At 46.1% G+C, this 206,667-nt stretch carries 200 protein-coding genes, 1 tRNA gene, 2 rRNA genes, 3 pseudogenes and 2 riboswitches; of the genes and pseudogenes, 134 read left to right on the forward strand and 72 right to left on the reverse strand.

The genetic code is table 11. The features are described from left to right. From rrf to FS373_RS24360, 4 genes are all read left to right on the forward strand, one after another. A 5S ribosomal RNA gene (rrf, locus tag FS373_RS24345) occupies positions 1–114 on the forward strand; the annotation flags it as partial. 95 nt (positions 115–209) lie between these two features. Next, positions 210–286: transfer RNA gene (locus tag FS373_RS24350), tRNA-Asp, on the forward strand. Between the two features lie 646 nt (positions 287–932). Next, the gene (locus FS373_RS24355; protein WP_144048700.1) at positions 933–1,184 is read left to right on the forward strand and encodes a YkgJ family cysteine cluster protein; all 252 of its coding nucleotides are present in this window, start codon (positions 933–935) and stop codon (positions 1,182–1,184) included. A 21-nt stretch (positions 1,185–1,205) separates the two neighbouring features. Beyond that, positions 1,206–1,664 (forward strand): Rrf2 family transcriptional regulator, encoded by a 459-nt coding sequence (locus tag FS373_RS24360; RefSeq protein WP_144048699.1) that lies wholly within the window; start codon positions 1,206–1,208, stop codon positions 1,662–1,664. Positions 1,665–1,696: 32 nt separating this feature from the next. Here the strand turns inward: FS373_RS24360 and FS373_RS24365 are convergent, their stop codons facing one another. From FS373_RS24365 to gpmM, 4 genes are read right to left on the reverse strand one after another with little or no spacing between them, the layout of a single operon-like run. After that, positions 1,697–2,452 (reverse strand): divergent polysaccharide deacetylase family protein, encoded by a 756-nt coding sequence (locus FS373_RS24365; RefSeq protein ID WP_322619561.1) that lies wholly within the window; start codon positions 2,450–2,452, stop codon positions 1,697–1,699. A 45-nt stretch (positions 2,453–2,497) separates the two neighbouring features. Continuing rightward, positions 2,498–3,718, reverse strand: coding sequence for a S41 family peptidase (locus FS373_RS24370; protein WP_152830815.1), 1,221 nt, complete (start codon positions 3,716–3,718; stop codon positions 2,498–2,500). Between the two features lie 32 nt (positions 3,719–3,750). Then, entirely contained in the window at positions 3,751–4,884 is a 1,134-nt protein-coding gene (locus tag FS373_RS24375) for a murein hydrolase activator EnvC family protein (protein WP_144048697.1), read from the reverse strand. 10 nt (positions 4,885–4,894) lie between these two features. Next, the gene (gpmM, locus tag FS373_RS24380) at positions 4,895–6,439 is read right to left on the reverse strand and encodes a 2,3-bisphosphoglycerate-independent phosphoglycerate mutase (RefSeq protein WP_144048696.1); all 1,545 of its coding nucleotides are present in this window, start codon (positions 6,437–6,439) and stop codon (positions 4,895–4,897) included. 241 nt (positions 6,440–6,680) lie between these two features. Here gpmM and FS373_RS24385 point away from each other — a divergent pair, with 241 nt between their 5' ends. The 9 genes and pseudogenes from FS373_RS24385 (at position 6,681) to FS373_RS24415 (ending at position 13,910) form a co-directional block, all read left to right on the forward strand. Next, positions 6,681–7,115 carry a rhodanese-like domain-containing protein gene (locus FS373_RS24385; RefSeq protein ID WP_144048695.1) on the forward strand — a complete coding sequence of 145 codons (435 nt, stop codon included), beginning with the start codon at positions 6,681–6,683 and terminating at the stop codon, positions 7,113–7,115. Positions 7,116–7,221: 106 nt separating this feature from the next. Beyond that, a complete protein-coding gene (gene secB, locus FS373_RS24390; protein ID WP_144048694.1) occupies positions 7,222–7,710 on the forward strand; it encodes a protein-export chaperone SecB in 489 nt (162 codons plus the stop codon). A gap of 106 nt (positions 7,711–7,816) precedes the next feature. Then, positions 7,817–8,836: an NAD(P)H-dependent glycerol-3-phosphate dehydrogenase gene (gene gpsA / locus FS373_RS24395; protein ID WP_144048693.1), complete on the forward strand. Its 1,020-nt coding sequence runs from the start codon at positions 7,817–7,819 to the stop codon at positions 8,834–8,836. Positions 8,837–9,012: 176 nt separating this feature from the next. Continuing rightward, positions 9,013–10,197 carry an NAD(P)/FAD-dependent oxidoreductase gene (locus FS373_RS24400; RefSeq protein ID WP_322619562.1) on the forward strand — a complete coding sequence of 395 codons (1,185 nt, stop codon included), beginning with the start codon at positions 9,013–9,015 and terminating at the stop codon, positions 10,195–10,197. A gap of 120 nt (positions 10,198–10,317) precedes the next feature. Beyond that, positions 10,318–10,830 (forward strand): NlpC/P60 family protein, encoded by a 513-nt coding sequence (locus FS373_RS24405; RefSeq protein ID WP_144049168.1) that lies wholly within the window; start codon positions 10,318–10,320, stop codon positions 10,828–10,830. A gap of 127 nt (positions 10,831–10,957) precedes the next feature. Further along, a complete protein-coding gene (gene mog / locus FS373_RS24410) occupies positions 10,958–11,491 on the forward strand; it encodes a molybdopterin adenylyltransferase (RefSeq protein WP_144048691.1) in 534 nt (177 codons plus the stop codon). 323 nt (positions 11,492–11,814) lie between these two features. Next, positions 11,815–11,907, forward strand: a pseudogene (locus FS373_RS31670) (molybdopterin adenylyltransferase); the annotation flags it as partial. A gap of 45 nt (positions 11,908–11,952) precedes the next feature. Continuing rightward, positions 11,953–12,045 (forward strand): annotated as a pseudogene (locus tag FS373_RS31675) (molybdopterin adenylyltransferase); the annotation flags it as partial. Positions 12,046–12,251: 206 nt separating this feature from the next. Next, positions 12,252–13,910 (forward strand): methyl-accepting chemotaxis protein, encoded by a 1,659-nt coding sequence (locus FS373_RS24415; RefSeq protein ID WP_144048690.1) that lies wholly within the window; start codon positions 12,252–12,254, stop codon positions 13,908–13,910. 34 nt (positions 13,911–13,944) lie between these two features. Here the strand turns inward: FS373_RS24415 and FS373_RS24420 are convergent, their stop codons facing one another. Next, positions 13,945–14,124, reverse strand: a complete 180-nt coding sequence (locus tag FS373_RS24420) for a hypothetical protein (protein ID WP_144048689.1) — start codon at positions 14,122–14,124, stop codon at positions 13,945–13,947. 250 nt (positions 14,125–14,374) lie between these two features. Between FS373_RS24420 and FS373_RS24425 the strand changes: the two genes are divergently transcribed. Then, complete coding sequence (locus FS373_RS24425; protein WP_152830816.1) at positions 14,375–15,388, forward strand: GlxA family transcriptional regulator; 1,014 nt, start codon at positions 14,375–14,377, stop codon at positions 15,386–15,388. 64 nt (positions 15,389–15,452) lie between these two features. Here FS373_RS24425 and FS373_RS24430 read toward each other — a convergent pair whose 3' ends face one another. From FS373_RS24430 to FS373_RS24450, 4 genes are all read right to left on the reverse strand, one after another. Further along, a complete protein-coding gene (locus tag FS373_RS24430) occupies positions 15,453–15,668 on the reverse strand; it encodes a hypothetical protein (protein ID WP_152830817.1) in 216 nt (71 codons plus the stop codon). A gap of 347 nt (positions 15,669–16,015) precedes the next feature. Continuing rightward, positions 16,016–17,176, reverse strand: coding sequence for an ABC transporter permease (locus FS373_RS24440; RefSeq protein WP_185977100.1), 1,161 nt, complete (start codon positions 17,174–17,176; stop codon positions 16,016–16,018). Positions 17,177–17,270: 94 nt separating this feature from the next. Further along, entirely contained in the window at positions 17,271–18,005 is a 735-nt protein-coding gene (locus FS373_RS24445) for an ATP-binding cassette domain-containing protein (protein ID WP_144048685.1), read from the reverse strand. Then, positions 17,998–19,617, reverse strand: coding sequence for an alpha/beta hydrolase (locus tag FS373_RS24450; protein WP_152830818.1), 1,620 nt, complete (start codon positions 19,615–19,617; stop codon positions 17,998–18,000). Before FS373_RS24450 ends, FS373_RS24445 begins: the two co-directional genes overlap by 8 nt. An 87-nt stretch (positions 19,618–19,704) precedes the next feature. Here FS373_RS24450 and FS373_RS24455 point away from each other — a divergent pair, with 87 nt between their 5' ends. The 5 genes from FS373_RS24455 (at position 19,705) to FS373_RS24475 (ending at position 24,981) form a co-directional block, all read left to right on the forward strand. After that, complete coding sequence (locus FS373_RS24455; RefSeq protein ID WP_144048683.1) at positions 19,705–20,073, forward strand: GntR family transcriptional regulator; 369 nt, start codon at positions 19,705–19,707, stop codon at positions 20,071–20,073. A gap of 43 nt (positions 20,074–20,116) precedes the next feature. Then, the gene (locus FS373_RS24460; RefSeq protein WP_144048682.1) at positions 20,117–20,974 is read left to right on the forward strand and encodes an ABC transporter ATP-binding protein; all 858 of its coding nucleotides are present in this window, start codon (positions 20,117–20,119) and stop codon (positions 20,972–20,974) included. Next, positions 20,971–22,293 (forward strand): hypothetical protein, encoded by a 1,323-nt coding sequence (locus tag FS373_RS24465; RefSeq protein ID WP_144048681.1) that lies wholly within the window; start codon positions 20,971–20,973, stop codon positions 22,291–22,293. Before FS373_RS24460 ends, FS373_RS24465 begins: the two co-directional genes overlap by 4 nt. A gap of 128 nt (positions 22,294–22,421) precedes the next feature. Continuing rightward, a complete protein-coding gene (locus tag FS373_RS24470; protein WP_152830819.1) occupies positions 22,422–24,218 on the forward strand; it encodes an AMP-dependent synthetase/ligase in 1,797 nt (598 codons plus the stop codon). 358 nt (positions 24,219–24,576) lie between these two features. Further along, positions 24,577–24,981 (forward strand): acyl-CoA thioesterase, encoded by a 405-nt coding sequence (locus FS373_RS24475; protein WP_144048679.1) that lies wholly within the window; start codon positions 24,577–24,579, stop codon positions 24,979–24,981. A 28-nt stretch (positions 24,982–25,009) separates the two neighbouring features. Here FS373_RS24475 and FS373_RS32810 read toward each other — a convergent pair. Further along, a pseudogene (locus tag FS373_RS32810) lies at positions 25,010–25,256 on the reverse strand (GNAT family N-acetyltransferase). Between the two features lie 3 nt (positions 25,257–25,259). Beyond that, positions 25,260–25,700: an acyl-CoA thioesterase gene (locus FS373_RS24485; RefSeq protein ID WP_144048677.1), complete on the reverse strand. Its 441-nt coding sequence runs from the start codon at positions 25,698–25,700 to the stop codon at positions 25,260–25,262. 110 nt (positions 25,701–25,810) lie between these two features. Between FS373_RS24485 and FS373_RS24490 the strand changes: the two genes are divergently transcribed. Beyond that, positions 25,811–26,614, forward strand: coding sequence for a DUF4344 domain-containing metallopeptidase (locus FS373_RS24490; protein WP_152830820.1), 804 nt, complete (start codon positions 25,811–25,813; stop codon positions 26,612–26,614). A gap of 77 nt (positions 26,615–26,691) precedes the next feature. Here the strand turns inward: FS373_RS24490 and mtnC are convergent, their stop codons facing one another. Next, positions 26,692–27,369, reverse strand: coding sequence for an acireductone synthase (gene mtnC, locus FS373_RS24495; RefSeq protein WP_144048675.1), 678 nt, complete (start codon positions 27,367–27,369; stop codon positions 26,692–26,694). A 495-nt stretch (positions 27,370–27,864) separates the two neighbouring features. On the opposite strand from mtnC, the gene FS373_RS24500 reads away from it, so the two are divergent. After that, positions 27,865–28,416 carry a porin family protein gene (locus FS373_RS24500; RefSeq protein WP_144048674.1) on the forward strand — a complete coding sequence of 184 codons (552 nt, stop codon included), beginning with the start codon at positions 27,865–27,867 and terminating at the stop codon, positions 28,414–28,416. Positions 28,417–28,769: 353 nt separating this feature from the next. On the opposite strand, the gene FS373_RS24505 is transcribed toward FS373_RS24500, so the two are convergent. From FS373_RS24505 to FS373_RS24530, 6 genes are all read right to left on the reverse strand, one after another. Further along, complete coding sequence (locus FS373_RS24505; protein WP_144048673.1) at positions 28,770–29,108, reverse strand: type I restriction endonuclease subunit M; 339 nt, start codon at positions 29,106–29,108, stop codon at positions 28,770–28,772. A gap of 401 nt (positions 29,109–29,509) precedes the next feature. Further along, positions 29,510–30,745: a type III PLP-dependent enzyme gene (locus tag FS373_RS24510; protein ID WP_144048672.1), complete on the reverse strand. Its 1,236-nt coding sequence runs from the start codon at positions 30,743–30,745 to the stop codon at positions 29,510–29,512. 2 nt (positions 30,746–30,747) lie between these two features. After that, positions 30,748–32,580: an IucA/IucC family protein gene (locus FS373_RS24515; protein WP_194165930.1), complete on the reverse strand. Its 1,833-nt coding sequence runs from the start codon at positions 32,578–32,580 to the stop codon at positions 30,748–30,750. Continuing rightward, positions 32,558–33,766, reverse strand: a complete 1,209-nt coding sequence (locus tag FS373_RS24520; RefSeq protein WP_152830822.1) for an MFS transporter — start codon at positions 33,764–33,766, stop codon at positions 32,558–32,560. Before FS373_RS24520 ends, FS373_RS24515 begins: the two co-directional genes overlap by 23 nt. Further along, complete coding sequence (locus FS373_RS24525; RefSeq protein ID WP_227993219.1) at positions 33,757–35,523, reverse strand: IucA/IucC family protein; 1,767 nt, start codon at positions 35,521–35,523, stop codon at positions 33,757–33,759. The genes FS373_RS24520 and FS373_RS24525 overlap by 10 nt, the downstream gene beginning before the upstream one ends. Beyond that, positions 35,523–36,710 carry an ATP-grasp domain-containing protein gene (locus FS373_RS24530; protein WP_144048670.1) on the reverse strand — a complete coding sequence of 396 codons (1,188 nt, stop codon included), beginning with the start codon at positions 36,708–36,710 and terminating at the stop codon, positions 35,523–35,525. Before FS373_RS24530 ends, FS373_RS24525 begins: the two co-directional genes overlap by 1 nt. 331 nt (positions 36,711–37,041) lie before the next feature. Here FS373_RS24530 and FS373_RS24535 point away from each other — a divergent pair, with 331 nt between their 5' ends. Further along, complete coding sequence (locus tag FS373_RS24535) at positions 37,042–37,812, forward strand: HpcH/HpaI aldolase family protein (protein WP_144048669.1); 771 nt, start codon at positions 37,042–37,044, stop codon at positions 37,810–37,812. 16 nt (positions 37,813–37,828) lie between these two features. Next, complete coding sequence (locus tag FS373_RS24540) at positions 37,829–39,955, forward strand: TonB-dependent receptor family protein (RefSeq protein ID WP_144048668.1); 2,127 nt, start codon at positions 37,829–37,831, stop codon at positions 39,953–39,955. A gap of 155 nt (positions 39,956–40,110) precedes the next feature. Here the strand turns inward: FS373_RS24540 and FS373_RS24545 are convergent, their stop codons facing one another. Together FS373_RS24545 and FS373_RS24550 are read right to left on the reverse strand one after the other, a co-directional pair. Continuing rightward, positions 40,111–41,202, reverse strand: coding sequence for a hypothetical protein (locus tag FS373_RS24545; RefSeq protein WP_144048667.1), 1,092 nt, complete (start codon positions 41,200–41,202; stop codon positions 40,111–40,113). A gap of 470 nt (positions 41,203–41,672) precedes the next feature. After that, positions 41,673–42,053 carry a hypothetical protein gene (locus FS373_RS24550; protein WP_144048666.1) on the reverse strand — a complete coding sequence of 127 codons (381 nt, stop codon included), beginning with the start codon at positions 42,051–42,053 and terminating at the stop codon, positions 41,673–41,675. Between the two features lie 116 nt (positions 42,054–42,169). Here FS373_RS24550 and FS373_RS24555 point away from each other — a divergent pair, with 116 nt between their 5' ends. Further along, a complete protein-coding gene (locus FS373_RS24555) occupies positions 42,170–43,048 on the forward strand; it encodes an AraC family transcriptional regulator (protein ID WP_144048665.1) in 879 nt (292 codons plus the stop codon). Between the two features lie 1,025 nt (positions 43,049–44,073). Here the strand turns inward: FS373_RS24555 and hutI are convergent. Continuing rightward, positions 44,074–45,300, reverse strand: a complete 1,227-nt coding sequence (hutI, locus tag FS373_RS24560; protein ID WP_152830824.1) for an imidazolonepropionase — start codon at positions 45,298–45,300, stop codon at positions 44,074–44,076. Between the two features lie 194 nt (positions 45,301–45,494). On the opposite strand from hutI, the gene hutC reads away from it, so the two are divergent. From hutC to hutH, 3 genes are all read left to right on the forward strand, one after another. Beyond that, the gene (gene hutC, locus FS373_RS24565) at positions 45,495–46,196 is read left to right on the forward strand and encodes a histidine utilization repressor (protein ID WP_144048663.1); all 702 of its coding nucleotides are present in this window, start codon (positions 45,495–45,497) and stop codon (positions 46,194–46,196) included. A gap of 125 nt (positions 46,197–46,321) precedes the next feature. Further along, on the forward strand, positions 46,322–48,022 hold the full coding sequence (hutU, locus tag FS373_RS24570; RefSeq protein ID WP_144048662.1) for a urocanate hydratase: 1,701 nt from the start codon (positions 46,322–46,324) through the stop codon (positions 48,020–48,022). Positions 48,023–48,024: 2 nt separating this feature from the next. Beyond that, positions 48,025–49,557 (forward strand): histidine ammonia-lyase, encoded by a 1,533-nt coding sequence (hutH, locus tag FS373_RS24575; RefSeq protein ID WP_144048661.1) that lies wholly within the window; start codon positions 48,025–48,027, stop codon positions 49,555–49,557. Between the two features lie 149 nt (positions 49,558–49,706). Here hutH and FS373_RS24580 read toward each other — a convergent pair whose 3' ends face one another. Then, entirely contained in the window at positions 49,707–50,360 is a 654-nt protein-coding gene (locus FS373_RS24580; RefSeq protein WP_144048660.1) for a DUF3157 family protein, read from the reverse strand. 193 nt (positions 50,361–50,553) lie between these two features. Next, a complete protein-coding gene (locus FS373_RS24585) occupies positions 50,554–51,090 on the reverse strand; it encodes a TonB-dependent receptor (protein WP_144048659.1) in 537 nt (178 codons plus the stop codon). Positions 51,091–51,287: 197 nt separating this feature from the next. Here FS373_RS24585 and FS373_RS24590 point away from each other — a divergent pair, with 197 nt between their 5' ends. Beyond that, positions 51,288–52,553 carry a mechanosensitive ion channel family protein gene (locus FS373_RS24590; RefSeq protein ID WP_144048658.1) on the forward strand — a complete coding sequence of 422 codons (1,266 nt, stop codon included), beginning with the start codon at positions 51,288–51,290 and terminating at the stop codon, positions 52,551–52,553. Between the two features lie 190 nt (positions 52,554–52,743). On the opposite strand, the gene FS373_RS24595 is transcribed toward FS373_RS24590, so the two are convergent. Together FS373_RS24595 and FS373_RS24600 are read right to left on the reverse strand one after the other, a co-directional pair. Beyond that, positions 52,744–53,370, reverse strand: coding sequence for a LysE family translocator (locus tag FS373_RS24595; RefSeq protein WP_144048657.1), 627 nt, complete (start codon positions 53,368–53,370; stop codon positions 52,744–52,746). 199 nt (positions 53,371–53,569) lie between these two features. Further along, entirely contained in the window at positions 53,570–55,180 is a 1,611-nt protein-coding gene (locus tag FS373_RS24600) for a hypothetical protein (RefSeq protein ID WP_144048656.1), read from the reverse strand. Positions 55,181–55,392: 212 nt separating this feature from the next. Here FS373_RS24600 and FS373_RS24605 point away from each other — a divergent pair, with 212 nt between their 5' ends. Further along, positions 55,393–55,815, forward strand: a complete 423-nt coding sequence (locus tag FS373_RS24605) for a CesT family type III secretion system chaperone (RefSeq protein WP_144048655.1) — start codon at positions 55,393–55,395, stop codon at positions 55,813–55,815. A 90-nt stretch (positions 55,816–55,905) separates the two neighbouring features. On the opposite strand, the gene sctU is transcribed toward FS373_RS24605, so the two are convergent. The 10 genes from sctU to tpx form a co-directional block, all read right to left on the reverse strand. After that, a complete protein-coding gene (sctU, locus tag FS373_RS24610; protein ID WP_152830825.1) occupies positions 55,906–56,952 on the reverse strand; it encodes a type III secretion system export apparatus subunit SctU in 1,047 nt (348 codons plus the stop codon). After that, positions 56,949–57,743, reverse strand: coding sequence for a type III secretion system export apparatus subunit SctT (gene sctT / locus FS373_RS24615; RefSeq protein ID WP_144048653.1), 795 nt, complete (start codon positions 57,741–57,743; stop codon positions 56,949–56,951). The genes sctU and sctT overlap by 4 nt, the downstream gene beginning before the upstream one ends. After that, the gene (sctS, locus tag FS373_RS24620) at positions 57,740–58,006 is read right to left on the reverse strand and encodes a type III secretion system export apparatus subunit SctS (protein WP_077755412.1); all 267 of its coding nucleotides are present in this window, start codon (positions 58,004–58,006) and stop codon (positions 57,740–57,742) included. Before sctS ends, sctT begins: the two co-directional genes overlap by 4 nt. A gap of 8 nt (positions 58,007–58,014) precedes the next feature. Continuing rightward, the gene (sctR, locus tag FS373_RS24625; protein WP_144048652.1) at positions 58,015–58,665 is read right to left on the reverse strand and encodes a type III secretion system export apparatus subunit SctR; all 651 of its coding nucleotides are present in this window, start codon (positions 58,663–58,665) and stop codon (positions 58,015–58,017) included. A 2-nt stretch (positions 58,666–58,667) separates the two neighbouring features. Continuing rightward, entirely contained in the window at positions 58,668–59,624 is a 957-nt protein-coding gene (sctQ, locus tag FS373_RS24630) for a type III secretion system cytoplasmic ring protein SctQ (protein WP_144048651.1), read from the reverse strand. Next, positions 59,614–60,996 carry a type III secretion system needle length determinant gene (locus tag FS373_RS24635; protein WP_144048650.1) on the reverse strand — a complete coding sequence of 461 codons (1,383 nt, stop codon included), beginning with the start codon at positions 60,994–60,996 and terminating at the stop codon, positions 59,614–59,616. Before FS373_RS24635 ends, sctQ begins: the two co-directional genes overlap by 11 nt. Further along, positions 60,990–61,463, reverse strand: a complete 474-nt coding sequence (gene sctO / locus FS373_RS24640) for a type III secretion system stalk subunit SctO (protein WP_144048649.1) — start codon at positions 61,461–61,463, stop codon at positions 60,990–60,992. The genes FS373_RS24635 and sctO overlap by 7 nt, the downstream gene beginning before the upstream one ends. Beyond that, entirely contained in the window at positions 61,460–62,806 is a 1,347-nt protein-coding gene (sctN, locus tag FS373_RS24645; protein ID WP_144048648.1) for a type III secretion system ATPase SctN, read from the reverse strand. The genes sctO and sctN overlap by 4 nt, the downstream gene beginning before the upstream one ends. Before the next feature lie 224 nt (positions 62,807–63,030). Further along, positions 63,031–63,639 (reverse strand): peroxiredoxin, encoded by a 609-nt coding sequence (locus FS373_RS24650; protein WP_144048647.1) that lies wholly within the window; start codon positions 63,637–63,639, stop codon positions 63,031–63,033. A gap of 3 nt (positions 63,640–63,642) precedes the next feature. Beyond that, the gene (gene tpx / locus FS373_RS24655; protein ID WP_322619566.1) at positions 63,643–64,143 is read right to left on the reverse strand and encodes a thiol peroxidase; all 501 of its coding nucleotides are present in this window, start codon (positions 64,141–64,143) and stop codon (positions 63,643–63,645) included. A 500-nt stretch (positions 64,144–64,643) separates the two neighbouring features. Here tpx and sctW point away from each other — a divergent pair, with 500 nt between their 5' ends. The 12 genes from sctW (at position 64,644) to sctB (ending at position 73,572) form a co-directional block, all read left to right on the forward strand. Then, complete coding sequence (gene sctW / locus FS373_RS24660) at positions 64,644–65,516, forward strand: type III secretion system gatekeeper subunit SctW (RefSeq protein ID WP_144048645.1); 873 nt, start codon at positions 64,644–64,646, stop codon at positions 65,514–65,516. A gap of 5 nt (positions 65,517–65,521) precedes the next feature. Further along, entirely contained in the window at positions 65,522–65,800 is a 279-nt protein-coding gene (locus FS373_RS24665; protein WP_152830827.1) for a TyeA family type III secretion system gatekeeper subunit, read from the forward strand. Continuing rightward, a complete protein-coding gene (gene sycN, locus FS373_RS24670) occupies positions 65,787–66,158 on the forward strand; it encodes a type III secretion chaperone SycN (RefSeq protein WP_144048644.1) in 372 nt (123 codons plus the stop codon). Before FS373_RS24665 ends, sycN begins: the two co-directional genes overlap by 14 nt. Beyond that, positions 66,155–66,532 carry a YscX family type III secretion protein gene (locus FS373_RS24675; protein ID WP_144048643.1) on the forward strand — a complete coding sequence of 126 codons (378 nt, stop codon included), beginning with the start codon at positions 66,155–66,157 and terminating at the stop codon, positions 66,530–66,532. The genes sycN and FS373_RS24675 overlap by 4 nt, the downstream gene beginning before the upstream one ends. A gap of 1 nt (position 66,533) precedes the next feature. Beyond that, positions 66,534–66,899, forward strand: coding sequence for a tetratricopeptide repeat protein (locus tag FS373_RS24680; RefSeq protein ID WP_144048642.1), 366 nt, complete (start codon positions 66,534–66,536; stop codon positions 66,897–66,899). Further along, positions 66,896–69,010, forward strand: a complete 2,115-nt coding sequence (gene sctV / locus FS373_RS24685) for a type III secretion system export apparatus subunit SctV (protein WP_144048641.1) — start codon at positions 66,896–66,898, stop codon at positions 69,008–69,010. The genes FS373_RS24680 and sctV overlap by 4 nt, the downstream gene beginning before the upstream one ends. Beyond that, positions 69,007–69,420: a type III secretion system regulator LcrR gene (locus tag FS373_RS24690; protein ID WP_144048640.1), complete on the forward strand. Its 414-nt coding sequence runs from the start codon at positions 69,007–69,009 to the stop codon at positions 69,418–69,420. The genes sctV and FS373_RS24690 overlap by 4 nt, the downstream gene beginning before the upstream one ends. Before the next feature lie 86 nt (positions 69,421–69,506). Next, positions 69,507–69,812: a type III secretion protein gene (locus FS373_RS24695; RefSeq protein ID WP_144048639.1), complete on the forward strand. Its 306-nt coding sequence runs from the start codon at positions 69,507–69,509 to the stop codon at positions 69,810–69,812. A 15-nt stretch (positions 69,813–69,827) separates the two neighbouring features. After that, positions 69,828–70,781: a virulence-associated V antigen gene (locus tag FS373_RS24700; RefSeq protein ID WP_144048638.1), complete on the forward strand. Its 954-nt coding sequence runs from the start codon at positions 69,828–69,830 to the stop codon at positions 70,779–70,781. Positions 70,782–70,789: 8 nt separating this feature from the next. Then, entirely contained in the window at positions 70,790–71,275 is a 486-nt protein-coding gene (locus FS373_RS24705) for a SycD/LcrH family type III secretion system chaperone (RefSeq protein ID WP_152830828.1), read from the forward strand. After that, positions 71,275–72,552, forward strand: a complete 1,278-nt coding sequence (gene sctE / locus FS373_RS24710; RefSeq protein WP_144048637.1) for a type III secretion system translocon subunit SctE — start codon at positions 71,275–71,277, stop codon at positions 72,550–72,552. The genes FS373_RS24705 and sctE overlap by 1 nt, the downstream gene beginning before the upstream one ends. A gap of 9 nt (positions 72,553–72,561) precedes the next feature. Beyond that, positions 72,562–73,572, forward strand: a complete 1,011-nt coding sequence (gene sctB / locus FS373_RS24715; RefSeq protein ID WP_144048636.1) for a type III secretion system translocon subunit SctB — start codon at positions 72,562–72,564, stop codon at positions 73,570–73,572. 98 nt (positions 73,573–73,670) lie between these two features. Here the strand turns inward: sctB and FS373_RS24720 are convergent, their stop codons facing one another. Both FS373_RS24720 and FS373_RS24725 read right to left on the reverse strand, forming a co-directional pair. Beyond that, on the reverse strand, positions 73,671–73,955 hold the full coding sequence (locus FS373_RS24720) for a hypothetical protein (protein ID WP_144048635.1): 285 nt from the start codon (positions 73,953–73,955) through the stop codon (positions 73,671–73,673). A gap of 5 nt (positions 73,956–73,960) precedes the next feature. Next, a complete protein-coding gene (locus FS373_RS24725; RefSeq protein WP_144048634.1) occupies positions 73,961–74,419 on the reverse strand; it encodes a type III secretion system chaperone in 459 nt (152 codons plus the stop codon). A gap of 210 nt (positions 74,420–74,629) precedes the next feature. On the opposite strand from FS373_RS24725, the gene FS373_RS24730 reads away from it, so the two are divergent. Continuing rightward, on the forward strand, positions 74,630–75,064 hold the full coding sequence (locus tag FS373_RS24730; RefSeq protein ID WP_152830829.1) for a YscW family type III secretion system pilotin: 435 nt from the start codon (positions 74,630–74,632) through the stop codon (positions 75,062–75,064). A 100-nt stretch (positions 75,065–75,164) separates the two neighbouring features. Next, complete coding sequence (locus tag FS373_RS24735) at positions 75,165–75,605, forward strand: CesT family type III secretion system chaperone (protein ID WP_144048632.1); 441 nt, start codon at positions 75,165–75,167, stop codon at positions 75,603–75,605. A gap of 65 nt (positions 75,606–75,670) precedes the next feature. Here FS373_RS24735 and FS373_RS24740 read toward each other — a convergent pair whose 3' ends face one another. Beyond that, a complete protein-coding gene (locus tag FS373_RS24740; protein WP_152830830.1) occupies positions 75,671–77,221 on the reverse strand; it encodes a putative adhesin in 1,551 nt (516 codons plus the stop codon). Positions 77,222–78,207: 986 nt separating this feature from the next. Here FS373_RS24740 and FS373_RS32250 point away from each other — a divergent pair. The 13 genes from FS373_RS32250 (at position 78,208) to FS373_RS24805 (ending at position 87,533) form a co-directional block, all read left to right on the forward strand. After that, positions 78,208–79,068, forward strand: a complete 861-nt coding sequence (locus tag FS373_RS32250; RefSeq protein ID WP_144048630.1) for a helix-turn-helix transcriptional regulator — start codon at positions 78,208–78,210, stop codon at positions 79,066–79,068. A gap of 78 nt (positions 79,069–79,146) precedes the next feature. After that, positions 79,147–80,097: a T3SS regulon anti-activator ExsD domain-containing protein gene (locus FS373_RS24750; protein ID WP_152830831.1), complete on the forward strand. Its 951-nt coding sequence runs from the start codon at positions 79,147–79,149 to the stop codon at positions 80,095–80,097. Next, complete coding sequence (locus FS373_RS24755; protein WP_194165931.1) at positions 80,094–80,534, forward strand: CesT family type III secretion system chaperone; 441 nt, start codon at positions 80,094–80,096, stop codon at positions 80,532–80,534. The genes FS373_RS24750 and FS373_RS24755 overlap by 4 nt, the downstream gene beginning before the upstream one ends. Beyond that, positions 80,534–82,387, forward strand: coding sequence for a type III secretion system outer membrane ring subunit SctC (sctC, locus tag FS373_RS24760; RefSeq protein WP_144048627.1), 1,854 nt, complete (start codon positions 80,534–80,536; stop codon positions 82,385–82,387). The genes FS373_RS24755 and sctC overlap by 1 nt, the downstream gene beginning before the upstream one ends. Continuing rightward, positions 82,388–83,716 carry a type III secretion system inner membrane ring subunit SctD gene (gene sctD, locus FS373_RS24765; RefSeq protein WP_152830833.1) on the forward strand — a complete coding sequence of 443 codons (1,329 nt, stop codon included), beginning with the start codon at positions 82,388–82,390 and terminating at the stop codon, positions 83,714–83,716. It begins immediately after the preceding gene. Continuing rightward, complete coding sequence (locus FS373_RS24770; RefSeq protein ID WP_144048624.1) at positions 83,661–83,885, forward strand: EscE/YscE/SsaE family type III secretion system needle protein co-chaperone; 225 nt, start codon at positions 83,661–83,663, stop codon at positions 83,883–83,885. Before sctD ends, FS373_RS24770 begins: the two co-directional genes overlap by 56 nt. Before the next feature lie 21 nt (positions 83,886–83,906). After that, on the forward strand, positions 83,907–84,182 hold the full coding sequence (gene sctF / locus FS373_RS24775) for a type III secretion system needle filament subunit SctF (protein ID WP_144048623.1): 276 nt from the start codon (positions 83,907–83,909) through the stop codon (positions 84,180–84,182). A gap of 10 nt (positions 84,183–84,192) precedes the next feature. After that, positions 84,193–84,540, forward strand: a complete 348-nt coding sequence (locus FS373_RS24780) for a YscG family type III secretion protein (RefSeq protein ID WP_144048622.1) — start codon at positions 84,193–84,195, stop codon at positions 84,538–84,540. After that, a complete protein-coding gene (locus tag FS373_RS32620) occupies positions 84,540–85,151 on the forward strand; it encodes a YopR/YscH family type III secretion effector (protein ID WP_144048621.1) in 612 nt (203 codons plus the stop codon). The genes FS373_RS24780 and FS373_RS32620 overlap by 1 nt, the downstream gene beginning before the upstream one ends. A 9-nt stretch (positions 85,152–85,160) precedes the next feature. Next, positions 85,161–85,505, forward strand: a complete 345-nt coding sequence (sctI, locus tag FS373_RS24790; RefSeq protein WP_144048620.1) for a type III secretion system inner rod subunit SctI — start codon at positions 85,161–85,163, stop codon at positions 85,503–85,505. 14 nt (positions 85,506–85,519) lie between these two features. After that, on the forward strand, positions 85,520–86,254 hold the full coding sequence (sctJ, locus tag FS373_RS24795; RefSeq protein WP_322619563.1) for a type III secretion system inner membrane ring lipoprotein SctJ: 735 nt from the start codon (positions 85,520–85,522) through the stop codon (positions 86,252–86,254). Between the two features lie 2 nt (positions 86,255–86,256). Next, on the forward strand, positions 86,257–86,925 hold the full coding sequence (locus tag FS373_RS24800) for a SctK family type III secretion system sorting platform protein (RefSeq protein WP_144048618.1): 669 nt from the start codon (positions 86,257–86,259) through the stop codon (positions 86,923–86,925). After that, positions 86,904–87,533, forward strand: coding sequence for an HrpE/YscL family type III secretion apparatus protein (locus tag FS373_RS24805; protein ID WP_152830834.1), 630 nt, complete (start codon positions 86,904–86,906; stop codon positions 87,531–87,533). Before FS373_RS24800 ends, FS373_RS24805 begins: the two co-directional genes overlap by 22 nt. A 35-nt stretch (positions 87,534–87,568) precedes the next feature. On the opposite strand, the gene FS373_RS24810 is transcribed toward FS373_RS24805, so the two are convergent. Then, complete coding sequence (locus FS373_RS24810; protein ID WP_144049166.1) at positions 87,569–88,120, reverse strand: lysophospholipid acyltransferase family protein; 552 nt, start codon at positions 88,118–88,120, stop codon at positions 87,569–87,571. A 121-nt stretch (positions 88,121–88,241) separates the two neighbouring features. On the opposite strand from FS373_RS24810, the gene FS373_RS24815 reads away from it, so the two are divergent. Beyond that, positions 88,242–88,664, forward strand: a complete 423-nt coding sequence (locus tag FS373_RS24815) for a YybH family protein (RefSeq protein ID WP_144048616.1) — start codon at positions 88,242–88,244, stop codon at positions 88,662–88,664. Positions 88,665–88,717: 53 nt separating this feature from the next. Here FS373_RS24815 and FS373_RS24820 read toward each other — a convergent pair whose 3' ends face one another. Together FS373_RS24820 and FS373_RS24825 are read right to left on the reverse strand one after the other, a co-directional pair. Further along, a complete protein-coding gene (locus FS373_RS24820; RefSeq protein WP_144048615.1) occupies positions 88,718–89,485 on the reverse strand; it encodes an NRDE family protein in 768 nt (255 codons plus the stop codon). A gap of 328 nt (positions 89,486–89,813) precedes the next feature. Next, complete coding sequence (locus FS373_RS24825) at positions 89,814–91,367, reverse strand: metal transporter (protein ID WP_144048614.1); 1,554 nt, start codon at positions 91,365–91,367, stop codon at positions 89,814–89,816. Positions 91,368–91,660: 293 nt separating this feature from the next. Here FS373_RS24825 and FS373_RS24830 point away from each other — a divergent pair, with 293 nt between their 5' ends. From FS373_RS24830 to FS373_RS24845, 4 genes are all read left to right on the forward strand, one after another. Next, positions 91,661–92,263 (forward strand): YhgN family NAAT transporter, encoded by a 603-nt coding sequence (locus tag FS373_RS24830; RefSeq protein ID WP_152830835.1) that lies wholly within the window; start codon positions 91,661–91,663, stop codon positions 92,261–92,263. Between the two features lie 190 nt (positions 92,264–92,453). After that, positions 92,454–94,607 (forward strand): MGH1-like glycoside hydrolase domain-containing protein, encoded by a 2,154-nt coding sequence (locus tag FS373_RS24835; RefSeq protein WP_144048612.1) that lies wholly within the window; start codon positions 92,454–92,456, stop codon positions 94,605–94,607. Between the two features lie 194 nt (positions 94,608–94,801). Beyond that, the gene (locus FS373_RS24840; RefSeq protein ID WP_144048611.1) at positions 94,802–95,194 is read left to right on the forward strand and encodes a hypothetical protein; all 393 of its coding nucleotides are present in this window, start codon (positions 94,802–94,804) and stop codon (positions 95,192–95,194) included. Continuing rightward, complete coding sequence (locus FS373_RS24845; protein WP_227993221.1) at positions 95,191–98,139, forward strand: immune inhibitor A domain-containing protein; 2,949 nt, start codon at positions 95,191–95,193, stop codon at positions 98,137–98,139. Before FS373_RS24840 ends, FS373_RS24845 begins: the two co-directional genes overlap by 4 nt. Positions 98,140–98,230: 91 nt before the next feature. Here the strand turns inward: FS373_RS24845 and FS373_RS24850 are convergent, their stop codons facing one another. Continuing rightward, entirely contained in the window at positions 98,231–98,794 is a 564-nt protein-coding gene (locus tag FS373_RS24850) for a chorismate--pyruvate lyase family protein (protein ID WP_144048610.1), read from the reverse strand. 100 nt (positions 98,795–98,894) lie between these two features. Between FS373_RS24850 and FS373_RS24855 the strand changes: the two genes are divergently transcribed. Both FS373_RS24855 and rlmF read left to right on the forward strand, forming a co-directional pair. Further along, positions 98,895–99,332: a flagellar basal body-associated protein FliL gene (locus FS373_RS24855; RefSeq protein WP_407695620.1), complete on the forward strand. Its 438-nt coding sequence runs from the start codon at positions 98,895–98,897 to the stop codon at positions 99,330–99,332. Positions 99,333–99,410: 78 nt separating this feature from the next. After that, positions 99,411–100,646, forward strand: coding sequence for a 23S rRNA (adenine(1618)-N(6))-methyltransferase RlmF (gene rlmF, locus FS373_RS24860; RefSeq protein WP_152830836.1), 1,236 nt, complete (start codon positions 99,411–99,413; stop codon positions 100,644–100,646). Positions 100,647–100,867: 221 nt separating this feature from the next. Here the strand turns inward: rlmF and FS373_RS24865 are convergent, their stop codons facing one another. Next, positions 100,868–101,725, reverse strand: coding sequence for a hypothetical protein (locus tag FS373_RS24865; protein WP_144048608.1), 858 nt, complete (start codon positions 101,723–101,725; stop codon positions 100,868–100,870). Positions 101,726–101,874: 149 nt separating this feature from the next. On the opposite strand from FS373_RS24865, the gene FS373_RS32625 reads away from it, so the two are divergent. The 4 genes from FS373_RS32625 (at position 101,875) to FS373_RS24885 (ending at position 103,958) form a co-directional block, all read left to right on the forward strand. Continuing rightward, positions 101,875–102,069 carry a hypothetical protein gene (locus FS373_RS32625; protein WP_185976922.1) on the forward strand — a complete coding sequence of 65 codons (195 nt, stop codon included), beginning with the start codon at positions 101,875–101,877 and terminating at the stop codon, positions 102,067–102,069. 81 nt (positions 102,070–102,150) lie between these two features. Further along, positions 102,151–102,861: an HAD family hydrolase gene (locus tag FS373_RS24875; protein ID WP_152830837.1), complete on the forward strand. Its 711-nt coding sequence runs from the start codon at positions 102,151–102,153 to the stop codon at positions 102,859–102,861. A gap of 106 nt (positions 102,862–102,967) precedes the next feature. Next, positions 102,968–103,501 carry an MAPEG family protein gene (locus tag FS373_RS24880; protein WP_144048606.1) on the forward strand — a complete coding sequence of 178 codons (534 nt, stop codon included), beginning with the start codon at positions 102,968–102,970 and terminating at the stop codon, positions 103,499–103,501. A 97-nt stretch (positions 103,502–103,598) separates the two neighbouring features. Then, a complete protein-coding gene (locus FS373_RS24885) occupies positions 103,599–103,958 on the forward strand; it encodes a VOC family protein (protein ID WP_144048605.1) in 360 nt (119 codons plus the stop codon). A 397-nt stretch (positions 103,959–104,355) separates the two neighbouring features. Here the strand turns inward: FS373_RS24885 and FS373_RS24890 are convergent, their stop codons facing one another. Beyond that, positions 104,356–105,261, reverse strand: coding sequence for a helix-turn-helix transcriptional regulator (locus tag FS373_RS24890; protein WP_144048604.1), 906 nt, complete (start codon positions 105,259–105,261; stop codon positions 104,356–104,358). 70 nt (positions 105,262–105,331) lie between these two features. Continuing rightward, the gene (locus tag FS373_RS24895) at positions 105,332–106,177 is read right to left on the reverse strand and encodes a formate dehydrogenase accessory sulfurtransferase FdhD (protein WP_144048603.1); all 846 of its coding nucleotides are present in this window, start codon (positions 106,175–106,177) and stop codon (positions 105,332–105,334) included. 313 nt (positions 106,178–106,490) lie between these two features. On the opposite strand from FS373_RS24895, the gene FS373_RS24900 reads away from it, so the two are divergent. The 8 genes from FS373_RS24900 (at position 106,491) to FS373_RS24935 (ending at position 115,231) form a co-directional block, all read left to right on the forward strand. After that, complete coding sequence (locus FS373_RS24900; protein WP_144048602.1) at positions 106,491–106,964, forward strand: DUF3305 domain-containing protein; 474 nt, start codon at positions 106,491–106,493, stop codon at positions 106,962–106,964. Beyond that, on the forward strand, positions 106,961–107,620 hold the full coding sequence (locus FS373_RS24905; RefSeq protein WP_144048601.1) for a DUF3306 domain-containing protein: 660 nt from the start codon (positions 106,961–106,963) through the stop codon (positions 107,618–107,620). Before FS373_RS24900 ends, FS373_RS24905 begins: the two co-directional genes overlap by 4 nt. A gap of 218 nt (positions 107,621–107,838) precedes the next feature. Beyond that, complete coding sequence (locus FS373_RS24910) at positions 107,839–109,512, forward strand: 4Fe-4S binding protein (RefSeq protein ID WP_152830866.1); 1,674 nt, start codon at positions 107,839–107,841, stop codon at positions 109,510–109,512. A 10-nt stretch (positions 109,513–109,522) separates the two neighbouring features. After that, entirely contained in the window at positions 109,523–110,203 is a 681-nt protein-coding gene (locus tag FS373_RS24915; protein ID WP_144048599.1) for a TorD/DmsD family molecular chaperone, read from the forward strand. Between the two features lie 152 nt (positions 110,204–110,355). Beyond that, a complete protein-coding gene (locus tag FS373_RS24920) occupies positions 110,356–110,556 on the forward strand; it encodes a twin-arginine translocation signal domain-containing protein (protein ID WP_144048598.1) in 201 nt (66 codons plus the stop codon). A 62-nt stretch (positions 110,557–110,618) separates the two neighbouring features. Next, positions 110,619–113,468: a formate dehydrogenase subunit alpha gene (locus FS373_RS24925; protein WP_152830838.1), complete on the forward strand. Its 2,850-nt coding sequence runs from the start codon at positions 110,619–110,621 to the stop codon at positions 113,466–113,468. Positions 113,469–113,494: 26 nt separating this feature from the next. Beyond that, the gene (gene fdh3B / locus FS373_RS24930; RefSeq protein ID WP_144048597.1) at positions 113,495–114,085 is read left to right on the forward strand and encodes a formate dehydrogenase FDH3 subunit beta; all 591 of its coding nucleotides are present in this window, start codon (positions 113,495–113,497) and stop codon (positions 114,083–114,085) included. A 69-nt stretch (positions 114,086–114,154) separates the two neighbouring features. Next, positions 114,155–115,231 (forward strand): formate dehydrogenase subunit gamma, encoded by a 1,077-nt coding sequence (locus FS373_RS24935; protein ID WP_144048596.1) that lies wholly within the window; start codon positions 114,155–114,157, stop codon positions 115,229–115,231. Between the two features lie 355 nt (positions 115,232–115,586). Here FS373_RS24935 and FS373_RS24940 read toward each other — a convergent pair whose 3' ends face one another. Genes FS373_RS24940 through FS373_RS24950 form a run of 3 tightly spaced genes read right to left on the reverse strand, consistent with a single transcriptional unit; the run spans position 115,587 to position 117,317 of the window. Continuing rightward, positions 115,587–116,531: a LysR family transcriptional regulator gene (locus FS373_RS24940; protein ID WP_152830839.1), complete on the reverse strand. Its 945-nt coding sequence runs from the start codon at positions 116,529–116,531 to the stop codon at positions 115,587–115,589. 33 nt (positions 116,532–116,564) lie between these two features. Beyond that, positions 116,565–117,044: a GNAT family N-acetyltransferase gene (locus tag FS373_RS24945; protein ID WP_144048594.1), complete on the reverse strand. Its 480-nt coding sequence runs from the start codon at positions 117,042–117,044 to the stop codon at positions 116,565–116,567. Positions 117,045–117,092: 48 nt separating this feature from the next. Continuing rightward, a complete protein-coding gene (locus FS373_RS24950; protein ID WP_152830840.1) occupies positions 117,093–117,317 on the reverse strand; it encodes a hypothetical protein in 225 nt (74 codons plus the stop codon). 598 nt (positions 117,318–117,915) lie between these two features. Here FS373_RS24950 and FS373_RS24955 point away from each other — a divergent pair. From FS373_RS24955 to FS373_RS24975, 5 genes are all read left to right on the forward strand, one after another. Beyond that, positions 117,916–118,113: a formate dehydrogenase gene (locus FS373_RS24955; RefSeq protein WP_144048592.1), complete on the forward strand. Its 198-nt coding sequence runs from the start codon at positions 117,916–117,918 to the stop codon at positions 118,111–118,113. Positions 118,114–118,130: 17 nt separating this feature from the next. Continuing rightward, positions 118,131–120,986, forward strand: coding sequence for a formate dehydrogenase subunit alpha (locus FS373_RS24960; protein WP_144048591.1), 2,856 nt, complete (start codon positions 118,131–118,133; stop codon positions 120,984–120,986). Between the two features lie 18 nt (positions 120,987–121,004). After that, on the forward strand, positions 121,005–121,574 hold the full coding sequence (gene fdh3B / locus FS373_RS24965; RefSeq protein WP_144048590.1) for a formate dehydrogenase FDH3 subunit beta: 570 nt from the start codon (positions 121,005–121,007) through the stop codon (positions 121,572–121,574). A 31-nt stretch (positions 121,575–121,605) separates the two neighbouring features. Further along, on the forward strand, positions 121,606–122,592 hold the full coding sequence (locus FS373_RS24970; RefSeq protein ID WP_144048589.1) for a formate dehydrogenase subunit gamma: 987 nt from the start codon (positions 121,606–121,608) through the stop codon (positions 122,590–122,592). 353 nt (positions 122,593–122,945) lie between these two features. After that, entirely contained in the window at positions 122,946–124,283 is a 1,338-nt protein-coding gene (locus FS373_RS24975) for a coproporphyrinogen III oxidase family protein (RefSeq protein ID WP_144048588.1), read from the forward strand. 145 nt (positions 124,284–124,428) lie between these two features. Here the strand turns inward: FS373_RS24975 and FS373_RS24980 are convergent, their stop codons facing one another. Then, positions 124,429–124,614 carry a hypothetical protein gene (locus FS373_RS24980; RefSeq protein WP_144048587.1) on the reverse strand — a complete coding sequence of 62 codons (186 nt, stop codon included), beginning with the start codon at positions 124,612–124,614 and terminating at the stop codon, positions 124,429–124,431. 350 nt (positions 124,615–124,964) lie between these two features. Here FS373_RS24980 and FS373_RS24985 point away from each other — a divergent pair, with 350 nt between their 5' ends. The 7 genes from FS373_RS24985 (at position 124,965) to FS373_RS25015 (ending at position 130,281) form a co-directional block, all read left to right on the forward strand. Next, positions 124,965–125,243, forward strand: a complete 279-nt coding sequence (locus FS373_RS24985) for a putative quinol monooxygenase (RefSeq protein WP_144048586.1) — start codon at positions 124,965–124,967, stop codon at positions 125,241–125,243. Between the two features lie 37 nt (positions 125,244–125,280). Then, positions 125,281–125,841, forward strand: coding sequence for a GNAT family N-acetyltransferase (locus FS373_RS24990; protein ID WP_144048585.1), 561 nt, complete (start codon positions 125,281–125,283; stop codon positions 125,839–125,841). Next, the gene (locus FS373_RS24995; RefSeq protein WP_144049163.1) at positions 125,841–126,275 is read left to right on the forward strand and encodes a GNAT family N-acetyltransferase; all 435 of its coding nucleotides are present in this window, start codon (positions 125,841–125,843) and stop codon (positions 126,273–126,275) included. Before FS373_RS24990 ends, FS373_RS24995 begins: the two co-directional genes overlap by 1 nt. A gap of 96 nt (positions 126,276–126,371) precedes the next feature. Then, positions 126,372–127,217, forward strand: a complete 846-nt coding sequence (locus tag FS373_RS25000; protein ID WP_144048584.1) for a PfkB family carbohydrate kinase — start codon at positions 126,372–126,374, stop codon at positions 127,215–127,217. A 379-nt stretch (positions 127,218–127,596) separates the two neighbouring features. After that, the gene (locus FS373_RS25005) at positions 127,597–129,054 is read left to right on the forward strand and encodes a sensor domain-containing diguanylate cyclase (protein WP_152830841.1); all 1,458 of its coding nucleotides are present in this window, start codon (positions 127,597–127,599) and stop codon (positions 129,052–129,054) included. 80 nt (positions 129,055–129,134) lie between these two features. Further along, positions 129,135–129,827 carry an MOSC domain-containing protein gene (locus tag FS373_RS25010; protein WP_152830842.1) on the forward strand — a complete coding sequence of 231 codons (693 nt, stop codon included), beginning with the start codon at positions 129,135–129,137 and terminating at the stop codon, positions 129,825–129,827. A gap of 127 nt (positions 129,828–129,954) precedes the next feature. Further along, on the forward strand, positions 129,955–130,281 hold the full coding sequence (locus FS373_RS25015; protein WP_185977098.1) for a DUF4870 domain-containing protein: 327 nt from the start codon (positions 129,955–129,957) through the stop codon (positions 130,279–130,281). Positions 130,282–130,346: 65 nt separating this feature from the next. On the opposite strand, the gene FS373_RS25020 is transcribed toward FS373_RS25015, so the two are convergent. Next, entirely contained in the window at positions 130,347–132,245 is a 1,899-nt protein-coding gene (locus tag FS373_RS25020; protein ID WP_152830843.1) for a methyl-accepting chemotaxis protein, read from the reverse strand. Between the two features lie 295 nt (positions 132,246–132,540). After that, the gene (locus tag FS373_RS25025) at positions 132,541–134,190 is read right to left on the reverse strand and encodes an electron transfer flavoprotein-ubiquinone oxidoreductase (RefSeq protein WP_144048580.1); all 1,650 of its coding nucleotides are present in this window, start codon (positions 134,188–134,190) and stop codon (positions 132,541–132,543) included. Between the two features lie 224 nt (positions 134,191–134,414). Then, positions 134,415–134,548: riboswitch (molybdenum cofactor riboswitch) on the forward strand. Between FS373_RS25025 and moaA the strand changes: the two genes are divergently transcribed. The 13 genes from moaA (at position 134,536) to FS373_RS25090 (ending at position 143,885) form a co-directional block, all read left to right on the forward strand. Continuing rightward, complete coding sequence (gene moaA / locus FS373_RS25030; RefSeq protein WP_144048579.1) at positions 134,536–135,516, forward strand: GTP 3',8-cyclase MoaA; 981 nt, start codon at positions 134,536–134,538, stop codon at positions 135,514–135,516. Its footprint overlaps the riboswitch before it by 13 nt. A 195-nt stretch (positions 135,517–135,711) precedes the next feature. Further along, entirely contained in the window at positions 135,712–136,188 is a 477-nt protein-coding gene (gene moaC / locus FS373_RS25035) for a cyclic pyranopterin monophosphate synthase MoaC (RefSeq protein ID WP_144048578.1), read from the forward strand. A gap of 29 nt (positions 136,189–136,217) precedes the next feature. Further along, positions 136,218–136,469, forward strand: coding sequence for a molybdopterin synthase sulfur carrier subunit (gene moaD, locus FS373_RS25040; protein WP_144048577.1), 252 nt, complete (start codon positions 136,218–136,220; stop codon positions 136,467–136,469). 1 nt (position 136,470) lies between these two features. Beyond that, positions 136,471–136,938, forward strand: a complete 468-nt coding sequence (gene moaE / locus FS373_RS25045; RefSeq protein WP_152830844.1) for a molybdopterin synthase catalytic subunit MoaE — start codon at positions 136,471–136,473, stop codon at positions 136,936–136,938. 61 nt (positions 136,939–136,999) lie between these two features. Further along, a complete protein-coding gene (gene modA, locus FS373_RS25050) occupies positions 137,000–137,863 on the forward strand; it encodes a molybdate ABC transporter substrate-binding protein (protein WP_152830845.1) in 864 nt (287 codons plus the stop codon). A gap of 3 nt (positions 137,864–137,866) precedes the next feature. Further along, positions 137,867–138,547, forward strand: a complete 681-nt coding sequence (gene modB, locus FS373_RS25055; protein WP_144048575.1) for a molybdate ABC transporter permease subunit — start codon at positions 137,867–137,869, stop codon at positions 138,545–138,547. Positions 138,548–138,607: 60 nt separating this feature from the next. Continuing rightward, positions 138,608–139,717, forward strand: coding sequence for an ABC transporter ATP-binding protein (locus tag FS373_RS25060; RefSeq protein WP_144048574.1), 1,110 nt, complete (start codon positions 138,608–138,610; stop codon positions 139,715–139,717). A gap of 130 nt (positions 139,718–139,847) precedes the next feature. Further along, positions 139,848–140,198: a NirD/YgiW/YdeI family stress tolerance protein gene (locus FS373_RS25065; RefSeq protein WP_144048573.1), complete on the forward strand. Its 351-nt coding sequence runs from the start codon at positions 139,848–139,850 to the stop codon at positions 140,196–140,198. Between the two features lie 201 nt (positions 140,199–140,399). Further along, the gene (locus FS373_RS25070) at positions 140,400–140,936 is read left to right on the forward strand and encodes a PepSY domain-containing protein (RefSeq protein WP_144048572.1); all 537 of its coding nucleotides are present in this window, start codon (positions 140,400–140,402) and stop codon (positions 140,934–140,936) included. Positions 140,937–140,945: 9 nt separating this feature from the next. Further along, positions 140,946–141,623 carry a response regulator transcription factor gene (locus FS373_RS25075; protein WP_144048571.1) on the forward strand — a complete coding sequence of 226 codons (678 nt, stop codon included), beginning with the start codon at positions 140,946–140,948 and terminating at the stop codon, positions 141,621–141,623. 49 nt (positions 141,624–141,672) lie between these two features. Continuing rightward, positions 141,673–142,929 (forward strand): sensor histidine kinase, encoded by a 1,257-nt coding sequence (locus FS373_RS25080; protein ID WP_185977097.1) that lies wholly within the window; start codon positions 141,673–141,675, stop codon positions 142,927–142,929. Between the two features lie 94 nt (positions 142,930–143,023). Continuing rightward, entirely contained in the window at positions 143,024–143,698 is a 675-nt protein-coding gene (locus tag FS373_RS25085) for a TIGR01621 family pseudouridine synthase (RefSeq protein ID WP_144048570.1), read from the forward strand. A 22-nt stretch (positions 143,699–143,720) separates the two neighbouring features. Next, entirely contained in the window at positions 143,721–143,885 is a 165-nt protein-coding gene (locus FS373_RS25090; protein WP_144048569.1) for a YqaE/Pmp3 family membrane protein, read from the forward strand. Positions 143,886–143,970: 85 nt separating this feature from the next. On the opposite strand, the gene FS373_RS25095 is transcribed toward FS373_RS25090, so the two are convergent. Next, the gene (locus tag FS373_RS25095; protein WP_152830846.1) at positions 143,971–146,127 is read right to left on the reverse strand and encodes a TonB-dependent receptor; all 2,157 of its coding nucleotides are present in this window, start codon (positions 146,125–146,127) and stop codon (positions 143,971–143,973) included. A 316-nt stretch (positions 146,128–146,443) separates the two neighbouring features. Here FS373_RS25095 and FS373_RS25100 point away from each other — a divergent pair, with 316 nt between their 5' ends. The 7 genes from FS373_RS25100 (at position 146,444) to FS373_RS25130 (ending at position 151,606) form a co-directional block, all read left to right on the forward strand. Further along, a complete protein-coding gene (locus tag FS373_RS25100) occupies positions 146,444–146,629 on the forward strand; it encodes a DUF2986 domain-containing protein (RefSeq protein ID WP_152830868.1) in 186 nt (61 codons plus the stop codon). A 401-nt stretch (positions 146,630–147,030) separates the two neighbouring features. Further along, positions 147,031–148,254 (forward strand): sodium/glutamate symporter, encoded by a 1,224-nt coding sequence (gene gltS / locus FS373_RS25105; RefSeq protein WP_144048567.1) that lies wholly within the window; start codon positions 147,031–147,033, stop codon positions 148,252–148,254. Positions 148,255–148,489: 235 nt separating this feature from the next. Then, entirely contained in the window at positions 148,490–148,774 is a 285-nt protein-coding gene (locus tag FS373_RS25110; protein WP_144048566.1) for a DUF2282 domain-containing protein, read from the forward strand. Continuing rightward, the gene (locus tag FS373_RS25115) at positions 148,774–149,643 is read left to right on the forward strand and encodes a DUF692 domain-containing protein (RefSeq protein WP_152830847.1); all 870 of its coding nucleotides are present in this window, start codon (positions 148,774–148,776) and stop codon (positions 149,641–149,643) included. Before FS373_RS25110 ends, FS373_RS25115 begins: the two co-directional genes overlap by 1 nt. Then, positions 149,634–150,392, forward strand: a complete 759-nt coding sequence (locus FS373_RS25120) for a putative DNA-binding domain-containing protein (protein WP_152830848.1) — start codon at positions 149,634–149,636, stop codon at positions 150,390–150,392. The genes FS373_RS25115 and FS373_RS25120 overlap by 10 nt, the downstream gene beginning before the upstream one ends. Further along, on the forward strand, positions 150,393–150,875 hold the full coding sequence (locus tag FS373_RS25125) for an RNA polymerase sigma factor (RefSeq protein WP_185976921.1): 483 nt from the start codon (positions 150,393–150,395) through the stop codon (positions 150,873–150,875). Further along, on the forward strand, positions 150,872–151,606 hold the full coding sequence (locus FS373_RS25130) for a hypothetical protein (protein ID WP_144048563.1): 735 nt from the start codon (positions 150,872–150,874) through the stop codon (positions 151,604–151,606). Before FS373_RS25125 ends, FS373_RS25130 begins: the two co-directional genes overlap by 4 nt. Here the strand turns inward: FS373_RS25130 and FS373_RS25135 are convergent. The 7 genes from FS373_RS25135 to FS373_RS25165 all read right to left on the reverse strand — a co-directional run bounded on the left by FS373_RS25135 (position 151,603) and on the right by FS373_RS25165 (position 160,760). Further along, positions 151,603–152,607: a phosphotransferase family protein gene (locus FS373_RS25135; protein WP_144048562.1), complete on the reverse strand. Its 1,005-nt coding sequence runs from the start codon at positions 152,605–152,607 to the stop codon at positions 151,603–151,605. The genes FS373_RS25130 and FS373_RS25135 overlap by 4 nt on opposite strands. Before the next feature lie 33 nt (positions 152,608–152,640). Further along, positions 152,641–153,240, reverse strand: coding sequence for a DUF333 domain-containing protein (locus tag FS373_RS25140; protein WP_144048561.1), 600 nt, complete (start codon positions 153,238–153,240; stop codon positions 152,641–152,643). Between the two features lie 384 nt (positions 153,241–153,624). After that, a complete protein-coding gene (locus tag FS373_RS25145; protein WP_144048560.1) occupies positions 153,625–154,062 on the reverse strand; it encodes a DUF2057 family protein in 438 nt (145 codons plus the stop codon). Between the two features lie 162 nt (positions 154,063–154,224). After that, complete coding sequence (gene moeB / locus FS373_RS25150) at positions 154,225–154,992, reverse strand: molybdopterin-synthase adenylyltransferase MoeB (RefSeq protein ID WP_152830849.1); 768 nt, start codon at positions 154,990–154,992, stop codon at positions 154,225–154,227. Between the two features lie 91 nt (positions 154,993–155,083). Beyond that, positions 155,084–156,328, reverse strand: a complete 1,245-nt coding sequence (gene moeA, locus FS373_RS25155) for a molybdopterin molybdotransferase MoeA (protein ID WP_152830850.1) — start codon at positions 156,326–156,328, stop codon at positions 155,084–155,086. A 209-nt stretch (positions 156,329–156,537) separates the two neighbouring features. Continuing rightward, positions 156,538–157,647, reverse strand: coding sequence for an efflux RND transporter periplasmic adaptor subunit (locus tag FS373_RS25160; RefSeq protein ID WP_144048557.1), 1,110 nt, complete (start codon positions 157,645–157,647; stop codon positions 156,538–156,540). After that, positions 157,647–160,760, reverse strand: coding sequence for an efflux RND transporter permease subunit (locus tag FS373_RS25165; protein WP_152830869.1), 3,114 nt, complete (start codon positions 160,758–160,760; stop codon positions 157,647–157,649). The genes FS373_RS25160 and FS373_RS25165 overlap by 1 nt, the downstream gene beginning before the upstream one ends. A gap of 282 nt (positions 160,761–161,042) precedes the next feature. Here FS373_RS25165 and ftnA point away from each other — a divergent pair, with 282 nt between their 5' ends. Beyond that, positions 161,043–161,570 carry a non-heme ferritin gene (gene ftnA / locus FS373_RS25170; protein ID WP_144048556.1) on the forward strand — a complete coding sequence of 176 codons (528 nt, stop codon included), beginning with the start codon at positions 161,043–161,045 and terminating at the stop codon, positions 161,568–161,570. 46 nt (positions 161,571–161,616) lie between these two features. On the opposite strand, the gene FS373_RS25175 is transcribed toward ftnA, so the two are convergent. Then, the gene (locus FS373_RS25175) at positions 161,617–164,829 is read right to left on the reverse strand and encodes an EAL domain-containing protein (protein WP_144048555.1); all 3,213 of its coding nucleotides are present in this window, start codon (positions 164,827–164,829) and stop codon (positions 161,617–161,619) included. A gap of 395 nt (positions 164,830–165,224) precedes the next feature. Then, positions 165,225–165,878, reverse strand: coding sequence for a 3,4-dihydroxy-2-butanone-4-phosphate synthase (ribB, locus tag FS373_RS25180; RefSeq protein WP_152830851.1), 654 nt, complete (start codon positions 165,876–165,878; stop codon positions 165,225–165,227). 156 nt (positions 165,879–166,034) lie between these two features. After that, a riboswitch (FMN riboswitch) is annotated at positions 166,035–166,286 on the reverse strand. Between the two features lie 309 nt (positions 166,287–166,595). On the opposite strand from ribB, the gene FS373_RS25185 reads away from it, so the two are divergent. From FS373_RS25185 to FS373_RS25200, 4 genes are all read left to right on the forward strand, one after another. Next, positions 166,596–168,728 carry a S9 family peptidase gene (locus tag FS373_RS25185; RefSeq protein WP_227993222.1) on the forward strand — a complete coding sequence of 711 codons (2,133 nt, stop codon included), beginning with the start codon at positions 166,596–166,598 and terminating at the stop codon, positions 168,726–168,728. 85 nt (positions 168,729–168,813) lie between these two features. Then, positions 168,814–169,080, forward strand: coding sequence for a GIY-YIG nuclease family protein (locus FS373_RS25190; RefSeq protein ID WP_229381029.1), 267 nt, complete (start codon positions 168,814–168,816; stop codon positions 169,078–169,080). A gap of 178 nt (positions 169,081–169,258) precedes the next feature. After that, positions 169,259–170,101 carry a phosphatase PAP2 family protein gene (locus tag FS373_RS25195; RefSeq protein ID WP_144048552.1) on the forward strand — a complete coding sequence of 281 codons (843 nt, stop codon included), beginning with the start codon at positions 169,259–169,261 and terminating at the stop codon, positions 170,099–170,101. 182 nt (positions 170,102–170,283) lie between these two features. After that, a complete protein-coding gene (locus tag FS373_RS25200; protein WP_227993223.1) occupies positions 170,284–171,096 on the forward strand; it encodes a phosphatase PAP2 family protein in 813 nt (270 codons plus the stop codon). 131 nt (positions 171,097–171,227) lie between these two features. On the opposite strand, the gene FS373_RS25205 is transcribed toward FS373_RS25200, so the two are convergent. After that, positions 171,228–171,983, reverse strand: coding sequence for a hypothetical protein (locus tag FS373_RS25205; RefSeq protein ID WP_152830853.1), 756 nt, complete (start codon positions 171,981–171,983; stop codon positions 171,228–171,230). Positions 171,984–172,284: 301 nt separating this feature from the next. Between FS373_RS25205 and FS373_RS25210 the strand changes: the two genes are divergently transcribed. Both FS373_RS25210 and FS373_RS25215 read left to right on the forward strand, forming a co-directional pair. Further along, complete coding sequence (locus FS373_RS25210; RefSeq protein ID WP_144048551.1) at positions 172,285–173,079, forward strand: class I SAM-dependent methyltransferase; 795 nt, start codon at positions 172,285–172,287, stop codon at positions 173,077–173,079. Positions 173,080–173,276: 197 nt separating this feature from the next. Beyond that, the gene (locus FS373_RS25215; RefSeq protein ID WP_194165932.1) at positions 173,277–175,421 is read left to right on the forward strand and encodes a TonB-dependent receptor; all 2,145 of its coding nucleotides are present in this window, start codon (positions 173,277–173,279) and stop codon (positions 175,419–175,421) included. 94 nt (positions 175,422–175,515) lie between these two features. Here FS373_RS25215 and FS373_RS25220 read toward each other — a convergent pair whose 3' ends face one another. Further along, entirely contained in the window at positions 175,516–177,393 is a 1,878-nt protein-coding gene (locus FS373_RS25220; RefSeq protein ID WP_152830855.1) for a M14 family metallopeptidase, read from the reverse strand. 287 nt (positions 177,394–177,680) lie between these two features. Between FS373_RS25220 and FS373_RS25225 the strand changes: the two genes are divergently transcribed. Then, a complete protein-coding gene (locus tag FS373_RS25225; protein WP_144048548.1) occupies positions 177,681–178,019 on the forward strand; it encodes a hypothetical protein in 339 nt (112 codons plus the stop codon). A 141-nt stretch (positions 178,020–178,160) separates the two neighbouring features. Further along, positions 178,161–178,700, forward strand: coding sequence for a DUF4937 domain-containing protein (locus FS373_RS32270; protein WP_229381259.1), 540 nt, complete (start codon positions 178,161–178,163; stop codon positions 178,698–178,700). Between the two features lie 411 nt (positions 178,701–179,111). Here the strand turns inward: FS373_RS32270 and FS373_RS25235 are convergent, their stop codons facing one another. The 3 genes from FS373_RS25235 to hslR all read right to left on the reverse strand — a co-directional run bounded on the left by FS373_RS25235 (position 179,112) and on the right by hslR (position 182,231). Further along, complete coding sequence (locus FS373_RS25235) at positions 179,112–180,653, reverse strand: phosphoenolpyruvate carboxykinase (protein WP_152830856.1); 1,542 nt, start codon at positions 180,651–180,653, stop codon at positions 179,112–179,114. A 206-nt stretch (positions 180,654–180,859) separates the two neighbouring features. Continuing rightward, positions 180,860–181,723, reverse strand: coding sequence for an Hsp33 family molecular chaperone HslO (gene hslO / locus FS373_RS25240; RefSeq protein ID WP_144048546.1), 864 nt, complete (start codon positions 181,721–181,723; stop codon positions 180,860–180,862). A 109-nt stretch (positions 181,724–181,832) separates the two neighbouring features. Next, the gene (hslR, locus tag FS373_RS25245) at positions 181,833–182,231 is read right to left on the reverse strand and encodes a ribosome-associated heat shock protein Hsp15 (RefSeq protein ID WP_144048545.1); all 399 of its coding nucleotides are present in this window, start codon (positions 182,229–182,231) and stop codon (positions 181,833–181,835) included. Positions 182,232–182,511: 280 nt separating this feature from the next. Between hslR and gspC the strand changes: the two genes are divergently transcribed. The 12 genes from gspC (at position 182,512) to FS373_RS25305 (ending at position 194,426) form a co-directional block, all read left to right on the forward strand. Next, positions 182,512–183,420 carry a type II secretion system protein GspC gene (gene gspC / locus FS373_RS25250; protein WP_144048544.1) on the forward strand — a complete coding sequence of 303 codons (909 nt, stop codon included), beginning with the start codon at positions 182,512–182,514 and terminating at the stop codon, positions 183,418–183,420. Between the two features lie 99 nt (positions 183,421–183,519). After that, on the forward strand, positions 183,520–185,658 hold the full coding sequence (gene gspD, locus FS373_RS25255; protein WP_144048543.1) for a type II secretion system secretin GspD: 2,139 nt from the start codon (positions 183,520–183,522) through the stop codon (positions 185,656–185,658). Beyond that, positions 185,651–187,222 (forward strand): type II secretion system ATPase GspE, encoded by a 1,572-nt coding sequence (gspE, locus tag FS373_RS25260; protein WP_144049157.1) that lies wholly within the window; start codon positions 185,651–185,653, stop codon positions 187,220–187,222. The genes gspD and gspE overlap by 8 nt, the downstream gene beginning before the upstream one ends. A gap of 3 nt (positions 187,223–187,225) precedes the next feature. Continuing rightward, complete coding sequence (gene gspF / locus FS373_RS25265) at positions 187,226–188,449, forward strand: type II secretion system inner membrane protein GspF (RefSeq protein WP_144048542.1); 1,224 nt, start codon at positions 187,226–187,228, stop codon at positions 188,447–188,449. Between the two features lie 107 nt (positions 188,450–188,556). Beyond that, entirely contained in the window at positions 188,557–188,991 is a 435-nt protein-coding gene (gene gspG / locus FS373_RS25270; RefSeq protein ID WP_144048541.1) for a type II secretion system major pseudopilin GspG, read from the forward strand. 117 nt (positions 188,992–189,108) lie between these two features. After that, positions 189,109–189,705: a type II secretion system minor pseudopilin GspH gene (gene gspH, locus FS373_RS25275; RefSeq protein ID WP_144048540.1), complete on the forward strand. Its 597-nt coding sequence runs from the start codon at positions 189,109–189,111 to the stop codon at positions 189,703–189,705. After that, positions 189,683–190,084 carry a type II secretion system minor pseudopilin GspI gene (gspI, locus tag FS373_RS25280; protein ID WP_227993239.1) on the forward strand — a complete coding sequence of 134 codons (402 nt, stop codon included), beginning with the start codon at positions 189,683–189,685 and terminating at the stop codon, positions 190,082–190,084. Before gspH ends, gspI begins: the two co-directional genes overlap by 23 nt. Beyond that, complete coding sequence (gene gspJ / locus FS373_RS25285) at positions 190,065–190,841, forward strand: type II secretion system minor pseudopilin GspJ (RefSeq protein WP_152830857.1); 777 nt, start codon at positions 190,065–190,067, stop codon at positions 190,839–190,841. Before gspI ends, gspJ begins: the two co-directional genes overlap by 20 nt. A 26-nt stretch (positions 190,842–190,867) precedes the next feature. Further along, positions 190,868–191,869: a type II secretion system minor pseudopilin GspK gene (gene gspK, locus FS373_RS25290; RefSeq protein ID WP_152830858.1), complete on the forward strand. Its 1,002-nt coding sequence runs from the start codon at positions 190,868–190,870 to the stop codon at positions 191,867–191,869. A 97-nt stretch (positions 191,870–191,966) separates the two neighbouring features. Next, a complete protein-coding gene (gene gspL / locus FS373_RS25295; RefSeq protein WP_144048537.1) occupies positions 191,967–193,160 on the forward strand; it encodes a type II secretion system protein GspL in 1,194 nt (397 codons plus the stop codon). Position 193,161: 1 nt separating this feature from the next. Continuing rightward, positions 193,162–193,638 (forward strand): type II secretion system protein M, encoded by a 477-nt coding sequence (locus tag FS373_RS25300; protein WP_144048536.1) that lies wholly within the window; start codon positions 193,162–193,164, stop codon positions 193,636–193,638. A gap of 26 nt (positions 193,639–193,664) precedes the next feature. Beyond that, entirely contained in the window at positions 193,665–194,426 is a 762-nt protein-coding gene (locus tag FS373_RS25305) for a type II secretion system protein N (RefSeq protein ID WP_322619564.1), read from the forward strand. A 102-nt stretch (positions 194,427–194,528) separates the two neighbouring features. Here the strand turns inward: FS373_RS25305 and yrfG are convergent, their stop codons facing one another. After that, positions 194,529–195,194, reverse strand: a complete 666-nt coding sequence (yrfG, locus tag FS373_RS25310; protein ID WP_144049155.1) for a GMP/IMP nucleotidase — start codon at positions 195,192–195,194, stop codon at positions 194,529–194,531. Positions 195,195–195,519: 325 nt separating this feature from the next. Here yrfG and nudE point away from each other — a divergent pair, with 325 nt between their 5' ends. The 3 genes from nudE to FS373_RS25325 all read left to right on the forward strand — a co-directional run bounded on the left by nudE (position 195,520) and on the right by FS373_RS25325 (position 198,815). Next, on the forward strand, positions 195,520–196,065 hold the full coding sequence (nudE, locus tag FS373_RS25315) for an ADP compounds hydrolase NudE (protein ID WP_144048534.1): 546 nt from the start codon (positions 195,520–195,522) through the stop codon (positions 196,063–196,065). Positions 196,066–196,134: 69 nt separating this feature from the next. Next, on the forward strand, positions 196,135–196,950 hold the full coding sequence (cysQ, locus tag FS373_RS25320) for a 3'(2'),5'-bisphosphate nucleotidase CysQ (protein ID WP_144048533.1): 816 nt from the start codon (positions 196,135–196,137) through the stop codon (positions 196,948–196,950). A 101-nt stretch (positions 196,951–197,051) separates the two neighbouring features. Next, positions 197,052–198,815: an MFS transporter gene (locus FS373_RS25325; protein WP_152830859.1), complete on the forward strand. Its 1,764-nt coding sequence runs from the start codon at positions 197,052–197,054 to the stop codon at positions 198,813–198,815. A 35-nt stretch (positions 198,816–198,850) separates the two neighbouring features. On the opposite strand, the gene mnmH is transcribed toward FS373_RS25325, so the two are convergent. The 3 genes from mnmH to FS373_RS25340 form a co-directional block, all read right to left on the reverse strand. Continuing rightward, entirely contained in the window at positions 198,851–199,960 is a 1,110-nt protein-coding gene (mnmH, locus tag FS373_RS25330; RefSeq protein ID WP_152830860.1) for a tRNA 2-selenouridine(34) synthase MnmH, read from the reverse strand. After that, on the reverse strand, positions 199,960–201,000 hold the full coding sequence (selD, locus tag FS373_RS25335) for a selenide, water dikinase SelD (RefSeq protein ID WP_144048530.1): 1,041 nt from the start codon (positions 200,998–201,000) through the stop codon (positions 199,960–199,962). The genes mnmH and selD overlap by 1 nt, the downstream gene beginning before the upstream one ends. Positions 201,001–201,212: 212 nt before the next feature. After that, on the reverse strand, positions 201,213–202,319 hold the full coding sequence (locus FS373_RS25340; protein WP_144048529.1) for a fatty acid desaturase: 1,107 nt from the start codon (positions 202,317–202,319) through the stop codon (positions 201,213–201,215). A 151-nt stretch (positions 202,320–202,470) separates the two neighbouring features. Between FS373_RS25340 and fabR the strand changes: the two genes are divergently transcribed. Beyond that, positions 202,471–203,088 (forward strand): HTH-type transcriptional repressor FabR, encoded by a 618-nt coding sequence (fabR, locus tag FS373_RS25345; protein WP_144048528.1) that lies wholly within the window; start codon positions 202,471–202,473, stop codon positions 203,086–203,088. Positions 203,089–203,152: 64 nt separating this feature from the next. Here fabR and trmA read toward each other — a convergent pair whose 3' ends face one another. Next, positions 203,153–204,256: a tRNA (uridine(54)-C5)-methyltransferase TrmA gene (gene trmA / locus FS373_RS25350; RefSeq protein ID WP_152830861.1), complete on the reverse strand. Its 1,104-nt coding sequence runs from the start codon at positions 204,254–204,256 to the stop codon at positions 203,153–203,155. A 191-nt stretch (positions 204,257–204,447) separates the two neighbouring features. Here trmA and murI point away from each other — a divergent pair, with 191 nt between their 5' ends. Beyond that, a complete protein-coding gene (gene murI / locus FS373_RS25355; RefSeq protein ID WP_144048526.1) occupies positions 204,448–205,308 on the forward strand; it encodes a glutamate racemase in 861 nt (286 codons plus the stop codon). Between the two features lie 41 nt (positions 205,309–205,349). On the opposite strand, the gene FS373_RS25360 is transcribed toward murI, so the two are convergent. Continuing rightward, positions 205,350–205,820 carry an RNA recognition motif domain-containing protein gene (locus FS373_RS25360; protein ID WP_144048525.1) on the reverse strand — a complete coding sequence of 157 codons (471 nt, stop codon included), beginning with the start codon at positions 205,818–205,820 and terminating at the stop codon, positions 205,350–205,352. Between the two features lie 735 nt (positions 205,821–206,555). On the opposite strand from FS373_RS25360, the gene FS373_RS25365 reads away from it, so the two are divergent. Continuing rightward, positions 206,556–206,667: ribosomal RNA gene (locus FS373_RS25365) — 16S ribosomal RNA — on the forward strand; the annotation flags it as partial.

Consider the following 206,667-nt stretch of genomic DNA (forward strand, 5'->3'; position numbering starts at 1 on the left):
TGGAAACCATAGCATTGTGGCCCCACCTGAATCCATCTCGAACTCAGAAGTGAAACGCAATCGCGCCGATGGTAGTGTGGGGTCTCCCCATGTGAGAGTAGGTCATTTCCAGGCGCTCATTTAGCTTTATTGATTAAAGCGAGTCTCCTAGCCCTGACAAGCTAGCGACGATAAAAGAATTTAGCAGAATGCTTCGGCAATTTGCTAAAGGAGCGGTAGTTCAGTTGGTTAGAATACCGGCCTGTCACGCCGGGGGTCGCGGGTTCGAGTCCCGTCCGCTCCGCCAACATTACGATAAGCCCTAACAGCAATGTTAGGGCTTTTTCGTGTTTAATTTTTGAATGAAAATGACGAAAAAGTATTCAGCATTATGCGTAAGCACTTTGCTAAAGGAGTGGTCACTCTCGACCATCCATGGTCTACGTGACATTTGTGCATCTATGCACTTCGTAGTTCAGTTGTACCATTCTTGATTTAACAGAAGTGTTCCAGACATTGATTTGGCATACACTCCTTGAAAACATGGATGTTTGAATGCCGTAGTAATAGGATATTAAGGAGCGGCCCATGGAGATATTAGCCTCTTTATTAAGCAGAAAGCGGCCTGTCACGCCGGGGGCGCGGGTTCGTCTTTTAAAAAGTGCTAGTCCGCCCCAGCTTCGCGCTCGAAAGCTTGTACCTGACGTCACTCTCGTCCACCCATGTCCTTTGCGTCAATCTTCATGACATTTGTGCATCCATGCATTCCTATACCGATTGGTTTTCGATTTATTCTTTCTACCTATGAGCTGCTTTTGTTGTGAATCAAAGACGGGGAGGGGACAAAAAGAGTAAACTAGTTTAAATGAATTAGCTTTATTAGAAGATGCTGTGATCATAACGGCTGCTATGGTACTCAATAATAGGTATGATGTGTTGAAAGGAATGATTTTATGAATTGTCGGCTTGGATGTGGAGCTTGTTGTATTGCCCCATCGATCACTAGCCCCATTCCTGGGATGCCTGAAGGTAAACCAGCGGGTGAGCGGTGTATTCAACTATCCAATGATAATTTATGCATGATTTTTGGGATGAAAGAGCGCCCGGAAGTGTGCAGCTCCTTCTCTGCAACTATTGATGTTTGTGGTAGTACTAATTCTGAAGCTATTAGTTTGATCTCTTTTTTAGAGGCTCAAACCAGTTAGACTAACTTTGTAAGGTGCCTAATGCAGTTAACTCGTTATACAGACTTTGGTATTCGTACCTTAATGTATTTGGCTATTCAGCCTAACAGAGAGACGCTATTTCGAATCTCGGAGATCACTCAGGTCTTTGACTTGTCGCCTAACCATGTCTCTAAGATCGTGCACCACCTGGGTAAGCTAGGTTACTTAGAAACTATTCGAGGTAAGAGTGGTGGTTTTCGTTTAGGTAAGTCACCGAAAGAGATCAATATAGGTCAACTGGTGAGAGTTTTAGAAAATTCTCTGGCGCCTATCGATTGCAGTAAACCATACTGCCGCCTGACCCCTTCTTGCCAGTTAAGAGGTGTATTAGCCGAGGCTGTTACGGCTTATTTAACGGTCTTAGACCAATATTCTCTGTCGGATATCGTTAGCAATAATCATGAGTTGGTAAAGCTGCTTCCTGAATTGTCTATTCCTGTACTTGAACTTAGCTCCTAGAGTTAGCTTTTAGAGTGATATCAGTCGCTACTTCAACCTGATGGTAGCGTCTTCTCCTGTTTTTTACTTACTGCAATCCTATAAGGTAAAAGCTCCGAGGTTTTAACCAGGCTGATGCCTGCCTGCTGTAATCGCGGTAGATTTAGTTTCAAATATTCTATGGTTTCAGGATATGGGTGAGCTATGGCAACGACTTGGCCTTGCCTATGTGCTAAGGCGATAAGGCGTTCAAATTGTAGGTTCAAACCGGCTTGTGAGACGTCATTATCCAAGAATACCTGTCGCTTTAACTGAGGTATACCTAGTTTGTCGGCTGTACTTCCCGCCTTGGTGTAACGTGTGGTCATACTGTCGACGAAGTAGACTTGCTTCTGTTTTAAACTTTCCATCACCCACTGCATTGGCTCATCCAGCTGGGTCAATAAACTTCCCATATGATTGTTGGCGCCTTTAGCGAAAGGGATGCTCTCGAAAGCCTGGTTTATGGTCTGCTTAACATCTGTTTCACTCATGTCATTGGTTATTCCACCAGGACCAAGCTTCTTGCCATTGAGTGCCTGCATAGGCAGGTGTAGCATTACTTCGTAGCCTCTTTCGTGTGCAATATGAGCAACTGAACTGCCCAGAGGTGTGTGAGGAAGCACTGAGAGGGTAATGTTATCGGGTAAGGTCAGTACGGCTTCATCGGATTGACGATATCCAATATCGTCAATGATGATCGCAACTTGAGCGGCATTTCCATAGCTAGCTGGAAAAATTAAAGCAAAATAAAATATTAAAAAGCGCACTGTGTTAGGTATTTTCCATACCTTTTACACTAAGAGCAAAAGGCGTTAAGAATGAGTTTTTATCCATGTAATTGCTGAATCCAATATAAGATCAGTTTCAACATTATTATTTTCAATTTTATCATGGACATTGGTCTCGTCGATTATAGGCACAGTTTGCTCATTTGTGACAGTATCTAATTGAAGTTTTATATCTGGCTCAATCCCCTTACTATTAATGTCCCGGCCATTGGGGGTGGTGTATTTGGCTATAGTCAGTTTTATTGCGTTCCCTTCCATTAATGTAGGAATTAGACTCTGTACGGTTCCCTTACCGAAGCTAGTCTCACCTATCAGCTTAGCTCTTTTATTATCCTGTAAGGCAGCGGCAAGCACCTCTGAAGCAGAAGCAGATCCCTTGTTGATTAACACCATAATAGGGACGTCGTGAAGCATAGTTTGGGGCGAGGCATAATAGTCTGAGTTTGCGTCGAAGAATCGTCCCTCGGTTGAGACTATTCTGCCTTTTTCGAGAAAGATGTCGGCAATTTTTATGGCTTGATCGAGTAAGCCTCCTGGATTATTCCTCAGATCTAAGATGAGTCCCTGTAATTTTAGCGGTTGCCACAGGGCTAATTGCTTAACCATCTCCTCGGTAGAATTGTCCTGAAAGCTGGCAAGTTTGATAAAGCCAATATTGCCATCCAGCAATTCGGCCGTGACCGAATGCACCGAGATGAGGCTCGGCACTAAGGTGACTTCATAGACAGTATCCATATTGGGGTGAGTGAGTGCGAGCACAATCGATTGATTATTCTGGCTATGGTTTTTGATTTCTTTAAGTAGGTCGTCTAATTTGCTGTAATCAACTTTATTATTATTGAGTCTAACTATTCGATCGCCTGCTCTTATGCCTGCACGCTCGGCAGGGGAGTCGGGGAAGGGGGTTATTATGGTTATCTTGTCATCTTCGGTCGCTATCTCTATGCCAAAACCAAAATATTCACCCTTGTTGGCATTTCTGATATTTGAGAATTCTTGTTTATCGAGAAAGTTGGAATAAGGATCCAACTTAGAAAAAATCCCTTCTATTGCTGCAGCAATAAGCTCATCTTGGCTTAATTCTGTTACGTAGTAAGTCTCAACTGTGTCGATAACGTCGAGTAGGAGCGGATAGTTGAGATTGTGATGATACTGTTCGGCGTTTTCTTGTCCTGATAGGGTAACGGATATCCCTAGCCCTACACCAATGAGAATACTACAAAGGTAGCGAATATATTTTGACATGGCAGCCCCTATATTTAAGGGCTAGATCTCTCCTAGCGTTTACAGTATCTCGCCGGATCGACCGCTTGCCCTTTATGCCTTACCTCAAAGTATAGGCCAGGCTCAGTCTGTCCACCCGACCGACCGACTAATGCGATAGATTCTCCTTTATTTACAGAGTCTCCGGGGTTTTTTAATAGGGTTTGGGCATGACCATACAGGCTCATATACCCCTTACCATGATCGACAACTAGCACCATACCGAAGCCGCGTAACCAGTCTGCATAAATGACCTTTCCCGCTGCGATAGCCGCTATTGTTTGACCTTCCGGAGCCGAGAGTGTGACCCCTTTCCATTTTACCTGACCCGATCTACGGCTGCCGAAGCCCGACTTGATACGCCCCTTGGTCGGCCATTTTAGCTTTCTGCTACTGGATAACCCTTCCATCTTAGGGTTACTTCTCATGGCCACGATGGCTTGCTCGACGACATGTTTGAGACTGGCTTCTTCTATCTGCATCTGCTCCAGTCTGGCGCCACTGCTATTGAGTGTTCTCTGCAGTTGTGTCAGGGTTTTTTGTCTTTGGCTCTGTTCCAGGTTGAGCTGTTTCGCCTGTTGTTGCTGGTTGAGAATGAGCTTATTAAGCTGAGTCTTCTGGGCTATCTGTTCAATTTGAATGTCATTGAGCTCTTCAATGGTCTGTTTCAACTCATTGATCGATGCCATGCGGGCATTATTCAAATATTGATAGTAGGCGAGTAGACGTTCGATACTTGCTGGGCTCTGCTGGTTGAGTAGCATCTTACTATAGTCGTGATTACCCGCTAAATAGGCACTGGCCAACTGATTGGCTAATGTTTCCTGCTGGGTTGTCTTCAGTGTATCTAACTTGTTTTGGCGTTTATCTAATTGAGCCAGTTTCTTATCTGTTTTAGAAAGTGAATTTTGGGTTTCATTGACTTTTCTAGCAGCTGAGGCGATCGCTTTTTCATCTTTCTTGAGCAATGAGATTAACTTTTCTCGCTGCTTAGCGGTGTCTTTTAGATCCGATGCTTGTTTGCTTATCTGTGATTGCAGTACTTTAAGATCGGATTGACGCTGCTGTAGGTCTGAGGCCTGCAGTGGCGTTGAAAGCATGATAAAGCCAGCAAAAATGCTGGCTTTACTGAAAAAACGAATATTCACGTGTCAGTGGTTACTCTTTGATTTTGATGATGGAACGCCCAGTCATCTCTGATGGCACTGTTTCTCCCATCAAGGTTAACATGGTTGGAGCAAGATCGCTCAGGCGACCGCCATCTTCGATAATCGCATCACGTCCAACGTAGATCAATGGCACTGGTTCGCAAGTGTGAGCCGTGTGTGCCTGGCCGGTCTTCTCATCGGTCATCTGCTCGGCATTACCGTGATCGGCTGTGATTAAACATTCTCCTCCCACCTTAGTCAGAGCTTCCACGACGCGGCCGATACTGGTATCGACTGCTTCACAGGCTTTAACCGCTGCCTCGAAGCTACCCGTATGGCCAACCATATCTCCGTTTGGATAGTTACAAATAATGACATCATAGTCAGTAGACTCTATGGCTGCGACTAATTTATCTGTGAGTTCTACAGAACTCATCTCAGGTTGTAGGTCATAGGTTGCCACCTTAGGAGATTGGATCAGAATTCTGTCTTCTCCCTTAAATGGTTCCTCTTTACCGCCGTTGAAGAAGAAAGTCACATGGGCATATTTCTCTGTCTCTGAGATACGCAGTTGTGTCTTATCCCGACTCTGCAAAGCTTCACCTAAGGTGTTGACGAGCTCTGTTGCCGGATAGGCTATTGCTGCCGGTATATTCGCGGCGTACTGAGTCAACATCAAGAAGTGTGCTTTTGTCGTCATCTTACGCTCGAACCCATCGAAATCAGAGTCGACGAAGCTGCGAGTGATTTGACGAGCACGATCGGCGCGGAAATTCATGAAAATCAGCGAATCGCTATCGGCAAGTTTAGCCAGATTACCTTGGCTGTCGGTAATCGCCGAGCTTGCGACAAATTCATCGCTCTCGTCACGTTCATAAGCCGCTTCCAGGGCATCTACAGCATTGGTGTATTGATGCAGAGACTCGCCTTGGGTGATCAAATCATAGGCAAGAGTCACACGATCCCAGCGATTATCACGGTCCATTGCATAATAGCGGCCTATCACTGAAGCAATACGGCCGGTGCCTAATCTAGTAAACAGATCATCAAAATGAGCCAAACTAGATTTTGCACTGCGTGGTGGAGTGTCGCGACCATCGAGGAAAGCGTGTAGATATACTTGCTTAGCACCTCGCTCGACTGCTAGGCGGCACATGGCCTCGATATGATTCTCATGGCTATGTACGCCGCCGGGAGACAGTAGCCCCATTATGTGTACAGCACCCTCTTTGGCGATTGCGCGATCTATGGCTTCGAGTAGTGCTGGGTTTTGCTGAAACTCACCGTCATCAATTGCCTTACCTATTCTGGTAAGTTCTTGATAAACAATGCGTCCTGAACCGATATTGATATGACCAACTTCGGAATTACCCATTTGACCATCGGGTAGTCCCACATCTAAGCCTGAAGCTGAGATTAGATTGTTAGGGTATTGAGCATTGAGTCGATCCAAAACCGGGGTCTTAGCATGGAAAACGGCATTTTTTTGCGTGTTTTCGCGGTAACCCCAGCCATCGAGGATCAGCAATGCCAAAGGGCGTTTGCGTGTCGTCATAGTGGTACCTTTTTAAGTTTGAAAGATAAAGTTGAAAATAGAAATTGGATAAATATTACTACGGAAGACCTGGTTGAAAAAGGAATTTACCTAGATTGATATAATCGAGTTTGCATCTATCTTATTAACGCTCTTTATCCACAGACTTTTCGTCCTTCAACAAGATGCTGCAATCTCCTATCGCGGTGGTATACTCTGTGCCCTAATTGTATTTTCAGCCCTAAGAAGTAGGCAGTTCACCATGCAAGAATATATCGAATTTTTGAAAGCTAACCCTATGCTCAGCTTAGCCTGGATAGGTCTTTTGATTGGTCTTATCGTCAGCGTTTTCAAATCCAGTATCTCTAAGGTCACTACGATCGATCACCAACAGGCTACGCTGCTTATCAATAAGCAAGATGCCAAAGTGATAGACGTAAGGGAAAAAGCGGAGTTTAAGAAGGGTCACATCGTCGATGCTTTGAATGTGCCTTTATCTGAAATTAAAAATAATCAACTTTCAGCCCTTGAAAAGTTTAAAGCAAGTCCCATTATAATGGTATGCAACGCAGGTATGGTGTCATCACAAGCCTCGCAGTTGATGGTTAAAGCAGGTTTCGAATCTGTACATAACCTCAAAGGCGGTATGGGTGAGTGGCAGTCAAGTAATCTGCCGGTAACGAAAAGTAAGAAATAACAATAACCCGGGATGGTGTCTGAGAGCGAGTTACAGGTCTCAAGTAACAAAAGCCCTTAAAATTGGCTTCAATTTTGAAGCCTAATAAATTGGATAGGTAAATATTATGGCTGAAGTAGCAAATAACGAACAACAAGATCCTCAATTCAATATCCAACGTGTATACACCAAGGATATCTCTTTCGAAACTCCAAACAGCCCGGCTGTTTTCCAGAAAGAGTGGAACCCTGAAGTTAAGCTAGATCTTGATACTCGTAGCGCTAAGCTAGCTGACAACGTTTTTGAAGTTGTCCTGTCTCTGACTGTTACCGCTAAAAACGGTGACGAAACTGCATTCCTTTGTGAAGTTCAGCAAGCTGGTATCTTCGCAATCAATGGTCTGACTGAGCAGCAACTTGCTCATTCACTAGGTGCATACTGTCCAAATATCCTATTCCCATATGCTCGTGAAGCAGTGGGTAGCCTGGTTTCTCGTGGTACTTTCCCACAGCTAAACCTAGCACCAGTTAACTTCGACGCGCTTTTCGCTCAGTACGTTAACCAGCGTCAAGCCGGTGCAGAAGACGCTGCTAAGACTGAAGAAGCAAGCGCATAATTAAAAACTGAACGTATCTGTTCAGCATTTTTCAGTCGCTGCTCAGATAGTGGCTGATTCATTCGAATATTAGACTCGAATGAATTGGCATTAAGCGAGTAGTTATATGAAAAACACTGCCGATATTACGGTATTAGGGGCGGGGTCTTATGGCACCGCCCTTGCTATTTCTTTAGCCAGTAATGGCCATCGAACTCTGCTGTGGGGTCATGACCCTGAGCATATCGAGAACCTCAAGCGTGACCGCGCTAATGAAGTATTTCTCCCGGGGATAACGCTTCCCGACCTGCTTGTTCCAGAAGCCGACTTGGCGACGGCGCTAGCCGCATCGAATAATATCTTAGTTGTGGTTCCCAGCCATGTTTTTGGCATGGTATTGGGCCAAGCTAAGCCTCTGCTGCGTGAAGATTCACGCATAGTCTGGGCGACAAAAGGGCTTGAGCCTGAGACCGGACGACTGTTGCAAGAGGTTGCCGGAGATGTGTTAGGCGATAAATATCCTTTAGCCGTGCTTTCCGGACCTACTTTTGCGAAAGAGTTAGCGGCGGGAATGCCGACCGCTATCTCCGTTGCCGGAACCCATGCTACTTTTACCCAAGATCTAGTCGAGCTATTACACAGCCCTAAACGGCTACGTGTTTATGCCAACGACGATTTTATCGGCCTGCAACTTGGCGGTGCGGTTAAAAATGTCATCGCCATCAGCGCTGGTATGTCGGATGGTATCGGCTTCGGTGCCAATGCCAGAACCGCATTAATCACCCGAGGCCTGGTTGAATTGTCTCGTTTAGGTGAGGCTATGGGGGCCCAAGCCAGTACTTTTATGGGCATGGCAGGCTTAGGCGATCTGGTACTTACCTGTACAGATAACCAATCTCGTAACCGTCGCTTCGGACTGGCTTTAGGCCGGGGGCAAGGTGTCGAGGAGGCTCAGGAAGAGATAGGTCAGGTGGTTGAAGGTTACCGTAATACCAAAGAAGTTTATGCTTTAGCTAAGCGACTTGGCGTAGAGATGCCGATCACTGAGCAAGTTTATCGGGTGCTCTATGAGGGCGGGACGCCTCGCGAGGCTGCCGTAACCTTGTTAGCCAGAGAGATAAAATCTGAGACCCAAGATAGCGAGTAATCAAGTCTTAGGTTCATGCTTCTTCGTATGTTAAAGATAAAAAAGGGTGCTAAAATAGCACCCTTTTTGTGTCTGGAACACTTATGCCACAGCCCATGGACGGCTAGCTGAGGTATCTTGTGTCTGGCCAAAATTATTCCTGATTCAGTATTTGTATTTAAATTCGAGGCTATAAAGTGAAACATCATGACGTCATAATTATCGGAGCGGGTGCCGCAGGCCTGATGTGCGCCGCTACAGCGGGTTACCGTGGGCGTGATGTGTTGGTGCTGGATGCAGCAAAGCAGGCGGGGAAGAAGATCCTCATTAGCGGTGGTGGACGATGTAACTTCACGAACCAGAAAGTTGAGCCGAATAATTTCATCTGTGGCAATGGGCATTTTGTAAAGTCAGCCCTGGCAAGGTATCGCAGCAGCGACTTTATCGATCTTGTCGAGCGTCATGGTATCGAGTACCACGAGCGGGACCATGGTCAACTGTTCTGTAATGACTCGGCCAAAGAGATAGTCACCATGCTACTGACCGAGTGTGAGTGGGCCGGTGCTAAGGTTAAACTCCGCACCGAGATTGGCAAGATCACTCAAGCTGATTCTGGGAAATTTGAAATAGCGACCGACAAAGATGTCTATAGCTGTGATTCGTTAGTGGTAGCCACAGGCGGTCTCTCCATGCCTAAGCTAGGTGCTAGCCCATTGGGTTATCATCTTGCCGAGCAGTTTGGTTTAAAGGTGTTGCCTACCTATGCCGGTCTGGTGCCTTTTACCTGGCAACCCGAGCAGAAACTCAAATTTGAGCCACTGTCTGGCATTGCGGTACCCAGTACTATAACGGCAAAAGACGGGACTCAGTTCAGTGAAGCCTTGCTCTTTACTCATCGCGGCCTATCAGGCCCTGCCATTCTTCAGATATCAAATTTTTGGAAGCCTGGTGAGACCATCAAGATTAACTTGCTCCCAGGTATCGATGCCAGAGCCGCCATCGAGTTGGTGCTGGCGAACCATCCGAAGCAAAACTTGAGAAATACCCTAGGCCATTGGTTACCTAAACGTCTGGTCGAGGCCCTGTTTGATGAAGCTCTGCTTAACAAGGCGCTGAATCAGTTAATCCATAAAGAACTGGAACAGCTTGCTGTGGATCTCGAGTCCTGGGAAATAATGATGAATGGCACCGAGGGCTATCGCACCGCCGAAGTCACCTTAGGTGGCTTAGATACCGATGAGCTGTCGTCGAAAACCATGGAAACCAAATCAGTACCTGGGCTTTTCTTTATCGGTGAGGTGATGGATGTCAGCGGCTGGCTGGGAGGATTCAACTTCCAGTGGGCTTGGTCATCGGGTGTTGCCGCGGGTCAGGCGGTTTAATGTTGCCAGTGAAGGAGATATTGAGGAATCATACTGAGTTCACTTTCTGTTAATGTCTGCGGTGTTAACATGGCTTTAAGTTACTTCTCTTTGTTTTTCGATACTTTCTTTGAGGCACTGATGTTTAGACCCTTAGTTATCTTGCTTCTACTGTTTATGTCCGGGTGTTCGAGTCAGTTGCCGGAGCAGATTGAAACAGGCACTGCAACCAATGTTGCTGCGAATCAGGCTAAAACATCAGGCCTAGATGCTATTAAGACCAAACAACAGGTATTAGAGCTGAAGCTGATGGCATTTCATCGAGAGTGGAAAGGTACGCCTTACCGTTATGGTGGCATGAGTAAGCGGGGCGTGGATTGCTCTGCCTTCGTCTATCTGGCCTACAAGGATATTTTCGGTAGGAAGTTACCCCGAACCACGGCGGATCAGAAAAACCTTGGGCATAAAGTTGCTAAGGGAAATCTGAAAACCGGCGACCTGGTATTTTTCAAAACCGGTTGGTCGACTCGGCATGTGGGTATCTACCTGAGTGACTCTAAGTTTTTGCATGCATCGACGAGCCAAGGTGTGATGATATCCACCTTAAATAATAGCTATTGGAAGCGTAAGTATTGGCTGTCCAGAAGCTTGTAGCTCTCATTTTTGTCGATAAGCCAGATATAATGGCCGCAAATCATGTTAGTTTACATGCAACTAATATCTCCAGCTTCGGTGCCATCGATAGGGCTTGCCGAAGATAACACCACCAGTAGGACTTAAGATGACTAAAGCTAAAATCGGTATTGTAACTGTCAGTGATAGAGCTAGTGCAGGCGTCTATGAAGATCTCTCTGGTAAAGCGATTATCAAGGTATTGAACGAGTATCTGACTTCTGAGTGGGAGCCTGTCTATGAGGTGATTCCTGATGAGCAAGATGTGATTTCTGCGACACTTATCAAGATGGCCGATGAGCAGAACTGCAGTCTAATCGTTACTACTGGCGGCACTGGCCCAGCTAAACGCGACGTTACCCCTGAGGCGACGGAAGCCGTTTGTGATCGTATGATGCCTGGTTTCGGTGAACTCATGCGCGCCGAGTCACTTAAGTTTGTGCCGACCGCTATTCTTTCACGTCAAACAGCCGGACTTCGTGGTGATACCTTGATCGTTAACTTGCCAGGTAAGCCCAAGTCGATTCGTGAGTGTCTCGATGCCGTGTTCCCTGCAATTCCATATTGTATCGATCTAATGAATGGCCCATTCCTTGAGTGTGATGAATCTGTCATCAAGCCATTTCGTCCAAAGGCCAAGTAAGCATATCTTGAAAGTTAAGAGCGTCTCGATGCGCTCTCTATCTTCCCCGGCAATCCCTTATTGCATCGATCTAATGAACGGACCTTTCCTCGAGTGTGACGAGTCAGTTATCAAACCATTCCGTCCAAAGGCCAAGTAGCATATCTTGAAAGTTAAGAGCGTCTCGATGCGCTCTCTATCTTCCCCGGCAATTCCTTATTGCATCGATCTAATGAACGGACCTTTCCTCGAGTGTGATGAATCTGTCATCAAGCCATTTCGTCCAAAGGCCAAGTAAGCATATCTTGAAAGTTAAGAGCGTCTCGATGCGCTCTCTATCTTCCCCGGCAATCCCTTATTGCATCGATCTAATGAACGGACCTTTCCTCGAGTGTGACGAGTCAGTTATCAAACCATTCCGTCCAAAGGCCAAGTAGCATATCTTGAAAGTTAAGAGCGTCTCGATGCGCTCTCTATCTTCCCCGGCAATTCCTTATTGCATCGATCTAATGAACGGACCTTTCCTCGAGTGTGACGAGTCAGTTATCAAACCATTCCGCCCAAAGGCCAAGTAAGCTGATTTTTAAAAAAGTGACTAAGGCCCGGTAATTTCCAGGCTTTTTATTGTCTGCTTTACAGTTTCTCACAACTTTTTAGCGCTTTTGTATAATTTAGCATCCCCTGTTTCATCTCCACTGTTTTAATCTTATGGATCAAAGCATGACCTATACTTTATTAGGTCGAAATCATATCGATTCGAATAAATGTTGAGGAGAGAGGGATGGAATTTTTATCTTCATGGAGCATCAAACGTAAATTGATGGCTGTGATGTTAGTTTTTGGCTTAGCCGGGGTAACCATACTGGTCGATGTCATCATTAATACAAATTTTGTGGCAGATAAGTTTGAGGAATATGATCAAGCTGGTGTGAACAGTCAAAAGTACATCTTATCTATCAGCCGAGACATGAATTATGTTTCTCGTCTATCACGTAGCATCATGCTTGGAGATGATTTCGACAAAAATTACTCTCTGTTAGATACTCGAATTCGTGATATTTATAGCCATTTCGATAACCTCGAAGCTTCTCTAAGACTGGTCTCGGACAGAGATGCTAAGAATCGGCTTAATCAGTTGATGGCGAATTCTAAACAAGCCACAAAGGCATTCTTAGAAGATGGCCGCGCTCGCATGTTACAGCTTAAATCCGTTGATCGTAATCCGGATGTCTTACAGGAAGCCTGGAGTTCATATCGTACAGGGGCGAGTCCTTTCGCTAATAAGGCTAGAGCTAGTTTCAAAGAGCTAGTTAGAGCCGAGGAAAGTTCCAGACAGGAGATACAGCAGGCTGCAATCGCTTCCATGGCTGACATGAAACAGCAGCTGATCTTAATTACCATAGGTTCTTTTGTGCTTGGTGGTCTGCTGCTCTTCTTTGTTGCACGAGGTATTTTACATTCTGTAAGCACCTTGACCCGGTCCATAGATGACATAGAGAGAAATTCTGATCTGACCCGTCGCATCGAAATCAGTAGTAAGGATGAATTTGCAGCTCTTTCTAGAGCGTTTAATCTGATGCTAGATAAGTTTCAAGCTAGTATTAATAGCGTTTCCGATACTTCGAAGCAGTTGGCTGAGTCGGCACAAGGCATGGCGAAGGTTACCTCAGAAACTGCCGCTTCGGTCCAGAGTCAGAGACATGAGCTGGACATGGTTGCCACTGCGATGAATGAGATGACGGCAACGGTTGTCGAGGTGGCTAAGAATGCTAATGATGCCGCAGATGCCGCCAATCAGACTGATGACCAATCGAAAGAGGGCATGCAGGTCGTCAATAATACCGTGGATACTATTGTTGGTTTAGCTGCCGAGATAGAAAGTGCTGCCGAAGTGATACAAAACTTAGAGAAAGACAGTAATCAAATTGGCACCATTCTCGATGTTATCAAGGGGATTGCCGAGCAGACTAACTTGCTAGCGCTAAATGCGGCTATCGAAGCCGCTAGAGCGGGTGAGCAAGGAAGAGGATTCGCCGTGGTTGCCGATGAGGTCCGTACTTTAGCGAGTCGAACCCAAGAGTCTACCGAAGAGATTCAGGCGATGATCGAGAAGCTACAAGGTGGAGCTAAAACAGCAGTGAGTGTCATGTCGGATAGCCGAAAGTATGCCGATGAGAGTGTGAGTCATGCCAAATCTGCTGGTGAGGCCTTGCAGATGATCACGCAATCTATCGGTACCATTACCGAGATGAATACTCAGATTGCCACAGCAGCAGAAGAGCAATCTGCGGTATCGGAGGAGATCAACGCTAATATCGTTAATATCAATCATGCTGCCGAAGAAGCCGCCGAAGGTGCTAACTCGACATCCAGTGAGAGTGAACGTTTAGCCGAGATGGCGCAAGAGCTGCAACTGCTGGTTCAGCAGTTTAAAACCTAGTCTTCTCGTTACCTAGGGAAGCGTATTATTCGCCCTAGGTTCCCTTCTTAATGATCTGATAGGCGCTATACCCGGTAAACATTAGTAAGCTGGGTATCGCCACTAAGTGGGCAAAGATGTTGGGCTCGGTGCTAAAATGTAGCCAAAATAGTAATGCCCAACTTATTCCAAGATAACTCAGGCTCATCACCAGATGCTTATTCGATTTTGACATCATCTACTCCTATTAATCACTTCTATTCATTACTCGTGTTCAGCTAAGAACCTGCAACACTTTCTGGTCTTCAACTGAAGCTTTCATTGAAGTTCCCAGTGTCATCTCAGTATAAAAACTAGACAAAATCTTATAAAGTGTCATTATTGACAAAATAAGGGTTAAAAGTGATAATTTGTGTTTTGGTCATAGTCTTTGAATTATAGTCTTGTGGTCATAGCTTGATGATTGAACTTGAGGAGAGACTGAGATGAAGAAAATAATAATATTGGCTGCAGGGAATGTGGTTGCCGGTGGTATTGTCAGTTTTCTCGATGTGTTCAGTTTCTGCAATGTTTATTGGCGACGTATGAATCCAGATGCAAAAGAAGACCTGTTTCATTGTCATGTGGTTTCATATGATGGCCAGCCGGTGAATACCAATCAGCATATTCAAATCCCCGCCATAGGTCTGGATAAACCCGAAGATATTCTGCAAGCCGATGCGGTTATTCTTGCGTCTGCCTTTGTGACGAGCAGAGAGGAGTTTCAAGCTTATCTCAATGAGTTTGAACCTTTGTTCGAGCCCCTGAGGCTCTTCGCTGCCAGTGGAAAACCCGTGGCTGCTTATTGCTCCGGCACCTTGATGTTAGCCGCCTCAGGCGTGCTTAATGGTCGCACGGCCACGACGGTTTGGTGGTTAAAGGAGATGTTCGAGCGAAATTTTCCTGATGTGAATCTCTGTATGGATAAACTGGTCATCTCAGATGAGCATATTCATACCGCTGGCGCGACGACTTCGAATCTGAGTCTGGCACTTCACCTGATAGGAATTTTTGCCGGTGAACAAATTGCCCATCAGATGGCCAAGATATTACTGATAGACCCCAATCGAACCTCGCAACAGCCCTTCATGTCCATGGATCTATCCATTGGGGTTAATAATCACAAAGATGAGTTGGTGACTAAGATCCAAAATTGGATGCAGGCACAAATAGGGCAGAGTTTCTTGCTCGATGATATCGCTGATAAATTTGCTGTGGGTAAACGTACCATGATCAGGCGTTTCAAGAAGGCGCTCAATGAGACGCCTGCTAGTTACATGCAGCGTTTGCGTGTCGATGAGGCTAAGCGATTACTCGAAACCACCGAACTTGCCCTGGAGCAGATAGTAGATAGGGTTGGCTACGAAGATGTGAGTTCATTTAGAAAGCTGTTTATTCAGCTGACGAGTCTTAGCCCCAGAGCCTACAGGGAAAAGTTTAATACCCACAACTGCTGTTAACTCAACTCATGCATGAGCAGCAATGTGGGTTGCTTTGAATATCGGAGTGTAGAGAGAGGTAAACTTATAGAGCATTAATCTCTCGTTTGAGATCATGGCTGCCATCTGTGACTATTTTCTCCAGAGTCTGCACCCTTTCTTCGAGATGACGATTTTGCTTGCGCAGCAGTGCTAGCTCATCTTGGTTAATATCTGACCTGTTCACCTTGCAAAGTCTTAAGTACTGCTTAAGGCCTTCGGTAAACGTCACGCTGGCGATAAATACGATCATAACAACCATGATAATCAGTTCTTTATCTATCTCTCTCTCCTTATGATGTAGCCCTGAGTGCGAGTCACTCTGGGCTTCTAGCTGTGTTATTGATATACCAATCGGTATAAAAGTGTGGTCACTCAGCGAGAGTTTAGCGCTTCGGAGGCAAGGCAACGAGTGAGGAACATATATTCTACGTTTAAGCTCGTTAACGCCGTATCGGAAGTGCTAAAACTCGCCTTTCAGGAGTGTTTTTGGCAGCCTACTTCTGTGTTGAATGAGCTCGAAAGGGATCACCATTCCCTCACTCATCCGCCTTGAATTATGCAGCCAAAAATAACTCTGAGTTGACCACTTTCTTATACCGATTGGTATTATAAACCGAAGATTATCTTCTCGCTCTTGAGTGATCTTTCCATGCTGAAGGTCAGGGCTAGGGCGATAACTAAGGTCACGACCGAGGACAGCACTAGCTGCAACATAGGGATTTCGCGTCCCTTGATGAAGGCGATCAGTGCCTGTTGCTGCCCGGAGACAGGGAGCCACTGCAAGGTATCAGGGGCTATGTTGTAGCTGGCGGCCATCGACAGCATCATGGGTACTATGAGTACTAAAGTCAGATAGGACTGAGCCTCTTTAAAGCTCTTGGCCATAAAGGAGACAAAGAGTTGCAGGCTTGCGGCCATCATGGCTATGGGTAGTCCAATCAATAGCATGAGCAAGATGAAGTCTGTGCTTATGTTGACCGTAAATCCAAGTTCATGCCAGGGGACATAGGCATAGGATATTTTGGAGATGATCAGGGTTAACAGCAGACCCAACATGGCGAACACAGTAACGGCAAACACCTTGGCTAGCACTATGCTACGGGTCGATACCGGATGACTGAGTAACAAGGCCAATGAATTTCGCTCTCGTTCACCGGCACTGGTATCTATGGCCAAGTTCATACCCGAGATAAACACCGCATAGATCATGGTCATGGTGGCGACACCTAAGATAACCCCGCCCTTGGAGTCCGGCGTGGCTTGATCTTCTATCTTCACCTTAATTGGCTGAACCACACGTGGATCTATGCCTCTGGCTATCAAGCGTAAGCTACCCATCTCGGCGCTATAGGTCTGCAGGTTACGCTCGAGACGACGAATAGAGTTTTGTAGCTTCTCGTTAGAGTTATCGGCTATCAGTATGACTTCGGCGCTGAGGCCTTTAGCCATCTGAGCGGCATAATCTTCGCTGATAACCAGACGGATATCTTTTACATCCAGCGGTTCACCTTCATCATCAGTACTGCGACTATCACCATGGGTGATCCCTTGGCTGGATAGGTACTTGATAAGATCCGGAGCGTTATCGGCATTCTCTATCTTGATGTTGAGATCTTTCGGACTCGACATCTGACCTATGAGTAGCATAAACATGCCACACATCAATAGAGGCGTACCAATAGCGTAATAGAGTCCGGCCATGACAGAGCGCTTGTCTCTGGCGGCATCGATAAGCTCCTTGCGAACCATGGTCATTATCTTGTTCATCATGCTGTGATTCCCTCATCTTTACCGATAAGTTGGCTTTGAAAACGCGCATCCTGCTTGGATGCTTTGAAGAGCATCATTTGTGAGGCCGTTATCATGCTGCTATTCCCTCATCTGTTCCAATAAGCTGGATAAACGCATCCTCCAGAGAATCCTTACCTGTCTGGCGACACAGCTCATCCGGGCTACCTATGGCAACGACTTTACCGTCCGCCATTACGATCACCTGATCACAGAGTGCGGCAACTTCCTGCATCACATGGCTAGAGAACAAGACACAGTGCCCATGCTCCTTGAGCTCTTTCAACAGATCTCTCAGTACTCGGGTACTCATCACATCTAAGCCCCGAGTAGGCTCGTCGAGTATGATGTTAGTTGGCTGGTGGACTATGGCCTGAGCTAGTGCTGTCTTCATGCGTTGGCCCTGGGAGAAACCTTTGCAGCGACGGTCGGCAATATCATCCATATGTAGTTGGCTGAGTACCTTAGCGGTGGCAGCTTTGGCTTCTACTCTCGATAAGCCATTGAGTTCGGCAAAATAACTCACATACTCTCTCGGGGTCAGTCTTTCATACAGTCCGAAAGGATCCGGGAACAGCCCCAACTGCTGTTTGGCTTCGATAGGAGATTTAGACACGTCAATGCCATCTATCTCGGCGATACCTTTGTCTGCCTGGAGTAGACCGAAAATGGTTCTCAGGCAGGTGGTCTTGCCCGCACCGTTAGGACCAAGCAGTCCGGTTATTTGGCCATCTTTGGCCTCGAAGCTCAGATCATCCAGTGCCTGAACCTCGCCGATACGCTTAGATAGATTAGATACTTTAATCATGGCTAGCTCCTTGGGCTATGGCTTGCTTTGGCTTTTGTACGGGCTCTTGTGTATGTTCCGGGGCGGGAATGGCCTCGACTGTACTGGCATTGAGGTAGAAGTTACGACTCACATCCTTGTTCAGGCATTCACCGTCTAAATCCTGCACGTTGCCAGTGTCGACTAGCTCTGCGATAAGGTCATTACCGCAAGATTGATGAGCGACTCCGTGGGTAGCATAAGGAGCAATAAAGTGCCTGGCATTAGTGAGTTTTTCCATGGCTAACTCCCCCCAACTCGGCGGTGTGGCCGGGTCTAACTCTCCCGATAACACTAAGGTGGGAATGTCGCTGCTAATGGGCGCAGAGAAGTCGGCATCTACGGCTGGCATATTCCAGATGGCACAGGATTGTTCGAATGTGGTCACCATCTCCCTGCCAAAATAGGTTTGGTTGGCGGCGTCTCGCTCGGCAGTTGTGAGGCGTTGCCAATCTTCGCCACAAATAACCGAGGCATGCATGCCCATGGCGATGCCTGTGCTATCGATAGTGAGAGAATACAGACCTAAGATAGGTTGGAAATTATCTTTAGCGGCCTCACTGATTGCATGTGGGATAAGCGCGCGGACATTAGGCATATACAGGGCCATTCTGATGGCTCCCATAAATTTGGCCCGCGTCATGGTGAGTTGGGTTGCCTCGCCAGTTAACGGGTCTTGTACCTGGCTGACCATTGGTGCTATGGCTAGCTTGGCATCGACACTGGCTAAGTCTGCTTTGAGGTTGGGAAACTGAGCGCCGCAGAGTTTGTTGGTGTTGCAATCCTTGATTAACAAATCGAAGGCGCGGCTGATGGCATTGCCGATGGCGAGTACACTCTGTTGCATCGGGACTACGCCGTCTATGGTGACAGTCGATAGTGCTTCCGGGTAGTGACTTAGATACAGCTGTGCCATGCGAGTGCCGTAGGAGATGCCATATACATGCAGCTTCTTATAGCCGAGATGCTTGCGTACGGCTTCGAAATCATCCAGTGCATTCAGGCTACCGTATTGAGTGACATCGGCGTCGAGTTCATCCAGACAGGCTTGAGTCTCGGTGGCTACATCGAAATCTGCTTCGTTAATGGCCAGGGCATCTTCGAAGCCGTCTCCTTCGCAATTTAGGATATTGGAGCGTCCGGTGCCGCGCTGATCTATGAGTAAGATATCCCTACTCTGACGTATCTTTCTGAACATACGGCTGAAGCCTGCGGCGTTATCTATGGCAGATTGGCCCGGGCCGCCGGCGATGGCAAGAAAGGCTTCGGAATGATTATCGCTTTTTATCGCAGCCAGCACAGCATAGTGGATCTCTATCTGCTTTCCATCTGGCTTAGCGGGATTCTCCGGTACCGTGATAAAGCCGCAGTTAACTTGCTCAGACAGGCCATCCAGATAGCAGGTTTGCTCATTCTGGCTAGCTGGATCCTCAGTGTTATTCTCGCTGTTATCAGCATCTGCAGAGGCAAAGGCGGGAAGGTTGAGAATCATGCTGCTGATAACGAGTGTGCCGATCAGCGTCATTAATGGCTTGCCCTTTACACTATTTATGGCCTTTCTTGTCTCTGACCTGTCTCGCTTTCCATGAAACATACTGGCTATTCCTTTCTTGAAAATTACTCAATCTATGCTAAATTACGTATCGGTGTATCAATGTATTAATACAGTGTCTAAAGGCTAATGTTAGAACTAATAAATGTCAACCCCAGTAGTGGTGAGCCCATATATCGACAGTTGAGCGAACAGATTGTGCGTTTAATTGTGGGTGGCCAATTAGAAACAGAACAAGTGCTGCCTTCGGTGCGGAAGATGGCCGAGCACCTGTCGGTAAACCCCATGACAGTTTCCAGGGCTGTGCAGCAGCTGGTCGAGCAGGGATGGCTGGAGAGGCGCCGTGGCCAACCTACCAGAGTGGCTAAACGTGAACATAGCGAGACAACTTCGAGTGCCCAGCTGCTTAAGCCCGAGGTTGATGAGCTCGTGTCCCAGGCCAAACAATTAGGCATCAGTCGTGATGAGTTAATGGAACTCATCGATACTTGTTGGTAAAGCGGTAAAAGAATAAACAAAATAAGAACAAAGGATTGAACTGATGGATATGAACCAAGCGCCGATTCTTGAGTTTAACAAGGTCAGCAAATGTTTTTCTGCTAAAGACGAGGCCGATAAGACTGCGATTAATTGCCTCTCAATAAAATTGTTCCCCGGTATGGTAGTGGGTCTATTGGGGCAAAATGGTGCGGGAAAGTCGACCCTGATGCGCTGTGCGCTTGGGATCATAGAGCCAAGTTCGGGTGAGATCACCACCTTAGGTGAGCCGGTTAATCAACTTAGCTCAGAGGCTAAGGCGCAGATAGGTTATGTGCCACAACAACCCTTCGGCTATGAGGGCTTCAGTGTCTCCAGGGCATTGGAATTACATAGAAGCTTCTATCCCGCGTGGGATCGGCAGCTTGAGAATACCTGGCTTGAGCGTTTCAATCTCGATTCTAAGCAACAAGTTCAACGCATGTCTGTGGGTCAGCGTCAGTCTCTGGCCTTGATCATGGCCATGGCCTACCGACCTAGGCTACTTATTCTGGATGAGCCTGTTGCTAGCCTGGATCCCATAGCCAGACGCAAATTTATGTCTGATCTGTTCGAGCTGGCGCTTGAATCTGGCTCGGCCGTGCTGTTTTCATCCCACATCACCTCAGATCTGGAACGTGTCGCCAGTCATCTGGCACTCATGAGATCCGGCGAGCTGGTGTTGTTCAAGGAGATGGACAGTGTGCGCGAAGAGGTCAAGCTGCTTACGTTTGCAAATGGTGAAGAGATACCGGAAGGGCTAAACGTGCTCAACCAGCATGGCAACAAGGTGCTGGTGGATAATTTCTGCGCTGTGAAGTATCCAGATATATCGGCCCAATCACTGAATCTTGAACAGCTGTTTATGGAGCTGCACAGATGAGTCGCACTAACCCAGAGCTGATTCAGCCCAGGAGTGATAATGGCCCTTGGCTGAAATTATTGCAGTGTCGATTCGCAGGCGTGATCCGCTTCTGGTTCTACGATCTGGGTAGCGCCAGCTTTATGGGAGTCACATTACTGGGTTTATTGATGCTGGTGCCGATCATTGGATTCGAAAAATTCGAGATTCTTCCTCTTATTTTAGGCCTGGTACAGGTCTCTGTATCGGCGGCGGTGGCCTGGCAGCTGAATCGGTTAGCGGCGACAGAGTGGTCAATACTGATCCCTGAATATAGACGGAACATATTCTTTCAGTGCAGCTTCATGCTGCTGAGCTCATTTTCTATCGGCACCTTAGTCTGCTTACTGGTAGGGTTGGAGGCGGCATTTACCCAACTGCTGTTAGCGACGGGTTTAGGACTGATTTTTGTTTATCTATGCCAGATAAAGATGGCTGTCTATTATCTGTCTATCTTGCTCTATCTGTCTTTACTCTTCATTGACTCGATAGCCGAATCTCTTTCTCCTGTGATGATAGCGGCAGTGGTGCTCGCTAACCTGACTTTAGTCTGGGCTATATGGAAAAGAGCCTTGGTAAGTGGCTGGCATCCCGATGCCAGGACTATCTATCTCAACGCGCTGGAGATGGGAGGAATTTGGCTACCCAATGCTAAGTCTTACCCCTTGATCTTTAAGCTCGAAAAGCATCTTCATCCGGTTAATTTCTTCATGGGTCCCTTGCTGGCCCTGTTAATCATAGCCATGCCGATAATCACACTCATAGTTGCGGCGTTGGCTCAGCTGGTGGGCGTGGAGGTCCCGGCCCTGTTTATGTTGGTGCAGTTTAGCTGTGTGGCTTGCACTATGGTTCATTGGAGCCGTATTCAGCGTTGGCGAGCGGTAGAAACTCTGTTTATGCTGCCAGGCTTCAGTGGCAAGCAGGGAATGATAGATGCGTTTAATCGCTCTCAAATTAACTTGTTAATCTTGTTCACCCTGATCATGGCGGCTACTGCGGCTCTGGTTGCGTTATTCAATCCAGCCATCACTTTTGCTATCTGGTTCCACCTCGTCTTGAGCACCTTCTTCGGTTGTGGTTTTCTCTTGGGGGCTGGGAGTGCGTGTAAAACGGCACTACAGCTGTCCACAACTATGCTGATAATTATTGCGCATTCGGCTTGGATTTCGGGAAGTTTACGTGTGTTTGCCGAAGAAACCGACGTTTGGCTATGGTTTGCGGGAGATCTGGCTCTAGTTGGTATATCCATGCTAACTATATGGTGGGGAAGTAAAAAGTTGTGGAAAGGCGATCTGGTTTAAGGCCACAAATTTTACAAAACTGTGGCAGAACTAACAAAAGTTGAGCAATTGCTCTTATTTTTCTTGGGCCATTGACGTAAAATGTCCGGAAACAGGAACACCTGTACGCTTAAAAAGGCCCCAAATATATGTCACTCGAGCAGTATCATTTAACACGATTAATCAAGAAGCAGAGCCTGCAACTCGGCGATGCTATCGCGCTCGAAGGATACGAAATGGCGGCCCCATGGCATCAGGTGAGTTGGAGCGATTTCGGTAGCATCAGCTCCCAGGTAGCTCAAGCCTTGATTAATTTTGGCTTCGAGGCGCAAGATCGCGTGGCTATCCTTGCACAGAACAGCCCTCAGTGGACCTGTGCCGATATTGGTTGTCTCAAGACTCGCGCCGTAGTAGTGCCTATCTATCCGACTAGCACCTTCGAACAGGCGAGCTATATTATCGATGATGCCGAGGCGAAACTTATCTTCGCCGGCGATCAAGCTCATTACGAGATGGCCTGTAAACTGACTGACGTATGTGCCAGCTTGATACAGGTGGTGGTGTTCGATAAGAACGTCACCCTGCAAGACAATGCCAATCATCATTACTTCGACGACCTTATTGCCGACAGCTATCCGGCAAAGACACCCATCGAGTTGGATAAACGACTCGATGCGGCCAATTTGGATGACTTGCTTACCCTGATATACACCTCAGGTACCACTGGTGAGCCAAAAGGCGTGATGTTGGATCACCGTAATTTTGCCTCTATGGTGCGTCAGCACGATAGCTTCTTACCATTTACTCCCGGTGACGTGTCTCTGGCCTTCCTACCTTTGAGCCATGTGTTCGAACGTGGCTGGAGTTTCTACGTGCTTAGCCGTGGTGGTCATAACGTTTATCTGCAAAACCCCATGGCGGTCAAAGAAGCCATAGTCCAGGTACGCCCACACACGCTTTGTGTGGTACCAAGATTTTTAGAGAAGGTGTATAGCGCGGTACAGGATAAAGTCTCTAAGGCACCGAGTAGCCGTCAGAAGTTGTTCGCCTGGGCCATGAATGTGGGTCATCGTCAATCTGAGGTGGGTCAGGGCCGCGAGAAGGCATCACTGGCTTTGAGCCTGCAATGGAAACTGGCCGATAAATTGGTCTTTAGTAAGCTAAAACAGGTACTGGGCGGACGCCTCAAGTTTATGCCTGTTGGTGGTGCTGCGCTAGACCCTAATGTGAGTGCCTTCTTCCAGAGTATCGACGTACCTGTGTTGTGTGGCTACGGTATGACTGAAACGACTGCCACAGCTACCTGTAATACTCTGGCTAATCGCGTTCCCGGCTCTAACGGCAATGCCATCCCCGAAGTCGAGATCAAATTAGGTAAAGATAACGAGATCTTTGTTCGCGGCGATACCGTGATGCGCGGTTACTATAACCGTCCACAAGAAACCGCAGATACCTTCGAAGATGGCTGGTTGAAGACCGGCGATGCGGGTCGTATAGATGAGCATGGCAACCTGTTTATTACCGATCGTATTAAAGAGCTGATGAAAACCTCTAATGGTAAGTATATCGTGCCACAACGCGTCGAGGGTAAGGTCGGTTGTTGTCCTTTCATCGAGCAAGTTGCCATTGTTGCCGATGCTAAAAACTATGTCTCCGCCTTGATTGTCCCAGCCTTCGAAACACTCGAAATATGGGCGAAAGAGAAGGGGCTGCATTATGAGTCACCCATGGAGCTGTTACGTCACAGCCATGTTATCGAGCATTTCGATCAACGCCTCAAGACACTGCAGAGCGATCTGGCTGGTTTCGAGAAGATTAAGAAGTTTACTCTGCTACCGGAAGCTTTTTCGATGGAAGCGGGTCTTATTACACCGACCATGAAGCTACGTCGTAAGGTGATTTATCATAAGTATGCCCGTGAGATCAGTGCTATGTATGGTAAATAGATCTGCTTCGCATCTCTATGCATGTCACAGTGTGACGTTATCAAGCAATGATGACGTTATACCATTCCGAGTAAGTATCTGATCATTCAGCGGGAGTTCAAAGCACTGCAGGCAAGGCGAATGTTTGAAGCTAATAGTTATTCTATATCGAGAACATTCAACGTAGCATAAAGGGCTTTGAAACCCGCACTGCGTGAGGCTCTCAGTGTTTCCACTTCTGTGTTACATTGACTTAAAAGGGAATAACCATTTCCTCATCAATGTGTCTTGAATTGAAAAAACTGAGAGTCTCTGAACTGACCAGATACTTATATGGCATGGTATTAGAACAGCAAGAATAATAAGAGGATATTGAGATATGTCAGAGACCTTTTTTAGTTTAGCCATCCAGCCAAGATTTAATGAGACCGATGGTCTGGGCCATATCAATAACACTGTGCTTCCTGTGTGGTTTGAGGCTGCACGTGAGCCGGTATTCGAGATCTTCAATCCTAGCCTGGACCTAAGTCAGTGGAACCTGATAGTGGCGGGTTTTACCATTGCTTATACTTCGCCGACTAATTATGGTTCTACCGTATCGGTAAAAACTTGGATCAGCCGGGTGGGTAACTCTAGCTTCGAGGTGGCTCAGCAGAGCTGGCAAGAGGGGAAGATGACCTCAGAAGCTAAGACGACTCTGGTGCATTACGATTACGGTATAGATAAGAGTCAGCCGATTTCAGCCGAGGTTAAATCTCAGCTTGCAAAGCTAACTGGTGAATAGTTCGCTTTTGTTGATATTAAAGGGCTGACTATAAAAACTTCTGTACATACCAACAGCTAGCCTTAACCTCGAGGTTAGCTGCTTTTGCCCAGCTTAATCCATATCTAACCAATTTTTCGGCAAATCCTTGTCCACGCAGATTATCGGGCACAAAAGTGCTGGTGAAATCAACCTGGTCATCATTAATTGTTATAAACAAGTACGGCTTGCTCTGTGTCTGAATGGATGACAAACCTGTGCTCGTTTTTCAGATGTTTAACCACTGATTCGATCATTTATTACTCCGCTTTCACTTCTTTATAGGTTTTTAGGGCATCGAGTAGCTCTGGGGTCAGCGTCGCTTTTTTACCTGTCTTGAAGTTAAACATCACGACTTGCGAGCTACCTAAGGTGGTGACAGCTTCTTGAGCCTTGCTGAAAACCGTATAATTCATCATGAAGCGGTCGGCCTTGATATCGCTAATTTTCACGCTCACTAACAAGGTGTCGGGAAAGGTGACAGGGCGCTTATAGCGGGCATGATTATCACTCAGTACAGGGCCAACTTGGGTTATTTTCAGATCGCCGAGCAGGTTTATCTGGCTAAAGAAATCGATCCGCGCTGTCTCGAAATATTTGAAGTAGACCACATTATTTACGTGCTGTAGGGCATCCATCTCTCCCCAGGCTACGGTGATCTCTGTGTGGACTGGGTTTTGTGCGATAAACTGTTCTAGCATGCTGCCTCTCGTTATTCAAACGGTTGTTTAACTTGAGGGGCAGCATAGCAGCATGTCATAGTGGCAACAAGTTGAACAAACTATATAGATAGCATGAGGTTGACCTGTTTATGGGACTGAGAATTCGCCAAGCAAGTATCTTCGGTACGCTGGCAGTTACTGGACTAACGTTAGTCGTGCTAATGTTGTTGAGCATTAGTCTGGATGCAGTAGCCGTAACAAACCGCTATATTGCGGTGAAAAACGCAGAAGATAAGCAAGCCAAAAATCTGATTAAACCCATATCGAAACAGATGCTTGCCCTATTCGATGAGCAACTTCCCATGAAGCAAGCACTGACGATAATCTATGGCGCTGAAGACGGTCCTCTGTTTGACCCTGATAGCAGTCAGATACTTATTCCTTATGAGTTTGTGACAGAGGTTTATGCTCGTTTCCATCATGACAACTACCAAGAGACAGGTGTGAGCCCAGAAGATGCAACCCGCGACGTCTTGATGCATACTCTTGCCCATGAATATGGCCATGCTTATATCTTTAGCAATCAGGTGATAGTGCTCGGTAAGGAGGAGGATGCGGTTGATACCTTAGCGACGCTAATGCTCATTCACTCCTTCGATAATGGCGCTGATATTGCCTTGAGCGCAGCCGATCTGTTTTCGTTGGAAGATGAGGATATTAAAGAGCTTGATGATGATCATTTCTGGGATGAACATAGTTTAGATGCCCAGCGATATTTCAGTACCTTATGCCTGATATACGGCAGCAATCCCGAGAAATACGGCAAGGTTATTTCTAAAGCTCAGTTAGAAATTGAAAGAGATAGCTACTGTGAGGAGGAGTATTTCAGACAAACGGAAAACTGGGACAGGTTAAAAGAGCGTTACAGTGTTTTACCGAGCAAGGTGAAATAATACCAATCGGTATAAAGAGCAGACATAAAAAAGCACTCTATTTAGAGTGCTTTCTTATATAAAAATATGTTCGGTTGTTAGAATGTCAGTTCGGCGAAGCTGGTGATCTGCTTATGGCTGCCTGTACGCTGGTCATCTGAGCGAACCATCTGCATGGTACGCATACCCGCTTCTTCGGCCGCTTTAAGCTCTTCAACCACATCAGAAATATACAGGACTTGCTTAGGCGCTAAGCTGATGGTGTTGATGATGTTGCAATAAGCCTGTTTGAACAGCTTGTTACCGGTACGGGTATCGAAATGGCCATCAAACTTAGGGGTTAGGTCGCCGCCATCACTGTGAGCAAACAGTAGCTTCTGTGCTTCTGCAGAACCAGATGAGAAGCTGTAAATACGCATGTTTTGCTGTTTAATTCCATCGATAGCCTGGATAAAATCAGGGAAGATATGACCGGTGAATTCGCCCTTGGCATATCCTTGCTTCCAGATTAAGCCTTGTAATGTCTTAAGCGGCGTGGCTTTTCTGTCTTCGGCCACCCACTGCTGCAGGATCTCGGTAACACGCTCGAGTGAAGCATCTGGCTCTAGAGCGATATCTCTCACATCACAAATGCAGTTTTCTACTAAAACATTGTGTTCATTTTCTTTAAGAAAATCGGGTAGTACCTTGGCTGAATAAGGAAACAGCGTGTCCTTAATAAAGCTAAGATCGGTTGTTGTACCTGCTGTATCTACAACTATGGCTCTGATACCCATGATTACTCCACAATGTGCCCGGAATCGATGTTCCAGTAACTGATAACGTTATTTTCAATGTCGATCCTAAGCTGAAATCTCCGCTATTACTAGCCTAATCTGTGTTCAAAATGTATTAAATTTACCGAATATGCCACATAAATGCTCATATGAAGCTAGATAGTGATCTATAAGTTACCTTGACCTTTACCAAGGAGGATTGAACTGGGATTTGATTCGACATGGATTGGACAAGGATTAGTCAAAGCTAAAAATGGTGCTAGCTTGGCTGTTTATCAAAATCACAGGAGTGACAATAATGATAAAACAGCAGGTATTAGCTCTTCTTCTATTCCCTCCGAAAGCTAATCAGTATCCTTGTGTCGACTTCTGGAGAAGAAGTTTTGTTTTTATGTTTTTAAGACGTTAATATGCAAGCGTTTTTAAGGGTTATTATTGTTACCAAAATGCAGCGGGTGCATTTAATACAGTAAACAGACAAATATAGGGATAGCAATGAAACTCAACTCTCTGTTAACCGCAGGCATGTTACTGGCCGCGGCGACAACACCTGCTTTTGCCGCTAAAGATCTGGGTTTTTACCTGGGTGGTCAAGTTAATAACACGGCCATAGAAGATAATATCGGTGCGTTTGATGAGTCTGCTACTGGGTTCGGTGTTTATGGTGGTTATAACTTTAATGACAGCTTTGGCATTGAAGCGAGCATTTTTGCGACCGATAGTTTTGTCGATGAAATGGATTTTCGTATGGCGGCCATGACAATTTCGCCTGTGGTGCGACATGCTTTTACTGACAGTGTCACGGCTTATTTGAAGGCTGGACTGGTGGTCAATAGGACTTATAGCGACGATGACAATGTTGATGAGAGTTATCAAGGCACTGGTTGGTTGTTTGGTGCTGGTGTGGATGTGACGTTAACTCAGTCTTTGGCGCTGCGAGTGTTTTATGAGATCAGTGAAACAGACCCAGAATCCGACAAGCGTGATGATTACTTTGCCGATATTAGCCTTGTTCAATATGGAGTCGGTTTGCATTACCGATTCTAACGGCTTGGTATCCATGCCTCTCGCGTAGAGAAGTTATTATCATGGCTTTCGCCTTCTAACGGGAAGTCATCTAGTCTACAGATGGAAAATTTGAAATTGTCTGCTGTTAGTGAGGAGAGAAAGGCAAGAGCTGTCTAAGGTATAAGCTATTGAAGCTATATGTAGTGAATGCCGACTACTTTCCTCTTGGTCATCTGGGAGAGTAGGCGGCACAGCTCATTTCCATTCTTCATACACCCTATGGAATGAATAAAAGTAGAGAACGCTAGTTCTCTACGCATAAGCTCTCTACTTAAATTTCTCTAAGTAAAGCTCACCAAAAAATACTCTTTAAACGAGAGAAACCAAGGGATTCAGTAGTCATCCATGAGTAAGACAGTCGTTGTTTTTCTGTCTTTCTCTGTGATAATCCAAACCTGCTCTTTACCGTATGCATAGCTGGAGAAGATTCTGCCATCAGATTTAGTGGCTTCATCATTCCTTGCTTTACCCTCGGAGCATAGTTCTCCCCAGTCACGATTTTTATGTCTTTCTAGCAAAAGGGATACCCCTACACATTGAGGATTCGTTTCCATTGTTTCTCTCAAGAGTGTTCGCACAGTTTCCTTAATGACAATATTACCAAGCTCGAATGGAATGCTGTCAGAGGTGTTGATGTGCTCGCTTTGACTTAACTCTTTAGAGTGTTTCATTATATGTTCCTTTTATCTAAATTATTGCGCTTTTCTCGCCTGACGGTGCAAGCACTTGTCATACTTCTGAAGTGCAGGAAAGCCAAATGGATCCGACTTCATGCAAAGCAGGTTATGACGTAGAAAAGCTGAAGTAGATTCGCAAAGAACAAGCAAGATGCCAGCTAATAAAGGTATCCCTGATGTAATAAATGAACTAGATCAAAGTTTTAAGGTTATCAGGAAAGGATTAGAGCTAATTAGCTCGTGTAAACGTATTCTCTAAACTCGAAGATAGCCCCCCTAGATGATTTACATAAATACAGCTATGAGTACCATAATCTCACTAAGTACTCATAACGTCAGATGAAACCAGCTTAAACGATGAGCCAGCTTCATCGTTCAGACCACCTTCCCTCTAATTAATCGAGAAACACCATCTCTGGTGCGGCATGCATCAGGAAGTTCTGATGGGAAATATTCCAGGCATAGGCTCCGGCTTGAGTAAACACCAGATAATCGCCCAGATTTAGCTTGTCGATATATTGCTGTCTGGCTAACACATCTTTCGGAGTACAGAGTTGGCCCACCAGAGTCACATGCTGTGCTTTTATGCTGGGCTCAGGTATACAGAACTCTGACTTACCAGACTCTATTTCAGGAGCTGGATCAGCCTTTACTGACGATCTTGAGTGTACAAAGAAAGGGTGGTCATGACTCTGGGCCGCTGGAGTGCGGAAATGATGGGTACCGCCGTGCCCTATGGCGAACCATTCCCCATGACTCTGCTTGATGTCCAGCACTTGCATCACATAACAGCCGGCATTGGCAGTGACGAAACGGCCACACTCGAAGCGTATGCTAACTTGTGTCATGGATTCTTGCTCTATGAGGCTTGCCAGCTCGCTACAGAACTTGGGCCAATCGAATTTCTGCTGCGGATTCACATAATCTATGCCTATACCGCCACCTACGTTCAACAGACTCAGATCAAGCTCATAATCCCGGCACCAGCTCTTGAATGTGCGGAAGTACAATTTCATCAAGGCAAGGTGGCGTTGGGGGTCTAACTGGTGTGACATCAGATGAAAATGAAATCCCAGTAACTCTATAAACGGTTGCTCGCGGATAATGGCGATAGCAGAGTCAAGCGCGTCAACATCCAGCCCGAATGGGGTGGGCTTGCCTCCCATGGTTAGTCGGGTCTGTTCTATGCCATCCAGGCCTATGTTCATTCGTAGCAAGATACGGCAGCGACGCTGTTTTTGTTTGCACAGACTGGCTATGCGGCTCAGCTCCAGTAGGCTTTCAACATGAATAGCCTCAATATCGATATCGATCGCATAAGACAAGTCGCTGATTAGTTTCCCCGGGCCGCCGAAGATAAGAGGCATCTGGGGCTGACATTTATGTAGCCAGTTGAGCTCTCCTCCGGAGGCGGCTTCGAAGCCATCTACCAGAGGTGCCAAGATCTTGAGGACCTTTTCTTCGGGATTAGCCTTGGCGGCATAATAAAACTCACAGTTTTTCGGTAGGGCCGAGACTATCTCCTTGGCGTGATCCCGTAGAGAGGCAAGATCATAGATGTAGGCGCATAGAGGTGTATGTTTATCTTGCTTAGCCGCGAGTTTATCGATTGCTTGGGTAATTCTATCCATGATTAAGACTGACCTAAATGAGAAAAGGGGCTGGGTACGCGGTTATAGCCTGAGTGTTTGTCGGCTTGTTTGAGCAAGCGGGTGGTTAGATTATTTTTCGACGGAATATCATCCCCCTCCAATAGGCCTTGTAGTTCGGCTTGCTCGCCCTCGACCAGCTGCCATTGGACTATGGTTTGTTTCAGGCTGTGCCACAGATCAAGCTCTAACTTCCTATCACCAGCGGCCAGATGGAAGATGGCTTCGCTGACATTATTGATCAGGGTGCAGTAGGCGATGCGGTTCCAGCCCTGCTCTCGACTGTAATAGACGGAGGAGATGGCGCTATCCGATAGATCTGTCAGGGCCTCCCTCGGCCAGAAATTTGGCAGCAGCTTGGTCCCTTCCAGATCCCGTAGCCAGACGAAGGCGGGTAGGCCATCACTGAAACCAACTAGAGTGTTTTGCAGATGCGGCTCGAAGGCGATACCTTGCTTGAAGAAGTAATAGAAGACTCCGGGTAACAGGGTGTCTAGATAAGCACTAAACCATAGGCTTGCCATCTGGTCGTAACCTAGCCCTTTTTGATTGGCTAAGCGTGTAACCAGACCCTGACAGATACTGTGTCCTTCGACATCCCAGGCGAATAATGCCCCCGCCATCTGAGGTTGGTATTTTTTCTCCAGCTCGCTGTCTATACCATCTCGGTATAGGATGCCGAAGCTCTCAGTCAAGGTGCGGATCTGTGTCTTGCTGGCTTCTTCTCCTAGGCTACTGAAATCCAGTGTGCTGGCAGCGGGCTCCGCCATCAGAGTGAATTTAGGGCAGTGGAAGTAGGCTTGCTGCTGCAGATCTATCAGCAGGCGGCTCAGGCCAATGGCACTCTCTAATTCATACCAGGCATTCTTGCGCACGCAATTGGTCAGTCGCACATGAATAGAGAACTTCAGGAAGCGATTTATTTCTGGGGCATATAAGGTGCGGACCGAAGAGGTGGGATAAACCTTGTGGCCCAGAGAGCCTAAAGGTAAGAGTAATCCTTGTTCAATGGCTTGCTGCACTAAGGGCTGGGTCATGATGGTCTTAACTTCCCAGGGGTGACAGGGGTACAGGCACTCTGCTGCCGAGTGGAGCTTGTCGATCATATCTAGAGGCATAGACTCACTACAATACAGCTGTTTGACCAGAGACTTATCGACCTTGAACCAGTAGAGAGGGAAGTTGGCGCCTATCTCTGGAGAGCAGGTCAACATGTCGTCGAATGCCACCCCATGACGGCTCTTAGGCGCCGGGTGCATCGCATGGCCCCAGAGCAGGCTCTGCTCGGACGCAATAAGACCGGAGCAAGAATCGATTGCTTGGGTCTGTGGTTTATAAGGGCCATGAGCTCTTTGAATAAAGGCTTGAGTGACATCGACGCTGTTGCTGATTTGCTCCAGCAGCTCATGATTAAACTCGCTATCTGTGACTATGGCCAAGTGTTTAAGCATGAATTTAGCCAAGGCATGGGAGTCGAGTGGCTGCCAGGATGAGCCAGTTTTCTTCAGGTAAGGCTGACTGATGAAACGGCAGCGTCCCAGTAAACTGATGCGATCGGCAACCAGAATTAACACCGAGTTGGATTCGGGGAAGATCAATCTCACCTTGCTATGGGCCGCTAATTCCCCCTGGGTAAATGCCATGGGACAATCAGGATTATTATCGTCCAGACAGACCTGGTTATGGGGTTGAGCGTATTCCCGAATATAACAATTTAACAGACAGGCAATGGCATTATCCTGGGCCATATGTCGATGAGCCTGAGCACAATACTTGTCAATAGTCGGGGAAACATTAGCTTTGTGTTGTACCAACATGATCTTGTACCTCATTGAAAAAGAACATCAGAACCAGCAGACCTAAGCCACAACTAAGGGCTGCAAGCAGGAAGGGCCAATGTAGAGAGCCCCATTGACTGGCATAGCTCGCGCCTACTCCAGCTAACACGCCGGCCCACTTGCCCCAGGCATCGAAACGGCCAAAACTCAAACCGGCCTGTCGTTGATTAATTCGCTGGCTGACAAATAGGTGCAGACCACTGAAGAGCAGCACCATGCCGAAGCCGAATAGGAGTCTCAGAGCGATAAGCCAGCTGCTTTCCATCAATAGGAACTGACCGAAACAAGCAAGACCTAGCAGGATGAAGCCTAGCTGTGTCTGCTGTTTAGCCGACCAGGTTAACTTTTTAGCCTGGAAGGCAAACAGGAGATAAACCAGATGGGGCAGGCTGTAATAGAAACCGCTTAGTGCATCGCTCTGGGTGCCTAACTGCTCGCTATAGAGTAAGAAGTAGGGGAAGGTGACGACCATGGCGAAACAGAATAGGAACTGGAGCCATAACAGGTGCGAGAAAGGTCGCCTCTCTTCCGTGTCCTGATTATCGACGACAGCATTGGCGGTCAGTTTCTCTGGCTTAACCGCAGGTTTATTGCAGCCATTAGCCTGAGCATCAATGATCTTAGTGTCGTCCGGCAGACGCCAGCACACCAGAAATGCCAACAAGGGCAGTAGGGCCAAAGCCCGGTAGATCATTAAGGGATCTTGTATATGGGTAAATAATCCTAAGGCTATGGGGGCGCACACTAGGGCTAAACGCGCCGAACTCTGAGTCAGATTCAGGCTATTGGCCAACTCCTTGTCTTTAAATAGACGGCTCAGGTAAGCGTTCGATGCCGCGAGCGTACCACCACTTATCCCTTGCAATATCAGTCCGGCGGCAAACCACCAGACCGAGTCGGCAAAGCCGGACAGGAGAAAGCCTGCAACCAGGCCGACTTGAGCTCGCAGCAGAGAGGTCTTCTTGCCAAATTTATCGGCAAACCGTCCCCACCAGGGAGCGGTCAATGCCGCACATATGGTGGGTAGGACAAACATGATACCTATAAGGTAACCCGAGCTACTTCCCCCTAGACTCGCCAGCATTCTCGGCAGGAACAGGGGCATGCCTAAGGCGGTGAAGGCGGTTAAGAAGTGGCAGAACAGCACCACAGAGATCACTCGCATAGGAATCGCTCACTTAAGAAGTTAGGTGCCGTATGGCCATAGAATTTGTTGACGTCGCTGGCTCCCGAGTTGGCTTTGCTCAATAGGCTGCCGGAACTCAGCAGGTATTTTATCGGTAGATAGGTTTGTCCCAGCAGATAGTGACGGGCGTATTCAGTGTCGATACCATCTCTGTCTAAGGCATCGAGTTCGGCCATTATCAGCTGACGCAATTGACGGTACATGTTTTTTCGATCACCTAAGCCCTTGCCCGCCATAGCTTCTATGATGGCGGCGATATCGAGCTGCAAAGTGATAGTGGTAAACATCTGCGCCAGGGCCTCATCGTCTTCCACCAAAATTCTGCGATCGATCAGGCTAGCGACTCTTATCTCGGCCAGCTGTGGATCTTGGACGGCTTGCTGATAGCGCCAGGGCAGTAATCGCGCCGAATCGTTATCTTTCATCACCAGAGATAAGCCAGAATCTTGATAGGCAATCACGGCATTTTGCTGATTAGATTCCAGGGCTATGCCGTATTTGAGCCACAGGCGTAAGTGAACCTTGAGTAAGAGGCTCTGGTATTGGGTTAGCCAGGCCTGACAGTCACCTTCATAGTAGCTATCGGCCAGATGACTCAGGTACAGGCGTCCATCCGGCATCTCGCTAGCCAGGGCCGCCACGGCGACCAAGTGCTTGTCTTGCATGGATAATGGGTAGCTGCGGACGATATAGGCAAACTCTTTACGATCCCCGAAATGTCCTCCGTGCTGCTCATCGACATGTTCGAACAATGGGGTCAGTTGAGGATCGTTAGCGGCGAGCTCGGTCAGGGTTTGCTCGAACCAATGTCCGTCATAGATAGTGCTGGGTTTGATGGAACGAATATTCTTCGCCCCCAGTGTCGCCATCATCAGCGGAACCTTGATGTGAATGCCAGGGAAATCGATCAGAGCCAAGGTGCGTACCGATAGAGTTGGCTGAACCGTAATGGCAGACTTGGGAGCGAGTATGACCCCGGGAGGTAAGTCCGGCAGACCTGCCAAGGTCAAAGGATGTAGGGGAAACAGATGGTGGCTCTGTGTGTCATTGATATCCAGCCCGACGTCGGCGAAACTAGGCCAGCAATCCGGAACCATGGAGGTCAGTGAAACCAGGCTCTTGTCTATCGCCAACCAGTTAAGTTCGAATCTGGGAGCGAATTCAGGTGCATAACGAGCGAGTGCGTCGGCATCGAAGCCCACCTTGGCCCGAGCGGTAGGATAATAAGGGTGATCCAGATAGGAAGCCAGTTGATCACCGAACAATAGCTGGTGGTGCCAATCGGTCATGGTTTCAAATTCGGCGCTCAAGCCCTCTTTTAGCTGCTGATATGCCTGGCGACAGAGGAGATCTTGCTCCGAAGCACAATCAGCCTCGTGAATATAGTGGCTGAAGAGCTCTCTCTCTTCCTGAGTCAAATTTGAGGACAGGGTCTCTAACCAATGCCGATATCCCTTCATATAGCTCAAGCTTGCTCCGGGAACCTCTTGGGCAAGCCAGGCCGGGGAAACGGCGCGCCAATCCTGCATATAATCGCTTGTAGCCAGAGGGATATAGAGGGTCTGAGTTCCAAGGTGACTCACCTCTAGCCAAGCTTGAGGCTGGGCCTCGGGCCAGATACCTTCGTTATGGGGAAGATGGCTTATCACTGAGCCTTGACCCATAAGGTCACACAGGTTTTCCCGCAGGCAAGTATCTATGATTCTCTGGCAAATATAGGATTGAGATGATGACATTAGTTCAGCTCCCAGAGTAACTCATGGCTGAATTCATCGGCCTTGGCTGACAACTCCTGTCTGTCAGGGCCGATCAGGGTTAATACCCCGAGGTAATCTTTGTTTGAATGGGTTAACTTGACGCTATCGCCTTTAGTTTTCATGGGCACAAAGCTGATATCTTGCTCACCATGCTGACACTCGAATGGCGCGGGACTGAGCTGCACCTGGCCGGATTTTCCGCTGGGGAAATAACGAATAATGGCTTCGGAACGACTAAGCTCCAAGGTTTCAAGGGGCTTACCCGAGTGCAGAGATAAGATGGTTTCGAACCAGTTGAAGGGCAAGAGCTTATCCAGTAAAAATTCACGGCCATCACCTATGCTGCGATAGTTGATCTCGACTAAGACAGGTCCCTGTTTGGTGAGGATAAATTCGCTGTGGCAGACGCCAAAATTAACACCAAATGCCGCTACCTGAGCTAAGGCTTGCTCGCGGTATTTAAGGCTGACCGGACCATTCCAGCTGGCCTGGGTCTCGACAAAGTGAGGCAGGGCAGACAAGTTAACATCGAAGCCGCCTATGGCCTGAATACGCTCGCCGTCACCTAAGGTTTCCAGGGTGAACAGGGGCCCTTCCAGATAAGCCTCTAATAAGATACAGGTATCAGTTTTATCCATGGCGGAGGAGTATTTTATCAAGGCATCCAGATCGTCACAGAACGCTACATTCAGGCTGGCTACTCCCTCTCTAGGCTTAGCGACCAGAGGAAATGGGAGGTTCTTGGGGAGGGGCTGACCCGTTAACCAGGTATGTGTCCACACATTGGGCTGATCTTGGTTGGTAAGCCGGGTTCGCATGGCCGCTTTATTTTTCGTTTGATAGCAGAGGTGCCAGTCTTTAGCCGGGCAGAAGAAATAATCGGCGACGATGGCGGTACTCGCCTGTAGGTGATCGCTATTTGAAAATACCACCTCGGGTGAGATGGCCAATGTGTGTAGCAGATCTATGATTGCCAGAGGATTAAACACGTCACATTCAATTATCTGGGTCGGACAGGCTTGCTTACCGGCGAAATATTGTTTGTGTGCTAATCCATGATCAGTGAGTAAAAAAACGTCATACCCCATATTCAAGGCGCTGGGTACGAACCCTTCCGTTACCGCTCGGTTTTCGACATGCGTGATCAAAACCAATTGTGGTTTCATACCTGTATCCCTTATCAACAAAAATAAAATACGCTGGCTCCCATAAGGGGAGCTAGAACTGCTGGAAAATGTGCAATAAGTGAGCGTTAAATGACCGCGATGGGATGAAAATCTAAATGAAAATCATTCGCAAATAAAGGTCATTTACGTTTGGATATAATTTGTTTCTGCGTTCTGTAAGAGATTAATAAGTCTCCTAAAAACACATCATGATGTAACACCATGATAACAGTAGGTAAAAAAACACAAAAAAAACACAAAAAAAGACTTGACCCATTAACTTAAATGATAACAATAATGATTATCATTTTTGGTTGTGGCAAGGAATAGCATGATCACAGTAAATTTATTGAAAACTAAGCTGGCCGAGGGGAAACCGATCTTTGGCATGCTCAACTCAGTATCTTCACCCATTATTTGCGAGATGTTGGCCTATGCTGGCTATGATTTTGTCATTCTTGATACCGAACATGTACTCATCTCTGATGACGCGATAGCGCATACGATCCGCGCTGCCGAAAGTGCCGGGATCCCCTTACTGGTCAGAGTGGCCGACGCCAATCCTGCATACATAGGAAAATTGCTCGATGCCGGCGCTCTGGGAATTGTGGTTTCTCGGGTGTCCAGCTTGGAAATCGCCAGGCAGGCCATTGATGCAGCGAAATATCCGCCCTTAGGCAACCGAGGTATTACAGGTGGTCGCAATACCGGTTTTGGCACTCTACCGCTGCAGGAATATATCGATATAGCCAACCGTGAAACCTTCGTTGGCCTGATGATCGAGGACACTCAAGGCATCGATGCCTTACCTGAAATTCTACAGCTGGATGGTGTCGATATGATATTCGAAGGGGCACTGGATCTTAGTCTGTCTATGGGGCGAGGCACCGAATTTAATCATCCGGCGGTACAGGACAATATTCATTTTATGGCGAGCTTGTGTCTGCAGCAAGCCGTGCCCTTCTGCGCGATCCCGCGCCTGCCGGGACAAAAGTCTGCCTGGCTAAAGTTGGGGATCACCGCCTTCCTCGTGGGTGAGGATAGGGGACTTATTTTCAAACAGCTGAAGCAGCAGCTGCAACATTTAAAACACGATGAATAACATCAAGGAATAAACCATGTTCATGCCAAACCAGGGATTAAAATTGACCGCGCTTTCCGTGGCCATAACCGCCAGTATTGCCTGTCCTTTCGCCTTTGCCGATCAAGATGCACCCGCCATGGAAGTGATGGAGGTCAAGGGCAGTGTGCTGGGGAATTCGGAACTCGCCGATCTGAAAACCTATGCCGGTAACCGCAGTATCATTACCCATGAAAAGATGGAACGCACCGCGGTGCGATCCATAGATACCGCATTACAGCAGATCCCGGGCATTAAGATTAAGGATGAGACTGGCACTGGCGTGTTACCTAATGTCTCGGTGCGTGGTTTAGACAGCAGCCGCAGTGGTTATGCCCAGTTCTTGATGGACGGCATTCCTATGACCTTAGCGCCTTACGGTCATACGGGTCAGTCGCTGTTTCCGGCAACCTTGTTCATGATTGATCGTATCGATGTGGCTCGTGGTGGTGCTTCGGTGCAATATGGTCCTAACAACGTAGGTGGGGTGATCAACTTGATCTCGAAACCTATCTCTACCGAGTGGGAGACGACGCTCAATGAGAAGGTGACCTTTTTCGGCAGCAGTAACAATCTCTACGACACAAACCTGAGTACAGGTGGTGCGGTGAACGATGATTTTTCCATGCGTTTAGACGCCAACTTCACCAAAGGTGAGTCATTCAGAGACCACTCAGACACAGATGTGAAGAACATCATGTTAAAAACCGTGTGGAACATAGATAGCAATAATAAGATCGACGCCAATTTCCAGTATTACGATGCGTTTTCTGAGCTACCGGGCGCCCTCAATACCCAGGCTTATGAGGACGATAGAACGCAATCTCTTCGACCTAACGACGAATTTAAGGCGGATACCAAACGTATCACGATTAAATATAACCACACACTTGCCGACTCGTCTCTGTACGATTACGGCGAACTTGAGCTGATCACCTTCGGTAACAAGAGCTCACGTAATTTTCAGTGGGATTTTTATGATCAGAACAAGGACACTGATGGCGATTTAGGTAACCATTGGGGTGACACAACACAAACAGCCACGGATTTGCGTAACTCGCCTCGGGAATTTACCGTCTTTGGTATCGAGCCTAAGGCCAGCATTTACATCGACGGCGACATCACTCAGCACATCATAGCCGGTGTTCGCTACGTCAACGAAGACATCAGCTATCAGCTCAATCAGATGGATAAGACGACCTTAGTTACCACCAGTCCGAGAGATTGGCATATGGATACCAATGCCATGGCTTATTACATCAGTAATGAACTGGGGTTCTTCGATGACAAACTGACCTTAACGCCGGGCATTCGCTTAGAAGATGTGCGTATGGAGTTCACTAATCTGGGACAGGGCTACAGCCAAGATAACCACGTCACCGAGTGGCTACCAGGTATCACCTTAGGCTATGAGTTTTCCGATTCATGGTTCGCCTATACCAACGCCCAACGTTCACTGCGGACACCACAGATATCTCAGTTGTGGCCTGAAGGGCAAACATTAGAGTCTGAACTGGCATGGAACTATGAAGCCGGCGTACGTTTTACGCCTACTGATACCAGTAGCCTGACGTTGGCCGCCTATCGCATCGATTTTGAGAATAAGGCCGAATATGACAAGGACATCAGCCTGTTCGTTAACATAGGCGAGACCCGCAACCAAGGCATAGAGCTGGAAGGCACCTATTCACCTGAGGCATTGCCTGATCTTAGCCTAACCGGTGCTTATAACTATTTGGATACGGAACAACTCGAGGGTGAGTTTGCCGGAAACCAGCTGCCTTATGTGTCTAAGCATCAGCTATCTGCCAGTGCCTTATACAGTTTTGATCAGGTGGATCTGGGCCTAATGGCCTACTACTACAGCAAGTCATTTTCAGATTTAGCTAACAGCGTCGAAGAGAATGAATCTGGTACGGCGGGAGAAGTGCCTGACTATATCGTGGTTAACTTCAACATAAGCACCGAGGTATTTAAGAAGAATGATCAGGGATTAAAAGTGGGCTTGTCGGTCAATAACCTGTTCGACAATGAATATTATTTCAGAGGGTTAGACGTCTCACCAGCGGGACGAGTACCAGCTCCTGGACGTTCACTTAGTCTAGATTTCACCTATCAGTTTTAGATAAGCCTCATCAACAAGTAATAGATAATCATGAAGTCATGGTTATCTATTACTTGTTAAGTTAGCAAGATGATTTATTTCGGTTTACCTTGTGGGTCAAGGGAACACAAAATGTGGGACAGAGACATAATTGACCATATTTCTCTTATTCTTGCTTACTCTGTAATAAAGCCAAAGAAGCGAAGCAACTCTGCGGTATCTTGTCTTACACTAAGTGTAACTGAGTAATCATCTAACTCATCTGGTCCCAAGTTAGCTTTAAAACCCAGAAGGAATGGTTTGTCTTCAACCAGTTGATATTGTGCCTGAATCACCCAGAGTCCAACATCAGTCATCGCGCCATAATTAGAAGTCCTGACGTAATAACTTCCAATTTTAGCTCGTGGTAGCGCATTCTGATTGAGAGCAACCCCCTCTTTGTACAAATTAAACTCCAGCCCTCCTCCGTAATATCTTGCGAGTTCATTTCCTTCTTGGGCTTCATCTAGACTACGAATACCAGTTAAGAAAGCGAAACTTAAAACTGAATCACCATTCTCAGTAGCCATAAAATGGCCTGGTGACCAGAGGAATTTTAAATAGCCATCTATTGTATCTGTAACGTCATTAAACTTAGTGTTTTCTTGATCTGGTTTATCTTCATTTACCGTTGGATTTTTTCCAAAAACAACTCCAACTTCAAAGTTTGTTACCGCATCATTCCATCCCCAGCTATTTTTCCAGCGGCCGTTTAACTTTAGGGAGCCTGTTATCCCTCCTTGATCAAAGCCTGTTCGATTTCCATTATCATCATAGCCATTTTGTTGCTTGTAACCTAGTTCGAAAGCACTGATCCATCTGTTATGTGTGTCACTGATTTGTTGATATTTGGGGCTGAGCAGTAAAAGTACCTCCCTATCTTGAGCTGATAGCTGATGATCATTATCTTTCATTTCGTGTATACATCTAGATAGTAAATTGGCTGCTAGTTTATCGTTTGAAAGTTTAGTCTCATCTATGCCATCAATGGATAATGTATTAGATGGAGCACAATTTACTTCAATTTTTTTTGTTGGATCTGCACTCTTTAAACAAGTATCTATAGTGATAGATTTATTAATCGTGCTGATGCTTGGTTTTAATTTCAGTAGGCTGTTGTAGCAAGCTTGAGTTTGAGTCGCGTTAGTTGTATCAAGGCTTTGCCCTGCCATGGCGAAAGGTGAGATTACAATAAATAGTAGTGGAGTTACTCTAGGTAGTTTCATCATTTATCCTTGTCTTTTATGACTATTATTAGTGTCAAGACAACTGAATTTAATCCACTTTGACAGTGCTAACATACATAGCAATGCCCTGTAATTAAAGGATAAGCTTACTTTTGTGCTTGTTATTTATCCATTAGTCTAATACAGATCGAACTTTCCCAATCGAAGGTATGAAGATGAGTATAAAAGTGTCGGGGTTAGTTGTTGCCAACCTTTGAGGTTGAGTCGAAGAGATAATTATCCTGTGAGAATGTGGCTGCGAGTTTCGATTACAGGGATATGGGTAACTTAGCATTGAGCCCAGATACAGTAGCAATAGTTTTTCTTTTCTTTACCATGTAGCAAACCCAGATAATGGAGAGCAAGGAAAGATCTCTTCCCGCTCCACGGTCTCTTCTTTCTGCAAGTTAACTTTGTTCATACTCACTATAAATAGGAACAGTCTGACAAGTTAATGCTTGGGGGGCCCGAGTTTAGATGCTTTGAATGGTATCTATGTCATACCAAGGAGTTGGGTTGATAGGGCAGCGAAAACGTACTCCCTCACCTGTAACTTCGACCACATCGGTTCTACGTGTCTGGCCCGGTTCCAGTGGAAACATATCCAAGGGTTCATGGGTGGTGAAGTTTTGCAGTTGGAATCCAACGAGTTTTCCAGCCTTGTTGGTAATAATAAATTGATACTTTCCCGGTTTTAATGATGCCAAGGTATCTCTGGCGGTGAAGTGTCCACCATGCTGCTCTAAGTGTATTTCTACCACACCATCGGCATTCTTTACCGGAGTTGCGGCGAATGCACTGGCACTGATTATCAGAGCCGTAAGGGCAATAAACTGTGTGAGTAATTTTTTCATCTCTCTTCCTTAATTGGTTTAGGTTGAATCAACCCATTTAGGATAGAAAAACGGCTTGAATTGCACTATGTCTGAGAGTCTGAGCATTATATCCATCAGTCTAAATAGAGGGGAATATGTCGATATTTAATGACTTACTGTCCAGGTTCCATCTCAACGCGACTATTTTTCATCGCTCCTTAGTGTGTAACCCCTGGAGTACGGATACCTCTGGCTCAGGTTTAGCTAGCTTCCATCTGATAAGTTCGGGTGAGGCCTTCTTGCATTGTGAACAGTATCAATCCGAGCGCTTATCGACTGGGGACCTGGTGATATTCCCCCATGATGCGTCGCATATTATAGATAGCAGTGAGCAAGCTAATTTTGAGCAGCAAGACACCGGCTTCGTCTCCTACCCAATGGATAGCAAAAGTGTCGATGGCACTGGGTTAATCTGCGGCTATTTCGATTTTTGCGAAGACAAACAGCATCCTCTTATTACTCAGCTACCTCAATGCATACTGTTAAAGAGGCAAGATCAATACGGAGCGCTCACCAGCATCTTAGATAGCCTGATAAACGAGGCAAAACTCGGGACTCAGGCTAGCGATGTCATATTGTCACGTCTCAGTGAACTGTTTTTTCTCACCCTGTTGAGAAGTTTGTTACTGGATACACAAACGGATCTTGGCCTGTTCCGTGCCCTGCAGGACCCTAAGATGGCCAGAGTGCTGCAGGCTATATTTGACCAACTTGCCAGTCCCTGGGATCTGGCTAGTTTGGCGAGTGTCGGCGGCTACTCACGAGCCAGCTTTGCCAGTCACTTCAAACAATATTTCGCCCAAGCACCTTTAGAGTACCTGTCTCACTTGAGGCTGACTCAAGCTAAGAAGCAGCTTATGTCGGGAGATACCGTACTTAAGGTCGCCCTAGACGTCGGCTATGGAAGCGATGTCTCCTTTGCAAAAGCATACAAAAGACACTTTGGCCACGGACCAGGAGCGAGTCGACCATAAGGGGAAGGGGGTTATCACAGTCACCTGATAACCTACTCTCTACTTTAAGGCACAGTGCGATTGGTTTACTGAATTGGAAAGTTATGACTTAACGGTCAAGGTTGTATTTCCAAACTTCGTTTGGATTAACATCGTGGGTCTTCAACCCACACCCGACCAAGGAGGACTGCTCGTCCTTATCCTCCTTGGAAGCACCATGACGCCCCGGCGAAGTTACATGCATTAAGTACGGGCCTCATGCTTATTTAATAATTCATAACGCTTCCGATGGTACATCCTGTACCCCGAAAGCTAAGCTGACGTCCTGTCAGCTTTACTGGATTATTTTCAACGCACTTCGGCAACTTCCAACGGGGACTAGTTGTATCGACACGGTAATTTGGTTACTCATATCTAAATCACACTGACGTGACTCGTTTGGGTCAAAGTCGTGAGTTTTCTACTACATCCTGCATAGGAGTAGTAGGGCAAGGAGGACGTCCTCACCAACAACATCCCTGTTTAACAGCCAGTTCGGTAAAATATGTCCATATACAAGTGCCAGTTCAGCTTCCATGCTTCTCGTTCATTAGCGATGGCTTTGCCATATTCATCTTCCAATGGGGACTTATCGTTTCTATACGGTAACTTGGGTACCGATAGCGAAATGATATTTATGTAATTTGTTTGGATTAAAGGCGGTGGTTTTGTGAGGGGGAACAGTTACTTTTTAAGTCAAATCGAAGAGAAAATGATCCAGTGTTGATGCGGCTACGAGTTTCGGTTTCAGGGTGAGGTATCACGAAGTGATACTTTTCGAACGAGAGGCTGGGATGCCGAACTGGCCGTTAAACACGGATGTTGTTTGAAACCGTAAAGCGGCCAGGGACGGCTTCACAGCGTCTCGTAGAAGTATCTGCATGTAAGCCCACGGCAAGCAATTGATAACCATGAAGCTATGGTTATCAATCAAGCTGGCTAATTACCACAACCCTGTAGGGTTACAATAAAATCGATGAATCAGCCTCATCGCTCAGGCCGCCATATTATTGGTGAACCAAGTGTCCATTCTTAACCACATCGACACATGCCCCGACGCCGTAAGTGTAGGACAGCTCTGCTGGAGTGGTAATATCCCATAAGCAGAAATCTGCCTGCATACCAGTTTCCAATACACCGACCTTATCCTCGATACCTAACGCCTTGGCGGCATTGCGCGTCATACCCGCAAGCGCTTCTTCTGGTGTTAAGCGCAGCAGGGTACAACCCATGTTGAGCATCAAGAGGCTGGAGCAAAGTGGTGATGACCCTGGGTTGTAGTCGCTGGCCAATACCATAGGCACCTTATGTTTACGTAGCAGCTCGATAGGTGGCATCTGAGTTTCGCGGAGGAAGTAGAATGCGCCGGGTAGTAAGGTGGCACAAGTGCCGCTTTTACTTAGGGCGATAACGCCATCTTCGTCCAGATACTCGATATGATCCACCGACTTAGCGCCTAGCTTAGCTGCCATGGCTGAGCCGCCTAAGTTAGACAGTTGCTCGGCGTGGAGCTTGATATCCAGGCCCGCTTTTTTAGCGGCGCTTAGCACTCGCTCAGTCTGTTCGACGCTGAAGGCGATATTTTCGCAGAAGACATCGGCGGCGTCGGCCAATCCTTCTTCGATGACCGCAGGTAACATCTCATTGATGACCAGATCAACATAGCCCTCAACATCATCTTTATATTCAGGGGGGATGGCGTGTGCACCTAGGAAGGTGGTCTTCACATCTACATGATGATGCTTGCCAAGTTCACGGGCCACACGCAGTAATTTGAGTTCTGTTTCGGTATCCAGGCCATAGCCAGATTTTATTTCGACCGTGGTGACACCCTCTTTGGCGAGAGCGTTGAGGCGCTTGCGCCCTAGCTCGAATAGCTCGGCCTCACTGGCTTCCCGGCAAGCTTTAACTGTCGAGATGATACCGCCACCGCTGCGGGCGATCTCTTCATAGCTAGCACCTTGGAGTCGGAGCTCAAATTCGTTGGCTCGGCTACCGGCGAACACTAAATGAGTGTGGGCGTCGATAAGCCCCGGAGTTATCCAGCCGCCCTTGCCTCTGTAAACCGGCGTTGACAAAACATCAAACTCAGGCAGCTCGGAGCGTGGGCCAACCCAGGCGATCTTGCCCTCTTTTACTGCAATGGCTGCATCTGTTATCGCTCCGTAAGGCGCTGAAACAGAAGGAGACATGGTCGCTACGTTGACGTCAATCCAAACCTGATCCCAAGACATATTTTTTCCTCACTTTTGAAGTGTTGTTATTCTTGCAGAAATAAAGTTGTGATCCAACTTGTATTTACTTGTATATACAAGCTAGGATTATAGCGGTAATTTTCACCGTTTGAAAAGCGTTATTGATCGAAGACAAGTTCCTAGATTTTAGAACTTAGGTTCTAATATCGCAAAATTCAGATTTAAGGATAGGTATGGCGACGCCCAAGTTTGCAGAGATTAAACAGTATGTTTTAGCCCGCATCGAATCCGGTGAGTGGGAGGAGCATAGCCGTGTTCCTTCGGAAAACCAGATGGCTGAGCTGTTTGAGTGCAGTCGCATGACGGCGCGCCGTGCATTGACTGAACTCACCGACGATGGCGTACTCGAGCGCTCTCAGGGCTTAGGTACCTTTGTCGCCGAGCTCAAGTCCCAGTCCTCCATGATGGCAATTCGTAACATTGCCGATGAGATCAAAGACAGGGGCCATGGTTACAGCGTCAAGCAGCTTGAGCTCACCGAGATTGAAGCCATAGCGCCTATTGCTATTGCTTTGGGATTAGAGACTGGCAGTCCTGTCTACTACTCGGTATTAGTGCATTGCGAGCAGGGTATTCCCCTACAGCTTGAGGAGCGTTTCGTTAACCCTAAGCTGATTCCCGATTATCTGCTCCAAGACTTCTCTGTTCAGACACCCCATGAATATCTGTCCTTGGTGGCACCGCTCACCGAGGCGAGACATACGTTAGAGGCCGTGGTGGCCAATAAGCATAATCAACAACAGCTGCAGATTGAGGCGAGTGAACCTTGCTTACAGATTTTGCGTCGTACCTGGTCACGCAAAGGTGTGGTGAGTTACGCCAGATTAATTCATCCGGGTACTAGATTTAGATTAGGTGGTCATCTGACGTTTTAAAAATCGATCTGCTGCGCATTTCGATGGATACCGCTCCGCGGTGTAACAGCATTTTTTATTAAGTAAAAGCAAAAATATAACTAAAGCTACATAAGCAAAAAATAAATTGAATGAGGTTTTTCAAGATGGATAAGAGACACGACCCAAGCCGTCGCATAATCGCTCCCCACGGTAGTAAGCTAAGTTGTAAGAGCTGGATGACAGAAGCGCCTATGCGCATGTTGATGAACAACCTGCATCCGGATGTTGCCGAACGCCCGGAAGATCTGGTGGTCTACGGCGGTATCGGACGAGCAGCCCGTGATTGGCAGAGCTATGACAAGATCATCGAAGTATTACAGCGTTTGGAAGAGGACGAGACCCTGATGGTGCAGTCTGGCAAGCCTGTTGGCGTGTTCAAGACTCACAGCAATGCACCGCGCGTGATCATTGCTAACTCTAACCTGGTTCCGCACTGGGCAAACTGGGAACATTTCAACGAACTGGATAAGAAAGGCTTGGCGATGTACGGCCAGATGACGGCGGGTTCTTGGATCTATATCGGCTCTCAGGGCATCGTTCAGGGCACCTACGAGACGTTCGTCGCCATGGCTAAACAACACTTCGGCGGTTCATCGGCCGGTAAGTGGATCTTGACCGGTGGCCTAGGTGGTATGGGCGGTGCTCAACCGCTAGCCGGCACTATGGCAGGTTATTCGGTATTGACCTGTGAAGTCGACGAGACCCGTATCGATTTCCGTATGCGTACTAAATATGTCGATAAGAAAGCCACATCTCTCGATGAAGCGTTAGCCATGATCGATGCGGCTAATGCGAGCGGTAAGCCCGTCTCGGTTGGTCTTCTCGCTAATGCGGCGGATGTGTTCGCCGAGCTGGTGGAACGTGGGATTACCCCGGATGTGGTTACCGACCAAACTTCTGCACATGATCCATTAAACGGTTATTTGCCACAGGGCTGGACTCTGGAGCAAGCTGCCGATATGCGCAAGAAAGATGAAGCGGCTGTGGTTAAGGCGGCTAAGCAGTCTATGGCTGTTCAGGTTAGAGCCATGCTTGCTCTGCAGGCTGCTGGTGCAGCGACGACCGATTATGGCAACAACATACGTCAGATGGCATTTGAAGAAGGTGTTGAGAATGCATTCGACTTCCCGGGCTTCGTACCAGCCTATGTACGTCCTCTGTTCTGTGAAGGCATAGGTCCTTTCCGTTGGGTGGCACTCTCAGGCGATCCAGAAGACATCTATAAGACAGATGCCAAGGTGAAGGAGTTGATTCCGGATAACCCGCAACTGCATAACTGGTTAGATATGGCCCGCGAGCGTATCGCATTCCAGGGCCTGCCTGCGCGTATCTGTTGGGTTGGTCTGAAAGATCGTGCCCGTCTGGCGGTTGCCTTCAACGAGATGGTTAAGAGTGGTGAGCTGTCAGCTCCAATCGTTATCGGACGCGATCACTTAGATTCTGGCTCAGTAGCCAGCCCTAACCGTGAAACTGAATCTATGCTCGATGGCTCGGATGCGGTTTCCGATTGGCCCTTGATGAATGCGTTATTGAACACGGCAAGCGGTGCGACTTGGGTATCTCTGCATCACGGTGGTGGTGTGGGCATGGGCTTCAGCCAACACTCTGGTGTGGTTATTGTTGCCGACGGCAGTGATGATGCCGCCGTACGTCTTGAACGCGTATTATGGAATGATCCTGCGACTGGCGTTATGCGTCATGCTGACGCCGGATATGATCTCGCTAAGAATTGTGCAAAAGAGCAAGGCCTTGACCTGCCAATGCTAGACATTAGCTCGAAAAAAACAGCTGAAGAAGGTAAATAGAAATGAGCCATTTAGTATTAACCCCAGGAACCCTGACCCTTGCTCAAATTCGCGACATCAGTCGTGGCAAGGTCACCCTTGAGCTTGCACAGAGCGCCATTGCCGGTATCAATACCAGTTCAGGCATAGTGCAGAAGATCTTAGATGAAGATCGCACGGTTTACGGTATCAACACAGGTTTTGGCCTCTTGGCTAATACCAAAATTGCCGCCGAAGACCTGCAGTTACTGCAACGCTCTATCGTATTGTCACACGCCGCGGGTGTTGGCCAGTATATGCAGGACGCCACAGTGCGCCTGATGATGGTGCTTAAGATTAACTCTCTTAGTCGTGGCTTCTCTGGCATTCGCCTCGAGGTGATCAACTTCCTTATCGCATTGGTTAACGCCGAAGTTTACCCATGTGTACCTGAGAAAGGTTCTGTGGGTGCATCGGGTGATTTGGCGCCGCTATCACATATGAGTCTGTCGATACTCGGTGAAGGTGAGATGAGCCATAAAGGGGAGATCCTGACGGCTAAAGAAGGTCTGGAGATTGCTGGCCTCGAGCCAATCGAACTCGCCGCTAAAGAGGGCCTGGCCCTGCTTAATGGTACTCAGGCATCGACGGCTATGGCGCTGGAAGGCCTGTTCAATGCCGAAGACCTGTTCGCGGCAAGTTCAGTTATTGGTGCCATGAGCGTCGAAGCGGCTATGGGTAGCCGTAGTCCGTTCGATCCTCGTATTCATGCGGCTCGTGGCCAACAGGGCCAGATAGATTCTGCCGGTTTGTTCCGTCATCTGTTAGGTGAAGAGTCTGAGATCAGCTTAGATCACGCTAACTGTGAAAAAGTACAAGACCCTTACTCACTTCGTTGTCAGCCACAGGTGCTGGGTGCTTGTCTGACTCAAATTCGTCATGCGGCGGGTGTGCTTGAAGTCGAAGCGAACGGCGTGACAGATAACCCGTTAGTATTCCAGGATACGAGTGAGATTATTTCGGGTGGTAACTTCCACGCCGAACCTGTTGCCATGGCGGCAGATAATCTTGCGCTTGCCCTTGCCGAGCTAGGTTCTATCGCCGAGCGTCGTATCGCTCTGCTTATCGATCCTAACTTGTCTAAACTGCCTCCATTCTTAGTGGAAAATGGCGGGGTTAACTCGGGCTTTATGATTGCTCAGGTGACTGCAGCTGCATTGGCCTCAGAGAACAAAACCTATGCCCACCCTGCGTCGGTAGACAGCTTACCGACATCGGCGAACCAGGAAGATCACGTCTCTATGGCGACTTTCGCGGCGCGTCGTCTGCGTGATATGTCTGAGAACACACGTGGCGTACTCGCCATCGAATTACTGGCTTCGGCTCAGGGTCTGGATTTTCGTGCACCGCTACAGCCTAGTGCTGCAGTGGCTAAGGCGAAAGCAGAAATACGTGAACTGGTGACCTATTACGATAAGGACAGGTTCTTCGCCCCGGATATCGAAGCATCGATTGACCTGCTAATGACAGCTAGCTTTAACAGTTACTTACCAGCAGGTGTTTTACCAAGTTTCTAATTAAATTGGGTAAAATTTTATTTTCAGTTAGTTGCTTGATGCGAATTTTCATCGATTAACTGCAGATACCAAAAGGGCCTTAGAGCCCTTTTTCTTTTCATCTTCTCCTAGGAACTGCTTTTTCCTCGCACCTCGTTCCTTCATTGAGATCACATTCTCGAATTCATTTCGCCTATCTTGAGGCTGAGTAGTTGTTTAGTCCATTGGCTGGCATCTATGCCCTGGATCCAGAAGGTTCTGCTCTGGCGGTGCTCGCCTTTACGTAGGTAAGTATCAGGTGATCTGAATATGGCTTTCCAGACCTTGATCGTTTCTGTTTTAAGCTTCCTGCCTGAATCATCATATAAGGTGACATCCATCTCTACCATCACATAGTGCTCAGAGCTGGAACTGGTCAAGTCGAAGGTGAGGCCCAGGCGACCATCGTCGTCCCACTCGCTCTTGGCAAAGCTCACTTTTACGCCTGACTTGGCTGTCGATTTAAGTAATTCAGCCTGAGACATAGCGCTGGCAGTCATAGTCTGGCTGGCCGTTTGAGTGGCTTTGGTCTCTGATGTGCTAGCCATATTGATAGTGCTAGTTGTATTGACCGCAATACTTGTAATAGCAGTGGCAGCCAGGGTGCTTGTTGCTGGAAGGGTTTCGAGAATAACGTATTCCCAGGTGAAGTCGTCGTTAAGGCGGACCTTGGCGCCATTCTCTAAGGTGACTGTGGCTAGTGTCTCGGTAGCTGCTACAGCTAAGCCGGGGAATAGAAATACTAGCAGGGAGAGTGAGCTTAAGAGTCTTAGTCTTTTATGCATGAGAATGAACCTAATAAAGTAGATTGATCTAGTTTATACACATGTGAGCCAGTTTTATATGGGATAGGTCAATTCTCACGCTTTCTTACTGGAAAGTAAGGAATTTACAAAAGAGGGCATAATGAAATAATGGCTCAGAGAAAAGCCATTATTTCATACCTGTCGCAAGATGGGGGCTTGTGTCTATCGGGAGTTACATGGCCCAACCGACACTAATCACAGCCGACTCTGAAGCTGTGTCGTATCCAGTGCTGATCATCAGGCCGAAATCCATCATATATCTCAGGCCTATCTCTCCACCCCAAGTCGTGTCAGATTCTTCTATCCATATAGGTTCTCCGCCGACTATCTTAGGTGTCTTGCCATCTGTGTGGTGGCTCACATTAGTGTAAGCTGTCGCGCCACCATAGATGCTAAAATTGTTGGTGAGGCTGTAACTTAGTCCAAAACGCCACATGGTATCTTTGGTATAGCCTTCTGACGGTGATGTCAGGTTCATATCTTCTTTGCTGCTTTTAGCATAGCCAATATAGTATCCCCACTGAGCATAATTTCTGTCGTGGTGATAAGGTGATAGGGTGATACCGTACATATTATTCGCTGCAGGTATGTAATCGACGGTTATGCCTATCTTAGACTTAAACCCCGGGTTAAGATCTTCCGCAGGAATATTGGCGTGAGCCTGTATGCTGGCAGTTAAAAGAACCAGCATGATTAAATATTTTGTCATCTACATCATCCTATCTCTGACTTTAGGTGTCGATTGTTGTTAAACTTTGTACAGCAGTCAATCTAGGATGCTAAAATTTCTTATAAAAGAGACGTTTGTGTGTTTTTTGTTGAGTTTTATTTTCCGTAAATGTGGTTGTGTTGGCTGATTGCTAATAGAACTTTGGTAAATATCGGTACTTCTAAGGGAAGTGAATAGTGGATCAAGAAATCAGGTTTCAGATCACTCAGTTGTTATCTAACTGGGGGATTAATACTATGCCATCGGACGGTGTTTCTACTTCTGTGATGGTCATCGCCAGTCTGATTATCGCTATGCTGGCGTATCTGTTTGTTAAGCGTGGCGTAGTGCGGGCGATGAATATTGTCATAAAGAGGTCAAAAGTGAGTTGGGATGATATCTTCATGCGCCATAAGGTGCTGGAGAAGTTTGCTATCTTGATCCCAGCTCTGGTACTCAGTATTTTGATCCCATTGGCATTGACTCAGTATGCACTTATGAGCAGCATGATTCATCGCTTCTTGAGTGTGACTATACTGGTTCTCCTGATACGTGCCGTGTATAGCTCATTAGATGCCGCCAATGAAATCGCCGACGTTAATCTAGTGAGCCGCCGTCTTCCCATAAAGAGTTTCGTCCAACTGTTTAAGCTGTTCCTTTTCTTTGTCACCATTATAGTGTCTATTTCGATACTGGCCGACCAGTCTCCGGTCTACTTCCTCAGTGGCTTAGGTGTGATGACGGGTTTGGTCATGTTGGTGTTCAAAGACACGATTCTTGGTTTCGTCGCCGGGATTCAGCTGGCCGCTAACCGCATGGTCAGTCCGGGCGATTGGATCCAGATGGATAAGTATGGCGCCGATGGCTCGGTGGAAGAGGTCTCTTTGACTACGGTCAAGGTGCGAAACTGGGACAAGACCATTACCATGATCCCCGCCTATGCACTGGTTTCCGATGCCTTCAAGAACTGGCGCGGCATGTCTGAATCTGGTGGCCGCAGGATCAAGCGCTCAATACTCATAGATATTCACTCGATTCGCTTCCTCACCGAGGAGGAGAAAACGAGACTCGGTAAGATCTATCTATTGAAAAATTATTTGACGGGAAAAGGTCAGGAACTCAATGAGTTTAATGGTCATATTCAAGATGCGGATATGCCAGTAAATAGCCGTCAATTGACCAATATCGGCACTTTCAGGGCCTATCTAAAAGAGTTTGTGGCCAACCACGATAGAATACGCAAAGACATGACCTTGCTGGTTCGTCAGTTAGCCTCGACCAAAGAGGGGGTGCCCATCGAGATCTATATCTTCACTAATGACACTCGTTGGACGGTTTATGAGGATATTCAGGGAGACATCTTCGATCATGTACTTGCCATCTTGCCGGAATTTGGCCTACGAGCATTCCAGGCTCCGACGGGTTCGGATATTAGAAGTTTGAAAGAAGCTTCTAGCTCCTAGTGCCGAGCCGTCACTTGGTAGCTATGAATTGTAAGCTACAAGCTCGATGGTCACCTGGAGCACGGCTAACAAGATTGCCGGGATGACACCCTATTTTTACTAGGCTGATCATCTCGGTAATTCAGATCACTTTACTCGAAACTTTCTTGGCTTTGTCTTGAGCTTATAGCTTACAACTTTTTAGTTAAGTCTAGCTTTCCCTGGTAACTAATATCGCTGCGAGTGTGATAAACACCCCGCCACTGGTTCTGTCGAACCAATGTAGCTTATTACTGGTTCTGAGCGTTGGGGCCAGTACATTCGCCATGCTGGCGTAAATCATCACAAAGCTGAAATCTACCAGGGCCCAGGTTGCGGCTAATATTGCCAATTGAGGCCCTTGTGGCATGGATATATCGATAAACTGCGGAAACAGAGCCGCGAAGAAGAGCAGATCTTTAGGATTGCTTATTCCCACCATAAAGGCCTGTTTGAACATCTGCTTAGGCGTGCCCTTACTCTTGATATGTTGCAGATCCAGGCCTTGGCCACTGGCTTTGGTTAGCAGTAGCTTTATTCCCAGAAATATCAGATAGGCGGCGCCACAGTATTTTAATATGGTAAAGCCATACTCGGTTGCACTTAGCAGTGCACCAAGGCCTGCCGCAGAAGCCATCATCAAGATCAATGCCGAAGTCACACTACCGAAAGCAGTCGCTAGGCTGCGAGTCTTACCATAATGCATGCCATGACTCATGGACAGTACGGCCATGGTGCCCGGAGATATGGCGATCAGTAGCACGGCGAAGAAGTAGAGTAGCCAATTATCAAATATCATATTTTGTATAAAATGAGTCCGATTGTGGCGGAACTATAACGATCTCAATCTTAATTGGCAATGTGAGCCGTTAGTTATCTTTCGAAAGAGTAAAGAGTGGGAGGAGGACTATTTTTACATGCAGATAAAAAGGCACCGAACCTAAGGGGTGAGCTTAAGTTCGATGCAAAGGTTGATGAAACAATTACTTTTTAACTAGTTATTCTTCGAGTATCTGTTTGGTGATGCCGATTCTGGATAAGGCAGCTTGTTCCAATGGACTTAGTTGCGCGATGTTTGAGACGTTAGTAGGTTTGCCGAGAGGTTTATCTGAATCTGAAGCTGGATTCAGTTTCAAATTCAAAGAATCCATTAGCCCATCTATAACAGTACTGTACTTTAATGCCTCCGAGGTCATTACATCACTGATGTCAGCCTTTCCGACTTGAGCTGCTGAAAACTCCATAATGCCGCGCATTCTGTCGCCAAACTGCCCATCGAGTTGCTCATAAGCTTGCTGCATGTTACTGGTTGGCATCTGACTGAGCTGTTCAGCAATAAGCTGTTCATTAAATTTAGAGCGTAGTCCGGCGTCGAAAGAATTATCCTTATACTTATTTTCAGGGTTTGTATTGGTGGCCATAAACTGCTTGTGTTTATCCTCATGATGTTCAGACCAAGCTTGGTTCGATTCTTCTATGAAGGTTTGAACGCTGGTTAGAATATTACCGAAGTTAGGACGCGTGCTTGAAAGTTCATTGATGGTGGCCCCAAGATTGCCCGCGGCATTGAGTTCGCTGCTTTGAGGATTAGTGGATAATGCCAATTCTCTCAGGGTCTGAAGATCACCGAAGCTCACGGCACTATTTTTTAGCTGGTAGAAATTAACATCATTAGCGGCGATGGCGTCTTGTAGGTTGTTAATGGTGTCGCTGCTTATGTGCACTTGTTTGCTCGGTGCAACGCTCTTGGATAGGAAACTGATCGCATCGAGAGCCGTTTTACGGCCTAAGTCTTTCGCCGTACGTCCACCATCGATACCTAGGTCATTATCCGTTGCATATCTGCTGGCTGTACTCTCAAAGGGAATAGCTGTTTGAGGGCTTAAGGCTGCACTATCGACATTTGGATTGAGGAAATTACGTACATCTTCGGCTAATTCGGCTATGGATTTAGCCACATCGTTGAGCGCTTGAGCGGCGAGTTGTAAGTCATCTGCCGAGGCATGCTGTACAAACTTACTGGCGGTAGAGCCTGTCGTTGCCCATTGTTGGAAAGGAATGCCGGCGACATCTTGGCTGAATATCTGGCTAGCCTTGGCCTGATGTTCCGCCGAGCCTAATTTTTCTATGGATTTGAGTCCGGTGGCGACAGACCTCAGTGCACCGTTACCCGTGGCGAGTTCTGAGTGTTGCTCTTTTAGCTCACTGCCAGAGACTTGAGCTAATATATCGAGTTTAGCGGCCCCTAAAGCATCGACACCTAACTTTAGACCAATTTCAGCCATTTTTTTAGCAACTTGCTCTTGTGATAATGGTGCCTGAGGAGCCGCTGTACTTTGGGTCTTTTCGCTAGTACTTTTACTTGGAAGTCGGTTTTTGAAGAAGTTTTCAATTCTCTCCCCAAGATGAGAAAGGCTAGATAATAGCTTATTTTTAAGACTACCAGTTTGCTGCTCTTCGCTGCGAGTAGCGAGTCGAACTGCATCAGAATCTGCAGATGCAGAGCCGACACTCTTGCCTTTTAGATCGCCAACCTCATTGGTTGCTGGGGTATCTTCTAGCTTCTTGTAACTGGTTAACGTGACTGAATTCACGGACGATAATGGCATACTAATTCCTAATAATAGATGAATGCGTTGAAGCTGAGGCCATTGTATGTAGGTCTGAAAACAGAAGATGTCAGCATGTGTCGTAGTTTTTTAGCTTTTGAAATCCAAGATTTTTTTGTTTTTAAAACCTACAAATTACGGACGTATAATGATAGTCGCCGCCCTCGAGATCGGGTCTACTGCTTTCTTTTTTTAGACTGTTGATTTGAACCATGAGCGAACAATATAAACAAGCAATCTCATCCCTGTATAAGGCTTTATCGTTAACCATGCCTGAGATCGAAAAAATCACTAGCTTACAGATAGGTGAGCAAGTCGCTCATATCACAGAGCACCCGGAGGGACAGTTATTGATGTTTAGTGATATAGGTGTGATCGACAATTTTAATCTTACGGAATTGCTAAAGCTCAACATGTTCAGCCAGTCTGTGTATAAGCCCGTTATTGGCTTAGATACCCACTCAAACAGTGCAGTTATCTGGAGCCGACAATCTCTGAGCAATGGCGCTTCAGAGCTTGTGTACCAGCAACTCGAGCAGTTAAGCCAAGCCAGCGACATAGCGATAGACAGTGTGAAGGAAGGGGCGGTAGTGATTACAGAGCCTAGTTTTGATGCTAACCGCTTTCGCGTTTAGCTGCTCGTCCTTGTAATGCCGTTATACTGCAGTGGCTAGGTCATCCCCCCATGAACTCATCCTTAGGGCAGAAGCTTATACCGATTGGTATTACTGCTCTTGCTCTAAGGTCTGTAGCCATCTTAAGACCTCGGCAACGGGCTGAATCAGTTCCGTTGGAATGTATTGGTTAAGTTCGGCATCGGCGTGTAGCGCTCTGGCTAACGGTACCTTCTGAATAACTGGTATGCCTAACTCTTTGGCGTACTCAATCAAGTCCAGTGCCTGAGCACCTCTCTCTTTGAGTGTTAATACAGGTAAGGGCGTTTCGCCCTTATTGTAATAGATGCCGATGGCAATATGGGTCGGGTTGGTCACCAGAACACTGGAGCGTTTTACGTTGTCCCGGCCATTCGAGGCTTGCATCTCTTGATGCAGCTGGCGTCGTTTGCTCTTAATCTCAGGGCTACCCTCCATCTCCTTATATTCGCGTTTGACTTCATCCTTGGTCATCTTCAGCTGCTTAGTGTGCTGATAGCGCTCGAAGGCATAGTCGCCGATGGAGATGATAATAAGCCCTACGCCGGCGGTTAGAATAAGCTGCTTGAGTAGGGTGCCTACGATCAAAGGGATGCAAGATACCCCACAGAGCGGAATACGTAGAATATCTTGAATATTGCCTTGGATAACCAGCCAAATTATCAGGGTTAATAGACTCACTTTCAGAATTGACTTGAAAAACTCCACCAGACTTTTAATGGAAAAGATGCGTTTAGCGCCCTCTACCGGATTTATCTTTTTCAGTTCGGGCTTAATGGGTTCGGCGCTAAACAACAAGCCAAATTGAATCAGGTGTGAAACCACGGCTATGCAAGCACTTAACAGCGCGATGGGTATGATTAAATAGAGTAATTCTGTGATTAAAGCATCGGTAATATCGGTCAAGGCATTATCGAATGACTGATATCCATAGACTGCGGGTAACATAATGATGTTGGTGATATGTTCTAAGTAAAAGCTCGACATACTGACAAGGAAGGCGAATAAAATAAGTATGATAGCCGTAGAGACTATCTCTTTACTCTTAGCTACCTGGCCCTTGTTTCTGGCATCTCGTATTTTTTTCGCCGTGGGTTGTTCGGTTTTTTCGCCGCTCATCTGTCGACTCCGATAATGGGTCCTAACAGATAGGGAAAGTCTGCTAATTGGAGAATTTCTTTACTGAAAAATTGCATCAAGGTGACGACATATATGATGAGTAAGAAGCTCGCTATGCCACTCTTAATTGGCATGGAAAGGGCAAAAACGTTGAGCTGAGGCGCGAAGCGGCTAATCAAGGCCAGACCGAATTCAGCCATAAACATGGCTATCACAATGGGAGCTGCCATCAGCACACAGAGTGTTAGCATCTGTTCAAATTGACCGTAAAAAAAATCGACCCACTGCTCACCTATTTCCGGAAAAAATGTCATCACGGGCCAATGTTGGTAACTGTCAAAGATGGCCCCCATAAAAGCAATAAAACTGCCACTGACAAAGAAGAGGGTGATTAAGGTTTGGGTAAACAGGACTCCCGTCGGGGTGGACTGATGGCCTAACGCAGGGTTGAACGCGCTAGCCAATGTCGCCCCACGTTGGTTATCGATGAAGAAACCGGTTGCCTCTATGGCCCAGAAGGGGATAGCGGCGATGAAACTGATAAGTAATCCGAGTAAAATTTCTTTGGCTAATAACAGCACCAACATGATGCCGTCGACGCTGGATGGATGAGGTTGCTCCGCCACTACAGGGTAAAGGTATATTGCAAGGGAGCAGAGTACGCCATTACGAAGCAAGGCGCTGCCTAGCATCTGCTTGCTTAAGATGGGCAGCATGATGAAGCAGCCAAATAGCCTGGGCAGAGTCATGCTATAGACGAGAAAAAATTGCTGAAAGTCTTCTATTGTCATGGTATCAGAGGAATTTTAGCGAAGATCATATCGGCAAAATTATATAGCTCAGATCCCAGCCATGACGCCGTGGCAAACAAGGCAACGATGACGGCAATCAACTTGGCGACAAATCCTAATGTCTGTTCCTGGATTTGAGTCAGTGCCTGCACTAGAGAGACTAAGGTGCCCACGATTGCGGCCGCCAGGATAGGCGGCATAGATAGCATCATCACCAACATTAGTGTCTGTGAGGTAAAATGAATAACTTCAGAAACTTCCATTTTAGCTCCTAGCTATAACTCATGACTAAGCCATGGGTGAGTTGGGTCCAGCCATTGAGCAACACGAAGAGCAACAATTTAAAGGGCAAGGAGATGGTCATAGGCGATACCATCATCATCCCCATAGCCAGCAAGATATTAGATATGATCAAGTCGATGGCAATAAAGGGCAGGTAGATCAAGAAACCTATCTCGAAGGCCCGGGTTAGCTCACTGACGGTGAAAGCAGGCAGCAAGATAAACAGGCTATCTGGTTCGAGCCTATCTGAGTATTTTTTAGGCCATAATGTCTTGGTCGTTTCGACAAAGAAGTCCTGCTCTGCATCACGTATGTGTTTCTTCAAGAATTGTCTGTAGGTATCTAATCCTTCATTGGCAAAGCCTTCGAAGCTGTCGGTATTATCAATGCTGACATTGTGCTCCTTGATGTAATCGAAGGTTTCGAAGCCCACAGGTGCCATAATGTATATGGTTAATATGATGGCAAAGCCATACATGGCCATATTGGGAGGGATCTGTTGCACCCCTAAGGCATTTCGCAGTAAGGAAAAGACCACGGCAATCTTGATAAAAGAGGTGGCCATTACCGCGATAAAAGGCACCATAGCCATCAAGGCTAAGGTGATAATAAGGTTGAAAGTATCGGGTAATTCAAACATAACTAGCTGATTTCTTGGTTGGTTAGCTTGGTGATTCGCACACCTAAGTGTTCATTGATCTTGACCAGTTCCCCTGTCGCCAACACTTGACCATTGGCCTTGAGTTTGACGGCTTGATCTGCTGAATTAGCCAGTTCAAAGACAAAGTTCTCTTGTAACTGGCTCAGTTCGGCCACTGTGACTGTCTGTTCCCCAATCTCAAATGAGATATTGATGGGCAGGGATTGAATATCGGTTGCTTCTGAAGACATAGGTTTCTCAGTTTCTGGTGCAGTTATGGTGACTCGATTATCAATCAAGCCACAACGCCATATGGGTTGGTTGGCGATAATCAAAACGGCTTGATCATCTGTTAAATGGTTTGAATCAAAGAAAATAATATCGCCGTGTTCTAAAGACTTAGCCTGATCCAAGCTTAAGCTGGTGTGACCAATCCTTAAGGCTAATGGCAGCTGTATACTCGGGCCTATCACCGATTCTGCCGCTGGCAGTGCCGAGAGAATGAGCTTGAGATCATTCTCTATCCAGCACGTCAGGCCTGCGCCGTTACGGATAAAATTGATAAACCCGGTTTTAGTCTGGCTTGGGCTTAACTCCACGGATTTAAGTGCGGATAGCACCAGTTGCTGGCCAAACTCTTGGGTTAAGAATGCCTGATAAGGTGTTAGCGCAGCGGTGATAAACTCAAGTTGCAGCAGTTCCGGCAAGATTGCGAAAGGGGTGCTGATCAGTAGATCGGCAAGGCAGGCCTGGATCTGATCGGCTTGGATTAAACAGCTTATCTTGCTTGAGCCGATAAAAATTTCCAGCTCATAGCCATTCAGGCCGGGACGCTTTGCCAGTCCAGCTTCGATAGATAGCCCTTCATCGACGTCTAATTTATATTGCCGGCTATAGACTCGATTGTTCAGCTCTAGTTCTTGTGCGCTTATGCTAGGAAGCGGCAGATTAAGCATCATTCTGCTCCTCTAACCAATCATGGATAATACGAGATTTCTGACTCGATTCCTGTTGTTGGCCCTGCTCCTGCTGTCCCCCATGGGCTTGTTGCTCATGAGTCGTGGTGATGACCCTAACCTGCTGATCAGTGTTCATTCTTTGCAATCTTTCCAGCAACTCGGGGCGCATATGCTGCAATAATTCAGCGTTTTGACTGCTATGAATTAAGGTGACAGTGAGCTGATTGTTTTTCAGGCTTATGGTAATTTCAGTTCCCTTGAGTTGCCCTTTATCTAACACTAGTTGGACTCGATCTTGAGTGGCAATATTGGGCACTAAGATCTGAATGCGCTCAACTAGCTGACTGACCAAGGTGTGCAGTTGTTGGTTTATAGGCTCGCTGGTTTTGATATTGGCCAAAATAATATTGCCTGGGACATTGTTTAACTGGCTGTTAGCTTGAGTTGGTATATGGACAGCTTCAATATCCTTGGGTGTTTCGGGTCTTTGCTTGCCGAGGGAATTTAACTTGGTATCACTCAATGCAGTATTGAACTCTTTAGCCGAAACCTTGGAATCAATAACTTGGGTTAATATCGGATTCACTAGCCCTTTTATGACTAATACTGGTTTATTCTTGTCATTGGGTAAGGGGGAAGATGATGTATTGAGCGTACGCAGGCTTTGCATATTAGGATTTTTATCGCTGGTGCCTAACTTATCCGGAATTGGCTTTAAATCCGATGCCGCAAGACTCGCTGGAATTTGACCCGATTCAGCAGCGAGGTGAGACTGCTTATTATCGATAGTCTGATTTACTGAACCCTTCAGTCGAGAGGTTTGACTGACGAGTGAAATATCAGTTTCTGAGTTCGTATTTATCTCAAGGATCTCACTCTGGAGTCCCTTTATTTGGGCTGTATGTTCGCCGAGTGAAACGTTAGTTTCTGAGTTAGTATTTTTCTCAACCGCCTCACTCTGCTCTTTCTGAGGCATCTCTAGTTGGGCTGATAGTTTGCCGGGTACAAGCTCTGTCTTCTGGTTTTCACGGGGCTCTTTCTCTTCAGCTGCAGATCTATCTTGCTTTGGATTCAGCCTCATTAACTGAGGAGCCAAAGCTGTAGCCTCGTGTTGACTCCCATGATCGCTAACCTGTATTTGAGAACCGGAACCTGCAGGCTTAGGGTTTTTATGCGGATTTAGGTATTGTGGTTTTGCCTGGTTCTGTTGAGCCTCCCTAACATTCCCGCCTGAATTAGCCTTGATTAAAGGGGCATTCATGACTTGCTCAAACTGGCTTATGGCATTATTTTTCGCGGCTTTTCGTGGCGCAGAAGTGCTTAGTTCAATATGACTATCGTTAGACTTTATAATCTCTTTTGGGGTTAACAAGGGAGTTCTCCTTTAGACATGATACGGCGATCTTCCTGTTCCATCTCTTCTTGATATTGAGCCCGGTACTCTCGCTCTATGTCATCTTGTTGCTTCAATAGTTTGAATTTTTCTGTGGCTTTATTGGCCAACAAAACGGTTTTCTGGCGCTGTTTTAATATGTCTTGTTCATTATCTCGACTCAGCTCAATTTCGGCGGCCTCTTGTCTCAGGCTGGCCTCTTTATCGTGTAAAATGGCGATATGCTGCTGTAACTGCTCCAACTCCTTCAGCTTCAGGCAAGACTCTTTAGCCTGAGAAAAAAGCTGTTCCTCTTCCTCTTTACGCCAGACCCGATAATCAATTGCTTCTTGGTTGGCTCTGTTTAAACGGCCATTAGCCTGTGTGAGTATCTGTTGCTGCTTTCGTAATGCATGTTCGGCGCGATCGGCCTTGATCTGCTTTATTTGAACTAGCTGTGAGATCATGACCGAGTCAACTGAGTCATTTGATTGATGGCATCATGAAGATCGCTAGGTTCTTCAGATCCTTGGCGTAAGAAGGCGTTGATGGCATCTTGCTGAGCAATGGCTTTATCGGCTAAAGGTTCCGAACCTGGCTGGTATTCACCAATTTTAAGCAGTAATTCTACTTCTTCGTATTTAGCCATTAACTCCCTTAATGCTCCTGCCGATGCCTTCTGCTCCGCGGTGATTATGTTATTCATCACCCGGCTGGTTGAGCGCAGGATATCTATCGCAGGATAATGGTTAGCAGCCGCAAGCTTGCGGGAGAGAATGATGTGTCCGTCTAAGATCGAGCGAGTCTCATCGGCAACGGGCTCCGTCATATCATCACCCTCAACGAGCACAGTATATAGGGCCGTGATCGAGCCTTTATCGGATTGACCCGAACGTTCCATCAACTTAGGTAGTTCGGCAAATACCGAAGGCGGATAACCTCGACGTGTCGGGGGTTCTCCGGATGCTAAGCCTATCTCTCTTTGGGCTCTGGCGAAACGAGTCACTGAGTCCATCAGGAGTAAGACGCTCTTGCCCTGATCGCGAAAATACTCGGCAATTGAGGTCGCAACGAACGCGGCTTTAGCGCGCTCCATGGCTGGCCTATCGGATGTGGCCACCACCAGTACAGAACGTTTAAGTCCCTCTTCACCGAGATCGGACTCGATGAACTCTCTGACTTCCCGGCCACGCTCACCGATAAGGGCCAGCACTATGACATCGACTTCGGCTGAGCGAATCATCTTGGCCAGCAAGGTACTTTTCCCGCCACCCGCACCGGCGAAAATACCTAAGCGCTGCCCCTCCCCGCAGGTGAGTAAGCCATCGATGGCCCTGACACCCAAAGAGATTGGTTTAGTTATCATCTTGCGACTCATTGGCGGCGGTGCTTCTCGATACACAGGGTAATACTGGGTCGACTCGTGCAGATGATTGCCAGAGAGTGGTCGCCCGAGTCCGTCCAACACCTGACCTAAGAGGTGTTCGCCAACGGAGACCTGATGTGTCTTGCCGGTTGGGCTCACTTCTGTGTTCGATGAGATCCCCTGCATATCACCAAATGGCGTCAACAAGGCGTGATGCTGTTGAAAACCAACAACTTCTGCTAACAAGGATAGGGATTGGTCTGGATTCTTAAGTTCACAAAGCTCACCCACGCGAACGCCTGGCACCACAGCTTTAATAATGGTGCCGGTAACTTGGGTTACTCTGCCACGAATTTGAATCAGCCTGCCTTTATCTGCGGCCAGCTTAATCGTTTCCGGGATGTAACTCAGATCAACTTTGAGTGAATTGGAGTCGGTATTCATATGCTGAGATCATAGGCAGGCTGGCCAAAAACATATATCAAATTTGGGCAGTAAGTTTGTAGAAAAACGTCTAAATGAGTGATGCAGAAGTGAAGGTAATGCTTTTTGCTTCAGTTGTTTTATGGCCTTTTAGCTGGTGTCCTTATATCGATTGGTCTGATCATTGTTTTATAAATAAGAGGCTTTACAGCCTCTTATTTATAAAGGTTAATTTTATTAGCTAGTTATAGGCTTTCGCGTGCAATTTTAACTGCAGCCTCTAGATCGGGGATGTTTGTAAGTTCAGGTACTCGCTGGATATGAATAATTATATTATCAGTATCTGTCACAATAATACTGCGAGTCAGCAGGCCAAGTTGTTGGATCTGAGAGCCTGTTTTTAGACCAAATTTATGTTCAGCAGAATCGGAAAGGTAGGTCACGTCCGATAGAGAGTGCTCTTTGATAAAGCGTTGCTGAGCAAATGGTGTATCAGCACTAATTGCATAGAATTCAATGTTTTTAAGTTCGTTAGTATGTGCTTTAACATACTTTGAAAGGTCAACTGCTTGTTGTACACACACTGGTGTGTCGACTGAAGTCAAAATGCTATAAACTTTTACAGTTTTATTTTTAGCACTGGTGTCGTAAGACTTAAGATCTGATGTCATTAGTTGGACTGATGGCATCAAGTCTCCGGGTTTTACAGCATTACCAATCAGGTCAAATTTGTTTGTTTTCTCAAGTGTTACAACTTGAGCCTGACCAAGATCGGCGCTTTCTTTTGTTATTTCAAACTGTGCTAAAGCGCTAGTTGAAAGAAAAAGAGATACTAATAAAGTGATTTTTTTCATTGCTTAGCCTAGTGCAGCAATAGCTGCCTCGTAGTTTGGTTCTTCAGTTATTTCAGACACTAGTTCACGATGTACAATCGTACCTTCCTCGTCAATAACCAAGATGGCACGTGTTGCTAGGCCTTTTAGTGCCCCTTCATTTAAATTCACACCGTAGTCTTCTGTGAATGATGGTGAGCGGAAGAAAGAGGCTGTTATTACCCCATCAATTCCCTCTGCTCCACAGAAGCGGCTAGTCGCAAAAGGCAGGTCTGCTGAAATACAAAGCACAGTCACATTATTCAAGCTTGAAGCTTTTTCGTTAAATGCACGAACGCTGTTTGCACAAACTGGGGTATCTATACTTGGGAAGATGTTCAACACAAGTTTTTGACCTTTTAAGCTATCTAGAGTCAGGTCATTAAGATCTGCAGCGCAAAGTGTAAAGTCTAACGCCGTTTGACCTGTTTGTGGGAAGGTGCCAGAAAGTGAAACTGGAGAGCCTTGGAAAGTTACCGTCATTATCTTCTCTTAGTAAGTGGTTAGTTTTGTTTAACAGGTGGGTTTAATAGGTGATAGGTCAGTATTTAACGTTAACCATCCTAGCCTGTATCGGACACTGCTGCTTGTATGTACAGTGCCAATTTTCTATATGTTGAGATCATAGCTAGGTATTTCAAAAGCATATATCAAATTTGGGCAGTAAGTTTGTAGAAAAACGTCTAAATGTTGGCTCAATACAATTTGTGTAATGGACTATAGCTGGGATTGAGAGAGGCGAAAATTTCGCCTTCTTTTTATTTGGTTTAAGCCTGCTAAGTTACAAATTTACGACTGGTGTTATTACCATCGGCCTTGGGGTTCACCTTTTGATTCCTATCCCATAAAAATACACCGGATGATGACGCAATAAATTTCTTGTTTAAGTTTAGGCTTTTTAACTACAAAATTACGACTGATTTTGGCATCGATTTTCTCTTCCATTTTTTACACTTATAACATCAATAATTCTCAGAGTTTATTCTATGCCAGGTATCAATACAGGCACGATAGCTGCCGATCTTACCCGCAATGTATTAGCACAGAATTCGGCTAATGGATCCCTTGGAACTGCAATCAGTTCGGGCAATTATCGCGGTGATATTGTTAAGTTGGTGCCCGATGCTAAATCTTTGCTTGATGCCGCAGAAGAACTAACATTTAAAGCTTCCGAGTATGTTGAGAAAGATATCAGTAAGCGAAAAATTCAGGACGATTACGGTACGGTTTCTGAGATTCACGCCCTCGTCGAGGAGTACCTGAAGAAGGTACCGGATCTCGAAAAACAGCAAAAACTAAAAGACTTTGTCAGTAATCTGAGCAAACAGAATGTGACTGTTGCTCATCAATTGCTGGCTTATTTAGGCAGTTATTCGGGGGATGCCAGCGAGCAATTTGTTGCCCTGAGTGAAGCAAAAAAGCAGTTAACCGGTAAACCTGAGGCTAAGGCTTTGTTGGTTTTGATAAATGCTAGCTTGGCTAATATGGCTAAGGAGCAGGGGCCGCAGATAAGAGCCGGTCTGAATGTTTATGACGCCGCATTAGCGCTTAGTTCAGATAAAGAGATTGGTGATCTGCAAGGCTTGCGAGACTTCTATCGTGATTCGGTGCTGGATTATTCGGGCTTAGGCGATGCCTTCGAGAAAGTGCTGACACGCTTTGGCGATAAAAAAATCACCGAAGCTATCGGCTTCCTACTCAAGGGCTTGGGCGCAGATCTTCAAGTACAAGGCTCATCCATTGATAAGAGTAAGTTACAGCAGATCATGAATGATATTAAAAAATTAAAAGTGATCAATGGTCTGCATGAACAAGTCGCTCTGCTCTTCGAGCGGGTCAAGATAGCGCCGGCGGCGTAGGCAGGATGGCTTACAAGATAACCGATTTTTTGACCGACCTTATCTATCTGGTAGAGCAGAGATGGGTGGGATCTGATCAAATTTGGGGTTTGGTAGATAAGGCTGGTTTGATTGATATTTCACAGAAAATTTCATTTTTTCGTGAATTAAAAAAGCTTATACGTTTGATCCCCCAAGAGATTTTTGCCGATGAAGAGCAACGTCAAAATATGATTAATGCGGCACAACAAGCTCAAGACCGAGCCATTGAAGAGGAAGAGGATATGTTTGATGGATTGGATTAATAGTGCGGTCGATGAGTTCTGCCGTATATCCGGTGTGGTCTCTGATTTTTCTACATCGGCAATCGTGCAACTCTCTTTCGAGCAGAGGGGCTTATTGAATATTGAAGTGGTACAGGAGCATCTGGTGTTATTTCTGATCCGTGATCTCGAGTGGCATCATCGCAGCGAGGCGCAAGTTAAGGCTCTGCGTTTGTGCCATATCGGGCAAGGTTGGCCGTACCTGATAAGAAGCGGCATGTTAGGCCAAGAGTCTCTGGTTTTGTCGGCGAGTATTCCCGTAGAAGATGTGACCTTGCCAATGATAGAACAAGCATTTGGCTTGTTGAGCCGTTTACATGATGAGATTGAAGTGAGATGAGTAAGGTTACGGCTGCCCATATAGGCATAGAACACCTCAGCTTTCACTCGAGTGATGAGTTAGATAATCCATTTCCTGCACGCTTTAGCTTGCCACCCGATGGGGAAGCGATTCCGACTCATTTGGATAAGCTCTATGAGTTGTCACCGGGTGAGCGCACCTTAAAATCTCTATCTAATCCTAAAATCAGTGATATGAGTCTGCTGAGGCCGAAACAGTATCAAGATACGTTTAAGGAAATCACAGAGCAACTCGAGCGATTAGCCAGCCAGTTAAAATCTGATGATTTGCAAGATGCGCTAGCCCTAATGAAGCAGACTAAGCTAGATCAAGACTACCTGTCCCTTGCCTTTCACCTATTGCTGAGAGTGTGAAGTGTCGATATTAAATCAATCCCAGATAGAAGTCCTGCACCTGCATGGGTGTCTACAGATGCAATACCAACATCCTAACAAGGCTGTTGTCTTGCTTAAAGCGCTTGTCTTGTGTGCCCCAGAGTTTAAACCCGCCCAATATACCTTAGCGCTAGCGTGTCTGGAGGCAGAAGAATATGAATCTGCAATTAAATGGTGCCGGACATTACTCGCTGAAAGTAACGACTCAGACAAACCCGCCTTATTTCTTTGCCTGAGTCGCGCCTATTGGCGCTTAGATAAAGCAATAGAGGCGAGAGAAGCCTATGGCTTCTATATCGATATGAATGTGAATAGCCAAGCAGAACAATTAAGCGGTACTCAATGAACAATTTAATGAATGTGTTGAACAAAGTCGGTCAGCGCAAAGATATCATGTTGGCAGTTTTACTCCTCGGGGTCATCTTCATGATGATTCTCCCTCTGCCTACTGCACTCGTGGATGTCTTGATTGGTATCAATATCACCATTGCCGTTGTCTTGCTGATGTTGGCCATCTATATCAAGTCGCCTCTGGAGTTCTCGGCTTTTCCTGTGGTCCTGTTGATCACGACCATCTTCAGGCTATCGTTATCTATTACCACTACGAGACTGATTCTATTGCAAGCCGATGCGGGTCAGATTGTTTATACCTTCGGTAATTTCGTGGTCGGCGGCAATTTAATTGTGGGTCTGGTTATCTTCTTGATCATCACCATAGTGCAATTTCTGGTGATCACTAAGGGCTCTGAGCGTGTCGCCGAAGTGAGTGCTCGTTTCTCCCTCGATGCCATGCCAGGCAAGCAGATGAGTATCGATGGTGACATGCGCGCGGGTGTTATTGATGTCAATGAGGCCAGAGAGCGCCGTTCTGTGATCGAGAGAGAGAGTCAGATGTATGGCTCCATGGACGGTGCGATGAAGTTTGTTAAGGGAGATGCTATCGCAGGTTTAGTGATCATCTTCGTCAACATTCTTGGTGGTGTGACCATAGGTATCACCCAAAAGGGCATGTCAGCCGCCGAGGCATTGCAGTTATTTTCCGTATTGACCATAGGTGATGGACTTGTCTCTCAGATCCCCGCGTTGCTCATTGCCATCACGGCTGGCATGATAGTTACCCGTGTCGATAATGACAATGCATCGGATATGGGATCTGAGATTGGTGAGCAAGTCACTGCCCAACCCAGAGCCCTGATGATCGGTGGTGCCTTGTTAGTGCTATTTGCATTTATCCCCGGCTTTCCCACTATGACTTTTCTTATTCTAGCCTTGATCGTGGGTGGTGGCGGCGCTTTAATTAACTTTAATAATAAAAAACAACTGGTTAATCAATCTGATGATCTACCTGCTTTCTTAGCTAATGGTGCAGGTGCACCAGCGGCTAAGTCTAAAAATGCCCCAATGCAGAATAATGGCAATAAGTTAGGTAACAAGGAGGAGTTTGCCTTAACTGTGCCCTTGATGATCGACATAGATGCCAGCCTACAGTCCCATCTCGAGGCCATCTCGCTTAATGATGAACTCGTCAGGGTGAGAAGGGCCCTGTATCTGGATCTCGGCGTGCCATTTCCCGGTATTCACCTACGTTTTAACGCCAACCTAAGTAATCAAGAATATGTGATTCATCTGCAGGAAGTACCTGTAGCCAGAGGACGTATAGTCAAAGAGAAGTTACTGGTGACCGAAGGTTCGGAGCAGCTTGAGCTATTGAATATAGATTACGACAGGGATGAAAATTTCCTGCCGAGTATCGATACTATCTGGGTCAAGGAAAGCAAGTTGGACACTTTAGATAAATCGCGTATCGGCTTTCTTACCCCAGATCGAATCTTAACTTATCATCTGTCTCACGTGCTTAAAGAGTACGCCGAAGATTTTGTCGGAATTCAGGAGGCGCGCTATCTGCTGGAAGAGATGGAGGCAAGTTATGGTGAGTTGGTCAAAGAAGCCCAACGTATGGTGCCACTGCAGAAGATGACAGAGATCCTGCAGCGACTGGTGTCGGAAGATATCTCCATCAGAAATTTGCGCACCATACTCGAGGCTATGGTGGAGTGGGGTCAGAAAGAGAAAGATGTGGTGCAATTGACCGAGTATATACGTACCAGTCTCAAGCGTTATATCTGCTACAAGTATTCCAATGGCCAGAATGTGTTGCCGGCATATTTACTCGATCAGCAACTGGAGGAAACCATACGTAACGGTGTGCGCCAGACCTCGGCTGGAAGCTACCTCGCCTTAGATCCGTCCGTCACCCAGGAGTTTCTCTCAAAAGTTAAGCAGACCGTGGGTGACTTAAGCAAGATGAACAATAAGCCTGTGATGGTGGTATCCATGGATATACGTCGTTATGTGCGTAAATTGATCGAAGCGGATTATTACGACTTGCCTGTGTTGTCATTCCAGGAGTTGACTCAGCAGATCAATATTCAGCCATTGGGTAGGGTAGGAATGTGAGTAAGCATCATGACAGCTTGAGCCAGTATTTTATCGACCTAGGTTATCGAATTGCCCCTTATTATTGGCAACAAACGGACATAGAGCTGGGAACGGCCATCGAGTTGGATCAAGCCCTACTGGTTTATCGTGTCGAGCCGGAACGTAAGCGAGTACTCATCGTCAAATTCAGCCGCAAAGATTCAAAAGTTGGCCTGAGTAGCCCCTTTAAACCTCTGTATATCTTGGCCGAGGCCGCCATCCAAGTGTTTGGTAAAGCGTACCGGTTGGAAGGAGAAGTGGATGTATTTCGTGGCAGTCGTCTCAGTAATAAGCGACTGGCACGCTATTACCAACACACGGGGGCTGAGCTGGACATGGAAACCGGACAATACTCCCTGCTGTTAGCGAATCTGAGGAATATTCATTGATACGGCTGTCGGGTGTTCACAAAGTGATAATTTTACGCCTCTGAGTTACAGCCTTAAAAAGATTCACATTTTACTATGGAGAACATATGGCAGAACCTGAACATAATGCATTTGTGGCTACAATCGCCGAGGCACAGAAGGCGATAGATAATGCAGATCAAAGAACTGAATTAGTGAGTGAGATGCTTGCAGGTTTAGGGGTTAGTCATCTCGCTGCCAGTGCCATTTTTGATAATCAGGCCATGGATCCTAAGCTGACTCAACAGGCCGAGAAAGACTTGCTCCATGAGGTGCATCGTCAGCGACGGGCCGCATTGGCAGCTAATCCCACATTGGGAGTCAAGGACAGCAAGAAACGTAGACCGACCATGATGCGTGGCATGATGATTTAACTAAGGAATGAAAGTATGGCAATAAGTCCTATAGCTACAACTCCGGCCGACATTGTTTCTCAGGTGATGGAGGCATCACAAGGTCAAAACTTAGAAGCGCTGAAAACTTTTGCTTCTAAGATACAAGAAAAGTTACAAGATGCAGATAATAATATCTGGTCAACGGCTGACGATAGTATCTTTACACCTAAATCAGGTACGGATCTTACTCCCGAGCAGCGACTGAGTGACTTTCAACGTTTCTGGAGCTTAGTGCTTAATCAGTTAGTTTCAACTGGCCAAGATCCTCAAGAATTGTTAAAAGCCGATGGCACAGGCACATTGTTTAACAGATTGAATACAGATTTAGAGGCCTTGTTTGCTAAAGTCCCCTCAGGTCAGACAATTGGTGCCTCAGATATGAAACATCTTGCCCTGTTATCTGTATTCTCTGAGCGATTAGACAGTCCCATTTTAGTGACATACCAAGATAGATTGTTTACCAACCAAGCCAAACGTGACGCCGCCCAGGAAGAGCTGAAAGGCTTGTCTAATGAGTTGAAAATTTATGGAACCATCCAGAGTAAGTTACACGCAGCTCTGGCTAATGGTTCGGAATACAAGTCAACCGATGCGCTAACTGCTAGTGATTTTGGCTTCGATAGTGATGCAGATTACAAGGCATCCGACGTCTATAAAAAGCTAAAAAGTATTACGAGTAACACTTCAGGTCCTATATCGAGTAAAGATTTTTTAACGGCGATAGGGATCACCGCTAAAGATAAATATTCGGGCGATGATTTAAAGGAGCAATTACCTAACTTAGGCACGTCTATCTCAGATAAATCTAAGCTGATCAACGATGATGTTAGCCTTAAGACTACTGAGCTGAATCAAATCTCATCTACCTACAACAGCACTGTCGAGGCGATAAATCGTTTCGTGCAGAAATACCACAGTGTGATGCAGGACATATTGCGTCAAATATAGGATCCGTTATGGCTGAACAAACACAAACACAAGATAACAATTACGAAGATGAGCTGCTCTCATTTCTGGAAGATGGCGGCACCATGGGGATGTTACGTAATATTCCCGATGATGCCATAGAGCAGATGTATGCCGTCGCCTTTAATTATTACGAGTCGGCTAAATATGATGAGTCCCATAAAATATTTCAGCTCTTATGTACTTTAGATCATTATCAGGTGCGATTCTTCATGGGGCTGGGAGCCTGCCGTCAGGAGATGAAGCAGTATGAGTTAGCCGTCGATGCTTACAGTTTTGCCACCTTGATTGATGTGAATGAACCTAGGGCCCCTTTTCATGCCGGAGAGTGTCACTTAGCTCTGGGCAATATGGAAGCGGCTGAGAGTGGGTTTTATACCGCCAGTCATTTAGCAAAGAAACAGCCAGCTTACTCCGAGCTGGCGCAGCGAGCCAGTGCAATGCTGGAGGAGATAACTAAACAAGGAGTTACATAATGAATCAGATCACGTTAACTAATCCGTTGGCCCAGAGTGCTACGCTCTTGGATACGGAGCAAGGGATCACCAATGCTAAGTTGGAGAAAAAGCAGGAGCAGGGAGTTACGGTAAGTAGAAATGCCGAGCAACAAGCTTCTGTAGGCACTAATAGGCCGGGGGTCATGCTGGAAAAACCTAACCCGCTTATGAATACCAGCTCCCTTACTAGCGCCGAGAAAACCTTCAATGAACTCAGCTCGTTGATGAATAGTAATCAGCCGGCCGTTAAGGAGTTATTGGATAAAACTGGTGATATGTTTGCCAAGTTTTTAACCTCTTCATTTCAAAATGGTGCGGGTCTACCTAAAGAGCTAGCTAAAGGTGCCGAATACGGTATCGGCAGTGCGTTTATTGCCCTGTCTGCATCTTCGGTGGAAGATTTTGAAATTGAGTTAGCCAAGACGACCACTGAGCTTGAAAGGGCGCAGAATAAGTTAAAAGCCGAAGAGATAAAACGAGTTAGATCTGAGAACGAAGCCCAGATGAAAGATAACCAAGCCAAGATAAAAGAATCTGAAGAAGCGGCTCAAGAAGCTAAAAAATCAGGTCTTTTTGGTAAGATTTTTGGTTATATCAGCGCTGCTTTGTCGATCATTATCGGTGCAGTCATGATAGCAACAGGCGTAGGCGCAGTAGCGGGTGCGGCCATGATTGCCGGAGGCGTATTTGGTATCGTCTCACAGGTATTACAAGAACCTGCTGTACAGAGTGCACTTAAAGATGCCGGCATCAATGTCGAAGCATTTCAGAAAGTGATGATGGCACTAGAGATTATTTCGGCTGTGGTGAGTACCGTGGCTTCGTTTGGCGGCGCAGCCGCAGGTAAAGCCGCTCAGCTTGCCGGAAAAGTAAGTACCAAAATAGCATCCGGACTGACAAAGGTCGCCGATAAGTTAGATGACCTTGCCAAGTTAGGCACTGCAATTAATAAATTTGGTACCGCTGCCACTAAGGTCAGAACCATATCTACGATTACCGAAGTCGGTGCCAATGTTGCTCAAGGTACGGCGGGTACGGTTAATACTGCTTTTCAGGCTAACGCCGTTGGCAAGCAGGCCGAGACTGAGGATAGTAGGGCCGAGGTATTGGCTATGCGGGCGGTCATAGATCGTCTCAAAGAGGAGATCAGCCGTATGAGTCAAGAGTTCCAGGAAGTCATGCAGATGATCATGCAGATGATTAATGCTAATGGTGACTCTATGAAAGAAATCTTAAGCCGTCCAGCGGCGGTATAGGAGTAAGTTATGAGTTTAGTAATACAAAGCGGTACGACGACCCTGACTTCTGTGAATGATGTCACGTCGATCAATCAGGTTAATTCAAATAAGACGACACAAGCTGCGGCAGAAGACTCTGAGTTACTCAGTATTAAACAAGGTAACCGAGTCGTACTCGAAGCACCTCGTTCAGCCTTAGATCCGACTCAGATAATCAAGCTGGATAAACTGTTGGATTTGGTTAATTCTGGTGATTTTAAGAAAAACATTGGCGATGCGGTCGACAAAGTACAGAAAGCGTTAAGTGAGTTTCTGAGCTCTGTGGGTGTGGGTGGTAAGAATGAGTCTACCAGCAAAGGCGCATTATCGGATATTTTCGAACTGATGATCTTATTGTTCCAATTGGCTAAAGATAACCGAGAACTCAATATTACTCAGCGGGATATCGCCACAACGGCATCTGTTGCATCGATAAAAGCCCAGGCGAGTGAGTTAAGAAGTGCGAAGGGAGCCCTGATTGCCATGGCTGTGGTCAGTGGTGTTCTAGCGGTCACCAGCGCCGTGATGGGCGCGTTATCGGCTAAGAAGAGCATCAATCAGCTCGGTGAGAGCGGTAAGGTTAACAGTCAACTTACACAACAGCAGAATTTTAAAGATACCCTGAAAGGCTTGCAAGATGACGGCAAGAATGTGTCCGGGGCTTTACGTGGCACTAAGTCTGAGATAAAGAAATTGGGTCAACAAAACTTTGAAATAGATACCTTGCTTAAGGCGCGAGATTCTCGTGGCCAAGCCCGTAATGCTGTTTTGCAAGGGGTGGGACAAGTATCGAATAATATCGGTAGTGTCTATCAAACTGAGGCTCAGGCGTCTCAGAAAGAGGAAGAGGCGGAGGGAACCTTAAGTCAGGCAGAGAAGCAGAAGGCGGATGACCGTATCGGCTACGATGATAACTTCTTAAAAGAGGTACGTGATATCTTACGTGCTATCGGTGATAGTTATAATCAGGCTTGGAAAGCGGCGTCGACTCCAGCCTAGCCATTTAGCGTAATACTAAAAAGTGGTGAATCAATTCACCACTTTTTTATCCACTTCTAAACATCTCACTCATTTTCAATTTTCTATATCAATCGATATTAGATCAGTTTTATCTGCCTATCTTTTAACGATTTTGCTGATATGTCATCCGTTACCGAGGTGAATAATCCATCGATTTTTTGCTGAGGAACTTGGGGGAATCTGTCGATAAGCAAGTGGCGTAACCTCTGAGCCGACTGTTGTTTCGAGACTAAGGGGCTAGCTTGAGAAATTAAGCCGATATGCTTATCTTTAAACAATACAGAAGAGGCCTGAGCTACTTCAGTTTGAGTCTGGGGTGTCTGGTAGATCACACCTTGTTTGTCACCGATATTATTAGCCATAATATCTATACCTTGATCCCACTGATATTAGTCAAATGATGGCGTTCAAATTCACCTTCAGGCTCTAAATCTTCGATATTCAAGAGTTCCGCCCACCTCTCTGCTTGTGCTACCTGTTCGGCCAATATCGTTTCAAATTGAGCGAAGTCGAGAGTCTCAACATCGATATGTTGGTAGAGGCAAAGCTGCTGTTCTTCCAGATTAAGTCCGAATACGAGTCTGTGCTCACTCCAGTGATAATTGAACGCAAGTAAAGAGCGTAAAATTGCATCGTCCAGGTTGGCACATTCGGTTATTTGGGCTTCAAAGATCAGTAGCTCTTTTTCAGCTTGATAGATGATGCGAACAACAAGCTTGTCATCGAATGAAAGGCTAACTGAATTATCTTTTAAAGCCAGATCGGTAAGACCTATGCTGTCACCAAAATTTTGTAAAATAGAATTAATTTTGAGCGATACATCCATAGTTAAGTCCTGTTAAGGCTGAACAATAATCGCTCCATTTTATCAATATGTAGGCCAAACAATTGTTGTAATTCGCTGTGATTTTTTAGCTGGTGGTCGCCATGTCTCTCACCAGCTATCGGCTTGTATACTTCGTGTTATTCTTTTAGAACGTAATTGGCATATAAAGTTTGTGAGCAGAAATTGAGATGGTTACAGCCGGGGGGGATAGTGAAGTTTAGACAATTATCTATGGCGCTAATGGGGGTTAGTTTGCTAAGTGCCTGTGTCGATGTCAGTGTGACTCGAGTGCTGCAGCCTATCGCTACGACTAATCGAGTTGAAACGAACTCGGAGCAAGGGGCTAATGTGACTGGGTGGGTCTCATTCGAAAATTATGTCCCGGCTCACGCTTCTAAATTGACCGTTACCTTATATATGAAATATGAAGGGCAGAAATTGGTTGTCGCTAAACAGGTTTACCAGAATAGTCATCTGCCAGTGCGTTATTTTTTTGCCGTCGCACCGATTCAATCTGGTCAGGGACACATGTTGCTTGAGGCTAAGTTGGAGGTTAATGGCAGACTGAAGGGGGTTGCCAGTTCAGATTATTTTTATCACTTAGGCACAAGCAAGTTAGATTTAATCTTGAAACCATCCCATTGAATACCCAGAAAACTCATATAGAGCCTTCTCGATAACAGCCTTTGAGCTATTAAATTGTGAAATATTTGGCTTTATCTTTTCGTTATTATAGAGAAAAATTATGACTCTTGCTTTTAAAGCTAGTATCGAAAACCTTTCAAATCGATTAGATCTCGTATCTCAAGAGTTGGACAATAACCTCTTTAGCATAACTATTGACGAGCGCTGGCCAGTACATTTCAGTGATCTTAATGGAGAATATGTGGTGTTATTCACCTCACTTGGAAAGTTGTCAAATCCTCAAATTGCTATGAGATTGTTAGCCGATAACCTTTTTGATTCTAACCCAATTAGGCCAAGGGTTGGTTTAGATGATACTAGTCAGAACTTGCTGCTGTGGTCTCAAGTTGCCTATAGCGAATGCGATGAAACTACTTTATATCATGCATTAACGGTATTTATTGAGCGTGCCAATGTATTCGATAGCTGGTTAGGTGAAGCTATATTGGCAGAGGAAACGCCTTTACAGAATCAGGAAGTTTCTCAGTTTATCAGAGTGTAAAGCTATAAGGTTAAATGGGCAGCACCTTAGGTGAAGCCCATTTAATTTTGAGGGCGACTTTAAGCTTAGCCTGTGTAGTTGTTTCTGACGTTGAATTTCCCTGCATCATCATCTTTTGGTCGACAGAAGTGACAGATCAATTGATCTTGTACACTAGGACCACAGGTATCTTTTAGTGCCTGGATTACATCTGAGAAATGCACCCCTTTGGCTTCTCTATTCAACAATAAAAAATCGAATGATTCCACGCTTTCTCCTCGATTCATCTCACCAATGAATTGAGCTGCCTGCTCAGGTTGAGTGCCAATACCTCCACTGAGTTTATAATCTGTAGCCTGACGGCTGAAGGAAGCATAAATTTGTGAATCTTCTTTAAATTCAACATGGCCATCTTTAAGCTTTTCTGCAAAGCCCATGGTTCTGGACACTAAGGTGTTGTTGGTTGTAGATGCAAACTTTAGCTCCAGACCTTCGGGTTTTTGAAATGTTTTATGTTCGCCTCTTGCGCCGCCGTGTGAGGAGAAAAGAACACTGTGATTATCTCCTTGTTGACGATTTACACTGCCAAAAAGATAGGCTATCTCTTTTCCATCGATTGAGATTGGTTGAATGTTCACGCCATAGGTTTGTTCTAGCCTTGCTATTTCAGCCGGAGGTAAATTTGTTCTGTTGACCGTAATATTTTCACCTGTTGCAATACGCTCCTCGATCCCGTGTTGACTAAACTTTGCTTGTGCCTGATTTAAGTCAGATACGCGGAAAGTACCAGCATTGGGGATATGTACGCCGAAAGTCCCAGGTTTTGATTCACTCTTCCAAATTGCAGCCTGATTTGATGAAGAGTCTGGTTTTGAATTGAGAGTCGCGACTTCATTTCCCCATCTTCCCTTAACTTCATTGCCAAATTGGGTATGTTTAAACTCGGTTATTTTGGTTTGGGCTTCCTGTAATGAGTTTGACTTAGTGAAACCGACTCCAGGTAGATTGATTCCATAGGCTCCAGGTGTACTTGCGCTAGGCCAGATGGCCAGTGAGTCTAATTTGACTGATGGTCTGGATGTTAGTGCAGTAATATCACTACCAACCTCCTTATCGATCAGTGTCTGTAGCTGCTGGTTTATTGTTTCGTTTTGATTAAGGTGTGACAGTGTTATTTTCGGCGATAATGGAGGTAAAGTATGCTGTTGGATTTGTGGTTTTGTGCCGCGATGAGGCACCGCTGGTGCCTCGCGTGGAGGTAGCTCTGGTGCTTGAGATTGATGACGAGCAGCAGCGTTTAATAATATCTGAGCGTCTCCTAAGCTAAGTTGTGCCCCTTTTAAGCCTTTAAAGATCACTTCACCAGAACGGTTTCCCTGACCTAAATCGAAATTTTTAACATTTTTTAGCAGTTGTGATACTTCTTGATTATTGAGGCTAGTGTTTTTCACGTGTCGCAGGACTTCTTTAGAAAAATTGGACTCAGATTGTGCGACTCCGTGTTGTACTGCTAGGCCGTTAAATCGGCCCTTGGGGGGGGGGTTAGCCTCTATACTCCCATTTTTATTTCTTGCAGATTGATCTATATCAATCTGCTGATTAACAAAAGTTTGGAGTGTATTGATATTTAATGGCATATGAGTAATCCCTTTAATTAACTTTACTCATGATATTTTCTAATGCTTTATCTGGCAGTCATTTTTAGTTTTAATTTTGTGATTTTTAGCCTTAAATACTCTGAACCTACTCGGAATCGTATTATCTAGTACCTTCGTGCATATTACTTTGCCTTCTAGTAATAAGCCTTCCTAGTCTTAGTTTTGTTTTTTATATCTCATTAAGCCCCCACAGTTCCATCGCCATACAAATGTATCAATATGTGTTCCCTATATTCACGTCGATGTAACATATTTTTGTTGTTGTCGGTTTTCTATTCACTTATCTTGACTAATAATTGTTTTTGTCTTTGTTGGTGCTGGGTTTTTCTGTCGATTGTTTTTATTTTGGTGGTAATCATCGGCTTTGAATTCACTTGAATTAATCACTTTGTATGGGTTTGTGGGGTTTTTTAATATTTTTTTCTAGTTGGTTGTTCTTTAAGTGGCGCCAATCAAACTTTGGGTGGTTAAGCCTATTGAGTGGATTATGCTGCAGTTCTAACTTGCTTGCTTTTTAACATATCTAAAACTTAAAAGTTACCTCCTGATTGATAAATGAGCTTAGTTTTTATTTGGTAGGGTGAAATTTATTTGTTGTTAGCTCTTTCTTATTTGGTTGTTAATTACCGTGGGTGCATTTTGTCTTGTTTGTTGCCCTTGGTTGGCCTCGGGTAAATTTTTTTATCGAATGTTTTTTTACTTGTATCTAATGCTCTATTTTTAAACGAATTAAGTTAAATGTTAATTTTGATTGCGCTTAGTATGTGAAATATTGTCTTTTTTTTTATTAAATATAAGTCTAGAATGCTTCGCTTCGTATTTGAGTTGGTTAAATATCAACCTGCGATAAATATAAAAACAACAAGACTAAATACCTAAAATACACTCAACATCGATTGAGTAAACTTATTCTTCGTCCATGTTATGCATGCCGAAATAAAATACAGAAGCTGTAAGAAGGGGTTATGGGGAATCCAATCGAACTTGTTTCTCAATGTGACTTACAAATAAATACGAGTCTTGTGTGCGATTTTATTGCTTCTGGTGGTTCAGAAGTTAAGACGATTCAAGACGATGTTTTACTGTATGTCCAAGTGGGAGCAATTACTATTCAATCTGCAGATGAAACCTTGACCATCCAAGCTGGTGAAGCGGGTTTCATACGCAGAGGAGAATATCTGTTTGAATACTTTTCTGATACTAGTGCGGGAAAAGTTGAGACGATTTCTGTCTTTTTTAATACAGATTTTCTTAAATCATTCGTTCAGCGTCATGCTGAAACGCTCGCATCTTTTGTTGCCATGGGCCAACAATCGAGAGTTGTCGCTAAGTTGTCAATAAATGAGCTCGTGAAGCAGACTTTGGATGGTCTGTTTTCTGTGATCGAATTTAAGTTGCCAGGCATCTTGTATGAGCTAAAACTCGAGGAGTTGTTGTTATTAATTGTACATTCCAGCTCAGGTGGTGACTTGTGTCGTTTGCTACGCCAACAGGCTAACCGCTCTTCGGATCGTCTGCATGCGTTTATGGAGAAATACTACCTGAAAGAGTGGAAGTTGAGTGAGTATGCAAGAGAGTTTGGCGCTAGCCTGACTACGTTTAAAGAGTTATTCCATGAAGTTTTTGGAGTTTCCCCTCGAGCATGGATCACCGAGAGACGCTTGTTATATGCCTATAACCTCTTGTTGAGTAGTGAAACGCGTATCGTAGATATTGCAATCGAGGCCGGATTTTCCAGTCAGTCATATTTTACTCAGAGTTATCGTCGCCGCTTCGGGATCACCCCAAGTAAGGTACGTTCACAGTTGAGTTTGTCTTCAGGCTAAAATTTTCAGACGTTTTGTGTAAGTCTGAAAATGATAACGACGATAAAATTGGTCATGAATACTATCTGAGGATGTGTAATGACATGGGAATCGATGAATAAGTCAAAATTTAAAGGACGAAAGATTAGCCTTGTGGCGGGTGATACATCCGGCTCTAGGGCAAGTTTGTCTGTGGCCTCATCTGTTGTCAATGTAAGCCATAAGAAGTTGGTCGAGATTGGGGTGGTGAGTGAGCAGCAGTTACTCTTGCTAAAACGTATCATCGAGCGCCGTATTCTCGATTGTATCTTGGCCAGTGATTACATCAATGCCTGTGTCGATTTTGGTATATCTCTTACTAAGAGTGATTTAAAAATATTCCTGCAAATCAGTGCCGATATTTTTAGACACAGCCAGAAACGCCAGATGCACGAGCTCTTAGCCGAGATTAATGCAAGTTTGCTGCCCAAGTTTAATCTGGGGCATATCGAGATGTTAGCCAAGCTGGTATATCAATCTTTCGAGTCTTGGTTATTGAAGAAAAATGACAGCCATGATGAAGACTTGCTCAGTGAGTATCAGGCCCTAGTGATCTTGAAATCTCAACTAGAGACCAAAGTGAAGTTCTGGGATGGTTTAGTGGTTAATGATGTCAATAAAGCCTATTTAGAAGCTCATGTAAGCGAGGCCTGTAACGGGCTAAAGCAGTGTGAATTGCAATTATCACGACTCGAGCCCTCCATCCAAGCACTAAAAGTGTATAGACAGCAGGTTGTAGATGCCTTGCTTTTTTCTTTTAAGGAGCTGATTTCACAAGGAGTTAGCCCACAATCATTCTCCTCTTGCCTAGCCCGTATATCCTTGGGTTTACCTGAGCTAACTGGTGTGTTGAATATGATAAATGATCTGACTTTAGGTCATGAAACTGATCATGCCAGTTTAGGTGCTTGGTTGATAAACGCCAATTCGATGCCATCGAATACCCTTTTCGAAGTGAAGAGAACCAAGAGTTACCAGATCAGTCCCCTATGGAAGCAAGTAAGCCGATGAAGCTAGAAGAAACATTAAGCGCTCTACTGGCGGCCTTGAGTGATGACTTGAATCAAGCAATCTTCGTTGCGAATTCTGATGGACGCTATAGCCTGAGTTTCGACGATGTGTCAGTCGAATTTTATCTGAGTCATGGTTGGCTGATCATTGAGAGCGATCTTAAGTGTGATCTGTCCCAAGGTTTGAATTATCAACAGGAAAGTGCACTGGAAAAGGTCATGCAGCAGGCACTGGTTAATGTGAGATCCCATGCATCTGTGCTGGCAATCAATGAGATGAACCGCTTGACTCTGGTTCAGCGCGTCGAGGCTGAAGTCTTACCCAGTGCTTTTATCACTATGGTTAATCATCAGGTGGATATTGCCGAGAGATATCAAGAACTAATGCAGCAGCATACTTTAGCAAGTTCGGATCAGAATCGAGTGTGGTTACCTTAATGAAGTGGATTAACTCAGGTACTTACTCACGCGCCTTGTGGAGCATAGGCTTAAGCTTGCTGTCCATGACCGCTTTGGCACAGCCATTGGACTGGGTGGATCGCGATTTTAAATATTACGCTAATAATGATTCATTACGGGATGTCATCACTAACTTTGCGACTAATTATGGCGTCTCTGCTGCGGTAAGCGGGCAAGTCTCTGAGCAGATAAGTGGTCGATTCTCGCCGGATGATCCGGAAGCATTCTTGAATTATTTGGCTAGTTTGTACAACCTGACCTGGTATTACGATGGTGCCGTTTTATATGTTTATAAGGCAGTGGAAACTCAGTCTAAGTTGATTCAATTGAATCAAGTACCGGTTGAGGAGTTACGGGAAACTTTAGAGTCTACTGGAATTTGGGAAGAAAGATTTGGCTGGAGAGCGATAACCGGAAAAGGCAGTGTTTACCTTGCCGGGCCACCTAGATATGTGCAATTGGTGACTCAAGTTGCCGAAGTATTAGAGCTACATGAAAGCCAGCAAGTGGCTAAGAATGATGATTTCTATATCGAGATCATCCCTCTTAAATATGCCTCTGCTACCGACAGGAGCATCAGTTATCGCGACCAAGAGATCATAGTGCCCGGTGTTGCCACCATATTAGAAAATATCCTATCGGGCGTCGATGCCAACATAGTGAATCAAACTGAGGGGGAAGCCGATTTAGACGGAGAAACTCAGGTGAAGAGTCGTTTTCGTAACGGGGCTAAAGTGCAGGCCGAGCCAGGGCTTAACTCGATTATCGTTCGTGATTCCCGCTCAAGGCTACCGCTTTATCGTCGGCTGATCCAACAGTTGGATAAGCCTCAGCGTCAAATTGAAATTGGCTTGTCGATCATAGATATCAGTGTCAACGAACTCGAACAACTTGGGGTCGATTGGACCGTAGGCATCGAGGCCGGTGATAATCAAGTTATCGATATCAATACCACAGGCGATACTACTGGTGATATCACCCTAGGTAATGGCTTGGATTTTAGCTCAGTGTTGGATAAAACCAATCTTAACTACCTGCTGGCTCAAGTTAACCTACTACAGCAAGAGGGCAGCGGCCAGATCGTGTCCCGTCCGACTCTGCTGACACAGGAAAATGTCCAAGCAGTATTGAGTACCAGCGAGACCTTCTACATACAATTGATCGGTGAGAAGTCTCAGTCTCTTGAGAAAGTAACATCTGGAATGGTATTTAAGGTGATCCCCAGAATAGTGGGCGACAGAAATGCAGCCAGACCAGATATCAATTTGAGTCTGCAGATTGAAGATGGTTCTCAAATCCCCGATGGTGCAATCAACGGGGTGCCCTCGACCCGTAAAACAGAAATGAGCACCTTAGCTACGGTAAAGCAAGGTCAGAGCCTACTCATTGGTGGGGTATACCGTGACGAGATCACTCAGAGGTTACGTAAAGTTCCCTGGTTGGGCGATATTCCTTGGGTGGGTCAACTGTTTCGCTCGCAAGCTAATACTAAGAGAAGAACGGTACGCTTATTCATCGTAGAGCCCAGAATCATCACCCAAGGCCTGGGCAATAATATCGTGGTGGGTAATAACCAAGATTTACGCGGCCAGATGGTCGGGATCGAAGATATCTCAAATCTAAACCAAAGTTTCCGGTCCGCCTTGAGCTTTTATCGCTGTCAAACAACAGAGGAGGCAGTTCAACAGCAGCAGGGACTGCTCGGTGATGGAGTAAGTTCCCGCCGTCAGGACTGCAGATTGCCGACGGGTGAGATGGGGGCGAGAATCGTGCCTGGTGAGTGTGATGAATCAGATCTTAGCTGTTTTTTTCCAGCTGAAGAGGCGAACTAAATGACCCAATGGAAAATTAAACTGCTATCGGGAAGCCACGCTCAGGTTGAATTACCTCTCAGTGCCGGTGAATTCATTATCGGTAGTGATGAGTTGAATGCCGATATCGTGTTATCGGACAAGGATATTGATGCCAAACATGTGACTCTATCCGTTGCCGAGGCGATCACTTTAATCGAACTGCCTCAAGACAGTCAGATCTTCATTAATGATGAGCAGAAACAAACTCATTCAAGCTTGATCTTGGCCCGGGGGGACTCGGTCAGACTCGGTGCCCTATGTTTTGTGGTTGGTTGGCAGGAAGATGAATTGGGGCAAGCCTCAGTTCCTCAAGCAGGTGAGATTAAGCATCAGGTAGCTAATCAATCGGCAAGTTCATGGCGAAGATCTGTATTGATAGGGCTATTGCTTAGCCTGATCCCATGCACATTTTTGGTGATCCAGATGCAGGACTCTAATACCGATAAGAGTGCACAAATTACAGAGGCCGAGCCTATCGTCTTGGTTCGTAATGCATTGGAAATCTTACAGCTCAGTGATGTTCGAGTCGAGTGGAATGGCTTAGCCAATCAGGTGGAACTGGAAGGCTATGTTGAAACTAATCTTCAAAGAATTCAACTTCTTAATGAGATTGAATCTTTAGGCGTTAATTATCAGAGTCACCTGAGGGCGATGGATACCATACGTCGTGGGGTGAAGTTCATTTTGGGTAATCTAGGTTATCAGCAGGTACAGGTAAAAAATGGTGATTCGGCAGGCACGATTCTGCTGACTGGCTATATAGATGATGCCAGCCGTTGGAGTCAGGTCGAGAAGATTATCGAGAGTGACATACCGGGTTTGCTGGCATGGAAAGTAGAGTTGCAAAGAGCGGGTGCCTATCTGGATGAACTTAAAGAGATGCTGAGAGCCGTCAACTTGCTATCCAAGTTACAGCTGGTTAAAGCCGCAGATAGAATCGAGGCCAGAGGTGAGCTTAACGAAATGGAAAGTACCACCTTCTATAAGGTGGCTCGAGATTTCAGAGAGAAATTTGGTGATAAGCCCTACCTGGTACTCAAGTCGATTCCTAAGGTAAGCAAGGGGGCGAATATCGATTTTATCGTGCGGGCTGCAAATTTTGGCATCGTGCCCTATGTGGTGCTAGCGGATAACAATCGCTATACCCAAGGCACAAGGACACCGTCGGGCTATCTTATTATGAGGATCTCTGAATTTGGCATAGATATCGCCAAAGGAGATCAACAAATTACCATTAATTTTGGAGGCATAAATGACAGCGTCGCCAGTCAGTATGACGACATTGGAAGCGCGCTTGCGCGCCAATGATGCGGATAAAGAGATACAGAATATTCGACAAGATCTTCAGGATACATCTAACTGGACTAAGCGTCAGATGAACACTGGTTGTCGACCCGAAGAATATACACAACTAACTAAAGATTTAGAGGCGCTAAATGCCGCTAATCAAGTGTTAGACCAAATCCAATCCAAATGATGAGTAAATAAGGGGAATTTTATGGCTGGTGTAGGTGGAATAGGAGATGTAGGCACAGGAGGTCCAGGTAAACTGGATCTGAATGCGGTAGTGACTAGCATAGATGTGGCATTAACCTCGGCTAACGACAATGTTAAGGCTAAAATTGGCGGTGTCTCGGGTGATGGAGCCGATGATCCGGCCAAACTGGCCGAATTACAGCATGCGATCAACAGCTGGTCTGTGATGTACAACATACGCTCGACAGTCGTTAAGTCGATTAAAGATGTGATGATGAGCATTTTGCAAAAAGTGTAGAAGGTTTCCTATGAAGATTGAAACTAAGAAACTACTGGCCGAGTTAGCCATGATAGCAATCGGTCAGCATCAATACTCACAGGCCGAAAGCATAGCCGCATCTTTGTCTTCGGATAGTCAGTTCACTGAGATTGTTGCCAGTATACGTTCATTGAGTTTGATGAATCGTGGTCAATATCAGGCAGCACTTGATCTGCTTGAGCCTCTGGCTTCAGAGCATCAGGATTTGATCTGTTTTACCGTTCTGTGTGCCGATGAGTTGGGTTTAGCAACTAAGCTGGATTTTTGGTTGGTAAAGGCGGCTCAGTCTAGTTCGAAAAGCTTGCAGGCATTTGCAACTAGCTATCAGGCACCTTAGTGATTGAGCTTAATACAGGTCTGAGTCAAGTCCAGCATACTGCGGATGTCAGCACCCGAGCCGTGAACAGAGACGATCAGCTTAGGCTGGAGCAAGCCCTGTCTGAACCTGCCAAGGTGCAGGTAAAAAAAACAGCCAAGGCGGCCGATGTGAAAGTCGGCGTTAATCCTGAGATTGATGCCTTCTATAAGAGCATCTCTGCATTGGATAATCCATCGGGAACGCAGATTTCAGAAGCGTTGCAGCAGGCATTTGGTGATGATAAAGCCATGGCCGATAAGGCGCTTTGGTCTGCTTTAAATCAGGCTAAATCCGGGAATAAAGCGGTGTTGAGTGAGCGTCTACAAGAGCTGGTTAGTGTCGATTTCATTAGCCGCTTAAAGGCATCGCCTCCCACTTCTAGTGAGGATTTGAAAGCCGAGCTGAAGTCAGAGTTTCGTCTCAGCTCCCGTCGTGAGACCGCCCTTTGGCAAGCTTGGGCTGAGTTAAAAGGCGATCCAGAAAGTGCGCCCTTGGTCGATCTCATTCGAGGTGAATTAGGCCATCTGATTCAGTTTAATAACATGTTGCGCAACATGATGATTAACACGGTACGTCCAGACATATTTTAGGAGGCTTTTATGATTGAAGCTAATTTTACTCAGGTGCTAAATACCAGCATCGAGCAGTTACAAGATTCACAAATTGCCGATCATGGCGCGGTTGCCGAGTTTGAGCAGGCGATGCAATCGAATGTCGACAATGGTTTAGGCGAATCTGTGTTAGATCAGATCGTCGATATGAAGAAGCAGTTATCCGGAGCCACAGAAAGTTTACACACTGCCATGAGTTCAGGAATCGATGACCCTGCAGCCTTGATGGAAATTCAGTGGGCCTTGACCCGGATCACCATGCAAGAAGAGTTGATCGCTAAGACGGCGGGTAAGACGAGTCAAAATATCGAAACCTTGATGAAAGCGCAGTAAAGATGATAAAAAAAATGTTTAAAATTGTGCTGCTGAGCTGCATGATCATGTTGACGGCTTGTCAAACCGAACTCTACAACGGTTTATCCCAGAAAGAGGGTAATGAGATGTTAGCCATCTTATTAATCGCCGGGATAAGCACACACAAGTTACCCGATAGCGATGGTAAGGTGAAGCTGATGGTTGAGGAATCGCAGCTGTCTTTAGCGCTCGCTACCCTGAAGAGTCAAGGTTATCCTAAAGACAAGTTCGCCAGTCTGGAAGAGATATTTCCTGACGAGGGGCTAATTTCTTCTCCTCTGGAAGAGCGAGCTCGTCTAATGTTTGCCAAGTCTCAGGAGATCTCTTCGACTCTGTCTCAAATCGATGGCGTGATCACGGCCAGGGTCCATCTGGTTAAACCCGAAGAAGAGAGAAGGCGGGGGCGAAGCAAAGAGATAAACTCTTCGGCATCGGTATTCATTAAGCACGCCCCAGATATAGAGATAGAGTCCCTGGTGCCCCAGATAAAATTGTTGGTGAATAATAGTGTCGAGGGGCTCAATTATGATCGTATCAGTGTTGTCTTAGTTCCCGCACTCCAGAGTCGCTTGATATCCAGTCAGCAAAAATTGGTTAATATACTCTCTATTAAGATGACTGCATCGTCAGAGAACCGCTTCATAGGTTTTATCGTCTTCTTCATTATTATGTTAATCGGGACCAACCTGGCGACATATTTCTGGAGCCAGAAGCTGAGTGGTCGCTAGTGATGCAAGGGGAAGGGTCAGCTGATCTGGATTATGAAGCGTGCTTGCACCGATACCTGTTTCGGCCCTTAAGTTATATCGACGAAAGTTGGCTCGAGCATATTCCCCATGCCGGGCATATATCCCGCTTACCCGATTGGCGGAATAATCCAAGGTTAAATGAATGGATCTTGGGTGCCGTTGGGTTAGATCCTCTGCTTGTTGCAGAGTTCTCTCATCCCGTGCGTTTCATTGCCTTGCTGCCCACAGAGGAATTGAGGCTACTACTACACTATATTGGGATCAGTCTTCACCGCCAGTCGTGTAAACAAGTGGTGCTAAAATTACCCCGGAAGCAGCTGCTGGAGAGAATGAGTGTACCTGGCTATCAGTTTTGTATGAACCAGACTCAGTTTCTCCTATCAAATTGGCCCGATGAGTGGGCCAAGGCCTTGCCTGTATCTATGTCTGTCAACCATTTCGAAGCCTGTGGTATCACCTTCATCACCTCTTTATTGGATTCAAGTCAGCTTGATTCGATTAAAGGATTGAAGCTTAAGCTTCCCTATGAACTGAATCCATTTTTTACGTCGGCTGATGATGTCAAAATTGCAGATAGGGTGTTGGCATATCAACTAATTAAGAAAATATCTAAGCGAGTTATTCCACAATGCTTTCATTTGTTAAAGTAGATACAGACAACCTTAATTTAGTGCCGGGTCAGAAAATTCTAAAGTCAGCAGACTATATGCATTTTCTGGAGTCGGAGCATCTTATCCAAGCGGCACAAGCTAAGGCTGCACAGATCATTAAAGATGCCGAGTCCGTATATGAGCAAGAGAAGTTGCGTGGCTATGAAGATGGCCAGTTGCAGGCTAAGCAAGAGTGCGCCGAAGTCATAGTCGATACTGTCGCTCAGTGTAATCGATATTATATTTCATCGGAGAAGACCCTTACCCAGGCTGTCTTGTCTTGTGTGGGAAAAATCCTGCAAGGCTTCGATGATGTGGAGGTGACACTCACAGTCGTGAGAGAGGCATTGCAACTGGTGAGTAACCAGAAACAGGTGATATTGCACGTCAATCCTGAGCAGGTTGCTCAAGTCAAAGAGAGGGTGAGTGAAGTCTTATCGGCATTTCCTGAGGTGGGCTATGTGGATGTGGTCGCCGATGCTCGTCTGAAGAATGGCGGCTGTATATTGGAAACCGAGGTCGGTATCATAGATGCGAGTATAGATGTGCAGCTGCAAGTGCTGGAGAAGCAGATTTACAAACAATTCAAGCAGAGAGATTCAGATTAAGCTCTCAGCCCGTTCATATTGAAGGTCTGGCGGAATTAGCGAGTGAAATCCGGGATCACCTTAGGGTGACGACCTTTGATGGAGCGATAGAAGCCGATTATTTTATCCATGTCCTCTTGCATATCATCCGTGGTCGGTATCCCCTCAGGGATCATAACTGTCTTAGTGCCGAAGTCTAATCCCACAGTCACTATGGGTACACCTGCTTTACTGGCGATATGGTAGAAACCTGTCTTCCAGCGTTTTACCGGGCTGCGAGTACCTTCCGGTGCCAATGCCAGTGAGAAGTTAGGATTTGATTGGTAGAGCTGGACCACAGCGTCTACCAAATTATTGGATTTACTTCTATCTACCGGGGTTCCGCCAACGGCTTTGAAGAACCAGCCCCATGGCGGAATAAAAAGCTGATTTTTTCCGAGAAAATTAACCTTAGCACCTAATGCTCCGCGGGCTAATAAGCCGACGATGAAGTCCCAATTACTGGTGTGAGGGCCAAGGATAGCGACAAACTGATGGTCCATAGGCAGTGAACCGGAAATTTTCCAGCCAAAGAATTTTAAGATGAACTTACAAAAATACTGAAACATAACTAAAGACAAATAATCCTTTTAATCTATCGTAACCCTCAACAAATTAGCCATCGACTTTATGACTTAACTCATTGAGTTCATATATACTATAGCCTATCTCGTATTTATGGAGAAAACCATGTTTAAAAAAGGACTTACGGCTCTACTAATGCTACTGGCATTTAGCGCCTCAGCCGTGCCAACCGATGATATTGCGCATATATTGTCTGAGCAGGAGGCCGCATGGAACAGAGGTGATCTTGATGGCTACATGCAAGGTTATTGGAATAACGAGAAGATGCGTTTCGTTTCCGGAAATAAGTTTCGCTATGGTTGGGCTGAAACATTGGCGGCTTATAAGAAGAACTATCCTGATAAGGCGACCTTAGGCCAATTGAAATTTACCATCAATGACACCAAGATGTTGAGTAACTATGCGGCTATCGTGGTGGGGCGTTGGGAGCTAACCCGAGCCAAAGATAAGCCTAACGGTGTATTCACTCTGTTGGTGGAAAAGATAGATGACCGCTGGGTTATCACCCACGACCACACATCAGATTAGGTTATCTCAGATATCCAAAACTCAATTTTGGACTGGAGTCTCATTTTAGCTTCTTAGTATTTTGTGCCATTTACTTTGAACTGCTGTCGTCCTAAGTTGCGGCCTTTGCCGTCATACCTTACCTCGATGAAGCGAGTAGTACCCGAGTTATCTTGCAGTAGAATGCTGGTCGATCGGGTGCCGTATTCCTCATGCTTAATATAGATAGATGAGAGTAGCCTTTCCCACTCCAAGCCTATGCCTGTTTCCGGCAGATCTGAGTCTTGGGCACGGGTTTCATCTTTCATTATTGCTAGCAAAGCGTCTATATCGGGTTCTTCACCACTTGAAATAGACTCCTGGAGTGCGAGTGTCCCGCGAGCCATCTTGGGCCAGATATCATCCAATGCTCCATTGCTTATGGAGTGGAACCCCGAATCTAACCGGGTAAGAGAATTGGCTATGCTGTTAAAGCAGTAGAGTTCGCTGACATCGCCAAAGATCAAGTTGAAAGGGTTGTAGTGGCTACTGTGATCTCGTAACCAACTGCCGGTGATGAGACCTTGAGATCCGAGAGCCTTGAGTACTAACTCGCCGCGGCTTCTCATCTCACTCTGCTGTCTCAAGGGGTCTCTTAAATTAGTTAATGCCGCGAATCCGCCTCGTTTATTGATGCCAAGCCAAGTTCCCCCTGCCTCCAGATCTTTGCCAGCTAAGATCTCATTCTCTGGCGGCCATAAATGTGCCTGCTCTGTGGGCCTGTGGTGGAACTCATCGCGATTGGCACACACGATCAATGGGTATTTTGAATGCTTATTTAAAGCAATAAACAAGATGCACATATAAAGAAAATGCTTGGGAGTGATAGTTACAAGGTAATCTATTTTGTGTCGAAGCGGAATTTATCTTATTACTAGATGGTAGAAGCTACCCGAGCGAAAGAGGATGAAACTCATTCATTTCAAGGGCCGCACACACTATTAGTGGGTATTTAGGATGCTTATTTAAAGCAACGAAGAGAATACACATAGACGGTCTAAATCGAAGAGAGGTATTTTGAATTTATACCTGATTTGAATGCTATTTATTTGCAGCTTTTGACAAGGAAAAAGCAAATAAAATGGCGAGTTTCGAGGGTAAGCCTAGGTCCTAGGACCTAGGCTCTTTAACTTAATGCTTATGTCCGTGCTCATGTGAGCCATGGTCATGGGATTTTGGCTTGAGTAACATGATGCGGGCCATAAACTTTCTTGGGCCTAAACGTAGCAGGCTAGCGGCAAATAAGCAGGCCAGAATTATCAGAGATATTATACTTAACGGCTCAGGCATAGTCATCATCATGCTCCATTGAGGCTGGATCAGTGATGTTATGCCTAAGATGACTATGATGAGTCCTATCACTGCAGTTCTCTGGGCCCAGCTCATTAACTTGAGCTGGGCCAAGTTGAAGATAGGTGCAGCCACCAGAGCTAACATAACGGCTGGGATACTCCAGCCACTGTATGCCAAAGATAGCGCTAAAACCGCACCGCCTAAGTTACAGAATCGCATTGGCAGGAAGAGCACCATAAGTACAGCCACCTGAATAACCGGATTCTCTAATGGCACCGAAGGATGACCAATCAGGTTAGCCAAGACTAAGCTGAGTATGATCCAGGGCGCACTTCTGTCTACTATGTGGGCGAAGCCAAAACGCAGAGGAGATTTGGGGACCGAAAGATGGGGATCCGTCGGCTCTACCCGGCTAAAAGTAAGTAAGGCTCCGATAACCAATAAGCTGATTAATTGGAAAAGTGCGACCAAGGGGCCAAGTAGGAAAACCGTGATGATCAGGGCCTCTGGCCCCGCGAGTCGTTGTAACCAACGTTTTCCCAGGTGGCTACTCTGAGGTGACAGGCCTAGCTTAAATCTGAGTCCGGCGACAGCATAACTGAGCAAGAGCACAGGTCCCAGAGTCATCATCCAGTCTACGAGTTGTTCTGTGCTATGGCCATGATGATGGTGCTCATGCCCACCCGAGTCCATCATCAAGAGTAGAAACAATAATCCTATGCCGAGTAAGCTGCCTATACCCGCATGATACTCATATTTTTCCTGACTCCCTTTGCTGGCTTCATCTGGTGAATGATGTCCATGGGGCTGATGCAGTACCACGTGTAGAATAGAACCTGTCACGAAGGCTTGTAGATATACGGTATTATCCAGGCTGAGTTGAGTCAGCATCTGTTCTCCGGCGAAGTAACCTACGCCAGTCAGAATCATCATGGCGGCTAAAACTGCCATGGCCCAACGACTGCCGACTTGAGGCTTAACCAGCCACCAGATGGCAAGGCCCACTGGCAGGCGATGTAATATAATGCCCAAGGCGAGTAAAATCGAGACATCGTCCTGTTGGGCAAGCACCATGGCCCCGCCGTCGGTGATGGTGTGCAGCAGTAATCCTCCTACGCCTAAGATGAGGGTGAGATTATGTGTAACCTCAGAATAACGGTGAAACAGCTTCTCACTGGCTGTCGGCCCCCACATTCCTATGATGACGAAGATGATCGCCAGGAAGCCGCCATGCTCCAGTAGCTCAGGTAAAATATGTAGCAGCACAAGTCCGCCCAGGGAAACGAATATAAATCCGTCCAGGCCTTTTTGTAGCCCGTGCTCTGTCGAAAAGAATCGATAGAAGATAGGACCTAATAGTAGTGCGATACAGCTGGCTAATAGATAGAGCATGATTTGTTTAGCTAGGACCTTAGAAAACGACGGGACAGTATACCAGTTTCTGGAAAATAAGCAGACAAGCCAGCATTATTTACATCGAGTGTGATGATTTTTTAAATCTAAGCGGGTTTTGCACGCTTCAAGGTACTCATTCTCTCAAAGTTTGCATCAGGCCTGGCAACAGGTGATTACTGATTTGAGCGCATGTGGTCTTTCCTGTGTAATTATTCTATCTGATTGTTTCCAAAAAGTTATAGAATATATAGACTCCTCCTTGCGCTCAAAATACAGGCTTATAAGCACCTATGGATACCTTCTCTGCCGCTGTAATGTTATTCCTCATCATGGATCCTCTCGGGAACTTGCCTATTTTCGCGTCTATATTGCGCCATATAGATCCGAAAAAAAGACGCCGAGTGCTGATTCGAGAGCTGTTATTTGCACTCGGCATCATGCTGCTGTTTCTTTTTGCCGGTGAAGCTATTCTCAATTTTCTCAACTTGAGATCTGAGTCGGTTAGCATTGCCGGAGGCATCATCTTGTTCTTGATCGCCATCAGAATGATCTTTCCTCAGCCTGGAGGCGTGGTCGGTCTGGCGGCAGGTGAAGAGCCTTTTATCGTGCCTATGGCGATCCCCTTAATGGCCGGACCTTCGGTGCTCGCGGCGCTCATTTTGTTGGCGCACACAGATAGCACCAGGATGTTAGATTGGACCGTGGCTCTACTGGCAGCGTGGGGGGGGAGTGCGGTTATTCTACTCTTCTATAAGGTGTTCACTAAGGTGCTGGGAGAGAAAGGTTTGACCGCGGTAGAGCGCTTGATGGGGATGGTGTTGGTGATGATCTCGGTGCAGATGTTCCTCGATGGTATCGCTAGCTATATGGCCCATATGGGACAGGTAAACTAAATCAGTTAGCAGATTTGTAGGAGCTGCTTTAGCTGCGATGGCCGACTGTGGCCCTCTCTCCCGACTAAAGCCGGTCCTACAATAGAATTTCTGATCTTTGTTGCATCAAAACCTGGTTAGCCACATACTCTGGATATTGTATTCAATTGTTAATGGCTTTATGAAGCTGTTTAATCTGGGATAGGTTTTCATGCTTTCTTGTCTTCTCTTATGTGTATCCAGTCTATCGGCGCTCGATTCGGTCGAATATCGTGATCTTCTACCCTATCAAGGTACGCCTGTCTCCATGGAGGAGCGAGATGAGCAAGGTAATCTAAAGATTGCCTCAACCTATGTAGATAAAGGTGCCTGGCATGGCTTTCATCTGCCCGATACCCCAAGCTATTACGGCAGTTTCACCGGTCCATTGTTTATCGCCCAAGAGTACAGCTTGCACTTGAGTGATAGCATGCAGAAATTGGCTTTGGAGGATCTGATCACAGGGAAAGTGCTTGATTTTAGCCAGGCGGAGCAGAGTCGTATTTATAGTCAGCCCGATGGTCTGTATCAAGAGTTTGATTGGCCTGACATCTCTGTCTCATTGTCTCTTAACTATAGTGATAACCGCACCTCTGTGGTGACGACTACACTCGTTAACCACTCAGGAGAAGATCAGCAATGGCGACTAACTTGGTCCGGTACCCCGTTTCAATCCCATCCTAAATTAGACCAGTACAAGTTAATTAAACGAGTCGATAGTTGGAGCAACGGCGTCGCCTGGCAGCTAAATCCTATAATGGATACTTGGAATATACAGCTAGCCGACGCTAGTTTTGAGCTTTGGTTTAGCCCTAAGACTGAGATCACTCTAGCCGAGCACAATGGTTATAGTGCCAAAACTGAGGCGTTATCAGTAAAGGCTGGCCAGAGTCTCGAATTTTTGAGTGCGCAGCGTTACTTCCATACTCAGCAGGAGCGGCTGGAGCATGGCGATATTGACTGGGCTACGCAGAAGCAATTACTGGCAGAGAACCGACTGCTATGGCAGCAGAGGCTAAATAAGGGCATAGATCAGGGTAAACCTGAGTTTCGTAAGTTAGCCGCTAAGAGCATAGTGACCTTATTGCATAACTGGCGCAGTCCGGCTGGAGCAATTAAACATGATGCGGTCACGCCTTCGATCACTTACAAATGGTTTAATGGTGTCTGGGCCTGGGACAGTTGGAAGCAGGCGGTAGCCTTGTCTTATTTCGATCCTGAGTTAGCTAAATCAAATGTGCTGTCTATGTTTGACTATCAGTTTACTGCTCAAGATAAGGTGCGACCCCAAGATGCGGGTAACTTGCCTGATGCCATTTTTTATAACCGAGATCCCGCAAGAGATGGCGAAGGCGGTAATTGGAATGAGCGCAACGGTAAGCCACCGCTAGCGGCTTGGGCCGTGTGGGAAATATACCAGCAGAGCCAAGATCTTAGCTTCGTGAAGCAGATGTATCCTAAGCTGGTGGCTTATCATTCATGGTGGTATCGCAACCGAGATCATAATGGCAATGGCTTGGCGGAATATGGCGCCAATCTGCATCCGGCGCATCTCAAGAGTGGTCAGCTAAACCGCGAGGCTATTATCGAGGCGGCTGCTTGGGAGTCGGGAATGGATAACGCCCCTAGATTCGATGACGATGGCAGCGTGCAGGTATTGGAGAATCGTAATAAACAGGGTGAGGTGATTGGCTACTCCTTGTCTCAGGAGTCAATCGATCTCAATGCTTATCTGTTTGCAGAGAAGATGATTCTGGCGAAGATGGCAAAACTGCAACATTTAGATAAGCAGTCCAGTGAATGGGCGGCACAGGCCGATAAGCTTAAAACTCAGATCCAGACGCAGATGTTCGATGAGCAGACTGGCTTCTTCTACGATATTCGCTTCGATGGTAAGGAGAGTCATTTATTGATAGGTGCTGGTAAGGGAGTCGAAGGCTGGCTGCCCCTCTGGGCCGGTGCGGCGACTGAGGAGCAAGCGAAAATCATGGTTAAACGTCAGCTCACCGATAAGCAATTTGCGACTAAAATCCCATTTCCTACCGTGAGTGCCGATAGCCCTAATTTTGCCGCGACTAAGTATTGGCGTGGGCCCGTGTGGTTAGATCAAGCCTTGTTTGGCCTGCTTGGACTCGAAAAGTATGGTTACCACAGCGAGGCTGAAATATTGGCCAAACGCTTAGTAGAACAAGGTGATGGTATACTTTCTCAGGCACCGATTAGAGAAAACTACGACCCACTGACAGGCGATGGACTGCATTGCACTAACTTTAGCTGGTCAGCGTCAGTCCTGCTGTTAATTTATCAGCAGTGGCTGAATAAATAATCTGCAAAAATGACTTTTTATTATCATTGAGCACGCGTAAGTCATTGTTTAGCTTGTGATGATTGATAACGTCATAGTTTTCTGTGGTTTACGCCATAACAATCTAGGTTAACAGAGTAAATGTTGTACTTTTACTGTAATTCAGACGAAACTACTGTTAAGGTTTTGTGGTGTTTATGTTGGCTTGGTGATTTATGAGAAGAATTTTCTCCTTAACCCGTTTTATATCATTTATGCCCACTGTGCTGGGCATTTTCTCCTTGGCTATTCTTGCTTCCTGTTCCTCAGCTCCTGAAGAGTCTGACAAGACTCAAATTCAGCAGAATATTGAATCGAGTCACACGGTAAGCCCTGCTGCTGATTCTGTAGAACTGGCCAATGAGAAGAAACGGATAATTTCCTGTGGTTCCATGCCGCCCATTCAGGATAGGTCTAAACTTAAATCGAATTTAGTTAAGAAGGGTGTCATTACACCTGAGATGAGTCTGGAACAGGCCGATGAGAAAGTCGCTGAATTTATCCGTAAGAAACAACAAGCGTTTAAGAATTGTAGCAAGTTCAGGCCTGAGGGAAGTAAGCTATTATGAAAAGAATCAGTAGTATAAGAAGACGTTCATTAATCAGTTTGTCTTTATCCCTGATGTTGAGCGTTACGGCCTCGACATCTCTATTTGCGAAAGAGTTAGATGCTAAGTTAGAGCTCTCGTCTGCATTGTCTTCTGGTGAATTCGCTGCGGCTACATTGGCCGATGCTGGGATGATCAATAAAGAGCAGATATTATATTGGCTCATCAAGCGGGGAGAGGTTTCTGCCGACGCCAGCGAAGCTGACAAGCGTGCTGCCGTCGATAAATTTACTCATAGAGCGACCAGTTTTCAGAGTAAGGGGCGCTTGATTGAGGCCCAGTTTGACAAGGCTAGACTCAAGTCACTGGCTCAAAGTAAGAAGCTTAAGCGCAATTCGATTGCCAAGATGGATAATATGGTCGGCACCTTAGCCGATGCCGATATCACTAAGACAGTGAAAGTCTTAGGCATTCTAATCGATTTTCCGGATCTGCCATTCGATAATAATCGCTTGTCAGCTGACGATGATATCCCCATGTTTTATCCTAATTATCCAGTGTCTCACTACAATGATCTGATGTTTTCTACCACTGGTTTTACTGGTCCCCAAGGTCAAAATCTGCTGACTGGGTATCAATACTATCAAGCCGAATCCGGTGAGCGTTTCAACTTTACCGGTAATGTTGAAGGCTGGTTTAGAGCGGCTAATAATGCCGCCTTCTACGGTGGTAATGATCCCGATAACAATGACGATGATAAGGCTGTGCCTGAACTGGTAAAAGAGGCTGTGACTCTGGCTGTGGCTAGCATGTCGCCTTCCGAATTAGCCAGCTATGATGTGGAAGACCCATTCGATGTCGATGGCGATGGCAACTTAGATGAAGCCGATGGCGATATCGATCATGTGATGCTGTTTCATTCCAGTATCGGTGAAGAAGCCGGTGGTGGCGTGCTCGGCGATAATGCTATCTGGTCACATAGATACTTTGTTTATACTGGTAATACGCCTGGATACACCATTCCTGGTACGGGTAAGAAGGTATTTGGCTATACAATACAGCCAATAAATGCTGCTGCGGGTGTGGTGGTACACGAGTTTGGCCACGATCTGGGGTTACCCGATGAATATGATACCACCAATACAGGCGATGGCTCTCCGGTTGGATCTTGGTCTGTGATGTCCACAGGCAGCTGGGCTGGTACTATTGCTGGTACTATTGCTGGATTTAGAGCAGGAACTGAGCCAACAGGTTTTAGCCCCTATGCACGCTCTTATCTGCAGGACAGATATAAGGGACGTTGGATTAACGAGCAGGAAGTCTTGCTTAGCAGCATAGGCACATCGGGATTGGATGTGGTCATTAATGAGGCGGTAAATCACTCATTGGTGAATCAGATCTCTATTCCATTGCCATCGGCGACGATTCCTTTCAAGCAACCCTATGGCGGTAGTTATCAATACTACTCTGGCCAGGGGCATTTGATTAACAATGCTTTGTCATTTGAAATTGACTTACCAAGCTCGACGCCACTCACGCTGACAGTGAAAGCCCATTGGAATATTGAGGTGGACTATGATTATGCTCAGGTGATGGTAGATGGAGTCGCTTTAGCGGGTAATCACACTAAAGCCAGCAATACAATTAACACGGCTCGGGACATCATCAGCGGAAATTCCGGCAATATAGACGGTGCGGAAGGTGCTAACAACTGGGTCGATCTTGAATTTGACCTAAGTAGCTTCGCTGGCATGTCAAAACAGATTAGTATTATTTATAAAACCGATCAGGCTGATGGGGATTATGGTTTTGTATTCGATAACCTGCAGATCACCAATGGTATCTCGGTCATTTATAGTGATGATGCCGAGACGCCAAATACCATGATGCTAAATGGCTTTTCACGTATTGATGATGAACGTCCCGGGGCGGCTCGCCGCTATATCGTTCAACTCAGAAGTCATAACGGCGTCGATGTTGGACTGGATAGCGAATCTTATGAGCCAGGCGTATTGCTTTGGTTGGAGAACTTTAGTTACTCCGATAATAACTCTAGCGCTCACCCCGGTGCAGGCTTGATTGGTGTTATCGATGCGGATCAGAACCTTATTGGTACAAATGATTCTGGTATTCAGGTTAGAGATGCGACCTTTAGCATGTTTAACCAGTCTAGTTATGTCGGAGATAATCACCTGTCGTCCATCTCTATGTTTGATGATAGTCAAGGTTACAGTGCGCCGCTTCAACCTCAGTCTGGAATACTCTTGCCTGAGCTTGGCTTGACTATGGAAGTGGTGGCACAGACTGCTGATTCATCCACAGCGACGGTTAGATTTAACTATGGCGGCACAACACCTCCTCCAGCATCAGATCTGGCATCGAGCTTCAGTGCAAGCCAGGAAGTGGCTGGGACAGTCGTGTTTAGTGCCATTGTGACTGGTGGTGATGGAAATTACTCTTACTTGTGGAACTTCGGTGTCACTGGCACCACCAGTGCCGAGGAGATGCCGACCTATGTCTATGAAGCTTCAGGAAGCTATATTGTTAATCTAACTGTGACCGATGGACTAGGTTCGAGTGTAGTGACTTCCCAGACTATTATGGTTGCTTTACCTGTGCCGCCTGTAGCTGGATTTACCTTTGTGACTAACGATCTTAGCGTGACTTTCACGGATACTACTACAGGCGGTGAAGGCGTTATGACCTATTCGTGGGAGTTTGGTGACAGTCAGACGAGTACGGCGCAATCGCCCAGTCATACTTATGCTTCAGCCGGAACTTATACTGTGATGATGACAGTGACTGATAGCTTAGGTGTAGTGAGTAGCAGAAGTACCTCTATTACCGTGATTACAGCAGTGGTTACATTACCCGTTACCACTCCTTCTGGTGATTCTGGTGGTAGTCTTGGCTGGCTAAGCTTAGGTTTACTGGCTTTGATGGGATTCAGAAGAAGTCGTCATTAAACGAGTATTAGTCCGATTAGGCGACTAAACGAAAAAACGCCCGTTTGGGTGTTTTTGTTTTATATGGATTTTTTCCTTAAAAAAGAAAAGGTTACATCTGCTCTATGATTTTTCGGGCTGCGGGCAAAAAGGTTTCACTGACGATAAGCTGCTCATCATCATAGGAAAAGTAACGGCGACGTCCCCATAGCTCCTGAGTGACTGGTTGCTTAATTGATTCGGTCAATTGGGCTAGCCGATGGCAGGGAGTAAAGTGAGCTATTTCTATCTTGCCAGGAGTGAAGTTATCGCTGGAAAAAAGCAGTTCACCTAAGGGGCGTGTCCCAAGGGTGAGGAACTCGGTTTCTTTCTTGTCGAGTAAGTTAGCCGGGATCAAGGTTCGGGCAAATATCCAGGCTACCCCATCCAGACATAGCAGTACTTCACGTACCCAAGCTTGCCTCTGGGTGGGAAATTCACCGTTGAAAGGGGTTATAGTTCCCTCTCCGAGTATTTTTACTTCGAACTTGGTACAATGAGAACGTAGCTTTTGGGTTAGACTTCCTGATGAAAGTAACCATTCACTTAGCGGGGAATCTGGGAGTTCAGAGATTTGTTCTGGCGAAAACCATTGAATTGATTCACCATAGGGAAAGCTTAACCTAGTCACACTCATCTATTTCTCGGTACAATACGGCTTGGAAACAGCTGCAGTCTAGCATGTCGTCATAGGATAGTCAGGAAGATTAGTGGGCACAAAGGAGATACAGTTTAATATGAAAAGGTTCGATATGAGATCAGGTTATCTTAGAAAACTCGCATCCCTCTTGTTTATTTTTAGCGTTAGCATCTTTAGTGTTGGCGCTTATGCGGCAGACGAGGATATAGTTGATAACTATGCCTACTATGGGTTTGAACCCGATCTCATCACTAACTATATTTCCAACGGTAAAAAACTTGGCTTCGTACGTATAGGCATAGAGCTGATGGTGAAAGACCCGGAAGATCTTATTGCTCTGGAGCATCACGACCCTCTATTGCGTGCGGCTATATTAGAGATCATGGGCAGTCAGACTGCCGATAAGGTTAAGTCCTTAACGGGGCGTGAGGAGATCCGCCGCGAATGCTATGACACAATCAATCGACTCATAGAACAAGAGATTGGTCGACCGATTGTGGTTAATTTGTTGTTCACTAAATATCTTTACGATTAGTCTGCCTACACTTAGCTAGCTATCTATCCACACTCAATAATTGCCGCCGTTAGTGCTCCATTAACGGCTAAGATACCTATGACAAAATCAGCTCCCAAACAGGCACCTAAATCGAATTTAAGAGATGGTTCGGTTAAAGGTAAGCAAAACCAATCGCAGGCCAAATCTACTTTTCATAAGCAAAAATCTAATAAGCAGAAGCAAAAGAGCAAGCCGGTAGTTCGTAAGCCTAAGTCGGTACAAGCTGTCGAGAAAAAGGGGCTCCACGAGAGAAACTTGCATAGGGATGGCTATGATTTTGAGTTGCTGATTGAGGCTAGCTCTGAGCTAAAGCCATTCGTTAGACCAAACCCTTACGATAACCTCTCAATTGATTTTTCCGATCCTCAAGCGGTTAAAGCACTAAACTTAGCCCTACTTAAGGCGCACTATCAAATAGAGTCTTGGGATATTCCCCAAGGATTTCTGTGTCCGCCAATTCCGGGTAGGGTTGATTACCTACACTATGTTGCGGATCTGCTGGCTGGAAATATTCCACAACAAGTAAGCCAAGAGCCATCAGTGGGAAGTTCTGATGGACAAAATGTCCCCGCTTCAATGAAGGGCTTAGCTAAAGCTGCCACTAAAACCAATAGAGTCCCGACAGGCCCTAAGATAAAGGCGCTTGATATAGGCACGGGAGCGAATGGTATCTATCCCATCTTAGGCATTCAATCCTATGGCTGGCAGTTTATCGCCAGCGATGTCGACCCGCTTTCTATTACTAATGTGGAGTCGATAATTCAGGCTAACTTTTGCCTGCAGGGTAAGTTTAAAGCTCGACTGCAAACCGATCATCAAAAAGTATTTCATGGCATCATCAATGTCGATGACAGATTCGATGTGACCTTATGCAACCCACCGTTTCATTCATCGCTGGCCGAGGCGAGTGAGGGGAGTCAGCGTAAGCTAAAGAACCTCGCAGCTAACCGCGCGGCAAAAGGGCATAAGAGCGCACCTGCTAAGGTTAAGGGCGCAAATGTAGATCTCAACTTCGGCGGTCAGAAGGCCGAGCTCTGGTGTGAAGGTGGCGAGAAGCAGTTCTTGCTCAATATGATCCGTGAGAGCGCCGACTTTAAGACTCAATGCCTGTGGTTTACTAGTCTAGTATCGAAGCAAGAAAACTTGAAACCTAGCTATGCCGCTCTCAAAAAGGCGAGCGCCGTTACCATAAAAACCATAGATATGGCCCAAGGTAACAAACTCACTCGCGTACTTGCCTGGAGCTTCCTCACGCCCAAGCAACAAGCGTTATGGGCTAAATATCGCAGTTAAGGGTTACTGTTTGGTGGCAATACTAAGAACCAAAATTAAGCAACATAACTCTAGAATAGTCTTATCAGTTTTTTAGAATGCAAACCAACCTGTTGTATTTTTGTCTTAAGAAGTTAATGGGTTATCTTGTGGTACCTACAGTGGGAGGTATATACAATCAACAAACGCTCTCTTCAAAAGGCATGAAGATAAATAAATTATTTCATGCCTGGAATAAAGAATTAGTTAAATGACAAACCCCACATTAAGATTCGGCCACCATTATAATAATCACTGGTTTCAGTAGCTGATATTCTAAATTTACTTGTTAAAACCGCATTTTGGAGGGTAAATTCTTGTCTTTGGAATTGTGGAGAACCACTAATTGGAGCAAAGTTAAAACTTCCTTTGGTAACCCAAGTGTTATTCTCCCACACATCAAAGGTAAATGTTTTTAATCTTGTTCCTTGACCGTTATTATATGAGCCTAATTTGAATGACTTAAGAGAAAAATCTTTCTTCAAAATCATTGAAAAAGACATAGGGAAAGGTAAACCGCCACTATCTGATTGTAGATACATCCCCTGATGATAATCCTCACTATCAACTAAAAATGCATCGTTCAATGGACGGTAATAATCAAATGCACCACCGGTAAAAATGCTATCAGCGCTAAAAGAATCAATGTCGCTATACACTGGGGTCTTAGCTTCTGCGGAAAAGGAAAAGTCTCCACTCTCGCCATTTGCTCCATACCAAGTCCCTTTCCACAAACCATTAGAGTTTTCAGAGCCAACAAACCATTTAGTTCCGTCACTATCCTTTAGTTTAAAGTTAAACCTAGCATTGCTGCCTGAGCCGATAAATGAATTGTTTTTCTCTTCAATATGACCAGAAAGTACTCCTGAATTACTATCATTTCCCGTGAGAATGTCATCATTTTGAAACAAATTAACTGCAGATGTATAAACGGAGTCATTAATTCCATCAAGGGTAGTATCATAAGTGATATTAACAACTTCAGCATGAGAGGCGCTGACAATTCCTAGCGATAAAATAAATGCACTATTTATTTTAATTATTTTTCCGTAATATTTCACATTGTGCTCCTGCTGCGTTTTGGTTGATTGCGTTTCTCTCAGGTGTGTTATTTTGGTCAAGTCCAACCGGACACCTTACTCTGTAATTTCTCATAGCGGAGCGGTGTTAAATTTACGAGAGTTACTGCGCAAAGGGTATACCTAAGCCTGTGTTGAGTAAATGGCTAGTGTCGAACAAGGGGCTTAGGCGCATAGTACTCGCCACTTATGGGTTATACGCCCAGTTTGGTTTCGAATCTGTACCTAATCCTGAGGTGCTGATGCAAGGTTTGGCAACCCAATGTGTATTACGCACTATTCACAATTCTAGCCGTATCGACGTCTTGTCAAAATGGGTTAGCTAGCTTAAATTCAACCGAATTCAGTGCATACAAAGTTGCAGTATGGATGACTTCTTTTAGATAATTTATTGATGAGATAAGAGTATGAAGCTAGATGCAGTATTGTGGGATTACGATGGAACTCTGGTTAATTCAGTGCCGAAGAATATCGATATTACCAAGACAATTTTATCTATCGTAGCGCCACATTTAACGGGTGAACATTTACCTAAATATTTGCATAGCGAAGCTCTTTATCACGAGGCAAATCATGCAGCTAAAAACTGGCAAGAGTTGTATGTTAAATATTATGGTATGTCCGATGAAGAGATGGTTATAGCTGGTAGTATGTGGGCAGAGCACCAAGAAAAGAACCAAACACAGGTTTCTCTTTTTAATGGTATTACAAAAATCATAGACAGATTCTCTGACATTCGTCATGGGATCTGTTCGCAAAACTCGCAAAAAAACATCCGTAATGTACTTGAGATTCATGGTATTAATGGGCCATTTAAGGCCGTTGTTGGCTATGATGATGTGTCAAACGGTAACCAAAAGCCACATCCAGATGGTGGGATGAAGTGTTTAGAGAGCATATTTGGCCACACCAATAGCCAACTATTGATGTATATCGGCGATCACGAGGCTGATACTCAATTTGCGCGCAATTTACAGTCAGTCCTCGGCGGGCAAGCGAAAGTTATATCTGTGGCTGCGGCCTACAGTCAATCAGACCCTTCAGGTTGGGCGGTTCAACCCGATCACATCGCCACCAATGTCGAAGACCTTACGTCTATCATTGGCAAGTATCTATAACGACAGCTTGCTTTATTGAGAATGCACACCTTCTCGTATCTTCGAATAAGACTTGTTGTTATGTTGGATTTATTCATTTTTATGAAAATAAAACAAGGACATAGGTATGGGGTTGTCTGTTAAGCAAGTTGGGGTGTTGAAGGGGATGGCTGCGGCTATGGGATTAGCTGTGGTGGTGATTGTTGTGGGGATGATGTTTGACCCTTTCTCTTATGCGCAGATAGAGGACTTAGGTAGTAAGTTTACTGTGTTGGGTCAATCGTTGATCTTGCCTGTAGTTTTCCTTATAGGCAGTATCGCTCGCCTAGCAAAATTTCGCTTCTTTAGCCCAGAAGATATCGATGGTAGCGCTTTATCCAATGCTAGTCATGAGGCTAGTGTGTTGCAGAGCCTGCTACAAAATACGCTTGAACAGCTATTGATGACTGCAATGGTTTACAGTATCTGGGCATTCACCATGCCGACGGTCTGGTTATCAGTGCTTCCACTATGTTCGTTACTGTTTGCCATCGGCCGCATTGCTTTCTTCAAAGGCTACGCCAAAGGTGCCCCAGCCAGAGCATTTGGTTTTGCCTTAACCTTTTACCCAAGTGTTTTATTGATGGTCATAGTCGTGATCTATCAGTTGGCTTGTCGCTAAGTTGAGTATTGATAACCAGAGATATGGTTGATATGTTGTTGATTAACAATGGGCGACTAGGATCATCATGATCTTATAGAAGGAGTTGTGATTCAGCATGGAAAATCCATCAACATTATTAGTGGTTAAAAATCTTCAAGAATCTAAATTGTTTTACGTGAATATTCTTGGATTGGATCTAGTTTCAGAAAGTGATTCTTGTATAAAACTCTTGGCAGGCACTCATGAAGTGCTCATGTTTCAGGGGACTTTACCTGCCATAAATTATCAGCATGGTTACAATTCCAGCTCCACATTAGTGTTCACGGTTAAAAATCTAGATGAAAAAATTAACGAGTTAAAGAATCATGGTGTTGAGTTTATTCATGATGTCCCAAATCAAAATGACTGGGGACGGTACTCAGCTTTTAAAGATCCATCAGGCATAGTTCATGAGTTATTTGAATTTTTCAGCTAACGAGTGACTATGGTGTCAAACCCTTAGTTCTAAGTCATTTGGGTTCCCAATAGACCTAAATCGAAGAGATAGATATTTAGGTCTAGATGCGGCTGCGAGCTTCGATTTCAAGGATGAAACCGCAGAGCGGCCAGGGATGGCTTTATAGCGTCTCGCAGAAGTATCTGCACATTAGCCCCACGGCAGGTGATAGGTTACAAAAAGGGTCAACGCTCAAATCGACCCAACTAAATACCAATGAAGCTAGAAGAAACTAAAAAAGTTATTTCAGCAATTGTTAACCGACAATCTCAATTAGCGTTAGCGTTGAATAGGCCGAAGGCCGTCTATTAGCGAAGCGTCGTCTTAGCTTTCCCTGCCTATTCCTCGTTCCTAGAGTCTAAAACCTTGGACCTTCTTAGCTTGGATTCCACAACAACTTGCCGCAATCCGTCAAATCATACCCACCCAGTGAGGCGGCCAACTGTCTCGTCTGCGAGCTGGATATCATGTCGAACAAGTGCTGTAACTGACGTCTGAAGTAGATCCCCTGTGGCATGACGAAGTCGAATGATTCCGTGATCAGCGGCACGAAGCTTAGGCCGCTTTCCATGGCGACCGATTGACAGCCGAAGCCTATGTCAGCATCACCGCGGGCGATGAAGCCGGCGAGTTCACGCTCGCTGTAGGCGGTGACATTGGCATTGATATGAGTCAGGGCGGCGCCTTGCTTCATGAGCCAATGTTCCAGGTGTTGCTGGCTACCAGCACCGGCTTGCCTGTCTACCCAGCGCCAGGGGAGGGAGATTATCTGGTCTTCTTCCTGACATCTATGATGCATCTCGGTACGCATCATCAGGCCCTGTTGACGTGTATAGCCGTGGATCATGACCCACTGCTGGTGGTTCGGGTAGCCCTTTAGCAGCGCCGGGTGACGGATATTGCGCTCATCGACACTACCCCAGTGTAAGGTGCACACATCGGCGTAGCCGCGTGAGAGCAAGTCCAGGCCGAGGCGTGAGCCTGTGGAGCTGTAGCTGATGAGGTCGCTTTTGCCTATCTGAGTCATCAATCGAGAGACCAACATAGACAGTAGGGGATCATCACTGCCTGTGATGTGCATTCTGTCTGACAACATGCCGCTATGGCATGAATCCATTACCCAACGATCGATCAAAATCTTAGGGAAAAGCCACTTTCCTGTAACTTTAGTTGCGGGAAGTATGCGATCGTTTGCCATCGCATAGACCTTCTTCTCATTGAGATCTAGGTATTCGGCGACCTGTTTGGCGCTCATATAGACGAGTTTGCTCGGCTCTGTCATTACTAATTTCCATTAAGTAGTACTTTGGCTGCTTCATGCAGCCAAGATTTTAAACGTCCCTTGTTTCGGTCTACTTCTTTGAGGGGCGCTTAGGTGGGATGGCATCGAATTCTATGTTGTCGGCACCATTGTAGATAAGGAAGTGTTTTCCCTTGGCCCGGGCTATCATGGTTATTCCCATCTGTTGTGCCAGCTCTAGTCCCATCTGAGTTGCTCCGCTGCGGGATAGTAAGGTGGGAATACCCATCTTGGCGACTTTTATCACCATCTCAGAGGTCAGGCGTCCCGTGGTGTAGAAAAGTTTGTCTTCACCTGGGGTCTCTTTTAACCACATCTCGCCAGCTAAGGTATCTACCGCGTTATGGCGGCCCACATCTTCGACGAAATCGACGATTTGATCGTCGAGGCACAGGCCACAACCGTGTACCGCGCCTGCATTCTTATAGGTTTCGTTGTATTCACTGATATTTTTTAGCAGGCTATAGATCATGCTCTGCTTAATTCGGCGTTGTGGCAGGTTTATCTCATCCAAACCATCCATAAATCCACCATATACGGTTCCCTGGCCACAGCCTGAGGTTACCGTTTTTTCCGAGAGCTTCTCTTCTAAGTTCTCAGTGTCTTCCTTGGTGATGATGGCCGCTGAGCTGACCTCCCAATCGACGATAATCGATTCAAGTTTATCGAGCTGCGAGATAAACCCTTGGTTCTTCAAGTAGCCTAAGGCCAGCGATTCGGCTCTGGCCCCTAAGGTCATCAAGGTTACAATCGGTCGCCAGTTCAGGTAGACGGTGAGGGGGCGCTCACAGGCGATATGCTTGTCTACCTGCTCACCATTTTCGTCGATAGCCTTAACAGCAATGGTTAATGGCACATCGGTCGCTGTTTTTATCAAGGTTGGATAGTGCTTGCTCAAGGTTCATCACTCTTCATTGGAAATTGACTAATTTAGCATAGCAATTATTGTACCCAGACGCTGAACCCTTGAGTTAATGCGTGATCTCTCTCATTACCCACCGTTAAAACGCCCATTTATGTCCTATAAAAAATGGCGTTCAGGACAAATTGTCCTACTCTTAGTGTGGAATTGATGATCTAGCGCAACTTTCCTCTATTAATTGCATGGCACATATATTGCTTGTTGATGGGCATAGTAGAAAATATGAACCTCATTATCGGGCCGGGTGTTATCTGAATGATAAACCCGCTACAAGTAAGGTGGAGACTGAATGCAACATACCGAAAGCCAATGGCCCATGCATGTTTCTCTCAAGAGAATCGAAAAGTTAGTCGGGCGCTGGACCTCAGTGACCTGGGAGTTAGATCAGATATTACCGGCCACTCATGACGCCCCTGAGAATTCACACCTTATCCAGCTTGAGTTACATAAAGATGAACGCGGTAGCTACCGTATCAATTTGGATATGGACAACGCCATGTTGTTCATAGTGTGCGACGAACTCGAGGACGGTACTTGGGTTCCGGCAATGATCTCCGCAGACCAAAACGTCGCAGCAGGTTGCCTGGAAGGTGATACGCCAGTGTTGAACTTACCTATGCCACAAGCCATTGCCTGTTGGATGGAAGCCTTCATTACCCGCCATGGTGAAGTCGAGATATGTGCGCATCGTCGTAAGCATGTTAACCGCCGTAAGAATCAAGGTCCGAGTACCAATCATTTCAGTGAGCACAGAAACCGATGAGCAATAAACCAAGCGGATTATTCTCTCGCTGGACTCAACGTCGTCAGCAAGTCGAAGAGGAAAGGTTGGCTGAGGAGGCTGCCACAGCAAGAGCGCAAGAAAAGACTGATGAGCAAGACCTTAGTGATCTAGAAGTCACTGAATCTCAGCTAGAGTCATCTCTAGTGCAAGAGTCAGATCAAGAGGCGACCGATGAAGCTAAGGTGCTAACGGCTGAAGACCTTCCCGATCCAGACAAAATTGAAGTTGGTGGCAGTTTTGCCAGTTTTATGGGGGCAAATGTCGATCCAACGGCTAAGGCAGCCGCGTTAAAAGCGTTATGGAAGCAGCCTCAATATAACGAAATAGATGGCTTGCTCGAGTATGCCTTAGATTACAGTAATCAGCCTAAGCTGAGTGCGGAGCAGTCGGCAGAAATTGCCAAGAAGATTTTCCGTCATGTGACTAAGAAAGAGGATGAAGTCAAAGAGCAAGAGCTTGCTCAAGCCGCTGAAGACCATGCAACAGAGAGTGCTGATGAAAGCACTACAGCTTCCCTTAGTAATGAAACACATATAGACAGTGAAGCACCTGAGGACATTTTGGACATCGAGAGTGATGACTTGTCCCAAAATGCACCAGATTCTGAGGGTGAAACAAAGGAAACGGTCGTTTAACGTCATTTTACATAAGTTTAATAACCACAGACTTGGTATGTGAATTGCTACTTTATCTTGCAAAAAGCGAGAAAAGCTTAGCAATAATCGGTAATAAACCTTGGCCCTGATGAAGCCAAAGTGTTGAACAATGAAACGCTAACCGAAGAGTGATAAGAGTGTAGCGATCAGCCGATGGCAGCAGCCAAACTGTTCAGGAACGCAATGTGAGCATAAATTTGAATAATGATACCCAAGTTGAACTCCAAGGGGTTCGGCAGCAAGTGTTGGCGAATACTCAGGTCATTCAAAACCTGATCCCGCCAACCGTCAGCTATACCACTGAGGGCAATGTGCTCGTTATCGGGCCGGAAGATCTGGCTCGCTTAGCGGCAGCTAGATTGTCTAATATGGGAAAAATTGCCATTCTGGCCAATGAATCGATTACCAGCCAAGATGAAGAGCATCTTGAGAGGGTGATGTCTGCCGCCGAAGATGTCGAGAGCTTCTATAACAAGCTTATCGAGATCAAAGGTTTCCTCGGACAGTTTCAGGTTAAAGTCGAATCAGGCAATGAGCAAGATGCTATCGCGACTGACTTGAGCCTGGCGGCTATTCGTAAGGCGCACTTCGATCTTATCTTAGACTTGAGCCAGTCTCCCTGTATCAACTTAGAAATGTTACCACCTGGCTATTTTTACGTGGGTCAGGACGAAGCTAAATTAGACGATGCCGTTAATCAGCTTCCAGAGCTGATTGGTGAGTTCGATAAGCCGCGCTACGTTAAGGTGAACAGCGAGATCTGTGCCCATAACCGTAACGGTATCGATGGTTGTAATCGCTGTCTGAACTTCTGTCCTGCCGATGCCATCCAAAGCATAGATAAGATGATAGAGATAGACCCTTATCTCTGTCACGGTGCTGGTAGTTGTACCAATGCCTGCCCTACAGGTGCGATTAGCTACGACCTGCCAACACCACAAGCCCTGCACTCTTATCTTCATAAACTGGTTACTCGCTTCAGCGAGCAGGCTCAAGTTGCTCCTGTGATCTTGTTTCATGATGAAGCCAATGGTGCAGCACTTATAGGTGATGACTTACCTGGCGCTATTATTCCGGTTGCCATGGAAGAGATCACCGTTGCTAGCATAGATCATTGGATGTCATCTCTGGCCTGGGGTGCACGTCAGATTTTAGTGCTTAACACCGCCGCCACAGCGCCGACCTTGACCCAGATGCTCAAGGGTGAACTTCAGCTGGCGAACGATATTCTTAATGAGATGGGTCAGCCACAGCGTATATCCCTTATCGATGAGTCGAGTATAGCCAGTCTTGCCGATTTGGTAGCAAGCAGCTCCGATTGGCCTGTGATTGTGCCGGGTGAGTTTGCTGCTACCACTAAGCGCAACACCTTGTATGCGGCGATAGATCATCTTAATGAGCAAGCGGCTTCAGTGGATACCTGCCTGACCCAGAGTAACCTTCCCTACGGTATTGTCAGCGTAAATACTGATAGCTGTACCTTATGTCTCTCTTGTGTGTCTACCTGTCCAACTCAGGCGCTCACAGATGGCGGCGATAAGCCGGCATTGAACTTCCTCGAGCAAGATTGCGTGCAATGTGGCCTGTGTGAGAAGGCCTGTCCTGAGAACGCCATCAGCCTGACCTCCCAGATGAACTTAGATAAACAAGCGCGTCAAACCATCAAAACATTGAAAGAAGAGGATCCATTCGAGTGTATTCGTTGTGGTACCCCCTTCGCCACCAAGTCGATGATCAAACGCATGCAAGAAGTGATTGGCGGGCACAGTGCGTTCAGTGCAAACACAGAGCGTTTGCAGATGTGTAGTGACTGCCGCGTGAAAGATATGTTTGAAGACATCCTTCAAGACCCAGAAAAGCAACTGCGATAAGAGTGTAGCTATGACCGAATTAGTAAGAGAAGTATCAGAAAATGATCAGTTAAGAGCCGACATCTATCAGCTATTAGCCGCGCTGCTACGCAGCCAGCCGAGTGCAGAGTTATTGCAGTTTCTTGCCAACCTCGAGCTGGATGTCAATGACCCGAGTGAGATGACCAAGGCTTGGTCAGCGCTTAAGTTAGCCTCGAATCAATTCACCAGTGAACAGCTGGAAGAAGAATATTTCAATATCTTCTATGGTGTAGGTAGCGGTGAAATCATGCCTTATGCCAGCTGGTTTATGACAGGTTCTTTGATGGACAAGCCATTAGCCATGTTACGCCAGGACCTGCTGCAGCTAGGTTTCGAGCGCGAAGAGAACGTTAAAGAGCCGGAAGATCATGTTGCAGCGCTTTGTGAGGTGATGGGGGTTTTGTTACTTGAAGCACCAGGCTATCGCCAACTGGGTTTCTATCAACGCCATATCAGCAGCTGGATAGAGCGTTTTTGTACCTCGTTAGCGGTAACGCCAAGCGCGGCTTTCTATGCCACCGTGGCTCAGTTAGCTAAGTCATTCTTCGAAACCGAAGCCAATGAATTTGAGCAATTACAGCTGAATATCCCGGTGAACTGCCCCGGTTCTGAGGCTGAAACAGCCGCAGATGAAAAGCTTGAGCCTGCTAAGCGAGAGCTAGCCTCTTAAACGGCACGCTTAGGCAGCCTAATCATGACTGTCAGTTCGAATATGAAATCACCGGGCTGACATTCAAGAAAACTGAAGGTAAACCTTCAAAAAGAGTCGGGTCATTACAGATGACTCGATGTTAAACATCAAATGGAAACTCAGGAGAGACTATGAAGAAGCAAGCTTCCGACATAGGTCGTCGTCAACTGTTAAAAGCTTTAGCAGTTGGCAGCGCGGCTGGTGCAGTTGCAACTGTTAGTGGTCAAGCTCTTGCTGCATCACCAGCTGTAGCAACGACTACAGAGAAAAGTGACGGCTACCAAGAGACTGACCATGTTCGCAGTTATTACGCATCTTTGCGTACTAAGTAACAGTGGCTTTTTGATCTGATTAGTAAATATTTATATTAAATCAATAAGATTAGGAGTGTGTGATGCGACTAACTCGCAAAACAGACCAGGCAACAAGGGCTAGCAAGCCTGCCTTAGGTCTAAACCGTCGTCAGTTCCTTCAGTCTGCAGGTCTTGCAACTGGTGGTATTGCTGCGGCGTCTATGCTTGGCGCAGGTATGATGCGCAAAGCCGAAGCTAAAGAGGTGCCACATAATGCACCGACTGAAATAAAACGTACCATATGTTCTCACTGTTCTGTGGGCTGTGGTATCTATGCCGAAGTACAAAATGGGGTATGGACAGGCCAGGAGCCTGCATTCGATCATCCATTTAACGCTGGTGGTCACTGTGCAAAAGGTGCGGCACTACGTGAGCATGGCCACGGTGGGAAGCGTCTCAAGTATCCAATGAAACTGGAAGGCGGGAAGTGGAAGAAAATTTCTTGGGATCAAGCCATAGAAGAAGTGGGTGGTAAGGCATTAGAGATCCGCAAGGAATCTGGTCCCGATTCAGTATTCTTCATGGGTTCGGCTAAGTTCTCTAATGAACAAGCCTATATGTACCGCAAATTGGCAGCCATGTGGGGCACCAACAATGTCGATCACTCTGCACGAATTTGTCACTCTACCACTGTAGCCGGTGTTGCAAACACTTGGGGCTATGGTGCGCAAACCAACTCTTTCAACGATATTCGTAATGCAAAAGTGATGATGTTTATTGGGTCCAACCCATGTGAAGCGCATCCGGTTGCTATGCAGCACATCCTCGAAGGCAAAGAACGCGGTGCGAAAATCATCGTCGTTGACCCAAGATTTAGCCGAACTGCAGCTAAATCTGATGAATATGTACATATTCGTCCAGGTACCGATATCCCTTATATATATGGTCTGCTTTGGCATATCTTCAAGAATAAATGGGAAGATCAGACCTTTATCGACCAACGTGTATACGGTATGGAACGTATTCGTGAGGAAGCGGCTAAGTGGAACCCCGCAGAAGTCGAACTCGTTGCAGGTGTACCTGAAGTACAGATGCGCCGTGTGGCTAAGATGATGGCTACGACTAAGCCCGGTACCGTTGTCTGGTGTATGGGGGGGACTCAGCATCACATAGGTAATGCTAATACTCGTGCCTACTGTATCCTGCAACTAGCGCTTGGAAACATGGGTGTTGTTGGCGGCGGTACTAACATCTTCCGTGGTCACGATAACGTACAGGGCGCGACCGATTTCGGTTTGTTGTTCGATACACTGCCTGGCTATTATGGCCTTAAGACAGGTTCATGGAAGCACTGGTGTAACGTGTGGGACTTGGATTACGAGTGGGTTAAAGCCCGTTTCGACCAGAATGAATACTTAGGTCAAAAGCCGATGAATTCTACCGGTATCCCGTGTTCTCGCTGGCATGATGGTGTACTGGAAGACAAGACTAAGATCGCTCAGAAAGATAATATCCGTATGTCATTCTTCTGGGGGCAGTCGGTTAATACCGAAACCCGTGGTCGCGAAGTGCGTGAAGCACTGGATAAGATGGACACTGTTGTGGTCGTCGATCCGTTTCCAACGATGGCGGGTGTTATGCACAATCGTACCGATGGTGTGTATTTGCTTCCTGCATGTACTCAGTTTGAAACTTATGGTTCTGTTTCAGCCTCTAACCGTTCACTGCAGTGGCGTACAAAGGTTATCGAGCCCTTGTTCGAGTCTAAGCCAGATCATGTGATCATGTACAAATTGGCGAAGAAGTGGGGCATAGAGAAAGAATTCTGTAAGCATATTAAGGTCAATGGTGATGAGCCATTAATCGAAGACATGACCCGTGAATTCAACAAGGGTATGTGGACCATTGGTTACACAGGCCAAAGCCCTGAGCGTTTGAAGATGCACCAGGAAAACTGGGGTACTTTCGATATTAAATCCCTCGAAGCACCAGGTGGCCCGGCTAAAGGCGAGACCTATGGTCTACCTTGGCCATGTTGGGGCACGCCTGAGATGAAGCACCCAGGTTCACAGATCTTGTATCGCACAGGTCGTGAAGTGAAAGACGGTGGCGGTAACTTCCGAGCCCGTTACGGTGTTGAACACGACGGTAATAATATACTTGCCGAAGGTTCTTACTCTAAAGGCTCTGAAATCCAGGATGGTTACCCTGAGTTTACCGCTGATATGCTTAAGCAACTTGGTTGGTGGGATGACCTGACCGCTGAAGAAAAGCAACATGCTGAAGGTAAAAACTGGAAGACTGATATCTCCGGTGGTATCCAGCGTGTAGCCATTAAGCACGGTTGTATTCCTTACGGTAACGCCAAAGCCCGCTGTATCGTTTGGAACTTCCCCGATGATATTCCTCTGCACCGTGAGCCACTTTATACGCCGCGTCGTGATCTGGTAGCTAAGTACCCGACCTATGATGACCGTATGGTTGCCCGTCTTCCTACCTTGTATAAAACGATTCAGGATCAGGACTTCGCTAAAGACTTCCCAATAGCTCTGACCTCTGGTCGTTTAGTTGAATACGAAGGTGGTGGTGAAGAGACACGTTGTAACCCTTGGCTCGCCGAGCTTCAACAAGAGATGTTTATTGAGATCAGTCCGGCGGATGCAGCAGATCGCGGCCTTCGTGACGGTGATGATGTTTGGGTTCACAGTCCGGAAGGTGCCAAAATCAAGGTTAAGGCCATGGTAACGCCTCGTGTTATCGAAGGTGAGTGCTTTATGCCTTACCATTTCGCGGGTGTATTCGAAGGTGAGAGTCTAGAGAAGAATTACCCTGAAGGCACAGTGCCTTACATTGTGGGCGAGTCGGCTAATACCGTACTGACCTATGGCTATGACGTGGTTACTCAGATGCAAGAGACTAAGTCTAGCTTGTGTCAGATCACTAAAGCCTAATTGAACTTGATGAGGAGATAGCCAACATGGCAGTCATGAAATTTTTGTGTGACACCAAACGCTGCATCGAGTGTAACGGTTGCGTCACAGCTTGTAAGAACGAAAACGATTCCGCTCTCGAATGGGGAATTCAACGTCGCCGTGTAGTGACAATTAACGATGGTGAGCCGGGTGAAGCGTCGATCTCAGTGGCATGTATGCACTGTACCGACGCGCCTTGTCAGGCAGTCTGTCCGGCCGATTGTTTCTACCGCACCGAAGACGGCATAGTGCTGCACAACAAGGATACTTGTATCGGTTGTGGCTACTGCTTGTATGCCTGTCCATTTGGGGCGCCTCAGTTCCCTAAAAAGACGGCATTTGGTAGTCGTGGCAAGATGGATAAGTGTACCTTCTGTGCTGGTGGTCCGGAAGAGACTCATTCAGATGCAGAGCGTCAGAAGTACGGTGCTAACCGTATCGCCGAAGGTAAGTTGCCTATGTGTGCCGAACTTTGTTCGACCAAGGCCTTACTTGCCGGTGATGCTGAGATAGTATCCAGTATCTTTAGAGAGCGTACCGCGGCACGTGGTAATCCAGATGCAATCTGGGGTTACACACCTCAGACCGGTGCATAGGGCAATTAGGACCCATCGGGCTATGAGTGATTTTCGCAGCCCGATTATAAGTCCGATAAAGGAGTGACTATGAATTTTAAATCACTACCAAGCCTGTTTGCTCTGGTGCTAACTGCTGACTTGGTTTTTAAATCACTAGGCAGGTTGTTTTCTGTGCTGGTTTTGCCTTTGGTATTAACGAGTGTGCTAGCGACTGGCTTAGGTATGAGCGCGACAGCATTTGCAGCCGACGGTCAAACCAGTCAGCAGATAGCTACAGCTAAAACCAGCGATGCAGATCTATGGCGTGCTGTTAAAGCTGGTGATTCAGGTTATACAACGGCCCAGGGTGTCGAAGCGAATGTGTTAATTAATATCGCCGGCAATCAAGGGAAAGATATTAAGAATAATTATCTTACCCCTGCGATGGCCTTCGCTGTATTAGGCGTATTTTCAGCCTTCCTGGTATTTTATTTTGTTAATGGACCTTCTAAGTTAAGTAAAGGGTTCTCTGGCAAGATGGTACTGCGTTGGACTAAGGCTGATTTGTGGATCCACTGGGTGTTAGCCCTATCTTGTTTGGGGCTGATTTTTACCGGTCTCACCATAATGTTGGGTAAACATGTTCTGCAGCCTTATGTGGCAGAAGGAATATGGGCGGCAATGATCTATGTCAGTAAGACTATCCATGATTATGTGGGTCCGATATTTATGGCAGCTTGGGTCTTGTGCGTCGTAAAATGGATGCCGATGCAGACATTTAAGATGTACGACCTTAAATGGTTTCTCGTGGTTGGTGGTTACATCAACTTTGGACCATTCAAGGGTAAGCACCCTGACAGTGGCTTTGCTAACGCCGGTGAGAAGATGTGGTTCTGGACGCTAACTGTGTTCGGTTTGTTCATCTGTGTTTCCGGCATCATGTTAGTCCTGCCTGGTCTTGAGTTACCACGTGAAGCCTCAATGGCGGCACTACTCATCCACGCTATCAGCGCGATCATCATTATCGCCTTTACTATCGTGCATATTTGGATGGCGACGGTATTGAGTGAAGGTGGCATGGAGTGTATGAAGTCAGGTTACTGTGATGAGAACTGGGCAGTGCAGCATCATAATCTTTGGTACGACGAGATCAAAGAGAATGGTAGTTTAGAATATAAAGATTAAGGTCAAAGATCCTAGGAACTAGAACCTAGGCCCTAGGAACTTAATAAAAAGCCCCAGTCGATTTAGTTCGCTGGGGCTTTTTTCATATGGATGTGATTATCCCCGGACTATATGGATGTAGTTGGAGGGGAGTTTCATATGGATGTGATTATCCCCGGACTATATGGATGTAGTTGGAGGGGAGTTTCATATGGATGTGGATTATTCTCGAACTATAAGGTCGTAGTAGAAGGGGAGTTTTATATCTAAATCTTGAGTGTGATGCTGACGCATCAATGAGAACGAATGATGAGCCTATCTGTCTCGCGACTCGAAGCTTTCTTTGTTGTGTCTTGAGCTCGATACTATAAGGAACCTAGGCTCTAGGTACTTTAGATAAAGTCAGTTGTTGCCCTTTCTCGATTGCAGTTTCAAGATAATTCTTTAGTAACGGAAAGCAAAACTCTCTAAACCATTTGTGTTCAGGATCGTTTTGATACTTGGCATGCCAGAGTAAATAATATGGGTGTGTTTCTAATTTAAAGGGGAGTGGCTTCACTTTTAAATCAAAGATATTGCAATACTCAGCAATGATATGTCGGGGCACTGTGATGATGGCTTCTGTTGTATCAATGACTTTAAAGGCATCGAAAAATGAGGGGACATTTGCTAATACTTTTCTTTCATATCCAGTAGGCTGCATAACTTTATCAACTTGCTTGGTGATATTGGTAATACTGCGCACTAGCACATGTTTAGATCTCACATAGCTTTCGAGCGTAAGAGGCTCATTTGCAAGCGTACAGCTCTTTGACATGACAGCTACATACGAGTCTTCAATCAATTTCTTCCCATAGATATTCTCAGGAATTGTATCTGCAATTGAAGCAACTAAGTCTACCTTTTTCATTTCGTCATCGGAGAGACTCTGTCCTTGCCATAATTGGCAGTCAATACTTAGGTCTGGTGAGACCTTCTCTAGCTCAGAGCAAATTAGAGCACTCGTTATTGATGATAAGAAAGAGGTATAGGCTAAATGAAAGCGTCGTTTACAGCTTGCTGGATTAAATGTCTCAGTTAAGTAAAGGGAGTCAAGCGTGGTGAGTATACCTGGGAGCTCGATGAGCAGTTCTTCCCCCCTTTGTGTCAATATAAAATTCTGACCCTCACGAATTAATATGGGATCATCGAATGCCTCTCTAATTTGTAACAGGCTCCTGCTCATTGCAGACTGTGTAACGTTCAGCTGATGGGCTGATAAGGTTAAATTTCGCGTCTGTAATAATGATAATAGCGGTCGAAGTAACTTGTAGTTATTCATTATATCTTCTCAGAGCCATATTAAGGATTGGCTTTATAGTGTTTTTAGCATCCATACATCACACGCGTTATGTACTGTTCCGCTCAAAGATTCACTTAAATGCTCAAAACCTAGTTTTTCATAAAGACGAATCGCTGAATCCATATTAGACAGGGTATCTAAATAACATTGTTGATACCCTTGCTGCTTGGCGTACTCTAAACACTTTATCGTTAGGCTTTTTCCTAAACCATGTCCACGGCTTTCTTTTAATAGAAATAGTTTTTTTAGTTCGCAAATGTCACTGCTCTTGTTAAAGGGGGCAACACCACAGCCTCCAACTACTTTTCCATTTAATTTTGCGACCAAATAGAGGCTATTGATATTGCTATAATGCTGACTCATATTTTCTACTTCAGCATCTGAGGGGCCATAGCCTTCCCCCACAGCTCCGTACTCCTCACCAACTCTCTTGATTATTGCGCATACAAGACTATCAACTTCTGGTGTTACTTCTACTATTTTTAAAGACATTATACACCTCTCTATATGTGGTTATATCTAACTGTACTTGCAACTAAGTTACAGATGTCCTTCGCGCCACTTTTTGATCATCTCTTCAGAAACGAGCATTCTTTCTATCCGTAACCTGAGCTTTTTCTTCTCTAGGCTGGGGTCTTGCTGTTTAGTCTTCATTTCCTGTGTATTACCGAGTTGATGAGTGACACTTTGGATTCTGGTTGTAGCAAAAGAAACCAAGGCTGCGGTTATTAATAATGCCAGCGATAGTGTTTTAATTTGTGCCACCTTTATTCGTTTTACTCTACTTTGACTTCACTATAAGGCGTAACCAACCATGACATATAATCAATATATATCATGGTTGGTATGATTTTAAGTCATGAGCAGGTAGTTGTGGATAATCATAAATGGAGGTTATGTTTATGGCTTTGTTAGCGCTTTCTTGAATCACTTTTCTATAGTTAGATACTCGTCACTTTTTTACTGTGCTAAGAATATGTTGTACCTTGTTTAAAGCCGAAATAAAAACCATTCCTAATTGCCTTTTTCCTTAAGTATCAGCCTATTAGTTGTACATGTCAGTAACAAGTTTAGCTCGGTCATTGCCATAGGTTTACGTCGTAAAATTAAAATAAATTCCAAAACATGATTGGGTTAACACTTTAGAAAACGGGTGGACTTAATAGCGATCCTTATCCGTTTCAGATCAATATTCTCTCGGTAAAACTTGCTTATATTTCCTGTGCAATTTGTTGAATGCTTTTTTAAAATAAAAAATCGTGTTGAGAAAGACCATTTAGCTAACAAGTGGTTAACATTCGCTCGACATTAAATATGTGGATAAGCATTCTTAATATTTAACGATTCCTTCCCAGGAGTAAAAATGAAGAAGCAACAGCCTGATCTGAACCGAAGATCTTTGCTGAAAGCACTCACTATAGGTGGTACGGCGACGGTCGCCCTTGCCGCTACAGGTATAAGTGCCGCTCAAGCAACAGAGAGTAATCTAGGCACGAAAAGTGCGAATGGCTATCATGAAACTACGCACATCCGTAGTTATTACAATAGCTTGAGAAGCTAATTAGGAGAGTTTTAGATATGCAGTTAACTCGCAAATCTAACGAGGCACCTAAAGTCGAGAAGAAGACTCTAGGCATTAGCCGTCGTCAGTTTATGAAGCATGCAGGTATCACCTCTGGTGGTATTGCAGCGGCTTCACTCTTGGGCACTGGCATGATGCGTCGTGCAGAAGCCAAAGATGTCCCACATGATGCACCAATCGAGATCAAGCGCACCGTATGTAGTGCTTGTGCGGTAGGTTGTGGTCTATATGCTGAAGTTCAAAATGGTGTCTGGACAGGTCAAGAACCTGCGTTTGATCACCCATTCAACGCCGGTGGCCATTGTGCTAAAGGTGCTGCGCTGCGTGAACATGGTCATGGTGAAAAGCGTCTTAAATATCCGATGAAACTTGTGGATGGCAAGTGGAAGAAACTATCTTGGGAGCAAGCTTTTAATGAAGTTGGCGATAAGATGCTGGATATTCGTAAAGAGTCCGGTCCTGATTCACTTTATTTCATGGGTAGCGCTAAGTTCTCTAATGAAGGCTGCTACATGTACCGTAAATTTGCGGCTATGTGGGGCACCAACAACGTCGATCACTCGGCTCGAATCTGTCACTCTACCACGGTAGCCGGTGTTGCAAACACTTGGGGCTACGGTGCGCAAACTAACTCTTTCAACGACATTCAGAATGCCAACGCAATCTTCTTCATTGGGGCTAACCCGGCTGAAGCGCATCCCGTTGCCATGCAGCATATCCTGATCGCGAAAGAGAAGAACAACGCTAAAATTATTGTTGTCGATCCACGTTTCTCACGTACTGCGGCTCACTCTGATCTGCACTGTGCACTTCGTCCTGGTACCGATATTCCATTCATCTACGGTATGCTTTGGCATATCTTCGAAAATGGCTGGGAAGATAAGACCTTTATCAAAGAGCGTGTTTTCGAGATGGAAACGATTCGCAAAGAAGCGAAGAAGTTCCCACCTAAAGAAGTTGAACACGTCACTGGTGTAAGCGAAGCAGACGTTTATCAAGCGGCTAAGCTAATGGCTGATAACCGTCCTGGTACCGTTGTCTGGTGTATGGGTGGTACTCAGCATCACGTTGGTAATGCTAACACTCGTGCCTACTGTATCCTGCAACTTGCCCTAGGTAATATGGGCGTTAAGGGTGGCGGTACTAACATCTTCCGTGGTCACGATAACGTACAGGGTGCGACCGATTTAGGTCTATTGTTCGATACGCTGCCTGGTTACTACGGTCTTAAGACGGGCTCATGGAAGCACTGGTCTCATGTATGGGATCTTGAGTTCGATTGGGTTAAGTCTCGTTTCGATCAAAATGAGTACTTGGGCCGCGTGCCGATGAATACTCCGGGTATTCCATGTTCTCGCTGGCATGACGGTGTCCTCGAGACGCCTGAAGCATTAGCGCAGAAAGACCGTATTCGCATGGCCTTCTTCTGGGGGCAATCGGTTAACACTGAGACCCGTCAGCGTGATGTGCGTGATGCATTGGATAAGATGGACACTGTTGTCGTCGTGGATCCGTTCCCGACTATGGCTGGTGTTATGCATCGTCGTAAGAATGGCGTTTACCTGCTACCTGCTTGTACTCAGTTTGAGACTGAAGGTTCAGTGTCTAACTCGGGTCGTAGCCAACAGTGGCGTGAAAAAGTTATAGATCCCTTGTTTGAGTCTAAGACCGATCTTGAGATCATGTATCGCCTGTCTCAGAAGCTAGGCTTCGCCGAACAGTTCACTAAACGTATCGCCAAAGATGCCAATGATGTTTTGGTTATCGAAGACATTACTCGCGAAATTAACCGCGGTATGTGGACTATCGGTATGTCAGGTCAGAGCCCTGAGCGTTTGAAGATGCACACCCAAAACTGGGGTACATTTAGCAACAAGACACTTGAAGCGGTTGGCGGACCGGCTAAGGGTGATACTTACGGTCTACCTTGGCCATGTTGGGGCACACCAGAGCAGAAGCACCCAGGTACTCAGATTCTTTATAACACACACAAGCATGTGCTCGATGGTGGCGGTAACTTCCGTGCCCGTTTTGGTGTTGAGTACAAGGGTAAGAACCTACTTGCCGAAGGCAGTTTCTCTAAAGGTTCTGAGCTCACCGATGGTTACCCGGAGTTTACCTCTCAGATGCTTAAGCAGTTGGGTTGGTGGGATGATCTAACGGCGACCGAGAAAGCCGAAGCCGATGGCAAAAACTGGAAAACAGATATTTCCGGTGGCATCCAACGTGTGGCCATGAAGCATGGGTGTATTCCTTACGGTAACGCGAAGGCGCGTTGTATCGTATGGACCTTCCCTGATCAGGCGCCAGTTCACCGTGAGCCGCTTTATACGCCGCGTCGTGATCTTGTGTCTAAGTACCCCACTTATGATGATATGCAGGTTCATCGTCTACCGACTCTGTATAAATCTATCCAAGAGAAAGATACTGCGGCTAAGTACCCACTAGCATTGACCTCTGGTCGTCTGGTTGAGTATGAAGGCGGTGGTGAAGAGTCTCGTTCTAACCCATGGCTTGCCGAGCTTCAGCAGCAGATGTTTGTTGAGATAAGTCCTGCCGACGCTGCCGATCGTGGCATTCGCAACGGTGATACTGTCTGGTTAGAGGGTGCCGAGGGTGGTCGCATTAAGATCCAAGCTATGGTTACGCCTCGCGTTAAGCCGGGTGTGACTTGGATGCCTTACCACTTCGCGGGTGAGATGCACGGTGAAAGCCTGGCAGCTAACTACCCGGAAGGAACGGTTCCTTATGTTATTGGTGAGTCTGCGAACACTGCACTGACTTATGGTTATGACCCTGTGACTCAGATGCAGGAAACCAAGGCATCGCTTTGCCAGATTGTGAAAGCGTAAGCTAGGAGAATTGCCATTATGGCTACAATGAAATTTTTGTGTGATACCAAGCGCTGCATCGAGTGTAACGGTTGTGTCACAGCTTGTAAGAACGAAAACGACTCGGCTCTAGAATGGGGTATTCAACGTCGACGCGTTGTTACTATCAATGATGGTATGCCAGGTGAAGCCTCTATCTCGGTAGCATGTATGCATTGTACAGATGCACCTTGTATGGCAGTTTGCCCGGCAAACTGTTTCTACCAGACTGAAGATGGTTTAACGCTGCACAACAAGGATACTTGTATCGGTTGTGGTTACTGCCTCTATGCTTGTCCGTTCGGTGCACCTCAGTTCCCTAAGAAGGGCGCCTTTGGTACTCGTGGCAAGATGGATAAGTGTACTTTCTGTGCCGGTGGTCCTGAAGAGAACCATTCAGATGCAGAGCGTCAGAAGTACGGCTCAAACCGTATCGCTGAAGGCAAGCTACCTATGTGTGCCGAGCTATGTGCGACTAAGTCGTTACTGGCGGGTGATGCTGAGATTATCTCATCTATCTTCCGTGAGCGTGTTGCATACCGTGGCTCTAAAAATGCAATCTGGGGTTAATAGATCTGCTGTGCATTTCTAAGGATGTAATATGAACAAATTGTTCAAACAGATAGGCTTAAGCTTGGTACTTATGTTTAGTGCTATCGGTTTAGCTCAAGCTGGTTCTTCACCGGCAGCTCAGCAGGCTGTTGCGACAGAGGGCCAGATTTGGTCTCAATTGAAGGCTGGGGTAACCGGTGAGACAACCTCACAGGGTCAGTTTCACAATCAAGCTATCAATACCTATGATCTGCGCGTGTTAGAGTTACGTAGTGATTTGCTTGCGCCAGCTTTGATGGCAGCGCTATTTGGCATGATCATCGTTTTTATCTTGTTTATCAAGGTGAACGGCATCTCTAAGCTTCACGGTGGATTCTCTGGTAAGTTGGTTTACCGCTGGTCTAAATTTGATGTATCCATTCATTGGCTTGGCGCTATTCCATGTCTGCTACTGATTTTGACGGGTCTGTCGTTACTGGCGGGTCGTTTCTTCTTCCAACCTTATATGCCTGAGAGTCTGTGGTCTGGTTTTGTCTATGCTGCCAAGCAGATACATGACTTTATGGCGATTCCTTTCATGTTAGGTTGGGCCTTGATGGTCACATTATGGGCCAAGAATCAGCTGCCTAAGATGTATGACATCAAGTGGATGCTGGTAGTGGGTGGGTATATCAACTTCGGTCCATTCAAGGGTAAGCACCCGGATGCTGGCTTTGCTAATGCCGGTGAGAAGCTGTGGTTCTGGGCTTTTGCTTTATTTGGACTGCTGATCTCGGCTTCAGGTATGTTAATGCTATTCCCGAACTTGTTCGAGCCTAGCCGTAACCTGAGTCTGATTGCATTGGTACTGCACTCGGTCAGCGCCATCATTATCACGGCTTTCTCTATCGTACATATCTTTATGGCTACCGTTATGTCTGAAGGTGGTATGGAGTGTATGAAGTCCGGCTATTGTGACGAGACCTGGGCGACACAGCACCATAATCTTTGGTTCGATGAGATTAAAGAAAATGGCACGCTGAAATATAAGGATTAAGCTTTAGCTAAGAGACGCGAGTTTCGAGCTACGAGTTCCTAGGCTCTAGGTCCTTATTAAAAACACTCCGTCAGGTAACTGGTGGGGTGTTTTTTATGTGTGCTGGTAAGCTGCGAGCGTGAGTGTAACTGACAGACTGATAACTGCTGGCGCTTTATTGAGTAAGGGCTAAAACATGACTGGCTTAACAAAACCCAACTGATTGTATCCCTTGCTTCGATAACTTATAGCCAGTTCACATTTTACCTATAACTTAAGTGGTACTTTTGTGCGATTAACATAGCATGCGTGCCTCTTTTTCGCCTCGATTCATCACGGACCTTGTTCTTTGAGACCGAGCAGTTAGGAATTTTATGTCTTCAATTATTCAGCCAAGTCATAGTGAAATTATTAAGCCTTACCAGGCCGATATTACCGTCCCCAATTGGATGCTCGGCGCTATGGAGCGAGTGATGCAGTTCTATGTGGATAAAAACCTGAGACTCGATACTCATTCTGCCGACATGATGCCAGCTCCGATAGAGGGCAAGAAATATATGCTCTATGCCCATATCCCTTTCTGTCATACGCTCTGCTCATTTTGTACCTTCCATCGTTTCCTGTTTAAGGAAGACAAGGCTCGCGCTTACTTTATCTCCCTACGTAAAGAGATGGATATGGTTAAGGCGCTTGGTTATGACTTCGAGTCCATGTATATCGGTGGCGGCACGACAACTGTGCTGGAAGACGAGCTCGCCCGTACTATCGAACATGCTAAGAAGCTGTTTCCGAGTATCAAGGAGGTCTCTTGTGAGTCTGATCCTCAGCATTTAGATAGCCCTGGCTTTAAGCAATTAGAGGGGCTGGTGGATCGTATGTCCATTGGGGTGCAGAGTTTTAACGATGACATTCTTACAATGACGGACCGCATCGAGAAGTTTGGCTCGGGTCAGCAGACGTTCGATAAGATCATGGCGGCTAAAGAGCTGTTCCCGATCATTAACGTTGATTTGATCTTCGGTTTTCGTGGGCAAACAGATGAGATTATCCAGCATGATCTGGATATGGCCGCTAAATTAGACCCACGTCAGATAACCACCTATCCTTTGATGATCACTCATCAGACTCGCAAGAGTGTGAAAGGTAAACTAGCTGCATCTCAGGGAGATATGGCACGTCAATATCGTCAGATCTTAAATAGTCTAAATGGACAATATACTCAGCTCTCTTCATGGGCCTTCGGTAAGGCTAACGACGAAGGTTTCGATGAATATGTCATAGATTATGACGAGTACTTAGGTGTTGGCTCAGGATCGTTTAGTTTCTTAGATGATACCTTGTATGTGAATAACTTCTCATTGCGTAAATATCATGAAAATATTGCCGCTGGGCGCATGGGCGTCGAGCAGCAAAAGAACTACAGTAAGAAAGATGTGATGCAATATCGCTTCTTATTAGGCATGTTCTCGGGCCGCTTATCCCGTAAATATTTCCGTGAGACTTTTGGGGTAAACCTTGATACCGCGCTGTTTAAAGAGATGACCTCAATGAAAATGATAGGTGCAATCAAGAATGATCTAAGTGATCCGGATAATTTGATCGTTACGGATAACGGCAAGATGATGGGCCTCTTGATGATGAAAGAGTTCTATTCGGGGATGGATAATGTGCGCGCTCAGCTGCGTAAGCCGCTCAAGGCATGTGATATGTAATTTGTGCCACATGAAAATGCATCAAAGGTTGAAGTTTTACTTCAGCCATTTTTGTTTCTAGAACCGTTTCTAGGGCGATAGCGATATAGGTTATTAGCAAACCTGCAATTTGTTAAGGGATTTAAATGAGTGTAGCCCAGAGGCTTTAAATTTTGGCAAGTGTTTTGACCTGCTCTTCAAGATGTACTATCTCTAAGCGGATCTGTTTGATGAAAGGATCATCATATTGGAGACGGTCGAATTCTTTGAGGCAGGCACGATAGCGTCTGAGTTTATTTTCCGGGGTACCGACAAGATCTAAGATCTCTTCAAAATTAATTATTGATTCCATTCAACAATCCTAAAATTCCATCCATGGTCTGAGCCTATTTTACGAAAATACTTCTTTGGTAAATGATGAATTATGTAACCACTATCCTGTAACATAGATGAAACATGTATTATTATTTAGATAAAACAATCTATTGGCGCTATATTTTGTTTTTTTCACCCTGATTGCTTACCTATATCTGACACGGGATTGAGAGATCTCTTACATTGAGATTAGCGAATCAAAGTCATTAATAATATATATGTTAATGATTGGTATTAGTCCGTGAAAAGCGCTGGGAATGGTTGAAAATATTTTAGTTTCAGGTAGTTTGGCATGTACTAATAATGGCATTTAATAAGGACATTTAGATGATTGTGCGTATCGGGGAGTTTCAGGCTGCCGCAGGAAAGAGCGAAGAGTTATACCACTTTTTACAATTGCTTAGCTCATATATAATCCAGTCGAAGGGATGCGTTTCATATGATGTACTTCGTAAACAGGATAGCCCGGAATCCTTTGCCGTCATCGAACGTTGGCTAAGTGTAGAAGCCCATCAGGCTTCAGTCGATAATTTTCCTAAAGATCAGATGCAGGCTGCGATGCCACTCTTTGGTGAGGCTCCTAAGGGGAGTTATTACCAGTCATGATTAATCTCTTTCGGGCGAATCTTTGGAGATAATAAATATGAAAGTTCTATTTCAGACTGAGCGCATTATCTGTCGTGAGTTTGAGCTAAATGATCTGCAATCTTTTGCCGACTACAGAGCCTTGCCCGATGTGGCTAAGTATCAGAGTTGGAGTGAATATAGCTACCAGGATGCTCTGTCTCTGTTCGAGGAGATGCAAAAGGTGCCATTTGGTGATGTAGGCCACTGGTTTCAGTTGGCGATCACAACAAAAACACCTCAAAACCTTGATGGAAGTCAGTTGTTGGGCGATCTTGCGGTCCATTTTATCGATGATAAGCAGATAGAGATAGGTTTTACCTTCGCGCCTGATTTTCAGGGACAAGGGTTTGCATCCGAAGCCGTGATTGGTCTACTAGCATACCTATTTACCCAGCTGAAACCCCATAGAGTGATAGCTGCTACTGATGCCGAAAATGTCCCATCCTGGTTATTGTTAGAGAGAGTGGGCTTTAGACGAGAAGCGCATTTTATCGAGAATGTGTTTTTTAAGGGGGCTTGGGGCAGTGAATTTCAATATGCCATGCTAGCTTCAGAATGGAGACCCCAAGTTGGTTAATGCCTATGCCTGAGCTAGTTGCTAACTTATCAGTCTTACAAGAAGTCGCACCAGCAGATGATTTTATCAGATTAAGACTCATCTCAGGGCTGACACCCAGGCCGAGAGAGGCTGTAGTGAAAGGTCTGCCTCGCAGCTTGTATGGCGTTCATATTCACCTGAGTGATGAGAGTACAGAACACAAGGTCATTGCCATGGGGCGTGTGGTTGGTGATGGGGCTCTGAATTTTGAAATCGTCGATATCGCTGTCGATCCGGATTATCAGGGGCAGGGCTTAGGGCGTGAGATTATGCAGCAGATCATGAATTATCTTAATCGCGAAGCACCTACTGGCGCCTACATTACCCTAATGGCCGATGTGCCTGCTTTGTATAAGAAGTTTGGCTTTAAGCTCAGTCGTCCTGAGAGTGAAGGCATGTACATTGTTAAGTAGATTTTGATCTATAGCCTAAGTTGATTGAATCGGAGTTGGCTAGATCGGAAAAATCCCTTACCATCATTCTATGACATCTCTATTGCGAGCCTGTTAATGGCCAATATTCTTCTGATTGCTAATTTGAACTGTGACCGTATCCTGCAGCTGGATAAACCTCTACAGACTGGTGGGCGTTTTCATTATCAGGATGGAGGGCAAAGGCTGGGTGGAGGAGGTGCCAATACTGGGTTAGGCTTAGTCTGGGCACATCATAGAGTCGCCTTGGTCAGTCAAGTGGGACGAGATAAGATTGGCGATTGGTTACTGGCGGAGGCGAGTACTCAAGGTATCGAATGTCATCTTATACAAAGACACGATGAAACCAGTAATGAGATGTTATTGGTGATGACGCCGGACGGTGAGCGAACCATTATCAGACCACAGAGACCCATCTTCGAATTAGCTGCACCACCTGTATGGTCCCAGTGGGATGCCGTGTATTTTAACTCATCGGCCGAAGGTGCGGTGAGCTGGGCTAAAACCGCCTTGAACCATAGTTTAGTCTTTGCTCAACTGGCGAAAGATGACAGGCTTAGGCCTTGTCATATATTGATCGCCTCTAAGACGGATATGGCAGGGCGAAGTGACCTATCCCCCTGGGAGTATGGCTTGAGTATAGCTGGGGACTGCCTTAAGCATTTTATCGTTACCGACGGTGCCGATGGCGCTATTCTCTACACTGAAGGTGATATTGAACATGTGGATGCAACTCCCTCCAGTGTTGTCGATACCACAGGGGCCGGTGATGCCTATGCTTCGGGTCTTATTCATGGCATGGCAACTGGATTCTCCATCATTGACGCCATGAAAGAGGGCGCACAATGGGCCGCATTTGCCGTGGCGACGCAAAGCTCAATCCCTGGAGAGGCGTTAAAGACATATCTTGAATTGAATGCTTGAATGTGACCTCTGTTTTCCTAGGAACTAGGAACTAGGAATTTGTCATAAATCTCTCATCCCTTCGCCATCTAGTTGTAACCTTGTCGTTATATCCTAAGCCCATAGAGTTTTTGCATCTCTACTCTTCCACTTATTATTCGTTTTTATCATGTGCTTTGCCCTGCTCCCCAGCAGGGCATTTTTTATCTTAGGTCAGATTGCCCTACTGTCTATTTATCTTGACTTGCAGTAAGTTGATCCATATTAATGCCGAATTCTATGTTCTTCCTTTTTAGGATTTAATTACTGCTATCGAGCCCATTTTCAGGTTAATATTTACATAATTGTTACACTTGTGAGAGTTCTAATTTTCTAATTAGTGGTAACGGGATGTAAACGTATGGGTAATACCGTTTGGAATGATAAGAAGAAGTTCATCTGGATCCTGTCGATTCTACTCTTGAGTGCGTTTCTGTTAACCAGCAGTATCAGTTACCGCGTCGCCCATGATTCCCTAAGCGAGCAGATCGAAGAGAATACCTTGCCACTTACTAGTGACAACATCTACTCCGAAATTCAACAAGATCTGCTGCGACCTATCTTTATCTCCTCTCTGATGGCACAAGATACCTTCGTTCGTGACTGGACTCTGGATGAGGAACAAGATCCGGAAAAGCTGATCCGGTATTTACGCGAGATCCAAGGTAAATACGATACCGTGACCAGTTTTTTTATCTCCGAAAAGAGCAGGAATTATTATCACTCCACTGGGATTCTGAAACAGATCCAAGATACTGAGCCCGACGATGCCTGGTATTTTCGTGTTCGCTCTCTGCCGGAGTCTGAACTTTATGAGATTAATATCGATCCCGATTCGGCAGATAGTAGCCGTACCGTGGTTTATGTAAATTATAAAGTGTTTGATTTTGAGGGTAATTTTATCGGTGTTACTGGAGTTGGCTTGGCAGTCAATAAAGTGAAGAAACTGGTGGAGCTTTATCAGAAAAGATATAACCGTCATGTCTTCTTCGTCGATAGAGAGGGCAAAGTCACTCTAAATGGAGGCTCTTTCACTGGGAGCCAGACACTGCAAGGCACACCGGGGTTAGATAAGCTGGCTACGCGGATTTTAACTAGCCCCAGCGCCTCTCTCTCCTATGTCAGAGACGGTAAGACTGTGTATATCAATAGCCGTTTAGTACCTGAATTTAAATGGTACCTCATCGTTGAGCAGGAGGAGGTGGCAAGTGAGCGTAAGTTATTGACCACTTTCTGGGGAAACTTACTTATTAGCCTGCTGGTCACTATCGGGATTCTGCTCATTGCTAATCTGACCTTGGGTCGCTATCAACGAAAATTAGAACATATGGCTTCGACGGATAAGTTAACCGGAGCCGCTAACCGCCAGATATTTGAAGAGTATTTCGATAAGGCGCTAATTGAAGCCAGTGAAAACCAGACTAGTGTCTCGATAGTGTTGTTGGATATTGATAACTTCAAACGAGTGAATGATAATTATGGTCATAGTATCGGCGATCTCGTGATAAAAACGGTGACTAACATACTCAGAAATCAGCTGCGAGAGCATGATGTTGTCTGTCGTTGGGGTGGGGAGGAGTTTCTGCTGCTGTTGCCTAATATCGAGTTGAGCCACGGCGGGGATATTGCCGAGCGTATACGAGATACCATAGCTAAGCGAAAAATTAGGGTGAATGAGTATGAGCTGAGCGTTACCGTGAGTTTAGGTGTCGCCGAGTATAAACCTAATGAAACCCCTGCCGAGATGATAAATCGCGTCGATGTTGCCCTGTATCAGGCCAAGGAGTGTGGCAGGGATCGTGTGGTGTTATCTCAGTAGCTGGGCAAGATCTCGATAGCCTCTGGCTCAGTTTTGTATTAGCCTACTGAACTTACTATTCGATATTAAGGATCACTTGGATGTCGGCAAAATTGCTGGTTAAACGTTTGTCTGGCCTCTATCTGGGAGAAGAGGTAAGTGATGCCACGGGGGTCTCTAGTGGCATATCCCATAAAAAGTCTTCAGCCTCGCTACGGGTCGAGATCGATCGCGTCATAGGTGATGCTCAAGCCGACCCTAAGCATCATGGTGGCTTAGACAGGGTGCTGCATCATTTCCCCCGGGAGCATTATGGCCAGTATCGTCGCTGGGACATGATGGCTGGTTTTAAAGATGCGCCAGCCATGGGTGAGAACATCAGTACCGTAGGGCTGGATGAGACTCAGGTCAATATCGGTGACGTCATATCCATAGGTGACGTGGAGCTACAGGTAACCCAGCCGAGATCGCCCTGCTTCAAGCTAAATACCCAATTTGGTCATAAAGAATTTGCCTTAGCCATGCAGACAAGTGGTTTGTGTGGCTGGTTTTATCGTGTCGTTAAAGCCGGTGAGATCACCCAAGATGCGAGTGTCTATTTGAAAGAGCGTCGCACCAATATCAGTGTGCGAGATGCTATGACAATCTATTTTGCTACCGAATTCGATGCCCAGAGCTATGATCGTCTGGCCTCCTGTGAAGGCCTTGCGGCTTCTTGGGTTAATAGCTTACATCGGCGATTAGACAAACAAAAAATTGAAAATTGGCAGATGCGCCTCATCGGCCCAGTGTAGGGCTAGTGTAAGTAGTTAGACTCATTATGTTAGTCAGAAACGTGTTGTTAATGTGATATTTCAAGGAGAGAAGCGAGTGACAGAGCAAACAGAAGAAGTACAAGAGCTCACCAGAGATGAAATGAACATGGGTATCTTGGTGCAAGTGGCCAGCTTTGCCGGCTACTTGATTCCATTTGGTAGCATACTCGGGCCGCTCATTGTCTGGTTGATGAAGCGTGATGAGATCCCGTTTGTCGATGAATGTGGTCGTAACTGTTTGAACTTTAAGATCAGTATGATCATCTGGGTGATGATAAGTTGTGTGCTGATGTTTGTCGGTATCGGTTTTATTCTGATTGGACTGCTGGCGATAGTGGATATAGTGCTGACGATTATTGCAGCAATGAAGGCCAGTGAAGGGATTAGTTATAAATACCCCTTGTCGATCACCTTCATAAAACCACGAACTTAATCAATTTTGACCAATTAGTTTTCTATTGAGTTCCTAGGTTCTAGAACCTAGGAACTCAATCATATTTATACCTTAAATCCTGCCACTAACGTATCTAATCGGCTCGCTAACTGATTCAAAGATTGGCTCGCTTGTGCAGCCGCATGGGCGGTATCGGATGTTCTCTGAGTGATGTCGTTGATCTCGGTGACATTACGATTGATATCTTCCACTACTGTCGATTGCTCTTCCGTTGCTGCAGCCACTTGAATATTCATATCGGTAATATGCCCTATCTGCTCGCTTATGCCTGTCAGCGACTGACTGGCTTCGTCGACGGCGGTGACACCTTCTAGGGAGCGAGCTCTACTCTGGGCCATGGCATCAACAGCACGAGTCGCTTCTGTCTGTAATTTATCAATCATGATCTGCACTTCATTGGTCGAAGTTGCAGTGCGGGAAGCGAGATTTCTTACCTCATCGGCAACGACTGCAAAACCTCGACCCGCTTCACCGGCCCTTGCGGCCTCAATGGCTGCATTGAGTGCCAACAAGTTGGTTTGGTCGGAAACAGCACGAATAACATCTAGAATACTTTCGATAGACTTAGTGTGTGTGGCCAGAGACTCGATGACTTCACCAACTTGTTCAACGTCATCTGAAAGAAGATTGATGGTATCACGAGCGCGGGTCACAACTTCTTGGCCTGTATTAGACTGAGCGTCGGCATTCCTGGCTGTATCGGCGGCCAGGGCCGCATTGCCTGCGATCTCATTGACTGTGGCACCCATCTCGTTGATGGCGGTAACAACCATCATGGTCTGATCTTTCTGCAGCTGGCTATCGGACAGAGTTTGCTGTGCCTGATTGGCGACATCTTTTGCCGACTGACTCAGTTGCTCGCTGGTTTCCCCGACTTCGATAATCGATGCCTGAATCTTGCTGATGAAGCTGTTGAACCCCATGGCTAATTGAGCCAGCTCATCATTCCCCTTAACCGGGAGGCGCTGACGCAGGTCGCCTTCACCTTCACCGATATCCTGTAGCATGCTAGCGACTTTAGCTATGGGCTGGCTTATTGAGCTAGCGACTAAGACTGCCAGAGAGATGAGTATGATAGAGATTATCAGGCTCCAGATCAGGATCTGGTAGGCAGATTCTTCGAGCATGGCGAAGACTTCGTTTTGTGGCACCTGGGCAATCAGATACCAGTCCATGGAGGGGATATAGCTGCTGGCGACCAAGATGGTTTGACCATCTTGTTCAATTTTAGTCAGGCTAAATTCATCGCGGTTGAGTAGGTTGTTCGCTTGATTATTGTATATGCTACTCAGATTCCTGCCGATACGGCGAGTATCTTGATGCAGTTTCACCTCGCCCTTAGCGTCGACAAGATAGACGAAGCCGCTCTTTTCAATTTTGAATGAACTGAGCAGGCTAACCATATCGTCTAGTGATTTGGCCAGTCCGACTAAACCACGTCCGTAAGGCTGCTGGTAATTAATAAACAGCTTCACCTCGCCATTGGCTTCGGTGAACACGTTGAGCATACGTTCTTGACCGCTGTTCTTATAGTCGAAGAACCAGGCGTCTTGACCTGGAGTTAACTCTCTCAGGAAACCGTCTTGGGTGTAGTAGGCGGCAGTATCTCTATCGGCGAATGAGGCCTGTGCGAGATCATACTGGCGGGTGATCATCTTCAGCTGATTGACGACCAGAGCCTCTTCGGCTTCGGGCCTGTCATTTTCCAGCCATTGAATCAACATTGGGCTGTTGGCTAGTTGTTCGGCGGCATTCATCAAGGTGGAGATATCCAGCTCAACCTTATTGCGGATCTGCAGCATCATGTTTGGCAGTTCGGAGGTCAACATGCGTTGTTCTATGACTTGTTTAGCGCTGCGTTGACTCAGCACACCAACGAGTATGGTGGATAACAGCACAGCTAACGTGACCGTCAGTAATATCTTCTGTTTGATAGTAAGCATATTTAGTTTCTTTTTTCGCAACTAGTCTGAGATTGAAGTGAAAGCTATCGCGTCAATCTCATTAGGTTTGTGACCCGAGGATCTAAAACTGAGCATAGGCTTGCTTGCTCGATTAGATTTGTTTTATAGGATATGAGTTTCAGATAGAAACTTAGCGTTTGGGTGTTTAGATAACGCTTTTATTAGGGGGTGAGATTATGGTTATTTTTTAGCTTCTATGCAACCTGTTTTTTACAATCTTTACCAAAAAACGCGCCATTAACAGGCGCGTTTTTGAGTGTTTTTTTTAACGGGATTACATATTAGGGTAGTTTGGACCGCCGCCGCCCTCAGGGGTAACCCAAGTGATATTTTGACTCGGATCTTTAATATCACAGGTCTTGCAATGAATGCAGTTTTGTCCGTTGATGACGAACTTGCTCTCACCTTCCTCCTCGACGATCTCATAGACGCCAGCGGGGCAGTAGCGCTGTGCTGGTTCGTCGTATTTCACCAGGTTGATGTCTACAGGAATTCGCTCATCTTTGAGACGAAGATGGCACAGCTGATCTTCCTCATGGAAGGTATTAGACAGGTAAACCGATGACAGCTTATCGAAGCTGAGTTTCCCATCCGGCTTAGGATAATCAATCTTACTATAGGCGCCAACTTCCGCCATCTGTGCGTAGTCGGGTTGCTCATCCCTTAAGGTGATGGGGAACTTACCGCCAAACCAGTTTTGATCGATAAAGTTAAACGCGCCACCTAGATAAGTGCCGAACTTGTGCATAGCCGGGCCGAAATTGCGGGAACTGTATAGTTCTGCCTGTAGCCAACTCTTGTCGAAGCGTTCGTTATAACAATCGAGATCTTTACCGCCTTCGACGCCGGCCTGTAAGGCATGAGCTATGGTCTCGGCAGCCAGCATGCCGCTCTTCATCGCAGTGTGGGTGCCTTTAATCTTGGCGAAGTTCAGGGTTCCTGCGTTACAGCCTATGATGAGGCCACCAGGGAAGGTCATCTTAGGCAGTGAATTTAACCCGCCCTTAGTGATGGCTCTTGCACCATAACTGATGCGCTCACCACCTTGAAGATACTTGGCTATCACAGGATGTTTCTTATAACGCTGAAACTCATCGAAAGGACTCAGGTGCGGATTTTTATAGTTGAGGTCAACGATCAGGCCCACGGCAATTTGGTTATCCTCTAAATGATAGAGGAAGCCACCGCCGGATGCGCCTTCGGTAAGGGGCCAGCCACCAGTATGAACCACTTTACCTAGCTCATGTTGTTCATTGGGTACCTTCCAGATCTCCTTGAAGCCCAGTCCGTAGTGCTGTGGCGTCTTACCGTTATCCAGATGATAATTTTCGATCAATTGCTTACCTAAGTGACCACGGCAACCTTCGCTAAATATGGTGTATTTAGCATGTAGCTCCATGCCAGGCTCATAACTGTCTTTTGGTTTACCATCGGCGCCGACGCCCATGTCGCCGATTATGATGCCTTTGACACTGCTGTCTTCATTGAACAGGAGTTCACTGGCGGGGAAGCCTGGAAATATCTCGACGCCTAACTCTTCGGCGCGTTCGGCTAGCCAGCGGGAGAGGTTGCCGACACTGATTATGTAGTTGCCATCGTTGTGCATGGTTTTAGGCACGAGGGAGTTCGGCATCAGGCGAGCGTTCTGATCTGAACTCAGCATGTAGATTTCGTCGTCAGTGACTAGGGTGTGGAGTGGCGCGCCCTTTTCCTTCCAGTCACTGAATAGTTCTCCGAGTACCTTGGGCTCGAATACCGCTCCTGAAAGAATATGAGCACCGACTTCGGAGCCTTTCTCAACAACACAAACAGTAAGCTCGTTGCCACTGTCCTGGGATATCTGCATCAACCGACACGCCGTTGCTAAACCGGCCGGGCCGGCTCCAACAATGACGACATCGAATTCCATCGATTCGCGTTCCATCACTTCACCTCTAGGTCACTTCTCCCCGTTAAACGGGTGTTTTAATCGTTAACTCCACCTTACATTAAATTCATGTAATGGCACAGAGAATAAACAGTGATTTAAGTCTACTCGGATTCAATAAGAGGTGTGAGCACTGTCACAGATTGTTAACGCTCGGTTGATCCTGAACAAGAAATGCACTTTTAAAACTAGGGAATGAAGACAATAAAGCCTATAATTATTCACTGACGGTTCTCCGAGCTTCTTGTCCTACGTCATCAGATACGGACGCTAAGCCGTGGCAATTACGCCACCGGGGTGTGAAAAGAAATGATCACACCTCCCCAACTTGGAAAGGTGATCATGTCTCAACTACAAGACAAATTTGGTCGAAGGTTTCACTATTTGCGGATGTCGGTGACCGACGTTTGCAATTTCAAATGCACATATTGCCTCCCCGATGGCTACCGTCCCGACGGTCGTGCTCAGTTTCTTGGACTCAATGAAATAGAAAATCTGGTCGGCGCATTCTCTGACGTCGGCACGCAAAAGATCCGCATCACAGGTGGTGAGCCCACCATGCGTAAAGACTTCACCGATATCATCCGTGTGGTTGCCGATAACGACAAGATAAAGACAATCGCAACCACAACCAATGGCTATCGTTTGGAAAAGAATGCCAAAGAGTGGTATGACGCCGGTTTAAGACGCATCAATGTGTCGATAGACAGCTTAGATCCCCGTATGTTTTATCAGATCACGGGTCAAAATAAGTTTGATGAGGTGATGCGAGGTGTCGATGCAGCTCTAGAAGCCGGTTTCGAACGGGTAAAAATCAATGCGGTATTACTCAAGGGGTTAAACGATAAAGATCTGCCAAGGTTTCTGCACTGGATTAAAAACACGCCCATAGATCTGCGTTTCATCGAATTGATGGAGACAGGTTTAGGTCATGATTATTTCAAGGCACACCATCTTGCCGGAGCCGATATCAGAACCTCTTTGGTTGAAGATGGCTGGAGCTTAGATACACCTGCGGTAGATGATGGTCCCGCGCAAAACTTCAGTCGTGACGACCATAAGGGACGCATCGGCTTGATCATGCCCTACGATAATCACTTCTGCGCCAGCTGTAATCGCTTGAGAGTATCGGCAAAAGGTAAGCTGCACTTATGTCTGTTTACCGAAAACGGTGTCGACCTTAGAGATCTGTTACAGCATCAAGATCAAAGGGCTGAGCTGGTCGAGCGACTCCATGGTCAGCTAGCCGCTAAGAAGGAGACTCATTTCCTTCACGATGGCATTACCGGTGTGACCCAACACTTAGCCTCCATAGGTGGCTAATCCTCTGTTGCAGCCTGATTGGAGTATTACCTGATGCATCATGATTCGGTAATACTTAGTGTTAGGCCTCAGATATAATTTCTACATTCATTTTTTAAGTGATTATCAAACAAGAGTCACATGCAAGGCATGGAGTTTGTCACTCTTTGATGCTTGTGAGAAAAGTAATTGCCGAATAAATTAAGGTTAAATCTAATGAGCAGTGAATTTACCCATATCAATGCCGATGGCAATGCCCATATGGTTGATGTGACAGATAAAGCAGTCACAGAGAGAGAAGCTAGAGCCGAGTCCTATATAGAGATGGCAGCGGAAACTCTGGAGATGATCATGAGCGGAAGTCATCACAAGGGTGATGTGTTCGCCACTGCACGTATTGCAGGCATTCAGGCGGCGAAGAAGACATCGGATCTTATTCCTCTTTGCCACCCTCTGATGTTGACCAAGGTGGAAGTTGAACTCGAAGCTCAGCCTGAATTTAGCCGGGTACGTATTACCAGTCTTTGTAAGTTATCGGGTAAAACCGGTGTCGAGATGGAGGCCTTAACGGCGGCATCTGTGGCGGCTCTGACCATCTATGATATGTGCAAAGCGGTACAGAAAGATATGGTGATATCCCAGACGCGTTTGCTAGAAAAACGTGGTGGTAAATCGGGTCATTTTAAGGTTTAAGTCGCTCAGTTTTTGAAGGTATATTAAAGATGATAAACGTACTTTTTTTTGCTCAGGTTCGTGAGCTATTAGGTCAGAGTACACTAGCCGTAAAAGCCAGTGAGTCGACTGTGACAGCAGAAGACCTGCGCGCACAACTTGCCGCAAAAGATGATAAATGGGGTAAAGTATTAGCCTCTGATAAGTTACTGGTCGCGGTCAATCAGACTATTAGTAGCTGGGATACTCCGGTTGAAGATGGTGATGAGGTTGCCTTCTTTCCTCCTGTGACAGGAGGTTAATATGGCAACTGAGTTAAATGCTGTCAGAGTTCAGACTGAAGATTTTAGTGTGCCCTATGAGTATGCGCTGATCGCAGGTGATAATAGCGATGGCGCCGTGGTGACTTTCGTCGGTAAGGTGCGCGACTTTAACGATGGCAGCGCGGTGACCGACCTGACCTTAGAACACTATCCTGGCATGACCGAAGCTGTGCTTAATCAAATCGCCATAGAGGCTCGTGAGCGTTGGCCTTTAAATCATGTCACCATCATTCATCGTGTCGGCACTATGGCTTTGGGTGAGCAAATCGTCTTTATTGGTGTCACCAGTGCGCACCGAAAAGCGGCGTTTGCCGCCTGCGAATTTCTTATCGATTTCCTCAAGACTAAGGCGCCTTTCTGGAAGCTTGAGGCGGGCGACAAGGGCGCAAACTGGGTAGAGGCTAAAGATGCTGACGATCAAGCCGCCAAAATGTGGGAAAAAGAGTAACTCTAAGGGATAAAGAATAAATTTGGCCCTCACTTGTAGTCAACCAAAGTAAGGAAAGGCAATGAAGCACTGGTTTAAGCTAGTATCTGTATGTGTGGTGTTAGTGTCTAGTTTGGTATCTGTACCGGCTAGGAGTGATGATGTTCCGCCGATCGCCGCAGCATCGAATATCAAGTTTGCCCTCGATGAGATCGCTAACCTGTTTACCCAAGATACGGGTCGTAAGGTCAATGTTTCCTACGGCTCTTCGGGAAATTTCGTCGCCCAGATCCGGCACGGTGCCCCTTTCCAACTATTCCTCTCTGCCGATGAGAAGTATATTCACCAGCTACAGAAGTTCGATACCAGCTTAGATGAAGGTGTCCTCTATGCGGTGGGCCGACTCGCTATCGCCGCACCTAAATATTCCCCGCTAGAACTCGATCCTGAATTAGAGGGATTAAAATCCCTGCTAAAAGCGGGTAAGTTGCAGAGATTTGCCATCGCAAATCCAGATCATGCTCCTTACGGCGAGCGTGCCCGAGAAGTTCTTCAGGGGCTTGGGTTATGGGATAGCCTTAAGTCTAAGCTTATCTACGGGGAGAATGTCTCCCAAGCGGCACAGTTTGCCGTGAGTGGCTCAACTCAAGGGGGGCTTATCGCCTTGTCTCTGGCTATCGCCCCACAGTTCCAGGCCATGGGGCACTATAGAGTGATCCCCGAAGAGTTACACACTCCCCTTACGCAGCGCATGATATTGACCAAGAAGGCGGGAGAAACTGCTAAAGCATTTTATCAATATCTTCAGTCTGACAGTGCCCGTCAGATATTCAGTGACTTTGGATTCGGTTTGCCAGATCTGGATGCATCAAAGCCTGCTAAATCTAAGTCAGTTGAACCTGAGTCAGTTGGATCAGAACAGTTTCAACCAGAGACAGGTAGCTAGTCTATGGATTGGGAAGCCCTCTGGTTATCGATTAAGCTAAGCTGCGTTACCGTTATCATCTTGATCCCCTTTGCTATCTTGGCGAGTCGTTTTCTGGCCTATCATAACTTCACTGGTAAATCTTGGGTTGAAGCCTTGATCATGGTGCCTCTGGTGTTGCCACCGACTGTGATAGGTTATTACCTGCTGGTGGGATTGGGCAGCCAGTCCTGGCTTGGACGTTTCCTGGAGCAGGTATTAGGTCAACAATTGGTATTTCACTTTTCTGGTTTGGTGGTTGCCTCGATCATAGTCAATATTCCTTTCGCCATTCAGCCGATCCAACGCGCCTTCGAATCTGTCCCCCAAGAGGTTCGCGATGCAGCGGCCTGTTGTGGCATGAGTCCCTTAAAAATACTCTTCAAAATTGAACTGCCTCTGGTGTGGCCTGGGGTATTAACCGCACTAGTGCTGTGCTTCTCCCATGTCTTGGGAGAATTCGGTGTGGTCTTGATGATGGGCGGTAATATTGCTGGTGAGACGAAGACCGTGGCTATCTCAATTTACGACAGTGTGCAGGCATTTGACTTTGCCAGCGCCGGGCAGATGTCCTTAGTGCTGCTACTATTTGCCATCACAGTGCTTGCGCTGACGACAAGCATGTCGAGAAGATTAGGGAGAGCGCATGGCTCGAGACATAGTTAATTCAACTCGGCTTGATGCTCAGTTTCCTTCCCGTGTGCTCGAGCAAATAAGGGAGAGGGTATAGTGCAAGACATTGCCGACCTTTACTGTCGCATCAAACAAGAGAAACATATCAAGCTAGATGCCGAATTTACCTGTAAGGCGGGTGAGATGTTGGCGGTTGTCGGCCCTTCTGGCGGCGGGAAATCGACCTTACTACGTATGATTGCCGGCCTCAATCAGCCTGAATCGGGCGAGATACATTATGGGGACCGAGTCTGGTATGACAGTGATAAAAAGCTAAGTCTATCACCCCAGCGGCGGCATTTAGGCTATGTGCCCCAGCATTTTGGTTTGTTTCCTAATTTAACCGCCATGGAAAATGTGGTGGCCGCACTGGATCATATTCCCAAGTCGGAACGTAAGCCTAGGGCTAAAGAGTGGCTCGAACGGGTGAATTTGCATGGTTTGCCGGATCGTTTACCCGCAAATCTATCGGGTGGTCAGCGTCAGAGGGTCGCACTGGCGAGGGCTCTGGCCCGAGAACCTTCGGTATTATTACTCGATGAGCCTTTCTCTGCAGTCGATAGGGAAACCCGCGAACGCCTCTATTTAGAGCTGGCCAGGTTAAAAGAGCAGTTGGCTATTCCTGTGATAATGGTGACTCACGATCTTAACGAGGCTTTGCTGTTGGCGGATAAAATGATTCTTATCAGTCAGGGAAAGATGCTGCAACAAGGTCGACCCCATGATGTATTAGTGCGTCCTCGCAACGAAGCCGTGGCCAAGCAAATGGGGCTACGTAACATTTTCGATGCCTGTGTGATAGCTCAGGAAGAAGAGCGACAGATAACTTGGCTTAAATTTGGTGAGCACCTCATTGCCAGTACCTATTTTGAACATCTGGATGTGGGAGCTAAGGTGCGCTGGGTTATTCCCAATCAAGGGGTGAGATTCAATTCGATCAAGAAAGGCCGACTGTGCAAAAGTTTCAATAAGCTGGATATCACCATAGAGTCTATGTTGACCATGGGCGAAAGCGTCAGGATCATCGCGAGTGTGAGAGGAGTTCGCCACCAGATCAACGCCGAGGTGCCTCTCTATCTTGCGCAAAAACTTGAGCTGGTTAAAGGTGTAGAAACGACAGTGGCACTCAAGTCTGAACTCATTCATATCTTAGAGCCTGCTTAGGGCCTGTTATTTTTCATGAAAGGTAAACAGGCTCTAGCACCTATCTTTATGATCAAACATTAATCTTGATTCCATCAGGGCTTTATAGTCATTCGCCTAAAATTGGCATTAACTAAAAGGGGATCAAGTCATGTATAAGAAATTTACTGGTTCAATTATTTTATCCTGTGTACTCACGCTACCTGCGTTTGCGGCATACAATGGCCCGGGGGTAAGCACCCAAGCAAAAAATGCTGCCGATGCCAGTAAGGCTAAAGATGACACTCCAGTGGTACTGACGGGTCATCTGATAAAGAGTTTGGGTGATGAGAAATACCTGTTTCGCGATGATTCGGGGAAAGTCGAAGTCGAGATCGATAATGCTCTCTGGCGTGACATCGAGGTATCTAGCGACACCACAGTCACTTTGAAAGGCGAGGTTGATGATGATTGGCAAGGTATTGAAATTGAGATTGACAGCATAGAGTTAGTGGCGGAATAACCGATTGTGTCCGGTCAGTTCATTTGGGTTAAGTTCTGTCGAGTTCATTTTTATTGAGCTTATTTCTTGAATCGTAGCTGCTTCAATGTGTGAAGCTGATAGCAAGATTTCCTAGGTTAATCATCGACGAGTTAGATTGAATTAACTGTTCTTGATTTAATGCGATAAGATAGCAATATCGTAGATTTTACTGGAGGAGCCATGGCTCGTTGGTTAGTTGGTTTAGTGCTCATTTCATCATCAGGTTTTTCGGTAGCAGCTTGGGCCGAAACATCGATTCTTGAACTACTTTCCGATGAGGGAAACCTCACTCCCCAGGCATTTTTATTACAAGTTGAGCAAGAGTATCCTGGCATCATCTCAGAGTTTGAGATAGATGTGGTAAATGGTGAGCTCATCTATGAGTTGAGTATGATAGATACCAGCGCCGAGACCATTACCGAATTTGAATTCAGGGCTAAAGACGGACGCTTGGTAACACAGGAAGTCGCAAGATTAGAAGCCGACGATCGCGATGAACTCATCGCCGTTAACTTGATGGAAGATAAATCACTGACTTTCTACACCCTGGTGGATAAGGCCATGAAAGACAAACAAGCATTTATACTCGAAGCACAACTGGATCATGATCTCGGCATCAGTTATTTGGAATTGAAACTTATCAATGTCGATGGTAAGAGTAAATTAGCCTTCGATATTAAGACTCTACGCCCTTTACCTCTGCTTAAATGGAACTAAGTTACTACCATGAAAATTTTACTCGTTGAAGATGATACGACCACAATCGAATATGTGGTTAAAGGATTTATTGAGCAGGGGCACAATATAGAGACGGCCAGTGATGGCCATCAAGGTTTGCTGCTTGCCACTAGCATGAAATATGATCTGGTGATCTTGGATCGTATGCTGCCCCAGCTTGATGGACTCAAGTTACTGGCTGCCTTAAGGGCTACGGGTAGTCAGACTCCGGTGTTAATCCTGTCTGCACTCAGCCATGTGGACGAGAGAGTCAAAGGCTTACGTGCCGGTGGTGATGATTACATGACTAAGCCATTTGCCTTCTCTGAGCTATTGGTACGAGCCGAAAAATTAATGCAGCGAGGCTTATCCCAGCCAACAGAGACCGAATTATCGGTAGGCAACCTGGTGATGGAACTGCTAACCCGTAAGGTGACGCTAGATGGTAGCGAGCTTATGTTACAGCCTAAGGAGTTCCAGCTACTCAAGTATTTGATGGAGCACCCTAATCAGGTGATCAGCCGTACTTTACTGTTTGAAGCAGTATGGGATTATCACTTCGATCCTCGCACCAATGTTATCGATGTACACATAGCTAAGCTCAGACGTAAGTTTGAAGAACTGGGCTTCGGTGAGTTGATCGAGACCGTCAGAGGTGCTGGCTATCGCCTCCGTGAAGGGCATTAAGCCATACCAGAGTAGTGCGTGGCGCATTACCATTATTTTTTCTGCTCTTGTGACTCTGATTATCGGTACCTTGCTGTTTGGCATGTACCGCCAATTAATGAATGAGCAGGAGTTGCAAACAGATCAACATCTCGCGTCTGAAAAGGCGCGCTATCAGCAGATGGCGCTGACGCTAGACCGCAGAAGTTTCGGTATTCAAGTTAAAACTGCCGATCCCAATACCGCCTTAGTGGTATGGCGTAACTCATTCGATCTCGTGGGCGCGTTAAGCTTGATCCCCGACGATATGCCGCTCTTGCCCCTGACCCGTGAGTTTCCTATCCTAACTGGTGGCCCGGATAAGCTACATATTTTGACCGGTGGCCTGGTGGTCACTCGTTATGGGCCGGTATTGATTGCGACCCGTACCGATCAATTAGGCACTCTTATTGAGCGCTTCGTCAATGTGGCAATTACGGCCCTGATGTTGACAATTGTGCTTACTTTGGCGCTAGGTTACCTGTTTTCTAAGGCGATTTTGCGTAGGTTGGTGCAATATAACCGATTGAGTCGATTGATTGAGAAAGGCGAATACTCTACACGCCTACCTGTGAGTTGGCGTCAAGATGAGTTCGATATGTTGGCACGAAAATTTAACGGTGTACTCGATACGCTGGAGAATAACCTGACTGCAGTTCGTGGAGCGACGGATAATATTGCCCATGATCTCAGAACGCCGCTTTCTCATCTAAGGATCGGTTTGGAACAACTTCCGGACAAGACCTCACAGGAGTTACCCGAAGCCTGCGCTATCTTGACTGAAGAGCTAGATCACTGTCTGGCGACGTTCGATGCCATGTTGTCTCTGACACGGATAGAAGAGGGCCAGCAGACGTTGGAACTACAGGATCTGAGCATCAAGGATATGTGTGAAGATCTATTCGAGATGGCTGAGGCGATGGCCGAGTTGAATCAACAGAAGCTATTACTCTCGACGGGGGAAGATATTAAGGTGACGGGGGATAAGTATCTGCTGTTTCAGGCACTATTTAATCTGGTGGATAACGCGATCAAGTATGCCGGTGATGGCGCGACTATAGAGATAGTGCAAGCGGGTAGAGAGATTCAGATCCGTGATAATGGACCTGGAATTCCTAACGAGGCAACAGAAAAAGTATTCGAACGCTTGGTACGGCTTGATCCGAGTCGACATAATAAGGGCACGGGCCTAGGTCTGTCTTTGGTGAAAGCGATACTCGCCAGACATAATGCCAAGGTGACGCTCAGCGATAACCAGCCTGGTTTAGTGGTCCGTATTAACTTTTAAGTGCCTGCCGTGTGACAGCTACAAGCTTCTTAAGTTTTGTCGGTTTAGTAGTAAGGTAATGATAGAGAATGGGAAAAACAATGGGTGCTAGTCAATGTATCAAATAGTCGCCGATGAAGATGATTTCTTAGTGATCGCTAAATCTGCCAATGTTCATTTTCATAGCCAAGATGGCTCTGCCGGGGTGATGGCAAGATTGGAGCAAGATCTGGTTATCAAGCTCTACTCTGTGCATAGGCTAGATAGTCTGACTTCGGGACTACTCCTGTTTGCTAAAAGCAGTCGCGCTGCGGCTGAATTCACCGAGCTATTTACCCAGCATAAGGTACAAAAATACTATGTTGCCTTAGCTAAGGGGAAACCGAAGAAGAAACAGGGTTGGGTGGTTGGCGATATGGCCAAATCCAGACGTAGCATGTACAAGCTGCTGCGCACCACAGAAAATCCGGCGTTAACGCAATTTTTCTCTCAATCTGTGGCCGAGGGTCTACGCTTGTATCTGCTAAAGCCTTTAAGCGGTAAAACTCACCAGCTTAGAGTCGCCTTGGCAAGCATAGGAGTCCCTATCTTAGGGGATAAACTTTATGGAGGCGCAGAATCTGATAGAGGTTATCTGCATGCCTTTAGCTTAAGTTTTAGCTTTGGTGGTAAGGAGTATCGATACTTGAGTTACCCATCACAAGGAGAGGCATTTACCGCTGCGGATACCATAAAGCAGTTGCAAATATGGTCTGAGCCTGAGAAATTAAGCTGGCCTAAACGAAAATGATGTTATTAAGGGAGAATTTTTCATGGATACAAATAAACTACTGCTAATTATCATTGCGATTCTATTGCCACCTGTTGCAGTATTTTTAAAGTCGGGTGTGGGCAAAGATCTGCTTATCAACATCATCTTATGCATACTCTTCTTCATTCCTGGTTTACTGCATGCATTATGGGTCGTGACTAAGTAGTTTCAGCTTTGAACAGGCTAAATGGTTTGAAAGAGAACAAAAACGCAGCCATTGGCTGCGTTTTTTATTGATGATGGCCTAGGTTCTAGAATGGCATGGTGAAACCGATTGTGGCTGTGCGGCCCATTCCCTTAAAGTAGCGGGTGTCTTTACCTACTGTCTGAGAATAGTAAGTGTAGTAATCTTCATTTAACAGGTTTTGAATGCCTATGCTCAGGGTGCCCTTGTACACTGGAATCGCAACAGATGCATCCACGGTAGTGTAGCCATCGAATCTCGAATAGATCTCATTACTGGCATCTTTGAAGTCTTTGTCCATAAAGAAATTCGCCTGAACCCGAGTCGAGATATCGTTGTCGAAGTTATGAGTCCAGAACAAGTTGATGCGATTAGGTGAGATATTCGCGCCGTCCAGGTCGGTATCGACACTCTGATCGTCGTTTGAATCATACTCGCCATTTTGAATCGCGATATTAACGCCGACGTCATCATTGTCACCGATATAGGCGGTGATATTAGATTCTATGCCTTCGATAATACTCTTCTCGCGTTTAACCACGAATGAGCCGCTGCCATCCTCTTTCTCTACCATACGACTGCCGTAGTCGGTCGATGAGCGATAAAAGGCGATCTTGGCGATGAAATGTTCTCCCTGATAGTCTGCACCAAACTCTATGTTGTCTGTGACTATTGGTGTTAGGGCGAGTGAGTCATCGATACTCGGATTTTCATCCGGGAAGCTATCGCCGTCACGTAGGACACGGCCGATATCCGGCATGCCGAAGCCCTGGTTGAAGCTAGTGTAGAGTCGAATCGATGGGTTTATCTGGTATGAAGCGCCTATATTAAATAGGGTCTCATTGAAGTCAGGTGAGCCTCCCTCAATCTCTTTGTCGCCATAGCCATACATGGTCTTATAGTCATCGACCTTGAGTTTGGCATATTCGTAACGCACACCACCTGATAGGGTCAGGTTTTCGATAAGGTCATAATCAAGCTGAGCAAAGGGCGCGATATTTTCGTAGGTGCTTTCAGGAACCCAAGAGGCGCCGCTAACCAGCATATCCTGCTCTGTGGTATCCCTGAATATATCTATACCGTACGCTAGATTCATGCCTGAGTCGGCGATGTTGTTGGCGATCATTGAGGCTTTCATGCCCCACTTAACAGACTTGTTGCGGGACTGCTCATAATAGAGAGATTCACCATTAGCGCCGGTGCCGCAGACGGTGACTTGATCGCTGCCTTCCATGCTAGGGTCGTAAAAGTCAGACCAACAACCACCACCGTATACGGCTTCGAAATTTTGATTGAAAAATTGCAAGTGGAGCTGCTGACCAGCAATATTTTCATGGGTGTAGGTCAGGCTAGTGGTGGTCACTTGATTGTTGGCTGCTTCCCAAGGTTGCTCTTGCTTGATGGCACCAGTGGGAATATCGTTTTCTTTGTCACCGGTCACGGCCATATAGTCGCCGTTGTTTTCCATATTATAGTGATTAACCATCAGCTCCAGACGAGACTCATCGAAGTTATGCCCTAGCTTGATGAATAAGTCGGCACTCTGACTGTCCATGGACTCGCCTTGGGTGGTGTCGACGCCGATCATCTGATCGTTCGCATCGTAATAGACGCCATTGTTGCGATAGCTGACAGAGCCTATCATATCTAACTGGTCTGACTCACCGGAGAAGGAGTAACTGGTGCCGAAGCTGATGCCATCTGATTCTAAATTATTTGGCACTGTGACATCGAAACTCACTTGATGCTCATTATTGCCGGTAGGCTTCTTAGTTATATAGTTGATGATGCCACCCTGTGCACCTAGGCCATGCATGGCATTGGCGCCATGGATGATTTCGATACGTTCTATCATGGCGGGATCGATAGTTTGGCCCGAACGACCACCACTACGAAGCGGGTTAGATTGAGGCACTCCATCTATCATGATCAGTGGCGGACGGCCCCTCAGGGTTTCACCTGTATTACTCATCTTCTGACGACTGGGAGAGAAGCTAGGGGCCAAGTTACCGATAATTGTCGATAGATCTTTAGTGGTTCTGAACTGCTGCTCCAACTGCTCTCTGTCGATAATGGTGACCGTATTCGGAATGGCACTGACTGGCTTGCCCATACGGCTGGAGGTCACTGTAATGACTTCTATATCGGATTCTTCTGCTGTCACAAGATTTGGTGTTATTGCGCTGGCAATAGATAGCGCTATCAATGATGTTGTAAACTTCATGCTTAGTCATCCCGGTAAAAACTAGATAACACTATTTAAGCGAAGGATTTTATTATTAGACGCTAAGTGTAAATCTATTGTAAATGATAATGATTTGTATTGCTCGTTAGTGTATGGGCTAGTTTTCTTGCTGTCTATCCGTGTGCCGATTATTAATCGAAAAAGGTGAGAGTTGTGATTTACATCTCTGATAATGCTGAATTAAGTCGTTAGTTGTAGTGGCTTTGTAAATGTTTTCTTGGGGGGAGGTGTTGTTGGTTTGAACTGGTTTGGGTATATAATACCAAACCTTGATAATAGGCTGGGCTGTAAAAAGATGAACCGGACAAAAAAGATAACTCTGAATTTCAAGAAAAAAGCGAAAAAGGCCAATGCTAAATCGTACTCAAGCAATAAGCTGAAATATATATCCAAAGCCGAGCGGGATCGTTTAGCTGAGAAAGAATCAACTGAAACCGATATAGAGCAGGGTGCAGATATAGGGTCTAAACCAGTTTTCTAGACCCGATATTCTAGTCACCTATTAACCTAAACTTCCCTTTTGAGCTTAATGTCAGCTCAGAAATCTTAAGGTTTTTTTGTTCAATCGTGTTTAAAATGTTCAAATTAGGCATAACATACGCTCAGCCCCATTAACACTCGGGGGGAAATCATACTCAAGATGCATGATTTTTGCATTTTTCTTCAATAAACTTCTCTTTTTCAGTATTCACTAATGTCCCATATAAGGTGATCTGTGGCACAATGTGCCGCTTCTAATCTCATCTGCGAGAATTAATCTGATTATTCATCGCAGACAGAATAGTGGGCATAGTTTTCGTTACCTATCCCCCTTATTTGCATCACTACCAAGTTTTGTATTGAGGTCGTAATGAAAGTTTTGTTCATCCCAAAAGGAGTTTCATGAATACAGTTTATTCTATAGGCGAACTTGAGTCGTTTTTAGTGGCTATTTTAGTGCTTTTTATCGGGCACTCAGTTAATCGCCATGTCGCTTTCTTTAGAAAGTACAATATTCCTGAGCCTATTGTCGGCGGCCTTATCGTCGCAACTATCATCACTGTCTTACATTTCAACAATATCTCGTTGGAATTTACCCTGTCGATGCAAAATACCTTGATGCTGATGTTTTTCAGTACCGTTGGACTGGCAGCGAGTTATAAATTGCTGCTTAAAGGTGGCAGTAAGGTGTTTATCTTCTTGGGGATCGCCTCTCTCTATATCGTTATTCAGAATGCCGTCGGCGTGAGTATGGCTGCCGCCTTGGGCTTAGAGCCCCTGATGGGCTTGATAGCCGGTTCCATTACACTTTCGGGTGGCCATGGCACTGGTGCTGCTTGGGCACAAACCTTCTCTGAAGACTATGGCATTAATACCCTAGAGTTTGCTATGGCTGCTGCGACCTTTGGTTTGGTCATGGGCGGGATCATAGGTGGTCCAGTGGCCCAGAGGCTGATTAACAAAAATAATCTTGTTTCCTCATATGGTGTCGGTGGTAATCACCATAAAGATCACCCCGATCTAGTGACTTATGATCAGTTAGAAGAGGATAGGGTTACCGCTAAGAGTATTCTTGAGGTCCTGTTTATCCTGCTGTTTTGTGTGGCCGGGGCTAAGTGGATAGGCACTCTGGTGGCGACAATGGATATTAGTTGGCTAAAAATGCCTGACTTTGTCTACGCCCTGTTCATCGGTGTGGTGATCACTAACATCACTGAGGTATCTCGCGGCTATAAGATTAACAGTGAATGCGTCGATATCTTAGGTACGGTCTCACTGTCATTGTTTCTGGCTATGGCACTGATGAATCTTAAGCTATGGGAGATATTCGATCTGGCGATTCCCCTGCTGATAATCCTTATGGTGCAGACCGTGATTTTGGCTCTATTTGCCTATTTCGTGACTTTTCGCCTGATGGGCAGCAATTACGACGCCGCGGTAATGGCGGGTGGTCATTGTGGTTTCGGCATGGGGGCGACGCCTACTGCCGTGATGAATATGGGAGCTCTAGTGACCAGAACGGGTCCATCACCTCAAGCCTTTATGGTGGTTCCTATTGTTGGCGCCTTCTTCATCGATATCGTTAATGCGATTATCTTGCAGGGCTATATAAGCTTCATCGTTTAAGGTTACCGATACCTAACTCCCTTGTTTGAGGGAGTTTATCTTTTTAGATTCATCTTTCTCTGCACTTTCAGTTTATCTTCCTCATTTCACCATGCCAGCTCAATCGACCACTGCCGTTAGCCTTCAATTCCTTATGTTTTTATTTATTCTGTTTAAAAATAAAATCATGCAATCAAAATTATCTGCTATTCGTTATAGGGGTGAACACTTCACTTTCTATAAAGGACTGAACTAGATGAAATCTTCAAATAAAGCGCTTGGTTTAACTGTGGCAGGTATTTTGGCCGCAGGTCTTTCCGTCGGTGCCAATGCGGTACCGGATCAACCTACCGAATGGGAGAAATGTGCTGGTATTGCCAAAGCTGGTGCCAATGATTGTGGTGCACTGGATGGCAGCCATGGCTGTGCGGGCCAGTCTAAGGCGGACAACTTACCCAATGAATGGGTGTATGTACCTTCCGGCACCTGTGACAAGATCACTGGTGGTGAAGTTAAAGCAGTCAAGCCGGCTAAATCTTAATGAGTCGGGGGAGTCTGAGTGGCGCCGGCATTGGCCTGCGTCTCCCCCATGTGCAGCAGATCTTGGCTGCCGATGAGACCGATATTCCCTGGCTCGAGGTGCTGGTTGATAACTGGCTCGTCGAGGGAGGGCTAAATAAGCATATGCTGGAGGCTATAGCAGAGCGCTATCCAATAGTTCTGCATAGCGTCGGTCTGTCTCTTGGCGGCCCTGCACCAATCGATTTTAGCTATCTGCAGCAAGTTAAAGCTTTAAAGCAGCAGACCGGAGCCCTCTGGTATTCAGAGCATGCCAGCTTCTCGGGTAATGCTAACCTCAAGGTTCCAGATCTTCTTCCTTTGCCCTATACCCAAGAAGCCGTTGAGCACCTTAGTCGGCGTATTATTCAGGTGCAGGATTTTATGGGTGAAAGAATTCTGCTGGAAAACGTGTCTACCTATGTGAGTTGTCAATTTAATGAGATGACTGAGGGGGAGTTTATTGCCGCGGTAGCCCAAGAAGCCGATTGTTACTTGCTGCTGGATATCAATAATGCCTTTGTCACCAGCAAAAACCTTAATCAGGATATGCAGGCATTTATGGATGTGATTCCGGTAGAGCGAGTCAAGCAGATACATCTTGCGGGTTTTCATGACAAGGGAGACTACCTGCTCGATGCCCATAATCATCCTGTGGATGAAAGAGTGTGGCAGGCTTTCAAACAATTCATTGCCCAAAATGGCCATATTCCCAGTATGATCGAATGGGACAGTGATTTACCTCCTCTCGAGAGGCTGTTAGCCGAACGGTTGATCGCGGCAGAAATTTTAGATGCAGCTCTTGTTACTGAGCCAGAGTTGTCGAATAGAGGAGGAAAGCGATGCGCCTAGCTCAGTGGCAAGAGTCCTTCATCAACGCCTTGAGACAAGGGGGAAGTGATAAGGGACTATTGTCCTTAGTCGATCCAGCTCTGGCGAGTCGACTGGATGTGTATCGTAACAACTCATTACAGGCGCTAACCGCAGCGCTATCGATCTCCTTTCCCATCTGCCAACAATTAGTCGGCGAGGTCTGTTTCTCTCGGCTCGCGCGGGACTACATTCAAACCCACCCCATGCTAGACAGTAACTTGAACTGCTATGGTGAAGCTTTTCCTCTGTTTTTGCATGGGATCACAGCAAGGCGGCCAGAATTTGAAAAGGTGCGATATTTGGCTGAGGTCGCCAGGCTGGAGTGGTCATTACAGCTTAGCTACTACGCCGCAGATAATCTTGACTGCCAGCTGATAGTTCAAATGGCGGAGTTGGCCGAGGAGCAACATCAAGATGTCGTTATGCAGCTCAGGCCGGATATCTTTATTCTGGAGTCTAGTTTCCCACTTTATGAGATCTGGCTAGCTCATCAGCATGAGCCTTCATCAATAGATAACTCAGATACCGAATATTTTCTGAGTGTATCTCGAGACCCGTTTAAACCTCAGGTTAATCTCCTATCTGAGCAAGACTTTAGGCTTCTGGATGCCATCGCTTGTGGTGAGAGCCTAGGAGAGATGACACAGAGAGGACTCGATATGAGTAGCTTGCCACAATGGATAGCCAGAGGCTGGGTGTGTGGATTTATCGTACGGGAATGGGTGTAAATGCTGACTCGAGAGCAGCTGCAAGGCCTATATAGGTACAGCTTCTGTTTGACTGCCGATCGTGGACGCGCCGAAGACCTGTTACAGACCTCCTTGGAAAAATGGCTCAGATGCGGCAAAGTGCCCGAGTATTCCCATGCCTATATCCGCAAGATTATTCGGAATCAGTTTGTCGATGAGTGTCGACGCCTGAATCGGATCGCCTTCGAGCCCATCGATGAGCATGGGCCAGTCCTCTTAGATGAGACTTCGTTAGAGTCACTGCATATCCAACATCGACTTATCGAGCAAGTATTTGAATTATTAAATGCCGCGGAGAGAGAGGTGCTCTATCTATGGGCCATAGACGGTTATACTGCCGCCGAGATCGGCGAGGCGCTTGATCAGCCAAGGGGCACTGTCTTGTCCAGATTACATAGAATAAAACAGAAAGTTGCCGAAGTTAGCCTAAGTCGTGGCTGGCTTAAAGAGGCATCATCATGAGTAACTTAGGCTCAGGAAGTATGGACGTTTGCTTCAAACAAGCGGCGAAGTCGTATATTGAGCAGGAATCACTCGATGATGAGCAGCTAGCTAAGTTTGAGCTGCTGCTTGCCGGGCACCTCGAAGAACAGAGCACAAGAAACCTTGAACAAACAGGTGCCTTAAGGGCCGGCCATCATTCGAGTAAGCCGGCATATATCAGTGAACAGCTTCAGGAATATGGGTCAACAAGGAGTCACCTAAAAGCCAATAGAGGAAAATATTCCTTATTAGCCCTCACGGCGAGTCTGGTCTTGGTATTTATGCTGAGTGTGAATTTTTATCCTGGCTCCCGGTATATTAGCTGGAAGATCGCCGACGAAGTTGCCATGAACCATATCAAGATGAAGCCTATGGAACTGAAATCGGATCGATTGGCTCCCCTGCGTGATTATTTTACCCAACTCGATTTCTCTGTTGTGCGCTCCGAACTGTTTGCTAAGAAAAATTACACCATGTTAGGTGGGCGCTACTGCTCGATTCAAGGGGTTACGGCAGCGCAGATCCGTTATCGAACGGATAAAGGGCAGAAGGTCACTTTGTATGAGGTCGCCTATGATCCTAAGCTCTATGGTGATATACCTAAAATAGAGCAAGGAGAAGCGCCACTATCGATAGATGTTAAGGGGGTCAGTGTCTCACTTTGGGTCGAAAAAGGCTTGCTGATGGCCGAAGCCAAGAACCTTGATTAAAGCGGGAAAAACTTAGTTTCCAGTGCCTGCCAGCTTTTCTCGTCGCTACAATCTGGAACGTGTTGCAGCATGTAGTTCATGTCACCTGTGTGTCTTAACAGGCTGAGCATCATCATGTGTTGCTGTAAGCGGGTATCTCGTTTGCCTTGATAACCGTAACCATCGAGATAGGCGTGGAATATTCTGGGCTCACCCAGGGCGAGTAGTAATGCTGGTGAGGTAAATTCAAACACAGGATCAGGGCAGGCTAGGGCATCACCAAAATCTATGATCCCGGTGAATCGATACCGCCCCTCGTGCTTGTTAACCAATAAGTTACCCGGATGCAGATCTGTATGTATCAGGTGTGCATCGGATTTATTAAGGCTGGTAGCCAATTTATCTGTATGCCGGGCAAGGTAGGCATTTAACTCTTCAAGTAAAGGCTCTGGCAGGCCTTGTCTCTTACGTTTCTCATGGCATTTATCGATTTGTAATCGGATAAAGTCTGGCCAATCCAGCCTTAAGCCTTCGATGCTTTGCTCGGGGAGCCGATGTAACTGTTTACTGAAGTGACCCAGCTCCAGTGCGATATCGCATCGTTCCTCGACAGAAAGCTCTGTGAGTACAGATGAGAGCATGACGCCATCTAGCTTCTCTATCACCAGGTAGAGCCAATTGTCGACATCCCCGAAGTAAAACAGCTTAGGTACCTTGACCCCCAATCTGTGCTGGTTGAGTAACTTGAGGCTCAGGTATTCGCTCTGATACTGTACATGAAAGTTAGGCGCTAAAAGTTTAACGATAAAGGATTTATTAGCCTTATCTAAGTCTCCGGCACTCGAAGTTTGAGTCAACTCGAAGACAGGGTTAGTGCCTTCGAAGTTTTGACTCATATGGATAGCATTTATGCCATGCCTGATACAGATAGTGTCGAGAACGGGGCGCCAATCATCTAAAATCCAGTTATCGCTGATATCACAAGCCAACTCATAGGAGGGATCTCTTGGTAATCTCGGCATCTGGTCTGATGGTCCTTTTTATTCGAGTGAATATTAACTCGTTGGCTTAGTCTGTTTATGATCACGCCTGAATAGCTTCCACTCATCTAGGGCTTCGCCACTTGGCAAGGTACAAATGCTTGTAGATAATTCTAGTTTTCCATCTAGAGATTCGCAATAGACAGAGGCTGGATTGGCGATACCTATCTGAGGCTTAGTCTGTTTGTGATCACGCTTTAGAAGCTCCCACTGATCCAGGGCTTCGCCATTTGGCAGAGTACAGACACCAGTAGGAAGATCTAACTTTCCATCGACAGATTCGCAATAGACAGAGGCTGGATTGGCGATACCTATTTGAGGCTTAGTCTGCTGATGATCACGCTTGAATAGCTCCCAATGTTCTATAGCTTCGCCGCTTGGCAAGGTACAGACACCCGTAGGAAGATCTAGCTTTCCCTGAAGAAACTCACAATAAGCGGCGGCTGGATTCTCTGAGGCGGGGTTGGCTAGTGCAACCACTGTGTCGACGGCAGTTACTACCACCTTGTCTGTGAATGCCTGGGTTTCTTCTGCTGTGGCTGGTTTATCTTGATTGCAGGCACTAAGCATTAGGGCGCTGGCAATAAGCAGGGTAATTGAGGCTGGTTTAATCATATCCTTCGATTCTCCGTTGAAGAGCTGAATTACTAATTTATGCTGTTAGTAACGAGTCATATCCATAAAAGGGTTAATTTTCTGCTTGTTTTGGGGGGATTAATTCATTCAATACAGAAAATAGCCATCAGTTTTATGGATTTACTTTAACCCAGAAGTGAGTTAATCGACAAGGATACGGAATATCATAAAGAAGCTGTGAATATGGCTGCAGTTTTTCTGATTCTGGTGAGAGGCTCGGGAGCTTGAATGTTTTTTTATAAATGCTCGTGTATAAAAGGCTTTGTAAGAGTCGGCTCTGAGGTATTAGCAAGAGTGTTAGCTAATACCTCTAAGTAGGCCTATGTATCTGGGCTATTACTATTTTATTATCCAGTAAGCAGGTCACATCTGGGTATCTTGTTTGAACATGGCTGCCATTAATTGATACTGGCTAGATAGGTTGTCAGTACGGGTCAGTCCATTTTCATCGCTCACCTGAATTACAGGGTTTTTAATGAAATCTCGCGCTTCATTCTGTGTCATCAGTTCGGGTAGTGTCACTGTGTACTTGACTCCTTCCTGTGCCGCTACATTCAAAAATAGTGGCTTAGACTTGACTAGTGCACCCGAGTCGTCGGCGTTGAAGGCGAAGTCTTCGATATATCTGAGTTTTATCAGGTTCTGGCCTTGGGCTAATTTGAACTCCTGGGCATTAGCAACTTTAATTCCGTTAATCTCAGATACTTGCATACTGCTTGGCATTGAGAGGCTCGCGGCAAACGCCGAAGTTGAAGAGATTGCGATCACGGCAGATAAGATAGTTTTAGTCAGTAAGTTCATAGTTAACTCCAGATATTATTCGTAAGCTTTCAGTTAGTAGCGACTGGGTTGTTAACCCGTTGAAAGCAGAATAATGTCTCCCTCTAGGGGAAGGTCAAAGAGTTTTTTCACTTTTTTAAGATTAAATTTTTAGTGCCTGCTAGAACCTAGAACTATTCAAGCTTAGCCACAGATCTCACAGTTTACCTGTTTACCTAGTTTCATCTCGCGGAACTCCATGGTCATGGCATCTATCATTAATATGCGTCCCAGCAGAGGCTTACCCATCTTAGTGATCACCTTGATGGCCTCGACTGCCTGCAGGCAACCTATCATACCGACGACGGGGGCGAGTATGCCAGATTCGACACAGGTGAGATGCTGCTCACCGAAGAGCTTGCTAAAGCAGTGATAGCAGGGATGCTCATCCTGATAATCGAATACCGTCACTGTGCCTTCCATGCGAATAGCGGCGGCGGAAACGAGTGGAACCTTATGCCTGAAGCAGCTGCTATTGAGTTGTTCACGTACCGCCACGTTATCTGTGCAGTCCAATACCAAGCCATGTTGAGCAACTAGCTTGTCTATCTCGGTATCGTCCAGCACAGCATCGATGATATCTATCTGAATATGAGGGTTGAGCTCACTCAGGGTTTCTCTGGCTGATTCGACCTTAGCTTGACCGATATTCTTGTCTTGATGTAGCACTTGCCTCTGCAGGTTGGATAACTCGACGGTATCGAAATCGACTAAAGTCATGTTCCCCACACCAGCTACCGCAAGATATTGGCTGGCGGCGCACCCCAGGCCTCCGGCACCGATAATCAGCACCTTAGCGAGTTTGAGCTTCTCCTGGCCTTCGAAATCCATCGCCTTGATAGAGATCTGGCGACTGTATCTAAGCATCTCACTGTCAGACAAGATCTCATCGTTATTGGGTGTCGAACTCATATCTGTTTTCCTGATGCTTGTCTTGGTTAGAAATAGGCTAGGGATCAGCTAGCCATGTCATCGTTTAAGCTAACTGCTAGCAATCGCTTAATTAGCAAAGGACTGAATTGAAAGGCTCAACCGTAACGATCGTACCGTCTGAGGTATCGCCTTGCTCTTGGCTAAGTATGACGAAGCAGTTCGCTAAGCTCATGGAGGTGAGCATGCCTGAGCCTTGGCCCCCAGTTAAGCTGACTTCGAATTCACCCTTATCATCTTGGCTTAAGATGCCGCGCTGATATTCTACACGTCCAGGATATTTACGCAGATCTCCCTTCAATGTGGCCTTTAGTTGTAGTGGCTTGGTCTGGGGGAGTCCCTGCATCTTGATGAGCAGAGGCCATACTAGCTTGTAGAAGGTCACCATGGAGGATACCGGATTACCTGGCAGGCCACAGAAGACGGCTTTACCTAGCTTACCGAAGGCGAAGGGCTTACCTGGTTTGATGGCCAGCTTCCAAAACGTGATTTCACCCACTTCATCGAGTACTTGTTTAGTATAATCGGCATCTCCTACGGAGACTCCACCCGAGGTGAGCACCATATCGGCATTGGCTGAGGCATTTCTGAATGCTTCACGTATCGCTTCGGGATCGTCTTTAACCACGCCCATATCGATCCATTCGACGTTGGCTCGGCTGAGTAGCCCACGAATGCTGTATCGGTTCGAGTCATAGATCTGGCCTGGGGCCAACTCTGTTCCTACGGGTCTAAGTTCATCTCCGGTAGAGAAGAAGGCGACTTTTACCTGGCGTGCCACACGTATTTGGTTGGTGCCTATGGTGGCTAGCACGCCGAGTTCGGCGGCGCCAATCAGAGTGCCGCTGACTAATACCTTGCCACCTGTTGTAACTTCTTCGCCACGATAGCGCACGTTGGCTCCTATGGCTTTAGGGGACTCGATAAAGATAGCCATCTCCTTCGCTTCGACCTTCTCATGCATCTGCACGGTATCGTAGCCCACGGGCAGAGGTGCACCTGTCATGATGCGAATGCAGGTATTAGGTTTCGCTTCTCCCTCGAATGGATGGCCTGCGAAGGACTGCCCAATTAAATTTAGGCTCTCATTGTTGGCAAGATCTTCGAAGCGAAAGGCGTAACCGTCCATGGACGAGTTATTGAAGGGAGGCAGGTCTATGCTAGATGCTAAGTCTTCGGCCAATACTCGTCCTAGCCCTTGGGAAAGTTGCACGACTTCTGAGTCTTCCAGTGGATTCACTTGCTCGAGTAGTAGTGCAATCGCTTTATCTGGATGCATGAGGCTAGGTTGAGAGCATGGATCGGCTTTAGTGGGCATCTGGCTACCTTATGAGGAATTTATAATTTCACGTAAAAATACGCGACATTAGTAAAAGCGAAAGTTAGCGGACATTATGCCACGCTGATATCAGAAGACTATGATCTCAACGTCAGTTTTTCATTCGTGTTTTTATAATGTGAAATTGAGACAGTGGAAGATGGCATTAAGTTGCTAGTTCCTAGAACCTAGATTTCTAGGAACTTATCTCAAGTTGCCGTAGCAAGTTTACTTCCGGGGATAGCCTGTTGCTTCACCTGTTGTCCATCTTGTAATGTCTCCGCGCCACGGATCACCACAGTGTCACTATCGGTTAGCTCGCCGTTGACCGCTATCCACTCGCCTTCTCCATCGCCTAGCTCTACCGGGATCTTCACTGCCTTGTTGTCTGCATTTATTTTAAATACATAGGCCCCTGTTGAGCGCAGTATAATTGCATCTCTAGGTACCAGAGTCGTCAGCTGTTTAGGGGCTATAGGTAAGGCCAGAGAGACCAGCTCGCCGACACTGAAGGCATCTTGCATCTCTATGGGGAGGTCGATGCGAGCCTCGAAGGTTTGAGAACGAATATCAGATACCGGGATCAGGCTGCGAATATTGGCGTGAAACTCGCCTTCGCGGTGATAAATATTGAGTTCATCACCAATCTTTACCCGGCGGCTATGCTTGAGAGGGGCATGTAGGCGGATCTCTAAGTTATCGGGATCTGTGATGGAGACAATCGATACCGAGCGACTAATATCTTCGCCCGCTTGATGCTTACGTTCTGTGATGATACCGGAGAAGGGGGCTCTTACCTCGGTCCGTTTAAGGTCATCCATTATCATCTTGAGCTTGATCTGCTCTAGCTTAAGATTTGCCCTTGCGAGATCTCTATCGGATCTCGCTTTATCCAGCTCAGTTTCCGAGGCGTTCTTACTGGTGATTAGTTTCTCTAAACGTTGTAATTCGCGATCTAATCGAGTGAGTCCAACGCGTTCATATTCTATTTGAGCCTGCTGTTGTTCTCTTTGTAGGGATAAGCGGGTCTTCTCCAGTCTTGCAACCACTTCTCCTGCAATAACATGTGTGCCTGCTTCCTGTACCCATTCGAGTTTACCGTCGATCCCCGCAGTCAGCTCTGAGTTGCTACGGGAATGAACTGAGCCAATCACCATGATTTTCGGCGAGAGCGCGCGGTTTTCTACCTGAACCACGCTCACCAGACGGGCTTTCTCCTCCGCTTTCTGGCTAGCCTGTTCTTCGGCAAGCAAGCTATAGGGGGCCAGTAATGAAATAGATAGGCTGAGGTAGAGGCTGGCTTGGATAAAAGGTTTCATCACTTAGCTCCGGAGTTAGATTCTGTAACGGGCGAAAATGAGTCCGTGGCGTGGGCTCGCTGTGTAGGGGAGTGGCTGATTCTCAAGAGGCTAGGTATGAGTATCAGGGTAAACAGGGCGCTGAATGTCATACCACCCACAATAACGGCGGCCAATCCTCGGTAGATCTCGCTCCCGACGCCGGGTACTAACATGAGAGGCAGCATGCCGAAGATTGACGTTAGGGTACTCATATATACCGGACGGGCTCGGGTCGCGACAGCTTGATAGATAGCATTGTCGATATTGAGGCCTTCTCGAGTGCCTTGACGGGTCTGATCCACTAACAAGATGGCGTTGTTAACCACCAGTCCCAGTAAGATGATGAAACCTATCATGGTCAGTAGATCTAGGCTCTGAAAGCTCACCAAATTCAGTAATCTCAGGCTGACGACGCCACCGCAAATGGCTAAGGGCATAGATAGCAAGACCAGCAGGCTGTCTTTGGCAGACTTAAACATGGCCGCCATCAAGAGGAACAAGATAAGTACGGCCAGCAGGAAGTTAGCGCCCATCTCCTTGATGGTGCTGTCGAGTTTATCGGCACTGCCACGGAACTTAAGCGAGCTATTTTCTGGTAATGTCGCCTTAAGAGCTGGGACTGCCTTGTCATTGATAATTTCCAGGGCCTCGTCCAATGACATATCTGCTGGTGGGAAAATCAGTAGGCTCACACTACGTTTGCCGTTGACTCTTTGTAGCTGAGTCGGACCTACGGTACGCTTGATGGTCGCGAGTTCACCTATGGTTTGAATACCAGCGGCTTGAGTGTAAACCGGCGTCGCCGCTAACTGTTCCGGGTATTGCCACTTAGGTCCCTTGAGCAGAACATCCATGCGCTCATTTCCATCGAAATATTCGCCGATAAACAGTCCGGAAGTATAGGCTCGAACGGCATTGGCTATCTGGCTCCGGTCGACACCAGCCTGTGCCAGGCGGCGCTCGTTGGGGATAAGCTGTAACTCAGGCTGGGCCATGGATAGGCCTGGAATGGGCCGAACCACTGAGCCAGGAAGAGCCTTTGTGATCAAATCCATTCCTTTAGCGGCCGAATCCATTAAGGCCTCCATGTCCGGTCCCTGAAGGTCAATATTGATTGCCCGGCCACCGTTAAAACCAAACTGAAGTAGTGAGCCTCGGTTGGTGAAGGCCTGTGTATCTGGCAAGCCTATCAAGATCTCTTCGTTGAGCAGTTGGATCATCTGATCGGCTTTCGATGGATCTTCCGGATAGATAAACAATACGTTGAATGCCGCATACATAGAGAAGTTATAGCCCTTGATATAGGGGGCCTTCTCTTTATCATAATAGGGTTTGAGTCTCTCTATGATGACTTCACCCACCTCTTTTTCCAAGGTTTTCACGTTAGCTCCGGGCGGCAGAGAGAAGAAGGCAAAAATGCCATCTGAGCGAGCCTGAGGCAGAAAGTCGGGTCTGGGCATCAAGGCGAAAGTTAATATGCCACTGCCCATTATGAGTAGGGCGCACCAGCTGGCTGCACGTTTCTTATCACCTGTGAGTCTACGTATTAGTTGGGTGAGCTTATGCCATAAATCAGGCTTATCCCTGTCGGCTAGGGTCTTCTTGGGCAACTTGAGCCATAGTAGGCTAAATACGGGAATTAAGGTGATGGCACTGATAAAGGAGGAAACCACTGCAACCGAGAGGGTCAGGGCTAAGTCGGAGAATAGTTGGCCTTCTACACCCGGCATAAACAATATAGGAAGGAAGATGGCAACAGTCGTGACAGTTGATGCCATTAAGGCGCCTCGTACTTGCTCTGTTCCTTTGGCTATCGCATCTGTTAATGTCTCGCCTTTTTGCAACAGACGGACGATGTTTTCCTGCACTATGATAGCTGCATCGAGTACCAGACCTACGGCGAAGGCTAATCCGGCCAGGGAGATCACGTTTAGGGTGCGGCCCATGGCCTCCAGAGAGAAAAATGCGATAAGCAGAGCGACAGGAATGGTGGATGCGATCATCAAGGTCGCTCTAAAGCTGCGTAGGAAGGCGAACAATATGATCAGAGCCAGCAAGACGCCTATGGCTAAGTTACCTTTTACCAGTAAGATGGCGCGCTTGATATGCACAGAGGCATCGAAAGAGAGATCCATGACCAGGCCGGCGTCTTTTAATTCTCCTTCATTAAGCTCGGCAATGGCTTTGTTGACCCCATCCAGTACGGTCACAGTATTGGCGTCGAAGGTGCCTTGCAGGGTCATGTAATAAGCCGGATAGCCATTACGTTTGGTAAATCCTTGTACCTCGGCCGTCGACACACTGACATCGGCAAGTTCATTGAGGTAAACGGGTCGCCCTTCGTTGTACGTCACTATCAGCTTGCCTAGGTTTTCAGGAGTATATTGACCTAAAAATCTCACCGTATATTGACGTCGTCCAACATTGGCCGTGCCCCCCGAGATATTGGTAGCGCGGGATAGGGTGCTGCGAAGTTGATCTAAGGTGATGCCGAGCGCCGCGGCGCGATAGGGATCGAACAGGATATGCAGCTCTTTTGGTTGCCTGCTCTGTAACTGCACGGATCCAACTCCGATGATCTGTCTCAGTCTGGGCTCTACCACATCATCTATCAACTTCTGATACTTGCCAAAATCTGTGTCCGGATTATCCGGGGCCATACGAATGAGTAAGGAGGCCAGGTTAGGTGCACCACGACCACCACCGACATTGATGAAAGGTTCGTTAGCATCCAATGGACGCGGAGGCGTCTGATTAAGGGCGTTGATCACATTGATCATCGCCTCTTGCATATTATTTCCGACTTCGAATGTCAGTGAGACGGCACCAAATCCTTGAGAAATATTGGAAGTCATCTCGACAACGCCAGGGACTTGTCTTAAGACATTCTCCTGGGGCTCTATGATGTTAGATTCCATCTCCTGGGGAGCGGCTGAGCGCCAGTTGTTATACACAGATATCTGTGGACGCTGGATATCGGGCAATAGTTGTATGGGTAACTTAGCGATGGCGAGTATGCCGAAGATCGCTATTAATAGCAGGGTTACTAAGGTCCCTGCCGGATTATGGGTGCTTATTCGAGTCAGATTCATTGTTTTTCCTGCCACGCTGAGAGTCGTTGGGAATGACTCTTCTCCAGTGGTGGTCATATTCTTATCGTCCATGATATTAAGAGTTTAATGTTAACAGGTCTGTGTGATTTGGTTAGCAAATGTTGCGGAGGTACTTGTTGTTATTTTGTGGCAGATCTCTTAATGATAACGATTTGTATTTGATAAACAATGGCTTAAGTAAATTTGGTTGCAGTTTCTTATTTTTTTCACGATAATGCTCAGCTATAAATAGCTACCCAGATATGCGTCGTGAGGAATAAAATGCTGGCACAAACAATGATTGATCAACTGAACGCTCAGATAAATGTCGAGTTTTTCTCGTCTAACTTATACCTGCAGATGAGTGCCTGGTGCGATGATAAAGGCTTCGAAGGGGCGGCTAAGTTTATGCGTGCTCATGCCGATGAGGAGATGCAGCATATGCATCGTCTATTTACTTATGTGAGTGAAACCGGTGGTTTACCTCTGCTTGGCTCGATAGATGCGCCTCAGTCTGATTTTACTTCGCTGTTGGCCTTATTCGAATACACCTACGAGCATGAGCAGATGATCACATCTAAAATCAATGCATTGGCCCATGCCGCATTTACTAATCAAGATTATTCGACGTTCAACTTCCTGCAGTGGTATGTCTCTGAGCAGCATGAAGAGGAGAAGTTGTTTAAATCTATCGTCGATAAGATCCGTCTGGTGGGAGAGGATGGCAAGGCGCTGTTCTTTGTCGATAAAGATCTCGCCCAGATGGCTGCCCAAGAGTCGGCTAGCGTGATGGCTGGGTCTGCCGCTTAATCTAGGTTTAAAAAAGCAATAGGAGCCTTGATGGCTCCTTTTTATTTTATGAGCATGAAATGGCTATCGATAGAGCTTGCTGGTGGAGGTATGATTCTAGTTCTTGCGCCGGTAAAGGATGGGAAAATAGATAGCCTTGGCCGAAATCACAACCCAGAGCTTGTAACATCTGCCACTGAGCATGGGTCTCTATTCCCTCGGCGACTAACTTGAGTTCCAGACTCTGCCCCATCATGACTATGGCCTTGATCAGCTTGGCATCAGACTCTCTCTCCAGCATGTTGTCGATAAAACTCTTATCTATCTTAATGACTGCGATGGGGAATCGCTTCAGGTAGCTGAGTGAAGAGTAGCCAGTACCGAAGTCATCGATATAGATATCCAGGCCGAGTGAGCGGATCGACTCCAGTGCTGCCATGCATTGTTCGGTATCATCCATCAACATGGACTCGGTTATCTCTATGTGCAGATACTGAGGCTCGATGTTGTTCTTCTGCAATAGGGCTTTGAGTAGACATTTAAAACTGGTTTTATTATGGCCGAGCAGTTGTCTGCCAGACACATTGATCGCCATACTTATCTTGAACCCTAATCTGTGCCAATGCGCTAGATCGGTTAATGCCTGCTGTAATACCCATTCCCCTATAGGTTCTATTAGTCCGGTTTCTTCGGCGATAGGGATAAACTTATCCGGAGATATCATGCCGAACTTTGGGTCTTGCCAACGAATGAGCGCCTCGACACCTGTTATTTTTCGGTCGTCCAGATTCACTATGGGTTGATAGTGCAAGCAGAATTCTTGTCGAATGACGGCTTGCCTCAGGCGTTGTTCGAGTTGGATGCGCTCGAGCATGTGCGTATTCATCTCAGGCGAGTAATAACGGTAGTTATTGCGGCCATCATTTTTTGCCTGGTACATGGCTGTTTCTGCATTTCGTGTCAGTAGCTCTTCATTGTCACCATCTTCCGGAAACAGGCTGATGCCGATACTGGCGGAGATCATCAATTCATCTCCTTTGACTCCAAACGGAGATGCGAGGTGAGTAATCACCTTATTGGCAATCTCTTGTACCTGATGCTGATGTCGGACTCGCGGCAAGATGATGATGAATTCATCGCCACCGAGGCGAGCGACAAAATCATGCTTATTCACCAGGGATTTAAGCCTGGAAGCCACTTGTTTCAATAGTTCGTTACCGACCGCATGACCGTAAATATCATTGGTATATTTGAAACGGTCGAGATCGATAAACAGGATCGCCACTTGGCGATTATTCTCTTGAGCCATTATCATCTCTTGCTGTACTTTGATTGTGTACAGAGAGCGATTAGGCAGCTTGGTGAGCAGGTCGTAATGGGTTTTATACCAGATATCTTGTTCGTACTTTTTACGATTACTGATATCGAGGAAGAGTCCGATATGTTGAACGATCTGTCCCGCATCATTCTTAACGACAGTGATGGCTAAATATTCCGGATAGATTTCTCCATTCTTGCGTTTGTTCCAAATCTCACCTTCCCATTTCCCTTCACTCTGTAGCGACCGCCACATCTCGTCATAGAAGTGTCTGGTTTGCTGCTTCGAATTTAAGACTGATGGACTCTTGCCTTTAACATCTTGTAGGCTATAACCGGTTATCTGAGTAAAGGCTGGATTAACCAGTTCGATATGGTTGTCTGCATCTGTGACCACGATTCCCTCGGAGGAGTACTCGAATACGGCTGCGGCCAAGTTGAGTTGCCGATTGGCCTTGCATCTCTCTTCCAGCATTAAGTTAAGCGAGTGAGACAGTTGGGCTATCTCATCCTTGCCTCTCACGGGGACCTTAAGTTCAAGGCTAGGGTCCAGGGTCATCTTCTGCATATCCTTAGCAATTAAGGAGATGCTATCGACAAGATTGCTGAGCATGCTTCGGCCTATGATAACCAGTAAGATTAAGTTGATCAGAGCCGCTACTATTCCTAGTGTTAAGTAGCTGAGGGATGCTGTTTGCTGTTGATAACCGAGCCTGGCAATCTTATCTGTCAGCTTATTACTGAGGCTGTGGAGTTTCTCTATGGGAGCGCTGGTAATTTCCCACCAAAATAGACTGTCGATCTCGGGGGCTTGATATTGGAGACTCGCCAGTGATTCGATCATAAGCTTATTGTCTACGCGGACTAAGCTGTCTTGTTCCTTTATGCTTAAACCTTGCAACTTGAGTCGCTGCAGCTTATCTATCTGATGATGATAGTTATCTATGGCTTCATCTATGTTAATGATGGCAGCTAGCTTCATTTGCGACAGACCGTCTAAATTTTTTAACTTGGTGAGTTTAAATTTAAGCTGGTTAATATTGCGATTAAAGCTGGCTAAGTATCTCTGCTCTCCCCTTAATAGGTAATTCTTAAAGTCATGTATCAAGCCGCCGTAACCTAATAGCCTGCTGATCTTATAGGCCTGTTCGACAATATGGACCTGAGACTCTAACTGGATTCTGACTCGAAGGACCTGTTGGGTGGAACTGCTGGCGAGTATTTCCCTGATCAGTAGCTTGTTTGGGGTGTCGGTAGTTAGAAGGGCTTGGGTGATAGCTTGAGTCAGCTGATGCTCGATACTCTTGACCATGATAAAGGCTTTAGAGTCCAGATATTGAGCCGATAGCATGCCGTTCATTAAGCCACGTTCTTTTGCTGCCGTTTCCTGAATGGCGAGAACGTTGAGCAGGTCGACGTATGCTTTAGCTTGCTGGGCATTCTCTGTTTGTATCTGTAGCTGAGAAAGCAGCACTAATAGCTGGTGGTTGTATTCTGAGTAAAATCGGAATGCCTCATTCTTTTGCTGTTGATCGACACCCAAACGTACAGTGGCCATCTCATGACCACTCGTCTTGATGACTTGCAGATTTTCTCTCAATATTTGACTCTGGCTGTGGTCGGTTTCCAGAGTTTGTACAAAGGCTTCCAGAGCCGGACTCTTGAGTAATTTATGCAGTTGAGTGTCTGTCCGCTTCCTTTGCCGATTTAAATCAGTTAGATACTTATCTCCATGGCTACTGACATAGCCTGCAGAAAGGCCTCTTTCTCTCTGTAATTCCAAGATGAGTTGACTGACTTCACGACTGACTTCGATGGAGAGTGTATTTCTTTGAGCTTCGTGATACCGGTCAAGCAGGTGTAACATGCCTATCGAGCCAAATAGGGCGAGTAGTAGCATAGGTATTGAGGCAAACAAGATGAGTTTTTGTTTTAGGCTTAACCTGTTTAATACCGATGGCATCTGTCTGCTCCATGCAAAATTCTCGGCATTTATCTCTATATGAGCGCCGCTGAAACCTGTTGATTCGAAAAGAGGTGAGAATAAATATCATAGCTAACTAGGGCTGTCACACATATTTCATGAAATTCTAATCTAGGTCACGAAATAAATTATTAGTGTCAAAAAGTCGACTAACGTATTATTTTTGTTAGGATTATGTTTTTACTGAATTAGACAAAGGTTTTTAATGAGGGGGTTTTGTTCGGTGAAAATCGGGATGAAGAAAATTAACCTTAAAAATTATAAGGTTAATTCGTTAGTTAAAGGCCTGTCGAGTTAATGTCAGGTCGAGCTAAACAAAAAGCACAATAATATATTTTTGTTTAGCCCGATACGCAAATGATACAGAGTTGAATCTAGCTTGCCTTCGCCATCAGCGCGTGACGGAATTCAACAATATCTTCGATGGTGAGTACTGGCAGATCGTGCTTCGCGCCAAATTGAATGATCTCAGGGAGTCTGGCCATGGTGCCATCCGGGTTGGTTATTTCACACAGTACACCAGCGGGCTTCAATCCTGCCAATTGCATGAGATCTATGGTGCCTTCGGTATGACCACGACGGGTCATTACTCCCCCAGGCTGAGCACGTAGCGGATATACATGTCCAGGGCGTGCCAAATCACCTGCGACTGCGTTATCGGCGGTGGCTGCCTTGATGGTGGTGACGCGATCTGCGGCTGAAACACCTGTGGTGACGCCTACCTTAGCCTCGATACTGACCGTGAAGGCGGTACCGTACTGGCTGGAGTTGTCTTCGACCATAGGTGGCAAGTCTAGATGCTTGACCCGCTCGTCGGTTAAACATAGACAGACTATGCCGCTGCCTTCACGAATAAGCAGTGCCATCTGTTCATTGGTTAGCATTTCTGCCGAATAGATCAGGTCGCCTTCGTTTTCTCTGTCTTCATCATCGACGACGAGAACGCCTCGGCCTTGTTTAAGTGCTTCTAGTGCGACTTCGACGCGCTCAATTGCTGTGCCGAAAGGGGATAGTAGTGACTGATTCATGGGTTAAATCCTTAATAAACAACATTGGGTTTTCCAGAATCAGGGCGTGCAGAAAATGACACCACATTGACAAGCAATGGGGGGCTTAAGCTGAACCGAGTAAGCACAGTGCCAGATACCGATGAAGGTATGTCTGTGGGGCTTCTCGTTACATCTTTACATTCTCTCTCATCCGGACTCAGACTCGCTACTTAAGCTGAAGGCTGTTAGTAGAAAGTTCATTACCGTCGGCTCTGGAATGTTTTACGTGGGGTAAAAAGGCACCAGATCTGCTGACCCCAGGCAGCTTATATTTATTAATATGAGCTTGCTTGGGCGCTCGCGGGCTTAAGACTTGAGTGAGATGATTAAATCGAATCAAGTACTATCACCGCCGGTGGGGAGTTACACCCCGCCCTGAGAATTTACTCGTACATCATCTTAGGTATAGGTCCGAGTAATCGAGTCCTATACCAGTAAGATTTAGCTGTTGAGCGCCAGTATGGTGCGCTTCTTTTAAGCAAATGACAAGAGCAGGGAATAGGGGCTTGCTCTTTACCTGAGGTGGTATCCTCTTTAGACTCTTATCTAGAGTGCCAAATGAGTCATCAATTACCAAGGATGTGTAAGATGCCTAGATACCGTCGATCCTTTGCGGATTTCAGATTAAATTTACTATTTGTGCCCTTGATACTAAGTCTATCGCTTGGGTGTACAGATACCTTGAGAGAAACACCTATGAAACAAGCCGATAATCTTCTTCCTCCGGTAGCCAAGAAAGTGCCATTTGAGCTAAATCTCCATGGAGTGAAGCGGGTCGATGACTATTATTGGCTCAGGGATGACGCGAGAAAAGATCCTCAAATACTGGCGCATTTAGAGGCTGAGAATCGCTACAAAACCGCTCAATTTGCTCCCTATGAGCCACTGCAGAAAATCCTGTTCGATGAATTGATTGCCCGACTGGATAAAGACGAGTCCAGTGTGCCTTATAAATGGCATAGTCATTGGTATTCGAGGCGCTATCAGTTGGGGTTCGAGTATCCAGTGATTGTTCGCAGTCGTGGTGAAGTCGAGACTCAGATTAGGCATGTATCTACATCGTCAGAAGAGGCCATAGTAGCATCTCAGTTGCATCATCATGAGCAGGTTTTGCTCGATGTGAATGTGCGTGCCAGCGGCCACGATTTCTATGGCTTAGGTGGTGTGTCCGTCAGTCATGACGAGTCTAATTTGGCGTTTGGCGAAGATACTCTCAGCAGGCGCATGTACAAGATATATTTCAAAGACATTGACAGTGGGGCTTTGCTAGATGATGTCCTGGATGGCACAGATGGTGGATCTGTGTGGGCGAATGACAATCAACATGTGTTCTATATTAAGAAAGATCCGCAGACCTTACTGGGTAATCAAGTGTTTCGTCATAGGCTGGGTACCGAGCAGTCTCAAGATGTGCTGGTATATGAAGAGCGAGACGATACCTATTACATATCACTGGGAAAAAGCTTAGATGAAACCCGTATTGTATTGTTTCATGAGAGCACCATCACCAGTCAGGTGTCTGTGCTTGATGCTGACCAGCCGTTAACTCAGTTTAAGCCATTATTGCCCAGAGAAGAGGGCCATGAATACTCAGTATCTAAGCTAGGTGATGAGTATTACATCTTAACGAATTGGCAGGCCGAAAACTTTAGGTTGATGAAAGCCAATGAAAGCCAGATTTCAGATAAGAGCCAGTGGCAACAAGTGATAGCCGCTGCAGCAGATATGCGTATCGAAGATATTTTGCTATTAAAAGATTATCTGATCGTGCAGACGCGTACTCAAGGTGTGAGCCGAATAGAAATTCGCCCCTTCGGTGAACAGGCATCCTATGAATTGACGTTTAATGATCCAGCCTACGTGGTAGGGCTGGATATTAATGCCAGTCAGCTAAGTGACAAGCTGCGTATCTATTACTCTAGCCCTACTACGCCTGAGTCAGTCTATGAATATGACTTGAGTCAGCCGATGAATAGACGCTTGTTGAAGCAGGAGAAGGTGCTGGGAGACTTTGATAGTGAGCGTTACCAAGCCGAGAGATTGTTTATTACGGCCCGTGACGGGGCTAAAGTGCCCGTCACTCTAGTGTATCGTAAAGATAAGTTCACTAAGGACGGGTCAAACCCTCTGTATCAATATGGCTATGGTGCTTATGGTCATACGGTAGAACCCGACTTCGACAGCTCGGCGATAAGCTTGTTAGATCGTGGCGTGGTATATGCCATCGCCCATGTCAGGGGGGGAGAGATGCTGGGTCGCCCATGGTATGACTCGGGTCGCATGCTAAATAAGCAACACAGCTTCGATGATTTTGTCGATGTCACTAAGGCATTAGTCGCTCAAGGATATGGCGATAGCAAGAAGGTACTTGCTGCTGGTGGAAGTGCTGGTGGCTTATTGATGGGGGGGGTGATAAATCAGGCACCCGAATTGTATTTCGCCGTAGCAGCCCATGTGCCTTTCGTGGATATTGTCACTACCATGCTCGATGAGACCATCCCACTAACCACCAATGAATATGATGAGTGGGGTAACCCCAATGAGAAGGCTTATTTCGATTATATGCTGAGTTATTCACCCTATGATCAAATGACCAGACAGGCCTATCCCCACCTATTGGTGACCACGGGATTACATGACTCTCAGGTGCAATATTTTGAGCCTGCGAAATGGGTAGCCAAGTTGAGGGACTATAAGACAGACAATAATAAGTTGCTGTTTCATATCGATATGGAAGCGGGGCATGGGGGCAAGAGTGGCCGCTATCGTCGTTATCAAGACACGGCACAGGAATATGCCTTCTTTCTTGGCTTATTAGATTTAGATTAGGTGCTAGGTTGATATGACCCCGGTAAAGTGAACACGGGGTCTCACTTCTTGATTCACATCTTGATTTATTTGTTATGGAGTTATTGTGGCCGAGTCTAATTGGAAGCTATACATGATCCGCTGCGGTAATGGCCATCTCTATACTGGGGTGACTACAGATATAGAACGCCGCTTAAAGGAGCACCAGGCCGGTGGCATTAAGGCGGCTAAATTTCTTCGGGGTAAGGGGCCTCTCTCTTTGGCGTATTCTGAAAATGTCGGCAATCGCTCTGAAGCGTTAAAGCGAGAGATTAGGGTTAAGAAATTGTCCAGGCAACAGAAACTACTCATGATTGCTGAAGCTAATTCTTGATTACTGAAGCTGATTTTCACTACTTTGTCGCATAAGGGTAATCAATAACATTATTATAATGTTATTGATTACCCTTATGCTCTCGTCTGACTAGAGCCTCCATCCTTTCATCTACAAAGACAAGTTTTTCACACCTCAAGAGTTAATTTGTGTCCACGAGTCACTATTGGGGTATAACTTGCCTGGATTTAAACATATAAATATACAAACCAATGAACGAGCCGTAGACAAAACTAATGGTCTGACGAGCGGTTTTTTCATCATTTTCTGCGTATTATTTTTTCTGCATTTACTCACCCTAAATCAAGCTAGTAATCTCGGGATATTTACTAGCATCAATGACATTGGGACTCGGGTGCCTGATTGGATGTCGGCGTTGCTCTCTGATTTTGGCAATGGCATCACTCTGGGGGCTGTGTTCTTATGTTATCTGGTCAAACGTCCTGAGTTGATCTGTAGGGTACTCCTCGCAGCTCTGTTAAGCCTGATTTTTGTCCCCTTGCTTAAGCAGTACTTCGATGCGCCGAGGCCTGCTGTGTTATTAGAATATTTAAATGTGATCGGAGAGATTAGACACAAACACAGCTTTCCTTCCGGGCACAGCGCAACGGCATTTCTATTTGCTGGGCTCATTTACCTTTCAAGCCAACAGGCAATGATAAGGGTGAGCTTAATTTTTATGGCGTCATTAGTGGGGGTATCAAGGATCTTGGTGGGGGCACATTGGCCTGCTGATGTGGTCATGGGGGCTATAGTGGGTCTTAGCTGTGCTTATATCGCGACTCAATTATGTCCGTTAATTCGACTCTCATTTCGAAAGCGCCTAATGGCTTATCTGCTCTTAGTCCTGGCTCTGGTATCGAGTGAATTAAATACTGGCTACGACTTTTCTGATATTTACATCGTGCAATATGTGAGGTGGGGCCTACTTAGCCTAAGTACCATTGCCGTGCTGGTGTTTACGATGAGGGAGGTCATGACAAGCGTAACGGCTAAACGTCAAAGGCTACATTCACATTAGTAAGAGATATCTTAGTTGATGATAATTACACGTTAAATTTGAACTCTCTTGTTATTCAAAATGTGATCTGGTTAGCAGAGCATCGATATGCGTATGTAATAGATTGAAGCTTTACAAGCAGATTCACGGAATTTTCACGTTCGATTCATATAATGGCATCGATGAAAAATTCGGAGTCCGTTATGAACAACAGAATTTCTTCACGAGTAAAATGGAGCTTACAATCTCGTGAAATGACAGGATATGGATTTAAATTTCTGCTATTGGCACTGTTTGTGGTGCATGTACTTACATTAAATGATGCGACCAATTTATCTCTATTTCAGAGCATTAATGCTATGGGGGCTCGATTACCCGCTTGGTTGGTCAGTGCTATTACCGATCTTGGTAATGGGACGACTTTAGGCGCTATTGTGCTCTGTTATCTGGTCAAACGTCCCGATCTCACTTTGAGAGTGGTGATTGCTGCCATACTTTCTTTGTTGATGGTTCCTCTGATTAAAGATTATTTCGCCTCACCCAGACCCGCAGTGATCTTGGAATATTTAAATATTATAGGAGAGACCCGGCATGTAAATAGCTTTCCCTCGGGCCATACCGCGACGGCTTTTCTATTTGCGGTAACTATTTTTCTGGTGAGCAAGTGCAATAAAATTAAGTTGGGTTTGATCGCCGTCGCTGCACTTATAGGTGCTTCACGTATCATGGTCGGTGCTCATTGGCCTGCGGATGTTGTCATGGGGGCTATCGTCGGTGCTTTGTGCGCTTATGGGGCGTTATTGCTTGCTCCTCTGGTGAAGCTCACTGATAAACTGAGATTTCGAAGTTATCTGGTGCTTTTGGTGGTTCTCCTGCTCTGTGAGCTGGATAAAGGCATTGATGCCGATGCATTTTGGCAAGTGATCTTGCTCAGATGGATCTGGTTTAGTGTGTGCGCAGGATTGATTTGGCAGTTTTGGAAGCGGACTCATAGAGCCGCTAAGCTAGAGGGATAATCTCAGCTAAGTAAAAATTTTGAACTGAGTTGGGATATCGCTATCAGTGTTGGGGGTGGGCAGCGACTCATTAAAATAGCTAAAGTCGCTGCGCCGGGAAGTCTGTTAAGCCAGCCAGCTGTTATTGAGAGTTATTGCATGCTGACCTGACCATCTATCTTATCGAAACTCAAGTTGCCGGAGCCGGCTTCGAGAATCGTGAGCCCCTTAGTATTGACCACTTCAATACCACCTGAACCATCTTCTATGGTGACTCGACCTTGAATGTCTTTGACCGACATGCCACCGGATCCATCTGTGATACTGACATCACCATTAACCTTGCTGATATCTATCGAGCCAGAACCATCGTCGAGCTCGATATTACCCTGTACATTTGACAGAATTATGGAGCCGGACCCATCCTGTATATTCAGATCTCTGCCCCCCAGGATCTCTATGCTACCAGAGCCATCCTCAAGCTTGATATCGGCATCCATACCAGAGAGTTTGATGCTGCCTGAGCCGTCATCGATGTCTAATGTCATTTTAGCCGGAACCTTGATAACGAGATCTATGTATGGGGAGTTTCCTGAGCCGAATCTTGGGCCAAACTCGGCTACCAGATAGGCAGTGTTACCTTTTTGAGTCAGAGACAAGTTAGGTTCCATCTCTTCATAGGTGTAGATATCGGCCTCGAGTATGATATTTGTAAGCCCATCGACCCCAATTATCTCCAGTGAACCGGCTCCTGTATTGGCGACCATGACGTTGAGCTCGTTAGCATCGAGTTGCATCACCTGTTGACTGTGTTCCAGAGGCTCCATGCTGGCGCCATTAACGTTAATAATGCATCCGGATAGGGATAGGGCAAAAATAGAAGCGAGTACTGTTGGGCGAAAAGTCATGTTTCTGTTCCTTTGAAATCTATTATGTGTGGCCAAGACTTAAGTTTTTATTCTTGTACGCTTGAAGTCATTGCCATGCGGTTTCTATTATCATTTCCTTTTGCAGTGTTTATGCCAACATGGCACCTATATGTTTTATATGGTTATTTTTGGTTTTGCTGGGTAATGTTTGTGGAAATGTTAATCTAAATGCGTAATCTGTGAGTTTTTAGACCTGCAATGTGGTGAATTTCATCACCACATTTATTCGTGCTATAAATCTGGTTACTTACTATGGATAGAAGATAAATAAGAGAGAGCAATGGATTACTTAGCAATCAACAAATCTGCGTGGAATAAGCGAACTCACACCCATGTGGCCTCAAAGTTTTATGATGTAGAAGGTTTTCTATCCGGTAAGTGTGCCCTGCAAGAGATAGAGCTTGATGAGCTCGAGGTGAAAGGTAAGAGTCTTCTCCATCTTCAATGTCACTTTGGATTGGATACCTTGTCTTGGGCCAGAAAGGGCGCCGAAGTGACGGGTATCGACCTCTCGTCTACGGCAATCGAAAAGGCCCAAGAGGTCACATTACAGGCTGGCCTCGAAGCCGAGTTTATCTGTACTGACGTTTATAGTACGGCAGAGAAAGTGTCTAAGCAGTACGATATCGTGTTTACTTCTTATGGCGCCCTGTGTTGGTTGCCAGATCTCGATCAATGGGCTCAAGTCGTCAGAGATTGCCTCAAGTCTGGCGGTCAATTCTATATGGTTGAGTTTCATCCCTTAGAAGCCTTGTTCGATGGCTATAGCTACTTTGCACAAGTTGAGCCGGATGTCGATGAAGAGGGCACCTATACAGAGAACTGCTCTGGTGAGAAAGATACCTTGGTCACTTGGCCGCATTCAATCTCAGATATTATCAATGCTTTGCTCCGCGCCGGACTCAGACTCGAACACTATAATGAGTTCGGCTTTAGCCCCTATAACTGTTTCGAGGGCTTGGTCGAGGAAGTTCATACTCAGGCATCCGGTGAGCGAGTATTAAGATATGTGATGGAACACAAACAGCAGCGTGTACCCTTGAGTTATTCAATTTCGGCTAAGAAACCTAGCTAAGAGAAACCTATATATATCTAGAGAAGCGGTTTACTTCCTGAACCGATAAACATTAAGGTGCTGGCAATATTTCTGGCATCTTATTGATTGTGAATTTGTATGAGTTTTTTGCTCAATTGTAAATTTTTTATGTTTTTATTGTCATGTTTGTGCGAATGGTAATAATAACGATTTATATTTGTAGTATGGACCATAACGTGAAATTAAGTATGATAGGGCTAGCCGTAGTGGCTGCACTGACTGCAGGCTCGGCTCAGGCACAGCCAGAAGCGGTAAGCGCATCTGAATCCAGTAATATAGAGCACATCCTGATCACCGCGTCTCCTTTCGCACAGAAACTTAGTGATACCCCAAATTCGGTTTTTATCGTGTCTAAGGAAGATTTAGACCTTCAGCGAGTAGTCGCGCGTAATTTATCCGAAATCATCTCGAATCTGGTTCCTGGTTTCTCTCCAAGTACCGAAACTATGTCCACCTTTGGCCAGAACTTTCGTGGTGGTAAAGCCATAGTCATGATTGATGGTGTATTGATTTCAACAACCTTGAGAGCCGGTGGTCGTGATCTACAGTCCATCTCTGTGGATGTGATCCAGAGCATAGAAGTGATCAAGGGCGCAAGTGCCATGTACGGTAATGGTGAGGCGGGTGCCATCATCAATGTGATCACCAAGAAACCTACGGTTAACTTCGAAATGCAAACGACAGTAGGCGTCGAAGCCTTTGCCGATGAGCTATCGGATGCCGGCTACAGTATCTCCCAGACCTTCTCTGGCACTACCGACTCAGATCTAGGCTATCTGTTGAATCTGTCGGGTAAAGACCGCGGCAACCTATATGATTCTAATGGTAATCAACTACCCGGCGCACCTAATAGCCAAGGTGGTATGGGTGATGCGGATGAGTACGACGTGTTATTTAAGCTAGATCAAGAGATGGACTCGAGTCGTGTAGCCCTGTTAGCTCATCACTACAAAATAGAGAACAAGCTGCATTATAAACGTAGCGTCAACGATGACAACGGCCTAGTAGAGATCGATAAGACTCAGCCATACACTGGCCCTAACCCGACGACTGAACTAAGCACAGTACAAGTCACCTATGATCATGACGATATATTTGGCCAGCAATTAAGCCTCTCGGCTTATATGAGCAAGGTTAATGTGGGCTATGAGTCGGGCTCCGAGATTGTCTCCGACAGGAGTGGCTTTAAGGCTGCCATGCAGTGGACGATTGATAATTACAGCCGTTTAGTCTATGGATTCGAATATGGTAAGGATAATACCGAGCAAGGTAGAGATCGTGATGTCATTCTTAGCTTAGACGTAAATGGTGTTCCCGTAACAGAGTCTCAATATATCTGCTCTGTATGCGATCTTACCGAGACTAAGCTGAGCCCATTCGCTCAATACTGGAACCAGATCACCGATGATCTGACCCTACAAATTGGTCTGCGCTATGAGAACTTCGAGATTGAAGTTCCGGATTATCAAAGGTACAGCAGGGGGATCCTCAGCGAGAAGCAAGGCGATACCTTAAAGTACCATAAGCCTCTGGTTAATTTAGGCCTGGTATATAGCTTGAATGACTCTACCGATGTTTTTGCCAGTTTTTCTCAAGGCTATTCTCATGCGGACATGCGTATGTTGAGAGACATGCCGGTGGCTAGCGTTGCCGAGTTTTCCGATGACATCCCGGCTACACAAACAAACTACTATGAAACTGGTCTACGCTTCAATAATCAGGATCTGCAAGGGAGTCTCTCTTTCTTCTATTCCGACATTAGCGACGGTTATGCCTATGACTATAATGTCGATGCTCAAATTTCGAAGCGTGTTGCCGCCGTGGTGGTCGCCGATGAGAAAGTCTGGGGCTTCGAGGCTACTCTGGATTATCGCATCAACGAGGCGATAAAGATCGGTACCTCAGTATCTCAATCTGAAGGTAAACGCACCAACAGTGAGACAGGTGTAGATTATTGGATGAATGGTACTAAAATCACCCCAATTAAAGCCTCGGCCTATGCCGATTATCGATTTAACGATATGGCTTCGGTACGCATGCAGGTTAACTATGTGGGCGATCGAGATAAGAACGCTCGGGAAAGCGAAGCCGGATATAGCTACTATGAGTCTCCCTATGATGGCTATACCTTAGTGGATCTCATCTCTACCTTCGATACTGGTGGCTATGGACGTATCACCTTCGGCATAGATAACTTGTTCAATGCAGACTACCAGCCTCTGGTGTCTCAGATGAATAAAGAAGTTGTTTGGGAAAAATATCGTAATCAGTTTTCTGGTTATGGTCGACGTTTAGCCCTCGAATACAGTGTAAATTACTAATACCTCACATCTGGACCGATAAACCCCGGAAAAAAGACTCGCATTGATTGCGAGTCTTTTTTGTTTGTAATACCAAGCGGCATAAGGCTCAGAGTTACTTTTCTCTTAATACTGGGTATTTTTGGTATTGGTCATCATAGTAAGGACTTCTCTGATAGAACCAGCGTAGACGTGCCTTAGGGTCTGCCGCGAACTCTTCATCTTTGAGGGCCTTGTCGAAGGCTAGTTGTAACTTAGGGTCATCCTTGAGCATCTGAGCCGCTAGCGGTTCTACGGCATAGTTCTCGATATACTCGGTGCGGGTGAAGATGGGATTAAAAAATCCCCATTGCAGTAATGAATCCGGTGATTGCGGCTCGAGTAGCAAGATAGCCAGATCGCCCAAGGGTTGGTGGGTATCGATTCTTACCGTGCCGCTAGGCAGCTTAGTCTCAACTGACTCGAGTTTCGCATCGGCTTTCACCGTCTGTCTGCCTTCATAATCCTTGCTCCTGAACTTAGGGGAGCTCAGCTCATATTGCTGCAGTTTCATCTCTGTCGGCTGGATGAGTCTGGTCATGCGGATGCCGTGAATGTGCAAACGCTCGATCACTTCAGTCCACTGCGGAGGAATGTAATAAGCACTGGGTCGAGTCACGCTGATATCCGGCACTGTATCGCCTATCACGGGCAGGTTAGGATAAAGCTTAGGAACTCCGTTCCATCTGACAATCTCGTTGCCGCTGATCGGGCTTTCTTCCATGTGATATTCAATGCCCTTAAAGTCCCAGCTTCGCTTTTGTTGCACCTCTTTCCAGGTGAGTGTCACTCTGGCAGGATAGTTGAATTTATCCTGTTTGATGGCTGATTTTAGTTTAGTGGTCTGCTTACCCACTGTTTTCAGTGTTGCTTCGAGCATCACATAGGTTCCTAGCACTCGTTGCTTGTAGGGCTTGAGGCTGTGGTTCTCTATCAAGATAGTCGGCAGGTGTCTGGTATCACCATAGCCATTGGAATAGCGTGGGCTGGGGTTCCACAGTGACATGCCTTTAGTGATATCTGTGTTATCTATGGCAAAGATTAAGGGGCCTGGAATATGGCCTTGGCTAGTGAGAGCCGACTCTATGGCGGGGCGGTAACTCTTCTCTAGCCAGGCATAGCTTGCAGGGCTGAGTCCCTGGGCTAAGTTATAGCCGAAGGTCACATCATACTGATAGTCGATGCCATCGGTGACATGCACATCGATATAGAGATCGGGCTGCCACTCGTTGATGGCTTGTAGCATATGCTGCATCTCTAATGTATCGGCCTTGGCATAATCGCGGTTCAGGTTGAGGTTATTAGATGTTGTACGCCACCCCATATTTACCGGACCGCGTTGGTTTACCCGATTGTATTGGCTGGAGCGCTCATGACCATCGACACTGAAAATAGGCACAAATAAGAGGTTGGCATTATCGAGTAGTACACCTTTATTACCCAGAACGATATCACGCAGTAACATCATGCCAGCGTCTTTACCGTCGATCTCGCCCGAGTGAATCCCGGCCTGAACCAACACACTAGGCTTACCGTTCTCGGCTAATACTTCTGGAGAATAGGCGCCTTCGCTCGATGCTATGAGCATCCAGATATCCCGTCCCTGTGGGCTCTTACCCAGGCTAACTTTCTTTAACTTGTCTGTTTGGGCTATGAGTTTATCCAGCCAGGCAAAGGTTTCATCGTAACTTGGGCTGGTTTTGAGGCCATCTTTCTCGAAGGGGGTAGCCCATTCATCATCGACGCCGAGAAGCAGAGCTTCACTCTTACCATGCCATTCGATAGCTGGTGGCAGTATTCTATCGTTGATATAGGTATTGGCTTGCTTAGGAGTTAACCCTGCTGTGCCAGTACTTGCTGTATTAGCGTTAGTTGCGGCATCGCCTGCAAGGCAGCTAGTGCTAGCGATAGACAGTGCTAGTAAAATGGTTGTTGATAAAGGGGTTAAGCGCATGATCGAATACCCAATAAAGTCGGAGACTAAGTTTTAGTTAGAGTTATTATTTGGCTGTTATATTTCATTAAAAAGCTCACCAACACAAGAGGGGAGGTCATTGTAATTAATAGTCAAAGGTTCGCTTATGTACAGTTCCCATTCCGGGCTCTATTGTTTCTTTGAGCATGACTCTGGAATGTTAGTGAGTGAAGTTTATTTAATGTCGAGTCTTTCAATTGTGGAATATGATGGTTTTTTAGATTCTTGGGTGTTTATCTGCTTTAGCCGAGAATAAAAGGAAACATATGCAACAAGATCAAGATGAGAATTTTAAGCGGCTGACACGCATTGCCAAGTTTCTGGTGCCCACATTTATCTTGCTCGGGGTAGCTGTATTCAGCTGGTTTGAGCTCAGTAATGAGGTGATCAATATTACAGTTGAGAATAAAAATCTAGAGTGGAGCCAAGGTTGTTCTGCTGGTAACTGCTCGGGCGTGCCAACCTTCTATATTATTACCCCAGAGGAGCGCTTTATCACCACTGAAGCTATCTATGACCGAATTGAAATTGGGGAAAACTATGATGTTGAAACAGAAGGTTTTACTGATTCACTTGTCCATAGAAGAATAGATTTCTTGTTTTAAACTCTCATTTAAATGGTCATTTCAATTTCAAGGAACGAAGATGATAGCCAAATATATTCGATGTGAAGTCCCTGTTGCTAACAGGGCAGATTTTCCGAGGGCCAGAGTCTCTGGCAAGCAACGGCGCACTGCCAGGGGTTTATCTCTCAACTAGGTGGCTGGGATTTATCAAGCGGTCAGGCGATGATTCTGGCTCGCTGGAGTGATATGGAGAGTGTGAAAAATTTTATGAGGGTGACTCATGATCCTACCGCAGAGAAAACTAATCAGGTTGGAACCTATAGCACTATCTCTGTCTCCTATTTACATCTGGTGATGAGTATTCCAGCTTTAAATCAATATCAGAATCATCACTGTAATAGCCAAGTCGGTTGTGGTTTTATTCGCATCGCCGATTGCTATATCGACCCAGAAAAAACCAATGAATTTATTAAAGAGCAGGCAAGGCTGTGGAATCCGGGCATGCAGCGAGTCGAGGGAATGTTAGGCGGACAGGTATGGCTGTTTAATGATAAACCCCAGCGTTATCTGGTGACGACCTATTGGGAAAATGAAGCGGCTCATCGTCACTACGCCAGCCATTACTTCCCAACCCTAAAGCAACAAGCTGCCACCGACATAATCCAATCCATCTCAGGCTATCACATCCAAACAGAACCAAGCTGGCAAATAACGCCTTAACTTCTCCATTTGTTTTTTAGCCTGTCATATATATCCCTTCAATTCGAAGAGAGCATCTCTGTTTTTTAAATCCAGTGTAGGCGCGGCTGTGAGCTTAGATTTCATAGTGAGGTATCGCGAAGTGATACTCTTCGAACGAGAGGCTGGGATGCCGAACTGGCCGTTTAACAGGGAGGTTATTGGAAACCGTAGAGCGCCCAGGGAAGGGTTTACAGCGTCTCACAGAAGTGTCTGCACATACCCCGCTGGGAAGCGATAGACAACAGTGAAGTTATGGTCCATAAACCACCTATCACATAACACTCAACACTAAATGTTAAATATCAAGCAACAGGCATAAAAAATCCCAGTTCAGCTAACAGCCAAACTAGGATTAATAAGGCAATCAAACTAACCAATAAAAGACCTTAATTAGGCATTAGGTCCGGCATGCTTAATCGAATCCGATACCTGGTACTTCTCGAAGTTGGCTGTGAAGCTCTCTGCCAGTTTTTGTGCATATTCGGCATATAGCGCCTTATCTTCCCAGGTATTTACTGGGTTGAGCAGCTTAGTCTCGACGCCTGGAATGGCGACAGGAATTTTCAGGTTTAGCTTTTCTAAGTGTACAGTCTCTATATCTTTGAGTCCACCACTGACAATCGCATCGACGATAGCGCGAGTTGTCGGAATGTCGAAACGGCTACCGACACCATGTGGACCGCCAGTCCAACCTGTGTTGACCAGATATACCTGGCTGCCGAATGATTCGATTCGCTTCATCAGTAGCTCGGCATAGACACCGGCAGGACGTGGGAAGAAAGGTGCGCCGAAACAGGTTGAGAAGGTCGACTGAATCGCAGCGCTGGAACCCATCTCGGTCGAGCCAACCTTAGCGGTATAACCCGAAAGGAAGTGATAAGCGGCCTGCTCTTTGGTCAGTAGTGACACTGGTGGTAGCACGCCAGATACATCACAGGTTAAGAAAACAACAGCATGTGGCTCGGCGCCGCAGTTTTCCTCTTTTCTGAGTTCGATATGCTCAAGCGGATAAGCCGCACGGCTATTTTCCGTGAGTGTCGAGTTGCTGTAGTCCGGAACACGGTTCTCATCCATGACCACGTTTTCAAGTACGGTACCGAAGCGGATAGCGTCCCAGATCACCGGCTCATTCTTCTGGCTCAGATCGATACACTTAGCGTAACAACCGCCTTCGATATTAAATACACCGCCTGGTGCCCAACCGTGCTCGTCATCACCGATTAAGAAACGCTTAGGATCGGCCGATAGCGTAGTCTTACCTGTGCCAGACAGGCCGAAAAATAGTGTCGTGTCGCCATCTCTGCCTACGTTAGCCGAGCAATGCATTGGCAATACGCCTTTGGCTGGGAGTAGGAAGTTTTGCACTGAGAACATAGACTTCTTCATCTCACCGGCATACTTAAGGCCGGCAAGAAGTACTTTACGTTCGGCAAAGTTCAAGATAACGGTCGCATCTGAATATGTGCCATCTCTTTCGGGATCGCAGACGAAACCTGGTGCATTGATGATCTGCCAAACTGGCTTATCTGCGGCATTGAACTCTTCAGGGATGATAAACAGGTTGCGGGCAAATAGCTGGTGCCATGCCGTTTCTGTGGTGACTTGTATTGGCTGGTAATGCTCAGGGTCTGCACCGACTTCTAGCTCAGAAACAAAGAGCTCTTTATCGGCCAAATAGGCCTCTACTTTTTGCCATAGGGCGGTAAATTTAGCTTGTTCGAAAGGTTTGTTCACTGGGCCCCAATCGATATCGGCTTCTGAACTTGGCTCTTTGACGATAAAGCGATCATTAGGTGAACGGCCTGTGCGTTCCCCTGTCTTTGCGACTAACGCGCCACTGGCTGTGAGTTCACCTTCGCCACGGGCTAGGGCTAGTTCGATGAGTTGTGCTGTCGTAGGGTTATGGTGAGTTAGTTTTGATCCATCCGCCATAGTAAGGTCTCCATGTTTTGAGGTCGGAATTTCGGTGCCGTTCTTTGTCGGCTTTTTTCTATATATAGAAAATTATTGTTTATCAATAAGCGTCTTAATGCGCTGAAACTCGATTGTAACTTAAGCAGAAATGAATGTGTGAGGAAGATCGATTTTTTGGCAAAAAAAGAGGATGCAGATGGCATCCTCGTTTCATTGAAACTGTATTACTGCTTAGCTGCGGGAGCCTGTGCATTGCTGAAGATAGCTTGGATATCGATGGAGTCGAAGCTGTAATTGGTATTGCAATACTCACAACCCATGTCAATTTTACCTAGTTCGGTAATGATGGCATCGATTTCTGCTTTAGCGACGGTGCGAATAGCCTGAGCGCTGCGTTCTCTCGAACAGGTACAGGAGAAAGTGACTTGGACCGGGTCAAAAAGGCGTACTTCTTCTTGATGGTAGAGACGATGAAGTACCTCTTCAGCTTCAAGATCAAAAAGTTCTTCTTCCTTTACCGTGGCTGTCAGTTGCTCTAAATGCTCAAACTCGACGTTATGCTCACCTTCGCTCGGCAGTACTTGCAACAAGATGCCAGCCGCTTGTTGGCCATTGGCAAATAGATTGATCGAAGTCGGTAATTGCTCTGACTGAGCAAAGTATTCTTCGAGGCAGGCGGCTAAACTGCTTTTGTCTAGTGCTACTACACCTTGATAACGCTCACCATCGGTAGGCGTAAGGGTGATCACCATATGACCTTTATCGCCGAATAGTTGCTGCAGATCGGCGTCTTGCTTCAAGTTACCATTCCAGCGAGCCACACCACGTAGCTGTTGTAGGTTGTTGCCATTGATAACGGCGAGTGAGACCGCACCGTCACCCTGAAGTTGTACACTGATATCACCATTGAATTTCAGTGTCGCGGTAAGTAGAGATGTTGCCGCCATAAGCTCACCTAGAAGGTGCTGGAGCCGTACTGGATATTTGTGGGCAGACAAAATCTCTTGATAACTCTTCTCGAGTTGTACTAATTCGCCACGAACGTCTGCATTTTCGAATAGGTAGCGGTGTAAATTATCTTTACTCATCTCAATCTCACAATTACATTGCTTCTGAAGCCGAACTATCGGTATCAATTAAATAAGTATATGGTGCCTGGAGGCCATTTTTTCAACGCTTAGGTCGATTTAAAGTGCATTAGCCTTCTTTAAAGCGAATGAGCTGGCGTCGCTGCTTCTTGTCTGGTTTATGATCTGGTGCGGGATTGTTGAGTACATTCAAGCGTCTCGCCTCGGCATATGTCTCTCGCTTAGCTATGCTTTCGGGGGTTTCCAGGTATAGAGTTTGCGCAAAAATGGCTTTTTGTCGCTGTTCAGACAGTTTTTTGATGACTATTTCTTTTTCGTCATACCCCTGTCTTAATTTTATTACAGCATCTAACTCCGCCATTTTACTCGACTTGGTTCGTTGGCCGTTATAATGAACTTTGCCGCCATTGATCATCTCTTTAGCGATGGCGCGAGTCTTATAAAAGCGGGCGGCCCAAAGCCACTTATCCAGTCGGACCGAGCTTGCGGGGTCGAGGGACTTGGTCATTGAGTCTCCGTGGTGTAACACTAGTTGCTATTTAAAGGTGGATGAGGTCACATGCTGGGTAATAAAATGTTTTTAAAACACGCTAATCACCTAAGATCGCGATCGGCTTCACACCGTTTTAAGACGCGTAAAGTTAACATAATTAGCCCATAGTCGCCAATTATGCCGCTGTTATAAGCTTGTTGCGCTTGTTGCGCTCTACAGTGTAGGTTAGCATGAGTCAGGATTTACTAAATTATTATAATCAGAACAGAGACCTGTATAGAGGGTCCACATAAATATGGATTTATTAGATAAAGTTATTGCCAAGGCCGCAGGTATACCACATAAGCCTTTGAGTTCAGCTACTTTTTGGCTTGTTCTCGTGCTTGTTATTTACCTATTAGCTCAGATCACCTGGAAACTCATCTCAGTATCGGATGGATCTCAAACCTGGCGTCCAACGCCTGTCAGCAGTAGTTCCAGAAGCAATGTGAATATCGGCGAACTACAACAATTAGCGCTTTTTGGTAGGTTGGATTCCAATGCCTCTAAGCCTAAGGTTGAGACCGTAGTCGAGATGATCACTGATGCACCAAAAACCTCCCTATCTATTCAGTTAACGGGTGTGGTCGCCTCGACCGTACAGCAGAAAGGCTTAGCGGTTATAGCCTCAAGCGGCTCCCAGAATACCTATGGTTTAGGGGATAAGATTAAAGGAACATCTGCATCGCTTAAAGAGGTCTATGCCGATCGCATCATCATTACCAATTCGGGTCGTTATGAGACGTTAATGCTCGACGGTCTAAAATATGAAACTAACAGTCAGGCTAATAAGCAACTTCAACGAGCCAAGTCGGTAAGGAAGATAGATCAACGTAAAAATAAGCAGGTAGCTCAAGAGATTAAGCAGTCTCGTGAGGAGCTATTGGCCGATCCGAGTAAAATTACAGATTTCTTATCCATATCTCCCGTTCGCAGTAACGGTGAGTTGAGTGGTTACCGCTTGAATCCGGGTAAAGACAGGGAGCTGTTTAAGCGGGCAGGATTTAAAGCCAACGATCTTGCAAAGTCTATGAATGGTTATGATCTAACTTCAATGAGCCAGTCGATGGAAGTGATGGCTCAATTACCAGAATTAACTGAAATATCTCTTATGGTCGAAAGAGACGGGCAGCTAATTGAGATCATGTTCAGTTTGCCGGAATAATTAAAAATTAGAGGGTGAGACTAATTCCTGGTCCTCACACCTCATCAGTATTTGTTTGAGCCTTATGGGCGAACTAATGGGTTTATGGGAAGTAACATAATGAATAAGAAGAGTTTTCGCAGAAAATTAATTGCAGGGATTGTGATGGGAGCGTCTCTTTTAGCTCCTCAACTTGCTTGGTCTGAGCAATATGCGGCTAATTTTAAAGGGACTGATATTCAAGAGTTTATCAATATCGTTGGTAAAAATCTGAATCGTACCATTATCGTCGATCCCACGGTTCGCGGTAAGATTAATGTCCGCAGCTATGATCTTCTCGATGATGAACAATATTATCAATTCTTCCTTAATGTGCTTCAGGTTTATGGTTATGCCGTCGTGGAGATGGATAACAACATCATCAAGGTGATTAAAGACAAGGATGCTAAAACAGCATCTATTCGTGTTGCCGATGATGAGGCTCCCGGAGTCGGCGATGAGATGGTGACTCGTATCGTCGCCCTCTACAACACCGAAGCGAAACAACTCGCCCCCCTGCTTCGTCAGCTTAATGATAATGCCGGTGGCGGTAACGTAGTTAATTATGACCCATCGAATGTCTTGATGATTTCTGGTCGCGCAGCCGTAGTCAATAAGCTGGTAGAGATAGTTCGCCGCGTCGATAAGCAAGGTGATACCGAAGTGCAGGTGGTACCACTGGAATTTGCATCGGCGGGTGAGATAGTTCGTATTATCGAGACCTTAAATCGTGTCACAGGTAACAAGTCTCAGTCGGGCCAGGTTCCTAAAGTGGTTGCCGATGAGCGTATGAATGCCGTGATTGTCAGCGGTGACGAGAAGGGCCGTCAACGTGTGGTCGAATTGATCAAGAAGCTAGATGCAGAGCAGGCCAACACAGGTAATACCAAGGTTCGCTATCTGAGATACGCCAATGCAGAAGATCTTGTTGAAGTATTGATGGGTTTTGCCGATCAGCTGTCCAGCGATCAAGATGGTGGTGGCAAATCAGGTGGTAATAAACGCCGTAAAGATATCAATATCATGGCCCATGCCGAGACAAATGCACTGGTGATCACGGCGCAGCCGGATCAGATGCGCACCATAGATAACGTGATCAACCAGCTGGATATTCGCCGTGCTCAGGTATTGGTCGAGGCGATTATCGTCGAAGTGGCCGAAGGTGACGATGTTGGCTTCGGTATCCAATGGGCGACAGCGTCTGGCGGCATGACCCAGTTTAATAACTTAGGTCCGACCATAGGTGAGGTAGGTGCCGGTGTCTGGTTAGCACAAGATCAGAAGGCCTCACAGACTTGTTCTGGATCTGGAGATAATCAGACTTGTACGGATAATCCAGATACCAAGGGTGATATTACCGTTCTGGCTCAAGCATTAGGTAAGGTTAACGGAATGGCCTGGGGTGTAGCCATGGGCGACTTCGGTGCCTTGATTCAGGCGGTTTCCAGCGATACTAAGTCTAACGTATTGGCGACGCCATCTATCACGACCTTAGATAATCAGGAAGCCTCATTCATCGTTGGTGACGAGGTGCCTATCTTAACCGGTAGCCAGAGTTCGAGTAACGGCAACAGCAACCCTTTTACCACCGTCGAGCGTAAAGAGGTGGGGGTTAAGTTGAAAGTGATTCCGCAGATTAACGAAGGCACCTCGGTTAAGTTAACGATTGAGCAGGAAGTCTCAGGTATCAATGGTAAGACTGCCGTCGATGTCACATTCGCGACTCGCCGTTTGACTACCACTGTGATGGCGGACTCGGGGCAGATCGTCGTCTTGGGTGGTCTTATCAACGAGGAAGTGCAGGAGAGTGTGCAGAAGGTACCTTTTCTCGGTGACCTGCCGATTATCGGCCATCTTTTTAGGTCTTCATCGAGCAGCAAGAAGAAAAAGAACCTGATGATATTCATCAAGGCAACCATTATTCGTGATGGCATCATCATGGAAGGCATCGCGGGTCGTAAGTACAACTACTTCCGTGCGTTGCAGTTAGAGCAGCAAGAGCGAGGCATCAACTTGATGCCGAATACCGAGGTGCCGATACTCGAAGAGTGGAATCAGTCAGAATACCTGCCAGATGATGTTAGGGATATTCTGGAGCGCTATAAAGAGGGTAAAGGCCTGGAGACTAGAATGCGCGAGACTGACCCTGCCCTTAAGAGCATCTCCGAGAGCAAAGAAAAAGACAAGTCTCTGGATACGGATGATAATGCCGATGAGTAATGCTCAACTCCCTCAAAGTGATGAGCTGGCTTTAGTTTCTGATGAAGTTTGGCAGGACGCTGAAATAGACAGTGATGAGGAGTTTCGTTCCGATAGTAGAGAGCGCTTACCCTTCGCTTTCTCCCATCGTTTCGATGTGGTGATCGATACTGGTGTCGATGAAGCTCTGACCTTGTATCATACTGCCGAGACTCCCCTGGCTGCTCTGCTCGAAGTCAGACGCTATACTGGGCGTGAGCTGCCTTTGGTGCAGCTGGTTCCGGCTGAGTTTGAGGCTAGATTAACTCAGGCTTATCAGGCTAATTCTTCCGAGGCACAGCAGCTGATGGAAGATATCGGCAATGAGATGGACTTGTATACATTAGCCGAAGAGTTACCTCAAACTGAGGACCTGCTTGAGGGCGATGATGATGCGCCTATCATCAAGTTGATCAACGCCTTATTATCGGAAGCGATCAAAGAGGAAGCCTCAGATATTCATATTGAGACCTATGAGAAACAGCTGGTTGTCCGTTTTCGCGTCGATGGCATGTTGAAAGAGGTGCTCAAGCCCAATCGTAAACTTTCATCTTTATTGGTTTCCCGTATCAAGGTGATGGCACGTCTGGATATCGCCGAGAAGCGTGTTCCTCAAGATGGCCGTATCTCATTGCGAATTGGTGGTCGCGCCGTCGATGTGCGTGTGTCGACTATGCCGTCGAGTCACGGCGAGCGCGTGGTATTGCGGCTATTGGATAAAAATACCGGCAACTTAGATCTCATTCAACTTGGTATGACAGAGCAGATCCGTATCGAATTCGATGAACTGATCCGCAAGCCCCATGGGATTATTTTAGTGACCGGGCCTACAGGGTCGGGTAAGAGTACAACGCTATATGCTGGTCTGAGCGAGCTGAACTCGAAAGAAACAAATATTCTTACGGTTGAAGATCCTATCGAATATGAACTCGAGGGGGTAGGTCAAACTCAGGTAAATACTAAGGTCGATATGACCTTTGCTCGTGGTCTGCGCGCGATTCTGCGACAAGATCCTGATGTGGTGATGATAGGAGAGATCCGCGACTTAGAAACGGCGCAGATTGCAGTTCAGGCATCATTAACGGGTCACATGGTGTTATCGACGCTTCACACCAATACCGCATCTGGTTCAATCACTCGATTACAGGATATGGGCGTGGAGCCTTTCCTTGTCTCATCGAGTCTGTTGGGCGTGCTGGCCCAACGCCTAATCCGCACCTTATGTTCCGAGTGTAAATCTGAGCATGTGCCGGATCAGAGTGAACGTAAATTACTGGGTATGGTCGAAGATGATCAAAGAGTCATATATCGCGCCGAAGGCTGTAAGTCGTGTGGCAATAATGGCTATCGTGGTAGAACGGGTATCCATGAACTGCTCATCGTCACCGACGAAGTACGTGAACTCATCCATACCGGACGTGGTGAATTGGCCATCGAAAAGCTTATTCGTCAAACCACACCGAGTATTCGTCATGATGGCATGAGTAAGGTACTGGCCGGAAAAACTACCCTCGAAGAGGTGTTACGCGTTACTCGCGAGGAATAATTCATGCCTGCATTTGAATATAAGGCTTTAGATAAACAAGGAAAACAGCAGAAAGGCGTGATCGAGGCGGATACTGCCCGTCATGCCCGTGGCCAGCTCAGAGATCAACGCTTGATGCCGTTAGAGATTAAGCCTGTTCTCGAGAAAGAAGCTAAGGCTAAATCGGGAGGCAAGAGTCTGTTTCAGCGCGGTATATCCGTGGCAGAACTTGCGCTTCTCACGCGTCAAATCGCCACTCTGGTTGCGGCGGGGTTACCGGTAGAGGAAGCGTTGAAAGCGGTCGGTCAGCAGTGCGAGAAAGATCGTCTGGCTAGCATGATCATGGCGGTGCGCTCACGTGTGGTCGAAGGTTATAGCTTGGCTGATTCTCTGGCCGAATTTCCCCATATCTTCGATGATCTCTATCGCGCCATGGTGGCATCGGGAGAAAAGTCTGGTCATCTCGAGGTGGTGCTTAACCGCTTGGCTGATTACACCGAGCGTCGACAGCAACTGAAAAGCAAGATGACTCAGGCGATGATCTATCCCGTAGTATTAACCGTTGTCGCCATAGGCGTTATCGCGATTCTATTGGCCGCGGTAGTGCCCCAGGTCGTTGGCCAGTTCGAACATATGGGCCAGCAGCTGCCCTGGACGACTCAATTACTGATCGCCTCGTCAGACTTTGTCAGAGATTATGGACTGCTTGTCCTAGGTGTGATGGTTGGTGGGTTTGTGTTGTTTAGACGTCTACTGACTAAACCTGAATACCGCATGAAGTTTGATTCCTTACTCCTCAAGTTACCTGTCATTAGCAGGATCAGTAAGGGACTCAACACGGCACGCTTTGCTCGGACCTTGAGTATCTTAGCGGCGAGCTCAGTGCCACTACTGGATGCGATGCGAATTGCCAGCGAGGTCTTGATTAATGTAAAGGTCCGGGCTGCGGTAGAAGAAGCAACGGCGCGAGTACGTGAAGGCACCAGTTTAGGTGCAGCGTTGACGAATACGAAACTTTTTCCGCCTATGATGCTCTATATGATCACCTCGGGTGAGAAGAGTGGCCAGCTAGAGCAGATGCTTGAGCGAGCTGCGGATAACCAGGACAGAGAATTCGAGTCGAATGTCACCATAGCACTGGGGATATTTGAGCCTATGCTGGTCGTCAGCATGGCTACCGTAGTCTTGTTTATCGTTTTGGCTATTCTGCAACCAATCTTAGAGCTTAATAATATGGTCAGTGGTTAAGTTTAGGATTAATCGTACAATCGTGTTATCAGTAAAATAAGCGTTTCGTTATTCATTTTCTCTGAGCCTAACAAGAGGCTCAGAGCGTTTTTAAGAGGATGTTGTTCATGCAAACAAGAAATAAGCAGAAAGGTTTCACCCTACTCGAAGTGATGGTAGTTATCGTGATTTTAGGGATTCTAGCTTCTATGGTTGTTCCCAACTTAATGGGAAACAAGGATAAGGCCGATCAACAGAAAGCGGTTTCAGATATCGTCGCCTTAGAGAATGCCTTAGACATGTATCGTTTGGACAACAGCATCTATCCAACGACCGAACAGGGTCTGGATGCCTTAGTACAAAAACCAAATAGTTCACCTGAGCCGCGTAACTATCGTGAAGATGGCTATGTGAAGCGTTTGCCACAAGATCCATGGAGAAATGATTACTTGCTACTGAGCCCAGGTGAAAATGGCAAGCTTGATATCTTCAGCACGGGTCCAGATGGCCAAGCGGGCACAGATGATGATATTGGGAACTGGAATCTACAGAACTTCCAGTAAGCACTGAAGTTACTGAACATCTGAATCAAGAATCTGAATCGATAATCATATGAAATCATTGAGCTCATCATGGATATGCCAGCATATTCCAGATTTCTCTCTCTATGGGGTTAGCCGATGAAGCTAGTAAGCCAGAAAGGTTTCACCTTAATGGAAGTGCTCTTAGTGGTGCTCTTGATGGGTTTGGCTGCTTCGGCAGTAACCATGACCATGGGCGGCGCCGATGGAAAGAAAGAGCTCGAGAGGACGGCCCTGCAGTTTATGGCTGCTACTGAGATGGTACTCGATGAGACTGTGCTCAGTGGTCATTTCATCGGTATCGTGATCGAAAAGACCAGTTATAAATATGTCTTCTACGATGAGGGTAAATGGAAGTCATTAGATAGAGATCGTATTCTGGCCGAACGGCAGATGAAAGATGGGGTCGAGATAAGTCTGGTCCTCGATGGTCTACCTCTGGTGCAGGAAGATGAAGAGCAAGATTCCTGGTTCGACGAGCCCTTTATAGACGAGAAGACCGAAGAGGAGAAAAAGAAGTTTCCTGAGCCGCAAATTTTGTTATTTCCAAGTGGTGAGATGAGTGCTTTCGAGATGACCTTTTTTAGTGAAGATGAACAAGGTAACGAAATTGAAGCATTAGTGATTGGTGATTCGCTCGGACGCTTATCTCTGGGGAGAGACGATGAGTTCGATGGCGGTGACTATGGGCACTAAGAGCATAATGAACACCAAAGCAAAAGGCATGACCTTGTTGGAGGTCATAGTGGCTCTGGCGGTGTTTTCCATCGCGGCAGTATCTATCACTAAGAGCCTGGGGGATCAGATCGCCAACATGCCGATCTTAGAAGAGCGTACCTATGCCCAATGGGTGGCTGACAATGTGATGGTCGATGCCAGGTTGGAAGCTAAGTTTCCCGATATCGGCAAAAAAGATGGCGAAATGGAGCTTGCCGGACGTGATTGGTATTGGCGTAAAGAGATAGTAAAAACTTCAGATGACAAATTCCGCATGATACGTGTGAGTGTCAGCAATGATGCTCGTTATAAACGTATTGTTGCCCAGGTGAACAGTTATGTACTCAATCCGGAATAGACTTAATGGGGGGTTCACCTTACTCGAGATGTTGATCGCTATCGCTATCTTCGCCATGATCGGCTTGGCGGCAAATGCGGTATTGAGTACGGTCATTAAAAACGATGAAGTCACCAAAGAGTTTTCCAGCAAGTTAAAGGCGATGCAGCAAGGCTTTGGTGCATTAGAGCGTGACTTAGGTCAGATGGTGGCCAGAACGCCAAGATTGCTCGAAGGTGGTCGCGGTAGCACAGTATTTCAAACCGGCTCTGATATTTTGGATTCTGAATCAGAGGCTTTGGTCTTCTTCCGTTTGGGCTGGCTCAACCCGGATGGGATTTTACCCCGTGGCAGCATACAGTCAGTGGCGTACGTGGTCAGAGACGGTGCCCTCGAGCGTTGGTATTACCCCTATCCTGAGCCTGAATTCGGGGCGGATCCGATTAAAACCATAGTGATGCGAGGGGTGATATCGGTGCAGTACTCCTTCTTTATGGAAGATAAGTGGGAAAGAAAGGTCGATGGCACTAAGTTGCCCAAAGCGATAGCCATGGAGATCGAATTAGAGGGCCTAGGCAAGATTCAACGTAAATTCTTACTCCCCTTAGGCGCGCCAGTAGCTTCAAATAAGAACAACGGCGGCGGCAATAATAACGGCGGCGGCAATAACAACGGTGGTGGCAATAACAACGGTGGTGGCAATAACAACGGTGGTGGCAATAACAACGGTGGTGGCAATAACAACGGTGGTGGAAAGCAGGATGAGAATGGCAGATAGTCTAATGATTAAGGGGCAATCAGCTAATGAATCAGCTTCCAGCTAAACAGCGAGGTGTCGCGCTTATCGTGGTGCTGTTGATCGTCGCCATGGTGGCAATTATGGCCACCAACATTAATAGTCGTAACCAGTTATCGGTGCGCCGTACCCTCAATTTGGCCGAGTATGATCAGGCATTCTGGTACGCCATCTCCGCCGAAGAGTTAGCTAAAAAAGTACTCAAGCAAGATTTCGAAGACGCAGATGGTACGGTACACCTACAGCAATATTGGGCCCAAGCCGATGTGGTATTCCCCGCAGAAAATGGCGAGATTAGCGGCACAATTTCAGACTTGCAGTCTTGTTTTAACCTCAATGCGCTGTCGGCCGAAAGTGTAAAGGGATCCGGAGGCAATGGCCAACCTAAATTACCACTGGCGGCGGTGCAATATAAAGGTTTACTGGTTGCATTGGGCATGGATGATTTCGGCGCCGAGCGGCTAACTCATACCCTAAAAGATTATATCGATGAGGATGCAACGGCGAGCCCATTTGGCGCCGAAGATGCAGATTATGAGTCCCGTAACGTACCATATCGTGCGGCTAACACCTTGATGAGTCATCGTAGTGAATTGCGGGCGGTGTTGGGATATACACAAGATATCTACCTTAAGTTACTGCCCTATATTTGTGTGATACCTGGTAATAATAAACAGGTATTGAATGTGAATACCATTGAGGTTGAGCAGGCCGCGCTGCTTGCCGGCATGTTTGATAATAAGATTTCAGTGGGCGAGGCGGAAAGCATCATCAATCAGCGTCCCGGGGACGGATATGAGAAGACTGAAGATTTTACCGAGATATCCTCTATATCTAGCCTAATAACGGCAGATGCGGCGTTAAAAACCAGCTTTGACGTCACTACGAAGTATTTCAAGTTGGAGGCAGGGGCTAAAGTAGAGAATGCTACCTTCCGGCTAGAGAGTGTATTGAAAATGGATGGTAGCAATATAGAGGTCTTGACGCGCCAATTTGGCGGACAGAAATAATCTGGTCAGTACCGGGTATCGCCAGTAAGCATAATAAAAATAACATAACTTTATCTGAGCCCGTTTGGGTGAGGGATCAAGTTAGTGGAGAAGAGATTTGAGTGAAAGACTATTAATCCGCTTAGGAACGAGTCAGGAGCAAACTTGCTCATGGCTAGTTTGGTCTGAGCTGGAGCAGGAAATTATAGGTTCTGGTGAGCTTAAGGATGCCCTAGAATTGGCGAGCCTGACCGAGCGTGCCGGCAATCGTCCCGTCGATGTCCTCGTTCCCTCGTCGGCGATAACTTTGACCCAAGTGGAGTTGCCCGAGAAGGGACAACGTCAAGCGATCCAAGCGTTACCTTTCATGCTGGAAGAGAACCTGGCAGAAAATGTTGATGATCTGCATTTTGTCACGGGTCCTCGCGAGGGCGAGCACCTCAGCGTGGCTGTGGTTGCCCATGAGCAGATGCAAACCTGGTTAACTTGGCTCAGTGATGCGGGTTTAAAGCCTAAGCGTATCGTACCCGATTGTTTGGCATTACCTCTGCAGCAGTGCCAATGGGCGGCAATTAAATTTAATCAGGAATATTTACTCAGAACCGGTGCCGGAGTCGGAGTGAGTCTGAGTGAAGACTGGCTGAATATGGCTTTGCTAAGGCTGCTTCCAGCGGATAGCGAAGCTATGGTCACAGTTGCTGGCTACAGCGAGTTGAATTTAGCTGGTACTCAGGTACAGGCACAAGAACTCGAGCTTCCTATGTTAGTGCTGGCAAAAGGGATCTTATCGGCCCCGATTAACCTTTTGTCCGGTAGCTATACTCCTAAACGTGAATATGGCAAACATATACAGATTTGGCGAAATGCTGCGATTGTCATCGTGGTTGCCTTGGTGTTATCCCTAGTGAATAAAGGACTCAACATTCACCAAATGAATACCGAGCAGGCACGTCTGCAGCAGCAGAGCGAGACCATTTTTAAGCAAGCCGTACCCGGAACCTCACGTATAGTAAATCTTAGAACTCAAATGGACAGACATCTCAGGAGCATGCAGGGCAGCGGAGGGGGAAGTGAATTCTTCTCTATGCTTGAAGGCTTAGAGGAGGCATTTACTCAGGTGCCTCAGTTAAAGCCAACTACGCTACGTTTCGATAGTGCCCGCAATGAGCTGCGTATGCAGGTGACGGCCAAGAGCTATGCCCAAGTGGAGCAGTTTAAGGAGATTGTTTCTCGCTCATATAGGTTGGATTCAGGTGCGATGAACAGCGGTGAAGATTCAGTTACCAGCACATTGACCTTGAGGAGTAAGTAACATGGAAAATGTGAAAGTATGGTGGAACGGTCTCATCTTACGTGAGAAGCAGCTCGTCAGCGTCTGTGGTGTATTTCTCATTATTGCTTTTCTCTATTGGGGGATTTGGACACCGATATCTAATGCGGAAATTGAGGCCGAAAGAGGCCTAGAGGCACAACAGAGTACTCTTAATTTTGTTAAGCAGACGGCAAATAAGATAGCCGGTCTCAAAGAGAGTGGTAATAAAGCCAGTTTCAGAGGGAGTCTCAGTGCAGCAGTGAATCAGAGTGCAGGGGCGTTTGGCCTGGAGATCACTCGTATGCAGCCTCAGGGTAAGAAAATTCAAATCTGGATGGATGATGTCCCTTTCGATGCCTTACTCGGCTACCTTAACGAACTGGTACAAGAGAAAGGATTATCCTTAGAAAGCATAGATTTGGCAGAGTCTGATACGGTAGGTTTAGTACGTGTTCGTCGTATTCAATTGTCGCAGTAATGATTGTTTTTTATTAAGGTGTAGTAGTGAATTTAGCTAAAAAGATTATTATCGGCGTGTGCATCTATCTGGTATTTTTGCTGGCCTTATTACCTGCAAGTGTGGTGATGAAGCTGGCGCCTCTGCCTAGTAATATCAACTTGAGTGGTGTTTCTGGCTCAATATGGTCGGGAAGTATCGAGTCGGTAACAATACAGAATAGGCAATTAGAGCAGGTTCAGTGGCAGTTGAGCCCCTGGGCTTTGTTGCTGGGTCAGGCCAAGATAGATCTGGTTATCGGTAATCGAGGCTCGGCGGTTAACGGTAAGGGATTAGTCATTCTTTCCATGAGCGGAATCGATGCCGAAGGCCTGAGATTCGAGGCGCCGACTAGCTTTCTGTTAGGCAATAATCGCTTACCCTTTAGAACGAAAGTCGGTGGCGATATCAGCTTGTTTATCGATCGTCTCGAACAAGGGACTCCTTGGTGTGAACAGTTAAATGGTAAGCTGTTTATCAATAGTGCCGGTGTAAAAAACCAGTTCGGCAACTATCCTCTTGGAGATATAGAGCTAGGCCTGAGCTGTGTCGATGGCAATGTGAAAGTGAAATCAGATGAGACTATGAATCAGTTAGGTTTCAGCGGAACCTTGGTGCTGCAGGCAGAAAAAGTGGTACAGCTCAGTGCTAAGATAAAAGAGACAGCTTCACAACCCGAAGATCTGAAGAAGGCATTGGCTTTCCTGGGTAAGAAAGACAGCCAAGGTTACTATCCGATCAGTTACCAAGGTAGAGTTCCCGGACTCTAATCAATAGCAAACCAAATAAGAATTATAGATTGCGAGCTTAGTCTCTTACCTGATAAAACATAAGGCACCAATAGGTGCCTTTTTGATACCTGAAGGGTTTAGCTAATCTGCCAGAAGATCATCCAGTAACAGATGATAATCTCCTATTGCAGGAAAATCGCTAAATATTTTATTGGGTTTCTGACTGTCTGGGTTGGTTATACCCAGCTGGTAACCAACACCGGCATCTTTTGCTGCTTGCAATATATCTTCATTATCATCGATAAATAGGCAGCGGCTAGGATCTAACTGGAACTGCAAGAAGAGGTGTTGCCAGAAGTGAGGATGCTCTTTCGGGTAACCAGTTTCATGGCTGGAGAGCATATGGTCTAGCCCCGCAGCCAGTTCAGTATGTTCTAGTTTCAGGGCTAAGCTCTTGGGATGGGCATTGGTGACCAGGATGCGAGACTTTTTCTGCTCACCGAGGGCGTACAGAAATGGCATGCTATCCTGTCTTAACTGAATTCTATCGACCAAGGTTTTATGCAGCCCCATGATATCGAGCCGTAATTCACTTTCCCAATAATCTAAGCAATACCAGTCTAAAGTGCCGAAGACTTTACCGTAAGACGATTCAACTAACGCTTGTGCGGCTTGGCTATTTAAGCCTCTTTGTCGGCTTAATTCCGCTGGGACTATGCTTAACCAAAAGTGATTATCGAAATGTAGATCCAGTAGGGTTCCATCCATATCGAGCAACACAGTATCTATCTCATTCCATGGAAACATCATTATCCCGTTTTATTTTGTGCTGTTTGAAGTGTAGGGGTGCGTTTAAATATCTAAAGTAACTATTTATACTAAATAATATCAATCAGATAGTACGCAGAATCTAGCTCATGCCATGGAAACATTATTATCCTATTCTAGTTCTTTGCTGTTTGAAGTGTAGGGCTTTACCTTGAGAGTACAAGCGATTCGGCTATTAGAGGTTTAATACTAATCTATCTTATTCCATGGAAACCATTAATCAACGAAGTTTCTGGTTGTAGATTAAAAACAGGATAGTAAGATTGTACTCTATAAGCACTTATCATTTGGCTCAGGGACTCCTATGAAGCACAAGAAACCGGAAATTCTAGGTTCAGAGATTGTTGCGCAAAGCCGCTTGTTTAAAATAGAGCAGGTAAACCTCAAATTTTCCAATCAGGTCGAGCGACAATATGAGCGGATGAAGGGGAATAATCGTGGTGCTGTGATGGTGGTGCCTGTGCTCAATGGAGAGACACTGTTATTAGGGCGAGAATATGCTGCGGGTACTCATACCTATGAGCTTGGTTTTCCGAAAGGTTTAATCGATCCCGGTGAAGAGGCACACGAAGCTGCTAATCGTGAGCTGCAGGAAGAGATAGGTTTTGGGGCAAGAAAGCTGACCCATTTGATGGAGTTGAGTTTGGCCCCTGGTTATTTTGCCAGCAAGATGCAGATTTTTATTGCCGAAGATCTTTATGAGAGCGTTCTGGAAGGAGATGAGCCTGAGCCTATCGAGATGGTCCCCTGGCCACTGGATAATTGGCAATCTTTGCTCGAACAGGAAGACTTTTCAGAGTCCAGAAGCGTAAGCGCCTTGTTTTTAGCTCAAAAATACCTAAAACTATAAGTGTTTAAAACATAATTATAAGAACCCTTTTCTTATAATTGTATGTGTGAGTCGGCTGTTGGAGCAGTTATGAAGCCAGAAGAGTACATAGAACAAGCAATTGACATTGCTGTTGAAGCGGGAATAAAGATACGTGATATCTATCTTAAAGGGACTTTCGAGAAAGAGATAAAGTCAGATAATACGCCAGTGACTTCGGCAGATATTGCAGCTCATAATATTATCACCGCCGCATTACAAGCTTTGACTCCCGATATCCCGGTGCTTTCCGAGGAAGATGCGAATATTCCTTTCTCTGAGCGCAAGGACTGGCAACGTTATTGGTTGGTAGACCCCTTAGATGGCACAGGGGAGTTTATCGCAGGGAGTGGTGATTTCTCTGTGATTATCGCCCTGATAGAGCATAACCGGCCTATCATGGGAATAGTGTATGTGCCTATGACTGAGGTATGTTATTACGCCATTGCTGGGCTAGGAGCCTATAAGCGTGATGGTCAATCTGAGGTCAGGATCATGAGCCGTCAGTTGCCTGCCGATCGGAATCCACCGCTAAAGCTCGCCGTTAGCCGACGTCAAGACCCTCAGTCGGTACTTAAGTTATTTAGCCATACGAAACATTGTGAATTGATCGTGCTCGGTGGAGCTGCTTTAAAGAGCTGTCTCGTGGCAGAAGGAAAAGCCGATTGCTATGTTCGTATCGGGCCAACGGGTGAGTGGGACACCGGAGCCGCTCAGATCATTGTTGAAGAGGCTGGCGGGCAGATCATGGATATTGAGCTTCAGCCCCTGAGTTATAATGAGCGGGAATCTTTAGAAAACCCTAACTTTATTGTGGTTGGTTCCCCCCACTTAGCCTGGGACGTTCTGCTAACGGCTGAGAGCTAACCTAATATAGTTAAACAGGCCATCACTCAACGATGGCCTTTTCTTTATTTGTGGTTTAGACAAGTCGCTATCTGCTCAGGATGATAGATTAGAGGATTATTATGATTTTGACTCGACGTTTCCTGCCCTATTTTATTACTCAGTGTCTAGGGGCGTTGAACGACAATGTCTATAAAAATATGTTGTTACTCTTGGTCACCTATTCTCAGCTTGCTAGCCTGCCCATCGATGTAAACCTATTTGTTAATCTAGCCGCCGGTTTGTTTATTCTTCCCTTCTTTCTTTTTTCTGCTCACGCGGGTCTGATCGCCGACAATATCGATAAAGCGATATTAATTCGACGCCTCAAGTTGTTAGAGGTGATCATCATGTGCTGTGGTGCGGCGGCAATCGTTAGCCAAAGCTATTTGATTATGTTGGTATTGCTCTTTCTGATGGGGACACAATCGGCTTTCTTTGGCCCGGTGAAATATTCACTTCTACCTAAGGTATTGAAGGATGTTGAGTTGGTTAGGGGCAATGCCTGGGTTGAGATGGGCACCTTCATCTCCATTTTGATAGGCACCATAGTCGCTGGTCTGATCGTTGCCAGTGACCATGCCAACACGTTAGCCGCGATTACCGTCGTTTTTTTAGCAACTGTTGGTTATATCTCGAGTCGCTTTATCCCATCTATCCCCCTAAGATTTGAACCTAAAAAATTGATGTTCACTCCCTTTTCCGGTTCGATAGCCAGCCTCAGGAAAGCCAGGCGAACACCTTCGATATGGATGGCCGTACTTGCCATTAGCTGGTTTTGGTTTCTTGGTGCTACCTATCTTACTCAGTTCCCCAATTTTGCTAAGCTACACTTACATGCAGGAGCGACAGTGGTCTCCTTGTTGTTAGCCTTGTTTTCTATTGGTATCGCGGCAGGATCATTTTTATGTGATCGCATGTCATTTAAGCAAGTCGAACTAGGTCTTTTGCCCTTCGGTTTGCTAGGTTTGACCATTTTCGGTATTGATCTGTATTGGGCTGTACCAGACTCAAATTCTGTCGATGTTTATACTGCAAGCAGTTTCATTAGTGATTCGCAACATTACCGACTCATGTTTGACTTATTCATGGTAGGGGCAAGCGGTGGTCTATTTATTGTGCCCTTGTATGCATTTATTCAGGCGAGGACGAAGGAGGGGGAGTGTGCTCAGGCCATTGCGGCAAATAACATCATGAATGCGCTGTTTATGGTGATGTCAGCCATCTTCGCAATAATCTTCTTGGGCCCTCTGGGTGGGAGTATATTGCACTTGTTCTTGGTGCTTGCCCTATCAAATTTAGTGGTTGGAGCCTTGCTGTTTATCAGGCTACCTGAGCTGAGATTGAGGCTGGTAACTTACCTCTTGGCTAGATTTATACATCCACTCTCTGTGGCTCAAGGTGATACTTTACCTAAACATGGAGGAGCGGTATTAATTGGGTTATCAAGTTCAGCGAAAGATCTCTTACTGATACAGAGCCTTTCTGTACGACCAATATGTTTTATATTGAGACAGCCTCTTGATACGGAGTTTCTGGCCAAGCTGTTAAGAACATCGGGAAATGTGCTTGAATCGGCATCGAGCCAACAAGGAAAAGCCGATGAGGGGAGTCAGGAGTATATCGAGCACATCGCTAAGGCATTAGCTAATGACGATCTGGTTTATCTGTGCATAAACGATCATCTGGATCTTAGCGATAAACTCGAGGGGTTGATTGGGTCAGTACCTAGGCTGAGCATCTCTTTGGAGCCTGGAGGAAACAAGAGTGTAGATAAAATGGCACCGAGCAGAAGAGTCGGTGTGGTGTTAACCCAAAGAGTAAACATACCTCTAGAAAATGACTAGAGGTATGTGACAATGGTCAGGCTTGAGTATTAAGCTTATGTGCGAGCCGAATACTCGTTTAACCATTCATGCATCGCCTGATGCGAGCCCTTAAATGAGACTCGAGCTTGTTTCTTGTCCAGTTGATATTGATACATAGGGTCGTAATACTTGTTGAGCAGCATAGATATCCACTCGAGGTGAGCCTCTGTGTTGTTCGTTTTTTGTTGAATTTTCAGTGCGTTGGCAATGATAGACTGAAACTCATCATGTAACTGGCCACCGAGTCGTTTCTTAATACCCGTGATACTTAGGCTCAAGTATTCAGAGAACGCGATAAAGCCAGCCTCTTCACCTAGACGCTCTATGTAGCCTGAATGCATCTTATGGACGTATTCATCTAATAATCTGCTATGCCTATCTTCATTGGATTCCTCTAATACTAAGATCTGCGCCGTTTGCATGGCGCTGTAAAATGTCTTAGGTATCGCAGAACGACCGATGAGAAAGCTTTCATCCTCTAAGACTAAACAGCGCTCATCTCTTTGCTGATGTCTTAATAGTTCCACAGCCAAACGATTTTCAAAATTGATCTGGGTTGGTTGGGGCTCATGGTAACGCCCGAAACTCGATCCCCTGTGATGGGCTATGCCTTCCAGATCGACGGACTCGGAACGTTTGACTAAGAAGTCAGTTTTACCGCTGCCAGTGATGCCACTGAGAATAAATACCGGTTGCTGCTGAGGAGCCTCATCGATGACATTGATAAGATATTGGCGCATAGCCTTATAACCACCCTCTACATAGGGGATCTCCAGGCCAGCCTCTTTAAGCCATTGTTGAGTAAGTTGAGATCTTAGGCCACCTCGAAAGCAATACAGGTATGCACCTGGATTTTTATCAAAATAATCCAGCCAGGCATCCACTCTCTGCTGCTTTACTTTACCTTTAACCAGGGAATGTCCGAGTTTGATGGCCGCTTCTTGGCCATTTTTCTTGTAGCAAGTACCGACCTTCTGTCGTTCGCTATCTTGCATTAACGGCAGGTTAGTACTGCTTGGGAACGCGCCCTTGTTAAATTCGAGCGGTGCTCTGACATCCATCATAGGATGACCCGATAACATGATCTCTCTGTACGCGCTCTTAGGGACTAGATGTTTGCTCATTAGATGAGTTCCACGAGCTGAGTTTGTGATGCATCGGTCATAGTACCAATACATTTAGTCGGCACATTATTTTTGGCTAGCAAGCTAATCAGTTCCTGCTCGGCATCAGCCGCTACCGAGATGAGTAAACCGCCGCTGGTCTGGGGATCACAGATAATGCCTTTCTGCTCATCTGTGAGTGTTGGCAGATGTTCGCTGTAGCTATCGTAGTTTCTGTGTGTTCCACCCGGGATACAACCCATCTCAAGATAAGTTTTTGCCTTAGTTAATAGTGGTAAGGCCGAAACTTGGATTTGTGCATTGAGTTTTGCTCCCAGACACATCTCGATCAGATGCCCGGCAAGTCCAAATCCTGTGACATCTGTCATAGCGTTAACCCCGGAAATTTTTGCAATTGCCGGGCCTAATAAATTCAGCTCACACATGGCATCGGCGGCAATGTTGATATCTTCAGCCGCTATTTTCTTCTGTTTCTGGGCCGTAGTTAAGATGCCTATGCCTAAGGGCTTAGTCAGATAAAGCTTGTCGCCAGCTTGCGCCGTATCATTTTGCTTAAGCTCAGCTAGCGGGATCTGTCCGGTCACGGCGAGTCCAAATATGGGCTCCGGAGAGTCGATACTATGGCCACCGGCCAACATAATCCCTGCGTCTGCACAGGCTTGGCGTCCGCCATCGACAACTTGTTGAGCCACTTCTGCCGGTAAGGTATTCACCGGCCAGCCTAAAATTGCGATAGCCATCATAGGTGTGCCGCCCATGGCATAGATATCGCTGATAGCATTAGTTGCGGCGATTCGGCCGAAGGTGAAGGGATCATCGACGATGGGCATAAAGAAATCTGTGGTGCTGATGATGCCGGTTTCTTCATTAAGCTTATAAACGGCGGCATCATCACGGGTCTGATTACCCACTAATAGATTGGGGTCTTCGAATACCGGGAGCTGAGAAGCTAATATTGTACCTAGGACTTTTGGTGAGATTTTACATCCGCATCCTGCGCCATGGCTGTACTCGGTAAGTTTGATTGTAGATTCTGACATGAACTCAAAAGTCCCTTTAGAAGGTAATTAAGCGCTCATGATAGACCTATAGTCAGACTACTTCAATTAGCAGGGCTCTGGAATGAAAGGTGTGAGGAGTACTGGGGGAAATAGGAACAATTGATAAGTAAGCTAGCAGATGAATCCCCTGTAAAACCCCCTGTAAAAATAATGGCTCGATAGAGATGTTATCGAGCCATTTTATAACAGAACTAAGCGTAAGTAGCGGTGAGTAGCTTCCAGTTTCTATGTTGTAAAATGAAACGTTGTTTCATCTCGTCGACTTGCTGCACTAATTGCTTGTTGGCTAACTGTTTGCGCTTCGCTTCGAGCAGTTCTTTCTTAGCTTGATAATAGTCAGCCAGATGAGATTTCAATATCTCGTATTCTGCTTGCAGCTTGTCTAATACCTCATCACAGTTACTGAGAGTAGAGACGCGATCTTGGGTGCGCTGCAGTTGCATCTTGAGTTTGGCGCTCTCAATTCTCTCCTGGGGAGTGACCCGCAGATCTTTTGCTAGTCCACACCAATTTAAGGAATTGATCAGCCATTTGGTTGGATCGTAATGCCACCAATGTATGCCGTTACGATAGTCGTTTTCGAAGATGTGATGGAAGTTATGATAGCCTTCACCATAAGTAAGCAGAGCGATAAAGCCATTATCCCGCGCCGTGTTCTTATCTGTGTATGGCTGGCTCCCCCATACATGGGCGAGAGAGTTGATAAAGAAGGTACAGTGCTGCACAACAACCAGCCTTAACAGACCTGCCATAAGCAGCATTGCTAGAATATCTCCATTGAGCCAGCCTAAGAATGCGGGTAAACCTATGTTCATCAAAATAACCAAGGGCAGATAGTATTTGTGCTGCCACATCACTATCTTGTCGTTCTGAAGATCTCGAACATTCTTATAATCGTGATAACGCTGAGATTGATATTCTCTAAGCATCCAACCTATGTGGCTGTACCAGAATCCCATCTTAGCAGAGTAAGGATCCTTATCATTATTATCGACATGCTTATGATGAACTCTGTGATCCGAAGACCAGTGAAGCGCGCTGTTCTGTAGTGCCAGAGCACCGCCAAGGGCAAACAAGAAGCGTACCGGCGCCTTGGCTTTATAGGTCTTGTGTGACCAAAGACGGTGATAACCTGCGGTGATCGACAAGCCACTGGCGAAAGCGAAACCGATGAAAGCAAGCCATTCAGTTAAGCCATAGCCCTGTGTCATGCCGTACCAGGGAACGAGTATGGCGGCACCCAGGAAGGTGATTAAAAAGAAGGCTACATTAGTCCAAATTAGTGGGGGTTTGTTCATTATTCTTATCCAGTTCAACTTTGAGCGTACATCTGTACGCTAATTTAGCCTGCAAAACGGTTTTGGTCAAGTCGGAAACACTCGTTAGGGGCTGTGTTTTAGTGTCAAAAAATGTATTATCACGGGATAATATTTAAGTTTCGGAATCACCATGACGGGTGTAAGAGCACAGCAGAAAGAGAAGACGCGCAGGGCGCTAGTCGATGCCGCATTTAATCAACTCAATGCTGAGCGTAGTTTTTCGAGTCTAAGTTTACGTGAAGTCGCTCGCGAGGCAAAGATAGCGCCTACCTCTTTTTATCGACATTTTAAAGATATGAATGAGCTAGGCTTGACCATGGTTGATGAAGGTGGCTTAACACTCAGACAGATGATGCGTAAGGGGCGACAGCGAGCCGAAGCTGGCGGTAGTGTTATCCGTATCTCAGTGGATACCTTTATGGAAGTGCTAGAGTCTAATCCGAATGTGTTTAGAATTTTATTGCATGAACGTTCTGGCACATCGGCTCCCTTTAGAGCGGCGGTAGCTCGTGAGATAGAGCATTTTATCTCTGAGTTGACTCATTATACGGAAGCCACGGCAAACAGAAGCCCTGAACTTGCCAGAGCTCAAGCCGAAGCCTTAGTCACCTTAGTCTTTAATGCCGGAGCGGCTGCACTGGATATGAAGCGAGTAGATAGAAAAGTACTCGCCGATAGACTAGTTATTCAGTTACGCATGGTGGCCAAGGGCTCGGAAGCCTTACAAAATAAGCTAGATAGAAGATAGGTAGCTTCATGATAAAGGGCCTGTTTAGGCCCTTTATCATTTATGAAGTTAACTGTGATTTTTCTTAGTTTACTTTCTTTTCTAAGAAGACACCTGATTCCATATGATCTGTATATGGGAACTGATCGAACAGAGCGAAGCGAGTGATATTGTGTGTCTTAGTCAGCTCGGCTAAGTTTTCAGTCAAGGTGTTAGGGTTGCAAGATATGTATACGATGCGCTCATAACCTTGAACTAGCTTGACAGTATTTGAATCTAAGCCGGCTCGTGGTGGATCGACAAAGATGGTATTACAATTATAGCTGTCTAGATCTATCCCTTCCAAGCGTCTAAAGCTTCTTTTTTTTGCCATAGCATCGGTGAAGTCTTCTGCAGACATACGTATGATCTGTAAGTTATCGATATTGTTGATGTCGATATTGTATTGGGCAGATTGAACCGAAGGTTTCGCCAGTTCAGTAGCGAGAACCCGATCGAAGTTTTGTGCTAAAGCGATAGAAAAATTGCCATTACCACAATATAACTCTAACAGATCACCCGTGCTGTTTTTAGTGACATCTATCGCCCATTCGAGCATTTTTACCGAGACCTTGCCATTGGGCTGAGTGAAGCTATTTTCAATTTGATGATAGTGAAGCTGTTCACCGTTCACGTTTAGGCTTTCAACAACGAAATCTTTATCGAAAATGAGTTTCTGTTTACGGGCTCTACCGATCAAGTTAACCTTGAATTTAGATGCTAGTTTCTCTTTAAGGGCCTTAGCCTCTGCTTCCCACTGCTGATCCAGTTGCTTATGGTAAAGTAAGGAAACTAAGATCTCACCACTAAGGGTAGAGAGAAAATCGATTTGAAATAATCTATGTCTTAGTATGGTGTTAGGCTTTAACTCTTCGATTAAGGCGGGCATCATCTGGTTAATTAAGCTGCTTGCTGGAAGAAATTGGTCACAACGAACCTTACTGTCCAGGGCCTTATCGAACATGTAGTAATACATGTCATCACCGTCATGCCAGATACGGAATTCACAGCGCATACGATAATGAGCTGTTTCTGAGCCGAAGATTTCTAACCTTGGTGTATCAAAGTCAGTGAATGTTTGTTCCAGCTTGATGCGTTTTTTTTCGAGTTGTGCATCATAGGTCTTAGGATCCATTGCTGCTAAATTCATTTATTGATCACCTTGGTTCAATTTGGGGCGGAATTATTATACTAGAAGAGTGATATGTCCAGTTTCTGGCTTTCGATTTATAGAATCTTGTGTGAAAATTGTATTTTACCCCTCTAAAAGTATCTTGTAGTAGCAATATAGTAGGTAAGGGGGATTGCCTGTAAGGTCACGTAAGTTAATGGAGAAGTGTCTTGTCTAAACCTATACTCGTTTTCGATTCAGGAATTGGTGGTTTAACTATTCTTGATGAAATTAGACAAGCACTGCCTAATGAGAGTTATATATACTTGTTCGACAACGCTCGCTTACCATACGGTGAGTTAGGTGAACAGGAATTGATTTCGGGCTGCGTCGCGCTCATTACAAGTTTCGTGAAAAAAGAGTCAGTCTCCATGGTGGTCATAGCCTGCAATACAGCCAGCACGCTTATATTACCCTCACTCAGGGCTGTATTAGACATTCCCGTTGTTGGCGTGGTTCCGGCAATCAAGCCTGCAGCTCTGGTATCTCAAAAGAAACATTTAGGCCTGCTTGCTACACCCGGCACGATAAAGCGTGCATATACTCATGAATTAATCGATCAATTTGCTGGTGAATGTACTGTCGAACTGTATGCCTCATCGGAACTGGTATTGTTAGCGGAACAGAAAGCCGCTGGTAATCCGGTAACTCATCATCAGCTAGCACAAATTCTAAGTCCGATTCAACAAAGTGAGCTCGATACATTAGTACTGGGCTGTACCCACTTCCCCATACTGAAACAGGAGATGCAAGAATACCTTGGGGATAAGGTAATACTGTTAGATTCAGGAAAGGCAGTTGCGGCACGAGTATTGGCATTGAAATTTAAGGTTCAGCAGAAACAGGGTCGTGGTGAGCAAGATAATGAGTATAAAGATGTGTTCAGGGAAGGGCAGCAACAAGGATGTGAAAATACTTTTTCTAGAATTGCGCTAGCTTACTATACGTCTGAAGGAATTGAGCAAGGTCTGAAAAAGACATTAGCCAAGTTTGGTTTTTTTAAAACATCTAGATTGAATCACTCATATTAGAATCTAGTATACAAACTGGCTAATATCATGCCGCCTAATATTTAAGCGTTTTCTTTGCGTTCGCTTTTCTCTGAATCTTGAGACTTGGCTTCTCTGACCTTTAAGGTACGCTCCTGGAAGTCAAACTCATTTAATTTCGACATGGCTTTTTGTGCACCAGCTTCCGACATCTCGATGAAACCGAAACCTTTACGACGTCCAGTCTTGCGATCACGTACTAATCTGACTGAGTTTACGGGGCCGTACTTACCAAATAACTCTTTTACTTCGCCTTCATGTACACGGTAAGGGAGATTACCTACATAAAGAGTCATTGTTGGACCTGTGTATTGTTCAACACTTACGGCATTGTCGCCGGATTCTGTTGATTGGCCTTTTAAGGAAAAGATAACGCTAGCAATAATGGCACCAGTAAAGAAAGCGACTGCAGCGTTTAGCTCGGGAGCGACAAAATGAATCGCTACTGCGCCAAGGATGGCGATAATCAAAACAATAAGAAATGGCTTTTGCATAAATATAATCTCTGAAGAATTGATAAAAAACTGTTAATAGCAGTTATATGGTAATGAATTATTTAGCATTACACTAGTCCGTTGCCGAAAAAATGAACTTAAAAGTAAAGTAATTTTAATATAAGGTTAATAACTCGACGTAGGCAGTAGGAAAAACAGGCTTAAACTGGCTTAGTGTTTAAAACTTCGGCGGATGATTCAATAACGAATAAAAAGGGCTTGCGCGCTTGTAGAATCTCCCTATAATGCGCATCCACTGACACGGCAAACCAGTCTTCTTAATGAAAGCTGAAACCAGTCAGGGCAACGAGTGAGCTAAGGGTTTAATCATTTTTAATGATTGAAATTCTTTTTGAAAAAAGCCCTTGACGCCAACAACGGGGAGTGTAGAATACGCCTCCTCAAGCCAGCGACCTAGCGTCTAACGGCTGCATATGAAAGATGATGCAACGCTCTTTAACAATTTATCAAGTAATCTGTGTGGGCACTCACAGGTGTTGAGTTATTCGAAGCCATCTTACTTTGTAAGTGGCAACAAATTTTCTCAATGAACTACTGAGTGACCATAGCAACTTTGCTTTCTACTTTCTTACTCTCACGAGCAAGCAAAGTAAATTCAAAGAAGCAAAATATGTAAGCTTCATTGACATTCTCTTTATAGAGGGTGGTTAATGAAAAACAGTATAATTCGTTGAGCCGATGTCATTGCCGAAAGGTAATGCATCAAAAAAACTTTAATTGAAGAGTTTGATCATGGCTCAGATTGAACGCTGGCGGCAGGCCTAACACATGCAAGTCGAGCGGAAACAGGAAGGTGCTTGCACCTTTGCTGTCGAGCGGCGGACGG

It is taken from the genome of Shewanella sp. YLB-07 (assembly GCF_009377275.1).

Coding starts and splice junctions, on each gene's coding strand:
- FS373_RS24355 (WP_144048700.1), top strand. CDS start 933: ATGAATTGTCGGCTTGGATGTGGAGCTTGTTGTATTGCCCCATCGATC.
- FS373_RS24360 (WP_144048699.1), top strand. CDS start 1,206: ATGCAGTTAACTCGTTATACAGACTTTGGTATTCGTACCTTAATGTAT.
- FS373_RS24370 (WP_152830815.1), bottom strand. CDS start 3,718: ATGTCAAAATATATTCGCTACCTTTGTAGTATTCTCATTGGTGTAGGG.
- gpmM (WP_144048696.1), bottom strand. CDS start 6,439: ATGACGACACGCAAACGCCCTTTGGCATTGCTGATCCTCGATGGCTGG.
- FS373_RS24385 (WP_144048695.1), top strand. CDS start 6,681: ATGCAAGAATATATCGAATTTTTGAAAGCTAACCCTATGCTCAGCTTA.
- secB (WP_144048694.1), top strand. CDS start 7,222: ATGGCTGAAGTAGCAAATAACGAACAACAAGATCCTCAATTCAATATC.
- gpsA (WP_144048693.1), top strand. CDS start 7,817: ATGAAAAACACTGCCGATATTACGGTATTAGGGGCGGGGTCTTATGGC.
- FS373_RS24405 (WP_144049168.1), top strand. CDS start 10,318: ATGTTTAGACCCTTAGTTATCTTGCTTCTACTGTTTATGTCCGGGTGT.
- mog (WP_144048691.1), top strand. CDS start 10,958: ATGACTAAAGCTAAAATCGGTATTGTAACTGTCAGTGATAGAGCTAGT.
- FS373_RS24415 (WP_144048690.1), top strand. CDS start 12,252: ATGGAATTTTTATCTTCATGGAGCATCAAACGTAAATTGATGGCTGTG.
- FS373_RS24420 (WP_144048689.1), bottom strand. CDS start 14,124: ATGTCAAAATCGAATAAGCATCTGGTGATGAGCCTGAGTTATCTTGGA.
- FS373_RS24425 (WP_152830816.1), top strand. CDS start 14,375: ATGAAGAAAATAATAATATTGGCTGCAGGGAATGTGGTTGCCGGTGGT.
- FS373_RS24430 (WP_152830817.1), bottom strand. CDS start 15,668: ATGGTTGTTATGATCGTATTTATCGCCAGCGTGACGTTTACCGAAGGC.
- FS373_RS24440 (WP_185977100.1), bottom strand. CDS start 17,176: ATGAACAAGATAATGACCATGGTTCGCAAGGAGCTTATCGATGCCGCC.
- FS373_RS24445 (WP_144048685.1), bottom strand. CDS start 18,005: ATGATTAAAGTATCTAATCTATCTAAGCGTATCGGCGAGGTTCAGGCA.
- FS373_RS24450 (WP_152830818.1), bottom strand. CDS start 19,617: ATGTTTCATGGAAAGCGAGACAGGTCAGAGACAAGAAAGGCCATAAAT.
- FS373_RS24455 (WP_144048683.1), top strand. CDS start 19,705: ATGTTAGAACTAATAAATGTCAACCCCAGTAGTGGTGAGCCCATATAT.
- FS373_RS24460 (WP_144048682.1), top strand. CDS start 20,117: ATGGATATGAACCAAGCGCCGATTCTTGAGTTTAACAAGGTCAGCAAA.
- FS373_RS24465 (WP_144048681.1), top strand. CDS start 20,971: ATGAGTCGCACTAACCCAGAGCTGATTCAGCCCAGGAGTGATAATGGC.
- FS373_RS24470 (WP_152830819.1), top strand. CDS start 22,422: ATGTCACTCGAGCAGTATCATTTAACACGATTAATCAAGAAGCAGAGC.
- FS373_RS24475 (WP_144048679.1), top strand. CDS start 24,577: ATGTCAGAGACCTTTTTTAGTTTAGCCATCCAGCCAAGATTTAATGAG.
- FS373_RS24485 (WP_144048677.1), bottom strand. CDS start 25,700: ATGCTAGAACAGTTTATCGCACAAAACCCAGTCCACACAGAGATCACC.
- FS373_RS24490 (WP_152830820.1), top strand. CDS start 25,811: ATGGGACTGAGAATTCGCCAAGCAAGTATCTTCGGTACGCTGGCAGTT.
- mtnC (WP_144048675.1), bottom strand. CDS start 27,369: ATGGGTATCAGAGCCATAGTTGTAGATACAGCAGGTACAACAACCGAT.
- FS373_RS24500 (WP_144048674.1), top strand. CDS start 27,865: ATGAAACTCAACTCTCTGTTAACCGCAGGCATGTTACTGGCCGCGGCG.
- FS373_RS24505 (WP_144048673.1), bottom strand. CDS start 29,108: ATGAAACACTCTAAAGAGTTAAGTCAAAGCGAGCACATCAACACCTCT.
- FS373_RS24510 (WP_144048672.1), bottom strand. CDS start 30,745: ATGGATAGAATTACCCAAGCAATCGATAAACTCGCGGCTAAGCAAGAT.
- FS373_RS24515 (WP_194165930.1), bottom strand. CDS start 32,580: ATGTTGGTACAACACAAAGCTAATGTTTCCCCGACTATTGACAAGTAT.
- FS373_RS24520 (WP_152830822.1), bottom strand. CDS start 33,766: ATGCGAGTGATCTCTGTGGTGCTGTTCTGCCACTTCTTAACCGCCTTC.
- FS373_RS24525 (WP_227993219.1), bottom strand. CDS start 35,523: ATGTCATCATCTCAATCCTATATTTGCCAGAGAATCATAGATACTTGC.
- FS373_RS24530 (WP_144048670.1), bottom strand. CDS start 36,710: ATGAAACCACAATTGGTTTTGATCACGCATGTCGAAAACCGAGCGGTA.
- FS373_RS24535 (WP_144048669.1), top strand. CDS start 37,042: ATGATCACAGTAAATTTATTGAAAACTAAGCTGGCCGAGGGGAAACCG.
- FS373_RS24540 (WP_144048668.1), top strand. CDS start 37,829: ATGTTCATGCCAAACCAGGGATTAAAATTGACCGCGCTTTCCGTGGCC.
- FS373_RS24545 (WP_144048667.1), bottom strand. CDS start 41,202: ATGATGAAACTACCTAGAGTAACTCCACTACTATTTATTGTAATCTCA.
- FS373_RS24550 (WP_144048666.1), bottom strand. CDS start 42,053: ATGAAAAAATTACTCACACAGTTTATTGCCCTTACGGCTCTGATAATC.
- FS373_RS24555 (WP_144048665.1), top strand. CDS start 42,170: ATGTCGATATTTAATGACTTACTGTCCAGGTTCCATCTCAACGCGACT.
- hutI (WP_152830824.1), bottom strand. CDS start 45,300: ATGTCTTGGGATCAGGTTTGGATTGACGTCAACGTAGCGACCATGTCT.
- hutC (WP_144048663.1), top strand. CDS start 45,495: ATGGCGACGCCCAAGTTTGCAGAGATTAAACAGTATGTTTTAGCCCGC.
- hutU (WP_144048662.1), top strand. CDS start 46,322: ATGGATAAGAGACACGACCCAAGCCGTCGCATAATCGCTCCCCACGGT.
- hutH (WP_144048661.1), top strand. CDS start 48,025: ATGAGCCATTTAGTATTAACCCCAGGAACCCTGACCCTTGCTCAAATT.
- FS373_RS24580 (WP_144048660.1), bottom strand. CDS start 50,360: ATGCATAAAAGACTAAGACTCTTAAGCTCACTCTCCCTGCTAGTATTT.
- FS373_RS24585 (WP_144048659.1), bottom strand. CDS start 51,090: ATGACAAAATATTTAATCATGCTGGTTCTTTTAACTGCCAGCATACAG.
- FS373_RS24595 (WP_144048657.1), bottom strand. CDS start 53,370: ATGATATTTGATAATTGGCTACTCTACTTCTTCGCCGTGCTACTGATC.
- FS373_RS24600 (WP_144048656.1), bottom strand. CDS start 55,180: ATGCCATTATCGTCCGTGAATTCAGTCACGTTAACCAGTTACAAGAAG.
- FS373_RS24605 (WP_144048655.1), top strand. CDS start 55,393: ATGAGCGAACAATATAAACAAGCAATCTCATCCCTGTATAAGGCTTTA.
- sctU (WP_152830825.1), bottom strand. CDS start 56,952: ATGAGCGGCGAAAAAACCGAACAACCCACGGCGAAAAAAATACGAGAT.
- sctT (WP_144048653.1), bottom strand. CDS start 57,743: ATGACAATAGAAGACTTTCAGCAATTTTTTCTCGTCTATAGCATGACT.
- sctS (WP_077755412.1), bottom strand. CDS start 58,006: ATGGAAGTTTCTGAAGTTATTCATTTTACCTCACAGACACTAATGTTG.
- sctR (WP_144048652.1), bottom strand. CDS start 58,665: ATGTTTGAATTACCCGATACTTTCAACCTTATTATCACCTTAGCCTTG.
- sctQ (WP_144048651.1), bottom strand. CDS start 59,624: ATGATGCTTAATCTGCCGCTTCCTAGCATAAGCGCACAAGAACTAGAG.
- sctO (WP_144048649.1), bottom strand. CDS start 61,463: ATGATCTCACAGCTAGTTCAAATAAAGCAGATCAAGGCCGATCGCGCC.
- sctN (WP_144048648.1), bottom strand. CDS start 62,806: ATGAATACCGACTCCAATTCACTCAAAGTTGATCTGAGTTACATCCCG.
- FS373_RS24650 (WP_144048647.1), bottom strand. CDS start 63,639: ATGAAAAAAATCACTTTATTAGTATCTCTTTTTCTTTCAACTAGCGCT.
- sctW (WP_144048645.1), top strand. CDS start 64,644: ATGCCAGGTATCAATACAGGCACGATAGCTGCCGATCTTACCCGCAAT.
- FS373_RS24665 (WP_152830827.1), top strand. CDS start 65,522: ATGGCTTACAAGATAACCGATTTTTTGACCGACCTTATCTATCTGGTA.
- sycN (WP_144048644.1), top strand. CDS start 65,787: ATGGATTGGATTAATAGTGCGGTCGATGAGTTCTGCCGTATATCCGGT.
- FS373_RS24675 (WP_144048643.1), top strand. CDS start 66,155: ATGAGTAAGGTTACGGCTGCCCATATAGGCATAGAACACCTCAGCTTT.
- sctV (WP_144048641.1), top strand. CDS start 66,896: ATGAACAATTTAATGAATGTGTTGAACAAAGTCGGTCAGCGCAAAGAT.
- FS373_RS24695 (WP_144048639.1), top strand. CDS start 69,507: ATGGCAGAACCTGAACATAATGCATTTGTGGCTACAATCGCCGAGGCA.
- FS373_RS24700 (WP_144048638.1), top strand. CDS start 69,828: ATGGCAATAAGTCCTATAGCTACAACTCCGGCCGACATTGTTTCTCAG.
- FS373_RS24705 (WP_152830828.1), top strand. CDS start 70,790: ATGGCTGAACAAACACAAACACAAGATAACAATTACGAAGATGAGCTG.
- sctE (WP_144048637.1), top strand. CDS start 71,275: ATGAATCAGATCACGTTAACTAATCCGTTGGCCCAGAGTGCTACGCTC.
- sctB (WP_144048636.1), top strand. CDS start 72,562: ATGAGTTTAGTAATACAAAGCGGTACGACGACCCTGACTTCTGTGAAT.
- FS373_RS24720 (WP_144048635.1), bottom strand. CDS start 73,955: ATGGCTAATAATATCGGTGACAAACAAGGTGTGATCTACCAGACACCC.
- FS373_RS24725 (WP_144048634.1), bottom strand. CDS start 74,419: ATGGATGTATCGCTCAAAATTAATTCTATTTTACAAAATTTTGGTGAC.
- FS373_RS24735 (WP_144048632.1), top strand. CDS start 75,165: ATGACTCTTGCTTTTAAAGCTAGTATCGAAAACCTTTCAAATCGATTA.
- FS373_RS24740 (WP_152830830.1), bottom strand. CDS start 77,221: ATGCCATTAAATATCAATACACTCCAAACTTTTGTTAATCAGCAGATT.
- FS373_RS32250 (WP_144048630.1), top strand. CDS start 78,208: ATGGGGAATCCAATCGAACTTGTTTCTCAATGTGACTTACAAATAAAT.
- FS373_RS24750 (WP_152830831.1), top strand. CDS start 79,147: ATGACATGGGAATCGATGAATAAGTCAAAATTTAAAGGACGAAAGATT.
- FS373_RS24755 (WP_194165931.1), top strand. CDS start 80,094: ATGAAGCTAGAAGAAACATTAAGCGCTCTACTGGCGGCCTTGAGTGAT.
- sctC (WP_144048627.1), top strand. CDS start 80,534: ATGAAGTGGATTAACTCAGGTACTTACTCACGCGCCTTGTGGAGCATA.
- sctD (WP_152830833.1), top strand. CDS start 82,388: ATGACCCAATGGAAAATTAAACTGCTATCGGGAAGCCACGCTCAGGTT.
- FS373_RS24770 (WP_144048624.1), top strand. CDS start 83,661: ATGACAGCGTCGCCAGTCAGTATGACGACATTGGAAGCGCGCTTGCGC.
- sctF (WP_144048623.1), top strand. CDS start 83,907: ATGGCTGGTGTAGGTGGAATAGGAGATGTAGGCACAGGAGGTCCAGGT.
- FS373_RS24780 (WP_144048622.1), top strand. CDS start 84,193: ATGAAGATTGAAACTAAGAAACTACTGGCCGAGTTAGCCATGATAGCA.
- sctI (WP_144048620.1), top strand. CDS start 85,161: ATGATTGAAGCTAATTTTACTCAGGTGCTAAATACCAGCATCGAGCAG.
- sctJ (WP_322619563.1), top strand. CDS start 85,520: ATGTTTAAAATTGTGCTGCTGAGCTGCATGATCATGTTGACGGCTTGT.
- FS373_RS24800 (WP_144048618.1), top strand. CDS start 86,257: ATGCAAGGGGAAGGGTCAGCTGATCTGGATTATGAAGCGTGCTTGCAC.
- FS373_RS24805 (WP_152830834.1), top strand. CDS start 86,904: ATGCTTTCATTTGTTAAAGTAGATACAGACAACCTTAATTTAGTGCCG.
- FS373_RS24810 (WP_144049166.1), bottom strand. CDS start 88,120: ATGTTTCAGTATTTTTGTAAGTTCATCTTAAAATTCTTTGGCTGGAAA.
- FS373_RS24815 (WP_144048616.1), top strand. CDS start 88,242: ATGTTTAAAAAAGGACTTACGGCTCTACTAATGCTACTGGCATTTAGC.
- FS373_RS24820 (WP_144048615.1), bottom strand. CDS start 89,485: ATGTGCATCTTGTTTATTGCTTTAAATAAGCATTCAAAATACCCATTG.
- FS373_RS24825 (WP_144048614.1), bottom strand. CDS start 91,367: ATGCTCTATCTATTAGCCAGCTGTATCGCACTACTATTAGGTCCTATC.
- FS373_RS24830 (WP_152830835.1), top strand. CDS start 91,661: ATGGATACCTTCTCTGCCGCTGTAATGTTATTCCTCATCATGGATCCT.
- FS373_RS24835 (WP_144048612.1), top strand. CDS start 92,454: ATGCTTTCTTGTCTTCTCTTATGTGTATCCAGTCTATCGGCGCTCGAT.
- FS373_RS24840 (WP_144048611.1), top strand. CDS start 94,802: ATGAGAAGAATTTTCTCCTTAACCCGTTTTATATCATTTATGCCCACT.
- FS373_RS24845 (WP_227993221.1), top strand. CDS start 95,191: ATGAAAAGAATCAGTAGTATAAGAAGACGTTCATTAATCAGTTTGTCT.
- FS373_RS24850 (WP_144048610.1), bottom strand. CDS start 98,794: ATGAGTGTGACTAGGTTAAGCTTTCCCTATGGTGAATCAATTCAATGG.
- FS373_RS24855 (WP_407695620.1), top strand. CDS start 98,895: ATGAAAAGGTTCGATATGAGATCAGGTTATCTTAGAAAACTCGCATCC.
- rlmF (WP_152830836.1), top strand. CDS start 99,411: ATGACAAAATCAGCTCCCAAACAGGCACCTAAATCGAATTTAAGAGAT.
- FS373_RS24875 (WP_152830837.1), top strand. CDS start 102,151: ATGAAGCTAGATGCAGTATTGTGGGATTACGATGGAACTCTGGTTAAT.
- FS373_RS24880 (WP_144048606.1), top strand. CDS start 102,968: ATGGGGTTGTCTGTTAAGCAAGTTGGGGTGTTGAAGGGGATGGCTGCG.
- FS373_RS24885 (WP_144048605.1), top strand. CDS start 103,599: ATGGAAAATCCATCAACATTATTAGTGGTTAAAAATCTTCAAGAATCT.
- FS373_RS24890 (WP_144048604.1), bottom strand. CDS start 105,261: ATGACAGAGCCGAGCAAACTCGTCTATATGAGCGCCAAACAGGTCGCC.
- FS373_RS24900 (WP_144048602.1), top strand. CDS start 106,491: ATGCAACATACCGAAAGCCAATGGCCCATGCATGTTTCTCTCAAGAGA.
- FS373_RS24905 (WP_144048601.1), top strand. CDS start 106,961: ATGAGCAATAAACCAAGCGGATTATTCTCTCGCTGGACTCAACGTCGT.
- FS373_RS24915 (WP_144048599.1), top strand. CDS start 109,523: ATGACCGAATTAGTAAGAGAAGTATCAGAAAATGATCAGTTAAGAGCC.
- FS373_RS24920 (WP_144048598.1), top strand. CDS start 110,356: ATGAAGAAGCAAGCTTCCGACATAGGTCGTCGTCAACTGTTAAAAGCT.
- FS373_RS24925 (WP_152830838.1), top strand. CDS start 110,619: ATGCGACTAACTCGCAAAACAGACCAGGCAACAAGGGCTAGCAAGCCT.
- fdh3B (WP_144048597.1), top strand. CDS start 113,495: ATGGCAGTCATGAAATTTTTGTGTGACACCAAACGCTGCATCGAGTGT.
- FS373_RS24935 (WP_144048596.1), top strand. CDS start 114,155: ATGAATTTTAAATCACTACCAAGCCTGTTTGCTCTGGTGCTAACTGCT.
- FS373_RS24940 (WP_152830839.1), bottom strand. CDS start 116,531: ATGAATAACTACAAGTTACTTCGACCGCTATTATCATTATTACAGACG.
- FS373_RS24945 (WP_144048594.1), bottom strand. CDS start 117,044: ATGTCTTTAAAAATAGTAGAAGTAACACCAGAAGTTGATAGTCTTGTA.
- FS373_RS24955 (WP_144048592.1), top strand. CDS start 117,916: ATGAAGAAGCAACAGCCTGATCTGAACCGAAGATCTTTGCTGAAAGCA.
- FS373_RS24960 (WP_144048591.1), top strand. CDS start 118,131: ATGCAGTTAACTCGCAAATCTAACGAGGCACCTAAAGTCGAGAAGAAG.
- fdh3B (WP_144048590.1), top strand. CDS start 121,005: ATGGCTACAATGAAATTTTTGTGTGATACCAAGCGCTGCATCGAGTGT.
- FS373_RS24970 (WP_144048589.1), top strand. CDS start 121,606: ATGAACAAATTGTTCAAACAGATAGGCTTAAGCTTGGTACTTATGTTT.
- FS373_RS24975 (WP_144048588.1), top strand. CDS start 122,946: ATGTCTTCAATTATTCAGCCAAGTCATAGTGAAATTATTAAGCCTTAC.
- FS373_RS24980 (WP_144048587.1), bottom strand. CDS start 124,614: ATGGAATCAATAATTAATTTTGAAGAGATCTTAGATCTTGTCGGTACC.
- FS373_RS24985 (WP_144048586.1), top strand. CDS start 124,965: ATGATTGTGCGTATCGGGGAGTTTCAGGCTGCCGCAGGAAAGAGCGAA.
- FS373_RS24990 (WP_144048585.1), top strand. CDS start 125,281: ATGAAAGTTCTATTTCAGACTGAGCGCATTATCTGTCGTGAGTTTGAG.
- FS373_RS24995 (WP_144049163.1), top strand. CDS start 125,841: ATGCCTATGCCTGAGCTAGTTGCTAACTTATCAGTCTTACAAGAAGTC.
- FS373_RS25000 (WP_144048584.1), top strand. CDS start 126,372: ATGGCCAATATTCTTCTGATTGCTAATTTGAACTGTGACCGTATCCTG.
- FS373_RS25005 (WP_152830841.1), top strand. CDS start 127,597: ATGGGTAATACCGTTTGGAATGATAAGAAGAAGTTCATCTGGATCCTG.
- FS373_RS25010 (WP_152830842.1), top strand. CDS start 129,135: ATGTCGGCAAAATTGCTGGTTAAACGTTTGTCTGGCCTCTATCTGGGA.
- FS373_RS25015 (WP_185977098.1), top strand. CDS start 129,955: ATGGGTATCTTGGTGCAAGTGGCCAGCTTTGCCGGCTACTTGATTCCA.
- FS373_RS25020 (WP_152830843.1), bottom strand. CDS start 132,245: ATGCTTACTATCAAACAGAAGATATTACTGACGGTCACGTTAGCTGTG.
- FS373_RS25025 (WP_144048580.1), bottom strand. CDS start 134,190: ATGGAACGCGAATCGATGGAATTCGATGTCGTCATTGTTGGAGCCGGC.
- moaA (WP_144048579.1), top strand. CDS start 134,536: ATGTCTCAACTACAAGACAAATTTGGTCGAAGGTTTCACTATTTGCGG.
- moaC (WP_144048578.1), top strand. CDS start 135,712: ATGAGCAGTGAATTTACCCATATCAATGCCGATGGCAATGCCCATATG.
- moaD (WP_144048577.1), top strand. CDS start 136,218: ATGATAAACGTACTTTTTTTTGCTCAGGTTCGTGAGCTATTAGGTCAG.
- moaE (WP_152830844.1), top strand. CDS start 136,471: ATGGCAACTGAGTTAAATGCTGTCAGAGTTCAGACTGAAGATTTTAGT.
- modA (WP_152830845.1), top strand. CDS start 137,000: ATGAAGCACTGGTTTAAGCTAGTATCTGTATGTGTGGTGTTAGTGTCT.
- modB (WP_144048575.1), top strand. CDS start 137,867: ATGGATTGGGAAGCCCTCTGGTTATCGATTAAGCTAAGCTGCGTTACC.
- FS373_RS25065 (WP_144048573.1), top strand. CDS start 139,848: ATGTATAAGAAATTTACTGGTTCAATTATTTTATCCTGTGTACTCACG.
- FS373_RS25070 (WP_144048572.1), top strand. CDS start 140,400: ATGGCTCGTTGGTTAGTTGGTTTAGTGCTCATTTCATCATCAGGTTTT.
- FS373_RS25075 (WP_144048571.1), top strand. CDS start 140,946: ATGAAAATTTTACTCGTTGAAGATGATACGACCACAATCGAATATGTG.
- FS373_RS25085 (WP_144048570.1), top strand. CDS start 143,024: ATGTATCAAATAGTCGCCGATGAAGATGATTTCTTAGTGATCGCTAAA.
- FS373_RS25090 (WP_144048569.1), top strand. CDS start 143,721: ATGGATACAAATAAACTACTGCTAATTATCATTGCGATTCTATTGCCA.
- FS373_RS25095 (WP_152830846.1), bottom strand. CDS start 146,127: ATGAAGTTTACAACATCATTGATAGCGCTATCTATTGCCAGCGCAATA.
- FS373_RS25100 (WP_152830868.1), top strand. CDS start 146,444: ATGAACCGGACAAAAAAGATAACTCTGAATTTCAAGAAAAAAGCGAAA.
- gltS (WP_144048567.1), top strand. CDS start 147,031: ATGAATACAGTTTATTCTATAGGCGAACTTGAGTCGTTTTTAGTGGCT.
- FS373_RS25110 (WP_144048566.1), top strand. CDS start 148,490: ATGAAATCTTCAAATAAAGCGCTTGGTTTAACTGTGGCAGGTATTTTG.
- FS373_RS25115 (WP_152830847.1), top strand. CDS start 148,774: ATGAGTCGGGGGAGTCTGAGTGGCGCCGGCATTGGCCTGCGTCTCCCC.
- FS373_RS25120 (WP_152830848.1), top strand. CDS start 149,634: ATGCGCCTAGCTCAGTGGCAAGAGTCCTTCATCAACGCCTTGAGACAA.
- FS373_RS25125 (WP_185976921.1), top strand. CDS start 150,393: ATGCTGACTCGAGAGCAGCTGCAAGGCCTATATAGGTACAGCTTCTGT.
- FS373_RS25130 (WP_144048563.1), top strand. CDS start 150,872: ATGAGTAACTTAGGCTCAGGAAGTATGGACGTTTGCTTCAAACAAGCG.
- FS373_RS25135 (WP_144048562.1), bottom strand. CDS start 152,607: ATGCCGAGATTACCAAGAGATCCCTCCTATGAGTTGGCTTGTGATATC.
- FS373_RS25140 (WP_144048561.1), bottom strand. CDS start 153,240: ATGATTAAACCAGCCTCAATTACCCTGCTTATTGCCAGCGCCCTAATG.
- FS373_RS25145 (WP_144048560.1), bottom strand. CDS start 154,062: ATGAACTTACTGACTAAAACTATCTTATCTGCCGTGATCGCAATCTCT.
- moeB (WP_152830849.1), bottom strand. CDS start 154,992: ATGAGTTCGACACCCAATAACGATGAGATCTTGTCTGACAGTGAGATG.
- moeA (WP_152830850.1), bottom strand. CDS start 156,328: ATGCCCACTAAAGCCGATCCATGCTCTCAACCTAGCCTCATGCATCCA.
- FS373_RS25160 (WP_144048557.1), bottom strand. CDS start 157,647: ATGAAACCTTTTATCCAAGCCAGCCTCTACCTCAGCCTATCTATTTCA.
- FS373_RS25165 (WP_152830869.1), bottom strand. CDS start 160,760: ATGAATCTGACTCGAATAAGCACCCATAATCCGGCAGGGACCTTAGTA.
- ftnA (WP_144048556.1), top strand. CDS start 161,043: ATGCTGGCACAAACAATGATTGATCAACTGAACGCTCAGATAAATGTC.
- FS373_RS25175 (WP_144048555.1), bottom strand. CDS start 164,829: ATGCCATCGGTATTAAACAGGTTAAGCCTAAAACAAAAACTCATCTTG.
- ribB (WP_152830851.1), bottom strand. CDS start 165,878: ATGAATCAGTCACTACTATCCCCTTTCGGCACAGCAATTGAGCGCGTC.
- FS373_RS25185 (WP_227993222.1), top strand. CDS start 166,596: ATGAAACAAGCCGATAATCTTCTTCCTCCGGTAGCCAAGAAAGTGCCA.
- FS373_RS25200 (WP_227993223.1), top strand. CDS start 170,284: ATGAACAACAGAATTTCTTCACGAGTAAAATGGAGCTTACAATCTCGT.
- FS373_RS25205 (WP_152830853.1), bottom strand. CDS start 171,983: ATGACTTTTCGCCCAACAGTACTCGCTTCTATTTTTGCCCTATCCCTA.
- FS373_RS25210 (WP_144048551.1), top strand. CDS start 172,285: ATGGATTACTTAGCAATCAACAAATCTGCGTGGAATAAGCGAACTCAC.
- FS373_RS25220 (WP_152830855.1), bottom strand. CDS start 177,393: ATGCGCTTAACCCCTTTATCAACAACCATTTTACTAGCACTGTCTATC.
- FS373_RS25225 (WP_144048548.1), top strand. CDS start 177,681: ATGCAACAAGATCAAGATGAGAATTTTAAGCGGCTGACACGCATTGCC.
- FS373_RS25235 (WP_152830856.1), bottom strand. CDS start 180,653: ATGGCGGATGGATCAAAACTAACTCACCATAACCCTACGACAGCACAA.
- hslO (WP_144048546.1), bottom strand. CDS start 181,723: ATGAGTAAAGATAATTTACACCGCTACCTATTCGAAAATGCAGACGTT.
- hslR (WP_144048545.1), bottom strand. CDS start 182,231: ATGACCAAGTCCCTCGACCCCGCAAGCTCGGTCCGACTGGATAAGTGG.
- gspC (WP_144048544.1), top strand. CDS start 182,512: ATGGATTTATTAGATAAAGTTATTGCCAAGGCCGCAGGTATACCACAT.
- gspD (WP_144048543.1), top strand. CDS start 183,520: ATGAATAAGAAGAGTTTTCGCAGAAAATTAATTGCAGGGATTGTGATG.
- gspE (WP_144049157.1), top strand. CDS start 185,651: ATGAGTAATGCTCAACTCCCTCAAAGTGATGAGCTGGCTTTAGTTTCT.
- gspF (WP_144048542.1), top strand. CDS start 187,226: ATGCCTGCATTTGAATATAAGGCTTTAGATAAACAAGGAAAACAGCAG.
- gspG (WP_144048541.1), top strand. CDS start 188,557: ATGCAAACAAGAAATAAGCAGAAAGGTTTCACCCTACTCGAAGTGATG.
- gspH (WP_144048540.1), top strand. CDS start 189,109: ATGAAGCTAGTAAGCCAGAAAGGTTTCACCTTAATGGAAGTGCTCTTA.
- gspI (WP_227993239.1), top strand. CDS start 189,683: ATGGCGGTGACTATGGGCACTAAGAGCATAATGAACACCAAAGCAAAA.
- gspJ (WP_152830857.1), top strand. CDS start 190,065: ATGTACTCAATCCGGAATAGACTTAATGGGGGGTTCACCTTACTCGAG.
- gspK (WP_152830858.1), top strand. CDS start 190,868: ATGAATCAGCTTCCAGCTAAACAGCGAGGTGTCGCGCTTATCGTGGTG.
- FS373_RS25300 (WP_144048536.1), top strand. CDS start 193,162: ATGGAAAATGTGAAAGTATGGTGGAACGGTCTCATCTTACGTGAGAAG.
- yrfG (WP_144049155.1), bottom strand. CDS start 195,194: ATGTTTCCATGGAATGAGATAGATACTGTGTTGCTCGATATGGATGGA.
- nudE (WP_144048534.1), top strand. CDS start 195,520: ATGAAGCACAAGAAACCGGAAATTCTAGGTTCAGAGATTGTTGCGCAA.
- cysQ (WP_144048533.1), top strand. CDS start 196,135: ATGAAGCCAGAAGAGTACATAGAACAAGCAATTGACATTGCTGTTGAA.
- FS373_RS25325 (WP_152830859.1), top strand. CDS start 197,052: ATGATTTTGACTCGACGTTTCCTGCCCTATTTTATTACTCAGTGTCTA.
- mnmH (WP_152830860.1), bottom strand. CDS start 199,960: ATGAGCAAACATCTAGTCCCTAAGAGCGCGTACAGAGAGATCATGTTA.
- selD (WP_144048530.1), bottom strand. CDS start 201,000: ATGTCAGAATCTACAATCAAACTTACCGAGTACAGCCATGGCGCAGGA.
- FS373_RS25340 (WP_144048529.1), bottom strand. CDS start 202,319: ATGAACAAACCCCCACTAATTTGGACTAATGTAGCCTTCTTTTTAATC.
- fabR (WP_144048528.1), top strand. CDS start 202,471: ATGACGGGTGTAAGAGCACAGCAGAAAGAGAAGACGCGCAGGGCGCTA.
- trmA (WP_152830861.1), bottom strand. CDS start 204,256: ATGAATTTAGCAGCAATGGATCCTAAGACCTATGATGCACAACTCGAA.
- FS373_RS25360 (WP_144048525.1), bottom strand. CDS start 205,820: ATGCAAAAGCCATTTCTTATTGTTTTGATTATCGCCATCCTTGGCGCA.